The sequence below is a fragment of the Photorhabdus thracensis genome (assembly GCF_001010285.1).
Classification (GTDB): Bacteria; Pseudomonadota; Gammaproteobacteria; order Enterobacterales; family Enterobacteriaceae; genus Photorhabdus; species Photorhabdus temperata.
On record NZ_CP011104.1, the window covers coordinates 230,686 to 461,371 of the forward strand.

Annotated in this window: 146 protein-coding genes, 11 tRNA genes, 3 rRNA genes, 15 pseudogenes and 1 other annotated feature (1 of these 176 cut by a window edge); of the genes and pseudogenes, 87 read left to right on the forward strand and 88 right to left on the reverse strand. The window is 44.2% G+C overall.

Annotation, left to right across the window (positions count from 1 at the left end; genetic code table 11):
- Nucleotides 1-16: 16 nt before the first annotated feature.
- From pbpC to trmJ, 17 genes and pseudogenes are all read right to left on the reverse strand, one after another.
- Nucleotides 17-2,338, reverse strand: a complete 2,322-nt coding sequence (gene pbpC / locus VY86_RS00765) for a peptidoglycan glycosyltransferase PbpC (RefSeq protein ID WP_046973574.1) — start codon at nucleotides 2,336-2,338, stop codon at nucleotides 17-19.
- A gap of 57 nt (nucleotides 2,339-2,395) precedes the next feature.
- Entirely contained in the window at nucleotides 2,396-7,426 is a 5,031-nt protein-coding gene (locus VY86_RS00770) for an alpha-2-macroglobulin family protein (protein ID WP_046973575.1), read from the reverse strand.
- A gap of 979 nt (nucleotides 7,427-8,405) precedes the next feature.
- Nucleotides 8,406-9,206, reverse strand: a complete 801-nt coding sequence (locus VY86_RS00775) for an MBL fold metallo-hydrolase (RefSeq protein ID WP_046973576.1) — start codon at nucleotides 9,204-9,206, stop codon at nucleotides 8,406-8,408.
- Nucleotides 9,207-9,957: 751 nt separating this feature from the next.
- A complete protein-coding gene (locus tag VY86_RS00780) occupies nucleotides 9,958-10,584 on the reverse strand; it encodes a LysE family translocator (RefSeq protein ID WP_046973577.1) in 627 nt (208 codons plus the stop codon).
- A gap of 1 nt (nucleotide 10,585) precedes the next feature.
- Complete coding sequence (locus tag VY86_RS24365) at nucleotides 10,586-11,353, reverse strand: hypothetical protein (protein WP_158019882.1); 768 nt, start codon at nucleotides 11,351-11,353, stop codon at nucleotides 10,586-10,588.
- Nucleotides 11,343-11,606 (reverse strand): pyridoxal-phosphate dependent enzyme, encoded by a 264-nt coding sequence (locus tag VY86_RS00790; protein WP_046973578.1) that lies wholly within the window; start codon nucleotides 11,604-11,606, stop codon nucleotides 11,343-11,345. Before VY86_RS00790 ends, VY86_RS24365 begins: the two co-directional genes overlap by 11 nt.
- Before the next feature lie 986 nt (nucleotides 11,607-12,592).
- A pseudogene (locus VY86_RS00795) lies at nucleotides 12,593-12,985 on the reverse strand (enhanced serine sensitivity protein SseB C-terminal domain-containing protein); the annotation flags it as partial.
- A gap of 66 nt (nucleotides 12,986-13,051) precedes the next feature.
- Nucleotides 13,052-14,347 (reverse strand): aminopeptidase PepB, encoded by a 1,296-nt coding sequence (gene pepB, locus VY86_RS00800; protein ID WP_046973580.1) that lies wholly within the window; start codon nucleotides 14,345-14,347, stop codon nucleotides 13,052-13,054.
- Between the two features lie 183 nt (nucleotides 14,348-14,530).
- Nucleotides 14,531-14,731, reverse strand: a complete 201-nt coding sequence (gene iscX / locus VY86_RS00805) for a Fe-S cluster assembly protein IscX (protein WP_021323902.1) — start codon at nucleotides 14,729-14,731, stop codon at nucleotides 14,531-14,533.
- 18 nt (nucleotides 14,732-14,749) lie between these two features.
- A complete protein-coding gene (fdx, locus tag VY86_RS00810; protein WP_021323903.1) occupies nucleotides 14,750-15,085 on the reverse strand; it encodes an ISC system 2Fe-2S type ferredoxin in 336 nt (111 codons plus the stop codon).
- Nucleotides 15,086-15,087: 2 nt separating this feature from the next.
- Entirely contained in the window at nucleotides 15,088-16,938 is a 1,851-nt protein-coding gene (gene hscA, locus VY86_RS00815) for a Fe-S protein assembly chaperone HscA (RefSeq protein ID WP_046973581.1), read from the reverse strand.
- 11 nt (nucleotides 16,939-16,949) lie between these two features.
- Entirely contained in the window at nucleotides 16,950-17,471 is a 522-nt protein-coding gene (hscB, locus tag VY86_RS00820; protein ID WP_046973582.1) for a co-chaperone HscB, read from the reverse strand.
- 37 nt (nucleotides 17,472-17,508) lie between these two features.
- Complete coding sequence (gene iscA, locus VY86_RS00825) at nucleotides 17,509-17,832, reverse strand: iron-sulfur cluster assembly protein IscA (RefSeq protein WP_046973583.1); 324 nt, start codon at nucleotides 17,830-17,832, stop codon at nucleotides 17,509-17,511.
- 102 nt (nucleotides 17,833-17,934) lie between these two features.
- Nucleotides 17,935-18,321 carry a Fe-S cluster assembly scaffold IscU gene (gene iscU / locus VY86_RS00830; RefSeq protein WP_046973584.1) on the reverse strand — a complete coding sequence of 129 codons (387 nt, stop codon included), beginning with the start codon at nucleotides 18,319-18,321 and terminating at the stop codon, nucleotides 17,935-17,937.
- 27 nt (nucleotides 18,322-18,348) lie between these two features.
- Complete coding sequence (locus tag VY86_RS00835; protein ID WP_046973585.1) at nucleotides 18,349-19,563, reverse strand: IscS subfamily cysteine desulfurase; 1,215 nt, start codon at nucleotides 19,561-19,563, stop codon at nucleotides 18,349-18,351.
- 49 nt (nucleotides 19,564-19,612) lie between these two features.
- Nucleotides 19,613-20,107, reverse strand: a complete 495-nt coding sequence (iscR, locus tag VY86_RS00840) for a Fe-S cluster assembly transcriptional regulator IscR (RefSeq protein WP_036838203.1) — start codon at nucleotides 20,105-20,107, stop codon at nucleotides 19,613-19,615.
- An 85-nt stretch (nucleotides 20,108-20,192) separates the two neighbouring features.
- Entirely contained in the window at nucleotides 20,193-20,918 is a 726-nt protein-coding gene (trmJ, locus tag VY86_RS00845; protein WP_046973586.1) for a tRNA (cytosine(32)/uridine(32)-2'-O)-methyltransferase TrmJ, read from the reverse strand.
- 127 nt (nucleotides 20,919-21,045) lie between these two features.
- Here trmJ and suhB point away from each other — a divergent pair, with 127 nt between their 5' ends.
- The gene (gene suhB, locus VY86_RS00850) at nucleotides 21,046-21,849 is read left to right on the forward strand and encodes an inositol-1-monophosphatase (protein ID WP_046973587.1); all 804 of its coding nucleotides are present in this window, start codon (nucleotides 21,046-21,048) and stop codon (nucleotides 21,847-21,849) included.
- Nucleotides 21,850-21,987: 138 nt separating this feature from the next.
- Here the strand turns inward: suhB and treC are convergent, their stop codons facing one another.
- From treC to glyA, 5 genes are all read right to left on the reverse strand, one after another.
- Nucleotides 21,988-23,649 carry an alpha,alpha-phosphotrehalase gene (gene treC, locus VY86_RS00855; protein ID WP_046973588.1) on the reverse strand — a complete coding sequence of 554 codons (1,662 nt, stop codon included), beginning with the start codon at nucleotides 23,647-23,649 and terminating at the stop codon, nucleotides 21,988-21,990.
- A gap of 87 nt (nucleotides 23,650-23,736) precedes the next feature.
- On the reverse strand, nucleotides 23,737-25,158 hold the full coding sequence (gene treB / locus VY86_RS00860; protein ID WP_046973589.1) for a PTS trehalose transporter subunit IIBC: 1,422 nt from the start codon (nucleotides 25,156-25,158) through the stop codon (nucleotides 23,737-23,739).
- Between the two features lie 145 nt (nucleotides 25,159-25,303).
- Nucleotides 25,304-26,251, reverse strand: coding sequence for a trehalose operon repressor TreR (gene treR / locus VY86_RS00865; protein WP_046973590.1), 948 nt, complete (start codon nucleotides 26,249-26,251; stop codon nucleotides 25,304-25,306).
- A gap of 76 nt (nucleotides 26,252-26,327) precedes the next feature.
- Entirely contained in the window at nucleotides 26,328-27,473 is a 1,146-nt protein-coding gene (locus VY86_RS00870; protein ID WP_046973591.1) for a 3-phenylpropionate MFS transporter, read from the reverse strand.
- Between the two features lie 192 nt (nucleotides 27,474-27,665).
- On the reverse strand, nucleotides 27,666-28,919 hold the full coding sequence (glyA, locus tag VY86_RS00875; RefSeq protein WP_046973592.1) for a serine hydroxymethyltransferase: 1,254 nt from the start codon (nucleotides 28,917-28,919) through the stop codon (nucleotides 27,666-27,668).
- Between the two features lie 365 nt (nucleotides 28,920-29,284).
- On the opposite strand from glyA, the gene hmpA reads away from it, so the two are divergent.
- Nucleotides 29,285-30,475 carry an NO-inducible flavohemoprotein gene (hmpA, locus tag VY86_RS00880; RefSeq protein WP_046973593.1) on the forward strand — a complete coding sequence of 397 codons (1,191 nt, stop codon included), beginning with the start codon at nucleotides 29,285-29,287 and terminating at the stop codon, nucleotides 30,473-30,475.
- 278 nt (nucleotides 30,476-30,753) lie between these two features.
- On the opposite strand, the gene rtxA (VY86_RS00885) is transcribed toward hmpA, so the two are convergent.
- Nucleotides 30,754-41,337 carry an MARTX multifunctional-autoprocessing repeats-in-toxin holotoxin RtxA gene (gene rtxA / locus VY86_RS00885; RefSeq protein WP_046973594.1) on the reverse strand — a complete coding sequence of 3,528 codons (10,584 nt, stop codon included), beginning with the start codon at nucleotides 41,335-41,337 and terminating at the stop codon, nucleotides 30,754-30,756.
- Nucleotides 41,338-42,487: 1,150 nt separating this feature from the next.
- Here rtxA (VY86_RS00885) and VY86_RS00890 point away from each other — a divergent pair.
- The gene (locus VY86_RS00890; protein ID WP_046973595.1) at nucleotides 42,488-43,159 is read left to right on the forward strand and encodes a helix-turn-helix transcriptional regulator; all 672 of its coding nucleotides are present in this window, start codon (nucleotides 42,488-42,490) and stop codon (nucleotides 43,157-43,159) included.
- Nucleotides 43,160-43,428: 269 nt separating this feature from the next.
- Here VY86_RS00890 and tnpA read toward each other — a convergent pair whose 3' ends face one another.
- A complete protein-coding gene (tnpA, locus tag VY86_RS00895) occupies nucleotides 43,429-43,854 on the reverse strand; it encodes an IS200/IS605 family transposase (protein ID WP_046973596.1) in 426 nt (141 codons plus the stop codon).
- 56 nt (nucleotides 43,855-43,910) lie between these two features.
- Here tnpA and VY86_RS00900 point away from each other — a divergent pair, with 56 nt between their 5' ends.
- The 4 genes from VY86_RS00900 (at nucleotide 43,911) to VY86_RS00915 (ending at nucleotide 49,283) form a co-directional block, all read left to right on the forward strand.
- Entirely contained in the window at nucleotides 43,911-45,059 is a 1,149-nt protein-coding gene (locus tag VY86_RS00900; protein ID WP_046973597.1) for an RNA-guided endonuclease TnpB family protein, read from the forward strand.
- Between the two features lie 452 nt (nucleotides 45,060-45,511).
- Nucleotides 45,512-46,513 (forward strand): LacI family DNA-binding transcriptional regulator, encoded by a 1,002-nt coding sequence (locus VY86_RS00905; protein ID WP_046973598.1) that lies wholly within the window; start codon nucleotides 45,512-45,514, stop codon nucleotides 46,511-46,513.
- 150 nt (nucleotides 46,514-46,663) lie between these two features.
- Nucleotides 46,664-48,118 (forward strand): Na+/H+ antiporter NhaC, encoded by a 1,455-nt coding sequence (gene nhaC, locus VY86_RS00910; RefSeq protein WP_046973599.1) that lies wholly within the window; start codon nucleotides 46,664-46,666, stop codon nucleotides 48,116-48,118.
- Nucleotides 48,105-49,283 carry a MalY/PatB family protein gene (locus VY86_RS00915; protein WP_046973600.1) on the forward strand — a complete coding sequence of 393 codons (1,179 nt, stop codon included), beginning with the start codon at nucleotides 48,105-48,107 and terminating at the stop codon, nucleotides 49,281-49,283. Before nhaC ends, VY86_RS00915 begins: the two co-directional genes overlap by 14 nt.
- Before the next feature lie 95 nt (nucleotides 49,284-49,378).
- Here VY86_RS00915 and VY86_RS00920 read toward each other — a convergent pair whose 3' ends face one another.
- The 3 genes from VY86_RS00920 to VY86_RS00930 all read right to left on the reverse strand — a co-directional run bounded on the left by VY86_RS00920 (nucleotide 49,379) and on the right by VY86_RS00930 (nucleotide 50,831).
- Nucleotides 49,379-49,681, reverse strand: a complete 303-nt coding sequence (locus tag VY86_RS00920) for a BrnA antitoxin family protein (RefSeq protein ID WP_021326460.1) — start codon at nucleotides 49,679-49,681, stop codon at nucleotides 49,379-49,381.
- Nucleotides 49,668-49,955 carry a BrnT family toxin gene (locus VY86_RS00925; protein WP_046973601.1) on the reverse strand — a complete coding sequence of 96 codons (288 nt, stop codon included), beginning with the start codon at nucleotides 49,953-49,955 and terminating at the stop codon, nucleotides 49,668-49,670. Before VY86_RS00925 ends, VY86_RS00920 begins: the two co-directional genes overlap by 14 nt.
- 663 nt (nucleotides 49,956-50,618) lie before the next feature.
- Complete coding sequence (locus VY86_RS00930) at nucleotides 50,619-50,831, reverse strand: helix-turn-helix domain-containing protein (RefSeq protein WP_046973602.1); 213 nt, start codon at nucleotides 50,829-50,831, stop codon at nucleotides 50,619-50,621.
- A gap of 1,009 nt (nucleotides 50,832-51,840) precedes the next feature.
- Here VY86_RS00930 and VY86_RS00935 point away from each other — a divergent pair.
- From VY86_RS00935 to VY86_RS00960, 8 genes and pseudogenes are all read left to right on the forward strand, one after another.
- Nucleotides 51,841-52,530, forward strand: coding sequence for a PAS domain-containing protein (locus VY86_RS00935; protein WP_046973603.1), 690 nt, complete (start codon nucleotides 51,841-51,843; stop codon nucleotides 52,528-52,530).
- Nucleotides 52,531-52,571: 41 nt separating this feature from the next.
- On the forward strand, nucleotides 52,572-53,258 hold the full coding sequence (locus VY86_RS00940) for a helix-turn-helix transcriptional regulator (protein ID WP_046973604.1): 687 nt from the start codon (nucleotides 52,572-52,574) through the stop codon (nucleotides 53,256-53,258).
- Between the two features lie 217 nt (nucleotides 53,259-53,475).
- Nucleotides 53,476-54,162 (forward strand): PAS and helix-turn-helix domain-containing protein, encoded by a 687-nt coding sequence (locus tag VY86_RS00945; RefSeq protein WP_046973605.1) that lies wholly within the window; start codon nucleotides 53,476-53,478, stop codon nucleotides 54,160-54,162.
- A gap of 24 nt (nucleotides 54,163-54,186) precedes the next feature.
- Complete coding sequence (locus VY86_RS26150; RefSeq protein ID WP_262979022.1) at nucleotides 54,187-54,309, forward strand: hypothetical protein; 123 nt, start codon at nucleotides 54,187-54,189, stop codon at nucleotides 54,307-54,309.
- The gene (locus tag VY86_RS26360; protein WP_081858302.1) at nucleotides 54,310-54,417 is read left to right on the forward strand and encodes a helix-turn-helix transcriptional regulator; all 108 of its coding nucleotides are present in this window, start codon (nucleotides 54,310-54,312) and stop codon (nucleotides 54,415-54,417) included.
- An 82-nt stretch (nucleotides 54,418-54,499) separates the two neighbouring features.
- Nucleotides 54,500-55,169: pseudogene (locus VY86_RS00950) on the forward strand (LuxR C-terminal-related transcriptional regulator).
- 814 nt (nucleotides 55,170-55,983) lie between these two features.
- Nucleotides 55,984-56,670, forward strand: a complete 687-nt coding sequence (locus VY86_RS00955; RefSeq protein WP_046973606.1) for a helix-turn-helix transcriptional regulator — start codon at nucleotides 55,984-55,986, stop codon at nucleotides 56,668-56,670.
- Nucleotides 56,671-56,688: 18 nt separating this feature from the next.
- Complete coding sequence (locus VY86_RS00960) at nucleotides 56,689-57,354, forward strand: LuxR C-terminal-related transcriptional regulator (protein WP_046973607.1); 666 nt, start codon at nucleotides 56,689-56,691, stop codon at nucleotides 57,352-57,354.
- A gap of 141 nt (nucleotides 57,355-57,495) precedes the next feature.
- On the opposite strand, the gene VY86_RS00965 is transcribed toward VY86_RS00960, so the two are convergent.
- The 9 genes from VY86_RS00965 to VY86_RS01000 all read right to left on the reverse strand — a co-directional run bounded on the left by VY86_RS00965 (nucleotide 57,496) and on the right by VY86_RS01000 (nucleotide 67,956).
- Complete coding sequence (locus VY86_RS00965; protein ID WP_046973608.1) at nucleotides 57,496-58,632, reverse strand: ISAs1 family transposase; 1,137 nt, start codon at nucleotides 58,630-58,632, stop codon at nucleotides 57,496-57,498.
- A 110-nt stretch (nucleotides 58,633-58,742) separates the two neighbouring features.
- Nucleotides 58,743-58,988 carry a hypothetical protein gene (locus VY86_RS24375; RefSeq protein WP_158019883.1) on the reverse strand — a complete coding sequence of 82 codons (246 nt, stop codon included), beginning with the start codon at nucleotides 58,986-58,988 and terminating at the stop codon, nucleotides 58,743-58,745.
- Between the two features lie 411 nt (nucleotides 58,989-59,399).
- On the reverse strand, nucleotides 59,400-60,383 hold the full coding sequence (locus tag VY86_RS00970; RefSeq protein ID WP_046973609.1) for a T6SS immunity protein Tli4 family protein: 984 nt from the start codon (nucleotides 60,381-60,383) through the stop codon (nucleotides 59,400-59,402).
- Between the two features lie 178 nt (nucleotides 60,384-60,561).
- The gene (locus VY86_RS00975; protein ID WP_046973610.1) at nucleotides 60,562-60,843 is read right to left on the reverse strand and encodes a hypothetical protein; all 282 of its coding nucleotides are present in this window, start codon (nucleotides 60,841-60,843) and stop codon (nucleotides 60,562-60,564) included.
- Complete coding sequence (locus VY86_RS00980; RefSeq protein WP_228940370.1) at nucleotides 60,840-62,135, reverse strand: T6SS effector BTH_I2691 family protein; 1,296 nt, start codon at nucleotides 62,133-62,135, stop codon at nucleotides 60,840-60,842. Before VY86_RS00980 ends, VY86_RS00975 begins: the two co-directional genes overlap by 4 nt.
- Nucleotides 62,136-62,212: 77 nt before the next feature.
- On the reverse strand, nucleotides 62,213-63,301 hold the full coding sequence (locus VY86_RS00985) for a T6SS immunity protein Tli4 family protein (protein ID WP_046973611.1): 1,089 nt from the start codon (nucleotides 63,299-63,301) through the stop codon (nucleotides 62,213-62,215).
- Complete coding sequence (locus tag VY86_RS00990; protein WP_046973612.1) at nucleotides 63,294-64,904, reverse strand: esterase/lipase family protein; 1,611 nt, start codon at nucleotides 64,902-64,904, stop codon at nucleotides 63,294-63,296. Before VY86_RS00990 ends, VY86_RS00985 begins: the two co-directional genes overlap by 8 nt.
- Nucleotides 64,905-64,906: 2 nt before the next feature.
- Nucleotides 64,907-67,438 (reverse strand): type VI secretion system Vgr family protein, encoded by a 2,532-nt coding sequence (locus VY86_RS00995; protein ID WP_046973613.1) that lies wholly within the window; start codon nucleotides 67,436-67,438, stop codon nucleotides 64,907-64,909.
- Nucleotides 67,439-67,569: 131 nt separating this feature from the next.
- Nucleotides 67,570-67,956, reverse strand: a complete 387-nt coding sequence (locus tag VY86_RS01000) for a type VI secretion system contractile sheath small subunit (protein ID WP_158020007.1) — start codon at nucleotides 67,954-67,956, stop codon at nucleotides 67,570-67,572.
- Nucleotides 67,957-70,173: 2,217 nt separating this feature from the next.
- On the opposite strand from VY86_RS01000, the gene VY86_RS01005 reads away from it, so the two are divergent.
- Nucleotides 70,174-71,208, forward strand: coding sequence for a fucose-binding lectin II (locus VY86_RS01005; protein WP_046973614.1), 1,035 nt, complete (start codon nucleotides 70,174-70,176; stop codon nucleotides 71,206-71,208).
- A 182-nt stretch (nucleotides 71,209-71,390) separates the two neighbouring features.
- Here VY86_RS01005 and VY86_RS01010 read toward each other — a convergent pair whose 3' ends face one another.
- Complete coding sequence (locus tag VY86_RS01010) at nucleotides 71,391-90,014, reverse strand: non-ribosomal peptide synthase/polyketide synthase (protein WP_476641832.1); 18,624 nt, start codon at nucleotides 90,012-90,014, stop codon at nucleotides 71,391-71,393.
- Between the two features lie 1,249 nt (nucleotides 90,015-91,263).
- On the opposite strand from VY86_RS01010, the gene VY86_RS01015 reads away from it, so the two are divergent.
- Both VY86_RS01015 and VY86_RS01020 read left to right on the forward strand, forming a co-directional pair.
- The gene (locus VY86_RS01015) at nucleotides 91,264-91,557 is read left to right on the forward strand and encodes a type II toxin-antitoxin system TacA family antitoxin (RefSeq protein WP_036836775.1); all 294 of its coding nucleotides are present in this window, start codon (nucleotides 91,264-91,266) and stop codon (nucleotides 91,555-91,557) included.
- Nucleotides 91,541-92,056 carry a GNAT family N-acetyltransferase gene (locus tag VY86_RS01020; RefSeq protein ID WP_046973615.1) on the forward strand — a complete coding sequence of 172 codons (516 nt, stop codon included), beginning with the start codon at nucleotides 91,541-91,543 and terminating at the stop codon, nucleotides 92,054-92,056. The genes VY86_RS01015 and VY86_RS01020 overlap by 17 nt, the downstream gene beginning before the upstream one ends.
- Before the next feature lie 1,351 nt (nucleotides 92,057-93,407).
- Here the strand turns inward: VY86_RS01020 and VY86_RS01025 are convergent.
- The 16 genes and pseudogenes from VY86_RS01025 to rtxH all read right to left on the reverse strand — a co-directional run bounded on the left by VY86_RS01025 (nucleotide 93,408) and on the right by rtxH (nucleotide 126,288).
- A complete protein-coding gene (locus tag VY86_RS01025; RefSeq protein ID WP_046973616.1) occupies nucleotides 93,408-93,680 on the reverse strand; it encodes a PAAR domain-containing protein in 273 nt (90 codons plus the stop codon).
- Nucleotides 93,681-93,683: 3 nt separating this feature from the next.
- Complete coding sequence (locus VY86_RS01030; protein ID WP_046973617.1) at nucleotides 93,684-94,829, reverse strand: DUF3396 domain-containing protein; 1,146 nt, start codon at nucleotides 94,827-94,829, stop codon at nucleotides 93,684-93,686.
- Between the two features lie 36 nt (nucleotides 94,830-94,865).
- Nucleotides 94,866-96,011: a DUF3396 domain-containing protein gene (locus VY86_RS01035; RefSeq protein WP_046973618.1), complete on the reverse strand. Its 1,146-nt coding sequence runs from the start codon at nucleotides 96,009-96,011 to the stop codon at nucleotides 94,866-94,868.
- 15 nt (nucleotides 96,012-96,026) lie between these two features.
- On the reverse strand, nucleotides 96,027-97,385 hold the full coding sequence (locus tag VY86_RS01040) for a VRR-NUC domain-containing protein (RefSeq protein ID WP_046973619.1): 1,359 nt from the start codon (nucleotides 97,383-97,385) through the stop codon (nucleotides 96,027-96,029).
- Nucleotides 97,386-97,387: 2 nt separating this feature from the next.
- A pseudogene (locus VY86_RS01045) lies at nucleotides 97,388-99,503 on the reverse strand (type VI secretion system Vgr family protein).
- Nucleotides 99,504-101,000: 1,497 nt separating this feature from the next.
- A complete protein-coding gene (locus VY86_RS01050) occupies nucleotides 101,001-101,273 on the reverse strand; it encodes a PAAR domain-containing protein (protein WP_046973616.1) in 273 nt (90 codons plus the stop codon).
- A gap of 3 nt (nucleotides 101,274-101,276) precedes the next feature.
- A complete protein-coding gene (locus VY86_RS01055) occupies nucleotides 101,277-102,422 on the reverse strand; it encodes a DUF3396 domain-containing protein (protein WP_046973620.1) in 1,146 nt (381 codons plus the stop codon).
- Nucleotides 102,423-102,458: 36 nt separating this feature from the next.
- The gene (locus VY86_RS01060) at nucleotides 102,459-103,604 is read right to left on the reverse strand and encodes a DUF3396 domain-containing protein (RefSeq protein ID WP_046973621.1); all 1,146 of its coding nucleotides are present in this window, start codon (nucleotides 103,602-103,604) and stop codon (nucleotides 102,459-102,461) included.
- Nucleotides 103,605-103,619: 15 nt separating this feature from the next.
- Nucleotides 103,620-104,981 carry a VRR-NUC domain-containing protein gene (locus tag VY86_RS01065; RefSeq protein WP_046973622.1) on the reverse strand — a complete coding sequence of 454 codons (1,362 nt, stop codon included), beginning with the start codon at nucleotides 104,979-104,981 and terminating at the stop codon, nucleotides 103,620-103,622.
- 2 nt (nucleotides 104,982-104,983) lie between these two features.
- Nucleotides 104,984-107,098 carry a type VI secretion system tip protein TssI/VgrG gene (tssI, locus tag VY86_RS01070; protein ID WP_046973623.1) on the reverse strand — a complete coding sequence of 705 codons (2,115 nt, stop codon included), beginning with the start codon at nucleotides 107,096-107,098 and terminating at the stop codon, nucleotides 104,984-104,986.
- 687 nt (nucleotides 107,099-107,785) lie between these two features.
- Complete coding sequence (locus VY86_RS01075; protein WP_046973624.1) at nucleotides 107,786-108,049, reverse strand: hypothetical protein; 264 nt, start codon at nucleotides 108,047-108,049, stop codon at nucleotides 107,786-107,788.
- A complete protein-coding gene (locus VY86_RS01080; protein WP_023044700.1) occupies nucleotides 108,046-108,267 on the reverse strand; it encodes a type II toxin-antitoxin system Phd/YefM family antitoxin in 222 nt (73 codons plus the stop codon). The genes VY86_RS01075 and VY86_RS01080 overlap by 4 nt, the downstream gene beginning before the upstream one ends.
- 209 nt (nucleotides 108,268-108,476) lie before the next feature.
- On the reverse strand, nucleotides 108,477-120,680 hold the full coding sequence (gene rtxA, locus VY86_RS01085) for an MARTX multifunctional-autoprocessing repeats-in-toxin holotoxin RtxA (RefSeq protein ID WP_046973625.1): 12,204 nt from the start codon (nucleotides 120,678-120,680) through the stop codon (nucleotides 108,477-108,479).
- A 564-nt stretch (nucleotides 120,681-121,244) separates the two neighbouring features.
- Nucleotides 121,245-125,403 (reverse strand): annotated as a pseudogene (locus VY86_RS22440) (C80 family cysteine peptidase); the annotation flags it as partial.
- Between the two features lie 51 nt (nucleotides 125,404-125,454).
- A complete protein-coding gene (rtxC, locus tag VY86_RS01095) occupies nucleotides 125,455-125,916 on the reverse strand; it encodes an RTX toxin-activating lysine-acyltransferase RtxC (RefSeq protein WP_046973626.1) in 462 nt (153 codons plus the stop codon).
- A gap of 21 nt (nucleotides 125,917-125,937) precedes the next feature.
- Complete coding sequence (gene rtxH, locus VY86_RS01100) at nucleotides 125,938-126,288, reverse strand: protein RtxH (protein WP_046973627.1); 351 nt, start codon at nucleotides 126,286-126,288, stop codon at nucleotides 125,938-125,940.
- A 347-nt stretch (nucleotides 126,289-126,635) separates the two neighbouring features.
- On the opposite strand from rtxH, the gene VY86_RS01105 reads away from it, so the two are divergent.
- The 7 genes from VY86_RS01105 to fur all read left to right on the forward strand — a co-directional run bounded on the left by VY86_RS01105 (nucleotide 126,636) and on the right by fur (nucleotide 135,320).
- Entirely contained in the window at nucleotides 126,636-128,741 is a 2,106-nt protein-coding gene (locus tag VY86_RS01105; RefSeq protein ID WP_046973628.1) for a peptidase domain-containing ABC transporter, read from the forward strand.
- The gene (locus tag VY86_RS01110) at nucleotides 128,734-130,089 is read left to right on the forward strand and encodes an HlyD family type I secretion periplasmic adaptor subunit (protein ID WP_046973629.1); all 1,356 of its coding nucleotides are present in this window, start codon (nucleotides 128,734-128,736) and stop codon (nucleotides 130,087-130,089) included. The genes VY86_RS01105 and VY86_RS01110 overlap by 8 nt, the downstream gene beginning before the upstream one ends.
- Nucleotides 130,090-130,091: 2 nt before the next feature.
- Nucleotides 130,092-132,236: a type I secretion system permease/ATPase gene (locus VY86_RS01115; RefSeq protein WP_046973630.1), complete on the forward strand. Its 2,145-nt coding sequence runs from the start codon at nucleotides 130,092-130,094 to the stop codon at nucleotides 132,234-132,236.
- A 186-nt stretch (nucleotides 132,237-132,422) separates the two neighbouring features.
- On the forward strand, nucleotides 132,423-133,391 hold the full coding sequence (locus VY86_RS01120; protein WP_046973631.1) for a GlxA family transcriptional regulator: 969 nt from the start codon (nucleotides 132,423-132,425) through the stop codon (nucleotides 133,389-133,391).
- Nucleotides 133,392-133,530: 139 nt separating this feature from the next.
- The gene (gene ybfE, locus VY86_RS01125; protein WP_036836823.1) at nucleotides 133,531-133,818 is read left to right on the forward strand and encodes a LexA regulated protein; all 288 of its coding nucleotides are present in this window, start codon (nucleotides 133,531-133,533) and stop codon (nucleotides 133,816-133,818) included.
- A 172-nt stretch (nucleotides 133,819-133,990) separates the two neighbouring features.
- A complete protein-coding gene (gene fldA, locus VY86_RS01130; protein ID WP_021326439.1) occupies nucleotides 133,991-134,521 on the forward strand; it encodes a flavodoxin FldA in 531 nt (176 codons plus the stop codon).
- Between the two features lie 352 nt (nucleotides 134,522-134,873).
- Nucleotides 134,874-135,320 carry a ferric iron uptake transcriptional regulator gene (gene fur / locus VY86_RS01135; protein ID WP_046973632.1) on the forward strand — a complete coding sequence of 149 codons (447 nt, stop codon included), beginning with the start codon at nucleotides 134,874-134,876 and terminating at the stop codon, nucleotides 135,318-135,320.
- 77 nt (nucleotides 135,321-135,397) lie between these two features.
- On the opposite strand, the gene VY86_RS01140 is transcribed toward fur, so the two are convergent.
- Both VY86_RS01140 and VY86_RS22835 read right to left on the reverse strand, forming a co-directional pair.
- Entirely contained in the window at nucleotides 135,398-138,073 is a 2,676-nt protein-coding gene (locus VY86_RS01140; RefSeq protein ID WP_046973633.1) for a beta-N-acetylhexosaminidase, read from the reverse strand.
- An 836-nt stretch (nucleotides 138,074-138,909) separates the two neighbouring features.
- Nucleotides 138,910-139,017 (reverse strand): annotated as a pseudogene (locus tag VY86_RS22835) (SDR family oxidoreductase); the annotation flags it as partial.
- A gap of 377 nt (nucleotides 139,018-139,394) precedes the next feature.
- Here VY86_RS22835 and VY86_RS01145 point away from each other — a divergent pair.
- The 4 genes and pseudogenes from VY86_RS01145 to VY86_RS01155 form a co-directional block, all read left to right on the forward strand.
- A pseudogene (locus tag VY86_RS01145) lies at nucleotides 139,395-139,913 on the forward strand (hypothetical protein); the annotation flags it as partial.
- A 166-nt stretch (nucleotides 139,914-140,079) separates the two neighbouring features.
- The gene (locus VY86_RS01150) at nucleotides 140,080-140,328 is read left to right on the forward strand and encodes a hypothetical protein (protein ID WP_052760752.1); all 249 of its coding nucleotides are present in this window, start codon (nucleotides 140,080-140,082) and stop codon (nucleotides 140,326-140,328) included.
- Nucleotides 140,318-140,719 (forward strand): DUF1240 domain-containing protein, encoded by a 402-nt coding sequence (locus tag VY86_RS22840; protein ID WP_071880949.1) that lies wholly within the window; start codon nucleotides 140,318-140,320, stop codon nucleotides 140,717-140,719. Before VY86_RS01150 ends, VY86_RS22840 begins: the two co-directional genes overlap by 11 nt.
- Nucleotides 140,720-140,860: 141 nt before the next feature.
- Nucleotides 140,861-141,673, forward strand: a pseudogene (locus tag VY86_RS01155) (IS30 family transposase); the annotation flags it as partial.
- A 187-nt stretch (nucleotides 141,674-141,860) separates the two neighbouring features.
- Here VY86_RS01155 and VY86_RS22445 read toward each other — a convergent pair.
- Both VY86_RS22445 and VY86_RS01170 read right to left on the reverse strand, forming a co-directional pair.
- A pseudogene (locus VY86_RS22445) lies at nucleotides 141,861-142,970 on the reverse strand (ISAs1 family transposase).
- A 571-nt stretch (nucleotides 142,971-143,541) separates the two neighbouring features.
- A complete protein-coding gene (locus tag VY86_RS01170) occupies nucleotides 143,542-143,748 on the reverse strand; it encodes a hypothetical protein (RefSeq protein WP_046973635.1) in 207 nt (68 codons plus the stop codon).
- Nucleotides 143,749-143,797: 49 nt separating this feature from the next.
- On the opposite strand from VY86_RS01170, the pseudogene VY86_RS26365 reads away from it, so the two are divergent.
- A pseudogene (locus VY86_RS26365) lies at nucleotides 143,798-143,893 on the forward strand (LysR family transcriptional regulator); the annotation flags it as partial.
- Between the two features lie 80 nt (nucleotides 143,894-143,973).
- Here VY86_RS26365 and glnS read toward each other — a convergent pair.
- The 3 genes and pseudogenes from glnS to nagE form a co-directional block, all read right to left on the reverse strand.
- Nucleotides 143,974-145,641: a glutamine--tRNA ligase gene (gene glnS / locus VY86_RS01175; RefSeq protein WP_046973636.1), complete on the reverse strand. Its 1,668-nt coding sequence runs from the start codon at nucleotides 145,639-145,641 to the stop codon at nucleotides 143,974-143,976.
- A 198-nt stretch (nucleotides 145,642-145,839) separates the two neighbouring features.
- A pseudogene (locus tag VY86_RS26370) lies at nucleotides 145,840-146,292 on the reverse strand (glucose PTS transporter subunit IIA); the annotation flags it as partial.
- A 62-nt stretch (nucleotides 146,293-146,354) separates the two neighbouring features.
- Nucleotides 146,355-147,864 (reverse strand): annotated as a pseudogene (nagE, locus tag VY86_RS01180) (N-acetylglucosamine-specific PTS transporter subunit IIBC); the annotation flags it as partial.
- A gap of 351 nt (nucleotides 147,865-148,215) precedes the next feature.
- Here nagE and nagB point away from each other — a divergent pair.
- From nagB to VY86_RS01225, 9 genes are all read left to right on the forward strand, one after another.
- Complete coding sequence (gene nagB / locus VY86_RS01185; RefSeq protein WP_046973638.1) at nucleotides 148,216-149,028, forward strand: glucosamine-6-phosphate deaminase; 813 nt, start codon at nucleotides 148,216-148,218, stop codon at nucleotides 149,026-149,028.
- An 84-nt stretch (nucleotides 149,029-149,112) separates the two neighbouring features.
- Nucleotides 149,113-150,273: an N-acetylglucosamine-6-phosphate deacetylase gene (gene nagA, locus VY86_RS01190; protein WP_046973639.1), complete on the forward strand. Its 1,161-nt coding sequence runs from the start codon at nucleotides 149,113-149,115 to the stop codon at nucleotides 150,271-150,273.
- A gap of 15 nt (nucleotides 150,274-150,288) precedes the next feature.
- A complete protein-coding gene (gene nagC, locus VY86_RS01195) occupies nucleotides 150,289-151,512 on the forward strand; it encodes a DNA-binding transcriptional regulator NagC (protein WP_046973640.1) in 1,224 nt (407 codons plus the stop codon).
- Nucleotides 151,513-151,664: 152 nt separating this feature from the next.
- Nucleotides 151,665-151,741, forward strand: a tRNA-Met gene (locus VY86_RS01200).
- 5 nt (nucleotides 151,742-151,746) lie between these two features.
- Nucleotides 151,747-151,831: transfer RNA gene (locus VY86_RS01205), tRNA-Leu, on the forward strand.
- 29 nt (nucleotides 151,832-151,860) lie between these two features.
- Nucleotides 151,861-151,935 (forward strand) — tRNA-Gln (locus VY86_RS01210).
- Nucleotides 151,936-151,980: 45 nt separating this feature from the next.
- A tRNA-Gln gene (locus VY86_RS01215) sits at nucleotides 151,981-152,055 on the forward strand.
- A gap of 59 nt (nucleotides 152,056-152,114) precedes the next feature.
- Nucleotides 152,115-152,191, forward strand: a tRNA-Met gene (locus VY86_RS01220).
- A 6-nt stretch (nucleotides 152,192-152,197) separates the two neighbouring features.
- Nucleotides 152,198-152,272: transfer RNA gene (locus VY86_RS01225), tRNA-Gln, on the forward strand.
- Between the two features lie 260 nt (nucleotides 152,273-152,532).
- On the opposite strand, the gene ubiF is transcribed toward VY86_RS01225, so the two are convergent.
- On the reverse strand, nucleotides 152,533-153,714 hold the full coding sequence (gene ubiF / locus VY86_RS01230; protein ID WP_082111292.1) for a 3-demethoxyubiquinol 3-hydroxylase: 1,182 nt from the start codon (nucleotides 153,712-153,714) through the stop codon (nucleotides 152,533-152,535).
- A gap of 199 nt (nucleotides 153,715-153,913) precedes the next feature.
- Between ubiF and miaB the strand changes: the two genes are divergently transcribed.
- The 21 genes from miaB to ybeD all read left to right on the forward strand — a co-directional run bounded on the left by miaB (nucleotide 153,914) and on the right by ybeD (nucleotide 175,340).
- A complete protein-coding gene (miaB, locus tag VY86_RS01235) occupies nucleotides 153,914-155,350 on the forward strand; it encodes a tRNA (N6-isopentenyl adenosine(37)-C2)-methylthiotransferase MiaB (protein WP_046973642.1) in 1,437 nt (478 codons plus the stop codon).
- A gap of 81 nt (nucleotides 155,351-155,431) precedes the next feature.
- Nucleotides 155,432-156,409: a PhoH family protein gene (locus VY86_RS01240; RefSeq protein ID WP_193386975.1), complete on the forward strand. Its 978-nt coding sequence runs from the start codon at nucleotides 155,432-155,434 to the stop codon at nucleotides 156,407-156,409.
- Nucleotides 156,406-156,873 carry an rRNA maturation RNase YbeY gene (gene ybeY / locus VY86_RS01245; RefSeq protein ID WP_046973643.1) on the forward strand — a complete coding sequence of 156 codons (468 nt, stop codon included), beginning with the start codon at nucleotides 156,406-156,408 and terminating at the stop codon, nucleotides 156,871-156,873. The genes VY86_RS01240 and ybeY overlap by 4 nt, the downstream gene beginning before the upstream one ends.
- A gap of 72 nt (nucleotides 156,874-156,945) precedes the next feature.
- Entirely contained in the window at nucleotides 156,946-157,827 is an 882-nt protein-coding gene (gene corC / locus VY86_RS01250; protein WP_021323053.1) for a CNNM family magnesium/cobalt transport protein CorC, read from the forward strand.
- A gap of 7 nt (nucleotides 157,828-157,834) precedes the next feature.
- On the forward strand, nucleotides 157,835-159,364 hold the full coding sequence (gene lnt / locus VY86_RS01255) for an apolipoprotein N-acyltransferase (protein WP_046973644.1): 1,530 nt from the start codon (nucleotides 157,835-157,837) through the stop codon (nucleotides 159,362-159,364).
- Between the two features lie 118 nt (nucleotides 159,365-159,482).
- On the forward strand, nucleotides 159,483-159,944 hold the full coding sequence (locus VY86_RS01260; RefSeq protein WP_046973645.1) for a carboxymuconolactone decarboxylase family protein: 462 nt from the start codon (nucleotides 159,483-159,485) through the stop codon (nucleotides 159,942-159,944).
- Between the two features lie 452 nt (nucleotides 159,945-160,396).
- A complete protein-coding gene (locus VY86_RS01265; protein WP_046973646.1) occupies nucleotides 160,397-161,290 on the forward strand; it encodes an amino acid ABC transporter substrate-binding protein in 894 nt (297 codons plus the stop codon).
- A 132-nt stretch (nucleotides 161,291-161,422) separates the two neighbouring features.
- A complete protein-coding gene (locus VY86_RS01270; RefSeq protein ID WP_046973647.1) occupies nucleotides 161,423-162,163 on the forward strand; it encodes an amino acid ABC transporter permease in 741 nt (246 codons plus the stop codon).
- Nucleotides 162,164-162,838 carry a glutamate/aspartate ABC transporter permease GltK gene (gene gltK / locus VY86_RS01275; RefSeq protein WP_046973648.1) on the forward strand — a complete coding sequence of 225 codons (675 nt, stop codon included), beginning with the start codon at nucleotides 162,164-162,166 and terminating at the stop codon, nucleotides 162,836-162,838.
- Entirely contained in the window at nucleotides 162,838-163,563 is a 726-nt protein-coding gene (locus VY86_RS01280) for an amino acid ABC transporter ATP-binding protein (protein WP_046973649.1), read from the forward strand. Before gltK ends, VY86_RS01280 begins: the two co-directional genes overlap by 1 nt.
- A 162-nt stretch (nucleotides 163,564-163,725) precedes the next feature.
- The gene (leuS, locus tag VY86_RS01285; protein WP_046973650.1) at nucleotides 163,726-166,308 is read left to right on the forward strand and encodes a leucine--tRNA ligase; all 2,583 of its coding nucleotides are present in this window, start codon (nucleotides 163,726-163,728) and stop codon (nucleotides 166,306-166,308) included.
- Nucleotides 166,309-166,321: 13 nt separating this feature from the next.
- Nucleotides 166,322-166,870 carry an LPS assembly lipoprotein LptE gene (gene lptE, locus VY86_RS01290; protein WP_082111156.1) on the forward strand — a complete coding sequence of 183 codons (549 nt, stop codon included), beginning with the start codon at nucleotides 166,322-166,324 and terminating at the stop codon, nucleotides 166,868-166,870.
- On the forward strand, nucleotides 166,867-167,907 hold the full coding sequence (gene holA / locus VY86_RS01295) for a DNA polymerase III subunit delta (protein ID WP_046973652.1): 1,041 nt from the start codon (nucleotides 166,867-166,869) through the stop codon (nucleotides 167,905-167,907). The genes lptE and holA overlap by 4 nt, the downstream gene beginning before the upstream one ends.
- The gene (gene nadD, locus VY86_RS01300) at nucleotides 167,891-168,568 is read left to right on the forward strand and encodes a nicotinate-nucleotide adenylyltransferase (protein WP_046973653.1); all 678 of its coding nucleotides are present in this window, start codon (nucleotides 167,891-167,893) and stop codon (nucleotides 168,566-168,568) included. Before holA ends, nadD begins: the two co-directional genes overlap by 17 nt.
- A gap of 98 nt (nucleotides 168,569-168,666) precedes the next feature.
- On the forward strand, nucleotides 168,667-168,993 hold the full coding sequence (gene rsfS / locus VY86_RS01305; protein ID WP_081704199.1) for a ribosome silencing factor: 327 nt from the start codon (nucleotides 168,667-168,669) through the stop codon (nucleotides 168,991-168,993).
- A 2-nt stretch (nucleotides 168,994-168,995) separates the two neighbouring features.
- The gene (gene rlmH, locus VY86_RS01310; RefSeq protein ID WP_046973654.1) at nucleotides 168,996-169,466 is read left to right on the forward strand and encodes a 23S rRNA (pseudouridine(1915)-N(3))-methyltransferase RlmH; all 471 of its coding nucleotides are present in this window, start codon (nucleotides 168,996-168,998) and stop codon (nucleotides 169,464-169,466) included.
- Nucleotides 169,467-169,504: 38 nt separating this feature from the next.
- The gene (gene mrdA / locus VY86_RS01315) at nucleotides 169,505-171,400 is read left to right on the forward strand and encodes a peptidoglycan DD-transpeptidase MrdA (protein ID WP_046973655.1); all 1,896 of its coding nucleotides are present in this window, start codon (nucleotides 169,505-169,507) and stop codon (nucleotides 171,398-171,400) included.
- Nucleotides 171,401-171,408: 8 nt separating this feature from the next.
- Nucleotides 171,409-172,521 (forward strand): peptidoglycan glycosyltransferase MrdB, encoded by a 1,113-nt coding sequence (mrdB, locus tag VY86_RS01320; protein WP_046973656.1) that lies wholly within the window; start codon nucleotides 171,409-171,411, stop codon nucleotides 172,519-172,521.
- Between the two features lie 13 nt (nucleotides 172,522-172,534).
- Nucleotides 172,535-173,542 (forward strand): endolytic peptidoglycan transglycosylase RlpA, encoded by a 1,008-nt coding sequence (gene rlpA, locus VY86_RS01325; protein WP_046973657.1) that lies wholly within the window; start codon nucleotides 172,535-172,537, stop codon nucleotides 173,540-173,542.
- 162 nt (nucleotides 173,543-173,704) lie between these two features.
- Nucleotides 173,705-174,916 carry a D-alanyl-D-alanine carboxypeptidase DacA gene (gene dacA / locus VY86_RS01330; RefSeq protein ID WP_046973658.1) on the forward strand — a complete coding sequence of 404 codons (1,212 nt, stop codon included), beginning with the start codon at nucleotides 173,705-173,707 and terminating at the stop codon, nucleotides 174,914-174,916.
- Between the two features lie 160 nt (nucleotides 174,917-175,076).
- Nucleotides 175,077-175,340 carry a DUF493 family protein YbeD gene (gene ybeD, locus VY86_RS01335; RefSeq protein WP_011145617.1) on the forward strand — a complete coding sequence of 88 codons (264 nt, stop codon included), beginning with the start codon at nucleotides 175,077-175,079 and terminating at the stop codon, nucleotides 175,338-175,340.
- 48 nt (nucleotides 175,341-175,388) lie between these two features.
- Here the strand turns inward: ybeD and VY86_RS24385 are convergent.
- Nucleotides 175,389-175,619 (reverse strand): annotated as a pseudogene (locus VY86_RS24385) (IS4 family transposase); the annotation flags it as partial.
- Between the two features lie 248 nt (nucleotides 175,620-175,867).
- Here VY86_RS24385 and lipB point away from each other — a divergent pair.
- The 3 genes from lipB to crcB all read left to right on the forward strand — a co-directional run bounded on the left by lipB (nucleotide 175,868) and on the right by crcB (nucleotide 177,975).
- Nucleotides 175,868-176,509, forward strand: a complete 642-nt coding sequence (lipB, locus tag VY86_RS01340) for a lipoyl(octanoyl) transferase LipB (RefSeq protein ID WP_046973659.1) — start codon at nucleotides 175,868-175,870, stop codon at nucleotides 176,507-176,509.
- Between the two features lie 111 nt (nucleotides 176,510-176,620).
- Complete coding sequence (gene lipA / locus VY86_RS01345) at nucleotides 176,621-177,586, forward strand: lipoyl synthase (protein WP_046976641.1); 966 nt, start codon at nucleotides 176,621-176,623, stop codon at nucleotides 177,584-177,586.
- 14 nt (nucleotides 177,587-177,600) lie between these two features.
- On the forward strand, nucleotides 177,601-177,975 hold the full coding sequence (gene crcB / locus VY86_RS01350) for a fluoride efflux transporter CrcB (RefSeq protein ID WP_046973660.1): 375 nt from the start codon (nucleotides 177,601-177,603) through the stop codon (nucleotides 177,973-177,975).
- 72 nt (nucleotides 177,976-178,047) lie between these two features.
- Here the strand turns inward: crcB and cspE are convergent, their stop codons facing one another.
- Together cspE and VY86_RS01360 are read right to left on the reverse strand one after the other, a co-directional pair.
- On the reverse strand, nucleotides 178,048-178,257 hold the full coding sequence (gene cspE, locus VY86_RS01355; protein WP_021323071.1) for a transcription antiterminator/RNA stability regulator CspE: 210 nt from the start codon (nucleotides 178,255-178,257) through the stop codon (nucleotides 178,048-178,050).
- Nucleotides 178,258-178,476: 219 nt separating this feature from the next.
- On the reverse strand, nucleotides 178,477-178,938 hold the full coding sequence (locus tag VY86_RS01360; RefSeq protein ID WP_046973661.1) for a methylated-DNA--[protein]-cysteine S-methyltransferase: 462 nt from the start codon (nucleotides 178,936-178,938) through the stop codon (nucleotides 178,477-178,479).
- A gap of 332 nt (nucleotides 178,939-179,270) precedes the next feature.
- Between VY86_RS01360 and nrdH the strand changes: the two genes are divergently transcribed.
- From nrdH to emrB, 15 genes and pseudogenes are all read left to right on the forward strand, one after another.
- Nucleotides 179,271-179,501: a glutaredoxin-like protein NrdH gene (gene nrdH / locus VY86_RS01365; RefSeq protein ID WP_046973662.1), complete on the forward strand. Its 231-nt coding sequence runs from the start codon at nucleotides 179,271-179,273 to the stop codon at nucleotides 179,499-179,501.
- 13 nt (nucleotides 179,502-179,514) lie between these two features.
- Complete coding sequence (nrdI, locus tag VY86_RS01370) at nucleotides 179,515-179,931, forward strand: class Ib ribonucleoside-diphosphate reductase assembly flavoprotein NrdI (RefSeq protein WP_046976642.1); 417 nt, start codon at nucleotides 179,515-179,517, stop codon at nucleotides 179,929-179,931.
- A gap of 2 nt (nucleotides 179,932-179,933) precedes the next feature.
- A pseudogene (gene nrdE, locus VY86_RS01375) lies at nucleotides 179,934-181,289 on the forward strand (class 1b ribonucleoside-diphosphate reductase subunit alpha); the annotation flags it as partial.
- Between the two features lie 82 nt (nucleotides 181,290-181,371).
- Nucleotides 181,372-182,409, forward strand: a complete 1,038-nt coding sequence (locus VY86_RS01380; protein WP_046976644.1) for an IS5 family transposase — start codon at nucleotides 181,372-181,374, stop codon at nucleotides 182,407-182,409.
- A 138-nt stretch (nucleotides 182,410-182,547) separates the two neighbouring features.
- A pseudogene (locus tag VY86_RS01385) lies at nucleotides 182,548-183,324 on the forward strand (ribonucleotide-diphosphate reductase subunit alpha); the annotation flags it as partial.
- Between the two features lie 21 nt (nucleotides 183,325-183,345).
- Nucleotides 183,346-184,305, forward strand: a complete 960-nt coding sequence (nrdF, locus tag VY86_RS01390; protein ID WP_046973663.1) for a class 1b ribonucleoside-diphosphate reductase subunit beta — start codon at nucleotides 183,346-183,348, stop codon at nucleotides 184,303-184,305.
- A 598-nt stretch (nucleotides 184,306-184,903) separates the two neighbouring features.
- Nucleotides 184,904-186,103: a glycine betaine/L-proline ABC transporter ATP-binding protein ProV gene (gene proV / locus VY86_RS01395; protein ID WP_046973664.1), complete on the forward strand. Its 1,200-nt coding sequence runs from the start codon at nucleotides 184,904-184,906 to the stop codon at nucleotides 186,101-186,103.
- A complete protein-coding gene (gene proW, locus VY86_RS01400) occupies nucleotides 186,096-187,181 on the forward strand; it encodes a glycine betaine/L-proline ABC transporter permease ProW (RefSeq protein WP_046973665.1) in 1,086 nt (361 codons plus the stop codon). The genes proV and proW overlap by 8 nt, the downstream gene beginning before the upstream one ends.
- Before the next feature lie 68 nt (nucleotides 187,182-187,249).
- Entirely contained in the window at nucleotides 187,250-188,248 is a 999-nt protein-coding gene (proX, locus tag VY86_RS01405; protein WP_046973666.1) for a glycine betaine/L-proline ABC transporter substrate-binding protein ProX, read from the forward strand.
- Nucleotides 188,249-188,492: 244 nt separating this feature from the next.
- A complete protein-coding gene (locus VY86_RS01410; RefSeq protein ID WP_046973667.1) occupies nucleotides 188,493-189,683 on the forward strand; it encodes an MFS transporter in 1,191 nt (396 codons plus the stop codon).
- A gap of 125 nt (nucleotides 189,684-189,808) precedes the next feature.
- The gene (locus VY86_RS01415) at nucleotides 189,809-190,567 is read left to right on the forward strand and encodes an AzlC family ABC transporter permease (RefSeq protein WP_046973668.1); all 759 of its coding nucleotides are present in this window, start codon (nucleotides 189,809-189,811) and stop codon (nucleotides 190,565-190,567) included.
- Nucleotides 190,567-190,902: an L-valine transporter subunit YgaH gene (gene ygaH, locus VY86_RS01420; protein ID WP_193386976.1), complete on the forward strand. Its 336-nt coding sequence runs from the start codon at nucleotides 190,567-190,569 to the stop codon at nucleotides 190,900-190,902. Before VY86_RS01415 ends, ygaH begins: the two co-directional genes overlap by 1 nt.
- A gap of 129 nt (nucleotides 190,903-191,031) precedes the next feature.
- A complete protein-coding gene (mprA, locus tag VY86_RS01425; RefSeq protein ID WP_021323081.1) occupies nucleotides 191,032-191,559 on the forward strand; it encodes a transcriptional repressor MprA in 528 nt (175 codons plus the stop codon).
- A gap of 235 nt (nucleotides 191,560-191,794) precedes the next feature.
- The gene (gene emrA / locus VY86_RS01430; RefSeq protein WP_046973670.1) at nucleotides 191,795-192,973 is read left to right on the forward strand and encodes a multidrug efflux MFS transporter periplasmic adaptor subunit EmrA; all 1,179 of its coding nucleotides are present in this window, start codon (nucleotides 191,795-191,797) and stop codon (nucleotides 192,971-192,973) included.
- A gap of 20 nt (nucleotides 192,974-192,993) precedes the next feature.
- Nucleotides 192,994-194,535, forward strand: a complete 1,542-nt coding sequence (gene emrB / locus VY86_RS01435) for a multidrug efflux MFS transporter permease subunit EmrB (RefSeq protein WP_046973671.1) — start codon at nucleotides 192,994-192,996, stop codon at nucleotides 194,533-194,535.
- A gap of 45 nt (nucleotides 194,536-194,580) precedes the next feature.
- Here the strand turns inward: emrB and VY86_RS01440 are convergent, their stop codons facing one another.
- Entirely contained in the window at nucleotides 194,581-195,597 is a 1,017-nt protein-coding gene (locus VY86_RS01440; protein ID WP_046973672.1) for a tRNA/rRNA methyltransferase, read from the reverse strand.
- A 137-nt stretch (nucleotides 195,598-195,734) separates the two neighbouring features.
- On the opposite strand from VY86_RS01440, the gene VY86_RS01445 reads away from it, so the two are divergent.
- The 3 genes from VY86_RS01445 to pssA all read left to right on the forward strand — a co-directional run bounded on the left by VY86_RS01445 (nucleotide 195,735) and on the right by pssA (nucleotide 200,636).
- Nucleotides 195,735-196,409: a tRNA-uridine aminocarboxypropyltransferase gene (locus VY86_RS01445; protein ID WP_046973673.1), complete on the forward strand. Its 675-nt coding sequence runs from the start codon at nucleotides 195,735-195,737 to the stop codon at nucleotides 196,407-196,409.
- 65 nt (nucleotides 196,410-196,474) lie between these two features.
- Nucleotides 196,475-199,117, forward strand: coding sequence for a bifunctional acetate--CoA ligase family protein/GNAT family N-acetyltransferase (locus tag VY86_RS01450; protein ID WP_046973674.1), 2,643 nt, complete (start codon nucleotides 196,475-196,477; stop codon nucleotides 199,115-199,117).
- Between the two features lie 163 nt (nucleotides 199,118-199,280).
- The gene (gene pssA / locus VY86_RS01455; RefSeq protein ID WP_046973675.1) at nucleotides 199,281-200,636 is read left to right on the forward strand and encodes a CDP-diacylglycerol--serine O-phosphatidyltransferase; all 1,356 of its coding nucleotides are present in this window, start codon (nucleotides 199,281-199,283) and stop codon (nucleotides 200,634-200,636) included.
- Nucleotides 200,637-201,465: 829 nt separating this feature from the next.
- Here the strand turns inward: pssA and rrf are convergent.
- From rrf to rluD, 7 genes are all read right to left on the reverse strand, one after another.
- A 5S ribosomal RNA gene (gene rrf / locus VY86_RS01460) occupies nucleotides 201,466-201,581 on the reverse strand.
- 125 nt (nucleotides 201,582-201,706) lie between these two features.
- Nucleotides 201,707-204,617 (reverse strand): 23S ribosomal RNA (locus VY86_RS01465).
- 189 nt (nucleotides 204,618-204,806) lie between these two features.
- A tRNA-Glu gene (locus tag VY86_RS01470) sits at nucleotides 204,807-204,882 on the reverse strand.
- Nucleotides 204,883-204,964: 82 nt separating this feature from the next.
- A 16S ribosomal RNA gene (locus tag VY86_RS01475) occupies nucleotides 204,965-206,510 on the reverse strand.
- Together the 16S, 23S and 5S rRNA genes with 1 tRNA gene alongside form the textbook arrangement of a ribosomal RNA operon.
- 437 nt (nucleotides 206,511-206,947) lie before the next feature.
- Nucleotides 206,948-209,521: an ATP-dependent chaperone ClpB gene (gene clpB / locus VY86_RS01480; protein WP_046973676.1), complete on the reverse strand. Its 2,574-nt coding sequence runs from the start codon at nucleotides 209,519-209,521 to the stop codon at nucleotides 206,948-206,950.
- Between the two features lie 135 nt (nucleotides 209,522-209,656).
- A complete protein-coding gene (gene yfiH, locus VY86_RS01485) occupies nucleotides 209,657-210,388 on the reverse strand; it encodes a purine nucleoside phosphorylase YfiH (RefSeq protein ID WP_046973677.1) in 732 nt (243 codons plus the stop codon).
- Nucleotides 210,389-211,366 carry a 23S rRNA pseudouridine(1911/1915/1917) synthase RluD gene (rluD, locus tag VY86_RS01490; protein ID WP_046973678.1) on the reverse strand — a complete coding sequence of 326 codons (978 nt, stop codon included), beginning with the start codon at nucleotides 211,364-211,366 and terminating at the stop codon, nucleotides 210,389-210,391.
- 138 nt (nucleotides 211,367-211,504) lie between these two features.
- Here rluD and bamD point away from each other — a divergent pair, with 138 nt between their 5' ends.
- From bamD to VY86_RS22850, 4 genes and pseudogenes are all read left to right on the forward strand, one after another.
- On the forward strand, nucleotides 211,505-212,236 hold the full coding sequence (gene bamD / locus VY86_RS01495; protein ID WP_046976646.1) for an outer membrane protein assembly factor BamD: 732 nt from the start codon (nucleotides 211,505-211,507) through the stop codon (nucleotides 212,234-212,236).
- Nucleotides 212,237-212,525: 289 nt separating this feature from the next.
- A complete protein-coding gene (gene raiA / locus VY86_RS01500) occupies nucleotides 212,526-212,864 on the forward strand; it encodes a ribosome-associated translation inhibitor RaiA (RefSeq protein ID WP_031281420.1) in 339 nt (112 codons plus the stop codon).
- Between the two features lie 109 nt (nucleotides 212,865-212,973).
- Nucleotides 212,974-213,094: a sequence feature (Phe leader region), on the forward strand.
- Nucleotides 213,095-213,148: 54 nt separating this feature from the next.
- Nucleotides 213,149-214,306, forward strand: coding sequence for a bifunctional chorismate mutase/prephenate dehydratase (gene pheA, locus VY86_RS01510; RefSeq protein ID WP_046973680.1), 1,158 nt, complete (start codon nucleotides 213,149-213,151; stop codon nucleotides 214,304-214,306).
- A 112-nt stretch (nucleotides 214,307-214,418) separates the two neighbouring features.
- Nucleotides 214,419-215,812 (forward strand): annotated as a pseudogene (locus VY86_RS22850) (IS5-like element ISPlu14 family transposase).
- 140 nt (nucleotides 215,813-215,952) lie between these two features.
- Here the strand turns inward: VY86_RS22850 and tyrA are convergent.
- The 8 genes from tyrA to ffh form a co-directional block, all read right to left on the reverse strand.
- Complete coding sequence (gene tyrA / locus VY86_RS01525) at nucleotides 215,953-217,074, reverse strand: bifunctional chorismate mutase/prephenate dehydrogenase (RefSeq protein WP_046973682.1); 1,122 nt, start codon at nucleotides 217,072-217,074, stop codon at nucleotides 215,953-215,955.
- Between the two features lie 5 nt (nucleotides 217,075-217,079).
- Nucleotides 217,080-218,174, reverse strand: a complete 1,095-nt coding sequence (locus VY86_RS01530; RefSeq protein ID WP_046973683.1) for a 3-deoxy-7-phosphoheptulonate synthase — start codon at nucleotides 218,172-218,174, stop codon at nucleotides 217,080-217,082.
- Between the two features lie 661 nt (nucleotides 218,175-218,835).
- Complete coding sequence (locus VY86_RS01535) at nucleotides 218,836-219,018, reverse strand: alpha/beta fold hydrolase (RefSeq protein WP_228939875.1); 183 nt, start codon at nucleotides 219,016-219,018, stop codon at nucleotides 218,836-218,838.
- A 168-nt stretch (nucleotides 219,019-219,186) separates the two neighbouring features.
- On the reverse strand, nucleotides 219,187-219,540 hold the full coding sequence (rplS, locus tag VY86_RS01540) for a 50S ribosomal protein L19 (protein WP_021325982.1): 354 nt from the start codon (nucleotides 219,538-219,540) through the stop codon (nucleotides 219,187-219,189).
- A 69-nt stretch (nucleotides 219,541-219,609) separates the two neighbouring features.
- Nucleotides 219,610-220,362 carry a tRNA (guanosine(37)-N1)-methyltransferase TrmD gene (gene trmD, locus VY86_RS01545; protein ID WP_046973684.1) on the reverse strand — a complete coding sequence of 251 codons (753 nt, stop codon included), beginning with the start codon at nucleotides 220,360-220,362 and terminating at the stop codon, nucleotides 219,610-219,612.
- Between the two features lie 39 nt (nucleotides 220,363-220,401).
- Nucleotides 220,402-220,950 (reverse strand): ribosome maturation factor RimM, encoded by a 549-nt coding sequence (rimM, locus tag VY86_RS01550; RefSeq protein WP_046973685.1) that lies wholly within the window; start codon nucleotides 220,948-220,950, stop codon nucleotides 220,402-220,404.
- Between the two features lie 18 nt (nucleotides 220,951-220,968).
- A complete protein-coding gene (gene rpsP / locus VY86_RS01555) occupies nucleotides 220,969-221,217 on the reverse strand; it encodes a 30S ribosomal protein S16 (protein ID WP_036850135.1) in 249 nt (82 codons plus the stop codon).
- A gap of 136 nt (nucleotides 221,218-221,353) precedes the next feature.
- Nucleotides 221,354-222,715: a signal recognition particle protein gene (gene ffh / locus VY86_RS01560; RefSeq protein WP_046973686.1), complete on the reverse strand. Its 1,362-nt coding sequence runs from the start codon at nucleotides 222,713-222,715 to the stop codon at nucleotides 221,354-221,356.
- 181 nt (nucleotides 222,716-222,896) lie between these two features.
- Here ffh and VY86_RS01565 point away from each other — a divergent pair, with 181 nt between their 5' ends.
- Both VY86_RS01565 and VY86_RS01570 read left to right on the forward strand, forming a co-directional pair.
- Nucleotides 222,897-223,688: a cytochrome C assembly family protein gene (locus VY86_RS01565; RefSeq protein ID WP_046973687.1), complete on the forward strand. Its 792-nt coding sequence runs from the start codon at nucleotides 222,897-222,899 to the stop codon at nucleotides 223,686-223,688.
- 50 nt (nucleotides 223,689-223,738) lie between these two features.
- Entirely contained in the window at nucleotides 223,739-225,031 is a 1,293-nt protein-coding gene (locus VY86_RS01570) for an HlyC/CorC family transporter (RefSeq protein WP_046973688.1), read from the forward strand.
- Between the two features lie 85 nt (nucleotides 225,032-225,116).
- Here the strand turns inward: VY86_RS01570 and luxS are convergent, their stop codons facing one another.
- The 8 genes from luxS to alaS form a co-directional block, all read right to left on the reverse strand.
- On the reverse strand, nucleotides 225,117-225,632 hold the full coding sequence (luxS, locus tag VY86_RS01575; protein ID WP_046973689.1) for an S-ribosylhomocysteine lyase: 516 nt from the start codon (nucleotides 225,630-225,632) through the stop codon (nucleotides 225,117-225,119).
- 155 nt (nucleotides 225,633-225,787) lie between these two features.
- Nucleotides 225,788-227,347: a glutamate--cysteine ligase gene (gshA, locus tag VY86_RS01580; protein ID WP_046973690.1), complete on the reverse strand. Its 1,560-nt coding sequence runs from the start codon at nucleotides 227,345-227,347 to the stop codon at nucleotides 225,788-225,790.
- 177 nt (nucleotides 227,348-227,524) lie between these two features.
- Nucleotides 227,525-227,601, reverse strand: a tRNA-Arg gene (locus tag VY86_RS01585).
- A gap of 86 nt (nucleotides 227,602-227,687) precedes the next feature.
- Nucleotides 227,688-227,764 (reverse strand) — tRNA-Arg (locus tag VY86_RS01590).
- Nucleotides 227,765-227,850: 86 nt separating this feature from the next.
- Nucleotides 227,851-227,927: transfer RNA gene (locus VY86_RS01595), tRNA-Arg, on the reverse strand.
- Between the two features lie 12 nt (nucleotides 227,928-227,939).
- Nucleotides 227,940-228,032, reverse strand: a tRNA-Ser gene (locus VY86_RS01600).
- Between the two features lie 391 nt (nucleotides 228,033-228,423).
- Nucleotides 228,424-228,609 carry a carbon storage regulator CsrA gene (gene csrA, locus VY86_RS01605; protein ID WP_002209449.1) on the reverse strand — a complete coding sequence of 62 codons (186 nt, stop codon included), beginning with the start codon at nucleotides 228,607-228,609 and terminating at the stop codon, nucleotides 228,424-228,426.
- 243 nt (nucleotides 228,610-228,852) lie between these two features.
- Nucleotides 228,853-230,686, reverse strand: partial view of an alanine--tRNA ligase gene (gene alaS / locus VY86_RS01610; RefSeq protein ID WP_046973691.1) — the 3' portion only. 800 nt of this gene lie beyond the right edge of the window; only the last 1,834 of its 2,634 coding nucleotides appear in the window; the start codon falls outside the window, past its right edge — the gene reads right to left on this strand; its stop codon occupies nucleotides 228,853-228,855.

A 230,686-nucleotide genomic window follows, 5' to 3' on the forward strand; every position in this document is an offset into this window, starting at 1 on the left:
CTTTTACCTGAATCGTTTACTTCAAGGTAAAATTGACAGAATCAACCTGTCCCCCCAAATCCAAAACACTCAGCTGATATTTCCCCGGTTGAGTCAATGTCTGAACAAGCCCTTGATTATTTTCTGTGGTCATAATCTGTTCTCCATTGAGAAACCACCATTGTTGCCCACCACTACCGCCCTGCGTTGTAATACGTAAATCAAGGCTGCCAAGACCAGGGAGCCGTTTCAATACATCTCCGTTATGAATGCCGACGATCAACAGCGGTGCTTCATCTGATTTCAGCGGTGGACACTGAGGGTTAACCAATGGCAAACGCTGCGCCCGCCGCTCTTCCACCGGTAGCCATGATTCCAGGCTAATCGGCCATAAAGCAATATTTTTTGGTTGAGCATCAGGGCAATCAGGTGCGACACGCAAACCCTGTTGATCCAGCCATACCTGTTCATTAATGCCAGAAATACCTTCTTGCCTCACAGAAGGTAACGTAGGCGGAATGGTGTTATCCAGAATCCAACTCAAACGACGCTGGCGACAATTACTGTCTCCCTTTGGCAGACGCTGACCTCCCGGCCAACAAATGATTGCCTGACTCACACTTGCCGGACGTGGATCAGAGGGGATCCATTGAGCGCCATTTCGCATATTTACCAGCAACAGGTTATTGACCTGATTCATTATCGGAACCGCCGTGGCATAACCGAACTGTCCGGTAACCGGCGTTCCATCCGGCCTGCCAACCCAGACACCAATGGTATAGCGAGCATTTAAGCCGATAGCCCAGGCATCGCGGTAGCCATAGCTGGTACCGGTTTTCCAAGCCAGCGGCACTTGTGCCGGCAATATATCATCAGGTTGCGGAAGACCTTCTCCGGCCATAATCCGCCTGACTATCCACGCGGCACCTGGAGAAAACAGCTGCCTGTCACGCAATTTCTGCTGCGGCGTAAATCTCAGGGGGGAAACCTTCCCCTGACGGGCAAACGCGGAGTAAGCCGCCACCAACTGATCCATCCGGGTTGCCGTTCCACCAAGAATCAATGATAAATTAGGCTCACTGCCGGGAGGAAAACGCAATACTGTTCCCACATTACGCATATTGGCGGTAAACCGCTTGGCGCCATATGCTTCGAGTAGCTGTACCGCGGGTAAATTCAAAGAGCGAACCAATGCCTCACTGACACTGACCGGCCCGTTAAAGCCACTGTCAAAATTTCCCGGACGGTAATAATCAAAACGGCGAGGCACATCCTGTAACAGTGATTCCCCATGAATCAACCCATCATCTAATGCCATTGCGTACAAAAAAGGCTTCAACGTTGATCCTGGCGAACGCCACGAATTTATCATGTCCACATGACCAAAACGGCTGTCATCCTGAAAATCCAGCGAGCCGATATAAGCTTTCACCGCCATATCGGTATGATCAACCACCAACACCCCAACAGAAGTTTTTTCCTGTAACTGGTACTTCCAATTCACCGCCATATCCTCAAGCTGGCGCTGTAATCCTGCATCAATGGTTGTTTTAATGATTTCCTGACGATGACCTTTAGCCATTCTTCTGGCAAGAAGCGGGGCAAGTTGTGGCACCTGCCGGGGAGCCAGCCATAGCATCTCCTGCCGAATATCCGCCACTTTATCTTCCGGCCAGATTTTATACTGCGCCAACCGTTGCATAACCTTGTCACGGGCAGCTTGTGCCCGTTCAGGGTAACGATCCGGTCTCAAACGGCTGGGTGCCTGTGGCAAAATAGCCAGCAAAGCCGCTTCGCCCGCAGAGAGTTCAGATGGCGGTTTGCCCAGATAAGCCCAACTCGCCGCTCCAACACCTTGTAATGTGCCGCCAAACGGCGCACGGTTAAGATACATTTCGAGAATTTCATCTTTGGAATAGTGCCATTCAAGCTGTAAAGTGCGCCAAATCTGTTTCAACTTCCCGCCCAAAGTACGTGAATGCGGATCAATCAGCCGGGCCACCTGCATTGAAAGCGTACTGCCACCGGACAAAATTTTACCGGCCCGAATATCCTGCCATGCAGCCCTGACAAGCGAAAACGGATTAACCCCTGGATGCTGATAGAACCAGCGATCTTCATACGTCAGCAATGCCTGAATATATTCCGGTGACACTTGATCCAACCTCACCGGGTAGCGCCAAACCCCTTCATCATCGGCAAAACGCCAAAGCGGAGTCCCATCTTCACCTACGACAATACGCGCCATTTTGACTTCGCGCAGTGGCAGAGGCCAAATTTTATCTGCCAGCCATAAACCAGCCGGGATCAGAAACAGCAACAGCACAATCAGACAAATAAGGTGATGCATTTTTTTCATGCAAGAATACCTGACGAGCAATCAGCCCCTACGCCTGAGCATAAAGGCTGACTGGGTTTAGCGGACAACTTCCAGTTTTTCAGGTGCAGAGCCTACCGCACGCCAGTAAGGCACGTACATAGATTCAACCTGTGGTGCGGGAATAGCGTAGACACCCGGCGTCACAGCACGGGCCAGATAGAGCAATGTCACTGGCTGAGTGGAATCAACCGCGATTGCCGCCACATATCGGTCATCACGATATTCAGTATGACGAATAGTCGCCTGTTGCATGTCACCAATCAGCTCCTGGAGATTCGCGGCATTGTCACTCAAACTGGCACTACTGTTAGCCAGATTCTGGTTTTCCACTTCCAAACCGGCAGGCAGTAAATCAACAATCAACGCATCCGGTACTGATTTATCTGAGCTGACCACCAGCTTCACAACCACCATTTCGCCACTTTTCAGACGGTCAATGGAAACGGGATTACCCCGCATATCCAGATAACTACGCTGAATTTTCAGCACATTAGAGTAAGGTTTCGGTGAATGCAGCGGATAACCCACGACATTCAGGCGAGAATAGAGTGTGCTGTTACCACGGTTGCTGATATCAACACCTTGTAGAATCTGTTCCGCGTTCATCACTTGATTCAATGACTTATCACGACTCAATGGTGGAACCTGCTGATTAACCACCGCTTCCCACGGTTGTTCTGAGGTATCGATAAAGAAACGCCCGGCCAGATAGAGTGAATTACTCTCCTGAGTTGAGAAATAGTCACGGGATGTCAACTCATCAGATAGAGCCAGTAATTTCTCATCACGATCTTTTGGCAACATATTGTTTTCAGTCAACAGCGCGACAATCAGTGCATTATCACGGATAGAACTGCCATAATCCCCCAATCCGACATCATCGTTACGGTTTTTATTGATCCCCAAGCGGACAGCTTCATCTGCTCTGGTGTTATCACCCATAAGCTTCAGTGCAACCCCCAACTGTACCAGCGACAAACCATTTCCTGCCTGAGAACGACGTTCGTAAACTTGTCTTAAAGCACCCAACGGCGCTTTCTGCTGGCTGGCAAGCACCAGACCGGCATAAGCCTGAGTCGAGAACCGCATAGCTTCCTGATTCTGGCTGTAACGATAGTTAATGACATTCTTATCCTGTAAATAACGCAGCAAACGGTTGTTGGCAGAATTCAGCGCTTCCTTGGGTACGCTATAACCTCGCTGGCTCGCACGGAACAAGAAATCGGTGGCATAAGCCGTCAACCAGTATTCTTCATCACCGGTTCGGTCCCACAAGGCAAAGCCCCCATCATGACGCTGCATACTGAGCAAGTGAATAACGCCCTCATCAATACTGGCCCGGCGTTTACTGTCACTGTCCGTTTTGATACCCAGTTTTTTCAGCTCCGCTCCATTTGAATAGAGTGACGGGTAAAGCCCGCTGATAGTCTGCTCAAGGCAACCATACGGATAGGCGTATAGTTCACGGATATAGCGTGAAATCTGTAACGGCGGACGACTGCTCAGTAACAACTGGCCTTCGAGCGTTGCCGGCGCTAAACCCGATATGGCATCTAACGGCAACTGCCAATTTTCTCCCTGGTGGATAACCTTAGCAAATAGCCTGGTTTCTGCCGGCTGTGCCGGACGCACACCAATCTTCCAGCTATTTTTATACTGTTTCAGCGCTTCACCGGGCAGATTAAGACCATTAATCGTCAGGGAAACTTCTCCCTGACCAAAGCCCTGATCAGCCGAGACAGGAATTTCCACTGTGGTACGTTTACCTTTTTCCAGTGTTATTACCTTGTTGGCCGCATCCTCTAATTTAATTAGCCCATTAGCCGTAAAGTTTAAGGTCACGTTTTGCGTCTGTTCGGTTAAATTGGTCAGATCCAACGATAACAATGAATGATCCCCCCCTGCCATAAAGCGAGGTAACGCCATCTGTGTAATTACCGGGGCGGCAATGACAATTTTACTTTCACCATGACCGAACTCATCTTTACTCCACGCCTGAGCCATCAGCCTCAGTTCACCATTAAAATCAGGAATTGGCAGAACAATCTCCCCTTCCCCCTTTTCATCCAATGTCACAGGTTGTGCCTGTTCAGCAATAATCTGCACTTCAGTTAATGGTTTTCTACCACCGCGGGCAGGGGCATCTTCATCACCAGAACCACCAAAACGCAGATTTGCCAAACGACCTTCACCTTCAATCAACTGACCATACACATCATATTGATCGACGCTATAGCGCTTACGACCAAAGAAAGCCTCATAGGGGTCCGGGGTTTTGAAATTAGTGACATTGAGTACACCAGTGTCTACCGCAGAAAGCAGCACATTAACCTGTTCAGGCAATTTCTGCCCTTGCTGTGGTGTAACCTTGACTTTAACTGTCAGATTCTGATTCGGACGCATTTTTTCCGGCGCGGATAACGTCAGATCCAATTTACGGTTTTCATCCGCCAACGGCAGATGTAACACACCAATCGCCCGTTTTGGTGTCGCCTGACGGGATTTATCACCCGGACGAATGACCACCGCAGTCAGATAAAGGTCATGACGGCGCCACTCTTTATTAACCGGAACCTCCACATCCAGACCTTGTGCCGGTACATCAATTTCCTGCCACCAGAGCGGGCCTTCACTGGATTCTACCAACAGATAACCTTTACCTGCCTGTGGTGCAGCCATATGCAGTTTTACTTTTTCACCCACCCGATAAGCCGGTTTATCCAGAGACAGTTTTACCTGATCAGGACGGACAGCACCGGTGCCACCGGTATTATCCTGCCATGAATAACCTGCCCAGAAATTAACGCTGGTGACCAGTTGATTCTCCGGATTGACAACCTCAATACGGTACGAACCCCAATCAACCGGGAAGCTGACCTTTGCAGTACCATCCTGAGCAATCTGGATATGTTCATCCGCCATCACCAGATCTTTCTGGTCATAGCCCGACTGCCAACCTTCACTATCCGACCAGCGCCAATAGTAATCATGGCGTTGATAAACCAAACGGGCAGTCAGATCTTTCGCAGCATATTTTTTACCATTGGCATCCGCATAAACCAGTTCAAACTCAGCCAATGAATTTTCATCCACATTGTAGCGGCTTTGATCGCGACCGGTACGATAGTCATAAACTGCTTTCTGATTAAACAGCGGACGAATACCGACCAGTTTTTCTGCCGGCCAAACCGCCTGTTCAACCCGACGTGTCACCGGACGGCCACCAGATTCAAGCAGGCTTGCCTGGACAACCACTTTTATCGGCGAAGAGACTGAACTCCAGTTGTCCGCACTGACATTCAGTGCGGCTTCACCGCTACTGTTCAAAGTCAAATCAAATTCATCCAATGTACGACTGAGATTTTCTTCAGTGGCGGCACCAAACTCATAACCCGGCAATTTGGCGACCGCATCACGGTTTGGGCGCAGGAATAACTGCCCTTGCAGGCGATTATCCGCAGCCGGCGCACCATACAGGTAACGGCCTTTGATGGCGAAATCGACACCATGGTTTTTCATCACCGGTTGCGCCTCACTGCTAATTTCCAGCGCCATACGCTCCGGCATAAAATCTTCTACATTGAACTTGTAATAACGGGGTTTGTTATCGCCCAGATCAAAACGTAGCGACCAGAGTCCGGTAGCCGCTGACTGAGGAATCGTGTAGCGATACTGATACAACCCATTTTCAGGTTGCCAAACAAAACTACGGACAACCTGACCGTCTGTTTTTAATACATCAACTTTAACCGGCTGGCTTTTAATTGCCCGACCGTCACCATCACGCAACAGTCCATTAACAATCAACGTCTCGCCAGGACGATAGAGATCACGAGGCCCGAAAACAAAAAACAGCTTGCTGTACCCTTGTGGACCGGCAATATCAAACTCAGACAGATCCAGCGCCGGTGATACCAAATCAATCATACTGGTTTGGTTATCACGGGTAGCGAGCAATAATTTAGCTTTCGCATTTTTCTCCAGGCTCGCGTGTCCATCAGCGTCTGTCATTGCTTTTGACAATAACTGCCCTTTCTCATCCAACAGACGGACTTCCACCCCCTTCAGGCTGTCGCCCTGTTCCAGAGATTGAGTAAACACATCCATCTTATCCAGATAACTGTGCATAGAAACGCCGATATCACTTAGCGTGAACATTGTTGCGGGATTGGCATCGATGTATTTACCTGCCTGCTGCATCACAGCCATATAAACGCCGTCTTTCTGCAACGCTTTAATGTTATTTAATGGCAGCAGTAATTTTTCCCGGGTATTCAGTGTTGGATTCAGATCGAAACGGCCGGTATAAACCAGTTCCGCGTCTTTAAGTATCTCTTCAGATTCCCAAGAACTTATGTTGTTGCGATATTGCCACTGTGCAATAAAAGAGGGTAATGCCGTCTCTTTTATTCTGAAAAAGTTAACATCAATACTATTCACATTGAGTGCTAACACTGGTAAACCTTCGGCTACTTTACTTGGTAACAGGGAGCCTTTGCTGGCAAAACCGACAGACGGAGAAATCGTCTCTGTTGTCAGAGTTTTCTCATACGCGGTTTCAAGCTGACGTTCATTGATGCCTTTAACGCCTTTATCCACGGTCAGTTGCAGTTTACGGGATGGCGGCAGATGGCGCAGGCGAAGCGCCATCATGTTATCTGACAACTCCCACGCACCATCAAGCTTGCCCTGTTTTACATCCACCAAACGGACATTTTGAGCAAAATTCTGATTCGGATCTAAAGGAACAGAAAATGTCACTACCATCGCACTGGCGCCATCGAGCTGCACTTCAGAGGCATCCAAAATCGTCACCTCTTTACCGGCATAACGTTTTGCCAGTTCGGCCAGTGATGCCGAATCTTTCTGTTTTACTGATTTTGGTGGAATATTTGACTGTTGAGGTGCTTTTTTGCTTTGAATTTCTGTGGACTGCGATTGAGCTGCTTTATGATTATCCGTGCTATCAGACTGATCACAACCAGCAAGCATCAGCAAAGACGCTAACATCACTGCGAAATAACACTTTTTTCTTTCTGACCACCGCCAGAATTGACTTTGATTCATAACTATAACCCCTGCCTTATCCCAACCAATCGGTAGTAGGATTTAATAAATAGTTTTGTAAATCAACATATTAAATTTAAATCAAGAAAATATAAACAACTGAGTACCACCTCTGCATCTATATACCATAAGACAACATACAGACATTAAGTTCATATAATAACGCCTTATTTTGATAAATTAAATATCATAAAGACGATAAATAAGTCTGAATTTATTGATTCAATCGCTGATTAAGAACTCTATATATCTTAAAAAATCTTGCATATTGTTTCCCTAAGTTATTGGATATAATCCCTTATTAAATTATTTTCTCCGATAATTTACGGAAAGTAAAATAGCCTAGAACAAACAATTAAGATAAGTTTAGTAAAGAGAAAATGAGAGTTATCGCACCGGATATAAATATCATAATTGGGTTAAATACATCCAGACTCAATATTATATTACCCCTCTAATAAAATACACAAATGGAAAATCAAACGAAATAATATCGATAACTTCCCCACAATCCCATTACTATTATTTATATAATTTACGGATTAATAACTTAAAGAATTAAAACAGCAAGAAATTAAATATAAGCACCATTGCCAACAACAATATAAAAACATTTAGAAAAATCATCAAAAAATAATCCAAATATAACTCCAGATAATATATAAGTAAATTACCAAAGATAATAATCACAATTAATATCGGCTAATATAATCATTATAACCACATTTAACGACAAAACAAATCCAGAAACATAAAGTATATAAAAATACGTTTATAACATAAAATTTAAAATACATTGACATATGATGCCACTTTCTTACCAAAAGTGGCAATAATTACTCACGTTAAACTCCCATTATTTAAATTATTTTTTATAAGATATAAATAAAATCCTCTATAATAAAAAAATGCAATAAAAATACAAATAAACTCTGCAATAAAAATATTAACAAATCGTTACTATAAACCCAATACCACATTACTCCACTAATAACACCTGTCCTGTTTTTAGTTGCTTAACATTTGGCAGCCAGAGCCTTCCCCAGCTACCGGTACAATGACATCCATAGACTTCTTTTATATTTTCTTTTACAAAAAACTCTCTGATCTTCAATAACTCTGTAGGTAATGCTCTCTTTAAATGCAACCCACCTATCACCGCGCATACTTTATCCACACCTGTAATCATTTTAGCGTGATTAATTATTTCACAAATACCCGAATGACCACAGCCAATAATAATCACAAGCCCATTATCACTTTTCCAAATTAATGCACTGTCATCAAGTATATAATCATTAGCCCAAGAGCGCCTTCTGACTAAACCACAGGCTTTCCGATGATTACTTGCTATTTCACCTGAAAAAACAAATCGTTCACTTATCTTCATATGCGATTTTGTCAAACGAAAAAAGACTTTCTTTTTAATTCTTTTATTAATTTTACCCGATGTTTTTTTAAATCTTAAAGCAAGATTTTTAAACATAACACCATAATACTTCTCATTTAACGCATCGGGATGACATATTAATTTAGCATTATGGGGAAAATAATTAACACCACCTATATGGTCAGAATGACCATGGGAGATAACAATCCTGGATATATCATCAACAGATATTCCCATCCTGTTCGCATTCTCGAGATAGCTGCCATCCGGACCGGTATCAAAAATTATCTTCTCTTCACCATCCTCAAGTAAAAGACTCAAACCAGGTTTAGCTATCAAATATGAGTCAGATGTTCTATTTTCAAGAAGTACAGTTATTTTTAATGACATGGCATATCCATTAGTTTTGTTGAAGTAATGCATCTATTAAACGATACGGGTAACAATAGCATTGATGCACGTCAATAAAATAATGAAAGGCCATTATATTGTCACATTCTTATAAGCAGATCACAAATTATCTCCGCTCCGCCACAAGTTAATTTTTCAACATGAAATGATTATCTCCCCATTATATTTATTGCCATGAAATATTCACATGAAATTATTATATCTTGCTGTAAAACATATACTTAAAGATAAAAATGACAATAATATTTAAAAAAATAAAATTCAGAGAATAATCATGAAAATAATTTAACAGAATAAAACCAAACACAATATCCCAATATCTGGTGTTATTGTACAATCATTAGTTTTAAATCAAATCATTAATTAATCCAACCATTCTCATTTCATCTGTATTATAGGATGAAAATTCAAAGTATTTGCCAATGTTCAATAATAAGTACTTATTATGAAAAATGGATTTCAAATAGAGTAATTTTAATTCTTATCAAATTAAATAATCCTCCAAAACTATCACTATAATTTACACACCACAAAGCAACTTACCTGCTGACCGTAGCGGGCAAAACACATATTGTCCGCTACCGTCTGGCACTATAACAAATCCCCTGAAATCAGATCAAAAATTTCACCTCTAAATTGCTTGTTTTTTCACCCTATCCCCTTATTCATGAGTATCGCAGCTGTGATTTAAATTCAGATCCGGTTTACCTATATCATTAATTATCAAAACTTATATTAAGTACACCGCAGAATAATAAATTTTCATAGCCATAAAAAATATAATCAGCGAAGACAGTTTATTAACCAGGTGAATTCTAATCAGTAAATAATCACGAATTTTTTGATAATTTATAATCATGACTATCCCTCCGTACCACAAAAAACTAATTATGAAAGCCATTGAGATCATAATCACTGAAATACTTATATTGATATCCTGTGATATGCTAACTGATACAGCGCTACTAATGAGTAAAATTGCTTTAGGATTATATAGTTGTAATATAAAGCCAGACTTAAATGTGCAGTCTCGCTTATCAGATAATGTGTTCAACTCAATATCGTTCATTGGTTTTATTCGAAATAATCGATAAGCTAAATAAAGCAGGTATGTTCCTCCTAATATATAGAGAGTAAAAAGTATTGCTGGTTCTTTCAAAACGAAAGTTAGCCCACCTAACGCCAAGGTTGTGAATAATGAATTGGCCGCTGCAATACCTACCACACTCATCATTGCTACAGATCTTGAATACGTAACCGCATTTTTCATCGTGACCAAGAAACCTGGTCCAGGGCTAGCAATACCTACTAATAAGATAGTGCAGAAACTAATAATAAATCCTTGTTCACTACTCATGTTACCCCACTAAATATTCAATATCTTTTTCATCATCGGCACTGAAACTAATATGAGACAACTGCTCCAATGCTGTTTTTTTTCTAAAACAAAATGAAATTTTATTAATCGATTGACTAATATCGATGAAACCTCCTACACCATAGAACTTACCACCGAGATGGGACACATTCACATTGCCATCCTTGTCAATTTCCCCGATACCCAGTACAGCATGATCAATGTCTCCGTTCCATATACTTTTAAATATAGCTGCCTGAGAGAAAACTTTTCTGCCATTTTTGCATATACCAAATCCCTCACCGTCGTAGATAATTTCTCCTTCAACACCGGATTCAATATACGCCATAAATGTTTTATCTTCCTGTCTACGCTTTATATGATTAATTGCTGGAACTGGAAGACCAATACCCACAATCAGTTTTTCACCATTGCTAATCCTGGCAGCTAACTGGTATGAAATGCTCTCCGACACCAGGCATGTTCGCGATAGATTTCCACAATAGTGATGATACCTATTTGGCAAATAAGAGATACAATGCAATGATGAAGGTGCAATAAATACCTCATCAAATAAATTCCTATAGCAAAAACTACTGTAATGTTTAATCACTTTATCCGGTAGCTGGATAGCGATTCTCGCTTTCCTCAGCCGAGCAGATTTTATGCATTGTTCTATATCAAGATCTATAGGCTCTGTCTCTAGAACAATGTTTCCATCCGGCGTAAATCCTGATCCTCTTAGTAAAACCAAATCACTATCTGGCAATGAATAATATAGATGCACATATCCCGGCAAGAGAGATACCAGTATTACCCGTTGTTGCCTCAACAATCGTAGTTTGTGAATCTATCTGCCCATTTTTTATAGCTGATTCAAGCATTGACTTGGCTGCTCTATCTTTAATAGAACCCCAAGGATTAAGAAATTCTAATTTCACATAAATATCTGCATATAAATCTTTTGAGATCTTTTCCAACTTTATAATTGGTGTATTTCCAACCACATCATGTAATAACATTTAATTTCTCCCCCTTTAGTTTTAAATTATATAAACTTATATAGATTACTAAAACGTATACTTTAGAATAACAAACCTCCTATCTCATTGATATTCACTAAAAACAATTCAAACAAATGATATAATTACATACTTTTAAAATGTGGAATTATATCATTTCAAGCCATATCAATTAGTTAATGAAACTTGTATATTTTTAACTGCCCTTTCAAATAAATAAAATTTAAACCTTTTAATATATAACAAATATTAACTAATTTTCTAAAAGAAAAATAACAAAAACATTAACAAGATCACAAAAAACCAAGCACCACGCGGTTTTTCAATCCATCAATCACTTGCAATTAATGCATCCATTACCAGAGCGATATAACAAAATTATATTTAAATAAAAATAATTGTGAAAATATTTATATCTATATTTTTAATATAGTTGTTTGCACTAATAGATTAACTTCATAATTTAAAAGGTAATAACACGCCTACTTAGATAACTTTAGATCTGTTTAAAAACAACCAATTTAGAGGCATGTAAATTCAGGTTCGGCTTTTTGGGTTAGAAGGTATCGGCAATCAATCCGTCCGCTATTTCCAAGAGAAAACTTATCTAACTACGATATCTCGAATGTTCTATTTGAGACATATTTTTAACCGACCAAATACCATTTCAATTAGAAATTATTTTACTCTGATCTTACTTCGGATATTTAGTACTCTTCTTAAGCGAAGTTCAAGTTAACTATATAAATATAGTCGAAACTTATAAATAGTTATATTTAGATATCATTATATTTAAAAAAATATTCGTGATAGGAAATACGTAAATAATGAACATTTTATTGATGGAAAATAAAATGGCTCTAATGAGATGGACAGCTACTCTGGTACTGTTTTAATACAATAAATCTATTGCAATTATGCAGTATAACAGTACCAGTTACCTTTAAAATATGTCTCAGCTAAATTAATATCAGAGATTTTACAAATCACTTATTCATTACCGGAATATTCCCCCGCAACCAACTGCCTAATTTACGCTGATAAAACGGCTGTGTGTGCTGAATCAAATAGTGGCTGATACCACGTTCCTTTTCATCAACCAGACAGAAGTCAATCGGTTCTGCTTCGGAGGTGTATTCGCAGGCAATACCGCCAGCTTCCTGAATTAGCTGTTCAATCTCATCCTCCGTGCCATTCATTTCCAGCCCAATTAATAAATTGGGTTTCTCATCCACATTTTTATCATGGGCTTGAATGATAAAAGCACGGCGAACAGGTTTACGCTGACTAAATAAACTGACCAAAGCTTCAATGAGTTGCGAAGGATATTCTTCCGGCTGGCTAAGTGTTATCGCGCTGCCACTTGGCACATCAACTTCAACCGAAACTAATTCATTTAATGAACTCATAAAAATCTCCAATCAGTTTTTTTATATAAAATGGATTTATTTCGCTTTCGCCAACAACAAATTAGCAATCGAGCGAACCCCATAACCTGTTGCGCCAGCCGACCAATGTTCTACCGCAGATTTACGGTAAGTTGCAGAGCAGTCAATATGAACCCAGCCCTTTTGGTATTCTTCCACAAAGTGAGACAGGAAAGCCGCCGCAGTACTGGCACCGGCACTATGTGATGGTGCAGCCACATTGTTCAAGTCAGCAAAATTTGATGGCAGTTGGCTACGATGAAATTCAGCCAATGGCAGACGCCAGAATAATTCATTTTCAGATTCTGATGCAGCCAACAGATCCGCCGCCAGTTTATCATCAAAGCTGAATACACAGTGATAGTCATTACCCACAGCCGTTTTCGCTGCGCCAGTCAGGGTCGCCGCATCAATGATTAACTTCGCTTTTTCTCTACTAGCATCAATTAAACCATCAGCCAGCACTAAACGACCTTCCGCATCCGTGTTCATAACTTCAACAGATTTACCATTACGGTAACGGATAATATCACCCAGTTTAAAGGCATTACCACTGACCATGTTATCCGCAATGCAGAGGAACAGTTTAACGCGCTGTTTCAGGCCACGGCTGATTGCCAATGCCAGCGCACCTGCCAACGTTGCCGCTCCGCCCATATCCGATTTCATGGAGTCCATAAAAGAAGATTGTTTCAGGCTGTAACCACCGGTGTCAAATGTGATGCCTTTACCCACCAAACAGGCGAATACCGGCGCGTGTGGGTTATCAGTCGGGTTGTAATCCAGCGCCAACAAAATCGGATCACGGGAAGAGCCTCGACCAACAGTATGAATACCTGCATAACCCTGTTCACGTAAATCTTCGCCTTTAGTAATGCGATAATTTACCGCTTCACCAGCAACGCCACACATCAGGTCAATAGCACGCTTCGCCAATTGTTCCGGCCCAAGCTCTTCCGCTGACATATTGATAGTGTCACGCACCCAATCAATAATTTTAATTCTGCTTTCCAATTCTTGTTTTTCAGCCGCAGGCAATTGAGGCCATTCAATAGAACGGTTGCCTTTTGGCGCCCGGAAGCCTTGCCAGAATGCCCAACTTTTTTCTAAATCCCAGTCTTCGCCAACCAGAGCGACATGACGAATTCCCTGACCATCAATTTTACGCCCGGCACGTTGAACCGCACCCAATTTGCCTTTACCAGTCAGATGAATCGTCATCCCTTGCTCACTCGAACTAATCAGCGCTTTTTCACCCCAGCAAGCTGCTGCTGGCTCATAAGACAGTGTTATTGGCATGATTTGTTTAGTCATTCTTTTCTCACCTCTTATTATTCACCGCTTGATGGCAGCCAGGATTCTATTCAGACTTCCACCCATATCATTATTCGTCTGCCAGATATTAACCCTATAAAAAAACTGGCTAAAGCCAGTTTTTCATTAAAGCTCAGACTACCTTAAAACTGTGACAGATAAATAACAAATTAATGCTATTTGTTACTCAAACTCATCCAGCCAGACCAGAAGAATAGCTTCCAGAACTTTTTCATTGGATTTTTCAGGCGCATCATCAAAATCATCCAGATCACAAATCCATTGATGCATATCAGTAAAGCGAACTGTTTTTGGATCCAAATCAGGAAATTTGTCAAACAGCGCTTCACCGATTTCACGGCTATCAGACCATTTCAGGCTCATTGATATTTCTCCTGCCAATCAGTGCTCACGGGCATGGTTAATGGTGTATTTTGGAATTTCGACAACCAAATCTTCGTCCGAGACTCTGGCCTGACAACTCAGACGACTTTCCGGTTCGAGCCCCCAAGCTTTATCCAACATGTCGTCTTCCAGTTCAGAACTCTCTTCCAGTGAATCGAAACCTTCACGAACGATACAGTGGCAAGTAGTACAAGCACAGGATTTTTCACAAGCATGTTCAATCTCAATCCCATTGCGCAATGCAACATTCAGAATGGATTCCCCTTCTTTGGCTTCCAAAACTGCACCATCAGGGCAAAGATCGTTATGAGGTAAAAATATAATTTTCGGCATAATTAAATCTCGTCCACAGAATGGCCCGCCAACGCCTGACGAACAGATGAATCCATCCGGCGTGCAGCGAATTCCTGCGTTTGCTTATCCAGTTGTTTAATTGCGTTCTCAATCACTTCAGGATCACGCCCCTGAACGCTTTTTATAAGTGTTTCTACGGCGGTATCAATCGCCACGTGTTCTTGTTCATTCAGCAAATCGGCATCTTTTTCTAACGCACTGGTGACACTTTCCAGTACCCGCGCCGCTTCTACTTTTTGTTCTGCCAGTTTGCGCGCATTGATATCTTCTTGAGCATTCGCCATAGAATCTTTTATCATGCGGGCGATTTCTTCATCAGATAAACCATAGGACGGTTTCACTTGAATAGAAGCTTCTGCACCCGTGGATTTTTCCAACGCGCTCACGCTCAACAAGCCATCAGCATCCACCTGGAACGTGACCCGGATATGAGCCCCCCCCGCCGGTAACGGAGGAATGCCACGCAGGGTAAAACGGGCCAGTGAACGGCAATCACTCACCAATTCCCTTTCCCCTTGTACCACATGCATACTCATCGCACTCTGGCCGTCTTTGAAGGTCGTGAACTCCTGCGCTCTCGCAACCGGAATGGTTGTATTGCGTGGGATCACTTTTTCAACCAAGCCCCCCATCGTTTCCAGCCCAAGTGACAGCGGAATAACATCTAACAACAACATGTCGCTATCCGGTTTGTTACCCACCAAAATATCCGCCTGAATTGATGCACCGACAGCAACAACTTTATCAGGATCAATGGAAGTCAGTGGTTCACGGGCAAAAAATTCGCCAACCCTATGACGAACCAACGGTACACGGGTTGAACCGCCCACCATAACCACTTGTAAAACTTCGTCCGCAGAGACTTCAGCATCTTTCAACGCCCGGCGGCTTGCCAGCAAAGTCCGTTTTACCAACGGTGTAATCAGTGCTTCAAATTCGAGACGGGTGATTTTTCCCTGCCAGCCGGCAATGTTTATCTCTGCAACATCAGCATCACTCAAAGCGATTTTCACTTGAGCGGCAACGTCCAATAGCTGGCGTTGCAGACGATGGTCATCACGATTACCAATACCGGCCTGTTTACGAATCCAGTCAGCCAGTATCAAATCGAAATCGTCCCCACCAAGCGCGGTGTCACCGCCGGTTGCCAGTACTTCAAAGACACCTCGGCTTAACCGGAGAATGGAAACGTCAAAGGTACCGCCACCTAAATCATAAACTGCGATAACCCCTTCCTGACCAGAATCCAGCCCGTAGGCAATTGCAGCAGCGGTGGGTTCATTAAGCAGGCGCAGAACATGTAACCCGGCTAAACGCGCCGCGTCTTTTGTTCCCTGACGCTGGGCGTCATCAAAGTAGGCCGGAACGGTGATCACAACCCCATCAAGCTTACCATCCAGTGTTTCTTCTGCACGTTGTGCCAGCAATTTAAGAATTTCAGAAGAAACCTGAATAGGATCGACCAAACCCGTCGCCGTATTGATTAACGGCAGACCATTTTCACTCGCCTGAAATTGATAAGGAAGATTTGGGTAACGTTGCTGAATATCAGCCAGAGAACGCCCCATCATGCGCTTCACAGAACTGATGGTATTAACCGGATCATGCGCCGCCTGTTGACGGGCCAACCAGCCAATTTCAATACCATTCTCATGGTAGTGGACAACGGAAGGAAGCAGATAACGGTTTTCGCTATCCATCAGTGTTTCCGCGTGCCCACTGCGAACAGTGGCAACTAATGAATGCGTCGTGCCTAAATCAATACCGGCAGCTAAACGACGTTGATGTGGTACAGCGGATAAACCCGGCTCGCTGATTTGTAATAAAGCCATATACGCTTTCCTTAAAAGTCGTCCAGTAAACGTTCTTCCAGTTGTTCAACCTGCTGCTGCAATTTATCCAGAAAACGCAATTTACGAACGGTATCGGCTGCCTGTTCCCACTGCTGATCATTCAATTGTTGTTCCATTTGCTGACTGCGGGTTTTAATCATCCCGTTCAGACGTTCAGCGAAATCAGCCAGTGCCGCTTCTGCATTCGCTTTGCTTTCAATAAATTCCAACTCTTCCCGCAACATGAGCTGTTCCATCAGGAAAGTGTGGTCATTCATAGTGTGCTGCTCATTGGCTAAATCAAAACCATGCAGAGAAAGCATATATTCAGCGCGTTTTAGTGGATGTTTGAGCGTCTGATAGCCATCATTGATAGTCGCGGCTTGCTGCAACGCCAGCGTTTTTTCACGTTCCGGCTGATTAGCAAAACGATCAGGATGAAACTGACGCTGCAATTCCTGATAGCAGTGTGTCAGTTGTTCACGCTCAATAGCATAACGAGCCGGCAGCCCGAATAAAGTGAAATAGTCCATAATCTAAACTTACTCTGGATTTGGCCGAAAAACGGAATTAAACGTTAAAACTTTCTCCACAACCACATTCGCTGGAAACATTCGGGTTGTTGAATTTAAAGCCTTCATTAAGGCCCTCTTTAACAAAATCCAGTTCTGTACCGTCGAGATAGACCATGCTCTTGCCGTCTACGATAACTTTGACACCCTTCTCTTCAAACACGGTGTCGTCTTCGTTAATCATATCGGCAAATTCAAGCAGATATGCCATACCTGAGCAGCCTGATGTTCTGATGCCCAGACGCAAACCAACACCTTTCCCACGGTTACTCAGGAATGACGAAACGCGTTGTGCAGCACTTTCTGTAAGGGAAATTGACATACAACAACCTCACTTTTTAAAACCAGCAAAGGCGGATACTGGTTGGTATATCACAGCCAGCATCCACCAAATTTGTTTTCTATTTTTTATTATCAAGGGCAATTACTTGCCCTGGCGCTTACTTTTGTAATCCGCAACGGCCGCTTTAATGGCATCTTCTGCCAGAATAGAGCAGTGAATCTTCACTGGCGGCAGTTCTAACTCATTTGCAATTTCAGTATTTTTGATCGATTCCGCCTGCTCCAGAGATTTGCCCTTCATCCACTCAGTGACTAAAGAGCTGGAAGCTATTGCAGAACCGCAACCGTAAGTTTTGAAACGCGCATCTTCAATAATGCCTTCATTATTGACTTTGATTTGCAGTTTCATGACGTCACCACATGCAGGGGCACCGACCATGCCGCTGCCAACCGTTGGATCTTCATTATCGAAAGAACCGACGTTACGTGGATTTTCATAGTGATCAATTACTTTTTCGCTGTAAGCCATGATGTTATTACTCCTGAAACCGTCTGATTAGTGATGAGACCATTCGATACTGTTTAGATCCACACCTTGTTTAAACATTTCCCACAGTGGAGAAAGTTCACGCAGGCGGCCAATAGATTTGTGAATCAGTTCAATGGCGTAGTCGATCTCTTCTTCCGTGGTAAAGCGCCCTAAAGAGAAACGGATAGAACTGTGAGCCAGTTCGTCATTCATACCCAGCGCACGCAATACGTAGGAGGGTTCCAGGCTGGCAGAAGTACATGCAGAACCAGAGGAAACCGCCAGATCTTTTAATGACATCATCAGTGATTCGCCTTCAACATAGTTGAAGCTGACATTCAGAATATGTGGTGCGCCATGTTCCAGGTCGCCATTGAGGAAGACCTCTTCGATATCTTTGATACCCTGCCACAGGCGTAAACGCAGGCTACGCAGACGCTGAGATTCGCTTTCCATTTCCTGCCCGGCAATATGGTAAGCTTCACCCATACCGATAATTTGGTGAACAGGCAAAGTACCGGAACGCATACCACGTTCATGACCGCCGCCATGCTGTTGAGCTTCAATACGAATGCGTGGTTTGCGGCGAACATACAACGCGCCAATTCCCATCGGCCCATAAATTTTATGCGCAGAGAAAGACATCAGATCCACTTTCAGTTTAGTTAGGTCGATAGGTAATTTACCTACGCTCTGAGTCGCATCAACATGGAAAATGATACCGCGGCTACGGCACATTTCGCCGATTGCAGCGATATCCTGCACCACACCAATTTCATTGTTAACATGCATGATAGAAATCAGAATGGTGCCATCACGCACCGCGGCTTCCAGATCGTTTAAATCAATCAGTCCATTGCTCTGAGGCGCCAGATAAGTGACTTCAAATCCTTCACGCTCTAACTGACGGCAAGTATCCAGAACCGCTTTATGTTCGGTTTTGCTGGTGATGATATGCTTGCCCTTTTTCTGATAAAAATTAGTAGCACCTTTAATAGCAAGATTGTCAGATTCCGTTGCGCCGGAAGTGAAAACAATCTCACGGGGATCGGCACCCACTAAATCAGCAATCTGATTACGGGCAATATCAACCGCTTCTTCAGCCTGCCAGCCAAAACGGTGAGAACGGGAAGCCGGGTTACCAAATACCCCGTCCATGGTCAAATAATGCATCATCTTTTCAGCCACACGCGGATCAACCGGTGTCGTTGCTGAGTAGTCTAAATAAATTGGTAATTTCATTGCTCGCATGCTCCCTACTTCTAATACTTCAATTCATCACAAGTTCTGCTTATGCGCGCAGATTAACATTAATTGTCTCTTGTGCTCTGCCGTGAGGTGCACGGCGCTTATCGTTATCCTGGCGGTCAGCAACGTCTAATACTTCCTGGTTATTAACTAATTCTTCTAAACTGATGCTACTCAGGAAACCGGTAATACGGTCACTTAAATCGCGCCATAAAGTATGAGTCAGACAGCGATCACCACCCTGACACCCTTCTCTGCCCTGGCAACGCGTCGCGTCTACCGATTCATCAACAGCGAAAATAACTTCAGAGACGACAATTTTCCCGGCATCTCTGCCCAGTAAATAACCACCACCCGGACCACGGACACTTGAAACCAGACCATTTTTGCGCAAGCGAGAGAATAACTGCTCAAGATAAGAGAGGGAAATACCCTGACGTTCAGAGATGTCGGCCAGTGGTACTGGACCTTCCTGTGAGTGTAACGCCACATCAAGCATGGCAGTTACTGCATAACGCCCTTTAGATGTCAATCTCATAAATGATTACCCCGTGGTGAAATATGATGAAATTGTGTCATTCCTGAGTGTTTTAGTCAACTATTTAACCGAGTAATTTACTCAACTATTTTTTCGCCCATTTTTCAATGGAGGTCAGGATACCACGCAGAATATTCAGCTCCTGCGTTTCAGGCCGGGCGCGGGTAAAAAGCCGTCTTAACTTATTCATTATTTGACCAGGATGGGCTTTCCTAATGAAACCAGAGTCATATAACACACGTTCAAGATGATGATAAAAACGTTCCATATCATCAACTAATGGATATTCAGTCTCATCTGTTTTCTGCTCGGGTTTATCCTGACGCGCCAGATATGCCATACGAATTTCATAACTGACAAGCTGGACAGCCATAGCCAGATTTAACGAACTGTATTCCGGGTTAGTCGGGATATTCAGATGATAATGACACTTTTGCAATTCTTCATTCGTCAGCCCTACACGCTCACGTCCGAAGATAATTGCTACCGGCGCATGTTGAGCTTCCTGCACGCTGCGCTCGCCACATTCACGGGGTTCGACCATCGGCCATGAGAGGGTTCTTGAACGGGCGCTAGTGCCAATCACCAGTTCACAGCCAGCCAGAGCTTTATCCAGACTATCAACAATAGTCGCATTACCAATAACATCGCTGGCGCCAGCAGAAAGCGCAATCGCATGGGAATCTGGCTGAACCAGTGGATTAACCAGATAAAGGTTTGTTAATCCCATCGTTTTCATTGCCCGGGCGGTTGAACCCATATTCCCGGTGTGGGAAGTTTCAACCAGGATAATGCGGATATTTTCTAACATGACAACTTCTGGATTTTAATTATAAGAGCCAAATATCTTAACACAGCGTTAGTCATTTTTCCGAACTACTGCTATACTGCGCGCCGATTAATTATCCGTTCTTTAACATCCTGGTGGAAGATATCCCATGCATCCGATGCTGACCATCGCCATACGTGCGGCGCGCAAAGCCGGCAACCTGATTGCCAAAAATTATGAAACTCCCGATGCGGTTGAAGCTAGCCAAAAAGGCAGTAACGACTTTGTCACCAACGTTGACAAAGCCGCAGAAGCGCTCATTATCGACGTTATCCGCAAATCTTATCCTAAACACTCAATCATTACTGAAGAGAGTGGCGAACTGCTAGGCGAAGATGATGATATTCAATGGGTAATCGATCCACTGGATGGCACCACTAACTTTATCAAACGCCTTCCCCACTTCGCCGTTTCTATTGCAGTACGCATTAAAGGCCGTACTGAAGTTGCTGTTGTTTATGATCCAATGCGTAACGAGCTTTTCACCGCAGTCCGTGGTCAGGGTGCTCAGTTGAATGGCTACCGTCTGCGTGGCACCAATGCTCGCGATCTGGATGGCACTGTTCTGGCGACAGGTTTCCCATTCAAAGCAAAACAACATTCCACTGTTTATATTAATACCTTGGGCAAATTGTTTGTTCGTTGTGCTGATTTCCGCCGTACCGGTTCGGCAGCGCTGGATTTAGCTTATGTTGCAGCAGGCCGGGTTGATGGCTTCTTTGAAATTGGCCTGAAACCGTGGGATTTTATGGGTGGCGAACTGTTAGTACGTGAATCCGGCGGTATCATAACCGATTTCGTTGGTGGTCATAATTACATTCATTCCGGCAACATTGTTGCAGGTAATCCACGCGTGGTTAAAGACATTCTGGCCGAAATGCGTGATGAGTTATCAGAAGCATTGAAACGTTAACTTAAATTAATCTTTAAACTGGAATTGCATGGCGATAACAGGCAAACCGTAACAATGCGGTCTATCCTCCGCCCGGCAATTTCACCTGGCAACAAAAAAGTCACTGATGAACTTTTTTGTTGCCATTTTAAACCTGAATTATTTTGCTAACCAATAAACCGCTTCGTAAGGTTGTAACTGTCTATTTTTCGCAGGTAGCTGATGTTCAGGATAGTTCCCCATTAACTTAACCCATGAACAATCGGATAAAGAAGCGTCCAGCGACCATTCCTGCACTTCCGCACTGAGATTGGCGATAACCAGCAACGCTTGGTCTTCCCAACGGCGAACATAACACCAAAGCGAAGGGTGAGATGGCAACAAATCTTCATAGCTGCCGTAGGTCAATACCGGATACTCCTTACGCAGTTTTATTAAGCGCGCATAACAATGGAAAACGGAATCCTCATCTTTGATAGCATCTTGAGCGTTCACTTCTTGGTAATCACTATTCAGCGCTATCCAAGGTTCTCCCTGAGTAAATCCGGCATTGGAAGTCGCATCCCATTGCATCGGCGTTCGCCCATTGTCGCGGGATTTTTTCGCTAAGACCGATAAGATTTTCTCCTTATCATTGCCTTGCTCAATCTTCTCCCGGTAAATATTTAAACTCTCTATGTCCCGGTAATCTTCAATTTGAGAAAAATTAGGGTTAGTCATCCCCAACTCTTCCCCTTGATAGATGTAAGGAGTTCCTTGCATACCGTGCAACACCATTGCCAACATTTTAGCAGATGGAACACGCCAGACACCTTCACCACCAAAACGTGAAACAATACGCGGTTGATCGTGATTACACCAAAACAGCGCATTCCACGCCCGTTGATGCATGCCTTGCTGCCACTTAGCAAAGATTTTTTTCAATTCAATAAAATCGGGCAGTGCTGTAACCCATTTTTCACCATTGGGGTAATCGACTTTCAAGTGGTGAAAAGCAAAAACCATCGACAGCTCTTCACCATCTAATGAAGAGTAGCGCTGACAATTTTCCAATGAAGTAGAAGACATTTCCCCTACCGTCATCACTCCCGCCGGCTGGAACGCTTCCCTGTTTATTTCTTGCAGAAATTCATGAATACGGGGACCGTCCGTATAGAACTGACGCCCATCCCCCTGCGTTGCTTCAGGAAAATCCTGCTGCTTAGAAACCAGGTTGATGACATCCAGACGGAAACCATCAACACCAAGATCAGCCCAGAATTCACAAATCTTTTTCAGCTCAGCCCTTACGGGTTCATGCTCCCAGTTGAGATCTGCCTGTTCAACGGCAAACAGGTGTAAATAATATTGTTGACTCGCTTCATGCCACTCCCAGGCACCTCCGCCAAATTTTGACGACCAATTATTAGGAGGTGTTTCAGGTACTCCATCCCGCCAGATGTAATATTGCCGATAAGGACTATTAATATCCTGTGCTTGCCTGAACCAGGGATGTTGAGTAGAGGTATGGTTAAAAACAATATCCACAATCACCCGGATATCACGTTGATGTGCTTCATCAACCAGACGCTTAAAATCATCCATTGAGCCGTAAGCCGGATCAATCGCACAATAATCAGCAACATCATAACCGTTATCTACCTGTGGTGAGCAGTAAAAAGGCGTCACCCAGATAGCGTCCACACCCAGTTTTTTCAGATAATCCAGCCGGTAAGTAATGCCATTAAGATCGCCTGTTCCGCTACCGGTAGTATCCTGGAAACTCTTAGGATATATCTGATAGATGACACCCTGTAACCACCACGGAATAATTTTGTCCATCGAAAACGCCTTATCAATATATTTCCTGAATTGAATAACCTAAGTGGTTATTTTTATATCTGTTACTCAGATGAAGCTCTAACAGAATTATTCAACAGCTAACATACCGCTCATACTCTTCTTTCGATAAACAACCGTAGTCAGTATCAACGGAACAATGACGGCTACAAGCATAGCTAATACGTAGATTGCCCAAAATTGCGGTTTGATCGAAAGGATACCTGGCAAGCCACCAACGCCAATACCGTTTGCCAACACACCACTCAGTCCACATATTAATCCAGCCAAACCGGAGCCAATCATGGCACAAAGCATGGGAAATCGATATTTGATGTTAATACCATACATGGCAGGTTCAGTGACGCCTAAATAGGCTGAAATAGCAGCAGGTACAGATAATTCACGCTCATTATGCCTTTTGCTGACCAAGATAATACCCACAACCGCTGAACCCTGAGCAATATTGGATAATGCAATAATCGGCCAGATCGGTGTACCACCGATACTTTGCACCATCTGCATATCAATAGCTAATGTAGTTTGATGTATACCCGTGATAACCAGAGGCGCATAAAAGAATCCGAATAAAGCCGCACCAACAGGCGCAAAACTTCCCGTCATCAACGCCTTAACAACCCAGGCAACTCCGTCACCAATTAACCGGCCAAACGGCCCAATAAGGCTATGTGCTAAAAAGGTTGCCAATATTAACGAAACTACCGGAACAACCACCAAATAAAGATAACTAGGAACCACCTTCTTTAATTGAATTTCAATCCACCCCAACGTAATACCCGCCAAAAGTGACGGAATAACCTGCGCCTGATAACCCACTTTTCCAATCGTGAACAGGCCAAAATTCCATATATCAGGGATCTGTTGCCCTAATTGATAAGCATTCATAAGTTGCGGAGATACCAGGGTTATTCCCAATATAATTCCTAATATCGGGGTTCCACCCATTGTTCTAACCGCAGACCAACAAATCCCCACCGGCAGATAGAAGAATATTGCCTCTCCTAACAGCCATAAGAAATCATATATTGTTTTCCAGATAGGATATATTTGAGCTAAAGTTTTACCGTCACTAAAAGGAATATCACCAATAATATTACGGAAGCCCAGAATTAAACCGCCACTAATTAATGCCGGCAGGAGAGGAAAAAAGATTTCTGCAAACTGAGAAATGATACGTTCTTGCCATTTCATATTCTTTTTCTCAGCCTGTTTTATCTCTTTTTTACTTAATTCAGTTTTATCAAGATAGCTATTTAAAACCTGATAATAATCACCAACATTCGTGCCTATCACGACCTGGAACTGCCCTGCATTGGTAAAGCAACCTTTAACCATTGGCAGATTTTTTATTTCATCCGGTTGAGCTCTAGTCGGTTCAACCAAAGAAAATCTCAACCGGGTAATACAATGCGTTACACTGGCTATATTTTCACAACCACCGATTAATGTAATTAGTTTTTCTATGTCTTTATAATTTATTTTATTTTTCATAATAGCCAGTCATCATAAGTTAGTATCAGTTACTATGCCATGCTTAGTAAGATAATTTCATCCTAATATTATTTAGTTATGCTTGTCATGGGAACGTTCCCAAAAATGCGTTAACGATCACATTGAATCAACAATATTCTTATTTTTAAGCCAACTTACTCGAAATGATTACTTGCTGTTTAGGATATTTCTGATTTATTTGAGCTATTAATTGACCAGCGGCATATTTACCAGCTTCACCATAACCTAAATCCACAGAAAGCGTGTCAGGATACAAAAAGTTCAGCAAAGGAGTACTACCAATGCTACCTATTTGTATATCTTCCCGGTTATTTTGTTGTAAATACTTATATGCGCCTAATGCCAGGCTATCGGTTGCACAAATTAAGGCCGTCGTTTCCTTTCCTAATACCTTGTCGACATGCTGAAAGCCACTCTGATAGTTTAAATCACATTGAACGGAAAGCGGGTGTAACGCCTTCTGTTCACAACAATCCAGATAGGATTGATGACGACGAAAACCTGTCGTGGCATCACAATCGCGTACACCAAGAAAACTGATCTCTCTGTGACCTCGCTGATAGAGTTCATTCATCAATAGACGAACAGCACCAACATCGTCATAGCATACAGAAGAAAAATCAGTATATTCGCGCGCAAATACCACTATTTTGTCACGCCAGGGCAAAAGGGATTCTTCCGGCAATCCGGTGAAACCAAACAAAATAACACCATCTGCATGACGTAATGCCAACTGACGCAGATGTTCCTGTAAAAGCTGGGGATCAAAATTACTTTCCATGATAATGGGGTCATAACCATGCTGATAAAACAGCGGCAACATCGTACTTATTGATAAATTTTCCGAAAAAGACCCCAACCGTGACACAATTAAAGCAATAATTTTGTCACTTTTCACTCGCATCGCTCTCGCTGATTTAGAGGGAATAAAGCTATTTTGATGAATAATCGCTTCAACTCTTTCACGTACTTGTGGACTGACGCTATTTTCGTTGTTTAATACCCGCGAGACGGTTGATTTACTGACATTAGCCAGACGTGCAATATCTTTTATTGTTAATTTATTCGACATGATATCTCATAAAAACATTATTATTAGAAGTATCCAGTTTCTTACAAAAATATCATAAGAAACTGAATTCATGTTGTTAATAATGATGAGCTTTAACCTGTGGTCGCAGGAAAATAGCAGGAAAAGCAACTAAGGCCATTACCCAGAAAATGCCGCTGTGCAGATAATCATACATAAATCCTGCAACTACCGTCATAACAGCGATACCACCCCCCATTGCCAGTGCAGAATAAGCCGCCTGCAAACGAACAATTTCCCCTTCCTTTCTCGCGCTGATAAAACGCATGGCTGCCAAATGGCAGACAGTGAACGTACCACAATGTAAGATTTGAATGATAATCAACACCGGTAATGTCGTGAATGTGCCCATCAATCCCCAACGGACAACCCCACATATACCGGAAAGCAACAGAAGATTACGGGCATTCCAGCGCCGGAATAATTTATTACTCAGCGTAAAAATAATAACCTCAGCCACTACCCCCAACGACCAAAGATAGCCAACTACCGAAGCGGAGTAACCTGCTTTTTCCCAGTAAATCGCACTGAAGCTGTAATATCCCGCGTGAGCGCCCTGCAATAAAGCCACGCATAGCAGGAACCGGCATACTGATTTTTCAGACAATAACTGTTTAAATGACACAACATCAACTTTAACTGACTTGGCTTCACCAACAGGCATGATGGAGGGTTTAAGCAATGTCGCCAACAACGTTGACAAGACACTGAATAGTATGGTTATCAGAATCGCCTGATGTCCCCAGACAGAGATCAATTCCCCGGTCAGCGCCGAGCTGATAATAAAGGCAATGGAACCCCAGACGCGTATTTTGCCATAATCAAAGGGAAATTGTTTTTGCCATGTTCCCGCCAATGCATCACTTAATGGCATCATCGGCGAAAAAAACAGGTTGAAACCAATCATGATGAACAGCAGCCATGCCCAGTGATTTCCCAATGTAAACCCGATAATAGAAATCAGGGTCAGCAATGCTAATACACGCAGCGCGAAAATAAGTTTTGCGGGATTTTTAACGGTAGGCGCAATTAATAAACTCCCCAGGAAACGGGAAACCAAGCCCGCCCCCAATAAAATCCCCATCATATCGGGTTTTATTCCCTCACCCTGGAGCCAGACTGCCCAGAAAGGCAAAAATATCCCGTAAGAAAAGAAATACGTGAAATAATCTAACGCCAGCCAACGTGTCGACTGAATAACCATTAATCCTCCCTGGTTAAAAGTGCAAAAAACCCGCTCAAAACTAACTTGATTAGCTTAAGAAATTAAGATATCAAGGGCTATTCTGAGATGGACATTCCTGCGGAAAATCCATCCGTAATTCCTCTAAATATCTCGCTTAAGCAAACAATGTCAGCCGGAGCAGGTTTTGTAATGACTTATTGAAATTATAATTTATGCGTAAACCGGATATTTTGCACAAATAGCCAGAACTTTTTGCTTAGTCGCTTCAATGATCGCTTCATCATTGATGTTGTCCAATACATCGCACATCCAGCCAGCCAATTCACAAGCTTCAGCTTGTTTGAAACCACGGCGGGTAATCGCCGGCGTACCAACACGCACACCTGAAGTCACAAATGGGCTCTTCGGATCATTGGGTACACTGTTTTTATTTACCGTAATGTTGGCACGGCCCAGTGCAGCATCGGCATCTTTACCGGTGATATTTTTGTCAACCAGATCCAGCAGGAACAGGTGGTTCTCAGTACCACCGGAAACCACTTTGTAGCCACGTTTCAGGAAAACTTCAACCATTGCTTTAGCGTTATCAGCAACCTGATGTTGATATGCTTTGAATTCCGGCTCCATTGCTTCTTTCAATGCAACCGCTTTACCGGCAATAACATGCATCAGAGGTCCACCCTGACAACCTGGGAATACAGAAGAATTCAGTTTCTTATACAGCTCTTCGTCACCACCTTTCGCCAGGATCAAACCACCACGTGGACCCGCCAGTGTTTTATGCGTGGTAGTCGTCACGATGTGAGCATGAGGAACCGGGTTAGGATAAACGCCTGCGGCGATCAGGCCAGCGACGTGTGCCATATCAACGAACAAATAAGCACCAATGCTGTCTGCAATTTCACGCATTTTTGCCCAATCAACAACGCCAGAGTAAGCAGAAAAACCACCGATAATCATTTTTGGCTGGTATTTTTGGGCTTGCGCCGCGATATCGTCATAATCAATTTTACCGCTTTCATCAATACCGTAAGGTACGATGTTATATAACTTACCAGAGAAGTTAACTGGAGAGCCATGAGTCAAATGACCGCCATGTGCCAGATTCATCCCCAACACAGTATCACCCGGTTGCAGCAAAGCCATATAAACCGCCGCATTCGCCTGAGAACCCGAATGTGGCTGAACGTTGGCATAATCAGCACCGAATAACGCTTTAGCACGATCAATCGCCAGTTGCTCAACAACATCTACATATTCACAACCACCGTAGTAGCGTTTACCCGGATAACCTTCAGCATATTTGTTAGTGAGCTGGGAGCCTTGTGCCTGCATGACTCTTGGACTGGTATAGTTTTCAGAGGCAATCAACTCGATATGTTCTTCCTGACGAACAACTTCTTGTTCCATCGCCTGCCATAGTTCGGGATCATAACTAGCAATATTCATTTCACGCTTTAACATTGGGTTCTCCAGACTCAGCTAACTTCTCTTCAAACAACACCCCAAAGGGCAGAATGGCACACAGTGTAAACCCTTTTCACTGAATGAGATAGTCTTGACAAAATATTTTACGCAAACGATTGCACATCAATTACAGCAAGGCATCGGTTCTTTACAGGCATAACAAAAACTTCCTGTATTTTCCCTCATTATCGGAATTTGTGACCTTGATCGGCCCCTCCCTTGGTGTAAATATCTACCAAGAATATTTTTTCACCATAAAGACCACATTTTATATTTACAAGATCCTCAAAAAGTTATAAGTTGCATTTAAATTACATGTTATAACTTTCATTATCACTTGAAAGAAATTTAGGAGCTTCACCATGCTGGATGGTCAAATCATTGCAACTGTCAAATCAACTATTCCACTGCTTTCTGCCACTGGCCCGAAACTAACCGCCCATTTCTATGAGCGGATGTTCAAACATAATCCTGAGCTGAAAGATATTTTCAACATGAGCAATCAACTCAATGGCGATCAGCGTGAAGCCCTGTTCAATGCTATCTGCGCTTATGCAGCCAATATTGATAATTTGGCAATACTGTTGCCGGCAGTTGAAAAAATCGCGCATAAACACGCCAGCCTGAATATTCAACCAGAGCATTATCAGATTGTCGGAACTCACTTGCTGGCAACGTTAGATGAAATGTTCCAGCCGGGAAATGAAGTGCTGGACGCCTGGGGAAAAGCGTACGGTGTGCTAGCTGATGTTTTTATCAATCGTGAAGAGCAGATTTATCATCATGACGAATCAGTCGATGGTGGTTGGCGTGGTCTACGCCCATTCCGTATCAACCGGAAACAGGTAAAAAGTGATGTGATTTGCAGCTTTGAATTTGTGCCACAAGATGGCGGGAAAGTGATGGATTATAAACCCGGTCAGTATCTGAGCATTTATCTGGAAAACGACAGTTTTGATAACCGCGAAATTCGCCAGTATTCACTGACAGCAGCCCCAAACGGCTCCAGCTACCGGATTGCTATCAAACGTGAGCCACAAGGGACAGTTTCCAACCATATGCATGATAAAATGCAAGAAGGCGATACTGTCTGGCTGGCCGCTCCACGTGGGGATTTCTTCCTTGATATTAAACCAGAGACACCGGTTACTCTGATTTCTGCTGGTGTCGGCCTGACACCCATGATGAGTATGCTGCATCACCTCCACCAGCAAAACCACAACAGTCAGATTAACTGGTTACATGCGGCGGAACACGGTGGTCATCACGCGTTTACCAATGAAGTGACCACTATTGCGCAGGCAATGCCAAATCTTAGCAGCACCATCTGGTACCGTGAACCAAGGGATGAAGACCAGCAAGGCGTCCATTATCAACACAAAGGTTTTATGGATATGGCGGTGCTAAATGACACACTGAAAACGGCAGGAATGCATTTCTATTTCTGTGGCCCGGTTCCCTTTATGCAATATGTAGCAAAACAACTATTAGATATGGGAATTGATAAGCAATATATTCACTATGAATGCTTCGGTCCGCATAAAGTGATTTAAATTTTCAGTTTAATTGAGTTTGTTTATCATGGAGCCCGTCCCATTGGACGTCAGCTCCATTGATTTCAAAAATCATGGATAAATCGGATTAAAAAGATGCTGAAATGCCTTACAGCGTTATGTGGCGTTGGTGTATTTTTTCTCTTCCTCAGTGAATGGTAGCATACTTTCTTTTCTATTCCCTGTCAGTTGATACAAAAAATGGCCCACCTGTTCTGTGAGCCACTTTTATTCTTATTACAACTTTCTTATTTTTTCTTTTTATTATAAAGCGTTAATCAGGCAAACTTCCCCTTGCCGATGGTGGTATCTGTCCACGCCATTGCAATAGCGACTTTCGCCTTACTATCCAGATTCTCAATGAAACCATTATCCCCCGCTGTCGGGGCAAAACTGCTCATGGCCTGAATCAAAGAATCAACCGCATTATCTGACAATGCAGTAAATTCACGCTCTCCTGATGTATCTTTATTACCCATCTGAGCCACTAATTTGGCACGATGACCATTAAAGTAATCATGAAAGGTCACTGACCCCACCGATTCAAATATACCTTGAGCGGTTTTATCCTGAGCAGGACGATTCACCGACAGCACCAAATCGTATCCACTGCGCTGGAACCACAGGTTTTGCCAGTCAACGCCGTTGAACAAGACCATATCTTCTGCGCTAATATCGCTAACCCGGTTATCAATCACCTCTGTGCTGACCACAAAGCTGTCTGCACCCGCGCCCCCCTGGAAGCTGTTCTGATAACCGCCCAGTACCAACAGATCCTGGCCCTCTCCGCCGTCAAACTGACTGAACTTCGAAATAGCCGCCGCTATCAGGTGATCATCACCTTCTCCACCGTTAATCACCGCATGGTAGCCCATCAGTTTAACCGTATCATTGCCGGAATAACCATCGATCCGGTTGTCATTACCAAATACTCTGGCAAAGTCATTGCCTTCACCTAAATCAACCCGGTTGTTATTGCCGATGGTCACAACATAGTCCTGACCTGCTCCGGTATCCACCCGGTTATAGTTGCCGGAGGTGACAACATAATCCTGCCCGTTACCCGCATCAATAAAGCCACCTTCACCAAAGACAAACGCCTGATCATTACCTTCGCCCATAAAAACCTGGTTAATGCGTCCGGCCACCACTGCGGTATCATCACCATTGCCACCAAACATCCAGTTTTCACGTCCCATCAGAACGCCCATGTCATTCCCTTCACCACCAGCAAAGATGTTGGATGTTCCTAATGAATAATAAACATCATCACCACGACCACCCCAGAAGTTGTTATTATCGCCCAAATAGGCACCGAGATCTTTACCGTCACCACCCCAGTTGAAGTTATAATTACCCAACGACACATGAATATCACCATCGCCTTGCAGATGACGACTGTTACGCAGGAAATCAAAGGTTTTTTGCCTCATATTGAGCAGATCTGCTGTTAGATTCTCTTTCAAATTGGTCACTAATGATTTCATCTCCGCTTGTTTATCTTTGCTAAACATCGTTGCAAACAGGTTAGGTAAATTCAGCGAATTAAAGCCAAATGCACGTTCTGCTTTGCTATTAGCTTGAGCGCTATCACCGTTGATGCTAACCACAGATCCTTGTCCCTGACCTTCATCAGGCGCTTTCTCTTTCAAGCCATGACTTTCCACAAATGTCCTGACGCCATTTTCTCCCATATTGATGCCAGCCTCCAAACTATCCAGCAATTTCTCTGGATCGGTGAAGGCTTTCAGTTGATCACCGCTAAATTCCCTTATCACTGCCAGCATTTCTTTCAGAATAGCCTTGCCATCAACAGGCTTGCCTGTGCGGGAAACAATATGTCCATCTGCGGTGTAGTCCACACCAAAGATATCCGCTAAGGTGGTATCCGCATTTACACCAGCTAATCGGCCAAGCAGCTTATTCTGAAGCTGACGCGGTAAGTCCTCCGGATTATAAGTAAAGGTTGTTTTCGCCATACCCGTTGTCGAGTATTGCTGAGTCATCAAACCAAACAGGGAACCCAAGTTGGTATCCAAAATTGACTGGATGTTGTCACCAAACATAAAGTTCCAGTTACCGGTCGTAACCTGAATATCAGCACCACGCCCCCCAACGGCAAAGTTGAAAGCCAGCTGCTGATTGGCCTGACGGAATTTGTCTGCACGGCTTATTTTGCCCATCTCAATACTATTGCCATTTTCACCCAGCCACTGATTGAACTTTTTGTTCAGTGCTGATTCGGCGTCATACTGCAAGCCACGGCTGCTACGTTCATGCTGTGAGTCCAAATTAAGCAGTGTTTTGTAATCCACGCTGCTGGTTTGGTCTAAACCAGACATATCACGCACAAACTTCTTCGCACCGGCGATTGTCCATTGCTGATCTTGTGTCGCTAACCAATCCTGCTTTTCACCGGAACGGGCAATACCTTTCAATACGTCAGCAACACGGGTAGCACCATCAAATGGATTGACCAACGGTGGCGTTGGGATGGATTTATCCATCATCACAATCAAGTCATTACTACGACCTTGGTTGAAGCTGATATTATGGTTACCAATAAACATCTGCGCCCCTTCAAGCGCCTGATAGCCGCCAATATCAAAACTATGTTGACTATCACCATGACCAATGTGAACCATCACATTGTTGTCACCGAAAGCCAGTGATTTAAAACCACCGGCCCCCACTTTAATACCGACATTCGATGTACCCCAATTAAGCGCAGTAAACTCTCCATCACCGACATTCACCTGGATATTACCGGAGTAACTGAGCTGACGATGCGAGTTATCGCTGGTGTTAACCTTTTTACGCTTCTGTGGTTCAATGAAAACTTCAGTGTTATCCGCAATCGCCCCTTTGGTAACCGAATCAGCCTCTGTGTAGCCTACTTTAGCGAAGTTGATATCGCTTTCAGCAATACCACGACGAACCTGTTCTGTATGAGTTATCAGTTTATCCTCTGCATTCCAGCTCAAGACGATTTTGTTATCAGGCAAGTTGTTAACCCATTGGTTATTTTCATCACGGGTAAATTTACGGCCTGTTGCGTCAACCGCTACTTCGCTACTACGGGCTGAAACATCACTGCGGATACCCTGTTTATCCAACTCAGTAATAAAGTGACGAGCAAAGCCATTCCGCTTATCATCACTAATCAGTGAACAACCCACCAGGCTGATGTGATCGGGTTTGCTGATGGCCTTTTCGCCCAGCTTGGCGTTCTGATAAAACTGCGTTAATTTCGTCGCCAATCTATCGGCACTGTAACCACTCAGACGGATGTTATTCTGCTCTGACGTATCACGGCCATGACCAACAACCTGCCAGCGTAATTTGTTTGATAATTTAGACAGATTGCCATAAGCAACCCGATATTTACCGTTGGAGTCAAGTTGAATAATCACGCTGGAATCCGGATGTTTACCCGCCAGATTAGCTGCTGCTCTGGCGGCTATCGGGTCATCTTCCATCTGAAGAATGATCTGACCATCAAAGCGAGTTTCACGGCTATCAGTCTGTGGAGTCACTTCCACCGTTTGCCAGGCATCAAGTGGTTTGTTCAGATGACTATCGTCGATAATAACAGGCTCTGTCCCTTTATTTTTGCCAGATAACCCATCTAAATCTTCCAGCGCAGGGCGGTTTTGTGGTTTTACCGCAGCATACTTCTGATAAAACCCCTGAGTTTCTTTAAACGCGTTATCCAGCGCCTGATTTACCCACGCCTTACCCGATCCCCCAGCAATATCTGCCAGATCCTTATAATTGGCGGTGTAGCTGTTCAATACCTGCTTACGCTCATCACCGGTTGCCTGTAACGCTTTGTAAACCACCAGACTTTCGTTGACGGAATGACCACCATCAAATACCAGAAATGCCAGGGTATTGAGATAGCTCTGACCCTTCGGGAAGTCAGGCTGCTTACTGGCGATATAGTTATTGAGATGAACCATGATATTGGTCGAGCCAGACGCGCCTGTCACCACAGAATGGCCTTGTGCTAATGCATTACCCTCAAATGCAGTTTCCCGTCCGGGGATCAGGATCCGCCCCGCCGCGACTTTCCTGCCATACAAGAAGTCATCATGCTTACCATTCGCAGGCTGGTAAGGCAGCGCCGTACCATAATCGTTAGTCTGCTTTCCTGTTATTTCGACTTTGTACGTAACATCATTTCCGGCAGTGAGTTCAGTACTGGTTGAACGGGCTTTAGTGATCACATCCTGGTAGAAAATATCGCCTTCTCTCTTCCAGGCAGCGCTATCCATCCCCATTCCCCGAGTGGTCGCCATTTTTACCGCTAGAAACGGCACCTTAATCACAGAAAAACCATCATCGACTTTAATCATCATGATCTTGAAATTGGCAAAAGTTGGTTCGCCCAGAAACGCTGTTAACTCAGGCACCCGGCTGAACCAAGGGCGAAAATCTTTATCAATATCCTTGGCAAAAGATTGCATCTTTTCGGCAATTTTCTGGTCACGCTCAGCCCCCTCAGGATAAAAACCACTTATCCACTGTTCAAATTCCTGTACCAAGAAGTTACCTGTTCGTTCAGCGGTATCTTTCGCCTCCGGTGATGCTGTTTTCACCAGTTCATAAGCCAGTTCAGAATCAAAATGGCGGCCAAACAGGTTATCAATATATTGTCCGGTGGCCTTCTCTTTGTTGGCATCAGCCAATAGTTGCTGAGCCAGCGTGTGCAGTTCAGGATGTGCTTGCAACTGGGTGGCAGCATCCTTAAATAATTTGATGGTTTCCTGTTGGGTCACTTGTCCGGTTAGCCAAAGTTCTCTGGCTCGTTCAATCAGAGAGTGACCTTCCGGGATAGCCGCCTGCTGCAACCGGCTGACGAAAACAATAAGGCTTTCACTTTCGGTCTTAGGTACATCCCGCTCTGCTACAGAGTTAATCTGGGTTAATGGCTTAATTTGTAAATCAGTGAGACGATTAATTTCGCTTTGCGCAATATCACCTTTCAGGCCCACCACACGCCCGAACCCATCAAAAGATACCTGCTGACCGAACTGTGACACCTGCTCAGGTGCCACAGTGATCCCCAAAATCCCAGCTGATTCAGCTCTCTGAGCCTGAAGATGAGCAACCAGCACCCCCATCTCAAAACGCAAGCTTTTCACCAGCTTACTACGCTGAGTGAATTCCTCGCGATCATGCTGTTGCCAATGAGCCAGCGCGTTCTCAAGCTGCAATACATGCTGTTCATCGGGCCGTTCGACAGTGCTGTTAAAAGCCTCACGTACAGCCACCAGCGCCTTACTAGGCAGATCGGTATTTATCGAACCAAGACGTCTTTTGGTAGAATCAATAAACCGTTTGTCTCCCTTATCCAGTAAGACAAGTTCCAATTCTTTAAGTACAGAAGAACGAGATTTAGGGTTATTTCCCCCTAATCCTTGCAGATCAATACCTGAAATCGTCGGCGCTTTTCTGGTTAACTCTCTGGGTTTATTTAAGGTTGACTCCACAGTGCCATCGGATGATGCTTCGGTAAACATTGACATGATCGAAGCCCCGGTATTTTCTGAATGAATACCCTTGTTGAGCTGTAGCCGATTGACTGCCTGTTGCGCATTATTCAAAGCAGCCAAATCTTCTTCTGTTAGTGCCAGATCCTCACTACTCCAACCGTCAGTTTCAGCTTTTAATGCAGGATCGATATGACTCTTCGGTGCCTCTATCTCAATTGGTGTATACGCTTTTCCAGACAAGCCACTGCCAGTCGCCCCGGTACGATCCGGTTTAGCATCATCAGCCTGTTTTGCGCCTTTTGCATTATCCTGCGCCTGAGCCGCTTTATTTGTCGCTGCTGTACTATCACTTTCACCACGCTGTTTCGCTTTTTCATACGCGGTATTGGCGTCACTCGCCGCTTTCTCAGCCCGTTGTTTCTGTAATAATGCCTCTTCTTTTTTCAGCTCTGCTTTTTTCTGAGCGTCTGCAATATCTTTGTCTGCACTATCTACATTCTCAAAGCTTTTGTTTAAACCCGCTTCTGATTTTTCAATTGCTGTTTTTACTGCCTCTCGTTTATTAATAAAGTGCTGCTGTGCAGCAACTAATTTTTTCTGTGCGGTAAGCTTGGCATCATTTAATTTATTCTGGGTACTATCTAAATACCCAATAGCAAACCGATTACGCCACTCATCACCTGATTTGCCATCATAATTCCCATAGTTATTAAGCGTATCCATGCCTTGAGTCATGGAAAATAGTTCTTTTGTGACTATCCTGGACTCTTCACTTATTGCATCACGCTGTACTTGCCCATTGTTATTCAGCGCATCTTGATTGGTTGATTCTAGTTGGAATTGTGATTTTGAAATTGTTTTAAGCTGTTTATCTTTCTCTTGTTCCAGGAGTTGACGATTTATCTCAGCTTTTTCTTTATCGCTTAACGCATTTTGCGCGGCTTTATCCTGCTTCGCATGTCTGATAACCGCATCAGCTTGTGGTGATGCCTGATCCTGAGCTGAATTAACATTATCTCCAATCTGCAAGGCATTCTGGATAACCTCAGTATCAGGCGTCTCCACCGGGGTTATTGTGCCACTCAAGTTGTTAGCCAGATCCGAACTCACTTCATCAATTTTATCCATCTGGAAACCATCAATGGCAGAAACTTCGGCTAAATTAATCGCGCCTCTACCTTTATTGGTTCCAGAAGTACTCGCCTCATCACCATGGATCAGATAATTAATCGCGTGGCTACCTTCCACATTTAACACAGTTTGTTTAATATTCTTAAACAGAGAAGAGAGATGACTACTTTGTGTGTTGCTCTCCGCAATAGAAAGACTGTAGAAATCACCATTACCAACCTTAATCGCCACATTATTGCGTGCATAGGAAGCATTGATCCCCAGACCATCACCAATATGAATATTGGCATTACCTTTGCCTTTCATGATCGCAACATTAAGACCATTCCCGACTTTGGTATTAATGTTATATTCACCCCACACCGCGTTGACTGAAACGCCATCACCCACTTTGGTATTCACATTCAGGTCGCCATGCGTTGTAGTCACGCTTAACCCATTCCCCACAGTGGTGGTGATATTAGCTTTACCCTTTGCCGCAGTAACCTGTATACCATCACCGACTTTAGTGACGATATTGCCTTTACTCCACAAAGCATTAAAACTGTCACCGTTACCTACTTGAGTCACAATATTGGCATCAGCTTTGGCAAGCACCACATTATTCCCGTCGCCTACCTTAGTAATGATATTCGCTTTGCCCCAGGCTCCCGTGTAATCATTACCGTCACCAACATGGGTGACAATATTGGCATCGCCCTGAACGACGGTGACTTCTTGCATCCCCCCTATTTTTGTAATGATGTTCGCTTTACCTTTGGCGAAATTATAACGTTCGCCATTCCCGACCTGAGTCAGAACGTTGGCCTCACCCCAAACAGCGTTAATACCGGTGCCATTCCCCACTTTGGTAATGATATTGGCTTTACCTGTAGCGAAACCAACGGTTGTACCATCACCAACGTGTGTCATGATGTTACCCACATCGGAAATAAGCAGGCCGACCGTAGTACCATCACCCATTTTCGTCAGAATATTGCCTTTACCCAATAGCACGGCAGCAGTCGTTGATGCTCCCATATGAGTGACTACATTAGCCTCAGCCGCAGCCACAACGCCCATAAAACCCTGACCCACTTTGGTGACAATATTGGCTTTACCCAGTGCCAGCACCCCTGTTAAACCGTCGCCAGCATGGGTCATGATATTAGCTTGACCAAACATTGCCGCCAGCGTTGTACCATCACCGCTCTTGGTCATCACGTTCAACTCACCGGCAAACAAACCAATACTTGTTCCACCTCCATCATGGGTGTAGATATTGGCATTACCCACCATTAAGCCGACAGTCAAATCATTACCCACTTTCGTCAAGATATTGGCTTGCCCGATCATAGCGGCAAATGTTTGACCATTACCGACATGGGTCATCACATTGGCCTCGCCTATCATTGCTGCCAGCGTCATGCCATTACCCACTTTAGTGGCGACATTGCCTTTGGCCAGCATCAGGGCAACACTCATCCCATCGCCAACATGAGTAAACACATTGCCAGCGGCTACCATCAGTGCCAGCGCATTGCCATCCCCCACTTTGGTAAAGACATTACCCACCCCTCCCATCAGCGCCCAGGCATCACCTTTGCCAACATGGGTAAAGATGTTGCCTGCACCAATCATGGCCGCAATCGCAGTTCCATCCCCAACTTTAGTGAAGATATTGCCTGCGGCCCCCATCACACCCAGCGTCTGATGGTGACCAACATGGGTAAACACATTACCAATACCGAACATAATGCCGGTAGTATCACCGTTGCCTACTTTGGTCAGGATGTTGACACCCCCCAACATCACACCCTTCGTACTACCACTACCAATGTGAGTAAGAACATTCGCGCCACCGCCCATCACCGCAACAGCATCACCTCTCCCTTTTTTGGTCAGGATATTGGCACCGCCCAGCGCAATTGCTGTGGTATCTGACATTTCATTATCACCCGTAATATGCGTGATAATGTTGGCTCCACCGAGCATACCGGAAACCAAATGACCAGCTGCAAGCTTGGTCAGTACATTGGCCCCTCCCACTAATACCGAAGAGACTTTTCCTTTACCTTTCTGGGTCATGACGTTAAAACCGCCCGCCCCTAACCAATTCGCGCTGCCATCACCTATTTGGGTGTGGGTGTTGTATCCCCCCAACATGATAACCCGGCTGTCACCATGACCTTGATGGATCGAGATATTACTAACCGCCAGAAGATGAGCCAGATACTGCCCGTCACCGATTCGAACCAGCACATTTGCTGCACCGCCGGCGTTAACATCCATTTCTCCACGCTGGTTTTGATGAACGAGAACATTCGCCAGACCGATACCCCGGAACCACAGGTTGCCCTCTTTACCACTTTTCACGATGACGTTGCCAGCACCTGCGCCTTCAAAATGCGTATTACCGAATCTCGAACTATGAAGAATGACGTTAGCAATCCCATCACCTTCAAAATTCACATTGCCACGTATCACACTGGATTTAATAACGTTTCCACCACCCATACCGCTAAAATTAACATCACCGGTGCTATCACCGATATTTGAAGATGATTTCACCAACTCCTGATGACTATCCTCTTCAATATGTTCTAAATGCTCAGAGACACGGCGTACAGTATCGACTTGATATTTAAGGTTAGTTAGTGAATATCCCTTCGCCTCCATCGAGCTATAACCATTTTCAGGTGAAAAATCTTCATTGGCCAAATTACTGGTATGGTCGCCTGCTTTGTACCACGCACCGGCATAATATTTCAGCTCTCCGGTTTTAGGATCATTTTTCAACTCCACCATGATCACTTTGGTATATGACTCGACATATTTGGCATAGACATAAGCATTTGATCGACAATTCGATTTCACCGCCGAAACATCCAATACCAAACCATCAGAATGGATTGCACGCCCATGCATTTTTGCATCAATCAGCGTGATATCTTCTGCTTTAGCGGTGGTTCCGCTGGCATAAGTCACCCATTGATTTTCCTGCAAATCTTCTTCAACAGTATGCTGAATAGTAATGGGTTGATAATGTTCAAAGATTAAATTGAAAAGACGGTAATCATTATCATTGCTTATATAAGCAAATCCATTCTCTAAAAAGATATCTTCCGTAGCAAGATTGTTGAGTTGATTACCATTTCTACGCCATGAAGTGGCGTAATAACTCAGTTTACCGGTTTCAGGATCATTTCTCAGCTGAACTTTACTGATCTTAGTATACATTTCATCAGCAAACGCAAAGAGATAAGTATTAGACTCAGTAGTTGATTTAATTCCTGTCACTTGCTGGGGTTTCTGGGCTCCCATCTTCGCCGTTGTTAATACAATTTCTTTAGCTTTGGTGTATTCCAATGCTTTATCATATGAATCGCTATCTTCACCTATTCTTGATATTTCATTGTAACCACCGGCACCGGAGAAGCTGATATTACCATGAGCTATATTAGAATAAATTTTGTTATAACCACCTGCGCCTTCTAATTCGATATTACCGCGAGTCTGTTCATATTTATCTTTACTTTCTCGCAAGCGTTCAATACGGTTTGATACTCCTGCACCATGCAAGATAATATTGCCTTCTCTCCCTTTACGAATAATGTGGTTATCAATCCCTGCACCTGTGAAATCAATATTACCGCTTTCAACCCGTGAGCTAATGCTATTTGCCGCCCCCCCGCCAGCGAATTTCACATCGCCGTGGCTTTCCTCATAGTGGTCATACCAAGTACGGTCAATTTTGTTGCCAGCACCGGCTCCGGTAAAGTTTAAATTACCCTGATTAGTTTCATGCCATAACTCGTTATAACCGCCGACACCTTTAAACGTCACATCACCGGATTGTCCTTTACGACTCAGGTTGTTATAAGCAGCAGCCCCGGAGAAATTTAGATTACCGCGGCTTCCTCGGTGATCCATAGAAACACCACCCGCCGCGCCAGCAAATGAAATATTGCCATTACCGTTTTTATCAATACTTGCGTAACCTGCGGCGCCATGTACATTCAGATCACCGTCAATACTCACTATTTTTAAATATCCGGCACCACCATCTACGGCCTTATCGCCAGAATTGGCATAGATTGTTGCCCCGAGCGAACCAACAGTAATATGATCATCTCCTCCTTCAGCATGAATCACTCCTCCTACCCCAATAGCGACAATATTATTACCATCATCATCATCTTGATATTTCCCGGTAAAGAAATATTCTGTACTGCGGTTTGATGATTTCCCCATAAACAATCCCTTAATTTAGTTGAGGTTAAATAGAAAAACACTTCATTTGGCGGATACAACCTTGTTTTGAGAATCTAATGTCCCGTGAACGATACAAACCCTCTGACCTTTCCACGGAAAAAAACAATGACAGCAATCAATCAGATATTCTTTTATATAATCTGTTCTAATTCAGGCTAATTGCTGTTTTCAGTCACTTTTTGGGCTATTATTTTTCTAAATAATGAAATAAAGAGAAAAACCCCCTCGTTATAACTGATATCAGAGATGATTTATTCAAATTTTTTAAACATATTTCACCCCCAAAAAGAAATTTATTCACAAAGATAACAAAAATATTAAGCTCAGAGACATAATGAGCTTATATATCGATAAATACGGTTAAATGAATAAGTGGAATAAAATAATATAGGGCAAAAACTCAAAATCAATATTTACACACAAGAAAGTCTGTTTACCCCCCATATATTGCCCCATATCCCCACATTGATGTTCAAAATGCAATAAGACAATAAAAATAAACCATAACGAGAACCAAACGTAACTAACTGCTTTAATTTAAATTATTAAATAATTTTTTCATAAATCAAATCAATAAAGCCAAATTATTAACATTTTTACATCAAGAATACAGGGAAATTTAACTTAGTTATTTGGAATAAAACATCTATCGCAAGAAAATAACAGAACACATCCAGCAGTCTTATCTAAATAAATACGACCAATAAATACAAAACAACTAACCAAAATAGGTTATGCTGACAACGGCATTGGGTTAACTGGTTTACACTATAGCCTCCATCTGGGTATGGCTGTCAGACTCTATGCTGGTCCAGACAAAAAAGAGCATCGTAGATAAAACAAGATCAAAAATTGATGCACCGGTCACATTTTCACACTTCATGAAACCGATTACATAAAACAAATAACACATCTCACATTCCATTCGAAATAAATTCATTATCTTTAATGTAATAACCTATACAAAACTGGAGTTTAAATAAAATGGTATAGCGAATCTGGCACTAAAATAGTGTAACAATCGTAGCCATACGATTACTTCTGATTATTGGGTAGCTCACCATAGAACGAATCACTGCCTTTGTTCATTACTGGAATATTTTTTTATTTATATTTTTTAAGGTTACATATGAGTCAAATTACCCCTCAGTTAACAAATATGTGGGATAAAAGTCATGAATCATGGTTTGTAAAAGATAAAGAATTCCGTTTTATGTATGCAAATCCAGTGTTTATGAAAGTAAACAAATTACCTGAAAATTTTAATGTTATAGGATATACTGATAAAGAATTACCTACACTGTTTAATAATTTTGCTCACCTTTTTGAAGAACATGACCGTAAGGTTTTACAGTCTATGCAGAAAGTATCATCTATTGGGACTTATCTGCCGGACAACGGTCAAAAACTTAAATCCTATTCTTGTGACAAATATCCGTTAATGGATGAAAATAATCAATGCATGGGGATAATTGGTCACGTTAAAGACATAAACCATTTTTCGCTATACAATTACATTAAAAATGACTCATCTACCTCTGTTAGACTCAGACCCCCTAATAATATATTGACGGCAAAAGAGTGGATAATAATTTTCTTATTCTGTCGTGGTGTCAGCAATAAGTTTATCGCCAATGAAATGAAGATTTCATGCCGTAGCTTAGAAAAATATTTTGAAATCATCTATGATAAATTATCAATTGGATCAATGACTGAATTGAGGTTATTGTGCAAAGAGAATAACTATGATCTCTATATTCCTCCCAAATACTCTCAAGCTACAGGCCATTTTTTGCTATAAAAGATGATGCCTGTGCCCCTATATCCCTGTCATTTAATCGGCTTTCCCTGATTTAGTGACAAGGATATAGGGCAGCTTTCAATACATGCCAATTATAACTAAACCATTCATGCAAAATTATTCAAATAAGTCCGATTCATATTATTCGCTTACAATGAGGTACATAAATCCTTTCATGATAATCTGAATAAATTAGCAAAATCCGCCGTAAACCCTAGCCCAGGCGGGCGGGGATATACGGCGAAAAGCCCGCAGGGCTTTAAAACACGTCACTCCGGCGTATTTTGACTGGCAACGTACGCTTTAAGCGTTTCTATCGTTGCCCCTCCAGCGCTACAAGCAAAGTACGATCTTGACCACAAAAGCCCAGTTTTGCTCTGCATTCTCAAATGCGTATTTTGCTGGCGAAGTAGCCGGGAAGAAACTGATTTTAAATTATTCACCAAAATGCTCACCGCGAGTTTGGGGGGATAAGCGACCAACAGGTGTACATGATCTTGCTCACCATCCATCTCAATAATGTCACATTCTAGTTTTGTAGCTGCTGAAGTAAAAGCCTCCCGTAGCTGTTCAATCATACCTCCATCAAAGAGTTTACGGCGATACTTTGTCGTGAATATTAAATGGACAACCAGCTTACTGACACTGTGTCGTTTTCGAAGAAAACCTTCCAGTAATTCATTGTGTTTACTCAATTGAAATATTCCTGCTATCTGTTACTATATCTGAACTATATCAATGAGCGCTGATTATGTTAAGAGCCATAAAGGTACGCATTTATCCCACTCCGGAACAGGCTGAATATCTTAATGCCCAGTTCGGTGTGGTTCGTTTTGCGTATAACAAGGCTCTGCATATTAAAAAACACGCCTACAAACGGTATGGGGTAAGTTTAAGCCCACGTAAAGATCTGAAGCCGTTACTGGCAACGGCGAAGAAATCACGTAAATATGCGTGGCTCAAGTCGTATGATTCCATTGCGTTACAGCAGGCGGTCATCAACTTAAACACGGCTTTTGAGAATTTCTTCAATCCAAAGTTGCAGGCAAAATTCCCTGCCTTTAAGCGCAAACACGGAAAACAATCCAGTTATCACTGTGTTGGCGTGAAGGTGTTGAATGAAGCAAGAAAAATTCCAAAGCTGACGCCGATAGAAGCGCGCATTCACCGTGAAATCAAAGGTGAAATTAAAAGTATTACCTTATCGCGAACGCCAACGGGAAAATATTTTGCCGCCATTCTCTGTGACGATGGCAAAGAAACACCGGTTCCTCCTGATGTGATTGATGCAGACAAAAGCACGGGATGTGACCTTGGGTTAACCCACTTCCTTATCTATTCTGATGGCAGGAAACAAGCCAATCCCCGCTATTTAATCTGGGCCAGTAAAAATCGGGGTAAAGCCCGGTTAATTGTAGCCCGATGCCATGAAAAAGTGACGAATGCCCGGGCTGACTTCCAGCACAAATTGTCCCGACAACTCATTGACGAAAACCAAGCGGTGATAGTCGAGACACTGAAAACGAGCAATATGCTCAAAAATCGCAGACTGGCACGTCATATTGCCGATGCCGGATGGCACAGCTTTGTCACGAAGCTCGAATATAAAGGGAAAGAAGCGGGAAAACATCTGATCAAACTTGACCAGTGGTATGCAAGCTCGAAAACCTGTCATTGTTGCGGTCATAAAGAATCAGAAATGCCCTTAAGCCAGCGGTACTGGATGTGTCCAATGTGCCAAACGGAACATGACAGAGATATCAATGCCGCGTTGAATATCAGGGAACAAGGGTTATTTGAATTACAGGCGGCGGGTCTCGTCGTCTCTGCCCATGGAGGCCAGCGTCAGACTTGTCGAGCACAAGCAACGGCCTGTGAAGTGGGAAGCCTCGCCCGATAGAGGGTGTCGCAAAAGGCCAGCATTGACAATAAACCCACAGAGATTTATTGCCTGTTATTGGAACTGACAACCCAGACAAGCTAAAAATAGCCCATAATATCAGGGCAACGGCCCTTGATAAGTTATACGCTATGACGTTTAGTGTAAGCAGACGGTTCCAGTTTTCGAGTGAATAAGGTCATAACAGATCTGCGCCTAAAGGAAGAACGCAGATTTTAATGGATAACATGAGCTTTTGCGACACCCTCGATAGGACGGGGAGCAGTCACGCTATGATTCCCCGTTTCACATTTGTCATTGATTACATATACCCAATAGATTTCAAGTTGCAGCGCGGCGGCAAGTGAACGCATCCCCAGGAGCATAGATAACGATGTGACTGGGGTAAGTGAACGCAGCCAACAAAGCAGCAACTTGAAAGATGAAGGGTATAAACTGCTGAGGAGAGGAATATGGCTACAATGAAAGATGTAGCACATCAAGCTGGCGTATCCGTGGCTACCGTAAGCCGGGTCATCAATAACACGGCCTACGTCGAACCGGGTACTCGTGAACGTGTCGAAAAAGCAATGCGTGAATTCAACTACCACCGAAATTCTGCTGCGCTTGCCCTGGCAAAAAGATGCGGGGATATGTTGGGTTTACTCACCGGTAACCTGGCTGATCCTTTTTTTTCCCGTTTAGCACGCGGAGTTGAAGAAATTGCCCGAAAAAAAGGGGTAAAACTGATGGTTTGTAGTGGTGGGCATCAGGCTGAACTCGAGAAATCCGCCTTAGATTTTTTAATCAATCAAGGGTGCGAAGCGATAGTGGCACATACCACTCGAATGAGTGATACAGACATATTACGTTATGCAGCGCATACGCCAGCATTAGTGATTGTTAATCGATATTTGCCTGCCATCGCCAACCGGTGTATCTGGTTAGATAATGTTAGCGCTTCGCAGACTGCTACTCACTATCTTATCCAAAATGGTCATCGAAAAATCGCCTGTGTAACGGCAGACCTGCCTATTGATGATAGAAAACTCCGCCTGGAGGGATATTATTCTGCAATGACTCATGCGGGTATCACCGTACCTGGCAATTGGGTTATCAGCGCTCCATTTGACGAAAAAGGAGGAGAACTGGCAACTGAAAAGCTCTTAAGCAGCGGCATCAACTTTACTGCCGCAGTGACATTCAACGATGTTATGGCTGCTGGCATGATGCGAGCCCTGCATCAACGGAAAATCAACTTACCGGAACAACTGTCGATTGTTGGGTTTGATGATATTGTCCCGGCGCGATATCTCTATCCCTCTTTAACGACTGTACACTACCCAATAGAAAGGATGGCACGACGAGCTGCTAATCTGGCGTTACAGCTCAATGCCCAGAAAGAACCCGCCCCACAAATGAATATGTTCTCAGCCGAACTCGTCATCAGAGATTCTGTTTTTTCCATAGGATAAACACATACAAAACAAGCGTAAAAAACGATACACAGATCGCATTTTCACACTTCATGAAACCGATTACATGGACAAGTCACATCTCTCACATTCCATTCGAAAAAAATTTATTATTCTTTCTCAATAACATATCCGAAACAGGGATTTTAAATGGATAACAAAAAAAAGCTTAATCTGGGACTCGCTATGCTGCCGATCGTAGCAATGCTCCTACTTCTGGTTATTGGCTATGGTCAACTGGGACTGCGCATTGAGTCCTTATTACTCATGTCAGCAGGAATAGCGGCTGCCTTAGCGTATTGGCAAGGCTACCGCTGGAATGACATTATTGATTCCATTGTGGCAAAGCTAGCCAAAGCAATGCCGGTGATCATGATATTGATTTGCGTAGGAGGACTCATCGGAACCTGGATGATCAGCGGAACCATACCTTATATGGTTTACTGGGGATTAAAACTGATTAACCCGCAATATATACTCATTGCCGCCTTCTTTATCACGAGCGTTATCTCAGTCTGCACCGGTACATCGTGGGGTGCAGCCGGAACGGTGGGTGTTGCTCTAATGGGGGTAGCGGCAGGTCTTGATGTGCCTTTGGCTGCCGCCGCAGGTGCGGTTGTTTCAGGCGCATATTTCGGCGATAAAATTTCACCTTTATCTGATTCAACTAATTTCGCTGCCATCGTCGCCGACACCGACCTTTACAGCCACATCCAACACCTGCTGTATACCACTATCCCAAGCTTTATTTTAGCGGCAATTGTTTATCTTATCGCTGGTCATACAAGCTCAGTAGGTAGCGTCGCAACACCTGAAAAAGTCACAGACATCATTCAATCTCTTGAAAGCCTTTATCACTTCAATTTATTACTGATTTTGCCACCGGGACTGGTTTTATGGGGTGCAATAACAAAACGTCCGGTGATACCCGTCATGCTGGCTGCATGTGCATTGGCTATTGCGATCGGCATAGGTCTTCAGGGATTCACACTTAAGCAGGGCCTTAATGCGTTGATAGATGGCTTCAATCTCTCAATGTTCTCTGACCAAGGGCACAACATCACCGGGGTCGTTAACGACATTCCACGCTTGCTCAATCGCGGTGGCATGTTCTCAATGATGAGTACCATCCTGCTGGTATTTTGTGCATTCTCGTTTGCCGGCGTTTTGGCGCTCACTGGCGCCCTGACCACCATCATTAATCATCTTCTGCAAGCGGTTCACACAACCGGACAACTTATCGCGGCAACCGTAGCCACAACCATTCTTGTGACCGGCGCCACCTGTGACGGAAAACTGGCTCTTCTCATCCCGGCAGAGCTCTTCAAAGGGGCCTATCGCCGCTTGGGCCTGGATAATAAAAACCTATCACGGACAATAGAAGATGCCTGTACCGTCATTGAGCCACTCATCCCATGGACTGCTGCGGGTATTTACATGGCAACGACTCTGGGTGTCAGTACGCTTGAGCTGCTACCCTGGGCTATCCAGTGCTACGTCGCCATCTTTTTTGCACTCATTTATGGCTTTACTGGTTTCGGTATTGCAAGAGTCGCACCGGAATATTCCCTGAAGAATAAGGAAAGCCAACATGAAACCGCATGATTTCAATCAAATAATCGATCGCCACAACACAGGCTCTGTTAAGTGGGACTTTTTGGATCGTTACCTGCAATTGAACCAAACTGATCTTCTGCCGATGTGGATTTCTGATTTCGATTTCCAATGTCCGGAAGAAATCCAGCAAGCACTACACACCCGAGTCAACCACGGCATTTTCGGTTATAGCGAACGCGACGATAACTATTACCAAGCAGCAATAGACTGGTTTTCAAAACGCCACCAGTTAACCTTAAGCCGGGATTGGTTCACTTCAATAGAAGGTGTCATACCCGGGCTGGCTTTGCTGCTCCAGATGCTCAGTAAACCGGGTGAAGGAGTCGTGGTACAAGGGCCCTATTATGGCTCATTCGCCAAAATCATCACCATGAACGACAGGGTGATTATTGAAAACCCGCTACTTGAAAGTCCTGAAGGTTATCAAATTGACTATGGTCACTTAGAGCAGGTGTTGGAGCAACACAGACCGCCTTTGCTCCTGTTATGTAACCCACACAATCCTACTGGGCGATGCTGGAATCACGACGAATTGACCCGATTATTGACGCTCTGTAAAAAGTACGGTGCAACGGTAATTTCTGATGAAATTTGGGCTGATTTGATTTTACCTGGGAAAACATTCACCTCAGTACTGCATCTGGGGAACGAATGGCATAGCAACGTCATTGCCGCGACCTCAGCAAGTAAAACATTTGGACTCTCATCACTTCGAATATCGAACTTTCTCATTCCAGATCCCGGCCTTCGGCGTGCCTTTATTGATCGATTAAACGCCCATGGATTAGATGTATTTAACTCGCTATCGATGACTGCGGCCACAGCAGCATATCAACATGGAAGTCTATGGTTTGATGAGCTACAAAATCACCTAGCTGAAAACCGCCGCTGGTTGGAGCAAGCTATAGCGCATACTCTCCCTTGGTGCCAAATGACCAAAGCCGAAGGCACCTACCTGGCTTGGTTGGATTGCCGAGCTTTAGGTCTGGATGATGATGCTCTCCAGTTGGCCTTGCTACAGAAAGCGAAAATAGCCGTTTCAATGGGACGGAATTTTGGCGATAGGGGAAAAGGATTTATCCGGATAAATTTGGGTTGCCCTCGTCAGTATCTTGAAAAGGTGATCACCGGTTTAATTCAGTTAACACCATAAAATAAAAATACAATATTATATCGGCCTCTGATAATGGCAAAAAGCCGGATAAGTGCAACCTATTACCAAATCGCGCTTATCCGGCTGTATAGAGATTACTTTCGATGCAAATCACGCATCATGGCTTCACGTAAGATAGCATTAAGCCTCGTCTGATAACCTCTTCCTGGTTTTTTAAGCCAAACCAATACATCAGCATCAATCCTGACTGATGCTTGTGTTTTTACCGGACGATAGAACTGCCCCTGTGCGGCTTTCTTCCAGAAATCTTCATTCAGCAACGCGATGTCACTGTAATCAATATCACTATCAGACTTGCCGGACAGCGCTTTAAGTTCAGATTCCCGTTTTTCAGTCAGAGGCGGCAATTCGCTTCGTTTGTATTTAACCATGCTCATAACGTTTCCTCTCATTCCGCTCTGCTTTTCGTGCACTGATAATACGAATAACCTCGGTACCATCTTCAAACCGTATCGTATGAGCGACCAGAACAACCACACATTCTTTCACTGTTCCAATCGTCTGCCAGCGATATTCACCATTTTCAAAACGATCCTGCAATGACAGATGAAAAGGGTCATCAAAAACAAGAGCCGCTTCTTCAAAACGAATCCCGTGCTTACGGAAATTTGTTTCCGCTTTAGTGAGGTCCCATTCAAACCCAAGCTCCATCTTCACACCATAAAGTACATTTTTGTATATACATTCTTATTCTAGTGTACACGACATTGCATCGCAAGTGAGGAATTTACCATAACACCTGTTACAGAAACCGCCTCAACGCCCCTCAAATCGTGGATTCTCCACCTTCCGGCCATCCCCTATTTACTGGCGGTGGAGTATTGAGTCGTTTTTTTAAGCTGATAAAAGGAACAAGTCATGATGTAGAGTCATGACTGCAACGCAGTGCCGATGCAATGTTTCAATGGAACGGAATTTTGACGATAAGGGAAAAGGGCTTATCCGGATAAATTTGAGTTGCCCTCGTCAGTATCTTAAGAAGGTGATCACCGGTTTAATTCAGTTAACACCATAAAATAAAAATACAATATTATACCACTACCCAATAATAGCGAAGAGTCGGATAAGTGTAGCATGTTACCAAATCGCACCTAATCCGATTGTATTCTTTGTTTAAAGAGAAATAAATTTTCATCCTGACAAAACACCACCGAACTTTATTCAATATATGTAGAAAATCTACCTATCAGAATTATGCCTGATGTACAAAGAGAATTTTCATTTATTAAAAATTCTGCTCGTACCTCAGACATTAAACCCCCTTCTCATTAACTTTGTTATGAGAAGTTCAAGTAAATTTTTACGAATAATAATTTACTTAGAATATCTGCTTGGCCATATTTCAGATGGCTCACAATTCAAAATGGTAGCAATAATCCGCTCCCCCTTGGGCCATGGACGGTGTAAAACATTTGATAAAGTAGATGATGCAAGCCCTGCTTCTCTTGAAACTGCCGCCAACGATGTTCCTCGTTTTTTCAGCGCCGCAATAATATCAGCTTTATGCCAGTCGTGTCTTTCGATCATTCCTATTTCCTTCCTCAGTTTGGTTATACAAGGTACTATGCCCATATCCACTTCCTATTATCAGACCAATGTTTTTATGTTGTTACAGCTTTTCCCCTGGGTCCGCACTGGGTGCGGAATACTAAAAAAATAGCTGTGCTAAAACGTCAAACCCCGCAAAGCACAGCAAATTCTCCGATATAGAAAGAGAGATGATTGTTGTTTTAAATGTTACATCTAATTACAGAAGTTTAGTTATTCTTAAAAAAGTTGGAATCGTATTAAATACTTCAATCAACCTTTTAAGGTAATCCTCTAATTAAGTAGCATGGCTCATGCTGAGTTAGTACAACCAATTAACATACAAAGTGCAGTTATATTGCAAAACTTATATTAGTCTCACCACTAAGTATTTACTACTTATTTAAACAAGAATAATTGTTGCAAGCCATTCGTTTAAATGAAAAATAAACACAGGCAACATGTAAAACCCGAAATATACACTTAATACAAGAGGGGTTATTTGTTTATCTCACTCTTCGGATCACTGAGAAATGTGTTCAGAAACTATCGTTTTTTTCAAAACACGGGCAATAATTGCTCTTTCTTACAAAGAAGAGTAAATAAAACAGTTTAGTAAAATGGCTATCAAGCATTAGGACAAATAACTATTTATCCATTTACAACGAAAAAGGTTACGGATGACTTCGGACACAATCTGTACTTATTTACCGTTGATAACACACACTTTATCGCTAAAAAACGCCAGATATCAGATGCAACAGCGAGCAAAGCAACAGCCCCGTGCCATTTCTTCAATAAACCATAAAATAATTTTCATATAAAATAATAAATATAGTTATATTTCTATTAATTTAAAATCACATCATTAAATAGTAAAAAATCAATTAATAAATATACGATTTTTGACGAAAAAGTTATTATCTTCTATTATATAACTGCCTACTTGAAGTGTAACCGGCAAACAAAATTTTCAAATAATAATTTAAATAAAGGTTTAGGAGCTGTTATGTCAAACATCAAAAAAAACCCCAGTAATATCACATCACAATTAACTCAAATGTGGGACAGAAGTAATGATCCCTGGGCAGCTAAAGATCTGCAATCAAGATTTATTTACGCGAATTCTGCTTTTTATCAACTACTTAACCTGCCTGAAGATTTCGATATTATAGGGCTTTCTTCCAATGAATTACCCTTACCTATCGCCGAATGTGCAGAAGAATTCCACCGTCAGGATCAAAAAGCCATTCAAACTATGCAACGGGTCACATCACTGGAAACCCATCTGCTTGGAGAGCATAAAGTTAAACAAACCTATCTTTGTGACAAATATCCCCTTTGTGATGAAAATGGTGATTGCATGGGGATTATTTTACATATGTACAAAGCCCAGGATTTTTCTGTTTCTTACTATTATGAGAAAACATCTCCGTCAACCCTGCAATTTATCCCACCTAACGACATACTGACGCAAACCGAGTGGGAAGTTCTTTTTCTGACTCTGCGTTCTCAGGATGAGGAGAGCATCAGTAAAGAATTAACCATCAGCACAGAAGATGTTATTAATCATATTCAGTCTATTTATCAAAAATTTAATTTACTACCCCATATGGAATTAGAAGATTTCTGCAAGAAAAATAATTACCACCTTTACGTTCCTGAAAGATTTTTCACTATTGGCAGCAGGGAATTATAAATTTAACCCACTAATCATTAACTGTACAATAGGATTTAGTCATGAGTAAAATCAATAAGCTCACTATTTCACCTCAAATCATCAATACATTGCAGCAAAGCAATGACCCTTGGGGAATAAAAGATAAAGATTCATGCTTTATTTATGGCAACATGGCATTTAGACATCTTCAAAATCTTCCAGATTCATTTGATTACGAAGGGCTTTTTGACGATGAAATTCCTTGGGATGGAGCTGGATTTGCACAGGAATTCATTATCCATGATAAAACCGTAATGACAAAAGAAACAAGGATATGTTCACTTGAAACACATATCTTTGGGAAAGAAAAAATTTTATCCTCTCATTTTCAGGAAAAACTTCCATTATATAATGATGAAAACGAATGTGTCGGAGTCCTTTTCCATACATGGAAAGCCATGGATTTCTCATTAACCCGTTTATATCATGGTAAACTTCCGGCAACTATTCTATTCCAACCACCGACTGATTTATTTACTCAACGGGAATGGGATATTATCTTCCTATCATTACAAAAATATACCAGTAAACAAATGGGCCGGCTGTTAGATATCTCCTATCGTACGGTTGAAACCCATATGGCTCGGATATACAAAAAGATTGGCATTAATTCCTGTTATCAATTGGAAGAATATTGTCGCTTTAATGATTATGATCTTTATGTGCCAGAGAGGTTTGTACGCCCAGAAAGCAAAATGTTTATTTAAATTTCAAATTATCATGGAGTTTTCATGAAGAACTATACAATATCACCTAAAATCATCAACATAATGGAAATAAGCAATGAACAGAGGGGAGTAAAAGATAGTTCTTCATGTTTTATTTACCATAATTCTATAACAAAAAGATTTATTCATAATGTATTGTCAATAGGAAGTCACAAATTTAAACCACTAGCAATCAACTGTACAATAGGATTTAATCATGAGTAAAACTAACAATCTAATTATTTCACCTCAAGTGATTAATACAATGCAGCAAAGTAATGATCCTTGGGGAATAAAAGATAGGAATTCATGCTGGATTTTTGGTAATTCAGGAGTGAAAACTCTTCAGAATCTTCCAAATGTATTTGATTATGAAGGCTTGTATGATGACGAGCTCCCTTGGGACGGGGCTGATTTTACACAAGAATACGTTATTCACGATAATATCGTGATGGAAAAAGAAAAAAGAATATGCTCACTTGAGACCCATATATATGGGAAAGATACATTTCTATCATCTTATTTTTCCGAGAAATATCCGCTATATAATGATGAAGGCGAATGTGTCGGAATCCTTTTACATTGCTGGAAAGCTCAGGATTTCTCATTAACCCGTCTATTTCATGGTAAACTTCCGGCATCTATTCTATTCCAACCACCGACTGATTTATTTACGCAACGGGAATGGGATGTTATCTTCCTCTCCTTGCAAAAATATACCAGTAAGCAAATGGGCAAAATGTTGAATATCTCCTATCGCACTGTTGAAACCCATATGGCACGGATATACAGAAAAATTGGCGTTAATTCCTGTTATCAACTGGAAGATTATTGTCGCTCTAATGATTATGATCTCTATGTGCCAGAAAGATTTGTGCACCCAGAAAGCCGAATGTTTCTCTAAGTCAAAAATTATAAAGGAGTTTTTGTGAAGAAGAACTATGCAATATCACCTCAGATTATCAACACAACGGAAATAAGTAATGAACCGTGGGGAGTAAAAATAGTTCTTCTTACTTTACAAACGCATACCAGTAAACAAATGGGGTGATTGTTAGATATATCTTATCGTACAGTCGAAACCCATATAGCACGGATATATAAAAAGATTGGGATTAATTCCTGTTATCAATTAGAAGGAATATTGTCGCCTCAATGATTATGATCTCTATGTACTAGAAAGATTTGTACGCCCAGAAAACAGAATATTTTTTTAAATTTCAAACTATCACGGAGTTTTTATGAAGAGTTATGAAATATCAGCTCAAATTATTAACACAATGGAATTGAGCAATGAACCATGGGGAATAAAAGATAGTTCTTCATGTTTTATTTACGGTAATTCTGTAACAAAAAAATTTATTCATAATTTTAAGGAATCATTTGATTACGAAGGACGTTATGACCATGAACTTCCCTGGGGTGGCGCCTGAGTTTGCAAAAGAATTCATTAATCAAGATAAAAAAGTGATAGAAAACGGGGAAAGAATATGCTCGCTTGAAACACATATATATGGAAAAGAGCAAATATTGTCATCTTATTTCTGTGAAAAGATGCCTTTTTATCATAAGGATGGTAACTGCATCGGAATTATGTATCACGGTTGGGAAGCCAAAGAATATTCATTAACCCATCTATATCAATATTATAATGAGTTACCAGCATCTATTATATTTCAACCACCAAGTGCTATCTTTACTCAACGTGAGTGGGATATCATTTTTTTCTTTCTACAAAAATGCACCAGAAAACAGATTGGACAGAAATTGAATATTACTTATGATGCCGTTGAAACATATATGACTAGAATATATAACAAGATAGGTATTAACTCCAGTCAACAATTGGAAGAATACTGTCTGACGAATAATTTTCATCATTATGTACCAGAAAGGTTTTTATTATCCTAAAAATCGGATTACCAAATGATTCTTGGCAATAAAACTTAGAATCTATCCTGACTGGCATAATTATTGTGGAGCCTTCTTGCAATAGTGAACATGGACAGTGAGCAGAAACCGGAACGTACACGTAGTATGTAAAGAGTGATTCGCTTCGTTTACCTTTTTAGCCATATTAAAAATGTGTTCAAAATTCTCGTTTTTTTCATAACACTGTCCAGACTTGCTATTTAATTACAAATTAGAGTAAATAAAACAGTTTAGTAAAATAGTTACTAAGCATTAGAAAAAATAATAATTTATCGATTAATAGCAAAGCAGACACTGATGATTTCTAGCATAATCTGCAATTATTTATTATTGATAATGCATACTTCCCAGCCAGAAGATGACCAATATCAAATGCAACAACAAGCACAGCAACGGCCCAAACCATTTCTTTAACAAAAAATTAAAACAATTTTCGTATAAAATAATATATATAGTTATATTAATTACGATTAAAAATCGCATCATCAAATAGTAAAAAATAAATTAATAAACATACGTTTTTTGACGATAAAGTTATTATCCTTTATTATAGAACAGCTCATTTGAAGCATAATCGGCAAATAAAAATTTCAGATGATAATTTAAATAAAGATTCAGGAGTTACTATGTCAAATATAAGAGAAAATCCCAGCAATATCGCACCACAATTAACTCAAATGTGGAAGAGAAGTGATACCCCCTAGGGCTAGGGAACCAGAGCTCTACAATTAAGATTTATTGATTTTTGTCAAAGATTCAATCTTCTGAAAATTTCTTATTACAGGATTTAATCATGAGTAAAACCAGTAAGCTAATTATTTCACCTCAAGTGATCAATACCATGCAACAAAATCATGAGCCTTGGGGAATAAAAGATCAAAATTCATGCTGGATTTATGGCAACCAGACATTTAAGCATATTCAAAATCTTCCAAATTCATTTGATTATGAAAGATTTTTTGACGACGAAATTCCTCGGGATAGCGTTGAGTTTGCAAAAGAATTCAAAAATCATGATAAAAGTGTCATGACCAAAGGGCAAAGAGTATGTTTACTTGAAACACACAGATATGGAAAAGATAAATTTCTGGCATCTCATTTTTGTGAAAAACATCCAATATATAACGACAGAAAAGAGTGTACAGGCGTTATTTTTCATGAATGGGAAGTTCAAGACTTCTCATTAACCCGTCTATACCATAGCAAATTTCCAGCATCTATTATGTTCCAATCACCGGCTTATTTGTTTACCCAACCGGGATGTGATATTATTTTCCTTTTCTTACAAAAATATACCGGCAAACAAATGATCAAAATATTAAATATCGCCTATCATACTGTTGAAACCCATATGGCTCGGATATATAAAAAAATTGGCATTAATTCCTGTTATCAATTGGAAGAATATTGTCATCTTAATAATTATGATCTCTATGTGCCAGAGAAATTTTCACAGGAAGAAAGAAGAATGTTTATTTAAAATTACCACGGAGTTTCTATGAAAAACTATACAATATCACCTCAGATTATCAACACAATGGAAATAAGTAATGAACCGTGGGGAGTCAAAGATGAAAATTCATGCTTTATTTATGGTAATCAAGCATTTAAAAACATCCAAAACCTTTCTGACTCATTTGATTATGAAGGGCTTTTTGATAATGAAATTCCTTGGGATGGCGCTGAGTTTGCAAAAGAATTCATTACCCATGATAAAAATGTAATGACAAAAAAAGGAAGAATATGTTCACTTGAAACACATGTATACGGGAAAGAAAAAATCCTATCATCTTATTTCCAGGAAAAGCTCCCATTATATAATAATGAGAACGAATGTATCGGAATCCTTTTCCATGGATGGAAAGCCAAAGAATATTCATTAGCCCAATTACATCAATATCATAAAAATTTACCATCATCCATTATACTCCAACCACCAACAGATCTTTTTACTCAACAGGAGTGGGATATCATTTTCTTCTTTTTACAGAAATACACCAGAAAACAGATTGGACAGAGATTGAACATCGCTTATCGTACTGTTGGAACATATATATCGCGGATATATAGCAAGATAGGCATCAATTCCAGTAAACAGTTGGAAGAATATTGTCTGGCGAATAATTTTCATCATTATGTACCAGAAAAATTCTTATTGACTTAAAAATCTTATTATCAAACTATTCAGGTAATTTTCAATTACTGATAATGACAGCGGCAGCCTTAATTAATAAGACTACCGCTGAAACAATATATTGATCCCATTTTGACAAAAGGATCAAATGCAGGGCAAGAGCATGAATGTTCATTTCTTGCCCAATACCTGAAAGCCTGCAATTAAAACTTTGTCCAAATACTCACTGCTCATATTGGCCATGTTTGCTTTGCGTCGCATGCTGGCTTTTACACTGGTTTCTGCACGCAGCATATTAAGCGAGAAGTGCCGCATACCCGCTAATATCTCAGCAGCATTCCCGCGACGAATGGCACACGCATCTTCATTCATTGATACGTCAAGCACCCAATGGACGCAATTTTCGATACCCCAATGGCCCCGTACCGCCTCCCTAAAACGGTCTGATTCAAGTTCCGCAGAGCTGATATAATAATGATAATCCAGTGATTCTTTTTTTCTCGCTTTATCAAGGCGATATCGTATTGCCACACCAATGCTTTTTAAGCCTTCCCATTCCGGAAATTGCGAGGCAAGTTCGCCCGCCGGTAATACATGATATTCACGTAATTCAATTCGCCCATGCCCTTGTTCTATACAGACATTTTCTGATTGGCTGACGGCAGTGACTTGCGCTGACAGTGTTTGTTTAACTGCGCGATGTAACGTTTCCTGGTTATTTTTTACCGCCAGCAGATAATCACCCCCCTGGGCGATAATTTTTTTAGCAATTTTAGTCTGGCATCCCATCGCATCAAGGGTGACCAAACAACTTTTGATGTCCAGTAAATCAATTAACTTCGGGATCGCAGTGATTTCATTAGATTTTTTTTCAGTTTTTAACTGTCCCATGACAACGCCATTGGCCGTAGCAAATGCGCTCACCATATGGATAGCCGATAATCGTTTATGCCAATGCCCGGTTCCCCGTAATGCCTTGCCATCAATCGCGATGATTTCACCCTCGGTACGTTTGCTTACCGCCTGCGTCCAGCGAATAAAGCAGTGTTGAAACTGGACAGGGTCAAGGCGGGAAATGATACGCGCTATTGTATCATGTACAGGTAAGCCGGTTTGAAAAAATCCCTTTTCCTGAAGCCAGTTAATGCGCATATTCCCAAAGTCTTCGATATCTTCCCAACCTTCAGCGCCCGTCAAGACGGCACACATTGTCAGAAAAAGCACATCAAACAGAGGATAGCTGATTTTGGCAGACTGGCGGGGATCTTTGATTTCACCGAAATGTTGAGAAAAAGCATCAAGTTCCATTAGGGTACTCCCGAAAAAAGGAGTATAAGATCACAATTGAATTCGTGGGTCAAATGGATTAATTTTGATTAAATAACGTTCGTGATCTCACCCTGGGATCAAATGGCATTTTACAGTGCATCGGGTAAAAACTGCCAGTGCCAGACATGCAACCTAATACTGACTTCCACAATCCAGACAACAGATATTTGGATTATCCGAAGTGGTGACCACTCCCACGATATCCAGATTGGCAATGAATGCAGCAACCCCCCCTGCCTTCCAGGCTTAAATCCTGACATATATCGGGGGTACGGTGTAATAGTCTGATCACCCAGTTTACGCAGCATAGGTTCGCGCTGCCAGATTTGGCACACAATGGCATACTCTTCTGCCCCCAAATGAGAGAAAGCTTGCGGATACCCGTCAGGCAATAACAGAGTTATAGATATAATTATATTCTGTATTTAATTAATGAAGAGATCGCACAATAAACAATTAACACACAAAACAACACCTTATATCAAAATGCCTTATCATTGACGTTAAAATTATTATCTCAACGAAAAAAGTAGCATAATGCAGATAACAAAATCACATAGATAACAACAATAAAGACACTAGCCAATACCACAGCAGGAGTCACAAATAACACAATTTTATATTTTCCCCACCTGCTACATTTGATTATTTGAAAAACACCCATCCTCATCCCAAAGAGAACAGATGCGATTTTTAACCTTTATATCCCGATAACGGTTTTAATTTAAAACGTATTTCTATCGCTATCAGCAAGTGTCCGACCTTTTACGAAAGGTTTTCGTTATTACATCCCAAAACATAATCAGTTCATCTTCGGTATATAGCGTTGAAGGTAACTGGTAATTCATTGACATAATACCAACACAGACTTTTTCTTCATCCACTACCATATCATTGATAATAAAATCAAATCGATACCGAGGATTACTATCAAAAGGTTGCAGACCTACGACTAATAACTCTTCCCCATGAATACCGTTTATTTCTCTTTCCCCCTTTCTTATTACCCTGCCACAATTAACGAACCAATCCCTTTCATCTTCACCAATACGTTCAAGTAAATAACCTTCTTTAAGGCCATTAACTATTTCAATACCGAATGTGAAATGATCATCCTCATTTCCCTGATAGACAAACGTCATATTTACTTTCTCATCATCATTATCATGACTGGCAATAAAACCATCAGGGATACAGATTCCTGCCACTGTTGGGATTTCTCTATCCTTTCTGCCACTGATTCTGGAAATAAGCCTTTGCATTTTGTCCAAAGTTTGAGAAAGCATTCTATATTGGCTTTCGACCATCCCAGACTTTATATAAAGTTTTTTTGAATAACTGTATTTATCATCTGAGATTTCTATAAACTTCATCTCTATGATAAAAGCCACGCCATTATCATATAAATGGGCTTCTAACACTCGGATAAAGCCGGGTTCACTGACATTGTTATTTCTGTCAAAAATAACACCGAATAAATTCCCCTGAAGATGATGAACTTTTTTTAAAAAGGGCAGATCTTTTGGATCAGTAGTCCTGGTCACCCTTAACTTCTGCTCCCTTAATTGTATCCGCTGTTCAAATGCGGATAAATGCAAACGCTTGGTTTCTATTCTTGTATCACCAATAAATATCCCAGTATTGATGATATTTTCAAATACTAATGGAATATCAATCAGATAACGCCCAACACAACGAGTTTGCATATTTGCTAATATTTCAGTTTTCATTTTCTTTTCCTTTTTGGTTAAGATTGAATTAATAAAATTTAGGGACACACCACTATTACCAGGTATAAATAACCACACCAGATAATAAAATAAGTTCGAAAAACACACGCAACCACTATTAAAACCTATTGATAAAGGCGTATTGAATGAACAAGATTATCAATATTCACCTATTGATTTATTCTTGCACAAAGTGGAATCCCGCCCTGAATACCCCAGTGACTTTAATAAGCAGAACTTTGGGTGGTAATTCAGGCAATGGCGGCTCTTTTGCTAATATTGCATCCAATGCCGGGATTTGAGCCTGAAGCTCCGCTATTGCTTTTTCCACTTCGGCTCTATCTTCAGGACAACGTTGAATCCTTTCTCGCTTAACCTCTATCGATATATCAATGTCTTTTCTCTGACTTTTTATTTCCTTAAAGTCAATGGCATCTTTAAAAGGGCGACAAGTACTCATGACAAATCCTTCATTGCGTCAGCAAAGCCTTTACATTGTTGTTCATACAGCGTACTTCGTTGTGATTCAGGGTCAATCAACTGGGTTGATTTCAAACTTTTTGTCGGCTCCAAACCAAACACACAACCCCGACACCATTTTTGTAACTCATTATCAGAAAAATACGTCACTAACTCTTCAACAATAAAAATAACGAGCATCGCCTCCCAACTGAGCAGCCAGGCAAGATATTCCCATGCCAAAAGCCTTGCCACCCCTTCAACGAGTAAATTCTTAGGCGCAAGCAATGCCCTTTCAACCAATACTTCTAATAAACCTTTTAATGCTTTGGTAAGTTGCGCAAAATCATAAGCACCTTTAAGGCCGTAAAGACCAATAAACTGCCAGCGCCCTTGACCATACCATTCAGAAAAAGCGTTACTGATATCAACCCCCAAATTTAGTGTAGAAGCGAGTGTGCCTGCACTCGCCCCAATAAACTTAATGGTGTCAGTCGCCGCCATATTTTTTATGCCGTGCTCAACTGCCGGCGTCACAATCTCCATCGCGGTACTCAGTGTACTTAAAAACGCCGCAGTCACTTGGGCGTGGCCCTTTGTATCCCCTTTACTCTCTTTTAACTGATTGGCAAACTCCAACCCATTGAAAATCAAAACCAGTAATTTAATCCGGGATTGTTTTAATACCGGTTCTCCTTCAGCACTTTGAGCAAATTTTTTAAAATCAGACCGATAATCGTTACTTTTTTTCAACCGGTCTTCCACTCTCGATTTTTTCAGATCCGCCAATACCTGCTGCCTAAACTCATCGCCATCTTTAAGCTGCGATACCGACAGTTCAACCGCCTGATCAAACGGCACGCCGGAAATCACCGAGAACAGCGTTTTACTCAGCATTTCATTCCAGCTGTTCAGCACTTTCCCTAAACGGGTAAAGTTAAAGAACCTATCACCCAGCGTGACCAGTCGCCGGTCACAATGCAGCATCGCACGGGCAAATGAGCTGTTGGCCTTAGGCGGTTTTTCCAGCGCTTCATTCGCCTTATCGTAAGCCTCGACCAGTTTCCCGCTCAATGACGACACAATGTCCATAAACTCTTCGGTTTTTGCGGGTTTCACATCCCCCTTATTCATGGACATCTGTTGCAAAAATCCGCTCATTTCCGCCATCACGTCCGGGTTATTCAGCAGTAACGAGCGCCAGACAATATTGCTCTCCGATAAGGTTGAATACTGGTCGATTAAGCGGTCTAAAAATGCGCTGCCGGTTTCAGTCACATTCAGTGAAGCCATCGCATAGTCCACCGCTCCTTTCCCACCCTGATTTTTAACCCTTATATCCCTATGAAGGATTTAATTTAAAACGCATGTTATTGGGAATAGAAAGCGCCGGGTCTGACTCTGACGGTCTGACTAATAGCATCCCAGAACGCTACTATTTCATTCTGGGTATAAGCTGTTGGTGTCTCTTCATCATTGACCACTGTCAAATCAAAGACCGGTGTTTTCTTTCCGCCGGTTTTCTCATTTGCCAGTAACGTAAACTGATAACGCGGATCATCACTATCCGGCTGTAATCCCACCGCCAATAATTCCTCGGTATCCAGCCCATTAATTTTTCGCGCGCCTTTACGAAAAATATCACCCCGGTACAGAAATGCTTTAATTTGGCCGATACGCTCCAGCATACTGTCTTTTTCACGGATATAGTTATTCGTTTGTATTCTCACATTCAAATAATTATCCGGGCCAGTTTTATATAATGCACCGATATCTTCTTTATCTCTTTGATTATCTGCAATAAAAGCATTGTAAATACAACTTCCCGCAGTAGTCGGAATTTCCGTTTCTTCACGTCCGTGTATACGGGATAATAAATCCCTCAGTGTAGCTAAATCTTTCTGAGCTGTATTAGCATATACAACAGGGTAGGATGCCCTGTCTTTGTCATAACGAGTGGCTGAACCATTTGTCGTTTTCATTTCTACTTTAATTGCTACTCCATTACTGTACAAATAAGCCTCCAGTACTCTGAATGCATCATCAACGCTTACGTTCTCTATGCGTTCAAAAATAATCCCTTTCATCCCCTGAGGAACAGGGTAAATATTCTTTAAATAGGGCATATCAATCCCCTTCACCGTTTTTGTCTGCCGTAATACCTGCTCCCGTAATTGAATACGCTGTTCAAAGGCAGGTAAATAGATCCGTTGGGTTTCTACCCAATGATCGTTCACCCGGGAAGCATTCACCGTATCATGATAGTTTTCCGGTAAATCCACCAGATATCGGCCGATACAACGGGTTTGTAAGTTAGTTAACAATTTGTCCACAGCTAATTTTTCCTTCTGATTTAACACAGTATGTGGGGGATAGGGCTGCAACCAGTGCCACACCCCGTAAAACACCAGCGCAAGCAGGCTGGCAATTGCAATAACCAGTACTTTTTTTCTATTCATCAGGATAGGCCAGAGATGTTTGTTTAACAGATTGCGCTATTTTAACAATCGCCCGCAGGGTAAAAAAACGGGTATCGTCAGTATTATAGGCCCCTTCATGGTCAACCTCCGCCCCCAATATTGAACGCAGACCGCTGGCGGTAAATTTCCCTCCCTCAACTGGCACCGTGCCATCACCGGGCTCTTGCGGATCCGCTATAGTAAAAGTTTGTATTAGAGAATAGTCATTTCCAGGTTTTATTGGATATTTGACACTGCGCATATCTGAAAGCTCCGCATTCATCGGGTCAAATATCGAGCTATTAAATGCCAGTTCAAGATTACCTTTCCGATTAAAATAATCTTTACGTGCTACCCAACGGACGGTGCCATAAGAGAGGTGTTTAGTACTGTTACCATAAAAAGCATAGGTATTGTTGTGATAACAGCCATTTAATTCTTCTATAAAACTACGCACATCTTTTCTGATTATTTTTGTGAAGTTATCCCAATCTGCCTGCATTACTGACCGGTTTTTTGCCTTATTTTCCGGGTTAATTAAACGTTCTTCGCATAATCCCCACCATTTATCGCGCTGCAAATAGATTTCTTCATAAGGATCACGCTCCGGTAAGCTATAGCGTGTATTTCCATCCTCAATCTTCAACCACCACTTACCGTATCTCAAACCGGGTAATAACTGAAGTGGTCCCGGTGACTGCGCCATCACGGCAGTGAATTGACCGCCATCTTTGCCTATGACTAATCCAGTCGGGCTACCTTCACCTGCTTTCATCCGCTTATAAGCCGTCGGTGCACCAAATGTCGGCATCACACCATGCACAATCCCCAGGAGCCTGTCATGCCCCTCCAATATTTCTGAATAGTGACGTGCCACCAGTCCTCCCATCGAATGCGTGACCAGTATCACCTTCTCACAAGGCTGACACCGCCGTTTATAGCCCGTAGCCACTTGGTCAATATAGTCCGCCAACCGGTTTGCTGACTCCACATTAGACTGAAGCCAGTTATACCCCATCACATGAACCGGAAACTGATATTGATAACTCAGCTTAATTTCATCCCGTGTCAGTTTGGCTTCCCCCATCTCAGCCTGTAAATCCATCAACTCCAGTTGCTGACGCAGTGTCTGCTTTCCCGTCTTATTCAACCGGTTATGCAATAACTCATCCTGATCATCCAGCGCCGCCTGAAGCCAGGGCAAAAATTCGCCGTAGCTCATATAGGCGACCTCACCCCAACCTCGCTCCTTTCGCGAAGGAAATTTAGGGCCTTCTTTATGATTGTCGTCTACTCTGCCCCGTGAATCGACAACAGTATTTTCCGGATCAAGCAACTTTTTTCGATCTTCTGCGCCCTTTAAAACCCAGTCCTTCAAAGCACCCAAGCTGCTGTTTAAACGCCAAACTGGCGTTCCATTTTTATCCTGCAAATTACTCCCCATCACCCCCGGCAGAAAAATCACCGGAATAACCCGGTTTGGCACCTTATAACAAATCGCCGTCAGGTTCTTTTCACTGGGCGCATTAACTAACGGGTAATACAGCCTGCCATGCTCGTCATAAACAGGCTGAACAACAATTTTTTCTGATGAATCGGACATCATTACTCCTTACCTTCTTTTAAATAGAACTTCATTGCTTCCACCCCTAATTGCTGCTGTTTGGTCACCTTACCATCCGAGTCGGTTGTCGAAGGTTGCTGACTATTGTCCTGATTGTGTAAAAGGCTGCTTTGATGGTTCACCGGTGAATCATCAAAAGGCCAGAGCACCTGCGGTGTTATAGCAAAATCCGTTGTCTCACGTTGGGAAGCCATCTGATTAAAACTCTGCCCACCAAATTTTTGCCACACCGCCGCCCGCTGGATAATGTTATTGGGCGCCCCACTTTCCACCTGTCCGTTGCCAATACGGATATATCCCCCGCCACAGGCCAGCAAAATCTCCTCTTTGGCACTGATGATCACTTTGCCTTCATGACTGCTCACCGTGATGTCTTTCAACGCCTCCAGTCCCATCGCATCACCCTGCGCCTGAATATCTATCCGCCCTCGGCTGGCAAACAGTTTGATCCCCAGCTCTTCGGCAAACAGGCTGATAATCCCACCGGCTGCTACCGTGAATTTTTTCAGCACACTGAAATCGGTATTTTTCCCACTGGTGGCGATAATATTTTCCCCTGCGGAAAGCTGGAGATTTTTCGCCGTCGTCTGAGCAATACCCTCGGGTGCGGAAAGTAACAGCGCTGATTTTCTCAGTTCCGTCAACGTGTCACTCAATAACGCCTTCTGTTGCTGCAAATCCGCTAATTCAGCTTTGGCGGTTTCTGCCGCACCCCGTAATGCTTCGGTTAACGCCTGCGCCTGTTGTAACTGACTGATTGCCGCCTGCATTGCCAACACGTCTCCCCCCGCGTTGGCCTGTTTATCCGCACTGATAAACAACCCTTTCCCGGCCCGGATCGCGCCCCAGTCATCGGTGCGCAACTCAAAGCCCTCACCCCGTTTATCCGGGTGCGGTTGCTGGCTGTCGACCAGATGCCCCAGATTGAGCTGGCTCTTACCGCCGTATTCGGTACTCAGTTTGATGTGCTCCCGACCGCGCTCATCGTCCATGCGCAATTTGTTATTCGCCGGGGTACGCAGGACATTGCGTTTGTAGTTGAACAAGGTGACGTGATCCGGGTGTTTTGAGTCGTGCAGCGCATGGGCGATATAGGGCCGATCCGGGTCGCCCCCTTCAAATGCGATCGCCACCTCGGTACCTTCGAGCAACGGCCAGTGAAAACCGTAGGTGTCACCCGCATAGGGACGAGCCAGACGCACCCACAGGCTTTCTCCCCCTTGCGGCCATTCCGCCCGGTCAAAATCAAACGCCACCCGGTACAACCCGTCTTTATCAATATCCCCGTACGGGTCGTTCACGACCGTGCTGCTTACTCTGGCCGGCAAGGTGCCCGCTATCCGGGGTTTGGGGATCAATTCAGGTCGAAAACAGATGTTTTCCGCGTAGGGGATCGCAGTGAATGCCATTTCAAAACTGCGATCCCGGCGCGCACTGCTGCGAATAGCGGTTATCACTGCCCCTTTACGGAAGGCTTCCGGCGCTTCACCCCTGACTTTCAACTCCTGGCCCGGTAACAGCGTCGCGGATGTCGTCAATCCCCGCAGTTGAGTCTGTCGATTCAGGTAACGTTCATGTTGCAGCCGGGAATGGAACACCCCGCTTTCCACTGCCGGATCCAGGTCGTAACGGTTGCCTAACACCCGGTAGTTGTTATCCCGATAATGGTACGCTTCGCCATACAGGGTCTCATTGCCCCGCGTCACATCCACTTCGGCATCCATACCGTATTGCGGCAGCGCGTCACGGTAGTCATAATCGCGGGTCACCACTTTGCCTTCCACCACCTGATGTGCGGTTTCCATGCCCCACACCACATCTTCCTCCCCGCCGTGCATGCCTGACGGATTGAGCGCCGGCATATAGACATTAAACTGGTAGTAACGCTGATCGTCGTAAAACTCCACCACGTCAATTTTCAGCCGATCGTCCGCGGTCAGTTTGTACCAGATCCCCACTTCCGCCAGCAGGCGTTGCACAAAACGTAAATCATCTTCGTCGTATTGCATCACCTGCTCCCGCTTCGGGCAGGGGTACGCCAGGGTGAATAAGAAATCCTGGCCGCGAAAACCGTGTCGTTCACGCAGGATTTTTTCCACGATTTCCGGTACCGACATTTTCTGATAAATGGCGAATTGGCGGCTTCTCGATAACAGAGCCAGCCGCGGCTCCAGGGTCACTTCGTAACGGCTTTCATCCCGCGAGGTGGACAACAGCTTAAATTCGCTGATTACCCCGTAGATTGTGCGCAGCGGCGCCGGCGGTATCACCGGCATGCCCCGCATTCCCGGATTAATCGCGGGCGACGTCAGGGTAAACGAAGCGTCCCGCATCAGCATCTGCGCCGGTTTGATATCTTTCACCGGGCTGGTGAATTCAATGGCGTAACGAAAAGGCCGGCTTAAGAATTCCTGCCCGCTAAACGCCACCACATCCAGCGGCGCAGTATTTTTCCACACGTTCAGTTTGTAGCGGCTGTGATCAAAGATGATCGCCGGGGTTGTGTTGTTCATAATTTCCTCCCACTTGCTTCTCGGTCGCTTCAGGTACGCTACCGCCCATAGCCGTATACCGAGGCCCATAAGGTCATGATTTGTTTTAGGGGTTCCATAGCGGGGCCTGTGACACCCGCCATCACACCTGGTCAGTCCAGGTGATTTTCATGTCGCCTGCACTGACGACGTGTGTGAAAAAACGGGTACCTGTTGTGGTCGCTGGCAGGAACAGATCCAACGCCCTGCCCAATGCCCGTTCGACCGGCTGTAAACAGCGCAGCCCGCAGTTGGGGAATTTGGCGGACCACTTGCTCAGGCTCGAAATCGTTTATTTGTCGGAAAGTGAGTGCGATATTTTCTTCGCTGCCATTTTCAGCCAGGGTATTTTGAACCGTCAGGTTAACAGCGAGGCTAAATTCAGCCATCACCCATAATTTCAGCTGCAACTCAACTTTTTTCTGCGCACCACCCGTGTGTAAATCTAATTTGATATTAATACGCACTTTAGGGGACTCTTTTTGAAAACTCTGTATCACCAGTAGTTCCTTAAAAAATAAAGATGGAATGAATGGCATGATGGTCATGCCATTACGCATCTTAGAAACAAAAAACCGGATTCAGATATTTCAGAGCAGGCAGATAACCAGGCAACAAATAAGAGAAAACCGACAATGCCTGTGCCAATAAATAAATGAATTTACCAGACAAGCCATTCCCTAGAAAAAGGCGATTTTCTAAACAGTTTTATATAAAATCAAGACATTTTTTATCCTATAGCACTTTTTGCACAAAACAAATCAGTCATAAGAACTGACCTATGACGGAAAAAGCACACAACATATAAACATAACCCAAACGATATGGAATATTTTTAAAAAACATATTGTATTTATTTTCATAAGGTGATAGAGATTTCTCTGTTTTATTATTAACAGGGCAATTTGGCAATGAGGGATATATTAATAATTTATTATTTTTCAATTGGTTATTAAAAATTTCACGCAGCTAAAGTCATTTTTATATTCACAACATAATAAGCCAAATACTTAGTAGAAGAAGTAAAAAAGAAATAATTATCAGCCAGGTTAATGCGAATGAGAATAAATTCTATGATGCAGAATAATGCGTGGTAGAAATAGTCAGAAACAATGGATTAATACGGATATTATTAGTGATATTTTTACAAAATATCTACCATACTGTGGCTCAGATAAAGCGATATATTTATCTTCACAATGCACTGAATAGTAATAATAATTATGAAAACAAAAGAATTCCATAAAATAAGGATAACTTGCTTTTTAATAAATAGAGCAACACCCTCCATGCTTCTTATCGGTTTAACGATTAGCGCAAATTGGCGGGTTCTTTACCTTAATTTTATTTGGGGAGAGATGTCCGGCCATTATATACATCTTTCACCGGGCAACATCTCCGTCAATAGATGGTTCCATATTTAAGGAGGGTAATGTGGCTTCCGTCACCCGTTGAAGGACAAAGTTTCCTGGCGGCTGACTGATAAGAATCGCTTTACAAATTTGTCATCTTTTTAACATTATGTCGTTTCTCTTTTTACTTGTTTTCCCTTTTTTGGCGATTGGTAAGCTGTTTTCTTTTCGGTGATTAATTAGCTAAAGGGAAAAAACAAACGCCCACTAATACCAGATTTTGAAAATGGACAGAGTACCTAAAAACGGCTTATTCCCTGTCATTAACAGAAAATTGAAATAAATCAGCAAAAAAAGATATTATTCGAAAAACATAAAAAGGTATCTTTATACCATCAGGCTATTTACGAGTTAATTTATGAAGATAAAATACAAGAAGATAACTTGTAAAAACTGCTCAGAATTGCCAGTAAAACAGCGTTAATAAAGATAAAAAGCGAGTATGATTAACGTTGATTAAATGTAAAACACAACATACCATAATGATTAAACTTAACAAAAATCAGGCGTTAAAAGTGGTAAAAAAACGGCTAAAACCTTATTATATAAGTTAAAACCAGAAGTTAAAAAAATGGCTTTTAATAAAAGTTTAAAATCTGCCTATCATAAATCCATAAGTGAAAATAAGAAAAAGAATTGGTTTTATTAATGCTTATATACCACGTGGAAAAAGACAAATAAAAATATTAGGCGGTTAATCAGACAATCTATTTTCTAAAATTAACCTGCTTTAATAACGTTTTCAACTGAAGAATAAACTTTTTTATAAGCCAGTTAAATAATCATTCATAAAAAACAGGAATAACAAAACCCACAAATAAATAATTTAACTAAATACATCCATTTAAAATTATTTAATACTATTTTATCCCATTGAACAGTATTGCTTTTCATACCTTTAATGTGATTTAACAATAAACTAAAATAAAAACCATCAGTAAATAAAATCAGCATTATGCCGATTTTTTATTATACCGGCAATATCATTAATATATTTTTAAATGCCATCACCAAAAACATAAAATAGCGCTTTAAATTCCATTAAATTTATATCACCCTCATTTCTTAGCATGTATTTTTATTTTTTCAAAAAATCAAAACAATTAAATTAATAAATGAATTGTTAATATATAACCTTGATTGCAACCTACTCATGACATTAATCTCCAATAATTAAAATCATCTTGGAGAACTAAGAATATAATGAAATTCCATAATTAAAGGAAATTTTTCAACACTACTTTTAATCCACTTAAATTAAAAAAAATATGTTATAATATAATTACCATGAAGGATATATAATAAATGAATACAGATACCTATCTATTTCTTAACTCAGAAAATATTAAATATAATGATCAGTTACATAAAGCATACACTGGTTATCCTCAATCTATCAGTAACGACTGGCCTAACCTTCCTGTTGAATTCCAAAGACAGATCGACGATATCGTCAATTTAAATGGTTCTCTATATTTTTTTAAAGGTTCACAATATCTTAAATTCGATATAGCGAAAGCACAAGTAAGTGATGGACCAAAACCCATTGTAGAGGGATGGCCTGGATTGAAAGGTACTGAATTTGAAAATGGGATAGATGCAGCTATAGAATGGGTCGATACAAAACAAGATATTGTTTGTTTCTTCAAAGGATATGATTGTATCGATTACACTGTCAGTTCACACAAAATTAATAAGAAAACTATCTCTGCCAGATGGGGAACTACCGGTAAGTACGCTGCATTCAACGCGAATTTGGATGCTGTTGTTTTATGGAAAAGCATTGCCAGCCAGTTTATCTACTTTTTCAAAGACAGTAATTATATTAGATACAATACGAAATTGAATGCTATTGATGGTGGACCTCGACTCACCCGATCCGGTTGGCCGGGTGTCTCTTTCCACAAAATTCAAGCAGCGGTATCTGTTAATACAGATTTATTAGGTAGTAAACGTGGCAATAATAATGGAGGCTGTGGCGGAACATGCGGTACCAATGACACCGGTAAACACTGTTTCCAATTACCTCAAAGTATTCGGTTTGGCTTGATAGCCTATAATAATACGAACATTCAGCAAACGGTAAAGGTATATATTGACGATCTCCTGGTAGACACATTAACCGGTAAAGGAGAAAATAATCTGACGGCGACTAAAGCCTACACATCAGGTACAGGTAAAGTCTGTATTGAAATTACAGGAGATGGCAAACCCTGCAAACTCTGTTATTTCGATAACATACTTGACGGAAAACCAGGAATAGCAACTATCGGTGCTGAAAACGGTACCAAGGATAATTACAATGACTGCGTGGTAATGTTGAATTGGCCACTAGTGTGAATTAAAAATAATTTGGTAAATGCACTACAAACAAAAAAGCGGCGTTATGTCGCTTTTTTGTTATGCGTAACGACAAGGGGTATTGCTATTAAGGTGCGGGCATCCTTGCCCATTATAAATACCTTTAACCGGACAACATCCGTCGTCAATAATTGCTTGCTATTCCTGCAATATCACTGACATTACACCGCCTCCGCTTCACAATTCATTGCCAACGCCATGCTTAAGGTTTTAGCCAAAATAGTTTTATTTTCACTATCCTCCATCAGGCTAAAGTGGTCGCCCGGTACAGATGTTAGCTGGAGCGAAGAATCAGGCACGACCTGCTTCCAGCCTAACGACGGTTCCATACTCAAGGAGGGCAATGTGGCTTCCGTCACGAAAGGGATCTGCGGATAAGATTCCATCGCATAGAACTGATGGAGCGTTATCGCCAAGACTTGTGGCTCATATTCTTTGACCATTTGCATATAATTTCCCATCTGTTCCCAACGTTTTGCGATCAAGTCAGGACGCAGATTTGCCGGGTATAATTCCAGTTCCTGCGCCGCGGCAATAAATTGCACCAAATTCAGTTTATCGATTCTCTGATGCAATACCGCAATCTCCTCTTCATGTTCCCCGCCCGACTGTCTTGCCAGTTCAATAAGAAACTGGAATTTTAGTTGAATAACCAGATGCTTGAAGCAGTGAGGGGCTGGCGTATCAATCAAACCCAGGAAATCGACGGTCTCACCAGCGTTTAAAAGTTGCTGGGCAATGGCATAAGCCAGTACACCACCAGAAGAGTAACCGTAGATCCGGTATCGGCCTTCCGGTTGAACCGCTTTCATAAAGGTGATCATTTTGGCGGCCAACGCTTCAATAGTCGATACCGGCTCTTCATTGATGGACGGCCAGGGCAATGCATAAATCGGATAGTCAGACTGAATATGTTGAGCTAATCCAAAGATATAGGAGTAATCATCCATACCGCTGGGCACAAAGAATAGCGGTGGCTCCATTCCGGATGGCCGCACAGGTATCGCACTGCTTTGTGGCTGAGACAGTGGATCTAATGTGATTTTTGATACCAATTCAGCCAGCACAGGGAATTGGAATAGGTTATTCAATGTACACATCAAACCACGGCCTGCGGCAAGGTTTATCATCCGCATAGCAAGCAACGAGTGTCCACCCAACGCAAAGAAATTGTCATACCGGCCTATTTGCTCAACCTCCAGCAATTCACTCCAGATAGTAGCGAGCGCAGTCTCAATTTCCCCTTGCGGCGCTTGATAAACCTTGCGGGCAAAGGCATTCTGATCCGGCACCGGCAACGCCTGCCGATCCAATTTACCGTTCGGAGTCAGCGGAAAGGTATCCAGACGCACAAAAGCCGCCGGTACCATATAGTCAGGTAAAATATCACTCAGATGTTCACGCAGGGTGGCGGCCAGTCCGTTATCCGTTTTTGCCACTACATAGGCAACTAAACGCTTATCCTGACCATCACCCAACGCCAGCACCAACGCTTCACTCACCGCCGGATGTTCGGTCAGATGCGCCTCGATTTCCCCCGGCTCAATACGGAAACCGCGGATTTTAACCTGCTGGTCATTACGACCGACAAACACCAGATTGCCGTCCGGCAGGTAACGGGCTAAATCCTCGGTGCGATACATCCGGGCATCAACGTCATCACTAAACGGATCCGGCAGGAAACGTTCGGCAGTCAGCTCAGGGCGATTGAGATAGCCGCGGGCCACTCCAACACCACCAATATATAACTCACCTACCGCCCCCAGCGGCACCGGCTGACCGTGTTTGTCCAACAGATAGACACGTTTGTTCACTGTCGGGCTACCGATGGGAATTAATCCCCCTGTATAGTCTGATGGGCAATTCCAGGTGGTGGCGCAAACGGTGATTTCCGTCGGGCCATAAGCGTTGAACAAATCGGCCCGGCCACACAATGTCTGAAACAAGGCGGTAGCCGGCGCTTCTCCTGCGAATATTAATGTGGGTTTTATGGCTATCGCTGGCAACCCTGCGCCATCGTGAAACATGGCCGGTGTCATGCAAGCGTGCGTCACCCTCTGTTCTTCCAAGTAATGCCAGAGACGGAGCGGATCTTGCCGGATGGTTTCAGTCGGAATAATCAGTGTAGCCCCACTGCTCAACGCTATCATGATTTCCCAGACGCTGGCATCAAAGCCAAATGAGGCAAACTGCAACATTCGGCTAGTTACACCAACATCAAACTGGGCAATTTGTTCCATCGTCAGGTTAACCACACTCTGATGTTCAATCATCACCCCTTTCGGCGTACCGGTCGAGCCGGAGGTGTAAATTACATATGCCAAATGCCGCGAAGTTAGTATAGGAATTTGTAAGTTATTGTCCGGCTGATCAAGACAGGTATTTGGATCAATTACGGTTAATTGTGCAAGCGCTTCTTCACCCAAAGCGAGACATCCAGCATGATCTGCCAATATCACTGATGAGGCTGAGTCCCTCAACATATAGGTCAAACGCTCGCCGGGGTAAGCTGGATCCAGCGGCACATAGGCGCCACCCGCTTTCAGCACAGCCAATATCCCTACCACCCTTGATGGTGAACGCGTCATACAAATCACTACCCGTTGATCTGGTTCTATGCCCAGTTCAATGAGTTGATGGGCCAGCCGGTTAGCGCGGGCATTTAATTCGGCGTAGCTGAGGATGTGCTCTTCATACATTAATGCTATCGCATCAGGGGTTTTCTCTGCCTGCTGTTCAAACAGCTGGTGAATGCAACATTGATCAGCATACTCTGTTTCAGTCGCGTTCCAGGTTTCCAGCAATAGCTTGCGCTCCCCCACAGCCAAAATATCGATTTTCCCAACCGACTGTTGAGGGTTAGCCACTATTTCCCGCAGTACGGTATGGAGATATTCCAGATGCCGCTCAATCGTGGGTTGATCAAACAAGGCGGTGGCATAATTCAGATAACCAACAATCCGGCCATCCACCTCAGACAAATTCAGCTCAAGATCGAACTTAACCACATCAAAAGTTTGCTCAACGGGTGACACGGCCAGCCCCGGCAACGCCCATTCTGGAGCCTCGTTATTCTGCCAGGCAAACATCACCTGAAACAGCGGGGTATATGCCAGTCTGCGCGGCGGTTGCACGATTTCCACCACCTGTTCAAACGGCAGATCCTGATGCTCCTGCGCCGCCAGCGCAGTTTGCCGTGTACGCGCAAGCAATTCGACCACATTCGGCGCACCCGATAAATCCATCCGCAAGGCCAGCGTATTGACAAAGAAACCGATCAAGGATTCCACTTCCTGCCGACTACGACCTGCACTCGGTGTACCGATAACCAAATCTTCCTGACCTGACAGACGCGACAGAACCGTCGCCCAAGCCGCCAACAGGGTCATAAATAACGTGACGCCCTGCTGCTCACTCAGATGTTTAAGGGATTGGGTTAACTGCGCATCCAGACTGATGGGCAAGATATTCCCAGCAAATAACTGCTCAGGCGGACGTGGCCGGTCAGTAGGCAAATCCAGCAGAACCGGCGCGTCAGCCAGCTTGGTGCGCCAATAGTCAGATTGGGACTGTATGCGTTCAGCTGACAGCCACTGACGTTGCCAGGCAGCGTAATCAGGGTACTGAATCGCCAACGGCGGCAACGGATCCGGCTGCCCCGTCAGGAAAGCGGTGTAAAGGGTGCTCAATTCATGCATTAATACGCTAACAGACCAGCCATCGAAAACAATATGGTGCTGGGTCAGCAAGAAAACGTGATCATCATTAGCCAGCTGCACCAGACTAGAACGAATTAATGGGCCACAGGCAAGATCAAACGCTGTCTCAGCTTCCTGAGCAGAGAGAGACGCAAGCTGGGCATCCGCATCCGGCGCATCACGCAGATCGTATTTTTTCATCGGCAGGCCCGACTCCGCTGGTAACAATTCCACCTGAGGCTGACCGTCAACAGCAACAAAGATCGAGCGCAACGCTTCATGACGGGCAAAAAGCACATCAAGCGCCTGCTGCCAGACTCCAATATCCAGTTGACCACGCAAACGCAGGGCCACCGGAATATGATAGGTATCCCCCATCCTGTCAAACTGAGCCAGAAACCACAGACGCTGTTGAGCGAATGACAGCGGCAGTTTATCCTCACGGGATATTGGCATAATGGCCGGTAATCTGCTGCTCTGCTCACCAAACCGGGCACGCATCACCTCAGCAAAAGCGATCAAAGAAGGCGATTTAAATAGCGTGGTCAGCGGTAATTCAATCCCTAAAGCCGCTATCCGGTTCATCATCCGCACCACCAACAGCGAATGGCCGCCCAGGGCGAAAAAGTTGTCATAGCGGCTAATCCGTTCAACGCCCAGTAATTCACGCCAAATCGCCGCCAAGGTGATTTCCATCTCCCCTTGAGGCGCGGCGTAAACCTGCCGGGCAAACGCTTCCTCCCCCGGCACCGGTAACGCCCGGCGATCCAGTTTTCCGTTGGGTGTCAACGGGAAAGTATCCAGACGCACAAAAGCCGCCGGTACCATATAATCGGGCAAAATGGCACTCAGATATTCACGCAAGTCCGCCACCAGTCCATTATTTGGCTCGGCCACCACATAGGCAACCAAACGTTTATCCTGCCCAGCATCCCGTGCCAGTACCAGCGCTTCACTTACCGCAGGATGTTCCGTTAACCGTGCTTCAATTTCCCCCGGCTCAATGCGGAAGCCGCGGATTTTAACCTGCTGATCATTACGGCCAGCAAACACCAGGTTGCCGTCCGGCAGATAACGGGCTAAATCCCCGGTTCGATACATGCGTGCATCGACTGCCTCACTAAACGAATCAATAAGGAAACGTTCTGTCGTCAACTCCGGACGGTTAAGATAGCCACGCGCTACCCCCACACCCCCGATATACAATTCACCCACCGCTCCCAACGGTACCGGCTGACCATGGGCGTCCAGCAAATAAATACGCGTGTTGGCTGTTGGGCGCCCGATAGAAATTACACCATTGATATAGTCTGACGGACAGTGCCAGACAGTCGCACAAACCGTGATTTCCGTTGGGCCATAAGCATTGAACAGCGTGGCCCGGCCACGCAGTGCCTGAAGCAGCGCCGCACTGGGCGCTTCACCGCCCAGTATCAATGTTGGTCTTATGGTTATTTCCGGTAAATCGGCACCATCCCGCAGCAGAGCCGGTGTCAGGCAGGCGTGAGTCACCGCCTGTTCTTCCAGATAATGCCAAAGGCGGAGCGGATCCTGACGAACCGTGTCGGCAGGAATATCCAGGGCGGCACCACCACACAATGCCATCATGATTTCCCAGACGCTGGCATCAAAGCCAAATGAAGCAAACTGCAACATCCGGCTAGTTACACCAACATCAAACTGGGCAATTTGTTCCACCGTCAGGTTAACCACACTCTGATGTTCAATCATCACCCCTTTCGGCGTACCGGTCGAGCCGGAGGTATAAATTACATAAGCCAGATGACGGGAGGTCAATGCAGCGACTTGTGGGTTGTTATCTGGCTGATCAGGCAATGAATTCGGATCAAGAACAATTTGTTGTGCAAGCATTTGCTCATTTAATGCTGAACGTCCGGTATTATCTGCCAACAAAATAGCCGGGGCAGCATCGGTCAAAATATGAATCAGGCGCTCACCCGGATAAGCAGGATCCAGCGGCACGTAGGCGCCACCGGCTTTCAAGATTGCCAACAGCCCCACTATCCGCGCCGGTGAACTTGCCACACAAATCGCCACCCGTTGATCCGGCGCAACACCCAGTGCGATCAGCTGATGCGCCAGCCGGTTAGCACGGGTATTCAATTCCGCATAGCTAAAGGATTGGTTTTCATATACTAACGCGGTGGCGTCCGGGGCATTCTCCACCTGTTGTTCAAACAGTTGATGAATGCACAGTTGGTCAGGATAGGATGTTTCAGTCGCATTCCAGGTTTTCAGCAACAATGTGCACTCCGTTTCCGGCAGGATTTCCAACATCTGTACCGGTGTTTCCGGCGCCTGTTCAAGCGCCTCTGCCAGACTTTCCAGCGCTTGCTGCATATAACCGCATATTCTTTCCGGATCAAATGGTTGTACTACCTGAGCAGTCAGCCCCAAATCGGAACCTCCATCCTCTACCGACAACACAAACGGGTAGTTGGTCCGCTCCTGCGCGCCAAGGAATTCAATTCCGCTGATGATTTCATCCGGCATGACCGGCTGGGTATTATGCCGGTAATTCAGCAGCGCATTGAACAGCGGTGTCCCACGGGCTACTCCACTGCAACGTTGAGCCAGTGCCAGTGACGCATGTTCATGCGCCAGCAATTCCGCCAGTCGGGTATGCGCGGCCCGTACACTCTCCCGCACCGGGGTTTCATCCATATCCAACCGCAACGGCAGGGTATTAATAAACAGTCCCATGCCATTGTCGGCGCCCTCGCCAGCCTGCATACGCCCAAACAACACCGTGCCAAATACCACTTGCTTCTGACCACTGGTACGCGATAACACCTGCGCCCAGGCCAAATGACACAGCGCCGCCAAACTGACACCCAAACGCCGGGCTTGATTACGCAGACGGTTATTCAGTGCAGGCGTCAGCATTCTGTGCGATTCCGTCACCTGCGAGCCGTCATGGTGAACTTCCGTCAAGCCGAACGGCAACGTCGGCTCATCCACCGCCGCCAGCATATCGGTAAAGAAACGGGTATGTTCTGACTGGCCGGTGCCCAACCGGGCCTGCGCCACCAGATGACGGAAAGGTGTCGAAGCCGGCAAGTTGTCTCCCCGTCCGGTAAGATAGGCCTGCACTTCGCTGTTCATCACTTCCAGCGTGGTATGGTCGCCAATCAGGTGATGCAACAGTTGCAGCAGGATCCAGCGGCCATCAGTATCCTGAGCAATGACAAAGCGCAACAACGGCGCCTGACTCAGGTCAATACGATGCCGGCGTGGATCAAAGCGTTGGGCCAGTTGGTCACTGATCGATCCGTCAGTCGGATTGAGTGTCAATTCTGTGATAAATAAGGGAACCTGACGACAAACCACCTGAGCCGGAGTTGATAATCCCTTCCAGATAAACGCGGTACGCAAAATATCATGGCGGTCGACCACCTGTTGAACCGCGGCCAGATAACGGTCCAACAAAGACCGATCCGCAAAAGCCTGTTGGATTATCAGCAGATAAGGATCGCCTTCGTTTGCCAGCAAATGGTGGAATAAAATGCCATCCTGTAGCGGTGACAGGGCATAGATATCCTGAATGTTGGCAATCCCGCCCGGAACTTGTTCAACTATGCGGTCAATCTCAGGCTGAGTCAGCTCAATCAACGGCAACATTTCTGGCGTCAGCGCAATAGTATCCGGTGTAATGCGGTTGTCAGGTACCCTGATTTCACAATGTTGCGCCAGAGACTGGGCCAAAACACTGAGTGTCGGATGTTCGAATAGCGTTTGGACCGATACGCCCAGCCCCCTACGCCGCAAGTGTTCAATCATCCGCACAGCGAGCAACGAGTGACCACCCAGCGCAAAGAAGCTGTCGTGCCGGCTAATCTGCTCAACCTCCAGCAATTCACTCCAGATAGTGGCAAGCGCAGTCTCAATTTCCCCTTGCGGCGCTTGGTAAACCTTGCGGGCAAAGGCATTCTGATCCGGCACCGGCAACGCCTGCCGATCCAGCTTGCCGTTTGGCGTCAGCGGGAAGGCATCCAGACGCACAAAGGCCGCCGGTACCATATAGTCAGGTAAAATAGCACTCAGATGTTCACGCAGGCTGGCGGCCAGCCCATTATCCGCTTCTGCCACTACATTATTTGCCACTACATAGGCAACTAAACGCTTATCCTGACCGTCACCCAACGCCAGTACCCACGCTTCACTCACCGCCGGATGTTCGGTCAGATGCGCCTCGATTTCCCCCGGCTCAATACGGAAACCGCGGATTTTAACCTGCTGGTCATTACGACCGACAAACACCAGATTGCCATCCGGCAGGTAACGGGCCAAATCCCCGGTGCGATACATCCGGGCATCAACGTCATCACTAAACGGATCCGTCAGGAAACGTTCGGCAGTCAGCTCAGGGCGATTGAGATAGCCGCGCGTCACACCGGCACCACCAATATACAACTCCCCCACGGCCCCCAATGGCACTGGCTGCCCGTAGTCATCCAGCAGATAAATCCGGGTATTCGCCGTCGGACGCCCAATAGGCACCAACGCATCGGTATAGTTTGACGGACAACGCCAGTGAGTGGCACACACGGTAATTTCTGTCGGGCCATAGGCATTGAACAGCGTGGCCTGACGGCTCAATGTCTGGAGCAGCGCCGGGCTGGGCGCTTCACCGCCCAGTATCACAGTCGGCTTTATCGTCAGCGCGGGTAAATCAGCCCCATCCCGCAGCAGGGCCGGAGTCAAACAAGCGTGCGTCACTGCCTGTTCTTCCAGATAATGCCAGAGGCGGTGCGGATCCTGACGAACCGTGTCGACCGGAATAGCCAAACCCGCTCCACCAGTCAGTGCCATCATGGTTTCCCAGACACTGGCATCGAAACCAAATGAAGCGAACTGCAACACCCGGTTACCGGAATGAATACCAAACTGGACAATTTTATCCCGAATAAGATTGACCACCCCCCGATGTTCAACCATCACCCCTTTGGGCACGCCGGTAGAGCCGGAGGTGTAAATCACATAGGCCAGATGACGGGAAGTCAACGCCGGGACTTGCGGGTTGCTGTCCGGTTGATCGGGCAAGGTATTCGGATCAAGCAGAGTCAGCCCGGCCAGCGCCTCCTCGCCCAACGCTAGCCGTCCGGTCTCATCAGCCAATACTATTGAGGGAGCCGCATCATTCAGGATATGCGCCAGACGTTCCCCCGGATAAACCGGGTCCAGCGGCACATAGGCGCCACCGGCTTTCAGCACCGCCAATAACCCCACCACCCGCGCCGGTGAGCTTGCCATGCAGACTGCCACCCGCTGATCCGGCGCGATTCCCAATGCAATCAATTGATGGGCCAGCCGGTTAGCATCAGCATTCAATTCGGCATAGCTCAGGGTCTGTCCTTCATACACCAACGCGGTGGCGTCAGGCGTTTTTTCTACCTGTTGTTCAATCAACTGATGAATGCATAACTGCTCAGGATACGGTGTTTCAGTCGCGTTCCAGGTTTCCAGCAATAATGTCCGCTCAGTGGATGACAAAATATCCATGGTCGTGACTGATTGTTGAGGATGGTTCACCATCGCCCGCAATAGGGCCAGCAAATAGCCGACCTGTCTTTCAATCGTTTCAGGGTCGAACAGGGCAGAAGAATAATTCAGTTCCCCAACAACCTCGCCTGCCTTTTCCGTCAATTCCAGTTGCAGATCGAATTTAGCGATATCGTATCCCTGTACGACTGGCGTCACCGCTAATCCCGGCAGTTGCCACTCTTCTGTGTCACTCTCCTGCCAGGCGAACATCACTTGAAATAGCGGGGTATGCTCCGGTCTGCGGGGCGGTTGTACGATCTCAACCACCTGTTCAAACGGCAGATCCTGATGCTCCTGCGCCGCCAACGCAGTTTGCCGCACACGCGCAAGCAATTCAGCCATATTCGGTGCATCGGATAAATCCATGCGCAACGCCAGCGTATTCACAAAGAAGCCAATCAGGGATTCCACTTCCTGCCGACTGCGACCTGCACTCGGCGTACCGATAATCAGATCTTCCTGACCTGACAGGCGCGATAAAACCGTCGCCCAAGCCGCCAACAGCGTCATAAATAACGTAACGCCCTGCTGCTCACTTAAACGTTTAAGGGACTGGGTTAATTCCACATCCAGACTGACGGGCCAGATACTCCCGGCAAACGACTGCTGAGGCGGACGTGGCCGGTCAGTAGGCAAATCCAACAGTACCGGTGCGTCAGCCAGCTTCGTGCGCCAATAGTCGGATTGAGACTGTATGCGTTCCGCCGACAACCATTGACGTTGCCAGGCGGCGTAATCAGGATATTGAATCACCAACGGAAGCAACGGATCCGGCTGCTGGTTCAAGCAAGCGGCATAAAGCGCCTCCAGTTCTGATTTCAGTATCCCTAAAGACCAGCCATCGGAAACAATATGATGCTGAGTCAGTAAGAAAACGTGATCATCATCCGCCAGTTGGACCAGACTGGAACGAATTAATGGGCCACGGGCAAGATCAAACGAAGCCTCAACTTCCTGAGCAGAGAGAAACGCAAGCTGGGCATCCACATCAGGCGCGTCACGCAGATCATATTTTTTCATCGGCAGGCCCGATTCCGCCGGTAACAATTCCACCTGCGGCTGACCGTCAACAGCAACAAAAACAGAGCGCAACGCTTCATGGCGGGCAAACAGCGTATTCAGTGCCTGCTGCCAGGCCACAATATCCAGCTGACCATGTAAACGCAGGGCCAACGGAATATGATAGGTATCACTCACCCCGTCAAACTGAGCCAGGAACCACAGACGTTGTTGAGCGAATGACAACGGCAATTGGCCCTCACGGGATAGCGGAACAATCGCGGGCAATATCCTGCCCGGTTTGATGAACCGGGCACGTATCGCTTCAGCAAAGGCCATCAAAGCAGGGAATTTAAACAGCGTGGACAGCGGTAATTCAATCCCCAAAGCCGCTATCCGGTTCATCATCCGCACCGCCAATAACGAATGGCCGCCCAAAGCGAAAAAGTTGTCATACCGGCTAATCCGCTCAACACCCAGTAATTCACGCCAGATAGCGGCCAGGGTGGTTTCTGTTTCCCCCTGCGGCGCTTCATAAACCTGACGCGCAAACGCTTCCTCCTCCGGTGCCGGTAATGCCCGGCGATCCAGTTTGCCGTTCGAGGTCAATGGGAAGATATCCAGACGCACAAAGGCCGCCGGTACCATATAATCCGGCAAAATCGCACTCAGATAAGTACGCAGATGGTTAACCAACGCCTCATCCGCTTCTGCCACCACATAAGCCACCAATCGCTTGTCCTGACCGTCGCCCAGTACCAGCACAACCGCTTCATGCACTACGGGGTGTTCCATCAATCGGGCTTCAATTTCCCCCGGCTCAATGCGGAAACCGCGGATCTTCACTTGCTGGTCATTACGGCCCAGGAACTCCAGATTGCCATCCGGTAAGTAACGCGCCAAATCCCCGGTTCGGTACATGCGCGCACCGGGTTCACCGCTAAACGGGTCAGCAAGAAAACGTTCCGCGGTCAATTCAGGGCGATTAAGGTAACCACAAGCCACCCCATCCCCACCAATATATATCTCCCCTGCCGCCCCCAACGGCACCGGTTGACCCGCTGTATCTAACAGATAAACCCGTGTATTGGCTATCGGTCGACCAATCGGGATCCTTGTCACGCCCTGCGGTAACGCCGTAATAGGATACATCGTAGTAAACGTGGTGCCCTCGCTCGGCCCGTAAGCCTGCAATAATTGTTGTGGCGGATGATTATCCAGAACCTGAGCAATCACATGCAGATCAGGGATATCTCCCCCGAAAATCAGGATTTTAATCTGCGGAAGAACCGGGGATAATTCTGCCGCCAGTCGGTTAAACAACCCGATAGTCAGCCACAGCACCGTGACGTGATGTACTTGTAAAACCTGTACTAACTTGTGTGGTGTCAGCACAGTCTCGTAATCAATCACCACCAGCGCACCGCCATTCAGCAATGGCGCCCAGACTTCAAACATGCTGGCATCAAAAGCCGGATTAGCGGTAAAGGAAACCCGATCATCCGGCCCGATTTCGGCGTACCCAGTATTGATGACCAGCCGAACCACGGCACAATGCGGCACCATCACCCCTTTGGGTATGCCGGTCGAGCCGGAGGTATACATAATGTAAGCCAGCTCAGTACTGGAGCGGGGTAAGTCAGGATTACGGTGATCTTCTTCCCTGATAGCACCCATTTCATCAACAAGACAAAACAGGGGAATCGCCAGGTCAACCGGGATATCCGTCAGCAACAATTTGGCTGAACAGTCGTTTATCAACCAATGTTTCCGTTCATCCGGCACACGGGGATCGATCGGCACATAAACGGCCCCAGCCTTGAGGATAGCCAACTGAGCCACCACCAGTTCAGCAGAGCGTTCCAGCAGTACCGCAACCCGATCATCCGACTGGATCCCCTGTTCAATTAACCAGTGAGCCAACCGGTTGGCACGGGCATTTAATTCCACATAGCTAAAGATATGTTCGCCGTATACCAGCGCTATCGCGTCAGGCGTCTTTTCTGCCTGCTGTTCAAACAACCGGTGAATACAACACTGGTCAGGATACGGCGTCTGGGTCGCGTTCCAGGTTGCCAGCAACAACTGCTTCTCTGCTTCCGGCAAAATATTCAGCAACCGTACCGGTGTCTCAGGCCGCTGCTCAAGCGCTTCTGCCAGACTTTCCAGCGCCTGTTGCATATAACCGCATACCCGTTCTGATTCAAACGGCTGCACCACCTGAGCCGTTAATCCCAAAGTAGATCCACCGTCCTCTACCGACAACACAAACGGGTAGTTGGTCCGCTCCTGCGCGCCAAGGAATTCAATTCCGCTGATGATTTCACCCGGCGTGACCGGCTGGGTATTATGCCGGTAATTCAGCAGCGCATTGAACAGCGGTGTCCCACGGGCTACCCCACTGCAACGTTGAGCCAGTGCCAGTGACGCATGTTCATGCGCCAGCAATTCCGCCAGCCGGGTATGCACGGCCCGTACACTCTCCCACACCGGGGTTTCATCCATATCCAACCGCAACGGCAGGGTATTGATAAACAGTCCCATGCCGCTGTCAGCCCCTTCTCCTGATTGCATACGCCCAAACAACACCGTGCCAAATACCACTTTCTCCTGTCCGCTGGTACGTGACAACACCTGCGCCCAGGCCAAATGACACAGCGCCGCCAAACTGACACCCAAACGCCGGGCTTGATTACGCAGACGGTTATTCAGTGCAGGCGTCAGCATTCTGTGCGATTCCGTCACCTGCGAGCCGTCATGGTGAACTTCCGTCAAGCCGAACGGCAACGTCGGCTCATCCACCGCCGCCAGCATATCGGTAAAGAAACGGGTATGTTCTGACTGGCCGGTGCCCAACCGGGCCTGCGCCACCAGATGACGGAAAGGTGTCGAAGCCGGCAAGTTGTCTCCCCGTCCGGTAAGATAGGCCTGCACTTCGCTGTTCATCACTTCCAGCGTGGTATGGTCGCCAATCAGGTGATGCAACAGTTGCAGCAGGATCCAGCGGCCATCAGTATCCTGAGCAATGACAAAGCGCAACAACGGCGCCTGACTCAGGTCAATACGATACCGGCGTGGATCAAAGCGTTGGGCCAGTTGGTCACTGATCGATCCGTCAGTCGGATTGAGTGTCAATTCTGTGATAAATAAGGGAACCTGACGACAAACCACCTGAGCCGGAGTTGATAATCCCTTCCAGATAAACGCGGTACGCAAAATATCATGGCGGTCGACCACCTGTTGAACCGCGGCCAGATAACGGTCCAACAAAGACCGATCCGCAAAAGCCTGTTGGATTATCAGCAGATAAGGATCGCCTTCGTTTGCCAGCAAATGGTGGAATAAAATGCCATCCTGTAGCGGTGACAGGGCATAGATATCCTGAATGTTGGCAATCCCGCCCGGAACTTGTTCAACTATGCGGTCAATCTCAGGCTGAGTCAGCTCAATCAACGGCAACATTTCTGGCGTCAGCGCAATAGTATCCGGTGTAATGCGGTTGTCAGGTACCCTGATTTCACAATGTTGCGCCAGAGACTGGGCCAAAACACTGAGTGTCGGATGTTCGAATAGCGTTTGGACCGATACGCCCAGCCCCCTACGCCGCAAGTGTTCAATCATCCGCACAGCGAGCAACGAGTGACCACCCAGCGCAAAGAAGCTGTCGTGCCGGCTAATCTGCTCAACCTCCAGCAATTCACTCCAGATAGTGGCGAGCGCAGTCTCAATTTCCCCTTGCGGCGCTTGGTAAACCTGACGGGCAAAGGCATTCTGATCCGGCACCGGCAACGCCTGCCGATCCAGCTTGCCGTTTGGCGTCAGCGGGAAGGCATCCAGACGCACAAAGGCCGCCGGTACCATATAGTCAGGTAAAATAGCACTCAGATGTTCACGCAAACGGGCAGCTAATCCGCTATCTTTTTCCGCCACGACATAGGCGACCAGACGTTTGTCCCGCCCATCACCCCGCGCCAGCACCCACGCTTCGCGCACCGCAGAGTATTCTGTCAGCCGGGCTTCGATTTCACCCGGCTCAATCCGGAATCCACGGATTTTAACCTGCTGGTCATTACGACCGACAAACACCAGATTGCCATCCGGCAGGTAACGGGCCAAATCCCCGGTGCGATACATCCGGGCATCAACGTCATCACTAAACGGATCCGTCAGGAAACGTTCGGCAGTCAGCTCAGGGCGATTGAGATAGCCGCGCGTCACACCGGCACCACCAATATACAACTCCCCCACGGCCCCCAATGGCACTGGCTGCCCGTAGTCATCCAGCAGATAAATCCGGGTATTCGCCGTCGGACGCCCAATAGGCACCAACGCATCGGTATAGTTTGACGGACAACGCCAGTGAGTGGCACACACGGTAATTTCTGTCGGGCCATAGGCATTGAACAGCGTGGCCTGACGGCTCAATGTCTGGAGCAGCGCCGGGCTGGGCGCTTCACCGCCCAGTATCACAGTCGGCTTTATCGTCAGCGCGGGTAAATCAGCCCCATCCCGCAGCAGGGCCGGAGTCAAACAAGCGTGCGTCACTGCCTGTTCTTCCAGATAATGCCAGAGGCGGTGCGGATCCTGACGAACCGTGTCGACCGGAATAGCCAAACCCGCTCCACCAGTCAGTGCCATCATGGTTTCCCAGACACTGGCATCGAAACCAAATGAAGCAAACTGCAACACCCGGTTACCGGAATGAATACCAAACTGGACAATTTTATCCCGAATAAGATTGACCACCCCCCGATGTTCAACCATCACCCCTTTGGGCACGCCGGTAGAGCCGGAGGTGTAAATCACATAGGCCAGATGACGGGAAGTCAACGCCGGGACTTGCGGGTTGCTGTCCGGTTGATCGGGCAAGGTATTCGGATCAAGCAGAGTCAGCCCGGCCAGCGCCTCCTCGCCCAACGCTAGCCGTCCGGTCTCATCAGCCAATACTATTGAGGGAGCCGCATCATTCAGGATATGCGCCAGACGTTCCCCCGGATAAACCGGGTCCAGCGGCACATAGGCGCCACCGGCTTTCAGCACCGCCAATAACCCCACCACCCGCGCCGGTGAGCTTGCCATGCAGACTGCCACCCGCTGATCCGGCGTGATTCCCAATGCAATCAATTGATGGGCCAGCCGGTTAGCATCAGCATTCAATTCGGCATAGCTCAGGGTCTGTCCTTCATACACCAACGCGGTGGCGTCAGGCGTTTTTTCTACCTGTTGTTCAATCAACTGATGAATGCATAACTGCTCAGGATACGGTGTTTCAGTCGCATTCCAGGTTTCCAGCAATAACGCGCGTTCCGTTTCAGGCAAAATATTCAGTGCCCGTACCGGCGTTTCCGGCACCCGCTCCAGCGCTTCTGCCAGACTTGCCAGCGCCTGTTGCATATAACCGCATACCCGATCCGGCTCAAACGGCTGTACTACCTGCGCAGTCAGCCCCAGAGTAGAACCCCCGTCCTCTACCGACAGCACAAACGGATAGTTGGTCCGCTCCTGTTCACCCAGGAATTCGATACCCGGTACAGCCTCATGTGGGATCAGCGGCTGCTCATTATGCCGGTAGTTCAACAAGGCACTAAACAGTGGCGTGCCGCCCGCTACCCCACTGCAACGCTGGGCCAGCGCCAGTGAAGCATGTTCATAATCCAGCAATCCAGCCAGCCGGGACTGTGCCAACCGTACACTGTCATGCACCGGCGTATCATCCATATCCAGCCGCAGCGGCAAAGTATTGATAAACAGCCCCATGCCGCTGTCAGCCCCTTCTCCCGCCGCCATGCGCCCAAACAGCACCGTGCCAAACACCACTTTTTCCTGACCGCTGGTCTGCGACAACACCTGCGCCCACGCCAAATGACACAATGTTGCTACACTAACGCCCAGACGTTTTGCCTGCTGACGAAGGCGGTCGTTTAACGCCGGCGATAATATCCGGTGCGATTGTGTGACCTGCGAACCATCACGATGCACCTCGGTCAGGCCAAACGGCAATGTCGGTTCATCCACGTCAGCCAGCATGTCGGTAAAAAAGCGGGTATGCTCTGCCTGATTGATATCCAGCCGGGCTTGCGCCACCAGATTGCGGAAAGGCGCCGGTGCCGGCAAGTTGTCATCCTGTCCGGCAAGACAGACCTGCACTTCTCGATGCATCACTTCCATCGTCGTATGGTCGCCAATCAAGTGATGCTGTAATTGCAACACGTGCCAACGGCCATCGGTTTCCTGCGCCACCACAAAGCGCAACAATGGGGCCTGACTCAGATCAAAACGATACTGACGCGGGTCAAAACGGTGAGCCAATTGCTCGCCAACCGGCCCGTCAGCCGGATCCAGGGTCAGTTCAGTGACCGATAAAGGCGCCTGACGCCAGACCACCTGCGCCGGTGCAGATAATTCCTGCCAGATAAATGCGGTCCGCAAGATATCATGGCGATCAACCACCTGTTGCATCGCCGCCAGATAGCGATCCAGCAGCGCCCGGTCAGCAAAAATCATCGGATAGGCCAGCAGATAGGGGTCACCTTCCTTCGCCAGCAGATGATGGAACAAGATACCGTCCTGCAACGGCGACAGGGCGTAGATATCCTGAACATTAGCAATCCCGCCCGGCACCTGTTCAACAATGTGGTCAATTTCAGGTTGAGTCAGATCAATCAGCGGCAACATCTCCGGCGTCAACGCCGTGGTCGCTAATGTGATGATATTGGGCGGCACCACTATAGCCTGATGTTGCTCTAATGTCTGGGCCAGTTCTGACAGTACCGGGCTCTGGAACAGGTTACGGGCGGCCAGTGTCAATCCCAAACTGCGCAGACGTTCAATCATCCGTACACCGAGCAGAGAATGACCGCCCAGTGCAAAGAAGCTGTCATGCCGGCTAATTCGCTCAATACCCAGTAATTCGCTCCAAAGAGTCGCCAGAACAATCTCCATCTCTCCTAGCGGCGTTGCATAAACCTGACGGGCGAAAGCGTCCTCCCCCGGTGCCGGCAACGCCCGGCGATCCAATTTACCATTCGACGTCAATGGGAATTCATCCAGACGCACAAAGGCCACCGGGACCATATAATCCGGCAACCGCGCACTCAGATGTTCACGCAAGCGAGCGGCCAATCCGTCATTCTCTTGGGTCAGCACATAGGCAACCAGTTGTTTATCCTGCCCCTCCCCTAACGCCAACACCACGGCTTCACGTATCGCCGGATATTCCACCAGCCGGGCCTCAATTTCCCCCGGTTCAATCCGGAAACCGCGGATTTTCACCTGCTGATCGTTACGGCCCAGGAATGCCAGATTGCCGTCCGGCAGGTAGCGGGCCAAATCTCCGGTTCGGTACATACGCGCATTCGGTTTATCGCTGAATGGATCGGTGAGAAAGCGTTCAGCGGTCAGTTCAGGGCGATTGAGATAACCACAGGCCACGCCGTCACCCCCGACATAAATCTCACCGGTCATCCCCAATGATACCGGCTGACCGTCAGTATCCAGCAAATAAAGCCGGGTGTTGGCAATGGGTCGGCCAATAGGAATAGAAGCCGTCCCCGATGTTAACGCGTCAATACGGTAGGTCGTGGTAAACGTGGTTCCCTCACTCGGGCCGTAGGCATTCAATAACTTTTGTGGCGGGTTCTTACGCAGCACTTGAGCAATGACATGCGGATCGAGGACATCTCCCCCGACCAGCAGCATTTTAAGTTGAGGCAGCACCGGGGATAGCTCCGCCGCCAGCCGGTTAAACAGCCCGACACTCATCCACAGGACCGTAATACGATGCGCCTGTAATGCCTGGACAAAATCCCGCGGCGTCAGCAACGTAGTATGATCAATAACCACCAGCGCAGCACCGTTGAGCAACGGCGCCCAAACTTCGAAGGTGCTGGCATCGAAAGCCGGGTTAGTGGCGAAGGCAATCCGGTCATTGGGTTCGATTTCAGCATAGCCATTATTGATAACCAGCCGAACGACAGCCCGGTGAGGCACGATGACCCCTTTTGGTGTCCCCGTCGAACCGGAGGTATACATGATATACGCCGGTCCAGCGCTGGCACCCAATAAATCAAGATTGTGATGCTCCTCTTCCTGGATTGGTTCTGTCTCGGGGGTAAGGCGGAGCCGCGGAACAACTAAGTCAACCGGGATCTCGGTCTGCATATCAGTCAGCAGTAATTTGGCGGCACAATCGTTTATCAGCCAGCTTTTCCGCTCATTCGGTACGTTGGGATCGACAGGGACATAAATCGCACCGGTCTTAAGGATAGCCAACTGAGCCACTACCAGTTCAACCGAGCGTTCTAACAGAATCGCCACGTGGTCATCCGGGTACACACCCTGTTCAATCAGTTGACAGGCCAGCCGGTTAGCGCGGGCATTCAGTTCGGCGTAGCTCAGGGTTTTATCCCCCGCGATTAACGCTGCGGCAGCCGGGGTTTTCTCTGCCTGTTGTTCAAACAACTGATGGATACATAAATGGTCAGGATATGGGGTTTCTGTAGCGTTCCAGGTTTCCAGCAACAACCCCGCTTCAAGGGTATTTTCCTTTCTGGTAATACTGTCTTTCATCTGCTTACTACCTCAACGAATCTATTGGATATTTGAAAACGGTTATTCCCAGCAACCATCACAAATGTTTTTCTTTTATTTTTCAGAAAAATAACAACGGGCATACCTGGCATCAAAAGATACTCCAGCAATATTTTCCCTCAGCTGTTGGATGTAATAGCCCGGTTACATCCGCATAATTAACAATTTTGCAACGATAATTTTCCTGATAACGGAATAAATGGTTCATCAAATGAACCGAAATAAGGCATTCCATTTTCTTCCTGTTTTTTAGATAAGCGTCTTTGATCTACGGCAATTTTTTATTAACCGACGCTGAATTCCACAACTAAATAAAAATGGATCTATTGAATATATCTACTGGCATGAGCGCTAAATCCTTGCTGTATTTTGTCCATTTAGTATTAATATCCGATTGAAATTATTTCAGATAAAATTAGGTGTTTATAAATATCAATAACCTCCAACAACCAAGGAACAAGAAAAAAAACAAAAACATTATTTATCATAATCTTACAACAAATCCATGTATATTTTCCCATATAAAACGTAAACTGACTTCACTACATCTTATTTTATAATAATCAAATTACACAACTAATGTAAACGCTAATTACATTTAACACCGGAATGAAACAATTTCAAATAAATACTAATTTCGTATATATTCCTTTTTAATAATATAAAAATATTATGAATATGAAAATTCATTGGATTTAATACCTTAAATAAACAATATCAAAATAAAAAAATAACATAACTAATTACTTATCCAAATATATATCTGATTTCCATTGATAACATAATGGGTGACATAAAACGCCAGCTTTTCAGCTAATATTTATAAATGGCCAGTACTTTAGCCTGATAAATATGAATATAAAAAACGAGCTTATTATAATATTAGGAATATATATCTATTAATTCTGTTAGTTCGGTATAATTTCATGAAAAAACTATTACCATTAATGTCAAATTTATTTGTGATACTGTTTGCTTACAGGCTGTACCCTGAATCAATAAAATTGAACTTAAAAAAGCTCACGTGATTATAGATGTATGTCTAAAAGGCACACATGTTGACGTTAATTATTGATATGCCATAATGGCACCTGATCGCAATAACAGCGATCTTTACCAAAGAAGGTGAAGCACACCGCTTCCGTTCTTTCTATCTATAAGACCTGAAAACTTAGGTGAAATAATGACTTCTCATGCAGAACGTAAAGAAGCCCGTTTGGTTGCACGAATCTCTACAGAGATTCAAGAAATCATACAAAGGGCAGCTGATTACTCCGGTACAACCATTTCACAATTCCTTATCGAATCAGCGATGGAGAAAGCACGTAATGTGATTGAACGGACCGAAACATTACACCTCTCAATGGCAGGTGCTGATGCATTGTTTGCAGCTTTAGAAAATCCGCCAAAAGCAAATAATAAGTTGCTCAAAGCAGCGAAGCACTACAAGGAAACGGTGAATGTCAATAATCATTGAAGAGGTAACTCAGCAACATAACCGCAAAACTTTTGATTGCGGCATAGCTGAATTGAATCAGTTTCTACAACAACAAGCCCGGCAGAAAACCGTAAAGCACATATCAAAAACTTATGTGGCCTGCCGGGATTCTGCGCCTGCGACAATCATGGGTTATCACACCCTCACCGGATATTCTGTGACAACGCCACCTGCTCACAAAGATTACAAAAACTATCCCCACCCACTCAGTGCTGTAAAATTAGCCCGTCTTGCGGTGGATCATTCACAACAAGGACAAGGTTTAGGTGAGCGGTTATTGATTGATGCTATATATCGAACGGCATTGGTTGCACAACAAATTTCGGCCATTGGGCTATTTGTCGATCCTATGTCCGCACAAGTCGTTCCCTTTTATCAACAGTATGACTTTTTACCGGCTGATCCCAGCGATCATTCTCGCCTTGAAATGTGGCTTCCAATTCAAACCTGTATAGAGATTGCCAACACCTTACCGTAAACTGAACTGCGCCAAAGTTCAGCACTTCGCTCAGGCCGATATTGATAAAGTCTGGACGGCGATTGCGTTGGTTAGGTAACTTCAATACGGATGTCAGACAGGATAAAGAGCCCGGACTTGTTCCCCTCAATATCTGCCACGTGATCCGCAATTCCCGCTGGAAAGGCTAAGTGCCCTGCTGTGGCAGCTGGAGGATAACCTGCTATTCAAATGTAGGTTATCCATTTTGAAGCGGTATTCTATCCATCTTCCCTCTAATCTTAAACGTTCGCTTCACTTTCAGAGAATTTAGGGGGAAAATTCCGCCGTTTTGTTAAATTGATATTCAGGTTTTCTCGTTTTTCCTGTATTTGATTTTTCAGGTTTAAAACCAGAGAGGGTAATAGATATACCAATGGTATTAAAATCAAAGCTCATTTTTTTAATCATTTTTAATATTGCCAAATGCTATTTTTTACTATGCGGTTAATCCTGTTAATTGTTTTAATCTAATTTCATGTTTTGTTATTTGGTTAACTCTGTCACCTTATTAATCAATTTAAAATCCGTTTTTCATGATGTTTTCTCTTTCTGGATTAGTATAATATTGAATTTTTCACTCGCTTTTAAAAAGCGTTAATCAATATTTTTTACCTTTGATGATTAAAGTTTTTACCTATTTTTTCTGATTAAAACAGAATGCCGGATAAAGAAAATGACACTTTTTCAACAATCTTAAGTGTATGCCATAATCATTTAAAAGCACGAATATAGAAAGATTAAAATTTTTATATCAAGGGCTGATTTAATTCAGTAAATACAAATTTTCAAAAGAAGAGTTAATGGCTTTTAATCGAAAATTATTAACCGTTAAAAGAGAGCTGAAAAGAAATCCATGCGTAAAAAATATTATCCGAATAGACGGGTATTTAAGTGCTTTCTCACCGGTTATTTTATGAATAAAACCCTAAAGATAATGCAATAAAAAAGGGATAAAACGGTTAATCTGGCAGGATTTAAGTTCTGAAACAGGAGGTGATTATCGGAAAAACAGAAAGAGGTGTTTTTATATTATCAGGTTATTTATTTGCTGATTTATGAAGAAAAAACAAAGGGGGATGACTTATTAAAACTGCGGGTAAGACAGCGTCAGTAAAGATAAACAGTGGGTATGATGAGTATTCGTTAGACGTAAAACATGATAAGCCAATGATGATTAAACTTAATAAAAAGCAGGCGTTAAAAGGGGTAAAAAAACGGTTAAAACTTTATACCGATTAACATTATCAGTTAAAAAAATGAATGTTAATCACAGCTTAAAACCTGCCTTAGTTTTGTGGGTATTTCAATTAAGGGCCCTGGAGTTTGATATTTATGACCGGACCTTTAATCGACAAGCTCCAGTCTGGCAACCACACTTAACAAGGTGTCCCTCCAGTGCGACGGGTATTCCCTGTATATTGAATAAGTTGGAGCCTTCCGCAATAGCGCCAGTTTGTTTACAGGCGGGACAAAATACCGGGTCACCTTTACGGGCAACCTCCAATTGTTGATTTACCAAACCGGAACCATTAAGAACATTTCCGCCGGTTGTTGTGGTATCACCTTTAAGGATAATTTTTTTTCTTTCCACTACACTTCGCATTATTTACTCCGTTATATTTTCCGCTTCTCGTATTAAATGCCAGATTGTTGTGCCCGACTCCGCGCCCTGAATATCAAAAGCCATCGCGCCCTGAGCAAAGAAATACTGCTTGTCAGGGATGCTGTCGGTTCGCCAGAATCCGCTGACAAGAGCCGGATGGCCTCCCTTCAAAGGGGTCACATGCAGAGGGCCACGGTCGTAGCGGGCATACCAGGCCAGGGTGGAAGTCTCATCAAAATGACCGGCACCATAAAAGTGAAGAGAATGACCTTCACGGGGGATCACCCGTATCGGACGTATCAGCTGGTTAATGGCAAAATAACTCTCCGGCACGCTGCCCGGCAGTGGTGTCAAGTCCGGGTATTGACCGGCCCGGATAATCAGACCATCCCGGTAGGGACTAATCACCACATCCGGGTAGCGTGCCAGCGTTTTACGTATCCAAATTTCCCCACCTAGACGGTTGACAAAGCGTTTGGATAGCAGGGTGATCCAGTTAACGCCACGGACGGAATGTTCATACTGTAATTTGGCTGTATGCACCGCAGAATTAACTTGTAATGCAGAGTAACGTTGCGCTAGTTGGTACTCTAAAGGAAAGTAATCGTAGAAGTCGTTGGGTAAGACCAGACAGTAACCACAATCCCCACTGTCAGGCTCAAGCTGTTCACACAGAAAATTCAGCCAGTCCATAAAGCGAGCCATGCCCTCTTGTTCCTTTAGATAATCCCAAGGCAACACTAGACTGAGGTATGAACTACTGTTATCACCATTAGCTTCATCGGAATCCAGATAACGCATCAGGTAATGAGGTGCCTCATCTTCATTTTTAGCATCACTGACCACCCAACCACAAGGTTGGTTTTTTTTCTGATTAAGAATGCCTTCTTCCACTTTGGTAATATTTTCCGGTGAATATTTTTTTAGCCCTTTCAGCTCATGACGGTGAAAACGCAGATGAGCACCGAACTCTTCGCGAAAACGGCGATAACAGGCCAGAATATGCTGTTTTTTCTCCTGGGTGTAGCCCTGTTTAAAAAACAGGGTAATCGAGATACCCAGACGAGAAACAGTCAGCCCCTCGCCATTGGTAAAAGTAAAATCGGCCAGTTGTGATTTTAGCCGGGAAAAATAATCCGAAGTTTCCATATTCTCTCCGTTCATGATGAGGCAGTGGATAATCTGTTATTCCCACATATTTGCTGCTTCCCGTATCAGATGCCAGACCGTTGTGCCCGTTTCTGCACCTTCAACATCAAAAGCTATCGCCCCCTGAGCAAAGAAGTACTGCTTGCCCGGCAGACTATCGGTTCGCCAAATTCCGCTGACCAGTGCGGGATGGTCACCTCTCAGAGGGGTCACATGCAGCGGACCCCGGTCATAGCGGGCATACCAGGCCAGTGTGGAAGTTGAATTAAAATGTCCTTCACCATAAAAATGCAGAGAATGGCCTTCACGGGGGATCACCCGTATCGGGCGTATCAGCTGGTTAATGGCAAAATAACTCGCCGGGACACTGCCCGGTAGTGGTGTTAGATCCGGGTATTGACCAGCCCGGATCATCAGACCATTTCGGTAAGGGCTAATCGCCACATCCGGGTAGCGTGCCAGCGTTTTACGTATCCAAATTTCCCCACCCAGTCGTCTTACAAAGCGTTTGGATAGCAGGGTGATCCAATTAATGCCCCGGATAGAATGTTCATACTGTAATTTGGCTGTATGTACCGCAGAATTAACTTGTAATGCAGGGTAACGTTGCGCTAGTTGGTACTCTAAAGGAAAGTAATCGTAGAAGTCGTTGGGTAAGACCAGACAGTAACCACAATCCCCACTGTCAGGCTCAAGCTGTTCACACAGAAAATTCAGCCAGTCCATAAAGCGAGCCATGCCCTCTTGTTCCTTTAGATAATCCCAGGGCAGCACCAGACTCAGGTAGGAGCTGTCATCGTCACCATCAGCTTCATTGGAATCCAGGTAATGCATCAGATAGCGGGGAGCTTCATAGAGATTTTTGGCGTCACTAACATCCCAGCCAGAAAATTGGTTTTTTTTCTGATTAAGGATTCCTTCTTCCACTTTGGTAATATTTTCCGGTGAATATTTTTTAAGCCCTTTCAGCTCATGACGGTGAAAACGCAGGTGAGTACCAAATTCTTCACGGAAGCGGCGATAGCAGGTCAGAATGCGTTGCTTTTTCTCCTGCGTGTAACCCTGTTTAAAAAACAGGGTAATTGAGATACCCAGACGGGAAACAGTCAGCCCATCGCCATTGAGGAAGGTAAACGCGGCCAGTTGTGATCTCAACTGGGAAAAATAATCCAAAGTCTCCATATTTCTCTCCTTTCATTATGAGGCGGTGGCGAATGTCACACTCGCCAATATTGCCAGGACAGCCGCTAATGCTGCGGCGCTGACTGCTGCTGCGGCAGCTAAAATTTCCACCAGTGCAATCAGCGCGGCAGCGACGGCAAGGGTGACGAGGATAACAACGGCAACTTCGGCAACAATCACCACCACTTCCAGCATGCCTTCCCCCACTTCTTTCAATATTTGCATCCAGCTAATGTTTTTCAGCTCTTCCAGGGTGATATCTGAGCCCTGTTGCACAGTTTGCCACCGGGCTTTTATCTCACTCTCCGTCCAGGTCACGATTTTCCCGGTTTGTTCATTAACCCAGGAAAACGCGTAGCTGACCTGATGGCTTATCGGGTCAACAATTTCTTCACACACCCACTTGCCGGCTTGATTGAGCCACGCATCAAACTGGGCAAGGAGCTCCCGGGTACTGTCGCGGACATAATTCAATCCATTTTCGGCCAGACCAGCCACCTCCTGCCCGAGGACAACCCAGTCTTCATAGCTGGGTAAAAAAGACCAGGGAGAAGTGCTGAGAAGCGGGAGTTTTTTTGTCAGCGGCTGAGGAATGGTCCCCGGCACACCCTCTTCGGGCGGGATGGGTAAAGCTTCATCATCAGGAGGAGAACCGGGCCGCAGCGGGGCCAGCGGTATCGGATTTTTATAGTGTTGTGAGCCGGGTTGGTAATGTTTTCGCCATGCCTCATCATACTGTTTTTGCTCTTCTGTGCGGCTATCATCGACACGCATCACACCAAAACGGTCTTCGGTTGCAATCTGAATGTAATCAGTTTGTTGCCCTTTACTGAGGGAATCCCCCGGAAATTTAACCTCAATCAACATTTTCAGATTATCAGGGTGCACAGAACCATCGAAGTAGGTGGCATTTCTGCCCGGCCAACGGAGTGCTTCATCCTTAACCAGAATAATATCGGGGCGGCGAATACGTTTAACACCAAATTTCTCCCCGTCGTCGACAGAAGGCCGGGCAAACGGATTACTGGATTGTGGTAAATTATCACCATAATGTTGCTTCGAGACTTGACTGGTTGCCAGCATGGGGAGAGGAACATCCTTCTTCCCTCGGATAGCAAACACCACTTCCGCTTTATAGGGCCACAGGAAGTCATGTTTAAGCTCCTCAACCTTAATCAATCCACTCATAATGACTTGATTAAGAAAGCGAATAGCCCCCAGTTTGGTGATAATCATTGCCGGCAGACGCAGGGCGTATTCAGCTTTTCTCGCCAGATAACAGGGATCTTCATCGGCGGGAAAGACGCCGATTTCCATCGTGCAGGTGATTGATGTGACGGCAGGGCACATCTTGCCGCTGTTGGATATTGCCATACTTACTCCTCCATAAATTCCATAACATACTCTACGGGCGCGTTATCACTGACCTCGTATACGGTTTTCTTCGGCTTGGGTGTTGCTTGCGGTGAATTCAGTTGCAGATTTTCCTCTGCCGCACTCTGCACGGTCATCGTTCTGCCCAGCACGTCAGTTTTACCCGGGATGACCTGACCATCGCCAGTGGTGATGGTATAGCGGGTATTCACCAGCGGTTTATCGCTTTGCTCACTTCGCAGGGTATAGCGGGCTGAATAATCAAACAGCGCACCGGCGGATTTCTTGCCGGTGATGTGGTCGGTCATAGTGATGCTGACGCCCTCAATACGGATATTCCCCATGGGATCAATGACTATCTGTCCGCCTGCGTTCCCAATGGTGATTTGCCCGCTGTCAGAGTGCAGCGAGATATGTTTACCCACGGTAATTTGCTGGTTATCGGCGACGTTCAATTGATGACTTTTACTAATGGAAATAGCTTGCTGACCTTTAATGGTCACCGTTTGATTTTGACCGACTTCCAGCGTCTGGCAGCCCTGCACGGCTTCGTCATCATCGTTTTTAATTATCGCAGTGCGGTTATGCTTAACGTCTGTTTTCTGGTCATGGCCTATCTGCGTGGTTTTATCCCAGAGAACCTGGGTATTCATATTCCGCTGAGCATGAATAAACACTTCCTCGCTGCCTTTGGCATCCTCAAAGCGCAGCTCATTAAATCCCTGGCCCCGGTGGGTGCGGGTTTTAAAGGTGGTTCGGGTTTTCTCCGCCGGTAAATCAAGCGGCGGGCGGTTGAGGCCGTTGTAGGTACAGCCCGTCACAATCGGGCGGTCAATATCACCATTCAGATAGCTGACTATCACCTCCTGCCCGACGCGGGGTATCGCCATAAAACCGAAACCGTTGCCGTTCCAGCCCTGTGCGACCCGTACCCAGCAGGAAGCAAGGTCGTCCGCTTCATCGTAACGGTTCCAATGGAAGTGGATACGTATCTCGCCGTGTTTGTTCACATAAATCTCTTCGCTGCCCGCCCCGACCACCGTAGCGACTTCATCACCGTCCGCCAGCGGTTTGTAGCGGTAAGGTGGCCGCCAGTCCTGTCGCCCTGGAATAAAGGTGACATCGTTTGTCAGTGTTGTTCCTTCGCCACCGTCGTTTGACGGCGATAGGCTGCCGCCCATAATGAGTGACAGACAACACCTGCCAGCGGTCATTCATCGTTTCTATTGGATGGGATTGCAGCGTAAAAATTCTACCCGGACGAAGCCGGATACAGTTGGTTTGGGCTGTGCCGACTTTGCTGTAGTTTTGTAACTGCTCTAACCGCAGTTGGGTAAACGGTTTTCCTTCCGCATCCCACTGAAAACGCCCGTAGCTTTCAAATACCGAACCGTACCCACGATTGTCGGCTGTCTTCCGGTGTTCGAGCGAATATTTGGGGTTAAGAAAGTTATAGTCTTTCTGGACAGTGCCATTCGGGCACAGGTATTCGCCATAGCTCCACTGGTATGCCGTGGTATCGGTATCGTCCGTTTCAGGATGCGTATTGTAAGTAAGATCGATATCCGCCCGCATGCCCAGGTGGCAATCACAGAACAACATCTGTACTTCATCAAACCAGAAAGCAATGCCCTCTTCCGCCGCCAGCCGGCACCAGAAGTCATAGTCTGATTCCCGTTTTTGCGTGGTGTATTCCCGTTCAGCATGGCGTTTATAGGGCGTATCACGGACAAATAAAATACGATGCTCTTTAAGCAATTGCGCCAGGATTTCCGGTACAGATTGTCGATGGAAGATACGGCTATTCTGATTCAGCGTCATTAGCCACATGGGAGGGCGAATGGTGAAGGTATAAAAAGTACGACGGCCATCGGTATTACCCTGTTCAGCGCCGGCGATTAAACCATTAATGGTGCGTTCGGTAACGCCATTACGGGTAATGGTCAATGATGCACTGCTCCCTAATTGGTCATTCAAAGGAATATCATCACGTGAGCTAACCCCCTTTAACGTCAGGCTATAAAGCTGTGACAGCTCTTCCTGCAAGGTAAATTGCGATACCTGAAAGGTTGTTTGGGGCAATGCGCCAATTTGGCAGGTGAAAACTAATCCATCCATATTTGAAACCTTACATAATTGAACCCTAATTCTGAAACGGGGATAACACAAGCAGCCATTAAACGCATAATCACGTTCAGCTCTTTTAAATAGCGTCGTGCCGCGCTTCTTCATATTATCGAGCCGGTATTTCAACTTTATAGCTCTGAATACAAAAACAGTTCCAGCCTGTTCCGCAGTAAAAAAATGAAAGCGGGGAACACTCATCACTTAATACGTGGCGTTTGAGAGCACAATAAACCGTTTCCAGCTGAGTAGTGTGGAAATAAATAACAGGGAATTTCGTCCTCTGAATTTTATGACCACAAGATCACGATATTTATCATATAAACATGACAAGAATGTGATTAATATCACATAAAATGGCTAATTAATCGCTATCCATCGTGTGGAATGAATAAAAATTGCCGTAAGTTTTTGCTTAATACGGGGGGAATCTAAAACCTCAAAAGCGTCAGGATATCAATCAGGTATATTTGGGCTGACGATATATGCTTTGAGTGTTTCTATTTTAATTTACTGACCGTATTGACGTAAGCTGCGTAGGGATTTCTAACACTCTATTTAGTTCTTCACAATAGATGATTTCTGTATTTAGACTGACTCAATAACAGAAAAAGCAGTATTCATTATTTCCTCACGGGTTTATCAATACCAATTCTTTGTTAATTACCCAGTGAAAAAAAATAGACAACTAATTACAAAAGACAATTATTCATTCCATTTTGGAAGAAACATTTAGCAATATTATCTCTCACATCATCACCCGTGTAGTTATCACGCATGCGGCTAAACCCAAGCAAATGGATAAAAATGGCTCCATTTATTTTACATTTACCTAACCTGCTATAATTATTTGAAAATGAAAATGAAAATGAAAATGAAAATGAAGAAGTATTAAAGTTTTTTGCTTTTATATCAAGGGCGGATTTAACTGAGTAAATACAACTTCTTAGCAGGGGATTTAATGACATTTAATCGGAAATTATTAACCGTTAAAAGAGAGCTGAAAAGAAATCCATGCGTAAAAAATATTATCCGAATAGACGGGTATTTAAGTGCTTTCTCACCGGTTATTTTATGAATAAAACCCTAAAGATAATGCAATAAAAAAGGGATAAAACGGTTAATCTGGCAGGATTTAAGTTCTGAAACAGGAGGTGATTATCGGAAAAACAGAAAGAGGTGTTTTTATATTATCAGGTTATTTATTTGCTGATTTATGAAGAAAAAACAAAGGGGGATGACTTATTAAAACTGCGGGTAAGACAGCGTCAGTAAAGATAAACAGTGGGTATGATGAGTATTCGTTAGACGTAAAACATGATAAGCCAATGATGATTAAACTTAATAAAAAGCAGGCGTTAAAAGGGGTAAAAAAACGGTTAAAACTTTATACCGATTAACATTATCAGTTAAAAAAATGAATGTTAATCACAGCTTAAAACCTGCCTTAGTTTTGTGGGTATTTCAATTAAGGGCCCTGGAGTTTGATATTTATGACCGGACCTTTAATCGACAAGCTCCAGTCTGGCAACCACACTTAACAAGGTGTCCCTCCAGTGCGACGGGTATTCCCTGTATATTGAATAAGTTGGAGCCTTCCGCAATAGCGCCAGTTTGTTTACAGGCGGGACAAAATACCGGGTCACCTTTACGGGCAACCTCCAATTGTTGATTTACCAAACCGGAACCATTAAGAACATTTCCGCCGGTTGTTGTGGTATCACCTTTAAGGATAATTTTTTTTCTTTCCACTACACTTCGCATTATTTACTCCGTTATATTTTCCGCTTCTCGTATTAAATGCCAGATTGTTGTGCCCGACTCCGCGCCCTGAATATCAAAAGCCATCGCGCCCTGAGCAAAGAAATACTGCTTGTCAGGGATGCTGTCGGTTCGCCAGAATCCGCTGACAAGAGCCGGATGGCCTCCCTTCAAAGGGGTCACATGCAGAGGGCCACGGTCGTAGCGGGCATACCAGGCCAGGGTGGAAGTCTCATCAAAATGACCGGCACCATAAAAGTGAAGAGAATGACCTTCACGGGGGATCACCCGTATCGGACGTATCAGCTGGTTAATGGCAAAATAACTCTCCGGCACGCTGCCCGGCAGTGGTGTCAAGTCCGGGTATTGACCGGCCCGGATAATCAGACCATCCCGGTAGGGACTAATCACCACATCCGTGTAGCGTGCCAGCATTGTGCGTATCCAGTATTCCCCACCCAGTCGTCCTACAAAGCGTTTGGACAGTAGGGTGATCCAGTTAATGCCCCGGATGGAATGTCCATACTGTAATACCGCGGTATGAACCGCAGAATTGACTTGCAGAGAGGGGTAACGTTGCGCTAGCTGGTACTCTAAGGGAAAGTAGTCATGATAATCTCTGGGGATGACCAGGCTGTAGCCACAATCTCCACTGTCCGGTTCGAGTTGTTCGCACAGAAAATCCAGCCAGGCCATAAATTTGGTCATGCCGTCTTGCTCTTTCAGATAATCCCAAGGAAGTGTCAGGCTTAGGTAAGAGCTACTATTATCACCATCAGCTTCATCGGAATCCAGATAATGCATCAGATAGCGAGGGGCTTCATAGAGATTTTTAGCGTCACTAACATCCCAACTAGAGGGCTGGTTTTTTTTCTGATTAAGAATGCCTTCTTCCACTTTGGCAATATTTTCTGGGGAATATTTTTTTAACCCCTTTAGTTCATGAGTATGAAAACGTAGGTGAGTGCCAAACTCTTCGCGAAAGCGGCGATAACAGGCCAGAATACGTTGCTTTTTCTCCTGCGTGTAACCCTGTTTAAAAAACAGGGTAATTGAGATACCCAGACGGGAAACAGTCAGCCCATCACTATTGGTAAAAGTAAAATCGGCCAGTTGTGATTTTAGCCGGGAAAAATAATCCGAAGTTTCCATATTCTCTCCGTTCATGATGAGGCAGTGGATAATCTGTTATTCCCACATATTTTTCCCTTCCCGTATCAGGTGCCAGAGCGTGGTGCCCGACTCCGCACCCTGAATATCAAAAGCCATCGCGCCCTGAGCAAAGAAATACTGCTTGCCAGGGATGCTGTCGGTTCGCCAGAATCCGCTGACAAGAGCCGGATGGCTTCCCTTCAACGGGGTCACGTGCAGAGGCCCACGGTCATAGCGGGCATACCAGGCCAGGGTGGAAGCTGTAGTAAAATGACCGGCCCCATAAAAATGCAAAGAATGACCTTCACGGGGGATCACCCGTATCGGACGTATCAGTTGGTTAATGGCAAAATAACTCTCCGGCACGCTGCCCGGCAGCGGTGTCAGATCTGGGTATTGACCGGCCCGGATAATCAGACCATCCCGGTAGGGACTAATCACCACATCCGGGTAGCGGGCCAGCATTGTGCGTATCCAGTATTCCCCACCCAGTCGCCCTACAAAGCGTTTGGACAGTAGGGTGATCCAATTAATGCCCCGGATGGAATGTTCATACTGTAATACCGCGGTATGAACCGCAGAATTGACTTGCAGAGAGGGATAACGTTGCGCTAACTGGTACTCTAAGGGAAAATAGTCATGGTAATCTTTTGGCATGACCAGACAGTAACCACAGTCCCCACTGTCCGGTTCGAGCTGTTCACACAGAAACTCCAGCCAGGCCATAAATTTGGTCATGCCGTCTTCTTCTTTCAGATAATCCCAGGGCAGTACCAGACTCAGGTAGGAGCTACTATCGTCTCCATCATCCTCATCGGAATCCAGGTAATGCATCAGATAGTGGGGAGCTTCATAGATGTTTTTAGCGTCACTGATATCCCAGGTAGACAGCTGGTTTTTTTTCTGATTAAGAATACCCTCTTCCACTTTGGCTATATTTTCTGGTGAATATTTTTTTAGCCCTTTCAGTGAATGGCGGTGAAAACGCAGGTGAGTACCAAATTCTTCCCGAAAGCGGCGATAACAGGACAGAATGCGCTGTTTTTTCTCCTGGGTATAACCCTGTTTAAAAAACAGGGTAATTGAGATACCCAGACGGGAAACAGTCAGCCCATCACCATTGAGGAAGGTAAATGCGGCCAGTTGTGATCTCAACTGGGAAAAATAATCCAAGGTCTTCATATTTCTCTCCTTTCATTATGAGGCGGTGGCGAATGTCACACTCGCCAATATTGCCAGGACAGCCGCTAATGCTGCGGCGCTGACTGCTGCTGCGGCAGCTAAAATTTCCACCAGTGCAATCAGCGCGGCAGCGACGGCAAGGGTGACGAGGATAACAACGGCAACTTCGGCAACAATCACAACCACTTCCAGCATGCCTTCCCCCACTTCTTTCAATATTTGCATCCAGCTAATGTTTTTCAGCTCCTCCAGGGTGATATCTGAGCCCTGTTGCACAGTTTGCCACCGGGCTTTTATCTCACTCTCCGTCCAGGTCACGATTTTCCCGGTTTGTTCATTAACCCAGGAAAACGCGTAGCTGACTTGATGAGTGACCGGATCAATAATCTCTTCGCACACCCACTTTCCGGTTTTACTAAACCATTCTCCAAACTGAGCAAGGAGCTCCCGGGTACTGTCGCGGACATAATTCAACCCATTTTCGGCCAGACCAGACACCTCTTGTCCGAGGATAACCCAGTCTTCATAGCTGGGTAAAAAAGACCAGGGAGAAGTGCTGACCAGCGGGAGTTTTTTTGTCAGCGGCTGATGAATGGTCCCCGGCACACCCTCTTCGGGAGGCGTGGGGGGAGGTAAAGTATCATCAGGCGGTGAACCAGGTGGCAGCGGGGCCAGCGGTATCGGATTTTTATAGTGTTGGGAACCAGGTTGATAAAGTCTTCGCCACGCTTCATCATACTGTTTTTGTTCTTCTGTGCGGCTATCATCGACACGTAGCACACCAAAGCGTTCTTCTGTCGCAATTAGCATATAATCCCGTTCCTGCTCTCTACTTAGATCATCCCCCGGAAATTTCACCTCAATCAACATTTTTAGATTATCGGGGTGCACAGAACCATCGAAGTAGGTGGCATTTCTGCCCGGCCAGCGGAGAGTCTCATCTTTAACCAGAATAATATCGGGGCGGCGAATACGTTTAACACCAAATTTCTCCGCGTCTTCGGCAGAAGGCCGGGCAAACGGATTACTGGATTGTGGTAAGTTATCACCATAACGCTGTTTCGATATTTGACTGGTTGCCAGCATAGGCAGAGGAACGTCTTTAGCCGCTCTGATAGCAAACACCACTTCCGCTTTATAGGGCCACAGGAAGTCATGTTTAAGCTCCTCAACCTTAATCAACCCGCTCATAATGACTTGATTAAGAAAGCGAATAGCCCCCAGCTTGGTGATAATCATTGCCGGCAGACGCAGCGCATATTCGGCTTTTTTCGCCAGGTAGCAGGGATCTTCATCGGCGGGAAAGACCCCGATTTCCATCGTGCAGGTGATTGATGTGACGGCCGGGCACATCTTGCCGCTGTTGGATATTGCCATACTTACTCCTCCATAAATTCCATCACATACTCTACGGGCGCGTTATCACTGACCTCGTATACGGTTTTCTTCGGCTTGGGTGTTGCTTGCGGTGAACGCAGTTGCAGATTTTCCTCTGCCGCACTCTGCACAGTTAGGGTTCTGCCCAGCGCGTCAGTTTTACCCGGGATGACCTGACCATCGCCGGTGGTGATGGTGTAGGGGACATTCACCAGCGGCTTATCGCTTTGCTCACTCAGCAGGGTATAGCGGGCTGAATAATCAAACAGCGCACCGGCGGATTTCTTGCCGGTGATGTGGTCGGTCATAGTGATGCTGACGCCCTCAATACGGATATTCCCCATGGGATCAATGACTATCTGTCCGCCTGCGTTCCCAATGGTGATTTGCCCGCGGTCAGAGTGCAGCGAGATATGTTTACCCACGGTAATTTGCTGGTTATCGGCGACGTTCAATTGATGGCTTTTACCAATGGAAATGGCTTGCTGACCTTTAATAGTCACCGTTTGATTTTGACCGACTTCCAGCGTCTGGAAGCCCTGCACGGCTTCGTCATCATCGTTTTTAATTATCGCAGTGCGGTTATGCTCAACGTCTGTTTGCTGGTCATGGCCTATCTGCGTGGTTTTATCCCAGAGAACCTGGGTATTCATATTCCGCTGAGCATGAATAAACACTTCCTCGCTGCCTTTGGCATCCTCAAAGCGCAGCTCATTAAATCCCTGGCCCCGGTGGGTGCGGGTTTTAAAGGTGGTTCGGGTTTTCTCCGCCGGTAAATCAAGCGGCGGGCGGTTGAGGCCGTTGTAGGTACAGCCCGTCACAATCGGGCGGTCAATATCACCATTCAGATAGCTGACTATCACCTCCTGCCCGACGCGGGGTATCGCCATAAAACCGAAACCGTTGCCGTTCCAGCCCTGTGCGACCCGTACCCAGCAGGAAGCAAGGTCGTCCGCTTCATCGTAACGGTTCCAATGGAAGTGGATACGTATCTCGCCGTGTTTGTTAACATAAATCTCTTCGCTGCCCGCCCCGACCACCGTAGCGACTTCATCACCGTCCGCCAGCGGTTTGTAGCGGTAAGGTGGCCGCCAGTCCTGTCGCCCTGGAATAAAGGTGACATCGTTTGTCAGTGTTGTTCCTTCGCCACCGTCGTTTGAGGCGATAGGTTGCCGCCCATAATGAGTGACAGACAACACCTGCCAGCGGTCATTCATCGTTTCTATTGGATGGGATTGCAGCGTAAAAATTCTACCCGGACGAAGCCGGATACAGTTGGTTTGGGCTGTGCCGACTTTGCTGTAGTTTTGTAACTGCTCTAACCGCAGTTGGGTAAACGGTTTTCCTTCCGCATCCCACTGAAAACGCCCGTAGCTTTCAAATACCGAACCGTACCCACGATTGTCGGCTGTCTTCCGGTGTTCGAGCGAATATTTGGGGTTAAGAAAGTTATAGTCTTTCTGGACAGTGCCATTCGGGCACAGGTATTCGCCATAGCTCCACTGGTATGCCGTGGTATCGGTATCGTCCGTTTCAGGATGCGTATTGTAAGTAAGATCGATATCCGCCCGCATGCCCAGGCGGCAATCACAGAACAACATCTGTACTTCATCAAACCAGAAAGCAATGCCCTCTTCCGCCGCCAGCCGGCACCAGAAGTCATAGTCTGATTCCCGTTTTTGCGTGGTGTATTCCCGTTCAGCATGGCGTTTATAGGGCGTATCACGGACAAATAAAATACGATGCTCTTTAAGCAATTGCGCCAGGATTTCCGGTACAGATTGTCGATGGAAGATACGGCTATTCTGATTCAGCGTCATTAGCCACATGGGAGGGCGAATGGTGAAGGTATAAAAAGTACGACGGCCATCGGTATTACCCTGTTCAGCGCCGGCGATTAAACCATTAATGGTGCGTTCGGTAACGCCATTACGGGTAATGGTCAATGATGCACTGCTCCCTAATTGGTCATTCAAAGGAATATCATCACGTGAGCTAACCCCCTTTAACGTCAGGCTATAAAGCTGTGACAGCTCTTCCTGCAAGGTAAATTGCGATACCTGAAAGGTTGTTTGGGGCAATGCGCCAATTTGGCAGGTGAAAACTAATCCATCCATATTTGAAACCTTACATAATTGAACCTTAATCCTGAAACGGAGATAACGCCAGAGGCCATTAAACGAATAATCACGTAAATAGCGCCATACAGCGCTTCTTCATATTACCGAGCCGGTGTTTCAACCTTATGGCTCTGAATAAAAAAATAGTTCCAGCCTGTTCCGCAGTAAAAAAATGAAAGCGGAGAACACTCGTCACTTAATACGTGGCGTTTGAGAGAACAATAAACCGTTTCCAGCTGAGTAGTGTGGAAATAAATAACAGGGAATTTCGTCCTCTGAATTTTATGACCACAAGATCACGATATTTATCATATAAACATGACAAGAATGTGATTAATATCACATAAAATGGCTAATTAATCGCTATCCATCGTGCGGAATGAATAAAAATCGCCGTAAATTTTTGCTTAATTCGGGGGAAATCTAAAACCTCAAAAGCGTCAGGATATCAATCAGGTGTATTTGGGCTGACGATATATGCTTTGAGTGTTTCTATTTTAATTTACTGACCGTATTGACGTAAGCTGCGTAGGGATTTCTAACACTCTATTTAGTTCTTCACAATAGATGATTTCTGTATTTAGACTGACTCAATAACAGAAAAAGCAGTATTCATTATTTCCTCACGGGTTTATCAATATCAATTCTTTGTTAATTACCCAGTGAAAAAAAATAGACAACTAATTACAAAAAACAATTATTCATTCCATTTTGGAAGAAACATTTAGCAATATTATCTCTCACATCATCACCAGTTTCCGCTAATACGGTTAGCTCCACCAGTTCCGGCGCTAAGTCGGTCAATGCTTCATATTCACACAATGCTTGAATACGATACAAAACAGCATCAACTCGACCAATATCTACAACACCATGCAGGCCACCGTATCGATCAATTAACTCTTCTCTGATATAACAAATCTTATCAAGAGAAATATGGAAAATCATCGGTCGCTCAATTCCCTAAGTTCAGCATCAAATTCGTCAAATATTGCCGTTACGTCCTGCTTTAATTTATTGGCCGCAAACTCACGATATTCAGCCTCCGAAATGAGTACCGCCTTACCAAATGACTTATGGCGAATGATCACTGGCTCACCGCCAACCGCGGTTTTGTGAACATCGGACAGTTTTGCCCTCGCATCCGTGAAGTTGATAATTTTCATAGAATCACCTGTACAGTTGAAATGTACACACTATAGCACAAGCAAAAATAAACTGAATGCACTCAATGTAGACACGGCAATGACCATGAACGGGAAATTCAATAGCATACTCAACAACAACTTATTTCTGTTGTTTCAACAATATGGTTGTTCTTTAAGTATGCTATTTACTCTTACAACAACTTTTTTACTTACTTATAGCAAATTAATCAGGCAAATTTTCCTTTTCCCATCGTCGTATCTGTCCACGCCGTCGTAATGGCGGCTTTCGATTTACTGTCCAGGCTTGCAATAAAACCATTATCACCCGCTGTCGGGGAAAAACCGCTCATGGCCTGAATCAATGAATCAACTGCATTGTCTGAAAGCGCAGTAAATTCACGCGCTCCTGATCCGTCCTTACACCCCATCTGAATCACCAGTTTGGCTCGATGACCATTAAAGTAATCATTAAAGGTGACGGAACCCACCGACTCAAATATGCCCTGCTCAGTTCCATCCTGAGTATGACGATTCACTGATAACACCAAATCATATCCGCTGCGCTGGAACCACAAGTTTTGCCAGTCAACATCGTTAAAGACAATCATATCTTCTGCGCTGATATCATTAACCTGACTCTCTATCACCTTACCACTGACCACAAAGCTGTCTACACCCGCGCCGCCCAGGAAACTGTTTTGATACCCCCCCAGCACCAGCAAATCCTGCCCTTCTCCGCCATCAAACCGGCTGAATTTCGAAATGGCCGCCGCTATCAGGTGGTCATCACCGTCTCCACCATTAATCACCGCATGGTAGCCCATCAGCTTAATTACATCGCTACCTGCGTTGCCATCAATGCGGTTGTCATTACCAAACACTCTGGCAAAGTCATTACCTTCAGCCAATTCAACCCGGTTGTTATTGCCGATGGTCACGGCATAATCCTGATCTTCCCCGGTATCCACCCGGTTGTAGTTGCCGGAAGTCACAACGTAGTCCCGGCCTTTACCGGCATCAATAAAGCCGCCTTCGCCAAAGACAAATGTCTGGTCACTCCCCTCACCCATAAAGACATGGTTAATGCGTCCAGCCACCACCGCGGTGTCATCCCCATGACCGCCAAACATCCAGTTTTCACGTCCCATCAGGACGCCCAGGTCATTACCTTCGCCGCCGGTAAAGATGTTGGATGTGCCAATTGAGTAATAAACGTCATCACCACGGCCACCCCAGAAGTTGTTGTTGTCTCCCAGATAAGCACCGAGATCTTTGCCGTCACCGCCCCAGTTGAAGTTATAGTTCCCCAACGATACATGGATATCGCTATCCCCTTGCAGATGACCGCTATTACGCAGGAAATCAAACGTTTTTTGCTCCATATTGAGCAGATCTGCGGTCAGATTCTTTTTCAAATTGGTGACTAATGATTTCATTTCTTCTTGCTTATGTTCGCTGAATATCGTCGCAAACAGGTTAGGCAGGTTTAACGAATTGAAGCCAAATGCACGCTCTGCTTGGTCATTAGCCTGAATATTTTCGCTGTTAATGGTAACCGGCGATCTTTTTTCCTGATTTTCGTTAGGCGCTCTCTTTTTTAGCCCATGGCTCACAAAAAAGGACTCCACACCATCCGCATTCATCTTGATGTTCTGTTTTAAACCATCATTTAATTTATCCGGATCAGTAAAGGCTCGCAGTTGATCACCACTGAATTTCCCAATAGTTGACAACATCTCTTGCAAAATAACCTTGCCATCAACACGCTCGCCAGTACGGGAAACAATCCGCCCCTCCGCGGTGTAATCCACATTAAAGATATCCGCTAAGGTGGTATCTGCATTGACACTCGCTAATCGGCCAAGCAGTTTGTTCCTAAGCTGACGCGGTAAATCCCGTGGATTATAGGTGAACGTTGTCCGCGCCATCCCGGTTGTTGAGTATTGTTGCGTCATTAAACCAAACAGTGAGCCCAAGTTGGTATCCAGAATCGATTGAATATGGTCACCGAACATAAAGTTCCAGCTACCGGTTGTGACCTGAATATCCGCCCCCTGACCACCAACGGCAAAATTGAAGGCCAGTTTTTCATTGGCTTGACGAAATTTATCTGCACGGCTCATTTTGCCCGTATCAATACGGTTGCCGTTACTACTTAGCCATTGGTTGTATTTCTTGTTCAACGCTGCTTCGGCATCACTTTTCAAGCCACGGCTACTGCGTTCATGCTGCGAATCCAGATCAACCAATGTTTTGTAGTCCACACTGCTGGTCTGGTCCAGACCAGACATATCGCGCACAAATTTCTTCGCTCCAGACAGTGTCCACTGCCGATTCTGTGCCGCCAACCAATTCCGCTCTTCACCAGAATGAGCAATGGCTTTCAGTACACCTGTAATACGAACAGCACCATCAAATGGATTAACCAATGGTGGCGTTGGGGTTGATTTGTCCATCATCACTATCAGGTCATTACTGCGGCCCTGATTGAAGCTGATGTTGCGGTTACCGATAAACATCTGCGCCCCTTCAAGCGCTTGATAGCCACCAATATTGACGCTGTGCTTACTGTTACCATCACCGATGTGAACCACCACATTGTTGTCACCAAAGGCTAGTGACTTAAATCCACCGGTCCCGATTTTGACACTCACGTTTGATGTTCCCCAATTGATCGCGGTAAATTCACCGTTACCCACGTTCACCTGAATGTTGCCGGAGTAAGTCAGCGGTTTATCCGACTGAAGGTTTGAGCTGACTTCAATCCTGTTTTTTCGCTTCCCCGGTGCAGTGAAAACATTAACGTTATCCGCAATTGTCCCTCTGCTCACGGCATCAGCCTCTGTGTACCCCACCTTGGCGAGGTTGATATCACTTTCTGCAATGCCACGACGCACTTTTTCTGTTCTGGTCGCCAGTTCCCCCTGTTCATTCCAGCTCAATACCAGTTTGTTATCGTCCAGCTTGTTAACCCACTGATTATTTTTATCGCGGGTGAATTTACGGCCTGTCGCGTCAACCGCAACTTCACTGCGACGCGCTGAAACCTCACTACGGATACCTTGTTCATTTAAGGCGGTAATAAAACGATAGGCAAAACCATCCCGTTTATCATCACTAATCAGTGAGCACCCTACGATACTGATACGTTCAGGTTCACCCGCCTGACGAAAGTTCTGTTTGAACAGCTTCAATTTTATTGCCAGTTCATCAGCACTGTAGCCACTCAGACGCGTGTTATTTTGGGCCGATTCATCGCGACCATGACCGACAATCTGCCAGCGTAATTTGCCTGATAATCGGTCGGGATTACCATAAACAACATGATATTTACCGTCGGAATCAAGTTTAACGATGACGCTGGACCTCGGGTGTTTCCCCGCCAGATTGATCACGGCTTTCGCGACAATCGGGTCATTTTCCATCTGAATAATGATATGACCATCAAAGCGGCTCCTATGAGCATCACTCTTTTGCACAAGGTTCTTTATCACATCACGATGTTTATTTTGAGAACCAGAGAGAGTCGATACTATTCTGTCTGCATATTGACTCATCAAAGCACCACTTTCTTCATGGCCATAGAAGGTTTGTTCACCCGATACGTGGTAACCGGAAGCCATCAGTTTCGCACGTAACTTTTCCCCCTCATGGCCCAAAATTTGATTGTCAGTCAATAACATGATTGGCGTATTGATCGGCAAACCTTTAAGGTTTTTTTCTACTGAAAATTGCCCATTCATCGCTTTTGCCAATGCCCCAGTGGTGGTGCCAGGGTTTAGTGTTTCATGCACGGTTATGGCTTCGTCCATACTCAGCATCGGCCTGTCGAGTAACAAACCGGACACCGCTTGATTATTTTGCGCTGCATAGCGGGCAAGATCAGCCGCAACCGGCCCACCAATGGAATAGCCATGAATGATGATGTTACCCGGAGCAATACCGCGATCTTTCACCAAATACCGGAACATCGTCCGGGCATCTTGACAGAGTCCTTTTTCACTTGGCCCTCCATCACTGCCACCATAACCACACATATTGATGGCAAGCATATCAATACCTTGCTTTTGATAATGACGTTGGATAGCACTGGCTTGTTCCTCAGCGGATAAACCTGAACCATGAATAAAAAGCACCACTTTTTTCGTTGCTGCTGTAGAAAAGCTGCCAGGTTTGACGTCACCCAGATGATAATATCCGGTTAAACGCCCCTGCCCGCCTTCCAGAGTGATTTTGTTTGATTTGCCATTATCGACAGCCCTCTTCAATTCCTCTTTAATGTTATCGCTGATATAACGGCGGTCTTCTTTAAAGCCATAAAGTTCGTTATTAAAGAAACGGGTCAATGGATTTAAAGACTCGTTATCACGTGGTGGAGCACCGTCATTTCCAGTTATCACCGATTCTGATGCGCCATTTTTACCCGATAACGCTTGCAACGCTTTCACAGGCGAGTGGCGCAGTTCTCTCTCTGGCGTATATTCCCGATAAAGATGCAAGGTTTTCTCAAAAGCACTATTTAATGCCTGGCTTATCCATAGCTTCCCTTTATCTCCGGCGATATCCATCAGGTCCATATAACTGGCGGTGTAGTTTTGCAGTACCTGTCTGCGTTGAGCCCCCGTCGCCTGCAACGCTTTGTAGATAACCAGACTTTCGTTGACAGAATGACCGCCATCAAACACCAAAAATGCCAAGGTATTGAGATATCCCTGATCCACCGGGAAAGTGGGATCTTGACTGGCGATATAGTTATTGAGGTGAACCATGATATTGGTCGAACCAGAGGCCCCCGTCACTACGGAATGCCCTTGCGCCAGCGCGTTACGTTCAAGCGCTGTTTCATGTCCGGGCGTCAGAATTCTGCCTGCGGCAACCTTCCTGCCAGACAGAAAGTCTTCGTACCGATCACCCGGTGGCTGGTAAGGCAGCACAATACCGTAATCATTGGTTTTCTGCTCCGTTATCTTCACTTTGTGTGTTACACCAGCCCATTTAGCTAACTGACTGCTGGTCGAACGGGTCTTGTAGATTTCTTCCCGATAGAAAATATCCCCTTCCGCCTTCCATTGAGATGAACTCAACCCCATGCCATCCACGTTCGACATTTTTACCGCCAGAAACGGTATTTTGATCATTTCAAAGCCGTTATCCACCTTGGTCATCATGGTTTTAAAGTTATCGAAGGTCGGCTGTTGCAGGAATGTAGTCAATTCAGGTACCCGGCTGAACCAGGGGCGAACATCCTTTTGAATAACATTGGCAAAGGCTTGCATTCTGATGGCAATATCACGCACGGGTGCAACAGAGGTATTCTGCATCCATTGTTCAAACTCCTGCACCAGGAATTGACCTGTCCGCCTGGCTGCCACGATTGCATCCGGTGACACGGTTTTCACCAACGCATGGGCCAATTCTGAATCAAAACGGCGGCCAAATAAGTTATCAATATATTGGGTGGTTGCCTTTTTTCTGTGAGCATCAATCTGTAATGAGAGCACCAAAGCATGTAACTCAGGGTATGCCTTTAACTGAGTGGCGGCGTCATTAAATAACCTGATGGTTTTTTTGGATGTCACCTGCCCGGTGAGCCAGAGTTCTCTGGCCCGTTCAACCAAAGGCATAGTGTCCGGGATGTCCGCCTCTTCCAGTCTGCTCATGAAAACAATGAGGCTTTCACTTTCGGTCCTGGGTACTTCCCGTTCAGTGATTGAGTTCGTGCGGGTCAACGGTGTCATTTGCCATTCAATAAGGCGATCAATTTCGCCTTCTGTTACACCGCCGCCTTTCAGACCAACAACACGTCCGGTTCCATCAAGTATTATCTGCGGATTAAGTTGTTCAGCATGTTGAGGCACCACCGTAATCCCCAGGATCCCAACTGATTCGGCTCTCTGGGCTTGCAAGTGCTCAATCATTCGGCCTATCTTCAAGCGCACTAAGTTCACTTGACTGCTATGCCGGGCAAATTCCGCTGGGTTACGCTGTTGCCAATGAGAAAGTGCCTGTTCAAACTGCAATACATGCTCTTCATTAAAATGAGACATCATTTTTTTGTTGAAAATCTCACGTACAGCGATCAGCGCCTTGCTAAGCTGATTTTTCCAGCCTAATGTTCCCACTCCGGGATTGATAAACAGCTTGTTTCCTTCTTTCAATAAATTAAATTTTAGCTTGTCAAAAATAACGGAATTATGCTGCTCCCCTTGCGGATCATTCCCTAACGATTGCAAATCACGCAGGGATCTTCTGACAAACTCACCTGGGTTGTTTAAGGTAGGCGCCACCATGTTGTCAGCTTGTGCTTTGGCAAACGTTGATGTATCCAAAACGTCTGTCTTTGCTGCGCGAACGCCTGCATTTATCTGTAGACGATTAATCGCTTGTTTAGCGCCCGCCAGCGCCTGTCGCTCTTCTTCGGTCAATCCCTTGTAGAATTTGCCTTTAACTGCTGGCATAGATTCGGGATCTATATGGCTACCGGTTTCCCCTGCCCCTGTTGATTCGTAGGCTTTGCCAGATAAACCACTACCACCAGCCCCAGCGCGATCCGGTCTGGAATCGCTCTGTTTAGCGCCTTTAACATCTGCTTGTACCTGAACAACTTTACTTTCAGCCGTAGCCGTATCGCGCTCACCCCGTTTTTTCGCGTCCTGATACGCAATATTAGCGTCATTTTCAGCTTTTTCGGCCCGTTGTTGCTGCGATAACGCCTCTTCTTTTCTTAACCCGGCTTTTTTCTGGGCGTCGGCAATATCTTGTTTTGCACTGGCGCGATGCTGCTCACTTTTTTCTACACCTGCTTCTGATTTCGCAACCGTTTGTTCTACTTGTTGTTGGTTATCAGTAAGATACTGTTGAGCAGTTGCTAATTTTCTCTGGGCAATAAATTTGGTGTAATCCAACTCATACTGAACACGTTCCAGAAATTCGGCAGCAAATTGATCACGCCACGGGTCACTTGCTTCACCGTCGTAATTCGCATAATCATCAAGCGTCTCCAGGCTCTGAGTCATGGAAATCAATTTGTCAGTTTCTACCTGCGCTTCTGCTTTTATCACATTACGCTGCGTCAACCCACTCTGGTTTAGCGCTTCCTGATCCGTTAATGCCAATTGGGATTGCGATTTTTCAATAACTGCCAGTTGTTTATCTTTTTCCTGTTCCAACAGCAGGCGATCTTTTTCGGCTTTTTCTTTATCATTTAGCGCATTTTGCGCCGCTTTATCCTGCTTCGCGTGTTCGGTGACAGCATTGGCTTGTTGTGGGTGTTTAGATTTCGCAACAACGTTATCCAGAATATAGCCGATTCCATCATTCAAACCGGTTCCTTTAAACGCAATTCGGTTATCGCCCGCTTTTGCTGTCAGCTCCAGTGTTTTCTTTTGCCATCTCGTTGCGTCTCTAGAAGTTGAGAAAACCTCTTCATTATTCCAAAAAACCTGCATGCCATTGTCGGTGAGATAAGCATTGGGACGATTGGCAAAATCAAAGCTCAGTGTAATCACTTCCCCTTCAGACAGATTTTGCAGTTCCTGCCAAATAGTGGTGTTTTTATTAACATCAAGTTCACTGACTCGTTCGCCATAACCGGTATTATCAAGACCATAAGCAGTCGCTGAACTATACGCCTCAATATCATTGGTTGATTGCCAGCCCAAACCACCTCGTTCGAAGTCACCATTGATAATCAGTGATGTCTCAGATTTCGCAACGATATTGTCTAAGATATAGCCTAATCCATCATCCTGGCCCGTACCTTTAAATTCAATTCGGTTAGTACCCGCTTTTGCCATTAAATCGAGTTTTTGGCTATGCCATATAGCCCGCTCCCCAGAAGCTGAGAATACAGACTCACCATTCCACAACACCATTATTCCATTGTCACTCAGATCACGATCCACCATGTCTAAACGACTCGCAAAATCAAAAGTCAGTGAAATCACTTCGCCTTCTGACAAATTTTTCAATTCCTGCCAAATAATGGTGTTTTTATCAACATCAAGTTCACTGACTCGTTCGCCATAACCAGTATTATCAAGACCATAAACACTCGCTGGGCTATATGCCTCAATACCATTGGTTGACTGCCACCCCACACCACCTTGTTCAAAGTTACCATTGACGATCAGGTTTTCATTCTGGCTTGACGCCGATCTTGTTTTTCGGTTCAAAACGCTTTCTATTGAATCAATATCAGGCCTTTCCACTGCGGTTACAGAACCACTGAGACGACTGCTTAAATCTGAATCTACCGGCGCAATTTCATCCATCTGAAAACCATCAATTGCAGAAACTTCCTCTAAGTTAATTGCGCCTCTGCCTTTATGTGTTCCAGACGTGTTAGCTTCATCCCCCTGAACCAGATAGTTGATCGCCTGACTGCCTCCCACACCTAACGCAGTCTGTTTGATATTCTCAAAGAGGGAAGAGAGTTTGTTGCTTTTTGCAACAGAAAAACTGTAAAAATCACCATTGCCAATCTTAATCGCCACGTTATTGCGGGCATAAGAGGCGTTGAGACCCAGACCATCACCAACATGAATATTAGCGTTGCCTGTGCCTTTCATAACCGCCACATTCAGGCCATTTCCGACTTTAGTATTAGCGTTATATTCACCCCACACCACGTTAACTGAAACACCGTCACCCACTTTGGTATTCACATTAAGGTCGCCATGTGTGGCAGTCACACTTAAGCCATTCCCCACCGTAGTCGTGACATTGGCTTCGCCTTTCGCGGCGGTAACCTGTATACCATCACCCACTTTGGTGACAATATTGCCTTTACTCCACAACGCATTAAAGCTGTCACCATGACCAACCTGAGTCACAATGTTTGCATCGGCTTTAGCCAGCACCACATTACGCCCGTCGCCTACTCTGGTGATAATGTTAGCTTTGCCCCAAGCTCCTGTGTAGTCATCACCGTTACCAATATGAGTGATAATATTGGCATCACCCTGAACTACCGTGACTTCCTGCTCATCTCCCACTTTAGCAATGATGTTCGCTTTACCTTTCGCAAAGTTGTAACGATCGCCATCCCCTACCTGAGTCAGGACATTGGCATCACCCCAAACGGCGTTCACCCCAGTACCGTTCCCTACTTTAGTGATGATATTGGCTTTACCTTTGGCGAAACCCACGGTTGTACCATCACCAATGTGAGTCATGACATTACCCACATCGGAAATAAGCAGGCCAACTGTCGTGCCATCTCCCACTTTCGTCAGTATATTGCCTTTGCCAAGCAGTACAGCCGCGGTTGTCGAGTCGCCGACATGCGTGATGACGTTAGCTTTCGCCGCAGCGACAACCCCCATAAAATCATCACCCACTTTGGTGACAATATTAGCCTCACCCAGCGCTAAGACACCGGTTAAACCATTGCCAACATGGGTCATGATATTGGCCCGACCAAACATTGCCGCCAGCGTTGTGCCCTCACCGACTTTGGTCATGACATTCAGCTCACCAGCAAACAAGCCAATACTGGTGCCATCACCCACATGCGAGTAGATATTGGCTTTACCCACCATCAAGGTAGCCGTCAGATCATCACCGACCTTTGTCAACACATTGGCGCCACCAATCATGGCAGCAAAGGTATTGCCATCACCCACATGGGTAAAAATATTCGCTTTGCCAATCATCGCCGACAGCGTTACGCCATTACCCACCTTGGTTGCGATATTGCCTTTTGCCAGCATCAAGGCAACGCTCGTACCATCACCAATATGGGTAAACACGTTACCGGCGGCTATCATCAGTGCTAATGCGTTGCCATCACCCACTTTAGTAAAGATGTTTGCGGCGCCACCCATCAGCGCCCACGCGTCACCGTTGCCAATATGAGTAACAATGTTCCCCGCACCAAGCATAGCCGTAATCGCCGTTCCATCCCCAACTTTAGTGAAGATGTTGCCGGCGGCGCCCATGACACCCAACGTTTGCCCATCACCGACATGGGTAAACACGTTACCCACCCCAAGCATGATACCGGTCGTATTGCCGTCGCCCACTTTGGTCAGGATATTGGCTCCACCCAACATGACCCCCGTCGTGTTGCCGTCACCGATGTGAGTCAGTACGTTTGTACCGCCACTCATTACCGCCAGTGTATTACCCGGCCCTTTTTTGGTGAGGATATTGGCTCCGCCCAGTGCTATCGCCGTAGTGTCTGATGTTTCAATTTCATCATTGAGATGGGTGATAATGTTGGCACCGCCGAGCATACCGGCAACCAGATCACCGGCACCGAGTTTAGTCAGCACGTTAGCACCGCCTAAAAGTACCGAGGAGAGATTCCCTTTTCCTGCTTGGGTAATGATGTTAAAACCGCCTGCCCCTGACCAGTTCGCACTGCCATGACCTATTTGGGTATGGGTGTTGTAACCCCCTAGCATCAGCACCTGGCTGTCACCATTGCCTTTGTGGATCGAGATATTGCCATAAGCCAGCAGATGAGCCAGATATCGCCCGTCACCAACCCGCACAAGAACATTTGCCGCACCGCCGGCGTAAGCATGCATTTCTCCCCGCAGGCTTTGGTGAACAAGGACGTTAGCTAAACCCGCGCCACGAAATGTCAGATTGCCCTCTTCACCACTTTTCACAATAACATTGGCGGCGCCAGCGCCTTCAAAATGCGTATTACCGAATTTCGAACTGTGCAAAATAACGTTAGCCGCCCCCGCACCGTTGAAATTAACATCACCGTCTGTAACGTTGGATTTAATAATGTTTCCACCACCTACCCCGCTAAAATAAATATCACCAGAGCTATCACCACCGGTTATTGATGATTTGGTAAGATCTTGCTCAGAATCACCTGCAAGACGAGCTAAACGATCAGGCATACTGTGATCAATATTTAAATCATAGTGAAGCTGACTTAAGGTATAACCCACACCCATTGATCTGTAGCCATAAGGATAAGAAAATGTTTCATCCGCTAAACGGCCCGTATGGTCACCCTGTTTATACCAAGCTTTTGCAATATATTTCAGCTTCCCTGTTTCATAATCATTTGCCAGTTTAACCTCAACCACTTTGGTATAAGGATTTAAAAAGGCCGCATACACATAAGTATTCGGCAAGCTGTTTGATTTAACTGCGGATACATCAATTTTCGAACCATCCGCAGAGATTGCATATCCTCCCATTTTGGCATCACCCAGTGTGACATTTTCCGCTTTAACATTGGCACCGCCAGCATAAGTCACCCACTTACTTGGCAATAGCGCTTCCTCGATACCATGTATCGTGGTTGTTTGTCGATATAGAAGGTTAATACTGGTAAGATTAATAGCCTCTTCGTTTTTAATCGGAAAAAATCCATTATTCATTGAGATATTTTCCGCAGCCAAATCTTTAAGATGATGACCTTCCTTATACCAGGTGGTAGCGTAATAACGGAGTTTACCGGTATCAGGATCATTCTGAAGCCGCACGGCAACGACTTTAGTATTAACATTATTGGCAAATGCAAACAGATAAGTGTCAGGCTCTTTGGTGGATTTAATTGCGTTAACTGGCTGAGGTTGCTCAATCCAATCCCCCTCTATTGTTGCCGATGTCATAACAATATCTTTGGCTTGAGCAAATTCTATTTCATTCTCCGCACCCGTCCGGGTAATTTCGTTATAAGCCCCTGCACCAGAGAAATTGATATTACTATGGGCAATATCGGAATAGAGTTTGTTATAGCCACCGGCACCTTCAAAAGTGATATCACCGCGAGTCTGTTCATACACATCCTCACTGTGGCGTATACGCTCAATGCGGTTTGATGCTCCTGCGCCACGTAAGATAATGCTGCCTTCTCTGCCTTTTCGCACAATATGATTATCCGCGCCGGCGCCTTCAAAAGTGATATTACCGCTTTCCATCTGCGAATTGATGTTGTTTGCCGCACCCGCGCCATTAAATGTCACATCACCCTGAGTCCCTTGATAACGGTTAAACCAGGTTCGGTCAATATCATTAGCTACCCCTGCTCCGACAAAATACAAATTACCCTGGTCAATTTCATGCCATAACTCATTATATCCACCAGCCCCCTTAAAACGGATGTCACCCGATAAGCCTTTACGAACCAGTTTGTTATAGCCGGCAGCCCCCGAATAATACAAATCCCCCGTTTCACCATTATGGTCAATGAAAGCAGCGCCTGTCGCACCTGCAAATGACAAACCGCCATTTCCCGTTTTACAAATACCTGCGTAACCTGAAGCTCCTTTTACCGAAAGTTCACCGTTTGTATGGTATACATCGACTTTAAATGAACCAACCGTAACATTGTCATCCCCGCCATAAGCATAAACGTCACCACCAACACCAATTGCAGTAATATTATTACCATCATTATCGTCGTAATACTTTCCAGTAAAGAAATATTCTGTACTTCTATTTGATGATTTCCCCATAAATAATCCTTTAATTTATCGTTGAGGTTAAGCAGAAAACCACGGCATTTGATAAATACAGCGGTTGTTTTGAATATTCAATTTACTGTGAAACAGTTCAAATTTTCTGATCTTTTAATAAAAAATCCCAATAATAAAAATCAATTATATCCCTTATATGGAATCCCTGATTAAAGGTTATTTCATCCATTAGCCTGCTTTATCCCAGACAAATTAGAGAAATAAAAAATTCAAAAATATTTAACGTAAATGTTTTTTCCGCAAGGACACTCAAAACACAGAGAAGATAATAAAGTCATTTCTAAAACAATATATAAGCTCTTATTAATTACAACCAATTTTTTATTCCACAAGAGTAAAGACATTAAAAAATTATAACGAGTAAAGTCATATAAGTAAATTAGATAATAACATCCTACTTTTTTAGCAAAAAATTTCATCAGATAAATAACAATTAGTTAACGAGAAATCTATAATATCCGTTCGTTATTCATAGGCAAAAAAATGGCTCACCTATTGTGAGCCATTTTCATTATTCATTCCACTTTTAGTATAGAGAATTAATTAAGCAAATTTTCTTTTTCCAATGGTGGTATCGGCCCACGCCGTCGTAATAGCAATTTTCGCTTTACTGTCCAAACTCTCAATAAAACCATTATCGCCCACGGTAGGCGCAAAACTACTCATTGCCTGGATCAATGAATCAACCGCGTTATCTGAAAGCGCAGTAAATTCACGCTCTTCCGATGCGTTCTTATCACTCATCTGAGCCACCAATTTGGCACGATTGTCATTAAAGTAATTATTAAAGGTGACTGAACCTAACGATTCAAAGACACCCTGAGCAGTTTTATCCTGAGTATGACGGTTCACTGACAATACCAAATCGTGTCCACTGCGCTGGAACCATAGGTTTTGCCAGTTAATATCATTAAAGACGATCATATCTTCCGCACTGATATCATTTACCCGATTATCAATCACCTTGTCGCTGACCACAAAGCTGTCTACGCCCGCGCCGCCTGTAAATCTGTTCTGATAACCGCCCAGCACCAGCAGATCCTGACCATCACCGCCATCAAACTGGCTGAACTTCGAAATGGTTTCCGCTATCAGATGATCATCACCGTCACCGCCGTTTATCACCGCGTGATACCCCATCAGCTTAATAGAGTCATGACCGACACCACCGTTGATGTGGTTGTGGTTACCAAAGACTCGGCCAAAATCATCTCCTTCATCCAAATCAACCCGGTTATTGTTACCAATGGTGACCACATAATCCTGACCTTTTCCAGCATCTACCTGGTTGTAGTTCCCTGAGGTCACGACATAATCCCGGCCTTCTCCAGCATCAATCAAACCGCCTTCACCGAAGACAAATGTCTGATCATCACCCTCACCCATAAAGACATGGTTAATACGCCCGGCAAGAACTGCGGTATCATCCCCTTGGCCACCAAACATCGTATTTTCACGCCCCATCAGGACACCCAGATCATGACCTTCACCCCCGGTGAAAATATTGGATACCCCTGTCGCGTAATAAACGTCATCACCACGACCGCCCCAGAAGTTGTTGTTATCGCCCAGATAAGCACCGAGATCTTTTCCGGCACCTCCCCAGTTGAAATTGTAGTTACCCAGCGATATGTGGATGTCGCCATCCCCTTGCAAATGACCGCTTTTACGCAGGAAATCGAATGTTTTCTCTTGCATATTGAGCAAATCAGCCGTCAGATTCTCTTTGAGATTGGTCACCAACGATGTCATCTCTTCTTGCTTGTCTTTACTGAATATCGTCGCAAACAGGTTAGGCAGATTCAGTGAACCAAAGCCAAACGCACGCGCTGGTTTGAGCTTTTTCAGTATCAACTACCGAAACTTTGCCTGTTTCATTTCCATCAGGCTCTTTCTCTTTCAGGCCATGACTTTCCGCAAATGATCTGATGCCATCCTTATCCATGTTGAGATGAGATTTCAGACCATCGAGCAGTTTACTTGGATCAGTGAAGGCTTGCAGTTGTTCACCACTGAATTTCCCAATGACTTCAATCATCTCTTTCAGAATAGCCATGCCATCCACCGGCTCGCCTGTACGGGAAACAATACAGCCATCTGCGGTGTAATCCACACCAAAGATATCCGCTAAGGTGGTATCTGCCCCCACTTCCGCCAATCGACCAAGCAGCTTGTTTTTAAGCTGACGAGGCAAATCCTGCGGGTTATAGGTGAAAGTGGTCTTCGCCATCCCCGTTGCCGAATATTGCTGAGTCATCAAACTAAACAGTGAACCGAGGTTGGTATCCAGAATAGAGTGGATATTGTCACCGAACATTAAGTTCCAGTTACCGGTTGTCACCTGAATATCTGCACCCTGACCACCAACCGCAAAGTTAAAGGCCAGTTTCTCATTGGCTTGACGGAATTTATCTGCACGGCTCATTTTGCCGGTATCAGCGTTATTGCTATTACGGCTTAACCACTGGTTGAATTTCTTATTCAACGCGGCTTCAGTATCACTTTTCAGGCCACGGCTGCTGCGTTCATACTGAGAATCCAGATCAACCAATGTGTTGTAATCCACATTACTGGTTTGGTCTAAGCCAGACATACCCCGAACAAATGTCTCCGCACCAGACAATGTCCATTGCTGATCTTGTACCGCTAACCAATCTTGTTTTTCACCAGAATAGGCAATGTCTTGCAGTACGCCGGAAATACGTGCGGCACCATCAAATGGATTAACCAGTGGTGGCGTCGGAATTGATTCATCCATCATTATCATCAGGTCATTACTGCGACCCACGTTGAAGCTAACGTTACGGTTACCGATAAATATTTGTGCCCCTTCGAGCGCCTGATAGCCGCCGATATTCACGCTATGTTTACTGTCGCTATGACCAATGTGAACCATCACATTGTTGTCACCAAAGGCTAATAATTTAAAACCGCCATTGCCTACCTTGATACCCAAATTCGACGTTCCCCAGTTGAGTAAGGTCGTTTCACCATTCCCCACATGCACCTGAATATTGCCAGAGTAACTGAACTGGTTATTCGATACGTTACCTGAGTCAATTTTAGTCTTGTTTTTACGCTTCTCTGGCGCAGTGAAAATATCGGCATTATCCACAATGACGCCTTTAGCCAGTGTATCTACATCCGCAATACCAACACGGGAGAGGTTGATATCCCCTTCTGCAATACCACAACGAATCCGCTCTGAATGGGTTTCAAGTTCGCCTTTCTCATCCCAGCACAATACGATTTTGTTATCAGTCAGATTATTGAACCACTGATTATTTGCATCCCGGGTAAATTTACGTCCGGTGACATCAACGGCAACATCACTACGGCGAGCTGAAACACGCGTGTGGATATCTTGCGCCTTTAAAGCGGTGATAAAGTGACGGGCAAAACCATCCCGTTTGTCATCACTAATCAGCGAACAACCCACAATACTGATGTGATCTGGCTTACCTGCCTGACTAAAGTTCTGACTGAACTGTTTCAGGTTTCTTGCCAGTTCATCCGCACTGTAACCACTTATACGGGTATGATTCTGTGTTGATTCATCACGGCCATGCCCCACAATTTGCCAACGTAATTTGTCTGACGGTTTAAATTTAGATGCATCACCATAGACGACACGGTGTTGACCGTCAGAATCAAGCTGAACAACCAAACTGGAATCCGGGTGTTTACCCGCCAAGTCTGCCGCCGCTTTGGCTGCTACAGGATCATCTTCCATCTGGATAATGATCTGACCATCAAAGCGCGTTTCGCTACCATCGGTTTGTTGTGTAACGGCAATGCGAGCCCAGGATTCGACATCTTTGTTTTTTAGAACAGCGTCTGACGATAATTTTTCCAGCACAGATACCGGAGCATCACCATTCGCCGAACCTTTCAGTGTCAATTTACTGATGGTCGGATCAGCAAATATCTGACCGATATTCAACTGTACGAGGCTGGCTGCTTGTTTAAAGTTGTTGCTTTCTACTTCAACAGAAACCTTCTGGCCTTTCTTATCCGTGACTTCCAGAGTGATAACATCTTCACGGTAATCCACGATCTGCCCTTTGACACCTGAATCCAGCGAAAACATTCTTCCCTGCTCTTTCAGTGCACGCAATACATAACTTTGTTCACCCTCACGCGCCGGTTTCCAAGTACTGTCATAACCCGTAACATCACTACCTTCAAATATATTATAGTTAATATTGAAGCTTGGTTTTGAACTGTCCTCTGGGCTGGCAGGAGCATATTGATAACCTATAAGAGATCGGTAACCCGTGATTATGCTCTTATGGAAAGAATCCATAAAATGGCGAAAATCATCATAGTTATCAAACGAGTTAGCGCCAAAGTTAGGATCGAAGAATGACCAGATTGTCCGAGCTTCGCTCTTATGCACAACTACCAACATGGCATGATCTTCAGACATAAATGTCATATAAGTCGATTGCTTCACATTGCGCAGTTGCTCCAGAACAGATTCATAGCCACCAGAATCATGATTCAACGGATCACCAATCCTCGCTCCTGTTAACCCATTTGCTTTTAACCTTGCACTATAGTCAATATTCCCCTTCGCCTTCTCGATCAAACTACCAGCATCAAGTTGTTGAAGATGTTGTATTGACAACAACTCTTCGATAGCCGGGCCGGCTTTCTGACGGCGATATTGATTAAGCAAAGAAGATTCAACGGAGTTGATGCAGACCGCTGACAAACCCCATTAGAAAGCCTTTAAATAATAATATAGAAATTAAACAAAGAACCACTGCACCTGACGAATACAGCGATTGTTTTGGACATCAAGTTTCCCGCGGACAGTACAAGCCTTCTGGCCTTTCCACGGTAAAAAAACACGGCGGCGTAAATCCCTGGCAACTTCACGCCCATGACCAAAAGGAGCAATCATTTCGGGGAAAAAAATATGTGAACCTGAGCGCCAGTCCGTATGAATAAGCTCTCTTTCTCCGGCAAGAATCTCTTCCCGATTTTGTTCAGATAAAAAAGCCCAATTACAAAAAGCAACTGGGTGCCCTTGTTCATCTGCATAGTAGCAAAACTGATTCAGTTCAAACGCAGGCAAGATACGCTGTTGCCACTCAGACACCAGGTATCTTCGATGCAGAGGAGAATACTGACTCAGCAGCATCACTCCTCCGATCATGGCCTGAATTTCTGCGGTATTCAGTTTCGCTGGTTGATGTATAATCGCCATGCGTTACTTAACCGCCAAGTGTTATTTTGTGTTTTTAGATGGGCGTTTCTTAGAATTAGCAGGTTCTTCCACCATAGATTCCGACGCAGTTTGCTCTTCTGTGATTTGCGGAGCAGGTAAAAACCCTGCCGCGACCAATTTGTCAAACTCAGCCGCCATACGTGGATCTTCCAACATATTTTTAACCATCGAAACCATATACATGAATCCCGATGCAGGCATATGGATGACTTGCTTTAATTCAAGTTCATTATCATTTTCCGCCATTATTCCGTTCGCCATCCGATTTGGCTCCTGACCAACAAAATAAAGAGAGAAAATACCTTTGTTATAATTGACGCTAGAGATGGTTTGTACAAATTTTTCAGACATATTTTATTCACCAAAAAAATAAACAATTCATTAAAAACAATGCTAAATATATATAACAACAAAAGCATTAAACTCAAAGAAATTTCGAGTTTATACAGCGATAAATGCTGCTAAATGAGTGAGTCAAATGAAATAATATAGTGCAAAAACTCAAAGACAATATTCATATCTCAAAAAGTCTCTTTACCCCCCACATATAGTCCTATTTACCCACACTGTTACCGACAACAAATATAAGATAATTAAGTGACATTAAATTACGACATAACAAACAGGCAACATAACAATCTGTTTTTATTAATATTTTATGCAAATATTACTTATACAAATTCTAAAGACATTTATTCATGAATGAGATTGAGAAATTAACCCTGTCATCATTAAAATTAATACTGATGATCTGCCATGGAAAGAACAATATCAGTGATATTGATAACTTAAAAAGTTCTGATTGTTACCACGCTTATATAAGGGCTATAGAGAAAAAATTTAACTTATCTCTTACAAATAAACACTCTGTAAGAAAGAAATATCATGACATATCATTACCCGCAATCTTGTTTGATAATAATGGCTTGCCTTTTGTTTTAGCCAAATCGAATAAAGATAATTCACTCATTCAGAAAGTGAATAAAGAAACACCAGAAGTATGGTCAGCAGAAAAACTGACGGAAGAGTGGAGTGGAAAATGGATTAAAGTAAAACAAAAGCAAACTAAATTTGATATTAGTTGGTTTATTCCAGAATTTCTGGCACAAAAGAAAAACTTGGGTGAAGTATTGCTATTTTCTTTTGTACTGCAAATTCTTGCACTCATTTCACCATTAGTCATTCAGGTGGTTATGGATAAAGTCTTAATCCATCAGGCGTTATCAACCCTTGATGTATTAGTCTTTGGCTTAATTATCGCCGGCATAATAGAGGTGGTTTTACGTGGATTACGTGAATACCAATACGCTCACACCGCAAACCGTATCGATATCAAACTGGGGTTAAAGCTGGTACGGCATCTGTTTGGGCTACCTTTACTCTTTTTTAAATCCCGTCAGGTAGGCGCGATTGTCACAAGGGTGCGTGAACTGGATACCGTCAGGGAGTTTCTGACCGGTTCAATCTTCACTTTATCCGTTGATGTGTTGTTTATGTTTGTTTTCATCTATGTGATGAGTCTGTTATCCAGCACACTTACCTGGGTTTTTATCGCAACCATCCCTTTTTATGCCATTCTGGCGTGGTGGCTGACTCCCCGTATGGAGAAGGCCGTTGAAGAGCAGTTCACTCATGCAGCGATAAATACCTCTTTTCTGACTGAAACCGTTTCCGGCTCTGAAACCCTTAAAAGCCTGGCGGTAGAACCGAGATTCATTCGCCGCTGGGATAGCCAGACTGAGAAGATGGTCGAGACCAGTTATGCAGTACAGCAATTGAGTAATCGCTCAAACCATATTGTCATGCTACTGCAAAAAGTTACCAATGCCGCGATTCTCTGGTTAGGTGCGTCGGAGGTTTTATCACTGCAACTGACCATCGGTCAGTTGATCGCCTTCAATATGATGGTCAACCACACTTCCCAGCCATTAGCCAGGCTGGTGGAGCTGTGGGGACAATTCATTAGAACACGGGTAGCCGTAGATAAATTAGGAGATATGTTAAATCTACCCACCGAACAGCAATCTGCCCGGCAGCAGGTAACACTGCATGGTGCAGTTTCGTTTAACAATATTGTCTTTCGCTATCAACCTGATATTCCGCCAACCATCAAAGGACTGACCCTTGATATCAGAGCCGGAGAAACCATGGGTATTGTGGGTACTTCCGGTTCCGGGAAAAGCACGCTGGCACGGTTATTACTCCGCCTTTATACCCCGGAAACCGGCACAATCACCATAGATGATATTCCATTGCCAAACATAGGTATCGAAACACTCAGACAACAAGTTGGTGTGGTTCTGCAAGAAAATTTCTTATTTAACAAAACAGTATATGAAAATATCGCTCAGTCGAAACCCGATGCCAGCCTGGAATCGGTGATTAAAGTCGCCAAACTGGCAGGCGCACATGAATTTATTCTCAGGCTGCCGATGGGATATGACACAACCATTGCAGAAGGCGGGCAATCTTTGTCTGGTGGTCAGCGTCAGCGGCTTGCTATTGCCCGGACTCTCCTTGCTGACCCCAAAATCCTCATTCTTGATGAAGCAACCAGTGCGCTTGATGACGAATCACAATCACGCATTCAATCAAATATGGCAGAAATTGCCCGGGGCAGAACCGTTATCACTATCGCACACCGGCTTTCAACCGTGCGTCATTGTGATCGCATCATTGTGCTTAATCAGGGGGAAATTATCGAACAAGGCTCTCACGATCAGTTGCTTAACCACGGCCAACAGTACCGGAAACTCTGGCGATTACAACAGGAATTAAAACAGGAGGTGCCTTGCCATGATTAAGGCGTTTAAGGATAAAATGAAATCATGGTTGCGCTGTCACCCACAGCACTATGACTTTTTACCGACACATTTAGCGTTATCACAACGCCCACCGTCACCTTTCGCCCGCTACACCGCCATAACGCTCAGTACCGGCGTTATCATAGCCTTGCTCTGGGCCTATCTGGGTAAGTTGGATGTTCAGGCCACCGCCACCGGTCGTCTGATTGTCTCTGGCCGCTCTCAAATAATTCAGGCATACGAACAGAGCCGGGTGACCGCTATCCATGTTCAGAATGGGCAGCGGGTAGAGAAAGACGCCCCTCTTCTGACACTCGATACTCTCGGCGTTAACCAGGATATCACCCGGTTATTAAAGCAGATAGAATATCAAGCCCACGAAAAAATTCGTTATCAGGCTTTGACAGAAGGGCAGGAACCAACAGAACAGGAACTGTTTCAGTCTTTGCCGGCATCTCAGCAAACACAAGTTGCTGAAAACTATTCCCGTGAGAAAAGAGAATACGAAGCTGCTGTAACAAATCTGAAAGCAGAGATGAACGTGAATCTCTCTTCTCAACAATCACGAAAAAGCGATATCAATGCGCTCACTAAGCTCCGGCAAAATATTAGCCAGCGTTTAAAAGCACGGCAGACCTTAAGTCAAAAACAAGTGATCAGTAAAGTTGAGTATCTTGAACAGGAAAAAGAGTTTCTGGAAACAGAACGCCTGATTGCCCAACAAAATGCGGAGCTTCATGTTCTGCAATCGCAATATATTAGCCTGGAAGAGCGCTTAAACAGCCTGAAAACACAAAAAGAGCGCGAATGGTTTGATAAAAGAAAACAGGCCGAAGTTCAATTGGTCGTTTTAGAACAAGAGCTTGCAAAAGCTCAGGTACGAGAACAACTTGAAGTCATTCGTTCCCCCGTCACAGGAACCGTTCAACAACTCAGCGTGCATACGTTAGGTGCAGTACTGCAACCGGCGCAAAACTTGATGGTGATCGTTCCTGATGACAATGTGCAACTGGCGGAAGTGCAAATTTTAAACAAAGACGCCGGATTTGTTTATTCGGGGCAACAAGTCACTATTAAAGTCGATGCCTTCCCATATACGCGTTATGGCACTATCGACGGTGAACTGTTGAGCATATCCAGAGACTCAACCACAGATGAACAGTTAGGATTGGTCTTTCCTGCTCAAGTCAGTCTTAAACGTAATAGCATTGCCATAGACGATACCCAGGTTGAAATTACCCCGGGTATGTCAATTGTCGCCGAAATAAAAACTGATCAGCGCCGTGTTATCGATTATCTCCTGAGCCCTATCAGAGAGTATCAATCTGAAGCATTGAGGGAGAAATAATCATGAACCTATTATCTTCTTCTGCTACTGATTCCAGTAACTACACTCATAATCAGGCGCTGAATTGCATCGTCTATGTGGGGAAACAATTTCATAAGTCAGCCACTATCGATCAACTTCAACACAGTCTGGGTTTTGATTCTTTACATCTGAGTGATTTACAACTGCGTGAAGCCGCCAATGCTATCGGGCTGCACAGTAAAATTGAGCGCTTAACTGCCAATACCGCGCCGACGCTGCCCTTACCGGCATTGATCGAACTGGAACAACAGTGGTGGGTACTTATTGAAGTCGATAATGACAATATTACCGTTCTCGATCCTGCGACTAAACAAACTCGGTCACTCCCTTTACCTGCTGATGATAAAAAAAGTGCCTATAAAATTCTTTTGATCGCAGATCAGGAATTAACTAAGAAGCATGTCAAATTCGGCTTAAGCTGGTTTTATCCCTCAATTTTCCGACAGAAAAGTCAGATAAGAGATCTGTTTTTGTTCGCCATAGTTCTCCAATTATTTGCGCTGGTCAGCCCGATACTGTTTGAAAACATCATCGACAAAGTCTTGGTAGGCCGAAGTTTATCCAGCCTGCATGTATTAGGCATAGCTATGCTGGCTATCGCCCTTGCCGAACCGTTGTATAGCTTTATGCGCAATACCGTGTTTGGGCACATGGCAAGCCAGATCAATTCTGAGCTATCCGGACGACTGTATCGTCATCTGGCAGGATTGCCACTGCAATATTTTAAACAACGGCAAACCGGGCAGATCATTGCCAGAGTCAGAGAGATGTCTCAAATCCGCCAGTTTCTGACAGGTTCTACCCTGATGCTGCTATTGGATTTAATCTTCGTCATCATGTTCATTGGCATCATGTTTTACTATGCCTGGATACTAACCTGGATTGTTATTGGTTCGCTTTTCGTTTATTTCGTATTTTGGGTAGTCGCCGGGCCGATTATTCGCCGCAAAGTAGAGGCAGAATATGAAACCGATGCAAATGCAACAAGCTTTCTGACTGAAGCCGTCACTGGGATTGAAACCATCAAAACCACCGCGACTGAAAACCGTTTCTTACATCAGTGGCAACGTATTCTCAGCCAGCAGTTGACTAAAAGTTTCGCGGCACAGAAAAGCGGTTTAATCGCAGGACAGGGAATCGATTTTGTCCAGAAATTTACCGCCGCGATCCTCCTATGGTGGGGGGTGACAGAAGTCTTACGCGGTGAACTGACTCCGGGGCAACTTATCGCCTTCAATATGCTGGCCGGACACGTCACGCAACCTATCCTCCGGCTCGCACAGGTTTGTCAGGATTTTCAGCATACGTTAATCGCCTTGAAACGTGTAGGGGATATTCTTGATGAGCCAATGGAGAACAGTAAACAGGGATTGGCTTCTGTACCTGAGCTGGAAGGCCAGATTGAATTCAAAAATATTCGCTTCCGTTACCATGACGACACGCCGGAAGTTCTGGCGAACTTATCGTTATTGATAAAATCGGGTCAATTTATTGGTATAACGGGACCGTCCGGTTCAGGTAAAAGTACTCTCACCCGTTTACTACAAAGGCTGTACGTACCTCAACATGGACAAGTTTTGATTGATGGCATGGATTTAGCTATTGCTGATCCCGTCTCTTTACGCCGCAATATGAGTGTTGTGCTCCAAGAAAGCATCCTGTTTTCTGGCAGCATCACCGATAACATTCGTCTGTGTAAGCCAAACGCAACAGATGCAGAAGTCTATCGTGCCGCTGAGTTAGCCGGGGCCATTGAATTTATTCAATCCCTTCCTCACGGTTTTGCGCATCCAGTTGGAGAAAAAGGAGCAAATCTTTCTGGTGGTCAAAGACAGAGAATCGCATTAGCGAGGGCGCTCCTGGTTAACCCAACTATTCTGATCCTTGATGAAGCCACCTCGGCATTGGACTATGAATCCGAAGCAGCAATCATGGCAAATATGGACGAAATACGCCGTAACAGAACAGTGATCAGCATTGCTCACAGGCTCAATACAATTCGCCACGCGGATAAAATCTGTGTGTTAGATCAGGGGCAAATTGTCGAATTTGGCTCGCATGACCAATTGCGCCAGCAAGGCGGCTTATACGCGCATCTGTGGCATCAACAAGTTGGCGAAAACTAAATGACAATTCAGCCAACTCTTAACAAAGACGGAATAAGTTTTGGCTGAAATTATTTCTTATTTTACTTGTTTGTTCAAAAAAATATCTCAATGTAATTAAATTATTTAAATTGTTACAATAAGTTATTAAGATGTTAGACAATGAAATATCTTGATACATCTTAATTTTTAAGTTGGAGAATTCTTATGGACAGGAATCCAGTTTCTTTAAGCGCTTTAGCATTTTCAGGAGGACCTCTGACTTCTATTACCGGCCCGATAGAAATTTTAACCATTGCCGCTCATTTAGCCGGAGCGCCGGAGCCGGAAGTCAATATTATCACACAGGATAATCAGGATGCGATCGGACTGGGCGGTGTTCGGCTAAAACCCAATAAACTCATAGGAGAAATCAAACAAACGGATATTGTCCTGGTGGGTTCAGTTGGAGTCCCTTATTACGATTTCGATCTTTGTACCCAAGAAACCTTAGATTGGCTTCAAATGATGGAAGAAAAAAATATCCCTATCGTTTCCATTTGTACAGGTTCTTTTGTACTGGCTAAAGCTAATTTACTCAATAACCGCAAAGCCACCACACACTGGCTATTTACCAATTTATTCAAAGATATGTTTCCGCAAGTACAGTTACATTCAGAAATAAAAGTCACCAGCGATAACAATATTTTTTGTACTTCCGGCACCTATGAATACAATGATGTGATGATGCATATTATTGAACAGATATATGGTCAAAATACCAGAGAAGCCTGTAGCCAACTGATATTTGGTGATATAAAAGGGGTCCCCCCACATACTCTGGCAAGTTTTGTACCATACCGCCAGCATTCAGACACATTAATCCACAAACTACAGGATTGGATGCATTCTACCCCATCAGACATATTATCAGTCAGCGATTTGGCAGATAAAATTCATTTGTGTGAAAGGCAGATGAAACGGCGCTTTAAAACAGCGACCGGCCAGACACCGATTCAATATATCCAGCAAATTCGGTTATCCCTGGCAAAATATTGCTTAGAAAAATCGAATAAGACTATAGAAGAAATCAGCCATGAGGTTGGCTATGAAGATACTCGCTACTTCAGAGAGCTATTCAAGAAATTGAATGGATTAACACCAATCGAGTACCGCAGAAAATACCAGTACCGTTAAAATCGGAACGCAATGGACATCCTTTACGAATAAACAGTGACACGGCTTTTTATCTTTGTCAGGCAGTAGCGATACATGGGAAGCTGGGGTATCATGGCGTGCTATATTTTATGGTATACGCCCTTTAGTAGTTGAATTTATGGCAAAAGAACAAATGGATCGCACTACTCTGGATTTGTTCGCAAACGAACGCAGACCGGGGCGCCCAAAAACCAACCCACTTTCCAGGGATGAACAGCTCAGAGTCAATAAACGTAACCAGCTTCGCCGTGATAAGGTGCGTGGTCTGCGTCGTGTGGAATTGAAAATAAATGCTGATGCAGTCGATGCGCTGAACTTTCTTGCGCAGCAACGCAATATCAGCCGCAGTGAACTCATTGAGCAAATTTTGCTGGCCCAGTTAGCAGAAAGTGACATCACTGCTTGATAGCATTGAAGGCACGAAATCACACAAATTTGACAGAATTGTCCTTGCTGTTTGGTCAGAATAGGATTTTGTTTTTTTATTAATACAATCAGAATTTTTCTGCTGATTTTGACATTTTATACGTATATCTCAAACAGAAATACACAAATAAAACAAGAGGTTATATAATTTTATGGCAATTATAGGTATATTCTTCGGTAGCGATACCGGCAACACAGAAAATATTGCCAAAAAAATCCAGAAAATTCTGGGTTCTGATGTTGCTGAAGTCCACGATATTGCCAAGAGCAGTAAAGAAGATATCGAACAGTTCGATATTCTGCTGCTCGGCATCCCCACCTGGTACTACGGAGAAGCTCAATGTGACTGGGATGATTTCTTCCCTACTCTGGAAGAGATCGATTTTGACGGGAAGCTGGTTGCTCTTTTCGGTTGCGGCGATCAGGAAGATTACGCGGAATATTTCTGTGATGCGATGGGAACTATCCGTGACATTATTGAACCCCGTGGAGCAATTATTGTTGGTCACTGGCCAACGGCGGGTTATCACTTTGAAGAATCAAAAGGTCTGGCTGATGATGACCATTTTATCGGGCTGGCTATTGATGAAGACCGCCAACCAGAATTAACCGAAGAACGCGTTAATTCCTGGACTAAACAGATCTACGAAGAGATGAGTCTGGCGGAAATTATTGCCGGATAGGAATTTACCCCAATAGGCGTATATTGGTGCAGGTCATTTCTTATCAATAGTGAATACGCGGTAGGTGAGTAGCCATTCGCTTTGCTCACCCTGTGGGATCGCTTTTGTCAACACTCTGCTCATATCCGCTCTTTTATTGCGAAAAATGGCAAAAAAACAACCTAAACATTATAAATAGTAAGGTTATTCCTGCGTTTTACAAATGATTATTCTGGCAAAATGTGTAATGATAGTTAAGGTTAACGTGGTTTTCATTTTCACTAGCCATGCCTATAATCATAATCTGATAACTAACTGGTACTTTTTGAAGTATCGCTAAGTTCACTTTACTGAGTAACAGGACTGAATCCGCATGACCGATAACAATAAGGCATTAAAAGATGCTGGACTTAAAGTAACACTTCCTCGATTGAAAATACTGGAAGTGTTACAGGATCCTGAATACCACCACGTCAGTGCGGAAGATCTCTACAAGAAACTGATTGATAACGGTGAAGAGATTGGCCTCGCTACTGTCTATCGCGTGTTGAATCAGTTTGATGATGCCGGCATTGTCACCCGTCATAATTTTGAAGGTGGCAAATCGGTTTTTGAACTCACTCAACAACACCACCACGACCATTTAATCTGTCTGGATTGCGGTAAAGTCATTGAATTCAGTGACAAAAATATCGAAAAACGCCAGAAGAATATCGCTGAACGTTATGGGATTAAACTCTCAAACCACAGCCTTTATTTATATGGTCATTGCTCCGCAGGTAATTGCCGCGAAGACAGTAGTGCACATGACGAGAAGTAATTCATTCCTGAGCCGATGATTTTTTATCTATAGAGTAGAAAGGAACCCATCCGGGTTCCTTTCTTGATGAGACAAAATCATGCCTTTATATGATCAATCCGGCTGTAACGTTGACCATCCGGGCTGACAGAACGGATCAACACATTTCCTTTTACCTTCGGACGTTTGTGATTGTCATAAATCTTCCAGCTATTACCGCCATCAGTTGAGTACTGAATAACCAACCCTGGCAAAGCAATATTGGCCTTCAAAACACCGCGTTTTACCTTAGCTCCAGGTACCGGTAAACGGTAAGCAATTCCTGCCCTATCCAGTTTAACAAGCTCACGTTGCCCTATCAGGTTAGCAAACCGTGTCCAGTCACGATTCAGTGTATCTATATCAACTTTATGCGTTTCTCCTCGCTTATATTCCTGGCCTGGAACATAATCCTGTTCCCAACCAGCCCGGTGCCATGCCCGTTCTGCCAGCGGTAATAAGCGAGGAAAAATCATATATTCCATCTGCTCATCAGTACGAACCGTTTCACTCCATGCTTGCCCTGACAGCCCATAAGCGCCCGGCCACGGTTTGTCACTTTTCGCACGGAATGCATTACCGTCACGGTCAACGGACGTTTCAGCATTTTGCGGCATATTATTTGGTGCAAAACTAAAGATCTTAGCTTCATCATTAAAACGGGTTGCCCAATAATATCCACGTTCCTGCGGATGAACTTCATATGGCATATCCAGATAAACATAATCCGGGTTGGATATCACCACTTCATAGCCCTTGTTCGCCCAATCATTGACTGAATCAAAGCCACCCCAGTAGAGAGTATCCCAGAAATTCACACCAACACGTTTGGTCGCAAAATCTTTAGCACTGTCAGCATGTTTCAGTCCATCCTGCCACGCCTGCATCTTCTCAATACCATTAGCATTCACAATTTTGCTCACTTCAATTGCGAAGTAGCTGGCAAGATGCTCAATATCTTTCACCACGCCCTGCTCTACCAACTTCTGGCAAGCCTGAGATTTAGCCCACGGCTTATCTTCTATGCTCTTATCAATGATGCCTTTACCCGGTACGATAGGGCCATTCTTATCCTGAAACCCTTCTCCCAAACGAATATTCTTCGCTTCATCACCACCAAAATGCCAGGTCTCCAATGGCAAACCAGCCTCTTTATGCATAGCGGCAATTTCACCAATGACTTTCTCAACAAATCGTTTTGAAGAATCCATACATGGGTTCAAATAGCTGTGACGATCATAGAACTGAACAGAGGTTGCCCTAGTGGTATCCGTTGGGTCCAGCAAGCGGTATTCATTCGCCCCTCTCACATCATCCCGAGCAATTAACTTCTTGTAGCGGGCCTCCATAGAAACAACCGCAGCCCGAGCATGAGCCGGCATGTCAATTTCGGGAATAACGTCAATATAACGGGCTTTAGCATATTTCAGAATGTCGATGTAGTCCTGACGGCTGAAAAATCCACTGCCCATATTGTTGTTATCAGGACCGGAACCCAGTTGTGGTAACAAGCATGTGGTTTCACTCAAATCATGACAACGCTGGCTACCGACTTCCGTGAGTTCAGGTAATCCAGGAATTTCCAGACGCCAGCCTTCATCATCGCTTAGGTGGAAATGGAATTTATTCAGTTTGTAACTTGCCATTTGGTCAAGCAAACGCAGGACCGCCTGTTTACTGTGGAAATTACGCCCTACATCAAGGAGAGCCCCGCGATACTCAAAGCGTGGCGCATCTTTTACCGTCAGAGTAGCAATCTTTCCACTGCCATCAACAGGAATCAATGACAGCAGAGACTGAAGACCGTAAAACACCCCAGATTGGTCAAAAGCAACAATTTGAGCACCATTCTGGGTAACATTCAGGCGATAAGCCCCTTTAACCTGCCACTCACCGGTAAAATCTGATGAGACAATCTGAGTCGCAACCAGATAGCCACTATTCTCTAATTTAATACCTTGATCGGTAAAACGTTTTCTGACGAGAATAACCGCCTCGTCATTCAAACCGCCAAATTCCAATCTTACACCACCAGATAAATCAGCATTCTCTGAATAAATCTGAATTTCTTTTGGTGTCGGGATTATTTGCCCGCGCAATTTTTCTGACTCGACTTTTTTAACTTGCAAATTCTTCGCATAACGATTTTCAGGCGTCATCAGAATGTTGTTATCCGCTGTTGTGCGTTTCCATTGATCACCGGTGAAAGCAGATAAAAATTCGCTCAGATCTTTTGTATCCGTATTCACAAGGACTTTAGGTTTCGCATCACCTGACGTTGCATACCAGCGCGGCAAAAAGTCGGTGCTGTAAATCTGCCAGTACTCTCCGGTAATAGGCAGTTTTACCTGCTGATTCGCTTTAATACCGGTGAATTTCTCCGTTGGTTCCAGTTTATGTAAATCACCCGTGATATGCGTAATTTTAAACTGATCATTATCTACGTTCAGGACCTGGCGGATACTATGGAAATAAATCGCCCAGTCAGATGAATCAATGACCTGATTACCATTGGTTAAAGTAATATCTACCCGATTACAAGTAGCCCAGTCCGCCCCCAATACCGCACAGTTAACACCATGATCTCCCGCCTGATTATCAACAACCTTATAATTAACTTTTAATTGACTCAGTGAATCAACCAATTGCTGCGCAGTATTATTGGCATAGGCAGAACCCATCAAACCAACAGTTGCCGTTAGCGCCGCCAGTGTGCGCAATTTAAATTTCTTCATTGTTGCCTCTTTCAAACACAAATGTTATGTAAGGTAAGCCACTGCTCAGAAATATAAGAACAGCGGCAACAAGCCATTAGAAGACAATAAATGGCATGATGATGTTGAATTTAATCTCTTTCTCATCCCGGAAAAATTCCAAGCAGGTCCTTGAAAACACACATCCTGCTCATAGATTAGTGCTGATTCTTGTACTATGTGTAACCATAAAATTAATTACTTTTTAATTAAAATAAATCACGACCAAAAATGTAAATCTATCCGTAAAATAAAAATTTTAATTGAAAAAGAAAATTTAAATTATCTGATCAACATATATACAGATTATTTTTCATATCACAAATTATCAATGGTAAAAAAGGGATTTTTTACAAAACATGACAAAGAACACATTACAAGAAAAATATAATATCAGTTATACATTACATTGATATTAAAATAAAAAAATAATACAACCATAAAAACTTAACAATATAAAATACACATTGGAAAATAGATTAATTAATATAAATTTTTTTCAACTAAAATAGATGCAAAATTATTTATCAATGATAATATTTTGAAGGCTATCCTAGTAATTATAATGATTACCAGCCGTTCTTATGAATGAACTTTGAACACGGACAGTACACAAAACTGGGGCGTACACGTAATGCGTAATGCGTAATGCGTAATTAACTTGTATAGAAAAAATATTATAAAATATAAAAAATCAAGCCAAAATCCCTATCATAATAGTTCATAAACAAATCACCGAGATATTTCTAATAGGCTTTCTACCCCGGTTGGATAATTATTTTTTTAAATACAATCGACAAAACCCACATCAGATTTATCTAAACATTAATCATACCGCCATCAACAATAATGTCAGTTCCCAATAAAAATCTCGATTCATCCGAAGCAAGGAAAACAGCCGTATCGGCCACATCAGCCGGGGTTCCTTTCTAAAACACAGAGGCTTTTATTTACCTGTTCGAGTTAATCGTTTTATTTGTCGGAAAGGGTTGGGAAAACAGAATTTAAAGCATTTTATTTTTTCATTTTCGTACTTATAAATTCATTTTCGTCTCGTCAGGTTAAATCAGATTTAGATGTGAGGCTTTGCTCTGTTACTCAGTTTTAAGCATGATAAAATCCTAAGCCTGTAAAGGGTTTGAGTTATTATATAATCGATATGGATTTTTTTTACACAATGATGTTATACTCAAATTGGAAACTCCATCCGTTAAATACCGATGTGACAATTTTTGATTTTAAAAATATTAAAGGAAGTTTCACGATGACACATAAAAGATATAGGCCCTCTTGGGAAGGTTATATGGGGGACTTTCTAACAGGTAATGTTGGAATTAATCAATTTAGGAATCAATATCAGTTCTTTGATACGATTGATCTTGAGAAACAGTTAAATGAGAATACAACATATATTGCACTGCTATCCTTAGAAGAAGCGAAAAATGTTTTAGCGGATATTGATTCCCCAAAACCCAAAAGCCCATTTATGAAGAAAGCGTTTTCGGTTGCCGATCCCATATCACCCTATGCAGGTAATATACGCGATGCTTTTGACTTTACAAATGTAGTAAGAGAATTTAAAAGATTAGGAATTAAAGCCACAGAGTATGTTGGTAAATATGGGCAAAAATATATTAAAATTTCAGGTCATGCGGGGCTTAGAAAAATCATCACGGCTTCAAGATACAGCGCTTCTAATATGAAGATAATATCTATGGGGATAGGGCAACAAGGAATAAACAGTGGCATAGTTAAAGGAGTTAAATTCAGTATATTATTTGCCGCAGCTTATCGAACGGTTGAATATATCTTTAAGGATGAATAAATAACATTTCATAATTTTGCTACACATGGCCTTCTTCAACCCATTGTTATATATAGAATTATGAGTAGTATAAGATGTAGCGCTATTTTGGAATCTTATTTATACACTGGCTGATTTCTTAGGCAATATTGCAATAGATCTGGCTAAGGCGGCAGTAGGGGCTTTGGCTTCTTGGGTTGTAGGCGTTGCTCTTTCATTTTCATTTGTGACAGGTGGTAGTGTAATTGTTGTGGCTGGTGCAATGCTTACTATAGGTGTTGCGACGGTATATGCAATTGATTTTTTAGATAAAAAATTTAAAATTAGTGAAACTGTGATTAACTTAATCAAAACAGAAATAGAGAGAAAACCAAGAACACCAGAAGCTAATTTCAATCAATTTCTTCATAACTGGGTGAACTATGGAAAATAAGAAAAATATCATACCAATAATCTGTGCTCTTGCTATTTTTATTTTATCGTCATGCACTTTCTTTTTGACAGGAGAGAATTTGATTTCTTTAATTAAAATGGATGAGAAAATAACATTCTCAGGTCCTGTTTTTATAATATTTTTTTCTTTTCCTTTTATTTCGTATCTTATGACTCTATCTATTCGTGTTAATATAACTGGCCGTTACCCTAAGCATCATGATACCTATGTTAAATACTCAGCCATAATAGCTTTTTCTTCATTTATTTTAAGTTTTCCTCTATCTTTTTATGTGGATTATAAATTAAAAAGTGAGAATTATTTGGTATGTGAACGAATATCCTGGATGTCACCTAATACCTATGTAAAAGACATTAAATTATGTGATTAATATTATTGTGTTTAATTTCTTCATAACTGGAGGGGTTATGATAAATAAAAAAAAGAGGCGGATTCGACTAATAAGTACAATTTTTCAGAAGGGCGGTCAGTTGCTATAGTAGGCATCTTTCCCGCCACAGGAGAATGCACTATGGCCTATACACAACTGACCGAAACAGAAAGATACCCGATTTCCAGTTTAAAAGAAGCCGGTTTTTCACAGCTTTTCATTGCTGAGTCACTTAAGCGAAGCCCGTCGACCATCAGCAGAGAATTGAAGAGAAATCAAGAAGTCCAGATATACTGCCCTGAACAGGCTCATTTGAAGGTATTGGCTCGTCGTCATTTTGCAAAGAAAGCCGTGAAAATAACGCCGGAAGTAAAAAAATGGATAAAACGATTAATTTGGAAAGACTTAAGTCCTGAACAGGTGGCTGATTATCTGAAGCAACATAAAGGGATATCGTTGTATCATGAGACGATTTATAGGTTGATTTATCAAGATAAAATAGAGGGAGGTGATTTATGGCAACATCTGCGAATAGCCAGAAAACCCTATCGCAAACGCTATGGTCGCTATGAAAGAAGAGGCAAAATTAAAAATCGGGTCAGTATTGATGAGCGCCCGGAAATCGTTGATAAAAAAGAATGTATTGGCGACTGGGAAGGGGATACGATAATTGGGAAAGATAAAAAAAGTGCATTATTAACATTGGTTGACCGCAAAACGCTGTATACAATTATTGTTAAAGTTGATAGTAAACGGGCATCAGAAGTCGCGAAAGCGGCAGTGAAAGTATTATACCCGTTAAAACAGAGGGTTAAGACTATCACATTCGATAACGGTTTGGAGTTTGCAGATCATGAAATCATCAGTGAAACATTAGAAACCCAAATTTACTTTGCCCACCCTTATTCGCCCTGGGAAAGAGGGATCAATGCAGGGCTAACTCATGATCATTTTTTATCCATAAGATGACGAATTAACCGTACGAAATAAGCCACGCTTTATTCTTGTTGCAATCTTATCTGTTTGCCGTTATTTATCCACAACTTCCCGTAATAATGGCCTTATTTATGACTCAGAAAGCCCTGTTTGACTACCTCGAAGCCTTACCTGACCCAGGGCACGAGCATACTTTGACTGCTATTCATCCAAAGAAAACTCTTGCCCGATAATCATCGCACCAACCCGCTTTTTTAAGCTTGTTCCTTTGGCTCGGTGCCCCGCAATCGCATTGTTTGACCAGATTCAGGACGATACGACGGAATAAGGCCAGATTCTCAACTGCACCCTCCAGAACAATTCGTGAATCATCTTCTTTAAAGACCACATCAAGAATATAGTGCTGGGTATTTTCAATCCGCCAATGCTGGCGAATATAATATCCCAGTGATTTATGCTTGGGCGAAAGGGAACTCACATAATAAGACGTGTCCACCGTTCCTTTGCCATTTTGTGTCCGGTGACGTTCTACGGCGATAATGCTACGAATGGTCGGCCATTTCTCGATTAATTCTGCCGTAAATTGGGGCTTTAACTGAAACACATAACGCTCTTCACGCCGGCCATGGGCTTCTTGCTTAACTTCCGTGATAATTTTTTCTTTACCGGCATCAAACACCGCCTGAAATTGCGATTGGACGGCTTCCCACAGATGGGGTTGATTTTTTTTCACCTGAACCACGACATGGGCTTTCTTTTCGCTGATTTTTTCCAGCGTTTGGCGCTGACAATGCAAAGCATCCAGCGTGACGATGCTGCCTTTCAGGTCAAGGATATCCAACATCTGCCGCACGATACTGATTTCCCCGTTTTTCGTGGCAGTGGCTTTCTGGCTCAGGACTAATCCTTATTCCGTATCATATGCCGTGACCAGTTGGACGGCGTTTTGCTTTTCATTACGGTAGGCGCGTCGCAGAACTTTTCCATCGAAGGCAATGACCGGTTTCCCTGCCTGTTCACGTTGTTCATTGATCCAGTTGAGCAAAGCCTCCAACAGCGAATCAAGTTCAATAGCGCGCACAATTCTGGCAACCGTGTGTCGGCGTGGTATTCCACTGAGAAAGGGGCGATATTTTTTCAGCCACATAATTTTGGCCCGACCATAAGTTTCAATATCTTGCCAACCTTCAGCGCCAGCGAGAATGGCGCTGATGACAAGAAAAATAACATCAATCAGCTCGTATTGACGATTAATGTCAGAACGAGTTTCTTTCACAACGGTTAAATGTTCAATCAGGGTCTGGTTCGGATTCATGGGCGAGTATTAAAAAGAAAAATAAGGAGAATGAGATCATATAATTACGGTTCATTCAAGGGGGGGGGGGTAAAAAAGTATGCTCGCGCCCTGAGATAGTGACCGCTTCCTTTTGCATGCTAATTATATTTTTTCTCATATTCATAATCCCCTACAAAATAAAGAATAGTTTTTCAATTGGTAATTTTTCTTAATTAATATCAACTTATTATTATCATATCCTATTTTTTTCGTCTCTATAAAATATCCAGCCTGTAATTTTTTATTTCATGACCTCAAGAATCAGTATAGTGATATTTCACAGAATACATTGTTTATTATTTTTCTAAAATGGATAAATGTGTAAAAAGACCACACTCCGCTCATAAATACAATAGATAATAGTAATATTTCTCCTGATAATGAAATAAAATCCCGCTAATTAACAGATAATCAACATTCAATAGTTATGTAATTAATGTCAGTTCTTCGAGTTTCATTGCCAATCCCTTTTCCTGCTACCAAAGAACTGTTATCTATATTATTAATATAATTAGTGAATGAAAAAACCATCACTTTGAATCTATTATTTTTATTTACTTTCGCTGTGGGATTTTACTTTCCCCAACAAAATAAACACTAAGATTGCGGTAATCGCTGCCGCTACTGCAAGTGCAAGTGCAAGTGCAATAAATTGATATCGAAATGCTTCTTCATATACTTTATAAAGCAATGATTTATCTAATGACGGGTGAATTGCAACAGCGTTATTTAAATTACTCGAACTATCTCCTTTCATCCGTCAGCAAAAGCATATCCCGATTAGAAGAGAAATTAGGTGTACATCTTTATCCGCTTTTGCAACTTGTTATCCACAGATAGAACTGGAACTAGACTTTAGTGATCGATTAGTTGATCTCATTAATGAAAGTTTCAACACCGTGAATAGCAATATTTAACAAAAAAACTGCACCTCAACTGTTGGCCTCATGTCCAACTCGTTGGGTACAGTTCATCATCTCAATTAATCCTGAGAAATTTTTGTCCAGGTATCACGCAGACCAACAGTACGGTTAAATACCAGGCTTGCTGCACTGGAATAACAACTATCAGCACAGAAATAACCTTCACGCTCAAACTGATACGTTTTTTCTGACTTGGCATTCACTAAACTTGGCTCAACAAAGCCCTGACGGACCACCAGTGATTCTGGGTTAATTGTCGCCAGAAAATCATCCTCTGCACCGGGATTTGGTACGCTGAATAGACGATCATACAGACGGAATTCAGCAGGAACAGCATGGGACGCACTGACCCAATGAATAACACCTTTCACTTTACGACCATCTGCCGGATCTTTATTCAGCGTCTGCTCATCATAGCTACAATAGATTGTCGTGATATTGCCGTCAGCATCTTTTTCAACACGCTCTGCTTTGATGATATAAGCGTTACGCAGACGAACTTCTTTACCCAAAACTAAGCGTTTATATTGACGGTTAGCTTCTTCACGGAAATCTGCCCGGTCAATATAGATCTCACGGTTGAATGGCACTTCACGGCTGCCCATCTCCGGTTTATTCGGATGATTAGGCATATTCAGCATCTGCTCCCCTTCCGGCCTGTTTTCGATCACCAGCCTGACCGGATCGAGAACAGCCATCGCACGAGGGGCATTTTCGTTCAGATCATCACGGATACAGGACTCCAATGCGGCCATTTCCACATTATTGTCCTGCTTAGTCACACCAATCCGATGGCAGAATTCACGAATGGAAGCGGCAGTATAACCACGACGACGCAAACCTGAGATAGTCGGCATCCGTGGATCATCCCAGCCTTCAACAATCTTGTCGGTCACCAATAGGTTCAGCTTACGCTTGGACATAACCGTGTATTCAAGATTCAGACGCGAGAATTCATACTGACGCGGATGACTATCAATGGTGATGTTATCCAGCACCCAGTCGTACAAACGACGATTATCCTGGAATTCCAATGTACACAGCGAATGTGTAATACCTTCCAACGCATCAGAAATACAGTGAGTAAAATCGTACATCGGGTAGATGCACCATTTGTTACCAGACTGATGATGTTCTGCAAATTTAATACGGTACAAAACCGGATCGCGCATCACAATAAAAGGTGACGCCATATCAATTTTAGCTCGCAGGCAAGCTTTACCTTCGCCAAATTCACCAGCACGCATTTTTTCAAACAGTGCCAGGTTGTCACCAATACTACGATCACGATACGGGCTGTTTTTACCTGGCTCTTTCAATGTGCCGCGATATTCACGGATCTCTTCCGGGCACAATTCATCAACATAAGCCAGGCCTTTATTGATCAATTCAATAGCATACTGATACAACGTATCAAAATAATTGGAAGAGTAGCGAATATCACCACTCCACTCAAAACCTAACCATTGAACGTCATTTTTAATAGAATCAACGTACTCAACATCTTCCTTAACCGGATTGGTATCGTCAAAACGTAGATTGCACTGGCCCTGATAGTCCTCTGCAATCCCAAAGTTCAGGCAGATAGATTTTGCATGACCAATATGCAGATAACCATTGGGTTCAGGCGGGAAGCGGGTATGTACGGATGTATGTTTACCAATTGCCAAATCTTCATCAATTATTTGACGAATAAAGTTTGTCGGGCGGGCATCTGCCTCACTCATTGTTTTATACCTCGATAATGCCAAAAGCGCGTCACATAACCGCCTATAATCCAACAAGCAGTGCTGAGAAACAACCGTTTGTTACTGACAAATGGCGATTCAGAGCAAAGTTAAAGCGAAAAACGGGAAAAGTGGCGCTCTTCCCGTTTTTCATTTTATTGAAAACTTTTTATCAACTTTTACGGACTTGTCTGTTGTTTATCTCAGCACATCAAATAATTTTGTCTGTCCTGCTTTTACCTGTCCTTTTGCCAAAATATTAACACCGATATAATCATCAATATTGCTGACGATAACTGGGCTAATCATAGATTTAGCATTAGCATTCAGGTAATCAAGATCCAGATTCAGTATAGGTTGCCCAACTTTCACTATTGCGCCTTCATCCACCAACCGCTTAAAGCCTTTACCGTTAAGAGAAACCGTATCAATACCCAAATGTACAATCGATTCCACACCTTCCTCAGTTTCAATACAGAAAGCATGATTGGTGTCGAAAATCTTCACAATCGTACCAGACACAGGCGCAAGCACAGTATTTGATGTTGGTTTGATAGCAATACCATCACCAACAACTCTACTGGAAAAGGCTTCATCAGGTACGTCTGCCAAATCGATTAACTCACCACTGACCGGAGCAATCAAAGTCAGCAAGATTTTACGTTCGCCTTCAGGCTTCGCTTTCTGTGCTGTCTGATGTTGATAGCTTTCTGTCGCAGCAGCAACCGGACCTTTTGCCAGAACATCACGCATAGCACTGGCAATCAGTTCTGCACGAGTACCAACAATAACCTGCACACTCTGTTTATTCAGGCGGATAATACCGGAAGCACCCAGACGTTTAACCAGATTGTCATTGACCTGATCGACATTTTTTACAGACAGACGCAGACGAGTAATACAAGCATCAATAGCAGTCAGGTTATCTGAACCACCCACTGCGGCAAGATATTGATGAGCTTCATTGTGGATGTTATTCGCTGTTGCTTTACCATTTTTGTCCACATCAACATCATAGCCATCAATTTCACCATCAGCAGCCAATTCACGCCCTGGAGTCATCAGGTTGAATTTTTTGATAGCAAAGCTGAATACCACATAGTACAGGCAAAAGAATACCAGACCTTGCGGGATCAACATGTACCAATGTATCGCCAATGGGTTACGGGAAGAGAGTACCATATCCACCAAACCGGCACTGAAACCAAAACCCGCAATCCACTGCATTGTCGCTGCGATAAACACTGAAATACCGGTCAAGGTCGCGTGCAACACATAAAGCACTGGCGCAACAAACATGAAGGCGAACTCCAGAGGCTCAGTAATACCCGTGAAAAATGCAGCGAATGAACCTGCAATCATAATACCGGCAATCTTGGCCTTATTTTCAGGACGTGCGCAGCGATACATCGCTAATGCCGCACCCGGTAGACCAAACATCATAATAGGGAAGAAACCCGCCTGATAACGGCCGGTAATACCAACAATCGCGCTACCATCTACAATGGATTTCTGACCACCGAGGAAATTAGGAATATCGTTGATACCCGCAACATCAAACCAGAATACAGAGTTCAGGGCATGATGCAGGCCAACAGGAATCAGCAAGCGGTTAAAGAAGGCATAGATACCGGCACCTGTCGCACCGAGATCTTTAATACTTTCACCGAAAGTAACCAATGCATTATAAACCACCGGCCACACATACATCAGGATGAAAGCAACCAGAATCATCAGGAAAGAGATCAAGATGGGCACCAAACGACGACCGCTGAAGAATGACAATGCTTTCGGCAGTTCAACACCACTAAAGCGGTTATACAGTTCAGCAGACACAACACCCACCAAAATACCAACAAATTGGTTATCAATTTTACTAAAGGCTTTTGGCATATCGCTAATCGGAATACCCTGGATCATAGATACCGCTGCCGGAGAACAAAGTGTCGTTACGACTAAAAAACCGACAAAACCTGTCAGTGCTGCCGCACCATCCTTATCTTTAGACATGCCATAAGCCACACCAATAGCAAATAACATTGGCATGTTCTTAATAATGGCTTCACCAGATTTAATCAGCAAAGCTGCCAGTGCATTATCTGCTCCCCAGCCTACCGGATCGATCCAGTAACCTATTCCCATTAGTATTGCAGCAGCAGGCAGTGTGGCTACCGGTACCATTAATGCTCGCCCCACTCTTTGCAAATAACTCAGAATATTCACCTTGCTCCCCCTTATATCCTCAATTACAGAGTCTCTTACTACTTATGACTGCATTATTATCTTATCAAAGTAAGCAATAAGGACATTTATTCTACAATTTCAGTGTAGAAAATTTATTTTTCGTCGCAAATTAATTACTCATTATATGTGATGAATATCACCATAAACACCAAGCATTTGGTCAAAATGCTAGCTAACACACAAATCTTATTTTATCATTTAAAATATTATAACGCGCAGAGTGTCTCTGCCAATGAAAATGATTTAGTATTCAGGTTATAGAAGATTAATTAAGAGAATAATGTATAACTCTATTTTAACTATGATAATTTATTGTTTTAAGAGGTAATTATGAGACTGATCCCCCTAACGAATGCAAGTGATGTCGGTAAATTGTCTGCACACTATATCGTTAGCAAAATCAATGCATTTAACCCAACCGCAGAGTGCCCTTTTGTTTTGGGGCTGCCAACCGGCAGCACGCCACTGGCAACTTACAAAGAATTGATTGCTCTGCACAAAGCAGGAAAAGTCAGTTTTAAACATGTCGTTACATTCAATATGGATGAATATGTCGGTATCCCCGAAAATCATCCACAAAGTTACCATAGCTTTATGCACCATAACTTATTTGATCACATTGATATTAAAAAAGAAAATATCAACCTGCTCAATGGTAATCCTGCTGATATTGATGCAGAATGCCAACGTTATGAAGACAAAATTAAGTCTTATGGTCAGATTCATCTGTTTATGGGTGGTGTGGGTAACGACGGCCATATTGCGTTCAATGAACCAGCATCATCCCTGACTTCCCGCACCCGCATCAAGACGTTGACTGTAGAAACCCGTACTGCCAACTCCCGCTTCTTTGATAATGATATTAATCAGGTGCCTAAATACGCCTTGACCGTAGGTGTAGGTACTTTGATGGATGCGGAAGAAGTTATGATCCTGGCTACCGGTTTGAATAAAGCCTTGGCAATCCAGGCCGCTATTGAAGGCAATATCAACCATATGTGGACCGTAAGCTGCCTGCAAATGCACCCTAAATCCATCATTGTCTGTGACGAACCAGCAACAATGGAATTGAAAGTAAAAACGGTTAAGTACTTCCATCAATTGGAAGCAGACATTATCGACAAATTTGCCAGCAAAAAATAAGAATCCACACAGCCTGGGGCTTATCTCAGACTGATTATCATCATTATTCTTAATCATCATCTCCAGATCCCATAGGAGGCTAAGATGTATGCTTTAACCAACTGCATTATATATACCGGTCATGATAGACTGGATAATCATGCTGTTATCATTGCTGACGGCTTAATTAAACAGGTTTGCCCAACGCAAGAGTTACCCGAACAGATTGAAAAACATGATCTGAATGGTGCCATTCTTTCCCCCGGCTTTATCGACCTGCAAGTTAACGGTTGTGGCGGTGTTCAATTTAATGAACGGTTGGAAGATATTTCAGAAAAAACGCTGGATATCATGCAAAAAGCCAATGAACGCTCAGGCTGCACCAGCTACTTGCCGACTCTGATTACCAGTACAGATGAATTGATGATAGCCTCCGTTGAGGTAATGCGTACCTATCTGAAGCATAATAAGTTTCAGGCTTTGGGCCTGCATCTGGAAGGGCCTTACCTCAATCCGGTAAAAAAAGGCACTCACAATCCAGAAATTATCCGTAAACCTACACCTGAAATGATAAATCTCCTGTGCGATAACGCTGATGTCATTACCAAGCTGACTCTCGCACCAGAAATGGTAGAACAGAAATACATTCACCAGTTGATTGAATCAGGGATTGTGGTTTCTGCCGGTCACTCAAATGCCAGTTATGAGGAAGCCCGACAGGGATTTCGGAATGGCATAACCCTCTCAACCCATCTCTATAATGCGATGCCATATATTTCTGGTCGCCAGCCTGGTCTGATTAGCGCTATCTTTGATACACCAGAAGTTTACGCGGGCATTATTCCCGACGGTTTGCATGTTTCATGGCCAAACATTCGCAATGCAAAGCGTCTGAAAAAAGATAAGTTGATTCTGGTAACAGATGCCATACTTCCCGCCGGGATGGATACTTCTATCAATAAAATGACGCATTTCACCTTTGCCGGTAAAACCATATACTATCGAGATGGATTGTGTGTCGATGAAAACGGCACGTTAAGTGGCTCTTCTATCACTATGATAGACGCCGTTAAAAATAGCGTTGAACACGTTGGTATTGCTCTGGATGAAACACTGAGGATGGCGGCACTCTACCCAGCCCGTGCGATTGGTGTTGATCAATATCTCGGCACTATTGAAGCCGGTAAAATTGCTAACCTCACCGTTCTCAGTCACGACTTTAAAATCTGCAAGACCATTGTTAACGGAAAAGAAACTGACCTTTGAGGGACGAAATAACCGATGAGTTACAGCAGCACACAAAAGCAAATTGGTAATATTGACCTTGTAAAGCAACTTAACGGCGCTGTGGTATACCGGTTAATTGATCAACAAGGGCCGATATCCCGGATTCAAATTGCAGAGCAAAGTCAACTTGCACCCGCCAGCGTGACTAAAATTACTCGTCAGTTACTTGAACGCGGCTTGATTAAAGAAGTCGATCAACAAGCCTCTACCGGAGGCCGCCGCGCAATTTCAATTGTTACAGAAAATCGTAATTTCCATACTATCGGTGTCCGCCTTGGCCGCCATGATGCCACTCTCGCGCTTTATGACATGAGTGGCAAAGCATTGGTTGAAGAACATTATCCACTGCCTGAAACCACCCAGCAAAAAGTCGAAAGCTTGCTTGTCAGCGCAATAGAAAACTTCATTCAACAAAATCAGCGCAGGATCCGTGAATTAATCGCCATTTCAGTTATCCTGCCCGGCTTAGTTGATCCAAATAGCGGCATCGTCCGTTATATGCCTCACATTAAAGTGGCTAACTGGACTCTGGTCAATAACCTGAAAAAACATTTCAACATGACCTGTTTCGTTGGTCATGATATCCGCAGTTTAGCACTGGCTGAACGCTATTTTGGCGCCACCCGTGATTGTGAAGACTCGATATTGGTACGTATCCATCGGGGTGTCGGTGCCGGGGTGATTATAAACAGCCAGATATTCCTCAATAATAGAGGGAATTTAGGTGAAATTGGTCATATTCAAATTGATCCCCTCGGTGAACGTTGTCATTGCGGCAATTTTGGCTGTCTGGAAACTATCGCCTCTAACTCAGCAATTGAAGCGCGGGTTCAACATCAATTAAAGCAAGGTTTTCCAAGCCAGCTAACATTGAATAACTGCAATATCAGAGCCATCTGCCAGGCCGCGAATCAAAATGACCCATTAGCATCTGAAGTGATAAAAAATGTCGGCCATTATCTTGGTAAGGCCATTTCCATCGCCATTAATTTATTTAACCCACAGAAAGTTGTTCTGGCGGGGGAAATTACTGAAGCACAAAACGTGCTCTTACCCGCGATTCAAAGTTGTATCAATACTCAGGTTTTAAAAGAATTTCGCGAAGATCTGCCAATCGTTGTGTCTGAATTAGTTCACTGTTCCGCTATTGGCGCCTTTGCTCTGACTAAACGTGCTATGCTTAATGGTGTACTGTTACAACGCTTACTTGAAGGGTAATATTCATTTTTTGTTGGTTTTCTCATCAAAATGATTATAAGCCAAACAAACAAGCGACCTTAAGCAAATTTCAAGAAAAAAGCAGTTGACGCATTTAGCTGATATACGCATAATGCGCCCCGCAACGCCGATGAAGGTAATGCAAAAAAGATGGCTACGTAGCTCAGCTGGTTAGAGCACAGCACTCATAATGCTGGGGTCACAGGTTCGATTCCCGTCGTAGCCACCATCTTTGCGGGAGTGGCGAAATTGGTAGACGCACCAGATTTAGGTTCTGGCGCCGCAAGGTGTGCGAGTTCAAGTCTCGCCTCCCGCACCATTTCTTTCATTAAGTTGTCATCATGAAGATGGGGTATCGCCAAGCGGTAAGGCACCAGGTTTTGATCCTGGCATACCCAGGTTCGAATCCTGGTACCCCAGCCATCATTTTGATAACACAACGCGCGTTGTGCAGTGACTGCTTTCAGTTGGGGTATCGCCAAGCGGTAAGGCACCAGGTTTTGATCCTGGCATACCCAGGTTCGAATCCTGGTACCCCAGCCATTAGCTGAATGTCGTCCACTGTTATTTTGCGATAAAATTTCTTGCGTCGTAAATAAAACGGCTACGTAGCTCAGCTGGTTAGAGCACAGCACTCATAATGCTGGGGTCACAGGTTCGATTCCCGTCGTAGCCACCATTTTCTTGGGGTATCGCCAAGCGGTAAGGCACCGGATTCTGATTCCGGCACTCCCAGGTTCAAATCCTGGTACCCCAGCCAATTAAATCAATGTGTTGCAACAAGCGACATGTTGGCAAAGAATATAAAAAGAATATACAGTAAGAATATTCTTTTCAGTGAAGCGCCACCTTTCGGGATGGCGTTTTTGCTTTTATGCCTATAGTTCCCCATCCGGCTTACCCAATTTTCTTTAATCGCTGTTTATTGCACATCCCATCTTTAAGAAGAGTAGTTTTAGTCCAAGGATGGCTTTATCCACTACGTGCTTAAGATTTAATCTGCTAATACCAATCTATACGTTACAATCCCAACGCATATTTAAGCGCCGCTTTTTTCATTACTCCAGCTCGTTGAACTGCCATCAATGCCAGATTACGGGCAACTTTCAGCCCCGGTAACTCATTACTGAACACGGTATAAAACAGATCCATTCCAGCTTGCATCATCAGGTTATCCGGCATTCTGTGACGCTGATAACGCATAAGCACTTCCAGTGAATCCCATTTTTCTGTTAATTCTCTGGCCTTCACCAAAACATTAAGCAATGTATCCACATCCCGATAACCAAGATTTACTCCTTGCCCTGCCAATGGATTAATGGTATGAGCCGCATCGCCCAGCAATACTAATCCTTCACGCACATAACTGTTAGCGTGATGGCGAGCCAAAGGAAATGAGCCGGCGGCAACAGGAGTCACTTTACCTAACCGCACAGGAAAGGCCTGAAAAATCTCCTGTTCAAGTTGGGCCATTGGCATTGCCTGTAACTGCCGTATACGTGCCGGTTTGTCATACCACACCAGCGAAGCCCATTGGTCAAATAGCGGAAGAAATGCTCTTGGGCCAGATGGGAAAAACTGCTGCCAGGTAATATCTTGCTGTGGCTGTTCCGTTTTTACTGTAATCAACATACAAGCCTGTCTGTATTGCCAGCCACGGCTACCAATCCCTGCCATTTGCCGAACTTGAGAACGGGCACCATCAGCCCCGGCAATCAAACGGGTATTAATTTCAATTCCATTATCCAAAGTGACCAACCAGCCCGCTTTCTGCCGCTGCATTGATTGCATTACCGCAGGGCACAGCAAAGTCAAATTGGGATATTTTTCAAACTGCCGCCACAGCGCCAGCTGCAAAATACGGTTTTCAACCATATAGCCCAGCTCAGGCAGACCCAGATTTTGTGCATCAAACACCAAATTAGAATCATTTTGCTCCCAAGTCTCCAATTTGCGATACGGCGCACTGCGCATCTGTAATACCATATCCCATGCACCAAGTTGTTTGAGCAAATCTACAGAAGCACAACTGATTGCCGATACGCGCACATCAGGATAACTCTGTGCATCATAAGATTGTGGTGGCTGATGATCCAACAAAGCGACTGTCCAGCCTTCTTGCGCCAGTCCCAATGCTGTCGCAGCACCGATCATGCCAGCACCAACCACCACTACATCAAAAATCTGTTGCGAATTATTCATATCAGTCATGCTATTAACTCATTGATTGGCACAGTGTACCGGATTTTTAATCCTTCGGTAGAGAATATCCTGTTTAACAGTCTGGTCACTGCTCCCTCAAATGACTACAATATCCGGCAACTTTATGCCTAATACACAACTGCTTTTGCAGTGCAATAATCTCCCTTAAGCACTGTAGAAAGCCCGGATGCACAAGAAAATGTCGACGATAAAAAAACTGTATATTAAAACTTGGGGCTGTCAGATGAATGAATATGATTCATCTAAAATGGCCGACCTGCTCGAAAGTACTCACGGTTATCAGTTAACCGATGTCGCCGAAGAAGCAGACATTTTACTATTGAATACCTGTTCAATCCGTGAAAAAGCACAAGAAAAAGTTTTCCATCAGTTAGGCCGCTGGAAAAATTTAAAAGACACCAACCCAGATATCATTATTGGCGTCGGTGGCTGCGTCGCTTCTCAGGAAGGGGATTTCATCCGTCAGCGCGCCCAGTGTGTAGATATTATTTTTGGGCCACAAACACTGCACCGTTTACCTGAAATGATCAACCAAGTGAAAGGCACCCGCAGCCCGGTTGTTGATATCAGCTTCCCGGAAATTGAGAAATTTGACCGTCTGCCTGAGCCACGTGCTGAAGGCCCATCTGCATTCGTTTCCATTATGGAAGGTTGCAACAAATACTGTACTTTCTGTGTCGTACCTTATACCCGCGGTGAAGAAGTCAGCCGACCGAGTGATGATGTTTTGTTTGAAATCGCCCAGCTTGCCGCACAGGGTGTACGTGAAGTTAATCTTCTCGGTCAGAACGTGAATGCTTATCGTGGTGCAACTTATGATGGTGATATCTGCTCTTTCGCTGAATTAATCCGTCTGGTCGCCGCTATAGATGGCATTGATCGTATTCGTTTTACCACCAGCCACCCTATTGAATTCACAGACGATATTATCGCTGTTTATGAAGATACACCGGAGTTGGTTAGCTTCCTGCATTTGCCGGTACAGAGTGGTTCTGATCGCATTCTGACTCTGATGAAACGTGCGCACACTGCCCTTGAATATAAAAGTATTATCCGCAAACTGCGTAAAGCACGCCCAGAGATCCTAATAAGCTCTGATTTTATCATCGGCTTCCCAGGTGAAACCCAGGATGACTTTGAGAAAACAATGAAATTGATCGCTGATGTCAATTTCGATATGAGCTACAGCTTCATCTATTCCGCCCGTCCCGGAACACCAGCAGCGGATCTGCCTGATGATGTCAGCGAAGAAGAGAAAAAACAGCGTCTTTATCTACTGCAACAGCGCATCAATCAACAAGCTATGAGCTATAGCCGTGCTATGTTAGGTAGTGTGCAACGTATTCTGGTAGAAGGAACTTCCCGTAAAAATGTGATGGAACTTTCCGGCCGTACTGAAAACAATCGGGTCGTCAACTTTGAAGGCCAACCGGATATGATTGGCAAATTCGTTGATGTTGAAATTGTTGATGTCTACGCCAACTCACTACGCGGTAAAGTTATCCGTACCGAAGATCAGATGGATCTTCGCATACACGAATCACCTGAATCCGTCATAGCCCGTACCCGCAAAGAAGATGAAATCGGGGTCGGCACTTATCAGCCTGAAATATAGAGATAATCAGTGATTCAACAAACTCATTCACAAATCGCAACCCAGGAAATTTTCCTTGAACCGGCCGACAATCAGCGCCTGATGAGCCTGTGTGGCCCGTTTGATGACAATTTGAAGCAGCTTGAGCGCCGGCTGGGCATTGAAATCAGCCGTCGTGACAACCGTTTTAAATTGATGGGCAAACCGTTAAGCGTTAGTGCCACCACCAATATCCTACGCCATCTATATGTGCAAACGGCCCCTGTCCGTGGTGTTATCCCTGATATCAAACCAGAGCAAATTCACCTAGCGATTACAGAGAGCCGGGTTCTGGAGCAAACTGCCGAAAACATACCTGAGTACGGCAAAGCCGTTAATATTCGAACCAAACGTGGCATGGTGAAACCACGCACGCCCAATCAGGCACAGTATATTGCCAATATTCTTAGCCATGATATTACGTTCGGAGTTGGTCCTGCCGGCACAGGAAAAACTTATTTGGCTGTTGCCGCTGCGGTTGATGCCCTGGAACGTCAGGAAATTCGCCGTATCCTGCTAACCCGCCCAGCAGTAGAAGCGGGCGAAAAACTGGGTTTCCTGCCTGGCGACCTGAGCCAGAAAGTTGATCCATATTTGCGCCCGCTCTACGACGCCTTGTTTGAAATGCTGGGTTTTGAAAAAGTTGAGAAGCTGATCGAACGAAACGTTATTGAAGTTGCCCCATTAGCTTATATGCGTGGACGAACTTTGAATGACGCGTTTATTATTCTGGATGAGAGCCAGAATACAACCATCGAGCAGATGAAGATGTTCCTGACTCGTATCGGCTTCAACTCCAAAGCGGTTGTCACTGGTGACGTTACACAGATTGACCTGCCTCGTGGACAGAAATCCGGCCTGCGCCACGCGATTGAGGTTCTGTCAGGGGTCAGTGAATTGAGTTTTAACTTTTTCCACAGTGATGATGTTGTCCGTCACCCGGTTGTTGCCAAAGTGGTCATCGCTTATGAAGAGTGGGAAGCCACGGAGCAAAAACGTAAGCAGACACTCAGTGAACAACGCAAACAGGAAGCACAATGAGTTCAGTAATACTTGATTTACAAATTGCCAGTGAGAACTCACAAAATCTTCCTGAAGAAACCCTGTTCCAGCGCTGGCTGGATGGGGTTTTACCGCAATTTCAATCTGAAAGTGAAGTAACAATCCGCATTGTTGATGAGACAGAGAGCCACGACTTAAATCTGGCGTATCGCGGTAAAGATAAGCCAACAAATGTGCTATCTTTTCCATTTGAAGCACCACCAGAGGTTAATTTACCCCTGCTTGGCGATCTAATTATCTGTCGTCAGGTAGTTGAAAAAGAAGCGGAGGAGCAACAAAAAACAGTAGAAGAACATTGGGCACATATGGTTGTGCACGGCTGCCTGCATCTGCTGGGCTATGACCATATCGAAGATGATGAAGCAGAAGAAATGGAGTCTTTAGAGACAGAAATTATGCAAAAGCTGGGTTATGCTGATCCCTATCTTGCAGAAAAAGAGTAACCACTCTCACCATTTTTATGCTAGAAAATACCAACAACAACTTATTTAATGGGAAATTTTCATTAAAACGCCATGAGCGACGACCATCCTTCAAGTAACGATAACCCTGGCCCTAAGAAAGGGTTCTTTACTCTTCTTCTTAACCAGCTCTTTCACGGTGAGCCAAAAAGCCGTGATGAACTGGTGGAACTGATCCGGGACTCTGAACAAAACGATCTGATTGATCCTGATACCCGCGATATGCTCGAAGGGGTCATGGATATTTCCGATCAACGTGTCCGCGATATCATGATCCCCCGTTCCCAAATCGTTACCTTAAAACGTAATCAAACCCTGGACGAATGTCTGGATGTGATTATCGATTCGGCTCATTCACGTTTCCCTGTGATCAGCGAAGACAAAGATCACATTGAAGGGATTTTAATGGCAAAAGACTTGTTGCCATTTATGCGCACCGATGCCCCACCATTCAGCATAGATAAAGTTCTGCGTCAGGCTGTCGTTGTACCTGAAAGTAAACGGGTTGACCGCATGCTGAAAGAGTTCCGTTCTCTACGTTATCATATGGCAATCGTCATTGATGAATTTGGTGGTGTATCGGGTCTGGTCACTATCGAAGATATTCTTGAACTGATCGTCGGTGAAATTGAAGACGAATACGATGAAGAAGAAGATGTCGATATTCGGGCCCTGAGCCGTCATACCTATACGGTGCGAGCGCTAACTCAGATTGAAGACTTTAATGAAGCCTTTGGTACCCAATTCAGCGATGAGGAGGTGGATACTATTGGTGGTCTGGTTATGCAGGCATTCGGTCACTTACCCGCCAGAGGGGAATCTGTTGATATCAACGGTTATCTCTTTAAAGTTGCTATGTCCGATAGCCGGAGAATCATTCAGGTTCATGTTACGATACCGGACGATGCGCCAATGCCTAACCTCGAAGAAGAATAGGATCGGGATGAACAAAGTCTCATCATTAAATTGCCAGCGGCTTCGTGCTTTGCTGGCACTATCTTTCGGAGCCAGTGGAACACTGGCTTTTTCACCTTTTGGCTTCTGGCCTGCCGCCATTATCTCCTTATTTGGACTACAATTTCTAATTTTAAACAGAACAGTCCGGCAAGCAGCATTTATTGCTTTTTTCTGGGGGCTTGGCCTGTTCGGCACGGGTATAAACTGGGTGTATGTCAGCATTGCCAATTTTGGTGGCATGCCAACCGCTGTTAATATTCTGCTGGTCATATTACTTGCTGCCTATCTCTCACTCTATCCTGCTTTATTTGCTGGCTTACTCAACCGTTTTTTCGCAAAAACGAACGGGTTGAGACTCGCAGTAGCCGCACCTGCATTATGGCAACTCACCGAATTCCTACGTGGTTGGGTTCTGACCGGTTTTCCCTGGCTACAATTCGGCTATAGCCAGTTAGATGGCCCAATGAAAGCCATTGCACCTATCTTAGGTGTTGAAGCCATCACTTTCCTGTTAATGGCTATCAGCGGATTATTCGTTCTGGCTGTCACGCACCGAAAAATTGTCGCTGGTATTATCGCTATCGCCATTTTGCTATTACCGTGGTCAATGCGCCATTATCAGTGGTACAACCTGTTGCCTGAAAAAACCGTTGATATGGCATTGGTTCAGGGAAATATCCCACAATCCCTGAAATGGGACCCAAAAATGCTCAGTGAAACCCTGGACGTCTATATGGGTAATAGCCTGCCATACATCGGTAAAATACCGATAATCATCTGGCCGGAATCTGCAATTCCTTCACTGGAAAGTTACCAACGTAATTTTCTGGCAAAATTGGATATGCTATTACGTAATCAGCATACCAGCCTTATTACCGGTATTGTTGATGAAAGAGCGGTTGATAGTAGCTATAAAACCTATAACAGTTTGATTGTTCTGGGTGATAAAATACCTTATCAATATCCTGCGGCCATTCGCTACGATAAATATCATCTGGTACCATTCGGCGAGTTTGTTCCGCTGGAATCTCTGCTCCGGCCTCTGGCGCCATTCTTTAATTTGCCAATGTCTTCATTCAGCCGTGGTAACTACACTCAGCCACAGCTTTCTGTTGCCGGATATAATCTGACCGCCGCCATTTGTTATGAAATTATACTTGGTGAGCAAGTTCGTGCTAATTTCAAACCGGATACTGAATTCTTACTGACTGTTTCCAATGATGCCTGGTTTGGTCGCTCAATCGGCCCCTGGCAGCATTTCCAGATGGCACGTATGCGTTCCCTCGAATTAGGGCGCCCATTGTTGCGTGGTACAAATAATGGCATTACAGCCGTTATCGGCCCGGATGGGAAAGTGCAGGCAGTACTCCCACAATTTACCCGTAATGTTTTAGAAGCTAAGGTGACACCCGCAACCGGGATGACTCCGTATGCACGCTGGGGTAACTGGCCTGTGTGGGGAATCACGGTATTGTTTACCCTATTTGCACTGCTCTATAACCGTCGGCAATCCTGACCACAATATCCATACAAACAAAAGGGAGCGAAATGGCTCCCTATATCCTGCAGAAACAAATTAACTTTCAATCCATTTTTTCATTCAATCGATAGAAAAAACAAAGGAGTAACAAGTTATGCAAGCAAACCGTCCGCGACCAGCGGAAATTTCACCAGAACTTTATAGCGCGGTAGCCAAGGTCGATGAATTAACTTACAAATCAACCCTCGGTAAAGAGCTTATCGAACTCGTTAAGGTAAGAGCTTCTCAAATCAATGGCTGTGCCTTTTGTCTTAATATGCATTCCAAAGCAGCCCGTAAAGCAGGAAGCAGCGAGCAAAAACTCTACCTTCTGAGCGCCTGGAAAGAAGCCACTATTTTCACATCACGGGAACGTGCCGCTTTAGGTTGGACAGATGTTTTATCCCGGATTGCCGAAATTGAGGCAAATGATGAACATTACACCCCATTATTGGCTGAATTTGATGAAAAAGAGATTGTTGATTTGACGTTATTGATCGGTCTTATCAATCTCTGGAATCGTCTGGCAATTGGTATGAAATATACTTTGCCCAATCCTACCATTGACCCCGCCTGATACAACCTGGCATGGTCATGCTGCGATAATTACCAACAATCATCGTGGATAATTAACCATGCCAATCCTCAATGACTGATATTACACAAATAACCTACTTAAATGATTTATTGGCATTAATTTTAACCCTCCTTAATTACTTTGGCACGTTAATTGCCTTATCTCTATGAATGAAAAAGAAAATACCTGTTTTACTAATAAAAAACAGGAAAATACACCAAAAAAGTGATAATCACACACCTTTATTGTGCAAAATAAGTAGCATTGTTCATTTATAGTGCGAGACAGCTCCCGAAATAGAAACAATTCATTTTCATTGACTAACCCTTTTGTACTATTTTTTAACACTATATACACATATAACAGCAAATGATCCTTGATTAAAAACAAATCACAGAGAGACTTTTGCAAACACAACATCGCAAGCGATAATCACATCAAAGGAGTTGTATATGCGAATGCGTAACCTAGTATTAACCATAATGTTACTTGGCGTGGCAGGTGCTACTCAAGCAGAAGAACTAACGGGAACATTGAAAAAGATTAAAGATGATGGCGTGATCATTGTGGGGCATCGTGAATCCTCTGTGCCTTTTTCTTACTACGATAATCAACAAAAAGTTGTCGGCTACTCGCAGGATTATTCTAATCTGATTGTTGAAGCCGTGAAAAAGAAACTAGACATACCAAATTTGCAAGTAAAATTGATACCAGTGACCTCTCAAAATCGTATCCCACTGCTACAAAATGGGACTTATGATTTCGAATGTGGCTCCACCAGCAATAACCTTGAGCGCCAGAAACAGGCCACTTTCTCTAACAGCATCTTTGTTGTTAATACTCGTTTGCTGACTAAAAAAGATTCCGGCGTAAAAGATTTCCCAGATTTGGTTGGTAAAAATGTTGTTGTCACCTCCGGTACGACTTCTGAAATATTGCTGAATAAACTCAACGATGAGAAAAACATGAAAATGCGCATCATCAGCGCAAAAGATCATGGTGACGCATTCCGTACTTTAGAATCCGGCCGCGCAATAGCCTTTATGATGGATGATGCTCTATTAGCTGGTGAACGCGCGAAAGCGAAAAAACCTAACCAATGGGAGATCGTGGGTAAAGCTCAATCTAAAGAAGCTTACGGTTGTATATTGCGCAAAGACGATCTTGAGTTTAAAAAACTGATCGATGAAACCATTATTCAGGCACAAGCCTCCGGCGTGGCAGAGAAATCATTTGAGCGCTGGTTCAAACACCCGATTCCTCCCAAGAATCTGAACTTGAATTTTTCTTTGTCTGATGAAATGAAAGCACTATTTAAATCGCCGAATGATAAGGCACTTAACTAAAAATATAATTAAAAAATGACAATTTGATTGGCACTACTGGGTGCGAGGTGGCCGTTCCCTACCTCGCTTTTTTTTCCCAGCCAATCAATCGGTTTCAAGGGATCAAGTTATACCCTTGCAGGGAGTATTATTATGTCAATCAATTGGAACTGGGACATCTTTTTGCAAGCTGCCCCTTTCGGCAATACCACTTATCTCGGCTGGTTGATAGCCGGATTTCAAGTCACAATTGCCTTGTCTATCTGCGCCTGGATTATCGCCTTCGTTGTCGGTTCGCTCTTCGGCATCCTACGTACTGTTCCCAATAAAATATTGTCTGGGATAGGTACCTGTTATGTTGAACTTTTTCGTAACGTACCATTGATTGTTCAGTTTTTCACCTGGTATCTGGTTATGCCTGAGCTGTTGCCGGAAAAAATCAGTATATGGTTTAAAATTGAACTGGATCCTAACATCCAGTTTTTTATTTCGTCCACTATCTGTTTAGGTCTTTTCACCGCTGCCCGTGTGTGTGAGCAGGTTCGGGCCGCCATACAATCATTACCACGCGGTCAGAAAGCAGCGGGGTTGGCAATGGGATTAACCCTGCCACAAACCTATCGCTACGTCCTGCTGCCAAATGCTTACCGGGTCATCATTCCACCCATGACTTCAGAAATGATGAATCTGGTAAAAAATTCCGCTATCGCCTCCACTATTGGCCTAGTGGATATGGCGGCACAGGCAGGTAAATTACTCGACTACTCAGCACATGCTTATGAATCATTTACTGCGATCACACTGGCCTATGTCGGAATCAATCTGGTGATTATGCTTGCCATGCACTTGCTTGAGAAGAAAGTGCGTTTACCGGGTAATATTGGAGGTCAATAAATGTACGAGTTTGACTGGAGTTCTATTATCCCCAGTATCCCTTTTCTGCTGCAAGGCTTAGTCATTACAGCAAAAATCACCATTATTGCTATCGTTATCGGTATCCTTTGGGGAACCGTACTGGCCGTTATGCGCCTCTCTTCGGTCAAAGCCCTGAGCTGGTTTGCAACTTTATATGTTAATCTGTTCCGTTCTGTGCCATTGGTCATGGTACTGTTATGGTTCTATCTGATTGTACCTAGCCTATTGCAAAATGTTCTGGGAATTTCACCCAAAACAGATATTCGTTTAATTTCAGCAATGGTCGCGTTTGCATTTTTCGAAGCGGCTTACTATTCAGAAATTATCCGTGCGGGAATTCAAAGTATTTCCCGAGGGCAATCTTCGGCGGCACTGGCATTGGGGATGACGCCAATGCAAAGTATGAGGATGGTTATTCTGCCTCAGGCATTCCGTGCGATGACCCCGCTGTTACTGACACAGGGGATTGTGCTGTTTCAAGACACCTCACTGGTGTATGTACTCAGCCTAGCGGACTTTTTCCGTACTGCGGCGAATATCGGTGAACGTGATGGCACTCAGGTTGAAATGATCCTGTTTGCTGGTTTTGTTTATTTTATTATTAGTTTTGCCGCATCCATGCTGGTTAACTATTTGAAGAAAAGGACTGTTTGATGATCTCCCTGAAAAATGTATCCAAATGGTATGGCCAATTTCAGGTTCTTTCTGACTGCTCAACTGAAGTTAAAAAAGGTGAAGTCGTTGTGGTCTGTGGCCCATCTGGCTCCGGCAAATCGACCCTGATAAAGACGGTCAATGGCCTGGAATCCATCCAACAGGGTGACATTCTGGTCAATGACATTAAAGTCAATGACAAAAACACTAATCTGGCGCAATTACGTTCAAAAGTCGGTATGGTGTTCCAGCACTTTGAGCTGTTCCCACACCTCTCCATCATTGAGAATCTTACTTTGGCTCAGGTTAAAGTGCTTAACCGTGATAAAAAAGCGGCAGAAGAAAAAGGGCTGAAACTGCTTGAACGTGTCGGGCTTGCCAGTCAGGCTAACAAATTCCCGTCACAACTTTCCGGTGGTCAGCAACAACGCGTGGCAATCGCCCGTGCACTTTGCATGGACCCTATTGCTATGTTGTTCGACGAACCCACTTCCGCACTCGACCCTGAAATGATCAATGAAGTACTCGACGTCATGGTTAAGCTAGCGGACGAAGGTATGACCATGATGGTTGTTACCCACGAAATGGGTTTTGCCCGTAAAGTAGCCAATCGGGTTATCTTTATGGATGAAGGCAAAATTGTTGAAGACAGCAAGAAAGAAGATTTCTTTGCCAATCCGAAATCGGATCGCGCCAAAGAGTTTCTGGCTAAAATTCTTCATTAGTATTATCTCATTTCCGGTGGTGGCGCCCGTCGCCACCGGATTTTCCCCCAGAACCCCTGTTGCTTGCGTATCAAATCAGATATGCTATGCCAACCTCATATTTCACCAACTAAATGATTGCTACAAGCGTAGCTTTTTACTCACCATAGGATCATCGGTGTCATGCAAGAACAATACCGTCCAGAAGATATAGAGCCGCAAGTTCAGCTTCACTGGCAAGAGAAGCAAACTTTTAAAGTGACAGAAGACAACAGCAAAGAAAAATATTACTGCCTGTCCATGCTACCTTACCCTTCTGGCCGACTACACATGGGTCACGTACGTAACTACACTATTGGTGATGTTATCTCTCGTTACCAGCGTATGCTTGGCAAAAATGTCCTGCAACCTATTGGCTGGGATGCATTTGGCCTGCCCGCAGAAGGCGCAGCGGTAAAAAATAACACCGCACCGGCTCCATGGACCTATGCCAACATCGAATATATGAAAGGCCAGTTGAAAATACTGGGTTTTGGTTACGACTGGGATCGTGAAGTCACTACCTGTACGCCTGAGTATTACCGTTGGGAACAGTGGTTTTTCACCAAACTGTATGAAAAGGGCCTGGTTTATAAAAAAACCTCCGCTGTTAACTGGTGCCCCCACGATCTGACCGTTCTGGCAAATGAGCAAGTGGTTGACGGCTGCTGCTGGCGTTGTGACACCAAAGTTGAACGTAAAGAGATTCCACAGTGGTTTATCAAAATCACTGATTATGCCGAAGAGTTGCTAAACGATTTGGATACGCTGGAAGAGTGGCCTGAGCAGGTCAAAACCATGCAACGCAACTGGATTGGTCGCTCTGAAGGTGTAGAAATTACTTTTGATGTGGCTGACAGTCAGGAAAAGCTGACCGTCTATACCACCCGTCCTGATACATTCCTGGGCGCCACTTATGTCGCGATTGCCGCAGGTCATCCTCTGGCAAAACAAGCAACAAAAAACAACCCTGAACTGACTGCTTTCATTGATGAATGCCGTAACACCAAAGTTGCTGAAGCAGATATGGCAACAATGGAGAAGAAAGGCATAGCAACCGGCATGTTTGCTATTCATCCATTAACCAAAGAGAAAGTGGCGATCTGGGTTGCAAACTTCGTTTTGATGGAATACGGCACCGGTGCTGTCATGGCAGTTCCTGGTCATGACCAACGCGACTGGGAATTTGCGACAAAATATAACCTGCCAATCAAAGCCGTTATTCTGGACAGTGAAGGCAACGAACCGAATGTTCATGAAGCGCCAGTGACAGATAAGAATGTCCTGTTCAACTCCGGAGAATTCAGCGGCCTGAATCACGAAGCTGGTTTCAACGCCATTGCTGATAAACTGGTCGAAATGGGCATAGGTAAACGTAAAGTCAACTATCGTCTGCGTGACTGGGGAGTTTCCCGTCAGCGTTACTGGGGTGCCCCAATTCCAATGGCAACGCTGGAAGATGGTACCGTTGTTCCGGTTCCAGAAGATCAACTGCCGGTTATTCTGCCGGAAGATGTCACCATGAATGGTATCACCAGCCCGATTAAAGCTGATCCTGAGTGGGCGAAAACCACTATCAACGGTCAGCCAGCGCTGCGTGAGACAGATACCTTTGACACCTTTATGGAATCTTCCTGGTACTACGCCCGTTACACCTGTCCAGAATATGACAAAGGTATGCTTGATCCGGCTGCGGCTAATTACTGGCTGCCAGTTGATCAATATATCGGTGGTATCGAACACGCGATCATGCACCTGATGTATTTCCGTTTCTTCCACAAACTGATGCGTGACGCTGGTATGGTCAATTCTAATGAGCCCGCAAAACGTCTTCTGTGTCAGGGAATGGTTCTGGCCGATGCTTTCTATTATATCGGCAAAAATGGCGAAAAAATTTGGGTTTCCCCAGTTGATACCCTTGTAGAACGTAATGATAAAGGTCGTATCATCAAGGCGACAGACAAAGAAGGCCATGAGCTGGTTTATACCGGCATGAGCAAAATGTCTAAATCCAAAAACAACGGTATTGATCCACAATTGATGGTGGAAAAATACGGTGCCGATACCGTCCGACTGTTTATGATGTTTGCTGCTCCACCAGAATTGACTCTGGAATGGCAAGAGTCCAGTGTTGAAGGAGCAAACCGCTTCCTGAAACGTGTATGGCGCCTGGTTTATGAACATAGCAGTAAAGGAGTAACTCAACCGCTGGAGATCACAAATCTGACCGCAGAACAGAAAGATCTGTTCCGTGATCTGCACAAAACCATCGCTAAAGTTACCGATGATGTCGGTCGCCGTCAGGCATTCAACACAGCCATCGCTGCCGTGATGGAATTAATGAATAAACTGACTCGCGCACCACAGGAAACGGAGCAGGATCGCGCTCTGATACAGGAAGCGCTGTTGGCGATTGTCCGTATGTTGTCACCAATCACGCCTCACGCTTGTTTTACTATGTGGCAAGCTCTGGGCGGTGAAGGCGATATCGATACGGCTGACTGGCCGCAAGCTGATGAGCAGGCAATGGTTGATGACACCAAACTGGTAGTCATTCAAGTTAACGGTAAAGTACGTGGTCGTGTTACCGTACCGGCAGATTCTACTAAAGAATATGTTCATGATATGGCAGTAAAAGAATATGGAGTGGCGAGATACCTTGAAAGCGTCACTATTCGTAAGGTCATTTATGTACCAGGCAAACTGCTGAATCTGGTCGTCGGCTGATAAAGGAGGCAATGTGCGGCATCGTATTTTAACGTTGTTGCTGGGGTTAGCGGTGCTGGTCACCGCTGGCTGCGGTTTTCATCTGCGCGGTACCACTCAGGTACCACCGGAGCTCAAAAAGCTGCAATTAACAGGCAGTGATCCATATGGACCTCTGACCCGTTCTGTTCGCCAACAACTTCGTCTGAATAACGTCACTATCCTTGAGAATGGTAGCGCCGAAATCCCTATTCTGAGGCTAATCGGTTCTTCTGAAAATAAAGACACCGTTTCCGTTTTCCAGGATGGTAAGGCTGCTGAACGCCAACTGACACTGTATGTCGATGCACAGGTTATTATGCCAAACGGTAGTATTTACCCGCTTCGATCCAGAGTTGACCGTTCTTTCTTCGACAACCCGTTAGAAGCACTGGCAAAAGATGCTGAAAACGAGATGATCAATCAAGAAATGCGCGAACAGGCTGCACGTCAGTTAGTTCGCCAGTTACTGACTGTTCACAGTGCAGAAAAACAGAAAGCCAGAGAAAAACAAGCGGAACAGCAAGCTGCGCAAGCACAATGATCAAACTCTATCCCGAACAACTGATTTCGCAGCTCAATGAAGGGCTGCGAAACTGTTATCTGATATGGGGCAATGAACCCCTGCTATTACAGGAAAGCCAGGATCATATTCGCAAGGCGGCTGAACAGCACTCTTTCACTGAACACTTCACTTATACTCTGGATAATCATACCGAATGGGATGAAGTATTCAGTGTTTGCCAGTCATTAAGCCTGTTTGCCAGTCGTCAAACACTCACTTTACTGTTGCCGGAAAATGGCCCTAACTCAGTAATGGCTGAACAACTGGTAAAACTGGCGGAATTACTTCATCCGGATATACTGCTGATATTGCGCGGTTTGAAATTAACCAAAGCTCAGGAAAACAGTAGCTGGTTTAAAACATTAGGGAAAAATGGTGTTTACATCAGTTGTCAAACGCCCGAATTGAACCGCCTGCCTCAATGGGTCGCGCAACGGGCCAAAGTCATGAAACTGACTCTGGAAGAGCAAGCCAATCAACTGCTGTGTTACTGCTATGAAGGAAATTTATTGGCGCTGACTCAGGCTCTTGAACGGCTCTCCCTGCTATATCCAGATGGTAAACTGACCTTACACCGTATTGAAAATGCGGTGAATGATGCGGCTCACTTTACACCTTATCACTGGGTAGACTCTCTATTATCAGGTAAGGCAAAACGAGCCTGGCATATTCTGAAACAGTTACAACAGGAAGATTGTGAGGCCGTTATTCTGTTACGTACCATACAGCGTGAATTGCTGCTGCTACTTACACTAAAGCGCCAAAGTACCACAATTCCCATAAAAACTCTGTTAGATCAATATCGGATATGGCAAAACCGCCGTCCGTTACTAACAAATGCACTGCAACGCTTAACTCAGCATGATTTACAGCTGGCAGTCCATTTACTTGTACAAATGGAACTCCGGGTGAAACAAGATTACGGTCAGTCCGTTTGGCCAGATTTAGAAACAATTTCCATGTTGTTATGTGGGAAAACATTACCTGAGAGCTTTTTTAATGTCTCACGCCATTGATTCTCTTTGTCCGACACATCCTGTTATTCAGGCATTATTTGGTGGAACATTTGACCCAATTCATTATGGACACCTGCATCCGGTTGAAGCTCTGGCACATCAAACTGGCCTAAAGCAAGTGATTCTACTGCCAAATCACGTCCCTCCCCACCGCCCACAACCAGAAGCCACCGCGCAACAACGGCTGGAAATGGTTCGGCTGGCAGTACAGGGCAATCCACTATTCACCATTGATACCCGTGAACTGGAGCGTACCACCCCATCGTACACAATTGATACGTTGGAATCATTCCGTCAAGAGTTTGGTGAAAATCAACCACTGGCATTTATAATCGGCCAAGACGCTTTGTTATCACTACATACCTGGCATCGCTGGCAAGAGTTGCTGAATATCTGCCATTTGCTAGTTTGTGCTCGTCCCAGTTATCAAACCCGGCTTTCTACAATCGAAATGCGGCAATGGCTTACACAACATCAAATCGACGATCCTGCTCTGCTTAGTAGCAAACCTAACGGTTATATCTATCTGGCAGATACGCCATTGTTACGTATCTCAGCAACAGATATCCGGCAACGTCACCAGCAAGGACTAAGTTGTGATGATTTGTTATCCCCTTCAGTACAAAAGTATATAGATTCACAGGGGTTATATCGCCAATAGCGAAATCTGCCCCGATTAGTCACTTAGTTGGCTTACCCTTGAGTGACCTGGCATGCTATTATTCCGCACTATTTGATCAATTTTGATAAAAAATAAGGATGAACCTTTTGCAAGGTAAAGAACTCCAACAGTTTGTTATTGATAAACTTGAAGACTCCAAAGCACAGGATATTATTTCTCTGGATGTTCACGGGAAATCCAGCATTACCGATTGCATGATTATCTGCACCGGAACCTCCAACCGCCACCTGATGTCTGTCGCAGATAATCTGGTTGATGACTGTCGTGCGAGTGGTTTGACTCCACTTGGTGTTGAGGGACAGGGCATATCTGACTGGATTGTCGTAGACCTCGGTGAAGTTATTGTACATGTGATGCAAGAAGAGAGTCGCCGCATGTATGAACTTGAAAAGCTTTGGAGCTGAGTTTGAAGCTGCAATTAGTCGCTGTAGGTACAAAAATGCCGGACTGGATACAGGCCGGCTTTATGGATTATTTGCGCCGTTTTCCAAAAGACATGCCATTTGATCTGGTAGAAATTCCGGCTAGAAAACGAGGCAAAAACGCGGATATTAAACGCATTCTGGAAAAAGAAGGCGAACAAATGCTGGCTGCTGTCGGCAAAAGCAACCGTATTGTTACGCTGGATATTCCTGGTTCCCGTTGGGAAACACCTCAACTGGCGCAACAGCTTGAACATTGGAAACAGGATGGCAGAGATGTCAGTTTGCTGATCGGCGGACCAGAAGGTCTTGCGCCGGCATGTAAAGCCGCCGCAGAACAGAGCTGGTCACTGTCGCCACTGACCTTGCCCCATCCTTTGGTCCGGATTTTAGTTGCAGAAAGCCTGTACCGGGCATGGAGTATTACCACCAATCATCCCTATCATCGGGAATAGTTTGGTTACCAACGGATAAAGCGAATTCTGGCAATGGGATGAAAAATAAACGTACCCCTTTTCGTGATTACACGGCTGAATCAGCCCTGTTTGCCCGCCGCGCATTGGTGGCGTTTATTGTTATCCTGGTACTGACTGGTGTCTTGGTTGCCAATCTTTATCATTTACAAATCACTCGCCACGAAGACTACCAAACCCGCTCAAACGAAAACCGCATTAAACTGGTTCCAATCGCGCCAAGCCGGGGTATTATTTATGACCGTAAAGGCACACCATTGGCGCTTAATCGAACAATTTACCAGTTGGAAATCGTACCTGAAAAGGTAGAACATCTTGAGCAAACGCTAAATGATTTACGGGATGTTATCGATCTGACTGACGAAGACATTGCCAACTTTGAAAAAGAACGTAAGCGCTCACGTCGCTTTACCTCTATCCCATTGAAAACGTCGCTTGATCATATTCAAGTGGCACGTTTTGCTGTTAACCAGTACCGTTTCCCCGGCCTTGAAATAAAAGGCTATCAACGCCGTTTCTACCCTTATGGTTCAGCATTGACTCATATCATTGGCTATGTCGCTAAAATTAACGATAAAGATGTAGAACGGCTGGATAAGGAAGGTATTTTACCCAATTATGCAGCCACCCATGATATCGGCAAACTGGGTATTGAACGCTATTATGAGCCTGTTTTACACGGTAGAACCGGTTATGAAGAAGTCGAAGTCAATAATCGTGGCCGTGTGATACGTCAATTACATGAACAACCACCACAGGCCGGACAGGATATTTACCTGACTATCGATCTTGAATTGCAGATCTATATTGAGAAACTTCTCACAACCAGCCGGGCCGCAGTCGTTGTCAGTGATCCACGGAATGGGGAAATTCTGGCCCTGGTATCTAATCCAAGTTATGACCCAAACCTGTTTGTAAACGGTATCTCCAATAAGAACTATCAGGAATTATTAAACAACCCTGACCGACCGCTTATTAATCGTGCGACTCAAGGTATCTATCCTCCTGCTTCAACGGTTAAACCTTTCATTACCGTTGCAGCACTTAGCACAAGTGTTATCAATAAAAATACAACCATTTTTGATCCGGGCTGGTGGCAATTGCCAGGTTCAGAAAAACGCTACCGTGACTGGAAACGCTGGGGGCATGGTAGTCTCAATGCATATAGAGCCATTGTGGAATCTGCGGATACTTTCTTCTATCAAGTTGCCTATGATATGGGCATTGATCGTCTATCTGAGTGGATGACCAAATTTGGTTATGGGGAATACACCGGAATCGACCTGGCTGAAGAACGCACAGGGATCATGCCGACCCGAGAATGGAAACAAAAAAAATATAAAAAACCCTGGTATCAGGGAGATACTATTCCTGTGGGTATCGGCCAGGGATACTGGACAGCAACCCCCATTCAAATGGTCAAGGCACTGACAACCTTAATTAACGACGGTAATGTGAAAACGCCGCATCTGTTACTGGGTAAAAAGTTGAAAGGTGAGATGATCCCTTATCAACGAACGGAAAATGTTCAGATCGGTGATATCCATTCCGGGTACTGGGAACTGGCGAAAAGTGGTATGTATGGTGTTGCTAACCTGCCAAATGGTACCGGCCACAAAAGTTTTATCGGCACACCGTATAAAGCAGCCGTTAAATCAGGAACAGCACAGGTCTATAGTTATGAAACTTACAATGCCAGTAAAGTTGCTGAGCATTTACGGGATCACAAACTGATGATTGCTTTCGCCCCTTATGAGAATCCAACAGTAGCCCTTTCCATTATTTTAGAGAATGGTGGTGCAGGTCCGGCAGTGGGAACCCTTGTTCGCCAAATCCTCGACCATGTACTGTTAGGGGATAACAATACAATATTACCGGATGCTGTCCCAACACCACCCGGAACAGAAAGTGACTGAATAACACCATGACAGAAAACCAGAAAAAGGTTCCTCTCTGGACCAGATTACATATCGACCCACCATTGCTGTTGTGCATTCTGGCACTACTGGTATACAGCGCTTTTGTTATGTGGAGCGCCAGCGGTCAAGATATGGGGATGATGGAGCGCAGAATCGGCCAAATTGGTGCCGGATTTGTTGTCATGATCATTATGGCGCAGATCCCACCAAGAGTTTATGAAAGCTGGGCGCCTTATCTATATATTGTTTGTGTCATTTTACTGATTTTTGTCGATGCTTTCGGGCAGATCAGTAAAGGGGCTCAACGCTGGCTTGATCTGGGGATCATCCGTTTCCAGCCTTCTGAAATTGCCAAAATCGCAGTACCACTGATGATTGCCCGTTTTATGAACCGCGATTTATGTCCGCCATCGCTGAAAAATACCACTCTCGCTTTAATGCTGATTTTTCTACCCACTTTACTGGTCGCCGCCCAACCAGACCTGGGTACTTCAATTCTGGTCGCAGCTTCCGGTTTGTTTGTCCTGTTCCTTGCAGGAATGAGCTGGCGGCTGATTGGTATTGCGGCTCTGCTATTAGCCTGCTTTATCCCTATTTTGTGGTTCTTTCTGATGCATGGATACCAGCGTGATCGTGTAATGATGTTACTTGATCCAGAAACTGACCCATTGGGTAAGGGTTACCATATCATTCAATCGAAAATCGCTATTGGCTCCGGAGGCTTATCAGGTAAAGGCTGGTTGTTCGGGACACAATCTCAGCTGGAATTTCTTCCTGAACGCCATACAGACTTCATATTTGCCGTGCTATCGGAAGAGCTTGGCTTGATTGGCGTGCTACTGTTATTAACATTATATTTGTTATTAATTATACGCGGGCTGGTTATCGCAACCAGAGCACAGAATACTTTTGGCCGGGTCATGGTTGGCGGCCTAATGCTGATCTTGTTTGTGTATATCTTCGTAAATATCGGCATGGTGAGCGGTATCCTGCCTGTGGTAGGGGTTCCTCTGCCATTTGTCAGTTATGGCGGTTCAGCATTGATCGTCTTAATGGCTGGTTTCGGAATTATAATGTCGATTCATACTCACAGAAAATTATTATCTAAAAGTTTATAGAGAAGAGGTTTCAATGCGTCAACACTGGCTTATACTCGGCATGATTGTGGCTTCATTATCCGGCTGTACCACTCCTGACGAGCAAAAATCTTCCCCGTTACCGGCAGTACCAACGCAGGATGTTCTGGGCGCGGAGCCTCATTATGAGCCTTATCACCCCAGCGCCAATAATGATTATCAGATGAACGGACATATTTATCATATTGTTCAAGACCCATCTCAGTTCAGTGAAACAGGTTATGCCAGTTGGTATGGCGCAGAATCCAGTGGCAAAATGACAGCGATTGGTGAACATTTCAATCCTTATGCTCTGACGGCAGCTCACCCTACTCTGCCAATTCCGAGTTATGTCCGTGTGACCAATTTGAGTAATGGTCGTATGATGGTTGTCAGAATCAATGATCGTGGTCCTTATAAACAGGGGCGGATTATCGATCTGTCAAAAGCTTCTGCTGAACGCCTGAACCTGACTCAAAGTACCAAAGTTAAGATTGATTTTATTCAGGTTGCCCAAGATGGTTCTTTATCTGGTCCCGGTACTGTCGGCAGCCAGATAGTTAAACAGAGTTATGCACTACCCGGCAGGCCAGTTCTAACAACAGGGCCACTGGGAACACCAACAATGGAGAATATTCCCGATCAAACGGGCAGCCAGCCTTTGGCAAATCAACCAGTGGAGCAGACACAACCGTTGACGATACAGCCGGAAGCCACTGGGCAACTGCCGGCAATGAAGTTACAACCACCTAAACCTGTAATAAACAGTATGTCAACAACGGCTGCATCATCCCCTTCAGCAAGTGGTTTTATGGTCCAGGTTGGTGCGGTTAGCAGTGAACAACGGGCAAAGGAGTGGCAACAAACCCTGGAACAACGCTTTAATGTTCAAGGACGAATAACCCAATATAGCAACGTTTACCGAGTACAATTGGGGCCATTCAACAATCGCCAGCAAGCTACCGATTTACAACAGAAGCTGGCTGATCAAATACAACAATCTTCCTTTATCGTCAGCCCTTAATTGTTCGCTTGCTGATATCTGGCTTTAACACTGATATCAGCAAGCGAGGTAAAAAAATGTAAACCTGTTGCTTGTTAAAATTTGCCAATGTCAGTATTTTTTTTCATTTGCTATGATGTGGCCCGATATCAACCTTTTCTCACGGATGTTGTCCAACCGACCATGAAATATACAACCACTTCTCGTTTTATAAAAAGTGCCACCCTAGGTATTGCGCTGGCAATAAGTGCTTCTGCCTTTGCCGATGGGAATGATGTAAACCTGAAAACGATGATCCCAGGTGTGCCTCAGATTGATGCTGAAGCTTATATTCTTATCGACTATAACTCAGGCAAAGTTCTGGCTGAGATGAACGCGGACGCACACCGTGATCCTGCCAGTTTGACAAAAATGATGACCAGTTACGTTATTGGTCAGACAATCAAATCAGGCAAAATCGGCCCAAATGATATGGTCACTGTTGGCACTGATGCATGGGCAACAGGTAATCCGGTATTTAAAGGCTCCTCCCTGATGTTCCTCAAACCAGGAGATCAGGTCTCAGTTTCTATGTTATCTCGCGGTATAAACCTGCAATCCGGTAATGATGCCTGTGTTGCAATGGCGGATTATGTTGCCGGCAGCCAAGAGTCTTTCGTTAATCTAATGAACGGCTATGTAAAATCCCTTGGCTTACAGAATACACATTTCAAAACTGTTCATGGTCTGGATGCGGAAGGCCAATACAGCTCTGCCCGTGATATGGCATTGATTGGTCAGGCCCTTATCCGCGATGTTCCTGAAGAATATGCTATCTATAAAGAGAAAGAATTTACCTACAATAATATCCGTCAAACAAACCGAAACGGCTTATTGTGGGATAAAAGCCTGAATGTAGATGGTATAAAAACCGGCCACACGAATGCCGCAGGCTATAATCTGGTCGCTTCTGCAACGGAAGGCGATATGCGTCTGATTTCTGCGGTATTAGGCGGCCATACTTATAAGGGCCGTGAAACAGAAAGCAAGAAACTGCTGACTTGGGGGTTCCGTTTCTTTGAAACCGTCGCGCCACTGAAAGCCGGCAAAGAATTCGCTTCTGAACCGGTTTGGTTCGGAGACAACGATAGGGTTCAACTAGGCGTTGATAAAGATGTTTATCTAACTATTCCCCGTGGCCGTCTGAAAGATTTGAAAGCCAGCTATGTCATGAATAATACTGAATTACATGCACCGTTAGCGAAAAGTCAGGTCGTCGGTACCATCAATTTTCAACTTGATGGCAAGACTGTTGAACAACGCCCATTAGTCATCATGAATGAAGTGAAAGAAGGCAGCATCTTCAGCCGTTTTATCGATTACATCAAACTGCTATTTCATCATTGGTTTGGCTAATCCTTGAAATAGTTAAACGACAAAAAACATAACCCAACAAGCGAGCAAGGCTACAACTTGACCGCAATAAAAACCCCCGCGCTTTTAAGGACGGGGAAGATATCGAATTTTACAAAAGAGACTGACCGTACATATTGCGGAAAACAAAACAGGAGCGCCCATGAAAACCAAATTAAATGAACTGCTTGAGTTCCCTTGTTCATTCACTTACAAAGTGATGGGCCTGGCTGAGCCTGAGTTAGTCAATCAGGTCGTTGAAGTGGTTCAGCGCCATGCGCCGGGCGATTACTCTCCACAAGTGAAGCCAAGCAGCAAAGGCAACTACCACTCAGTATCTATCACTATTAATGCAACTCACATTGAACAGGTAGAAACTCTGTATGAAGAGTTAGGTAATCTTGAACTGGTACGAGTCGTGTTGTAATACAAACCAGAAAAATCCCCTGTCATTTCACCTGTCTCTTGATCACATTTACAGGTCAAAAGACTGGGCTAGCAGGTAACCCTCCTGGATGGTTTGCAACATGAGCCATCCTTCCCATAACCTTTCCCTGCCCACCCGTCCATTTGGAATCATACCAACCTGCCAGCTTACCTAAGCTAATATAGGCCCAATAAAAGCTGGGGGTTAGGGTGTTGACTCTTGCCTGGACCACAGAAACTTCCAGGCAAGAAAACTTAGCACCCCTTCACAACGATGACGGGTAAAGCAGTATGCTGCTTCAATATCGGCAGGGGATTTCAAAGATTGCACGAGAGACTGTCCTGTGTGGTTAGCAAGACAAGCAAAAGTTCAAAAAAATCCCTCGAATAGACCAAGGGATTTGTGTAGGAAAGGCAGGTAATTTCACAGGGGACCCTTTATCTATCAGAAACACCACAGTTTCAAGTGGACTAAACTGGTGAGAATCTCTTCTGAGGGTTATACTGACCAAATCTTATAGCTATCAAATGATGTTTCAATTGCAACATAAAACGATCTTCTTACGCCAACTAGGGATACAACCCTACGAGCCGATTTCTGATGCAATGCACTTGTTTACTGAGCAGCGAGATACTGATACGCCCGATGAAATCTGGCTGGTACAGCATCCAAAAGTATTTACTCAGGGGCAGGCAGGTAAATCTGAGCATCTGCTATCTCTCGGTGATATCCCGGTTATTCAATCCGATCGCGGTGGGCAAGTCACTTATCATGGTCCCGGCCAGCAGGTTATGTATATCATGATTGACATCAAACGCGCCAAAATGGGTGTACGGCAACTGGTTACCGCAATAGAGGATACCGTGGTTAAAACACTTGCTCACTTTGGTGTACAAGCTTATGCCCGTCCGGATGCTCCAGGTGTTTATATCGAGGAAGCTAAAATCTGCTCTCTAGGATTACGAATACGTAAAGGCTGCTCTTTCCACGGACTGGCACTTAATATCGCAATGGATTTAGAACCATTCCTGCGTATTAATCCCTGTGGCTATGCCGGTATGAAAATGATTCAACTCAGTGAGTTAGTCCCTGGAATTACTGTTGAGCAAGTACAGCCGATTTTGGTAGAAGAATTTTGCCAACAGTTAGGATTTAAATTGAATAGTTAAAGATGATATAATTTTTTAACATTTTTCAAAAAATTTTTAATGGATTTATTATACAGTAGGCTGAATGATAAATCTCAACCTGATGAATTTAACACTGGAACCAGCACGATTATGAGTAAACCAATTCAGATGGAACGCGGAGTTAAGTACCGTGACGCAGACAAAATGGCGCTGATCCCTGTCAAAACAGTGATTACCGAACGTACAGAAATCTTGCGTAAACCTGAGTGGATGAAAATCAAACTTCCTGCGGATTCCAGCCGCATTCAGGGTATCAAATCGGCCATGCGCAAAAATGGTCTGCATTCCGTCTGTGAAGAAGCTTCCTGCCCTAACCTGGCTGAATGTTTCAATCACGGTACAGCAACTTTTATGATCCTTGGCGCAATCTGTACCCGCCGCTGTCCTTTTTGTGATGTAGCCCACGGCCGCCCAATGGCACCCGATACCAATGAACCGGTAAAACTGGCACAAACCATCAAAGATATGGCACTGCGCTATGTCGTCATCACTTCCGTTGACCGTGATGACCTGCGCGACGGCGGTGCTCAACACTTTGCTGACTGCATCTCTGCTATTCGTGAAAAAAACCCATCCATTAAAATTGAAACCTTGGTTCCTGATTTCCGTGGACGTATGGATCGTGCACTTGAAATATTGACAGCAACACCTCCCGACGTTTTTAACCATAACCTGGAAAACGTACCGCGGGTTTACCGTCAGGTACGCCCTGGCGCAAACTATGAATGGTCACTGAAATTGCTCGAAAAATTCAAAGAAGCCCATCCCGATATTCCTACCAAATCTGGCCTGATGGTGGGTCTTGGTGAGACCAACGAAGAAATTCTTGATGTTATGCGTGATCTGCGCCGCCATGGTGTCACCATGTTAACTCTGGGCCAATATCTACAACCCAGCCGTCATCATTTACCAGTACAGCGCTACGTCAGCCCACAGGAATTTGATGAAATGAAAGAAGAAGCTCTGGCTATGGGATTCAGCCATGCTGCCTGCGGACCATTTGTTCGTTCTTCTTATCACGCTGATTTGCAAGCCAGAGGCGAAGAAGTCAAATAATCATAAGATTTACTATGATTAATATTATCTTGGCTGTATTTATTGGTGGTGGCTTAGGCAGTGTATTACGCTGGTTTATCAGCCTCCGCCTTAATAGTATTTCTACTAACATCGCGGTTGGCACCCTTACCGTTAATTGTATTGGTGCATTGATCATCGGGCTGGGGTTAGCCTATTTTAATAAATCCCCCCATCTTGATCCGACCTGGAAACTCATGCTAACCACCGGTTTTTGCGGCGGCTTAACAACCTTTTCCACGTTTTCTGTTGAAGTCGCTTATTTGTTGCTGGATGGAAAACTGGGATGGGCATTAGGAACAGTTCTACTTAATCTTTTCGGCTCACTACTGATGACAATTTTAGCTTTCGCACTAATGAACGAGCTTTAAAATTACACGTACATCATAAAAATCAAAAAAAACCCGTTATATCAACGGGTTTTTCAAAATACGGAGTTAAAATCAGATAGCGACAACGTTTACAGCAGATGGACCTTTAGCGCCGTCAGTGATTTCAAACTCTACCTTTTGACCTTCTGCCAGAGTTTTAAATCCGTTGCTCTGAATAGCAGAGAAATGCACAAATACGTCTTTGCTACCATCTTCTGGAGTGATAAACCCGAATCCTTTAGATTCATTAAACCACTTAACGTTACCTTTAATTTTTGACATCAAACTTACCTTTAACGTGAAAATAAGACACAAAACCTGTGTCGTATACAGTACAGCAAATAAATTGGTTGATTGTCTACAACCAAGATCACGAAAAGCATAATAAAATACAATAGATCTTATCTTTTATTTAGTTTTACTGCCAAATAATGCACATATGTAAATATTCTATCACCTTCCCTGGTCTTTTATCAGGCAATTTATCAAACAAGCAAACTGTTATGCTTTTTCATGTTCCAGTAACCAGCTTTTAATATTCAGACCACCGGTATATCCCACCAATTTACCATCATGTCCAATAACACGGTGGCAAGGCACAATTAATGAGATCGGATTACGAGAATTAGCCATTCCTACCGCACGACAATAATTGACTGAACCTAATGCCAATGATAGCTGCTTATAACTCCACACTTCGCCAAACGGGATCTTACATAACTGCGACCAGACACGCTGCTGGAATTCAGTTCCTACCGGATTGACTGGAACAGAAAACTCAGTACGTTTACCCGTAAAATACCCCCGTAACTCTTTCACGCACTGTTTAGTGATATCATTTTTCACTTCAGGCGCTGTTTTTTCATCAACAAAATACAGACTGGTTACTCCCTTATCATCCGCAGTGATATGAACATACGGTTTCGGAAATCCTTTAGGTGTATCAAAATACTGATGATACATAGCCACCTCCTCCATTGAAAAAATATCAATTATTATAGGGATTAGAGTAAATCGTCTTTTCAATAAATTGCAATGATGAATTCAGTTGCTCCCTTACCACCGACTAGAAAACTAAAATTTTCCCAATGGAAAAAGTCTCCGAACAAATAGAGAATAAACAACACCGTAATTCTGATGATAGTCACTCAATGTAAAATTAACACCATATATAGTATGGTTGAAATAAAATTTCACTACATATAGTATAAGTCAAGTTGTAGCCTTTTGGAAAACTGTTACCTGTGAACCAAATTTCGTCATTACACACTCACAAACTGAAAAAGGAGTCATTAATGAGCATTACTATTTATAGCAAACCTGACTGCGTACAATGCGACGCGACCTACCAGGCTCTAAACCAAAGAAATATTCCTTATCAGATTATTGACTTAACCGAAAACCAACAGGCTTTAGCGACTATCCACACTATGGGTTACCAACAAGTTCCCGTAGTCGTCGCAGGCACACAACATTGGTCAGGGTTCCGCCCTGATAAAATCAATGCGTTATCTGAGAATTTGTAGGTTTATTATGAATATGAATCCGCTGGTCTACTTCTCCAGTTCATCTGGAAATAGCTACAGATTTGTCCAAAAACTAAATATGCCAGCTCTTCGTATTCCGATAAACCAATCAGGTAGTCTGCTCAATGTAACCTCACCTTACATTTTACTGATACCAAGTTATGGTGGTGGCAGTGCTAAAGGCGCGGTTCCACAACAAGTGATCCAGTTTCTAAATGTTGCCGGAAACCGGGCGCTGATTCGGGGAGTCATAGCCGCCGGGAATACAAACTTTGGCGAAGCTTACGGTATCGCCGGACGGATAATTTCAGAAAAATGTCAGATACCACTCCTATACCGTTTTGAACTACTGGGTACTGAAGAAGATGTACATCAAGTACGCCAGGGTATCCAAAGATTCTGGCAACATTACTCACCAGAGAATATGTAATCATGACTTTCCAAATTAACGAGCAGCAGGATTATCATGCTCTCAATGCGATGCTCAATCTGTACGATAGTGAAGGAAATATTCAGTTTGATAAAGACAAACTGGCCATTCATCACTATTTCCACCAACATGTAAATCAAAACACGGTCTTTTTTCATGATCTGAAAGAAAAACTCGATTTCCTTCAGCAAAAAGGATATTACGAAACTGAAGTACTAAAACAATACGATTTTACTTTTATTAAAAAGCTTTTTCAGCAAGCCTATAGTAAAAAATTTCGCTTTCAAACTTTTCTGGGTGCATTCAAATATTACACCAGTTATACACTGAAAACCTTCGATAATAAACGCTACCTGGAACGCTATGAAGATCGGGTGTGCATGGTAGCGTTGACCTTAGCTCAAGGCGATCAGATACTGGCTAACCGTCTGGTTGATGAAATTATCAGTGGCCGTTTTCAACCAGCAACGCCAACTTTCCTTAATTGTGGTAAGAAGCAGCGTGGAGAACTGGTTTCCTGCTTCCTGCTGCGAATTGAAGACAATATGGAATCCATCGGGCGTTCAATCAATTCAGCATTACAGCTTTCAAAACGTGGTGGCGGTGTCGCCTGCTTACTAAGTAATCTACGGGAAACAGGCGCACCAATAAAAATGATTGAAAATCAGTCATCGGGTGTCGTTCCAGTGATGAAAATGCTGGAAGATGCGTTTTCATATGCCAATCAACTGGGTGCACGCCAGGGTGCAGGTGCCGTTTATCTCAATGCTCATCACCCTGATATTCTTCGTTTTCTGGATACAAAACGGGAAAATGCCGACGAAAAGATCCGTATAAAAACACTCTCCATTGGGGTCGTCATTCCTGATATCACTTTTAAATTGGCTAAAGACAATGAAGAAATGTATCTATTCTCACCTTATGATATTCAGCGGGTTTATGGCGTACCAATGTCTGAAATTAGCATTACAGAAAAATATGCTGAAATGGTAAATAACAAACAAATTCGTAAATCAAAAATCAATGCCCGTGAATTTTTCCTGACGTTAGCTGAAATCCAATTCGAATCTGGTTATCCCTATATTATGTATGAAGATACCGTGAATCATGCTAACCCAATTAAAGGTCGGATCAATATGAGTAATTTATGTTCCGAAGTTTTACAGGTTAACAGTGCCAGTGAATATAACGATGATTTAAATTACTGCCATATCGGGAAAGATATTAGTTGTAATCTGGGATCGATGAATATCGCTCATACAATGGATTCACCTGATTTTGCCCTTTCTATTGAAACAGCTGTTCGCGCCTTAACTGCCGTATCAGATATGAGCCATATTGGTTCAGTTCCTTCTATCGGGAACCTCTAAAAACTTTTCACAGCCACAAAATTGAGTAAAATGTAGGCACAGTACATCTCTGCAAGGTAGCGCTGTCATGATACCGCCTCGTTCTGCTTTAAAAAAAGACAAGCTGGCATCCGAATATCACCGTCGAAAAATCGATGAATTAGGTGATCCGCTACTTGTTCTTGATAAGTATGTTGATTTCTCGGCACTGGCTGACACCATAGACCTTGTCGCGCCACGTATTATTTCTCCCAAAGGTGGACGCCCGCCATTCCCGACTGAGGTGATGGTTCGCATCATTATCCTGAAACATTTCCATAATCTTTCCGATGAAAAGATGGAATATCAATTGCTTGACCGAATGAGCTGGCAACGTTTTTGTCGCTTGACCGATGTCATTAATATTCCAGACCGTAACACGATTTGGTGTTTCGAAAAACGGATTGGCCAGGCAGGTGCCAGAGCGTTGTTTGAAGAGGCGAAGCATCAGCTTTCGACACAGGGATTCATTCCTAGAGGGGGTCAAATCATTGATGCCACGTTGATTCCAGTTCCTAAGCAGCACAATAAGAAGGAAGAGAATGAACAAATCCGTCAGGGTAAAACCCCGGATAACTGGACAGCAAACAAACGATGCCAGAAAGACACCGAGGCAACCTGGACGAAAAAGAACGGTAAAAGTTATTTTGGCTATAAACTGACCATTAATGTCGATACAAAATATAAAGTGATCCGCCACATCGCGACAGGAACCGCAGCTGTCCATGACAGCCAGTTTTTTGAAGCCGTTTTGGATCGGTCAAATACAAGTCGGGACATTTATGCTGATAAAGGGTATGCCAGCCAGATGCGTGAACGTGAGCTGAAGGAACAGGGCTATCGTGTTCATATTCAGAGGAAAGCGTCACGCAATAAGCCCTTATCAGACTGTCAGAAAGGCCGAAATAAGAAAATAGCGAAAACCCGGGCACGAGTAGAACATATCTTTGGCTCATTCTCTCAGATGGGTGAAAAATTTATCCGAACGATAGGCCAGCTGCGAGCCACTTTTGCGATGACTCTGAAGGCAACCTGCTATAATTTACAACGTTTGGTTTATTTTGGAAAATCCGGCATTCATGCCTTTTAATTCCGGTATGTGATGAAAAAGCGATGAGTTTATTTTTTCCCCTGAAAAAGCAAGAAAAAGTCATACACAATAAGGTCATTTATTGGTGAGTGCAAAATTGATCTTATTTTTTGTATTGAGAGTTTTTAGAGGTTCCCTATCGAGAAAGGAAATCAAGATTCTCATGCGATTGGTTTGGGTCAAATGAATCTTCACGGCTATTTGGCAAGGGAAAGCATTCATTATGGTTCTGAAGAAGGAATTGATTTCACAAACATCTATTTCTATATTATCGCTTATCATGCTTTGCGGACTTCAAATCAGATCGCAATTGAACGAAATAGCTACTTTAAAACTTTTAAAGATTCCCGTTATGCCAGTGGCGAATTCTTCAATAAATATACGGAAAGATCATGGCAACCTCAGACAAAAAAAGTCCGTCAACTATTTGAACAAGCAGGAATAACTATTCCTAGTCAACAAGACTGGCTTGAATTAAAAGCCTCAGTTATGGCTCATGGTATTTACAATCAGAATCTTCAGGCTGTTCCTCCCACAGGTTCTATTTCATATATCAACAATTCAACCTCAAGTATTCACCCGATTGTATCCCGTATTGAGATCCGTAAAGATGGCAAAACAGGACGAGTATATTACCCTGCTCCGTTTATGACCAATAATAATCTTGAATATTACAAAGATGCTTATGAAATAGGGCCGGAAAAAATTATTGATACTTATGCCGCAGCGACTCAACATGTCGATCAGGGATTATCACTAACACTCTTTTTTAAAGATGACGCCACTACACGCGACATTAACAAAGCCCAAATTTATGCCTGGCGTAAAGGGATCAAAACACTTTATTACATTCGTCTGAGACAAACCGCTTTAGAAGGTACAGAAATACAAGGCTGTGTTTCATGCTCACTATAAAATTAATGCTGGAAATTTATTATGATTAGTAACCCTATATGTGCAATTAACTGGAATCGAATTGAAGACGACAAAGATCTGGAAGTCTGGAACCGGCTGACAACTAACTTTTGGCTACCGGAAAAAATTCCGTTATCTAATGATATTCCCTCATGGAATACACTGACAGCAGAAGAGAAAAAACTGACTATCCGGGTATTTACCGGGTTGACCCTATTGGACACCATCCAAAACACAGTAGGCGCTCCGGCATTAATGGAAGATGCACTGACACCCCACGAAGAAGCGGTTATGTCCAATATTAGTTTTATGGAAGCTGTTCACGCACGTTCTTACAGTTCCATCTTTTCAACATTATGTCTGACTACTGATGTAGATGACGCCTATCGCTGGAGTGAAAGGAGTTTTTCACTACAGAATAAAGCTAAAATTATCTTAAATTATTATTGTGATAACCATCCATTAAAGAAAAAGGTCGCCAGTGTTTTTCTGGAATCATTTTTATTTTATTCAGGCTTCTATTTACCAATGTATTGGTCAAGTCGGGGAAAATTAACAAATACAGCCGATTTAATCCGACTTATTATCCGAGATGAAGCTATTCACGGTTATTATATTGGATATAAGTTCCAAAAATCATTGGATAAATACGCTAAACCAGAGAAAAAAGAAATTAAAGATTTTACCTTTTCATTGTTATTAGATTTATACGAAAATGAAGTGAAATATACAGAAGAGCTTTATGGTATTGTTGGCTGGACTGAAGATGTTAAAAAATTCTTACATTATAATGCCAATAAAGCATTAATGAATCTTGGATATGAAGCCTTATTTCCCTCAGAAACGACGAATGTCAGCCCGGCAATACTCTCCGCATTATCACCTGGTGCAAATGAAAACCATGATTTCTTTTCTGGTTCAGGTTCATCGTATGTTATTGGTAAAGTAATTAATACAGAGGATGAAGATTGGGATTTCTGAAGAAAATGACTTTATTTTATATAGAATATTTTGAACGTCAGATAACCATAATACGATAATATTCAAAAACAATATCATTAAGCCTGTTTTTCAAACGATAAAATGCCATAAAATCCTTATATTTTTTATGGTGTTTTTTACAGTTGCAACGATTCCTGTGAACATTCTCTGCCAGAAACAACCATTCCCCTCATATCAAACGATAGAAAACATTAATAAGTCTAATTAATTGTAAATTAAATTTCATTCTAATCAGATATAATCAACATTATAAATTAATAACCAATTCCATCTAAAATACAATTACCGGATTATTACTTACACTTCACAAAAATATATTAATAACAATAACATAGAAACAAATCATCCTTTCAGCAATAGAATAAATTCATAGAAAATAATTTGCTAATAATAATGAAATAACGCCAAATATATTGACTTCAATTAATTTAATATCACTATTTTTTACATTAATTAACATTAACATAGGGTTGTCAGGCTCTCTCAGTATGTTAGGGTATATATCTTCAAAGAATCATGCAGAGATGAATAATGCATAAAACCATTAAATAACCATTGAAAGGAAAGTAACTATTTCATGGCAATTAAACTCGAAGTTAAAAACCTCTATAAAATATTTGGCAACCATCCAGAATATGCATTCAAGTTACTGAATTCTGGCTTGAATAAAGATCAGATATTTGAAAAGACAGGTCTGACTGTTGGTATACAAAATGCCAATCTGGCCATTGAAGAAGGCGAAATATTTGTCATCATGGGATTATCAGGCTCCGGAAAATCCACAATGGTACGCCTTCTCAATCGTCTGATAAAACCGACTCGCGGTCAGGTATTAATTGATGGTGAAGATATTTCTGAGATTTCAGAAACAGCGTTAAGAGACATTCGACGTAAAAAAATCAGTATGGTTTTCCAATCATTCGCACTGATGCCACATTTAAACGTCATGGAAAATACGGCTTTTGGTATGGAACTTGCCGGGATCCCCAAACAAGAACGCCACAAAAAAGCGTTGGATGCACTGAAACAGGTAAATCTGGAAAATTATGCGCAATCCTACCCAGATGAACTTTCAGGCGGAATGCGCCAACGTATCGGGCTTGCCAGAGCACTGGCCAATAACCCGGATATTTTGCTGATGGATGAAGCATTTTCTGCCCTTGACCCATTAATTCGTACAGAAATGCAGGACGAATTACTCAGTCTGCAAGGTAATCAGCCACGAACCATCGTCTTTATCTCTCATGATTTGGATGAGGCAATGCGTATCGGCGATCGAATTGCCATTATGCAAGGCGGTGTTGTTGTACAAGTCGGGACACCTGATGAAATCCTGAATAATCCGGCAAACGACTATGTGAAAACCTTTTTCCGGGGCGTAGATATCAGCCATGTATTCAGTGCCAAAGATGTCGCTCGCCGCCGCCCAGATTCTCTTCTTCATATTGCACCAGGTTTTGGCCCTCTTTCCGCATTGAAAGTCCTGGATGACGAGAACAGGAATTATGGTTATCTGATCGAACGTGGGCAAAAGTTCGCGGGGGTGGTTTCCATAAATTCATTGGAAAAAGCATTACGGGAAAAAAAACCGATCGAACACGCCATACTAACAGAGCCAACCGCCGTTGCCGCTGATATGCCTCTCAATGAATTGATTTCTGTTGTAGCACAATCACCTTGTGCGATTCCGGTTATTGGGGATAACGACAAATACATCGGCGTTATTTCCAAAGGGATGCTGTTGCAGGCTTTAGATAAGGAGACACCAAATGGGTAATCAAAACAAACATCAAACTCAACCTGCACAAGATACGAGGGATCCCCATCCCTCCTCGGCTGATAGCATAGATCCCTGGAGTAGCGAAGCCAATGTTGACAATTCAGCCGGTTCTGACTGGCTCGATGCACCAGCAACAACCGTACAACCTGAACATTTCAATATCATGGATCCATTCCAACACCCCCTTATTCCCTTAGACTCATGGGTAACCCATGCTATTGACTGGGTTGTACTGAATTTTCGCCCGGCATTTCAGGGGATGCGTGTCCCAATTGATTTTGTTCTCAGCAATTTTGAGCAATTTCTAACCTCAATGCCCGCACCCGTTGCAATCCTGTTTTTTGCTCTGATTGCCTGGCAGCTATCAGGTATTGGTATGGGTATTGCGTCACTTGTTTCGCTGATAATTATTGGTGTAATCGGAGCATGGTCTGAAGCTATGGTCACTCTGGCATTGGCTCTGACATCTCTGCTGTTCTGTATCATCATTGGCTTACCACTGGGTATCTGGCTGGCACGCAGTGGAAGAGCCGCCAAAATCATCCGACCTCTGCTTGATGCTATGCAAACCACGCCGGCGTTTGTCTATCTGGTGCCAATTGTCATGCTATTTGGTATCGGCAACGTACCTGGAGTTATCGTCACCATTATCTTCGCCTTACCCCCAATTGTCCGTCTGACAATTTTGGGTATCAAACAGGTTCCGTCAGATCTGATAGAAGCAGCCGAATCTTTTGGTGCCAGTCCTCGCCAAATGCTGTTTAAAGTTCAGTTACCACTGGCTATGCCGACAATTATGGCCGGTATAAACCAAACTCTGATGCTCGCGCTGTCAATGGTTGTTATCGCCTCAATGATTGCCGTCGGTGGTTTAGGTCAAATGGTTCTACGGGGCATTGGTCGTCTTGATATGGGGCTTGCCGCGGTAGGTGGAGTCGGGATCGTTATTCTCGCGATTCTCCTTGACCGTCTGACACAGTCTCTTGGTTGCGACAACCGCACCAAAGGAGGAAATCACTGGTATACCTCCGGGCCAATTGGGTTAGTTACCCATTTATTCAGCAAAAAAGCATAGCCTTGCAAAGGCATATATCAAACTGCAAGTTTTTAAAAAATATGATGACGACTACAGGAGGAAAAACGATGCGCAAAATAGTTATCTGGACTATAACCCTGTCATCACTGATAAGCTTTCAATCATTCGCTGTCAAGTTACCAGGTAAAGGTATCAGTGTACAGCCAATACAAAGCACCATTACCGAAGAAACATTTCAAACTCTTATTGTCAATAGGGCACTGGAAAAACTTGGCTATGATGTCAAACCAATCAAAGAAGTAGACTACAATGTCGCCTACTCCTCTATCGCTTCCGGTGATGCGACTTTTATGGCGGTAAGTTGGGAACCACTACACAACAACCAATATCAGGCTGCCGGGGGAGATGCCAAATTTTATCGTGTTGGTAATTACGTAGAAAATGCTGCTCAAGGTTATTTGATCGACAAAAAAACAGCGGAAAAATACCACATCACCAACATTGTGCAGCTGAAAGATCCGAAAATAGCCAAATTATTTGATATCAATGGTAATGGCAAAGCTGATCTTACCGGCTGTAACCCTGGATGGGGCTGTGAAGCTGCGATTAACCATCACCTTAAAGCTTATGACTTGAACAATAGTGTTGAACATAATCAAGGAAATTATGCCGCCATGATGGCGGATACCATTACCCGCTATAAAGAAGGTAAATCCATCTTATATTACACATGGACACCTTACTGGATCAGTGATGTGCTAAAACCGGGCAGAGATGTTGTCTGGCTGCAAGTTCCTTTCTCGGCTATGCCTGACGGTGAAAAAACAGACACAAAACTACCAAATGGCGCTAATTACGGTTTCCCGCCAAGTATTATGCATATTGCCGCCAATAGAAAATGGGCAGAAGATAACCCAGCAGCAGCTAAGTTGTTTTCTATTATGAAAATACCGCTTGCTGATATTAACGCCCAAAACCTGCGGATGCATAATGGTGAAGCATCACAAGCAGATATCGAGCGCCACGCAAACAATTGGCTCAAAGCTCACCAAAAATTATTTGATAACTGGATTGAAACTGCCATCAAGACCGAAAAAACAAATTAACATACTGAATAATAAAGTGAATTGGCACAAGCCAATTCACTGTTTTCCACTTACACCTTCCTTACATCAAACTTAGTCAACTCATACAATGTTTGCCGGTTTCTTTCTGCCAGCATCTCGGTTTTATCATTGAAACTGATAATAAAAACTCATTACAATGCAAAAAATTTAACTCATGACTACAGGCTCTTAGCGAGCTATCTACCCCCTCTAATTTGCTGTTTAAGCATAAGAAAATACATCTATGAAAGAGAATATTTCCCATACACCATTAAGCCCGGCTTTGATTGCTCTGATGGCCATTGCCACAGGTTTGGTTGTTGCCAGTAACTACTATGCGCAACCGTTGCTTGATACTATCGCGCTACAATTCAATCTGACTGCCAGCGAAGCGGGTTTTATTGTGACTTCAGCTCAGTTGAGCTATGCCGTAGGCCTGATATTCCTTGTACCATTAGGCGATATGTTTGAACGACGCAGCCTGATTGTCTCAATGACAATGTTAGCCGCTATTGGATTGCTGATTACCGCTATGTCACAAAATATCTGGCAAATGTTGCTGGGAACTGCACTGACAGGCTTATTTTCAGTAGTTGCCCAAGTACTGGTCCCTCTGGCGGCAACACTTGCTCTTCCCCATCAGCGAGGAAAAGCCGTTGGTATAATTATGAGCGGTTTACTACTTGGAATATTATTGGCAAGAACCATCTCCGGAGCAATGACTACGCTTGGTGGCTGGCGAACGATTTTTTGGGTTGCCAGCATCTTACTGGTGATTCTCTCCCTGACATTATGGCGCTGCCTGCCTCATTATAAACAAGTGACCACTCTCAATTACTTCCAATTACTTAGCTCTATTGCAAAACTCATCGCCACAACTCCCCTTCTAAGAGTACGCGCCATGCTGGGAGCACTGACATTTGCCAACTTCAGCCTTCTATGGACATCAATGGCATTCCTGCTCTCAGCACCTCCTTTTAACTACTCCGAAGGGATAATCGGTTTATTTGGGTTAGTCGGTGCCGCAGGAGCACTGATGGCAACTAAAACCGGGCAACTGGTTGATAAAGGAAAAGGTTCTCTGACCACCAGCATTTCTCTGGTACTACTACTTCTTTCATGGATACCGATTGGCTTCGCCAAAGAATCATTAATCGGCTTTCTGATTGGTATCCTGCTCCTTGATACTGCGGTTCAGGGTGTTCACGTTACCAATCAAAGTACGATCTACCGTATCATGCCAGAAGCCAGAAACCGACTCACCGCGGCTTACATGACCTGCTATTTTATTGGTGGCGCCCTTGGCTCTCTGGTTTCAGGTTATGCTTATAAACATTCAGGCTGGTATGGCGTAGCTGCCGCTGGAATGACCATCTGTATAATCAGCCTGATCGTATGGTTTTCAGGCAAAAAGCATGAGCCAAAAACGTTGTAAGAAACAAGTTATGGTAAAAGAATGCCTAAATAAAAACATTTATGAAACATTTAGTAAGGATAATATTTTCTATTTGATTTCCTTTTGTTAATGTTACACAACATTTATATAACCGGATATATTGTATGCCTGTTCCCGACGCATTAACGCCTTTACCCAATAAAAAATCCTCCTTTACTGAGGGAATAGTAGACAGTTTACCCATCGTTATCGGGTACATTCCCGTCGCTTTTGCTTTTGGTCTTAGCGCGGTCAAACTTGGCTTCACCCCAATAGAAGCCATTTTCTTTTCATGTATCATCTACGCCGGTGCAAGCCAATTCGTTATCACGGCCTTACTGAGCGCGGGCATGTCATTATGGGTTTCTGCCCTGACAGTACTGGCAATGGATGTTCGCCATATCCTTTATGGCCCATCTTTAAGACATCGCATCAAAGATAAACTGACGGAGAAAAAAACCCTTATCTGGGCTTTTGGTCTGACAGATGAAGTTTTTGCCGCAGCTACCGCAAAACTGATTAAAAACCAACGTAGTTGGAGTGAAAACTGGATGGTTGCTATTACGGGCTGTTCCTGGCTTGCCTGGGTTGTTGGTACAGCAGCCGGCGCATTTCTTGGCAACGGTTATCTGGAATCTTACCCTGCGGTAGAAGCTGCCATGACTTTCATGTTACCGGCACTATTTCTGAGTTTTCTGCTTGCATCTTGCAGAAAACAAAACAGTTATTGTGTTGCAGCAGCGCTGATTGGGGCACTGTTGGGAATTACTCTTTTCTCAATCCCCGTTGCCATTCTGGCAGGTATTGTCGGTGGTTGTATCGCAGCATTGTTACAACCACGAAATAGTTGCAATGACACTTATGAACAAAAGGAAACACAATGATTGACAGTAGAATTTTGCTCATCGGACTATTTGTTGGGTTAGCCAACTTTTTGTTCCGCTATCTGCCACTACGTTTTGGTAAAGCGCGTCAGTCTGGCGGCAGACAAGGCGGAAAAACAGGCATTATTCTTGACAGTATTGGCATTGCATCTATCTGCGCTTTACTCATCGTATCAGGTATACCTGATGTAATGAGAGACAGTAAAAAGCTATTTCCTACCCTGGTGGGCTTTTTAACTATCTGTTTAATTTTTTACAAAACAAAGAAAATTATACTCGCAACGTTATTCGGAGCGCTACTTTTTGGACTAACATTCAAAATATTTATGAATTAGGTATCAATATCAAAAGAAATATGATGATAATAAATAACTACAATTGCTAAATTTATCTTTTAATATACCATTTGGATGTTTGATAACAAAAGTTATCTTACCAGTTGAAACTAATAAGGTATCTAAATAATGGAAAGTTCGTTTACGCCTACCGAAGAATTACTGAATATTCGTGCAGCACAGCAAGCCAAATTAAATAAAGATATCCCTTATCAAGAGATCCTGTTGACTAGGTTATCAATGCACGTCCAAAGCAAATTGCTTGAAAACCGTAATAATATGCTGAAAGCTCAAGGAATCAATGAGACTTTGTTCATGGCCCTGATGATCCTTGATACTAAAGAAAGCCACAGTATCCAACCATCAGAATTAAGTGCCGCATTAGGTTCTTCCCGTACTAACGCCACGCGTATTGCTGATGAATTAGAAAAGCAGGAGTGGATTGAAAGGAAGGAAAGTCATAACGATCGTCGCTGTCTTCACCTTCATCTGACAGATCAAGGTACAAAATTTTTAAATAGTTTACTTCCACCTCAACATGATTGCTTGAGAAGACTTTGGTCATGCCTTGACCAGGAGGAACAAAAACAGTTAGAGAAGTTAATGAGAAAATTACTGGTCAGACTTGATACAATGGGCGATTGTATCAAAAAATAACTTATTGTTTGATCGAGCAATTTTCATCCAAACAACAATTTTCTGGTTAAATTGTTCGAAAAAAATTTCCTTGTTAGCCAAGATGATCTTTTCTGCCAAAAGCTAACTATTATTCTTCGATAACATTGGATTCTGTGTAATTCATCTTTCCAGTAGTGATGACATACCACTACTGGAAAGTGAACTGTAAAGATGATAGTGGCCAAAAGATAGATAACAAGCATGGAGATTTACTATGAGCACGAACGAGGAAATTGAAGTACAAGCACCACAAAATCCAACCGATAACAAAAAAAGACAACGCAGTCGTGCCTTAGTATTACTGACTCTTGTATTTACTCTGCTCGGTGTTGCCTACTCTTTTTATTGGTTTCTCATTTTACGCCACCATCAAGAAACCGATAATGCCTACGTTACAGGCAATCAAGTTCAGATTATGTCGCAAGTTACCGGCAGCGTAATTACAGTTAACTTCGATAATACTGACTTTGTGAAAAGCGGCAGTGTATTAGTACAACTCGATCCCCGTGATGCAGAGTTAGCATTGGAAAAAGCAAAAACAGCACTGGCTAACAGTGTTCGTCAGACTCATCAGCAGATAGTTAACAGTAAACAATATCAGGCTAATATCGCTCTGCGCCGCTCTGAATTAACCAAAGTTCAAAATGATCTCAACCGTCGTGAAATACTTAGCGCCCAGAAAGTGATTGGTAAAGAAGAGCTGCAACATGCACAGGAAGCCGTTACCAGTGCCCGAGCCGCTCTGGATATCGCTATCGAGCAATATAACGCTAATCAGGCAATTATTCGTAATACTCCACTAGAGAAACAACCTGCCGTTGAACAAGCAGCAACGGAAGTCCGTAACGCTTGGCTGGCGCTCCAACGCACTAAAATAGTCAGCCCAATTGATGGCTATGTCTCACGCCGCAGTGTACAGGTTGGCGCACAAGTCAATAAAAATACACCTCTAATGGCGATAGTTTCGGCAAACGATATGTGGATAGAAGCTAACTTCAAGGAGACTCAAATTGCCGATATGCGTATTGGTCAACCCGTCGAAATCACCAGCGATTTCTACGGTGGAAGCAAAATATTCAGCGGCAAAATCACAGGCCTTGATATGGGTACAGGCAGTGCCTTCTCTTTATTGCCTGCTCAGAATGCCAGTGGCAATTGGATTAAAGTTGTTCAACGCTTACCCGTCCGCATTACATTGGATCCCGGACAGTTAGAGAAATACCCATTACGCATCGGTCTCTCAACTAAAGTCAGGGTAGATACAACCCGTTCTGATGGGCCTGTTCTGTCTGACAGAACACGCACTAAATCGGCTTATCACACCTCTGCATTGGCAATAGATATGTCTCCGGCAAATAAAATAGTTAGCGACATAATCAATAATAACGCTTAGAAACAATACCGGAGGCAACAGTGACAAGACAGCCGCTTACAGGTGCCAAACTTGCCTGGATGACCATTGCGTTATCTTTGGCAACTTTCATGCAAGTTTTGGATTCCACAATTGCTAACGTAGCGATACCCACTATCGCAGGTAATTTGGGGTCATCAAATACTCAAGGGCTCTGGGTAATTACCTCTTTCGGTGTCGCTAATGCGATTTCAATCCCGGTTACCGGATGGCTGGCAAAACGCATTGGTGAAGTTAAGTTATTCATCTGGTCAACAGCCCTATTTACTATAGCTTCCTGGTTATGCGGAATTTCCAATAGCCTTGGAATGCTAATCTTTTTCCGGGTTATTCAGGGGTTAGTTGCTGGTCCTCTTATTCCTCTTTCGCAAAGCCTACTACTGAACAATTATCCGCCAGCCAAAGGAAATATGGCTCTGGCGTTATGGTCACTCACTATTATTGTCGCACCGATTTTTGGCCCTATTCTGGGTGGCTACATCAGTGATAACTATCATTGGGGATGGATTTTCTTTATCAACGTTCCTGTTGGTATAGCGATTATTCTGATTGCTATGCAAACACTGAAAGGGCGTGAAACCCAAACAGAGATCAAGCCTATCGACACAATAGGACTCGTGTTACTGGTCATCGGGGTGGGTTGTTTGCAAATTATGCTAGATCAGGGTAAAGAACTGGACTGGTTTAATTCTACAGAAATTATCGTATTGGCTGTTATAGCCGTAATCGCATTGATATGTCTGACAATATGGGAATTGACCGATGATAACCCAATTATTGATTTGTCGCTGTTCAAAGAACGCAATTTTACTATTGGTTGTCTCTGCCTGAGTTTGGCTTATCTACTCTACTTCGGCACAATTGTTTTATTACCTCAGTTATTACAGGAAGTGTTTAGCTATACAGCAACCTGGGCAGGGCTTGCATTAGCGCCGGTAGGATTGTTGCCATTGATAATATCACCACTGATTGGTAAATGCGGTAATAGAGTAGATATGCGTTACATAGTAACATTCAGCTTTGTTATATACGCTGTCTGTTATTACTGGCGTGCATATACATTCGAACCAGGAATGGATTTTGCCGCTTCAGCGTGGCCTCAGTTTATTCAAGGACTTGCTATCGCCTGTTTCTTTATGCCGCTAACAACCATTACCCTTTCTGGCTTACGGCCAGAGCGGATGGCATCTGCATCCAGTCTGTCTAACTTTATCCGAACATTGGCAGGTTCAATAGGAACATCACTAACGGCGACCATGTGGACTCAACGCGAAGCAATGCATCACTCTCATTTTACTGAATACATCAATCCTTATAACTCCGAGATTCAACAAACTTATCAGCAATTATCGGCATTGGGAATGAATAACCAACAAATTTCTGCTTATCTGGCAAAAGAAATTACCCATCAGGGACTCATAATTTCAGCAAATGAAATTTTCTGGCTCTCCGCCGGCGTATTCCTGATCTTGATTATACTCGTCTGGTTAGCGAAACCCCCATTCACACAAGGAAGTAAAGACAGTATTAGCGGAGCCCACTGAATCTTAAATAGCAAAACGGGAGCACTACAGCTCCCGCTTTTACTATCAAGCTCTATTCTGTCGCCACCATTCAGCCAGTATAACGCCAGTTGCAACAGAAACATTCAGGCTTTCAACCAAACCAGTGCCCCCGACAAACAAACTCATATCGCCATGTTCCCAAGCGCTGTCACTCAAGCCATCATGTTCCTGACCAAGTACCAGAACCATTTTTTCGGGTAATTCAGCTTTAGCTAAATTGGTGCTGCCTTTATGGCTGGATGTTGTCACAATGGTGTAACCAGCTTCACGAAATTTATTCAGTGTAGTGGTAAAACCATCAGCATCAATACCTTTAATATGTTCAGCACCACCCTCCGCTGTACGAATAGCCGCACCAGATTCTAGCAAAGCCACATCCTGCAAAATCACACCCTGCACACCGAAATGCGCACAGCTTCGCATAATAGCACCAAGGTTATGTGGATTACCCACATCTTCAAGAGCCAGAACACAGTCTTTTACCGGAGCATTTTTCAGGTAGGTCTGCGCATTCAAACCACTGCGTTTTTTAATCAGAAAACAAACACCGCCATGATGTTCAGTCCCTGACACTTTCGCCAGTTCAGCTTCATCCACAACATGATAAGCTTTACGGTTGGCAGCCATCCATTTTAGAGCATTACGGAAGCGTGGTGTCACTGACTCAACAAACCAGGCTCGAACTATCGCCTCAGAACGGTTTTTAAACATCGCCTGACAAGCATTTTCACCATAAATCCGGGTTTCTTCCATGCGCTGACGACGAAGCTGCTCTGGATCAATCTGGCTTTTTCCACTGATACCGCCATGCTCTGGCGTTAAAGAATCACTCTCAGGGCGAGAAACTGTTTTCCAGGGCGATCTTTCACGCTCAGTAACACGCAGAGAACGGGATGATCGCTCATTGTCCCGGCGACGCTGACCTTGATCGCGCCCTTTACCCGACGGACGTTTATTATTGCTGCGGCTGTCATTATTGTCCTCACTGCGGACATACATCACTTTGACTTTGCCATTTTTACCACTGTATGAATCGTTCATTCGTCCCTCCAACTACTTTATGGCGCGAAGATTACCTGATGTGTGCATGGTAAGCTACCTCTGACAACCACAATCCATTAAAATATGCCTTTAATTTTTTTCCTGCCTTTTACCTGAAGGACCCAGATTCCTGATTTATGAATGATAATGCCGTCTTCCAACTGCGCCAACAGCACCTCGCTCGTTCTACCCGTCCCTTTCGTGCCCGTGGTTGCCGTACAGAACGTTGCTCTTATTGTCTACTGCCACAAAAAAGTTGTCTGTGCGATACCATCGAACCGGCGAATGCCGCCAGCCGCTTTTGCCTTATCATGTTTGATACCGAACCATTAAAACCCAGTAATACAGGTAAATTGATTGCTGACATTCTTCCTGATACACAAGCTTTTCTTTGGTCAAGAACCGCTCCTGACCCGCAAATGCTGTCCGCAATCCAAGATCCATCCCGTCAGCCCTATCTGATATTTCCAGAAAGCTATACTCAACCTCCACGTAAGGTTTATCAACATATCCCTTCCAACAGTAAGCCACCGCTATTTATTATGCTGGATGGCACATGGCCGGAAGCCAGGAAAATTTTCCGTAAAAGCCCTTACCTAGATGATATTCCATTGTTATCAGTCAACAGTGCAACAAAAGCAGATTATTTACTGCGGATGTCCGTTAGAGAAGAACAACATTGTACCGCGAAAGTGGCTGCTACCATCCTGGAACAAGCTGGCGATTTAGTTGCTTCTCAGCGGCTGCTTACTCATTTTAGCTATTTTCATCAACAATATCTGGCAGGTAAACCTCATCACCCGATAGCGTAAATCACAGCAATTACCAACAAAATCCGTTACAGTGACCACATTAATCGCTAACAAGGAGCCTCCTGATGAGCCAGCGCGGACTTGAAGCTTTATTACGCCCTAAATCCATTGCGGTAATTGGTGCCTCAGAAAAACCAGAACGAGCTGGTTCAGTTATGATGCGCAACCTGCTTGCAGGAGGATTTGCCGGGCCAATACTGCCGATAACACCCAATAGCGATTCCGTTCAAGGGGTTTTAGCCTATCCTTCAATAGATAAATTACCAATCACACCAGATTTGGCTGTTATTTGTACTCATCATAGCCGCAATTTGCAAAGTCTGGAACAACTGGGACAACTTGGTTGCAAAACAGTTATTATTCTTTCCTCACCAGAGCCCCAATTTCCTGAGCTAAAACAGTGTTGCCAGCGCTATAGTATCCGGCTACTTGGACCAAACAGTTTGGGATTATTAGCCCCCTGGCAAGGATTAAACGCCAGCTTTTCCCCAATTCCAATACTCAAAGGGAAACTAGCCTTTATCTCTCAATCTGCGGCGGTATCAAATACGATTCTTGACTGGGCTCAACACCGAGGAGTCGGATTTTCCTACTTTATCGCGTTAGGTGACAGTGTAGATATTGATATTGATCATCTGCTTGATTTTCTGGCTCGTGACAGTAAAACCAGCGCTATCCTGCTCTATCTGGAGCATATTCATGACGCCCGTCGCTTTCTTTCAGCATCCAGAAGTGCTTCCCGCAATAAACCTATTTTGGTGGTTAAAAGCGGCCGCACCAAGCAGGCTCAGAAATTACTTGGTGAACAACAAAATCTGGATGCTGCCTATGACGCAGCAATTCAGCGCGCTGGATTATTGCGGGTGCAAGATACACATGAAATGTTTTCTGCTGTAGAAACATTAAGTCATATGTCACCTTTACGGGGAGAGCGACTATTTATCATCAGCAACGGTGCAGCTCCAGCAGCAATGGCGCTGGATGAGTTATTCCGTCGTAACGGTAAGTTAGCAACGTTAGGTGAAGAAACAACGAAGGCATTGAAAACACATCTGCCAGAAACTATCACCTTACACAACCCTCTGGATTTAAGAGATGACGCTACGGTGGAACGTTACATCTCTGCACTAAAACCATTACTAGACAGCCATGACCATGATGCTCTGTTACTTATTCATTCCCCTAGCGCAATTGCTCCCGGCATTCAGACCGCCACAAAAGTCATTGAAATAATCCGTAAACATCCACGGGGAAAATGGCTGACTATCTTCACCAACTGGTGCGGAGAGTATTCCTCACAAGAAGCCCGCCGTCTGTTCAGTGAAGCAGGTATTCCAACTTACCGAACCCCGGAAGGCGCTGTTACTGCTTTTATGCATATGGTGGAATATCGCCGCAATCAGAAACAATTAACAGAAACGCCAGCACTATCAGCAAACATCACAACCAATACGGCCCACGCCCATCAGTGCATACAACAAGCTCTGGAACAGGGGAATTCGCGTCTAGATACCCATGAAGTTCAACCTATTCTGGAAGCCTATGGCCTCAATACACTTCCAACCTGGATTGCACATAACAGTGATGAAGCAGTCAGTATTGCCCAACAGATCGGTTATCCTGTCGCCCTGAAATTACGTTCACCAGATATCCCGCATAAATCAGAAGTTCAAGGGGTTATGCTCTATTTGCGCAACGCAAATGAAGTCAGAGCTTCTGCTCAAGCGATTATCGAACGTGTCAATCAAAATTTCCCTCAGGCAAGAGTTCAGGGACTGCTAGTTCAAAGCATGGCAAACCGTGCCGGAGCTCAAGAATTGCGTATTGCAGTAGAACAAGACGAGGTATTTGGTCCACTGATTATGCTGGGAGAAGGTGGTGTTGAATGGTTACCGGAAACACAAGCAGCCGTAGCATTGCCACCGCTTAATATGGCATTAGCACGATACCTGGTTATTCAAGCCATTAAAAGTAGAAAAATTAAACTCAGGGGCTCCCCTCAATCACTAGATGTGCTGGCACTTAGCCGACTTTTGGTTCAAGTATCTAACCTGTTACTTGATTGCCCACAAATCGTACGACTAGATATTCATCCATTACTGGCTTCCGGCGATGAATTCACACTACTGGATGTTTCAATGGAATTATCTTCGATAGAAGGTGATCCACGGACCAGATTGGCTATCCGCCCATATCCAAGCGAACTGGAAGAAACCATAAAACTGAAAGGTGGTGCAGAATGCCTTCTACGTCCGATTCTGCCAGAAGATGAACCACTGCTGAAAGATTTTATCGGTCAGGTTACCAAAGAAGATCTTTATTACCGCTATTTCAGTGAAATCAGCGAATTCACCCACGATGATTTAGCAAATATGACTCAGATTGATTACGACCGTGAAATGGCATTTGTTGCCGTGCGTCATCCTAATACTACCCCGGAAATTATCGGTGTCACTCGTGCCATAGCTGATCCCGATAATATTGAGGCAGAATTCGCTGTGCTGGTACGCTCTGATTTAAAAGGAATTACGTTAGGGCATCAGCTTATGATCAAACTGATTAATTATACACGGGAACATGGCATAAGCCGTCTCAACGCCATCACTATGCCAGAAAACCGTACTATGATAAAACTGGCTAAAAAACTTGAATTTACCATAGATGTTCAATTTGAAGATGGTATTGTAAACTTAACCCTCGAACTTTAAATCAACTACGTGATGAATCGCACAGACTTGAATCATTAGGTAACAGAGCGTTAAATCATGCTCACAATTAGTCAAACTAATGGTATTATCGCCAGATCATTTGATTCATTGCTCTATATAATCGTATTTTAGCCATCCAACATAAGAGAAAAAACGCACTGTGATGTTGTCTAAATTCAAACAAGCTAAACACCAACAACACCTTGCACAACTGCCTAAGCTACCTCAGTCAGTTGCTGATGTTAAAACACTTTATCAACCTGAAGTGTTCCGCAGCACCCTGCTGGAAAAAATTGCTAATGCTGAAAAACATATTTATATCATCTCCCTCTATCTAGAAAACGATGACGCAGGGAGAGATATCCTTAATGCACTTTATGCGGCTAAACAACAACGTCCGAACCTGGACATTAAAGTTCTTGTTGACTGGCATCGGGCACAACGTGGACGAATTGGCGCTGTTGCAATGGCAACTAATGCCGATTGGTATTGTTCCATGGCAGAAACATATTCTGACGTAAAAATTCCAATATTAGGTGTGCCAGTAAATACCCGTGAAGCACTGGGTGTTTTACATTTAAAAGGTTTTATCTTTGATGATACTGTGATTTATAGCGGAGCGAGCATTAATGATGTTTATCTCCACCAACATGACAAATATCGTTATGATCGCTACCACTTGCTCCACAATGCAAAGCTTGCAGAAGCAATGAAGCACTTTGTTGATAATTACATTATCGCTACAGGCGCGGTACAAAAACTGAATTGTAAGAATCGCCCCCGTAGCCCTGAAATTAAAACGCTGATCCGTCAATTTCGTTTTTCTCTGCGACACACGACTTATCAGATAAATAATCAGGCAACGAACGACGAATTGTCTGTCACTCCACTTGCCGGTCTGGGGAAGAAAAACCTTCTAAATAAAACCATCAGTCATCTTATCGCCAGCACAGAACAAAAGCTGGTTATTTGTACTCCATATTTTAACCTTCCAGCTATCATTGCCCGGCTGATTGTTCATCTGCTTCGTCAGGGTAAAAAAGTGGAAATTATTGTTGGCGATAAAACTGCCAACGATTTTTATATTCCACCGGAAGAACCATTTAAAATTATCGGTGCATTGCCATATCTATATGAAATCAACCTGCGCCGTTTTATCAGCAGGCTACAGCGCTATGTGGACAGCAATCAACTCACTGTACGGCTATGGAAAGATGGTGATAATAGCTATCATCTGAAAGGTGTGTGGGTAGATAATCAATGGCAGTTGATTACAGGAAATAATCTTAATCCTCGTGCCTGGGGATTGGATTTAGAAAATGCAATTCTTATCCACGATCCTAATAAAGAAATGCAGGAACAACGTATAAAAGAATTAAATTGTATCCGTACTCATACTACGATTGTCAGTAATTATCAGGAACTGGACAGTATCCAGATTTACCCAGTCAAAGTACGTAAACTTATCCGTCGCTTACGCCGTATCCGGGTAGACAGGCTGATTAATCGTATTCTGTAATTGAATCGATAAAGCTGATTATCTTCTCTGAATCTCTTGTAGCGAATAACTTCAGGGGATTTTTTAATTTAATAAATTCTAGTTCTGCTTAAAAATAATCATTTCAAAGGTATGAAATTCAGGATCTGTTTTTTAGGGTTAAAAAGTAAAGAGAACTAACCCAACGACTACCCGAACTACAATGTTTAAATATTCTATTTAAGAAATATTCTTTAACCGGTCAAATATCACCTCAATTATATGCTGCTTTAAATTTTTATATACAGCATGGCAAATATCACTATTCTTACCAGGTAAAAGAATACAGAGTTTTCTCTTCTAAATCTTGTTTATTAAATCAATACAAATGGAATTAAAATAATGAAATTTATTCTTAACACTGAAACATTATTCAATGTTGCTTTTATAAGATAATAAATAGATTTTCATAATTACTCCTCACTTTAAATTAAACTTTATATGCCAAAGAATATATTTCCTCCAACTAAGAAACTCTCACGGCAAACAGAATGAGATATATTTACATAATTTACTTAAAAAAATAAAAAGGTATTAATGTAATATTACCTGGAAATATTATTTACTCTTAGCGAAAGCCATAAAGACTGACTAAACTTATAATATTGCTAATTTTCTATAAGTTCAAAAACTGGTTTAAGTTATTTTTCTATGCTTGTTGCTATAATATTATTAACATACTGATGGGCTACCTGTTGCCAAAGAAAGCGGAATATTCATCAGATGAAAAACTGGAGTAAATCAATAATAAAATCATCCCCCAAAACGCAAAAACCCCCAGCTTACGCTGAGGGTCTTCACCGAATATCAAGCCTGGCAGTTCCCTACTCTCACATGGGGAGACCCCACACTACCATCGGCGCTACGGCGTTTCACTGCTGAGTTCGGCATGGGGTCAGGTGGGACCACCGCGCTATCCCCGCCAGGCAAATTCATTTCATCCCGACCGTTATGCTCGCCCCCGTTTCCCCGGGCCGCACAACCATCAGAACCAATCTGTTCAACAAGCTGAATCTCTCTCATCTCTCGCACCAAAACACCTTCGGTGTTGTAAGGTTAAGCCGCTCGGTTCATTAGTACTGGTCAGCTCAATGCATCGCTGCACTTACACACCCAGCCTATCCACGTCTTCGTCTTAAACGTTCCTTCCGTGACCTTACGTCAAGGGAAGACTCATCTCAAGGCAAGTTTCCCGCTTAGATGCTTTCAGCGGTTATCTCTTCCGCACTTAGCTACCGGGCTATGCCATTGGCATGACAACCCGTACACCAGTGGTGCGTCCACTCCGGTCCTCTCGTACTAGGAGCAGCCCCTTTCAATCTTCCTGCGCCCACGGCAGATAGGGACCGAACTGTCTCACGACGTTCTAAACCCAGCTCGCGTACCACTTTAAATGGCGAACAGCCATACCCTTGGGACCAACTTCAGCCCCAGGATGTGATGAGCCGACATCGAGGTGCCAAACACCGCCGTCGATATGAACTCTTGGGCGGTATCAGCCTGTTATCCCCGGAGTACCTTTTATCCGTTGAGCGATGGCCCTTCCATGCAGAACCACCGGATCACTAAGACCTACTTTCGTACCTGCTCGAGCCGTCACTCTCGCAGTCAAGCTGGCTTATGCCTTTGCACTAACCTCACGATGTCCGACCGTGATTAGCCAACCTTCGTGCTCCTCCGTTACGCTTTAGGAGGAGACCGCCCCAGTCAAACTACCCACCAGACACTGTCCCCGATGCGGATCACGCACCCGGGTGAGAACATCGAACATTCAAGGGTGGTATTTCAAGGATGGCTCCATGCAGACTGGCGTCCACACTTCCAGGCCTCCCACCTATCCTACACATCAAGGCTCCATGTTCAGTGTCAAGCTATAGTAAAGGTTCACGGGGTCTTTCCGTCTTGCCGCGGGTACACTGCATCTTCACAGCGAGTTCAATTTCACTGAGTCTCGGGTGGAGACAGCCTGGCCATCATTACGCCATTCGTGCAGGTCGGAACTTACCCGACAAGGAATTTCGCTACCTTAGGACCGTTATAGTTACGGCCGCCGTTTACTGGGGCTTCGATCAAGAGCGTCGCACTTACGCGCTAACCCCATCAATTAACCTTCCAGCACCGGGCAGGCGTCACACCGTATACGTCCACTTTCGTGTTTGCACAGTGCTGTGTTTTTAATAAACAGTTGCAGCCAGCTGGTCTCTGCGACTGGCTTCAGCTCCGGGCGCTCGGCCCTTCACCTACCGCCAGCGTGCCTTCTCCCGAAGTTACGGCACCATTTTGCCTAGTTCCTTCACCCGAGTTCTCTCAAGCGCCTGAGTATTCTCTACCTGACCACCTGTGTCGGTTTGGGGTACGATTCAATATGACCTGATGCTTAGAGGCTTTTCCTGGAAGCCGGGCATCAACCACTTCACCGCCGTAGCGGCTCGTCATCACGCCTCAGTGTTGCAGCAGAACGGATTTGCCTGTCCTGCCCACCTACACGCTTAAACCGGGACGACCGTCGCCCGGATGGCCTAGCCTTCTCCGTCCCCCCTTCGCAGTCACATTCAGTACAGGAATATTAACCTGTTTCCCATCGACTACGCTTTTCAGCCTCGCCTTAGGGGTCGACTCACCCTGCCCCGATTAACGTTGGACAGGAACCCTTGGTCTTCCGGCGAGCGGGTTTTTCACCCGCTTTATCGTTACTTATGTCAGCATTCGCACTTCTGATACCTCCAGCGGGCCTCACGACGCCGCCTTCGCCGGCTTACAGAACGCTCCCCTACCCAACGACACATTCATGTCGCTGCCGCAGCTTCGGTGCATGGTTTAGCCCCGTTACATCTTCCGCGCAGGCCGACTCGACCAGTGAGCTATTACGCTTTCTTTAAATGATGGCTGCTTCTAAGCCAACATCCTGGCTGTCTGAGCCTTCCCACCTCGTTTCCCACTTAACCATGACTTTGGGACCTTAGCTGGCGGTCTGGGTTGTTTCCCTCTTCACGACGGACGTTAGCACCCGCCGTGTGTCTCCCGTGATACCATTCTTCGGTATTCGCAGTTTGCATCGGGTTGGTAAGCCGGGATGGCCCCCTAGCCGAAACAGTGCTCTACCCCCGAAGATGAATTCACGAGGCGCTACCTAAATAGCTTTCGGGGAGAACCAGCTATCTCCCGGTTTGATTGGCCTTTCACCCCCAGCCACAAGTCATCCGCTAATTTTTCAACATTAGTCGGTTCGGTCCTCCAGTCAGTGTTACCTAACCTTCAACCTGCCCATGGCTAGATCACCGGGTTTCGGGTCTATACCCTGCAACTTATGCGCCCAGTTAAGACTCGGTTTCCCTGCGGCTCCCCTAAACGGTTAACCTTGCTACAGAATATAAGTCGCTGACCCATTATACAAAAGGTACGCAGTCACCCCTATTAATAGAAGCTCCCACTGCTTGTACGTACACGGTTTCAGGTTCTCTTTCACTCCCCTCGCCGGGGTTCTTTTCGCCTTTCCCTCACGGTACTGGTTCACTATCGGTCAGTCAGGAGTATTTAGCCTTGGAGGATGGGCCCCCCATATTCAGACAGGATACCACGTGTCCCGCCCTACTCGTTGAGTTCACAACTTGTGTGTTTTGGTGTACGGGACTCTCACCCTTTACTGTGCGACTTTCCAGACGCTTCCACTAACACACCCGCTGATTCAGACTCTGGGCTGCTCCCCGTTCGCTCGCCGCTACTGGGGGAATCTCGGTTGATTTCTTTTCCTCGGGGTACTGAGATGTTTCAGTTCCCCCGGTTCGCCTCGTTTGACTATGAATTCATCAAACGATAGTGCAACGGATTGCACTGGGTTTCCCCATTCGGACATCGCCGGCTATTACGCTTCATATCAGCTTACCGACGCTTTTCGCAGATTAGCACGTCCTTCATCGCCTCTGACTGCCTAGGCATCCACCGTGTACGCTTAGTCGCTTAACCTCACAACCCGAAAATGTCTCGGATTGCCGATTGTTGAGAGACTGGTCAATAATACCTCGGTGATATTATCGACGGTTTCAATTTTCAGCTTGTTCCAGATTGTTAAAGAGCATTTATCGTTAAACCGACTTCATCAGAAATCCGCTTAACGATAACACGACGACGGCTTTCACCCGTCATCACCGCAAGTGGCGTCCCCTAGGGGATTCGAACCCCTGTTACCGCCGTGAAAGGGCGGTGTCCTAGGCCTCTAGACGAAGGGGACACAATGGCCGGCTTCGCAGACGCGTCTTGCTCGACTTTCATCAGACAATCTGTGTGAGCACTGCACTCAACCGCATCTCAGGTAAGGAGGTGATCCAACCGCAGGTTCCCCTACGGTTACCTTGTTACGACTTCACCCCAGTCATGAATCACAAAGTGGTCAGCGCCCTCCAAACGGTTAAGCTACCGACTTCTTTTGCAACCCACTCCCATGGTGTGACGGGCGGTGTGTACAAGGCCCGGGAACGTATTCACCGTAGCATTCTGATCTACGATTACTAGCGATTCCGACTTCATGGAGTCGAGTTGCAGACTCCAATCCGGACTACGACAGACTTTATGTGTTCCGCTTGCTCTCGCGAGGTCGCTTCACTTTGTATCCGCCATTGTAGCACGTGTGTAGCCCTACTCGTAAGGGCCATGATGACTTGACGTCATCCCCACCTTCCTCCGGTTTATCACCGGCAGTCTCCTTTGAGTTCCCACCATTACGTGCTGGCAACAAAGGATAAGGGTTGCGCTCGTTGCGGGACTTAACCCAACATTTCACAACACGAGCTGACGACAGCCATGCAGCACCTGTCTCTCAGTTCCCGAAGGCACTTCGCTGTCTCCAGCAAATTCTGAGGATGTCAAGAGTAGGTAAGGTTCTTCGCGTTGCATCGAATTAAACCACATGCTCCACCGCTTGTGCGGGCCCCCGTCAATTCATTTGAGTTTTAACCTTGCGGCCGTACTCCCCAGGCGGTCGATTTAACGCGTTAGCTCCGGAAGCCACTCCTCTTAGGGAACAACCTCCAAATCGACATCGTTTACCGCGTGGACTACCAGGGTATCTAATCCTGTTTGCTCCCCACGCTTTCGCACCTGAGCGTCAGTCTTCGTCCAGGGGGCCGCCTTCGCCACCGGTATTCCTCCACATCTCTACGCATTTCACCGCTACACATGGAATTCTACCCCCCTCTACGAGACTCTAGCCAACCAGTCTTAGATGCCGTTCCCAGGTTAAGCCCGGGGATTTCACATCTAACTTAATTGACCGCCTGCGTGCGCTTTACGCCCAGTCATTCCGATTAACGCTTGCACCCTCCGTATTACCGCGGCTGCTGGCACGGAGTTAGCCGGTGCTTCTTCTGCGGGTAACGTCAACATACCGCTCTGTTCAAGCGATATCCTTCCTCCCCGCTGAAAGTACTTTACAACCCGAAGGCCTTCTTCATACACGCGGCATGGCTGCATCAGGCTTGCGCCCATTGTGCAATATTCCCCACTGCTGCCTCCCGTAGGAGTCTGGGCCGTGTCTCAGTCCCAGTGTGGCTGGTCATCCTCTCAGACCAGCTAGGGATCGTCGCCTAGGTAGGCCATTACCCTACCTACCAGCTAATCCCATCTGGGTTCATCCGCGGGCGTGAGGCCCTTTCAGGTCCCCCACTTTGGTCTTGCGACATTATGCGGTATTAGCCACCGTTTCCAGTGGTTATCCCCCGCCCTCGGGCAGATCCCCAGACATTACTCACCCGTCCGCCGCTCGTCAGCAAAAATGCAAGCATTTTCCTGTTACCGCTCGACTTGCATGTGTTAGGCCTGCCGCCAGCGTTCAATCTGAGCCATGATCAAACTCTTCGATTAAAAGCTTGATGCTCAAAGAAACTGACTGTTCATTCGTTATGAATTAACTGTTGTTCACTCTTTAAGACTTTAGTGTATTCTTTTGTGATACCGTCTTGTGAGTGCCCACACAGATTGTCTGATTAATTGTTAAAGAGCAGGCTGAAATAAAAAGTAATATTCTCGTTCAGCCGGGCTGCGTATACTACGCTTTTCGCCCGCAGAGTCAAGCGCTTATTTGCTTTGTTCTGCCTGGCCTCACACGTTTTGTCAGCGTTGTGTCGGTCAGTGGTGGCGCATTATAGGGAGTTCTTCGGCGCTGGCAAGCGTTTAATTACAAAAAGAATCCGATCGCTCGCCAATTAAGCAAAAACAGTGCTGAATTGCGATTCCTTGCACAAAATGGCAAAAAAAGAGGCAGTTCCCTACCTCTTTAATATCTTCAGTTAAGTATAAAGTTATTGTTTTGCCACTATATGGCTATTTTCCACATCCAGAGTAACTGGTTTTCCTGGTAATAACTGACCAGAAAGTATCTTTTGAGCTAATGGGTTTTCGATTTCCTGCTGGATAGCTCGTTTCAATGGTCGTGCCCCATACACAGGATCGAACCCAGCCTCTCCTAGCATTTCCAACACTTGCTGAGTAATAGTAACCTGATAGCCACGCTCTTCCAGACGTTTGTACAAACGTTGCAATTGAATATCTGCAATTGCTGACAAATGCCGACGTCCTAACGGATGGAACACAACAACCTCATCAATACGGTTAATAAACTCTGGTCTGAAATGATGGCTAACAGTTTCCATCACCATATCTTTCATTTCGCCATAATTTAGGTTACCAAAACGCTCTTGAATCATGTCTGAACCCAGGTTAGAAGTCATGATCACAACCGTGTTACGGAAATCAACAGTACGACCTTGCCCATCAGTCAATCGACCATCATCCAGCACCTGCAACAAAATGTTAAAAACATCCGAATGCGCTTTTTCCACCTCATCAAGCAAAATAACAGAGTAAGGCCGACGACGAACAGCCTCCGTCAAATAACCGCCTTCTTCGTAACCAACATATCCTGGGGGCGCTCCCACAAGCCGTGATACTGCATGCTTTTCCATAAATTCAGACATATCGATACGCACCATTGCATCATCGCTGTCAAACAGGAAATTAGCCAAAGCTTTGCATAACTCAGTTTTACCCACTCCGGTTGGGCCAAGGAACAAGAATGAACCAATCGGACGATTTGGATCAGATAATCCAGCCCGATTGCGGCGAATCGCATTGGATACCGCATCTACCGCTTCATCCTGACCAATAACTCGTTTGTGCAATTCTTGTTCCATACGCAGCAGCTTATCTTTTTCACTCTCAAGCATTCTGGAAACAGGAATACCCGTCCAACGAGCAAGAATTTCAGCAATTTCCGCATCGGTCACTTTGTTACGGAGCAGTTTCATAGGCTTACCTTCAGCTTGTGTGGCTGCGGCAAGCTGTTTCTCCAGCCCAGGTATTTTCCCATACTGAATTTCAGACATCTTCGCTAAATCACCACTACGGCGAGCTTGTTCCAGACTGATACGGGCATTTTCCAGTTCTGCTTTTATATTCTGAGTACCAGTAAGCTCAGCTTTCTCAGCTTTCCATTCTTCTTCTAGTTCAGAATATTCACGTTCTTTCTCAACCAGCTCTTCATTGAGCATTTCAAGCCGTTTTTTACTGGCATCATCAGATTCTTTTCTCAGTGCCTGCTGTTCCAGCTTTAATTGAATAACCCGACGTTCCAGACGGTCCAGCGTTTCAGGTTTTGAGTCCATTTGCATACGTAGACTGGCACCAGCTTCATCAATCAGGTCGATAGCTTTATCCGGCAACATACGATCTGAGATATAACGATGAGATAAAGTTGCTGCCGCGACAATCGCAGGGTCTGTAATCTGTACATGATGATGTAGTTCATAACGTTCTTTCAGACCACGCAAAATAGCGATGGTATCTTCTACTGAAGGTTCTGCAACGTAGACTTTTTGGAAACGACGTTCCAGTGCCGCATCTTTTTCAATATATTGGCGATATTCATCCAATGTAGTTGCGCCTACACAGTGAAGTTCACCGCGGGCCAGAGCGGGTTTCAGCATGTTACCGGCATCCATTGCCCCCTCAGCTTTACCTGCACCAACCATAGTATGCAATTCGTCAATAAACAGAATGATACTGCCTTCCTGTTTAGAAAGATCATTCAGCACACCTTTCAATCGCTCTTCGAATTCACCACGATATTTAGCTCCTGCTAACAATGCCCCCATATCCAGAGAAAGAACCCGCTTATTTTTCAGCCCTTCAGGGACTTCTCCATTAATAATTCGTTGAGCAAGCCCTTCGACAATGGCCGTTTTACCGACTCCAGGTTCACCAATCAAGACAGGATTATTTTTGGTACGGCGTTGCAATACTTGAATAGTGCGGCGAATTTCTTCATCACGGCCAATCACCGGATCAAGTTTGCCTTGTTCAGCACGTTCGGTCAGATCAATGGTATATTTCTTAAGAGCTTGACGTTGATCTTCCGCGCCCTGGTCATTAATTTTCTCACCACCACGCATTTGTTCTATTGCCTTAGTGACTTTTTCTTTTGTTGCTCCGACAGTTTTCAATATGTCACTCAATGTGCCACGCTCTTCCAGCGCTGCCAGAACAAATAATTCTGAGGAAATAAAATTATCCCCCGCTTTTTGTGCTAGTTTGTCACACAGATTTAAATGACGAATTAAGCCATTAGATGGTTGCACATCACCACCAACACCCTGTACCCGCGGCAAACGTTCTAAAGCCTGCTCAAGCTGATTGCTGAAACAGCCTGCATCGATTCCAACTAATATTAATAACGGACGAACAGAGCCACCTTCTTGTTTTAACAGTGAGCTCATCAAGTGAATTGGTTCGATGAATTGATTATCATGTCCCAGCGCAAAGGACTGGGCGTCAGCGAGAGCAAGCTGGAATTTATTAGTAAGACGATCCAGACGCATAACACCTCCAATACTGATTTCAGAATTTTGCTACTGGAGATTAAATGAGGCCATTCCTCAAATATTCAAGGTGATTCTGAAAAGCAAATTATGAGGCATTCTCTTATGCGCCAGTGGATCGCCCTATGGGATAGGTTATATCAGCCAGATTAAAGTTGCCATACGTCCAGTGATCCCATCACGACGATAAGAGAAAAATTTCTCTTTATTACTAACAGTACACTCAATCCCGCCAAAAATCGCTTTTATACCAACAGATTGCAATTTTAATTTTGCCAGCAAATATATATCTGCTAAATATTTCTCACCAAAAGGCATAAAAGCTTTATTTAGATCAGAATCCTGTGCAATGAACGCTTCCATAACTTCACTGCCAACTTCAAATGCTTTCGCGCCAATTGCCGGTCCTAACCAAGCTTGAATCTGATCAGGCTTAGTTTTAAATTGAGCAACCGTATTTTCTAACACTCCAGCGCATAGACCACGCCAACCAGCATGAGCGGCTGCAACCTCATCACCAGCAGAACTACAAAACAGTACAGGCAGGCAATCTGCTGTCATCACAGCGCAAACCTGCCCGGGAATGTTGGTGTAAACAGCATCAGCTTTATTATCTTCCACTGGCTGACCATCAAGACTTACAACACGAGTGCCATGAACCTGTTCTAACCAGGCCGGCTGTTGAGGCAATTCTGCCACTTTAGCCAGAATATGCCTGTTTTGTTCAACCACATCAGGCTCATCGCCAACATGCTTACCAAGATTCAGACTATCATAAGGTGACAAACTGATTCCTCCCAAGCGGGTGGAACTACAGGCTTTTACTGTCGGCGGTTGTGACCAGTTTGGAAAAATAAGCGGCGTCATTTACCAATCCATTTCGTCTTTAAATGCTTCTGCATCTGCTTTTAATGCATTAATCAGAATAACCATATCTTCAGGTAAGTTAGCATGCCATTCCATTTCAATTCCGGTAATCGGATGATAAAGACGTAGCATTGTGGCGTGCAATGCCTGACGATCAAAGTTACGCATCACATCGCGGAATTCATCGGAAGCGCCTTTCAAAGGACGAGAACGACCACCATACAGAGGATCTCCCACCAACGAGTGACTAATATGGGCCATGTGGACACGTATCTGATGCGTTCTACCTGTTTCCAACCGCAAACGCAAACGGGTATGTGCCCTGAAATGCTCCATCACCCGATAGCGGGTAATCGCAGGTTTTCCCATCGGATGTACTGCCATATGTGTACGTTTTGTCGGGTGACGCGAAATAGGCTCTTCAACTATTCCACCAGCAGTCATACGACCTGTCGCTACAGCTTCATACTCGCGGGTAATTTCGCGCAGTTGGAGTGATTCCACTAAACGGGTTTGAGCAGGAACAGTTTTAGCAATGACCATAAGCCCTGTCGTATCTTTATCAAGGCGGTGAACAATACCCGCCCGGGGAACATCGGCTATTTCAGGGTAACGATATAACAGAGCATTTAATACTGTACCGTCTGGATTTCCCGCACCTGGATGAACAACCAAATTACGTGGCTTATTTATTACCAGAATATCATCATCTTCATAGACAATATCTAACGGAATATTCTGAGGTTCCCAACGTGCATCTTCCTCAATGATGGCATCAATTGAGATTTCTTCACCTCCAAGCATTTTTTCTTTTGGCTTATTGATTAATTTGCCATTAACCTGAACTCTGTCGTCCAAGATCCAATCTTTTATGCGTGATCTTGAATAATCAGGGAACAATTCGGCCAAAGCCTGATCTAAACGTTGACCGAGCTGAGAATCGGCGACTGTTGTATTAAGTCGTATTTGTTGTGCCATATATTGTTTCTACACTTACGTTGAGTTTTGACGGCAGAGCCGATTAATTTAATATAGTGTGCTATTGTAACTCGATCTTTTGCCGGGAGCTTCATGGATAGTCTCCCAGAAAAACACTCAGAGGATAATCAACACGTGATGATACGCATAAAACATCTGGTGGCAGCAGCCACATTGAGCCTGGTACTTGCCGGGTGCTCTGGTAGTAAAAATGCTGTCCCAGACAGCCCACCTTCGGAAATTTACTCCGCTAGTCAGAAAAAGCTGCAAAACGGTGACTATAAACCTGCGATCTCGCAATTGGAAACCCTCGATAACCGCTATCCATTTGGCCCTTATTCACAGCAAGTACAACTTGATCTGATTTATGCTTATTATAAATCCTCTGACTTGGCAATGGCATTAGCTTCCATTGACCGCTTCATGCGCCTAAACCCAACTCACCCCAACATTGATTATGTTCTGTATATGCGCGGATTAACCTCACAAACATTGGATAACAGCGCACTGCAAAGTTTCTTCGGCATTGACCGCTCAGATCGTGACCCTGAACATGCCAGGGCATCATTCAGGGATTTTAGCCAATTAGTACGTTATTATCCTAACAGTCTATATGCTGCCGATGCCAGTAAACGTTTAGTGTCCATCAAAGAGCGCCTGGCGAAATATGAACTTTCTGTTGTGGAATATTATAACAAACGCGGCGCTTATGTTGCGGTGGTAAATCGAGCGGAACAAATGCTGCGAGATTATCCTGACACACAGTCAACCCTGAAGGCACTACCTTATATGGAAAAGGCTTATACGCGTTTGGGTTTAACGGCACAGGCAGATAAAGTAGCAAAACTCATTGCTGCTAATCCAACATAAAGAAGCAGACAAAATAAAACAGCAGTTCCGGCTGCTGTTTTATTTTTTACTTAATAAAACACAAAAAAGGGCTGTTTATCAAGAGGGTTAATAAAGACTCAACTTATCAATAATGTCTCATAAACTTTCATTCCGCAATAGATATTCTTCGTATTTTTATCGCTAATCACAATTACTTCAACTACTTGCCACACATCTGATTAAAGGTGATTTAGATCACATTTTCCATGAAAAAGGAATGTATGCTGAAATTATTGAAGGTGGATAATCAATAATGAGAGGTAACTATATGATAGTGAACATTACCAGCAAACAAATGGAGATTACCCCGGCAATTCGCAACCACGTAGAAAACCGTCTGAGTAAACTGAATAAATGGCAAGTAAACCTGATAAATCCTCATATTATTCTATCAAAAGGCCCTCAGGTTTTTATGGCTGATGCAACCATAAGTATACCAAATGGTACGTTAGTTGCGGGTGCAAAGCATGAAGATATGTATGTTGCCATCAATGAATTGTTAGCAAAACTGGAACGTCAGTTAAATAAAGTACAACATAAAGGAGAAGCACGCCGTACTTATAACAGTGTTAAAGAATCAAATCTTGATCCAGAAACACAACAATAAAATAACTATGGCTTGTCTCTAACGCGTCCGATTTGGGCGCGTTTTTTTATTGACAGAAACAACAACATAAGGTTAATTAGAGTACATTGTTTATATGGGCTGTGAATATGATGAATACAAACCTGTTTTTCTTCTCCTTCTTTTTTACCTTCCCCTAAGGGGAGGCTTTCGTCCTTGAAGAAAGAACCAGAAGACGAACAGCAAGCCTCCCAATTGGGAGGCTTTTTTCTGTCCACTGCAAACATATTATTGTCAGAATATGAATAACCAATTAGGAACTCATTATGGATCAAAACAATTTGCTGAAAATACGGAAAAAAGTCAGCGAACTTGATTTAAAGTTACTGATTTTACTGGCAGAACGACGCCAATTAGCCTCTGATATCGCACAAACTAAATTACAGGATAATCGTCCCATCAGAGACAAAGATCGTGAACGGGAGCTATTGGATATTCTAATTAAAAAAGGAAAAAGCCACGGGCTTGATGGTTTCTATATCACCCGTCTGTTTCAAACGATCATCGAAGATTCTGTCCTCACTCAGCAAGCATTATTACAGCAACACCTCAATCAAACACCCTACGATTCAGCTCGTATTGCATTCCTTGGTCCTCGTGGTTCCTATTCTCATATCGCAGCCCGCCAATATGCAGCACGTCATTTTGATCAATTGATTGAATGCAGTTGCCATAAGTTCCAGGATATCTTCCCCTTGGTTGAAACCGGACAGGCTGATTACGGAATCTTACCAATTGAGAACACCAGTTCTGGCTCTATCAATGATGTTTATGACTTATTGCAACATACCAGTTTGTCAATTGTAGGAGAAATAACAATTCCCATTAACCATTGCCTGCTAGTTGCAAGAAATACAGAACTATCACAGATAAAAACGGTTTACAGTCACCCTCAACCATTCCAACAATGCAGTCAATATATTAATCAATTCCCGCATTGGAAAATTAAATATTGCGAAAGCACCGCCGCAGCTATGCAAAAAGTCGCTGAACAGAATTCACCAGAAATTGCAGCTTTAGGCAGTGAAGCCGGTGGGGCGCTTTATCAGTTACAAGTCCTGGAACAAAATCTGGCAAATCAATCACATAATATTACCCGTTTTATTATCGTTGCCCGTCAGCCTATTGAGGTTTCAGAACAGGTACCATCCAAAACAACATTTATTATGGCTACTGGGCAACAAGCGGGAGCGTTAGTAGATGCACTTATGGTGCTAAAAGAACATAATATCATTATGAGTAAACTGGAATCTCGCCCGATTAGCGGAAATCCGTGGGAAGAGATGTTTTATATTGATGTCCAGGCTAATATTCGTTCAATCAATATGCAACATGCCCTGAAAGCATTAGCGGAAATTACTCATTCATTAAAAGTATTGGGATGTTACCCAACAGAAAGTGTAGTTCCAGTCAGTCCATCCTGATTAAAAAGAACCGGATATTTCGATATCCGGTTCAGATTATTGACAAAGTGCTGGTTTTTTATCCGGCATTTTGTTTTAATTAAGTTCCGTTCACTCAACGGAGCTTGCCACCATGTTAAGACCCCCCCCTCTCCAGACTTTCCCGCCAGAAACGCTCTCGCTTGACGAGCTGGTCCCTAAAAATCATTTGGTCCGTCAAGTCGATGCTGCCATTGATTTCGAATTTATCCGCGAATTAGTCGCCCCGTTGTATTGCCACAATAATGGCCGTCCTGCTATCGATCCGGTCATGCTGATTAAAATGATGTGACTCGGCTACTTGTTTGGCGTCCCCAGTGAACGCCGTCTGGTACAGGAAATTCAGGTTAATGTGGCTTACCGCTGGTTTCTGCGCCTCGGACTGACAGAAAAGGTCCCTGATGCCTCAACCCTGAGCCAGAACCGCCGCCGCCGTTTCAATCATACCGCGGTCTTCCAACAGATTTTTGACCACATTGTTGAACAGGCGATAGCCAAAGGATTTGTGGGCGGACACGTACTCTATACCGACAGCACCCACCTGAAAGCCAGTGCCAATCCGCATAAATCGGAGAATGTCATGCGGTCGGTTCCCCCCGGCGCCTATGTTGACGCACTGGATAAAGCCGTCACTCAAGACCGGGCGGCAGCTGGAAAAAAAGCCTGAAGCCAGCCCTAAAGGAACGGCAGAGAAAGACGAAGGTCAGTATCGTCGATCCGGAAAGCGGGTTTATGCACCGGACCAACAAACCCAGGGGGTTCTTTTACCTTGACCACCGTACCGTGGATGGGCAAGTCGGTATTATCACCGATACCTACGCCACACCGGGTAATGTCCACGACAGCCAGCCTTTTATCAAGCGTTTGACGCGTCAGTTAGAGCGTTTTGCTCTCAATCCCCTCGCGGTTGGGTTGGATGCGGGCTATTTTACGGCCCCGGTTTGTTATCTGACGGAACAGTTAGGCATTATCCCCATCATAGGTTATCGCCGGCCGAATAAGGGACCAAATACCTTTCAGAAGAAACATTTCACCTATGACCAGCTACAGGATTGTTATGTCTGCCCGCAGGGAGAAAAACTGATTTATACCACAACCGACCGTCAGGGATACCGGCATTATCAGGCCCCGGCGGCTATCTGCCAGTGTTGCCCGCAGCGTGATGCCTGCACGCACGCGAAAGGCGGAAAAACGATAACCCGTCATATCTGGGAGGCCAGTAAAGAGCAGGCCAGAGAAAACCGGCTAACGGAATGGGGTAAAAAAGTTTACAAGCGACGAAAGGAAACAATAGAGCGCAGTTTTGCGGATGCGAAGCAACATCACGGGCACCGTTATGCCCATTTTCGCGGGTTGCAGAAGGTGCAAATACAGTGTCTTTTGGCGGCAACTGCCCAAAATATCAAGAAGATAGCCTTGCTGGTCGCGATGCTTTGTTGTTTTTATCTCTGGAGGGCGAGCCAGTCAATGCCCGCGAAGCGAAAATAACGCCCTGACGGGCGATTGAATCGGGTCAATGAGGAAAATGAGTTGTATTATGATTCGTAATGAAAGGAACAAACCCCATTATTTTCAATGGGGTTTGTCAGCGGTCTGAACCGGATATTTCGATATCCGGTTCTTTTTAATTATTGACGACTATCATTCGCTTGTTGAAGCAATACTCTGCTCTCTTTCATAAAGTGAAGCGCATAATCACCAAACCATTCACTAACATCTTTAAAACTGCTGATAAAAGCCTGTTTATCCTGGTTTTCCAGTAACTCAAGCGCTTGTCCAAAACTTTGGTGATAACGACGTATAAGATCAATATTCTCTGGCGATGACATAATAATATCAGCGTAAAGCTGAGGATCTTGCGCAAACAATCGCCCTACCATAATCAGTTCCAAGCGGTAAATTGGTGAGGATATTGATAATAATTGTTGTAAATCAGTATCTTCCTGTGCGAGATGTTGCCCATAAGCGAACGTCGTGAAGTGGCGTAACACCTGGATAAAACTCATATTTTTATCATGCTGTTCAGCATCCATCTGATGTAGGCAAGCCCCCCAAATCAGCAGCTGTTCCAAAAACCACTGATAAGCTTCCTCCTGGCGTCCGTCACAGTAAACAACAACCTGTTTTGCCAAGCTGCCTACATCCGGCCCAAACATAGGATGTAGCCCCAGTACTGGTCCTTTGTGCACATCAAGCATAGCCTGTAATGGTTTCTGTTTGATAGATGCCAAATCCACCAAAATACAATGGTCAGGTAATGGTGGTAAACGGCGAATAACCTCTTCTGTCAGATGAATAGGTACACTGATAATGACCATGCCTGCACCAGCCAAAATCTGCTCTGCGTCAGGCCAATCTTGTGATTCCAGATTTTTAACTTCATAACCAGACAAAGTTAACAGGCGACCAAACAGTCTCCCCATTTTACCCAAACCACCAACAATGACTATCGACCCTAATTGAGGGCAAAGAGTTTTAAATCCTTTGTCATTTTCGCTGGTATAAGACTCCCGCATAATGCGACGCAGAATATCTTCAATTAAATCCGGTGGAACACCAAAATCTTCAGCCTCTTGCCGACGTGAAGCAAGCATCGCCGTTTCTCTGTCAGGCGCATAAATTGGCAACCCATTTTGGCTTTTTACCTCACCAACCTCTGCAACTAATTCCAGTCGCTTTGCCAGTAAATCCAGCAAAGCTTTATCCACTTCATCAATCTTGTCCCGTAATTGAGATAATTCAGCCACCATACTTATTATCCTGCTTTTTTCAATATCGTAATTCTTTGCGACAATTGCGGACTGATTTGCTGATGCAATTTTCTCAGAACTGCTTCTGTAGTCTGCCAACTAATACAAGCGTCAGTCACTGAAACACCATATTTCATTTCACTACGAGGTTGCTCAGAAGATTGGTTACCTTCATTAATATGGCTCTCCAACATAATCCCAGTGATAGATTGGTTACCCGAAATAATCTGCTCTGCTACAGAATCTACAACCTCGCTTTGGCGACGAAAGTCTTTATTAGAGTTACCATGGCTGCAATCAATCATCAAGGAAGGCAATAATCCAGACTTCATCATCTGCTGTTCACATTCCATTACATGTTCGGCGCTGTAATTAGGTGTTTTACCCCCACGTAAAATAATGTGTCCATTCGGATTCCCTTGTGTTTGTAACAAACATACCTGCCCTGACTGATTTATTCCCATAAAACGATGTGGCATAGCGGCTGCACGCATCGCATTAATTGCCGTACTCAAGCTACCATCAGTCCCATTTTTGAAACCAACCGGCATAGACAAACCTGAAGCCATTTCCCGGTGCGTCTGAGATTCTGTCGTTCTTGCACCAATTGCCGACCAACTAAACAAATCTCCTAAATACTGTGGACTATTCGGATCTAAAGCCTCTGTTGCAAGAGGTAATCCCATTTTAACCAAGCTAATTAGTAAACGACGGGCAATATGCAAACCAGCTTCCACATCAAATGAACCATCCATGAACGGATCGTTAATAAGACCTTTCCAACCCACTGTTGTACGAGGTTTTTCAAAATAGACACGCATTACGATGTACAGACTGTCACTTAATTCAGAAGAAAGTACCGCCAAACGATGAGCATAATCCAGAGCTGCATCCACGTCATGAATAGAGCAAGGACCACATACGACCAGCAAACGGGGATCACGATGCTGAATAATGTCAGCAATTATTTTACGTGCATTTGCAATAGCATGCAGATCATTACCACTGAGTGGATATTGTTGTTTTAGTTCTGCCGGAGTTATAAGAATTTGTTCACCACTGATGTGAACGTTATTAAGTGCATCTTTTTGTATGAACATTTCGGCTGTCTCCTCAAATTGTCATTCTGTGTTAATTTATTTTTATGTATTTGACCAATAACATATCATGCATCGTAAAGAACACAATCCAATTGTGTAAATAAAATATAAATAGTGTAAATTTTTATTTACAACAATGAAGTTTTAATCCAAATTATAAATATATTCAGGAATTTATTAATAATATTAAAATTATCCCAAACAAAAATACATTAGCAATAATTATCATTTTTAAATAAAGATATTAAAACACAAGAATTAATATTTTATTATTATTGATTTTGTATATTTACATTTTAAAATCATTAAGTAAAAACAAAATATTCATCCCGTTTTTATTATTGAAAACAAATAACATTAACAATCGTATTTTATATTTCAGTTAAATTATCTCAATTTATTTATATGAAATTAATGAATCATGCTAATAAAATATTAAGTTATGTCAAACTCACTCTTTTTATTAATTCATTAAGGAAATTTATGATAATACTGCAGCCAGCAATATAATAGTTATATGCTTATTACCAGCAGACGTTATGAAGGGAATCTGTGTTATCAATTCTTATATAGGTTATATCCTGATGAAAATATTGATGCAGATCTTTACTAAATTCAATATTAAGGGCCGGATAATCCCGCCTTTTCATTAAAAGAATCGCTACAGAGCTTGCTGCAAAAAAGCGACCAATTCCTGATTAACTTTATGTGGTTGCTCCAATGTGGAAATATGCCCCGCATCCTGAATGACAACATAATCACAGCGAAGTATTTCAGCCATCAAGTAACCTTCCAGAGGCAGACGAGACATATCTTGCTCACCTGTGATAACAAGAGCTGGCATATCTAATTTTTCCAACAAATGAGTTCTATCTTCACGTCCAAAAATCATTCGCCCTAACGGAACGATACTATTACATAATACTTCCTCAGGAATTGTTAAAAATATAAAAAAAGAGGCCAGCAATTGCTGGCCTCTTCAACGATAACTTTCGGATGTAACGAAAGCGTATTATTTGCTGTTCAAACGCTCTTTAATACGAGCAGCTTTACCAGAACGCTCACGCAGATAGTACAATTTAGCTCTACGAACAGCACCACGACGTTTAACGCTAATGCTGTCTACGACTGGGGAGTGAGTTTGGAATACACGCTCAACACCTTCGCCGTTAGAAATCTTGCGAACAGTGAATGCAGAGTGCAGACCGCGGTTACGGATAGCGATAACCACGCCCTCGAATGCCTGCAGACGTTTCTTAGAACCTTCTACGACCCATACCTTAACTTCCACGGTGTCACCCGGACGGAATGAAGGTACGTCTTGCTTCATCTGCTCTTGTTCAAGTTGTTTAATAATGTTGCTCATAATAATTCTCTTACCCTAGGTAAACTGATATATCAAAGACATTCATTCCCTTCAGGGAATATGTCTGGATTAATTCGTTGCTTCAGTTAGATGTTCCCGTTGGAACTCTGTCAGCAATATCCTTTGCTCGTCAGTCAGAGCTAGGTTTTCCAGAAGTTCAGGTCTTCTAAGCCAAGTCCGGCCAAGCGATTGTTTCATACGCCAGCGATTAATTTCAGCATGATTCCCCGATAACAGAACGGGTGGAACTTCCATGCCATCCAATACCTCCGGGCGGGTATAGTGCGGACAATCCAGCAATCCATCAGCAAAAGAGTCTTCCTCAGCCGATGCCCGATGCCCCAAAACTCCCGGAATGAACCGGGAAACAGAGTCAATCATGGTCATTGCAGGAATTTCACCACCACTGAGCACGTAATCACCGATAGACCATTCTTCGTCAATCTCAGTTTGAATAACCCGCTCATCTATCCCTTCATAGCGGCCACAAATCAGAATCAGTTTCTCATTTGTTGCCAGCTCACAAACGCCTTGTTGATTGAGTTTGCGCCCCTGAGGTGAAAGATAAATCACCTTTGCACCTTCGCCTACCGCAGTTTTTGCTGCATGAATAGCTTCCCGTAAAGGCTGAACCATCATCAACATGCCTGGACCACCGCCGTAAGGCCGATCGTCAACAGTACGATGCCGGTCGTAGGTAAAATCCCGTGGATTCCAGCATTCAATACTTAACAGGCCATTCTTTACTGCCCGGCCAGTTACCCCATAATCGGTTATTGCGCGGAACATTTCAGGAAACAGGCTAATAACCCCAATCCACATTACAGCGTCCCACTCATTTAAACCGTTTATAACCGGAGTTTAAAAACCAGGATCCCAATCTACTTCAATAGTTTTAGTAGCGAGATCGACTTTCTTGATAACCTGCCCATCAAGAAACGGAATCAGCCGTTCCTTGACACCGAATGCATCTTTCAGGTTTGCTTTAACTACCATTACATCATTAGAACCGGTTTCCATCATGTCATTGACAGTACCCAGGCTATAACCCGTTGTGCTTACTACCTGGCAACCCATCAGGTCTTTCCAGTAGTAATCACCCGCATCCAGTTCCGGTAGTTGCGCTGAATCTACGGTAATTTCGCAATTAATCAGTAAATTCGCAGCATCCCGATCATCAATACCTTTAATTTTGACGATCATATCCTGATTGTGGTGTTTCCAGGCTTCCAGTTCGATGTGTTGCCACCGACCTGCCCGTTGGATAAACCACGGTTGATACTCAAAAATGTCTTCGGCATGTTCGGTGGAAGAAAAAACTCTGAGCCAACCACGAATACCATAAGTTGAACCCAGTTTTCCCAATACGATTGGACTCACAGGAAGTTCAAGGCTAGTTTGCTTGCTCATAGTTACCACCGCGACAGATTAAGCTGCTTTTTTAGCGTCTTTGATCAGTGAAGAAACACGATCAGACACAGTTGCACCCAGACCCACCCAATGTTCAATGCGGTCCAGATCTAAACGCAGTGCTTCTGCTTTCCCTGTTGCGATAGGGTTGAAGAAGCCAACGCGCTCAATAAAGCGACCATCACGCGGGTTGCGGCTATCGGTCACGACTACTTGATAAAACGGACGCTTTTTTGCGCCGCCACGAGCTAAACGAATTGTTACCATAACATCCTCATTAGTTAACAAAACAACCAGACTCCATCGAGGAATGAAGTCCGGCTGTCAGATAAAAAGCCCGAAAAGTTTACTCACTTTGGCGCAAAAAGCAATCCAAAGTGGATATTCTTCGAGACTTTATCAATTAACGGCCCATAAATCCGGGTGGCATCATGCCTTTCATGCCACGCATCATTTTTGCCAGACCACCTTTCTTCATTTTCTTCATCATGCGCTGCATTTCGTCGAATTGTTTAAGCAGGCGGTTAACATCCTGAACCTGAGTACCGGAACCACTGGCAATACGGCGTTTACGAGAACCTTTGATAATTTCCGGCTTTTCCCGCTCTTTACGCGTCATGGAATTTATAATAGCTTCCATTTTCACCAGCACTTTATCATCCATCTGAGATTTTACTGCATCAGGCACCTGAGACATTCCCGGCATTTTGCTTAACATACTCGCCATACCACCCATATTGCGCATCTGCTTAAGCTGGTCCAGAAAGTCATTTAAATCGAAACCATCACCTTTTTTTAGTTTAGAAGCCAGCTTTTCCGCCTGGGTACGATCGACTTTACTTTCAATTTCTTCAATCAGGGAAAGAACATCTCCCATCCCAAGAATTCGAGAGGCAATACGATCCGGGTGGAAAGGCTCCAGTGCATCAGTTTTTTCACCAACACCCAGGAATTTAATTGGCTTACCCGTGATATGGCGAATAGACAGGGCAGCGCCGCCACGAGCATCACCATCGACTTTAGTCAACACCACACCCGTCAGTGGCAATGCCTCATTGAAAGCTTTTGCTGTATTCGCAGCATCCTGGCCCGTCATAGCATCAACAACAAACAGGGTTTCCACTGGATTAATAGCTTCATGAACCTGTTTGATTTCATCCATCATGGCTTCGTCAACATGCAGACGACCCGCAGTATCCACCAACAGCACATCATAGAATTTCAACTTAGCGTGCTGTACAGCTTTAGTCACGATATCGACCGGTTTTTCCTGAGCATCAGAAGGATAGAAATCAATACCGACTGCCTGCGCCAACGTTTCAAGCTGTTTGATCGCGGCCGGACGATAGACGTCAGCAGATACCACTAAAACTTTTTTCTTTTGTTTTCCTTTCAGAAAATTACCCAGCTTAGCAACGCTGGTCGTTTTACCTGCACCTTGCAAACCGGCCATCAATACGACAGCCGGAGGTTGGGTAGAGAGATTCAGTTCACTGTTAACTTCTCCCATCGCCTTAACCAGTTCATTCTGAACAATTTTGACAAATTCCTGTCCGGGAGTAAGGCTTTTGTTAACTTCGTGGCCTACCGCGCTCTCCTTAACACACGAAATAAAGTCACGCACTACAGGCAATGCAACATCAGCCTCAAGTAAAGCCATGCGAACTTCGCGCAGTGTCTCTTTAATATTGTCTTCAGTCAGTCGCCCACGGCCACTGATATTGCGCAATGTGCGCGATAGTCTGTCGGTTAAATTATCAAACATTGTCTCTGCTCAATTTTTAAAAATGGGCTACCTGTAAGCGTATTCTGAAAATTATAACACGATGATAAAGGGATCTCTGCACAGAGATTCGCACGGATGATTAACAACGGTTGGAGGCTATCCTTGCTGGCGTTATACTTAAGTTTTAATTCACCTAAAAATCGCTAAAACGACTAACGCTATGCCAGTATTCTCTATAATTGCTTTATTCGCTTATTTACTCAGCCTGGTACTGATTATTCCCGGCTTACTGCGAAAACCGAATGGATACCGCAGACTGGCATTGCTTTCAGCGATTATCGCTTTAATCTGTCATGCTATCGCACTTAAATACAAGATCTTTCACGTCAGCAGTGGGCAGAACCTCACACTCTTGAACCTAGGTTCCATTGTCAGCTTACTTATCTGCATCATAATGACAATTGTCGCTTCCCATGGACGTGCCTGGTTCCTACTGCCCATTGTCTATAGTTTTGCCATGATAAATCTGGCATTAGCCAGCTTTATGCCCGGTGAATTCATTACTCATCTGGAAGCCAGCCTTGAATTATCTATTCATATTGGCTTGGCTCTGCTTGGCTATGCGACTTTGCTTATCGCTGCACTATATGCTCTACAACTTGGGTGGCTGGATCATCAGCTTAAAAATAAAAAGCTGACTTTTACTCCGGATATGCCCCCACTGATGTTCATCGAACGTAAAATGTTCCATATCACTCAGGTTGGCGTAATATTACTGACTCTGACACTCTGTACCGGCATCCTCTATATGGATAATATTTTCAGTAAGGAAAACATCCATAAAGCAGTTCTGTCTATCATCGCATGGTTTGTCTACATTGTTTTATTATGGGGCCACTACCATGATGGATGGCGTGGTAAACGAGTTATCTGGTTTAATTTGATTGGTGCATTTACCCTGACGCTTGCCTATTTCGGCAATCGATTATTGCAAGAAATCATGATTTATTAAAAAAATGACATGATGTCCAATCAGCATCAATATTTGGAAGGAATTTTGCTTTGGAGCATGTCTCAACAAGCACATTAATTATCATTTTAATCATTATGCTTCTCGTTTCAGCGTACTTCTCCGCTTCTGAGACAAGTATGATGACACTGAACCGCTACCGCTTACGTCATCTGGCAAAGCAAGGAAGCCGCCCTGCTCGCAGAGTTGAAGTATTGCTTCGTCATCCTGACCGGCTTATAAGCCTGATTCTTATCGGCAACAATTTAGTTAATATTCTAGCCTCAGCACTCGCTACCATCATTGGTATGCGCCTTTATGGTAATGCCGGGGTCGCTATCGCAACAGGTGTTCTGACTTTTATTGTGCTGATATTTTCTGAAGTTATGCCAAAGACTATAGCCGCCCTCTATCCTGAAAGGATCGCTTTTCCGAGCAGTTTCCTGCTGCGCCCATTACAAAAAATCATGATGCCATTAGTTTGGCTGCTAAATAGAATTACCTTATTGTTAATGCGTTGCCTTGGTATCAAACACACTACTGGTCACAGTGATGCAATTAGTAAAGATGAACTACGCACTATTTTGAATGAATCAGATGCCAAGCTATCACGGCAAAATCAGGATATGCTGATTTCAATTTTAGACCTGGAGAAAGTCACCATCGGCGACATTATGGTTCCCCGTAATGAAATTGTTGGTATTGATATTAATGATGACTGGAAATCCATCATACGTCAGTTAACTCATTCACCTCATGGCCGGATCGTGCTTTATCGTGATTCACTTGATGATGCTATTGGCATGCTCCGTGTACGTGAAGCTTACCGATTGATGACGGAAAAAAAAGAGTTCACCAAAAGAAACCTGATTAAAGCAGCGGATAAAATTTACTATATTCCGATCAGCGCTCCACTTAATGTTCAATTGGTAAACTTCCAACGCAATAAGGAAAAAGCCGGGCTTATCGTTGATGAATACGGTGATATTCAAGGGCTGGTAGCTGTTGAAGATATCCTCGAAGAGATTGTCGGTGATTTTACAACGTCAATGTCTCCATCTCTAGCTGAAGAAGTTTCTCCCCAAAGTGACGGTACTATTTTAGTTGACGGGACAGCCAACATCCGCGAATTAAATAAAGCTTTTGACTGGGCATTGCCTGTTGATGGACCACGAACTGTTAATGGTATGGTGCTTGAAGAGTTAGGAGAAATACCAGCACTGAACGTGCAAGTGCAAATTGGCAAATATAATTTTGAAGTGCTTTCTGTGAACGATAATGTCATTAAACAAGTTCGGGTCACGCCCATCAACCAACTTTCTGGACAAAAAGCACAAACAGCTTAAATGATCACTTAAGATCCATACCGTTGGAGGTATGTGCTACGCCCCCAACGGTATATTCCTGCTAACATCTCATCGCTGTTATAAACTATACATGCAACTCTGTTAGCTTTTCTTCTGGCAATGCCAGTTCATCATTCCTATTAACACGAACATCTGAATCAAGAATATGGCGGGCAATATCCTGAGCTTCTGTCAGTGAATGCATATGATAAGTACCGCACTGATAAATATTTAGCTCTGGGATCTGAGTCTGATCTTTCACTTTCAATACATCGGCCATTGCTGCTTTCCACGCTTCAGCAACCCGTATTTCTGCTGGCGCGCCAATCAGGCTCATATAAAAACCCGTTCGGCATCCCATTGGCGATATATCAACAATTTCAACACCATCACCATTGAGGTGGTTACGCATAAAACCAGCAAACAAATGTTCAAGTGTATGAATACCCTTCTCAGGCATAACCTCTTTATTTGGCACACAGAAGCGTAAATCAAAAACTGTAATGGTGTCACCATGAGGCGTTTTCATGGTCTTAGCAACTCTTACAGCTGGTGCAGCCATACGAGTATGGTCAACAGTAAAACTATCTAGTAAAGGCATTTCTTCATCTCCACAAAAAATTCAGATTTTTTACAAGCAAATGAAACCTTTTCATCTACCACCGGTCGTAAAGAATGAAAGACGCGCAATTATTGCCATTCCTATTTTTCCAGAAGTTTTTATTTGACCACTATTATTAGTGCCCATTTTCTTCTCTAGCATCCTGCCTGTTGTTTCAGATATTCATCAAAACTGATGGTATCTTCATATTCCAACGCGTCTTGTCGCTCCACGGAGGCCCTGCGTTCTATAGCGAACTGTTCGTCGCTAATAACCTCATATTTTTCATTGACTAATTGCTGATGATATCTATCTGCCAATTCCAGCCCAAAGTCGCCAATGCCCTGAGTCTTCATTTTTTCCAGCAAACGAGCCGATAAGGTCAGTGATGAATCATCAAACATAGCAATCAATTCTTCGCAAACTTTCCGATATTGCGTACCAGAACAACTATCCAGTATTTCAGCAACCCGTTTCAAGTCATTGAATAATTCTTTGCCAACTTTAGCTAATGGTTCCTCTACGCTGCCACAACCAAGGCCAATCACTTGCCCTGGTTTACGCCCTTCAAGGATCACTCTATTCCAGTTTTTGCGGCAACACTCCAACTCATCACTACTCATTTCTGGCGCTTCGGCAAGCACACACCATATTAAGAATAGGTCAAGAAAGCGAATTTGTGTTTCATTGACCCCAATCGCGGCAAATGGATTAATATCTAATGAACGAACTTCGATATATTCCACCCCTCCACGCAGTAAAGCATCAGAAGGCGATTCATTCCCTTTTGCAACACGTTTAGGCCGGATTGGCGCATACAACTCATTTTCAATCTGTAAGACGTTGGTATTGAGCTGAATATATTTGTCACCTTGCTTAATACCCAACTTAGCAAACTCGTCAGACGGCTTGTGAATCGCTTTTTTCAGCCCTTCAACATAGGTACGAAGGTTATTAAACGTAATATTCAGATCACGCTGCGATTTATTGGTGTATCCCAGATCACTCATTCTTAATGAAGTAGCATAAGGCAGATAGCAAGCTCCATTTTCTATGTGCTCAAAAGGCAAAGAAGTCTCTCTGCCACGCAAGAATGAAGAACAAATTGCTGGAGAAGCGCCAAACAAGTAGGGAATCACCCATCCAAAACGATAGTAGTTGCGGATCAAACGGAAATAACCATCTGAGATCCGCTCTTTACCACTCTCTGCATCTTCAACGCCAGCCCATGCCTGCCAAAACTCAATCGGCAATGAAAAATTGTAATGAACCCCAGATATGGTCTGCATCAAAGCACCATAACGGTTTTTCAGCCCTTCACGATATAACGTCTTATAGCGACCAATATTCGATGTACCATACTGAGCCAGAGTAATGTTCTCTGCCGCATCAATAAAACATGGCATACTCAAAGGCCACATTTTTTCTTTGTCCAGCACGCGCGCTGTATGACGATGAATATCGCTAAGAAATGAAATTGTATATTTTATGTCATCATCGACTGGTGTTATGAATTCTAACAATGACTCTGCAAAGTCAGTCGTAATCCATTTGTGCGTAAGCGCTGCACCAAGTGCTTTAGGGTGCTCCGTCGCTGCCAAATCACCATCTGAAGTAACACGCAATGTTTCACGCTCAACACCGCGACGAATTCCCTTTAAAATTGTCGGATGCGCCTCTAGCCATGATAGAGCCTTTGATACGTCCGGGATCAATTCGACCTCCCGTAGTGTTTTAGAAGAATTTTTATAAGGGTTTACTTTATCTTAAACAAGCCAAATTGTCGCTGATTAGATATATAAGCAAAAGTATTTCAGTGCTATACAGGGGACAGATTGATTTACAGCAATACAGATAAAGAAAAAGCCCCGCTTTTTAGACGGGGCTTAATATGGTGCATCCAGGAGGATTCGAACCTCCGACCGCTCGGTTCGTAGCCGAGTACTCTATCCAGCTGAGCTATGGATGCGTGGTCAGTTTGTTACTCTGGTAAAAGGCAGTAGCTGCTTTGATTACCTGAATCGTACCTTAGATGATTGCATCTCAAGGTTAATATGGTGCATCCAGGAGGATTCGAACCTCCGACCGCTCGGTTCGTAGCCGAGTACTCTATCCAGCTGAGCTATGGATGCATGGTCAGTTTGTTACTCTGGTAAAAGGCAGTAGTTGCTTTGATTACCTGAATCGTACCTTAGATGATTGCATCTCAAGGTTAATATGGTGCATCCAGGAGGATTCGAACCTCCGACCGCTCGGTTCGTAGCCGAGTACTCTATCCAGCTGAGCTATGGATGCATGGTCTTAAAATGGCGGTGAGAGAGGGATTCGAACCCTCGATGCAGCTTTTGACCGCATACTCCCTTAGCAGGGGAGCGCCTTCAGCCTCTCGGCCATCTCACCGTACGCTTTCTTTCGAGCTATTTTTCGAACCGTGGCTCAGAACTTTTGTTTAAGCTCCTCGTCACTGCGTGGCGCACATATTACTTTCCCAGACTTATAAGTCAAACAATTTTTCTAAACCTGTGTTTGTTTGGATACTTCACGCACAAGATGAATGGTTTGACGACAAAAAGTGTATTTTGTCAGCAGTAAATTATCCTGCCTTCAATTGAAGTATATGCAAACCATCCTTTCCCACAATAGCATCATGGACCTTGCCTTTTCTTATGATAGAAAAACAAAAAAGATGGGAAGATAGGTAAGAATTCAAGAATAAAGGGAATAAACTACTAACAGAGATGAGATGCCTCAAAAATGGCGCCCGGTTCTGACATAGGACGCCAACTTAGAGTCAATAAGTTGTTGGCTGAGATTTTTCGGCCTGAATCCGCTGATAAATTTCTTCACGGTGAACAGAAACTTCTTTAGGGGCATTTACACCAATACGAACTTGGTTACCTTTAACCCCCAGTACTGTAACTGTTACCTCATCGCCTATCATGAGCGTTTCACCAACTCGACGAGTCAGAATAAGCATTCTTTGCTCCTTGAAAATTTAAAAGAGTCGGGTCTTTAGGTTTCCCCGCTATTATCCATCCAAACACCGTGAAAACGTAAAACAATATTATATGCTTAAAGTATAAGCAATTTTGAGCGCATTTCCTACATATATAGTTTAGCCAAAATAAATAAATATGCGCTCAACCTTTTAACAATTTCACAACAAGATTTCAAGGCACCATAAAAACAACCATCATAGTGCCCTCTAAACTCAGGTAATTCAGGTAAGCCGCGATGCTATCCACTCTTCCACGCTATCCAAAGCAGAAGGCAACGCTTGAACATCTGAACCACCTGCTTGGGCCATATCAGGGCGACCACCACCTTTACCACCGATTTGTTGAGCTACAGAAGAAATTAACTCACCTGCTTTTATTCTAGCAGTCAGATCCTTTGTGACACCAACAATTAGGCTGACTTTATCATCACTTATAGTAGAAAGCACAATAATTGCTGAACCCAGTTGATTTTTCAGATCATCAACCATAGTTCTCAGCATTTTAGGCTCTGTATTACTTAACTGGCTAACCAGCAACTTCACACCGTTAACGTCTTTCGCTTTACTTGCCAAAGAAGAGCTTTCCTGTGTAGCCTGTTGATCTTTAAGCTGTTGAAGTTCTTTTTCCAGTGCTTTGGTTTTATCCAGTGTTACCCGTACTTTTTCACTCAGGTTATTGATATCACTTTTCACCAATTGAGCAATATCCTGAAGCAAATTAGCTTGTTGGTGCACAGATTCCAACGCTTTTTTACCTGTAATTGCTTCAATCCTACGGATACCCGCAGCCGTTCCAGATTCAGCAGTAATACGGAATAAACCAATATCACCAGTACGGCTTGCGTGAGTCCCGCCACATAATTCAGTGGAAAAATTCCCCATTGATAGTACACGAACTTGCTCTTCGTATTTTTCACCAAACAGTGCCATAGCGCCTTTGGTTTTTGCTGCTTCCAGATCCATCAATTCAGTCACGATCGGTGAATTCTTACGAACTTCAGCATTAACCAAATCCTCAACCTGACGGATCTGCTCCGGTTTCATTGCTTCAAAATGAGAAAAATCAAAGCGGAGATATTTATCGTTAACCAAGGAGCCTTTCTGAGATACATGTTCGCCCAAAATCTGACGTAATGCAGCATGTAACAGATGGGTCGCTGAATGATTCAAACGGATTGCATCACGACGTTCTATATCAATAACAGCATTGACCTTATGGTTTACACTTAAGCTACCCTTTGCAAGCTTACCAATGTGACCGATAGCCTGACTGTATTTTTGTGTATCAGTAACATCAAAAGCACAATCGTTATTGCTCAGAATACCCCGGTCACCAACTTGCCCACCGGACTCAGCGTAAAACGTGGTCTTATCCAGTATAATAATCGCTTCTTCACCCGCTTGAATTTGATTGACTGATTCGCCATTACGGAAGATAGCTGTAACTGCTGCCTGCTGTTCGTTATGATCGTAACCAGAGAAATCACTGCGTTCATCAACTTTGATCAATTCATTATAATCAGTACCGAAACCACTTGATTCACGAGCCCGACGACGCTGACTTTCCATTGCAACGGCAAAACCGTCTTCATCAACCTTAATATTGCGCTCACGGCAAACATCAGCGGTTAAATCCACAGGAAAACCATAAGTATCGTACAGACGGAAGGCGGTTTCACCATCTAGAATATCACCGGACAGTCTTGATAATTCATCGTCCAGCAATTGAAGACCGCGTTCCAGAGTACGGGCAAATTGCTCTTCCTCTGTTCTCAAGACCTGCTCAACAACGGTTTGCTGACGCTTAAGTTCTTCTCCCGCAGCGCCCATCACTTCTATTAATGGAGCAACCAATTTATAGAAGAAGGTATCTTTAGCACCCAACATGTTACCGTGACGAATAGCCCGGCGGATAATACGGCGCAGAACATAACCACGGTTTTCATTGGAAGGAATAACGCCATCACAAATCAGGAACGCACATGAACGAATGTGGTCGGCAATAACCCGCAGAGATTTATTACTCAGATCGTCTGTAGCACCAGTGACACCAGCC

What these genes read in the sequence shown, in the direction of transcription:
- pbpC (WP_046973574.1), bottom strand. Translation starts at nt 2,338, where the DNA reads ATGAAAAAAATGCATCACCTTATTTGTCTGATTGTGCTGTTGCTGTTT.
- VY86_RS00770 (WP_046973575.1), bottom strand. Translation starts at nt 7,426, where the DNA reads ATGAATCAAAGTCAATTCTGGCGGTGGTCAGAAAGAAAAAAGTGTTAT.
- VY86_RS00775 (WP_046973576.1), bottom strand. Translation starts at nt 9,206, where the DNA reads ATGTCATTAAAAATAACTGTACTTCTTGAAAATAGAACATCTGACTCA.
- VY86_RS00780 (WP_046973577.1), bottom strand. Translation starts at nt 10,584, where the DNA reads ATGAGTAGTGAACAAGGATTTATTATTAGTTTCTGCACTATCTTATTA.
- VY86_RS00790 (WP_046973578.1), bottom strand. Translation starts at nt 11,606, where the DNA reads ATGTTATTACATGATGTGGTTGGAAATACACCAATTATAAAGTTGGAA.
- pepB (WP_046973580.1), bottom strand. Translation starts at nt 14,347, where the DNA reads ATGACTAAACAAATCATGCCAATAACACTGTCTTATGAGCCAGCAGCA.
- iscX (WP_021323902.1), bottom strand. Translation starts at nt 14,731, where the DNA reads ATGAGCCTGAAATGGTCTGATAGCCGTGAAATCGGTGAAGCGCTGTTT.
- fdx (WP_021323903.1), bottom strand. Translation starts at nt 15,085, where the DNA reads ATGCCGAAAATTATATTTTTACCTCATAACGATCTTTGCCCTGATGGT.
- hscA (WP_046973581.1), bottom strand. Translation starts at nt 16,938, where the DNA reads ATGGCTTTATTACAAATCAGCGAGCCGGGTTTATCCGCTGTACCACAT.
- hscB (WP_046973582.1), bottom strand. Translation starts at nt 17,471, where the DNA reads ATGGACTATTTCACTTTATTCGGGCTGCCGGCTCGTTATGCTATTGAG.
- iscA (WP_046973583.1), bottom strand. Translation starts at nt 17,832, where the DNA reads ATGTCAATTTCCCTTACAGAAAGTGCTGCACAACGCGTTTCGTCATTC.
- iscU (WP_046973584.1), bottom strand. Translation starts at nt 18,321, where the DNA reads ATGGCTTACAGCGAAAAAGTAATTGATCACTATGAAAATCCACGTAAC.
- VY86_RS00835 (WP_046973585.1), bottom strand. Translation starts at nt 19,563, where the DNA reads ATGAAATTACCAATTTATTTAGACTACTCAGCAACGACACCGGTTGAT.
- iscR (WP_036838203.1), bottom strand. Translation starts at nt 20,107, where the DNA reads ATGAGATTGACATCTAAAGGGCGTTATGCAGTAACTGCCATGCTTGAT.
- trmJ (WP_046973586.1), bottom strand. Translation starts at nt 20,918, where the DNA reads ATGTTAGAAAATATCCGCATTATCCTGGTTGAAACTTCCCACACCGGG.
- suhB (WP_046973587.1), top strand. Translation starts at nt 21,046, where the DNA reads ATGCATCCGATGCTGACCATCGCCATACGTGCGGCGCGCAAAGCCGGC.
- treC (WP_046973588.1), bottom strand. Translation starts at nt 23,649, where the DNA reads ATGGACAAAATTATTCCGTGGTGGTTACAGGGTGTCATCTATCAGATA.
- treB (WP_046973589.1), bottom strand. Translation starts at nt 25,158, where the DNA reads ATGAAAAATAAAATAAATTATAAAGACATAGAAAAACTAATTACATTA.
- treR (WP_046973590.1), bottom strand. Translation starts at nt 26,251, where the DNA reads ATGTCGAATAAATTAACAATAAAAGATATTGCACGTCTGGCTAATGTC.
- VY86_RS00870 (WP_046973591.1), bottom strand. Translation starts at nt 27,473, where the DNA reads ATGGTTATTCAGTCGACACGTTGGCTGGCGTTAGATTATTTCACGTAT.
- glyA (WP_046973592.1), bottom strand. Translation starts at nt 28,919, where the DNA reads ATGTTAAAGCGTGAAATGAATATTGCTAGTTATGATCCCGAACTATGG.
- hmpA (WP_046973593.1), top strand. Translation starts at nt 29,285, where the DNA reads ATGCTGGATGGTCAAATCATTGCAACTGTCAAATCAACTATTCCACTG.
- rtxA (WP_046973594.1), bottom strand. Translation starts at nt 41,337, where the DNA reads ATGGGGAAATCATCAAACCGCAGTACAGAATATTTCTTTACCGGGAAA.
- VY86_RS00890 (WP_046973595.1), top strand. Translation starts at nt 42,488, where the DNA reads ATGAGTCAAATTACCCCTCAGTTAACAAATATGTGGGATAAAAGTCAT.
- VY86_RS00900 (WP_046973597.1), top strand. Translation starts at nt 43,911, where the DNA reads ATGTTAAGAGCCATAAAGGTACGCATTTATCCCACTCCGGAACAGGCT.
- VY86_RS00905 (WP_046973598.1), top strand. Translation starts at nt 45,512, where the DNA reads ATGGCTACAATGAAAGATGTAGCACATCAAGCTGGCGTATCCGTGGCT.
- nhaC (WP_046973599.1), top strand. Translation starts at nt 46,664, where the DNA reads ATGGATAACAAAAAAAAGCTTAATCTGGGACTCGCTATGCTGCCGATC.
- VY86_RS00915 (WP_046973600.1), top strand. Translation starts at nt 48,105, where the DNA reads ATGAAACCGCATGATTTCAATCAAATAATCGATCGCCACAACACAGGC.
- VY86_RS00920 (WP_021326460.1), bottom strand. Translation starts at nt 49,681, where the DNA reads ATGAGCATGGTTAAATACAAACGAAGCGAATTGCCGCCTCTGACTGAA.
- VY86_RS00925 (WP_046973601.1), bottom strand. Translation starts at nt 49,955, where the DNA reads ATGGAGCTTGGGTTTGAATGGGACCTCACTAAAGCGGAAACAAATTTC.
- VY86_RS00930 (WP_046973602.1), bottom strand. Translation starts at nt 50,831, where the DNA reads ATGATCGAAAGACACGACTGGCATAAAGCTGATATTATTGCGGCGCTG.
- VY86_RS00935 (WP_046973603.1), top strand. Translation starts at nt 51,841, where the DNA reads ATGTCAAACATCAAAAAAAACCCCAGTAATATCACATCACAATTAACT.
- VY86_RS00940 (WP_046973604.1), top strand. Translation starts at nt 52,572, where the DNA reads ATGAGTAAAATCAATAAGCTCACTATTTCACCTCAAATCATCAATACA.
- VY86_RS00945 (WP_046973605.1), top strand. Translation starts at nt 53,476, where the DNA reads ATGAGTAAAACTAACAATCTAATTATTTCACCTCAAGTGATTAATACA.
- VY86_RS00955 (WP_046973606.1), top strand. Translation starts at nt 55,984, where the DNA reads ATGAGTAAAACCAGTAAGCTAATTATTTCACCTCAAGTGATCAATACC.
- VY86_RS00960 (WP_046973607.1), top strand. Translation starts at nt 56,689, where the DNA reads ATGAAAAACTATACAATATCACCTCAGATTATCAACACAATGGAAATA.
- VY86_RS00965 (WP_046973608.1), bottom strand. Translation starts at nt 58,632, where the DNA reads ATGGAACTTGATGCTTTTTCTCAACATTTCGGTGAAATCAAAGATCCC.
- VY86_RS00970 (WP_046973609.1), bottom strand. Translation starts at nt 60,383, where the DNA reads ATGAAAACTGAAATATTAGCAAATATGCAAACTCGTTGTGTTGGGCGT.
- VY86_RS00975 (WP_046973610.1), bottom strand. Translation starts at nt 60,843, where the DNA reads ATGAGTACTTGTCGCCCTTTTAAAGATGCCATTGACTTTAAGGAAATA.
- VY86_RS00980 (WP_228940370.1), bottom strand. Translation starts at nt 62,135, where the DNA reads ATGGCTTCACTGAATGTGACTGAAACCGGCAGCGCATTTTTAGACCGC.
- VY86_RS00985 (WP_046973611.1), bottom strand. Translation starts at nt 63,301, where the DNA reads ATGAATAGAAAAAAAGTACTGGTTATTGCAATTGCCAGCCTGCTTGCG.
- VY86_RS00990 (WP_046973612.1), bottom strand. Translation starts at nt 64,904, where the DNA reads ATGTCCGATTCATCAGAAAAAATTGTTGTTCAGCCTGTTTATGACGAG.
- VY86_RS00995 (WP_046973613.1), bottom strand. Translation starts at nt 67,438, where the DNA reads ATGAACAACACAACCCCGGCGATCATCTTTGATCACAGCCGCTACAAA.
- VY86_RS01005 (WP_046973614.1), top strand. Translation starts at nt 70,174, where the DNA reads ATGAATACAGATACCTATCTATTTCTTAACTCAGAAAATATTAAATAT.
- VY86_RS01015 (WP_036836775.1), top strand. Translation starts at nt 91,264, where the DNA reads ATGACTTCTCATGCAGAACGTAAAGAAGCCCGTTTGGTTGCACGAATC.
- VY86_RS01020 (WP_046973615.1), top strand. Translation starts at nt 91,541, where the DNA reads ATGTCAATAATCATTGAAGAGGTAACTCAGCAACATAACCGCAAAACT.
- VY86_RS01025 (WP_046973616.1), bottom strand. Translation starts at nt 93,680, where the DNA reads ATGCGAAGTGTAGTGGAAAGAAAAAAAATTATCCTTAAAGGTGATACC.
- VY86_RS01030 (WP_046973617.1), bottom strand. Translation starts at nt 94,829, where the DNA reads ATGGAAACTTCGGATTATTTTTCCCGGCTAAAATCACAACTGGCCGAT.
- VY86_RS01035 (WP_046973618.1), bottom strand. Translation starts at nt 96,011, where the DNA reads ATGGAGACTTTGGATTATTTTTCCCAGTTGAGATCACAACTGGCCGCG.
- VY86_RS01040 (WP_046973619.1), bottom strand. Translation starts at nt 97,385, where the DNA reads ATGGCAATATCCAACAGCGGCAAGATGTGCCCTGCCGTCACATCAATC.
- VY86_RS01050 (WP_046973616.1), bottom strand. Translation starts at nt 101,273, where the DNA reads ATGCGAAGTGTAGTGGAAAGAAAAAAAATTATCCTTAAAGGTGATACC.
- VY86_RS01055 (WP_046973620.1), bottom strand. Translation starts at nt 102,422, where the DNA reads ATGGAAACTTCGGATTATTTTTCCCGGCTAAAATCACAACTGGCCGAT.
- VY86_RS01060 (WP_046973621.1), bottom strand. Translation starts at nt 103,604, where the DNA reads ATGAAGACCTTGGATTATTTTTCCCAGTTGAGATCACAACTGGCCGCA.
- VY86_RS01065 (WP_046973622.1), bottom strand. Translation starts at nt 104,981, where the DNA reads ATGGCAATATCCAACAGCGGCAAGATGTGCCCGGCCGTCACATCAATC.
- tssI (WP_046973623.1), bottom strand. Translation starts at nt 107,098, where the DNA reads ATGGATGGATTAGTTTTCACCTGCCAAATTGGCGCATTGCCCCAAACA.
- VY86_RS01075 (WP_046973624.1), bottom strand. Translation starts at nt 108,049, where the DNA reads ATGATTTTCCATATTTCTCTTGATAAGATTTGTTATATCAGAGAAGAG.
- VY86_RS01080 (WP_023044700.1), bottom strand. Translation starts at nt 108,267, where the DNA reads ATGAAAATTATCAACTTCACGGATGCGAGGGCAAAACTGTCCGATGTT.
- rtxA (WP_046973625.1), bottom strand. Translation starts at nt 120,680, where the DNA reads ATGGGGAAATCATCAAATAGAAGTACAGAATATTTCTTTACTGGAAAG.
- rtxC (WP_046973626.1), bottom strand. Translation starts at nt 125,916, where the DNA reads ATGGCGATTATACATCAACCAGCGAAACTGAATACCGCAGAAATTCAG.
- rtxH (WP_046973627.1), bottom strand. Translation starts at nt 126,288, where the DNA reads ATGTCTGAAAAATTTGTACAAACCATCTCTAGCGTCAATTATAACAAA.
- VY86_RS01105 (WP_046973628.1), top strand. Translation starts at nt 126,636, where the DNA reads ATGAATGAGATTGAGAAATTAACCCTGTCATCATTAAAATTAATACTG.
- VY86_RS01110 (WP_046973629.1), top strand. Translation starts at nt 128,734, where the DNA reads ATGATTAAGGCGTTTAAGGATAAAATGAAATCATGGTTGCGCTGTCAC.
- VY86_RS01115 (WP_046973630.1), top strand. Translation starts at nt 130,092, where the DNA reads ATGAACCTATTATCTTCTTCTGCTACTGATTCCAGTAACTACACTCAT.
- VY86_RS01120 (WP_046973631.1), top strand. Translation starts at nt 132,423, where the DNA reads ATGGACAGGAATCCAGTTTCTTTAAGCGCTTTAGCATTTTCAGGAGGA.
- ybfE (WP_036836823.1), top strand. Translation starts at nt 133,531, where the DNA reads ATGGCAAAAGAACAAATGGATCGCACTACTCTGGATTTGTTCGCAAAC.
- fldA (WP_021326439.1), top strand. Translation starts at nt 133,991, where the DNA reads ATGGCAATTATAGGTATATTCTTCGGTAGCGATACCGGCAACACAGAA.
- fur (WP_046973632.1), top strand. Translation starts at nt 134,874, where the DNA reads ATGACCGATAACAATAAGGCATTAAAAGATGCTGGACTTAAAGTAACA.
- VY86_RS01140 (WP_046973633.1), bottom strand. Translation starts at nt 138,073, where the DNA reads ATGAAGAAATTTAAATTGCGCACACTGGCGGCGCTAACGGCAACTGTT.
- VY86_RS22840 (WP_071880949.1), top strand. Translation starts at nt 140,318, where the DNA reads ATGGAAAATAAGAAAAATATCATACCAATAATCTGTGCTCTTGCTATT.
- VY86_RS01170 (WP_046973635.1), bottom strand. Translation starts at nt 143,748, where the DNA reads ATGAAAGGAGATAGTTCGAGTAATTTAAATAACGCTGTTGCAATTCAC.
- glnS (WP_046973636.1), bottom strand. Translation starts at nt 145,641, where the DNA reads ATGAGTGAGGCAGATGCCCGCCCGACAAACTTTATTCGTCAAATAATT.
- nagB (WP_046973638.1), top strand. Translation starts at nt 148,216, where the DNA reads ATGAGACTGATCCCCCTAACGAATGCAAGTGATGTCGGTAAATTGTCT.
- nagA (WP_046973639.1), top strand. Translation starts at nt 149,113, where the DNA reads ATGTATGCTTTAACCAACTGCATTATATATACCGGTCATGATAGACTG.
- nagC (WP_046973640.1), top strand. Translation starts at nt 150,289, where the DNA reads ATGAGTTACAGCAGCACACAAAAGCAAATTGGTAATATTGACCTTGTA.
- ubiF (WP_082111292.1), bottom strand. Translation starts at nt 153,714, where the DNA reads ATGAATAATTCGCAACAGATTTTTGATGTAGTGGTGGTTGGTGCTGGC.
- miaB (WP_046973642.1), top strand. Translation starts at nt 153,914, where the DNA reads ATGTCGACGATAAAAAAACTGTATATTAAAACTTGGGGCTGTCAGATG.
- VY86_RS01240 (WP_193386975.1), top strand. Translation starts at nt 155,432, where the DNA reads ATGAGCCTGTGTGGCCCGTTTGATGACAATTTGAAGCAGCTTGAGCGC.
- ybeY (WP_046973643.1), top strand. Translation starts at nt 156,406, where the DNA reads ATGAGTTCAGTAATACTTGATTTACAAATTGCCAGTGAGAACTCACAA.
- corC (WP_021323053.1), top strand. Translation starts at nt 156,946, where the DNA reads ATGAGCGACGACCATCCTTCAAGTAACGATAACCCTGGCCCTAAGAAA.
- lnt (WP_046973644.1), top strand. Translation starts at nt 157,835, where the DNA reads ATGAACAAAGTCTCATCATTAAATTGCCAGCGGCTTCGTGCTTTGCTG.
- VY86_RS01260 (WP_046973645.1), top strand. Translation starts at nt 159,483, where the DNA reads ATGCAAGCAAACCGTCCGCGACCAGCGGAAATTTCACCAGAACTTTAT.
- VY86_RS01265 (WP_046973646.1), top strand. Translation starts at nt 160,397, where the DNA reads ATGCGAATGCGTAACCTAGTATTAACCATAATGTTACTTGGCGTGGCA.
- VY86_RS01270 (WP_046973647.1), top strand. Translation starts at nt 161,423, where the DNA reads ATGTCAATCAATTGGAACTGGGACATCTTTTTGCAAGCTGCCCCTTTC.
- gltK (WP_046973648.1), top strand. Translation starts at nt 162,164, where the DNA reads ATGTACGAGTTTGACTGGAGTTCTATTATCCCCAGTATCCCTTTTCTG.
- VY86_RS01280 (WP_046973649.1), top strand. Translation starts at nt 162,838, where the DNA reads ATGATCTCCCTGAAAAATGTATCCAAATGGTATGGCCAATTTCAGGTT.
- leuS (WP_046973650.1), top strand. Translation starts at nt 163,726, where the DNA reads ATGCAAGAACAATACCGTCCAGAAGATATAGAGCCGCAAGTTCAGCTT.
- holA (WP_046973652.1), top strand. Translation starts at nt 166,867, where the DNA reads ATGATCAAACTCTATCCCGAACAACTGATTTCGCAGCTCAATGAAGGG.
- nadD (WP_046973653.1), top strand. Translation starts at nt 167,891, where the DNA reads ATGTCTCACGCCATTGATTCTCTTTGTCCGACACATCCTGTTATTCAG.
- rsfS (WP_081704199.1), top strand. Translation starts at nt 168,667, where the DNA reads ATGAACCTTTTGCAAGGTAAAGAACTCCAACAGTTTGTTATTGATAAA.
- mrdA (WP_046973655.1), top strand. Translation starts at nt 169,505, where the DNA reads ATGAAAAATAAACGTACCCCTTTTCGTGATTACACGGCTGAATCAGCC.
- mrdB (WP_046973656.1), top strand. Translation starts at nt 171,409, where the DNA reads ATGACAGAAAACCAGAAAAAGGTTCCTCTCTGGACCAGATTACATATC.
- rlpA (WP_046973657.1), top strand. Translation starts at nt 172,535, where the DNA reads ATGCGTCAACACTGGCTTATACTCGGCATGATTGTGGCTTCATTATCC.
- dacA (WP_046973658.1), top strand. Translation starts at nt 173,705, where the DNA reads ATGAAATATACAACCACTTCTCGTTTTATAAAAAGTGCCACCCTAGGT.
- ybeD (WP_011145617.1), top strand. Translation starts at nt 175,077, where the DNA reads ATGAAAACCAAATTAAATGAACTGCTTGAGTTCCCTTGTTCATTCACT.
- lipB (WP_046973659.1), top strand. Translation starts at nt 175,868, where the DNA reads ATGATGTTTCAATTGCAACATAAAACGATCTTCTTACGCCAACTAGGG.
- lipA (WP_046976641.1), top strand. Translation starts at nt 176,621, where the DNA reads ATGAGTAAACCAATTCAGATGGAACGCGGAGTTAAGTACCGTGACGCA.
- crcB (WP_046973660.1), top strand. Translation starts at nt 177,601, where the DNA reads ATGATTAATATTATCTTGGCTGTATTTATTGGTGGTGGCTTAGGCAGT.
- cspE (WP_021323071.1), bottom strand. Translation starts at nt 178,257, where the DNA reads ATGTCAAAAATTAAAGGTAACGTTAAGTGGTTTAATGAATCTAAAGGA.
- VY86_RS01360 (WP_046973661.1), bottom strand. Translation starts at nt 178,938, where the DNA reads ATGTATCATCAGTATTTTGATACACCTAAAGGATTTCCGAAACCGTAT.
- nrdH (WP_046973662.1), top strand. Translation starts at nt 179,271, where the DNA reads ATGAGCATTACTATTTATAGCAAACCTGACTGCGTACAATGCGACGCG.
- nrdI (WP_046976642.1), top strand. Translation starts at nt 179,515, where the DNA reads ATGAATCCGCTGGTCTACTTCTCCAGTTCATCTGGAAATAGCTACAGA.
- nrdF (WP_046973663.1), top strand. Translation starts at nt 183,346, where the DNA reads ATGATTAGTAACCCTATATGTGCAATTAACTGGAATCGAATTGAAGAC.
- proV (WP_046973664.1), top strand. Translation starts at nt 184,904, where the DNA reads ATGGCAATTAAACTCGAAGTTAAAAACCTCTATAAAATATTTGGCAAC.
- proW (WP_046973665.1), top strand. Translation starts at nt 186,096, where the DNA reads ATGGGTAATCAAAACAAACATCAAACTCAACCTGCACAAGATACGAGG.
- proX (WP_046973666.1), top strand. Translation starts at nt 187,250, where the DNA reads ATGCGCAAAATAGTTATCTGGACTATAACCCTGTCATCACTGATAAGC.
- VY86_RS01410 (WP_046973667.1), top strand. Translation starts at nt 188,493, where the DNA reads ATGAAAGAGAATATTTCCCATACACCATTAAGCCCGGCTTTGATTGCT.
- VY86_RS01415 (WP_046973668.1), top strand. Translation starts at nt 189,809, where the DNA reads ATGCCTGTTCCCGACGCATTAACGCCTTTACCCAATAAAAAATCCTCC.
- mprA (WP_021323081.1), top strand. Translation starts at nt 191,032, where the DNA reads ATGGAAAGTTCGTTTACGCCTACCGAAGAATTACTGAATATTCGTGCA.
- emrA (WP_046973670.1), top strand. Translation starts at nt 191,795, where the DNA reads ATGAGCACGAACGAGGAAATTGAAGTACAAGCACCACAAAATCCAACC.
- VY86_RS01440 (WP_046973672.1), bottom strand. Translation starts at nt 195,597, where the DNA reads ATGAACGATTCATACAGTGGTAAAAATGGCAAAGTCAAAGTGATGTAT.
- VY86_RS01445 (WP_046973673.1), top strand. Translation starts at nt 195,735, where the DNA reads ATGAATGATAATGCCGTCTTCCAACTGCGCCAACAGCACCTCGCTCGT.
- VY86_RS01450 (WP_046973674.1), top strand. Translation starts at nt 196,475, where the DNA reads ATGAGCCAGCGCGGACTTGAAGCTTTATTACGCCCTAAATCCATTGCG.
- pssA (WP_046973675.1), top strand. Translation starts at nt 199,281, where the DNA reads ATGTTGTCTAAATTCAAACAAGCTAAACACCAACAACACCTTGCACAA.
- clpB (WP_046973676.1), bottom strand. Translation starts at nt 209,521, where the DNA reads ATGCGTCTGGATCGTCTTACTAATAAATTCCAGCTTGCTCTCGCTGAC.
- yfiH (WP_046973677.1), bottom strand. Translation starts at nt 210,388, where the DNA reads ATGACGCCGCTTATTTTTCCAAACTGGTCACAACCGCCGACAGTAAAA.
- rluD (WP_046973678.1), bottom strand. Translation starts at nt 211,366, where the DNA reads ATGGCACAACAAATACGACTTAATACAACAGTCGCCGATTCTCAGCTC.
- bamD (WP_046976646.1), top strand. Translation starts at nt 211,505, where the DNA reads ATGATACGCATAAAACATCTGGTGGCAGCAGCCACATTGAGCCTGGTA.
- raiA (WP_031281420.1), top strand. Translation starts at nt 212,526, where the DNA reads ATGATAGTGAACATTACCAGCAAACAAATGGAGATTACCCCGGCAATT.
- pheA (WP_046973680.1), top strand. Translation starts at nt 213,149, where the DNA reads ATGGATCAAAACAATTTGCTGAAAATACGGAAAAAAGTCAGCGAACTT.
- tyrA (WP_046973682.1), bottom strand. Translation starts at nt 217,074, where the DNA reads ATGGTGGCTGAATTATCTCAATTACGGGACAAGATTGATGAAGTGGAT.
- VY86_RS01530 (WP_046973683.1), bottom strand. Translation starts at nt 218,174, where the DNA reads ATGTTCATACAAAAAGATGCACTTAATAACGTTCACATCAGTGGTGAA.
- VY86_RS01535 (WP_228939875.1), bottom strand. Translation starts at nt 219,018, where the DNA reads ATGCCAGCTCTTGTTATCACAGGTGAGCAAGATATGTCTCGTCTGCCT.
- rplS (WP_021325982.1), bottom strand. Translation starts at nt 219,540, where the DNA reads ATGAGCAACATTATTAAACAACTTGAACAAGAGCAGATGAAGCAAGAC.
- trmD (WP_046973684.1), bottom strand. Translation starts at nt 220,362, where the DNA reads ATGTGGATTGGGGTTATTAGCCTGTTTCCTGAAATGTTCCGCGCAATA.
- rimM (WP_046973685.1), bottom strand. Translation starts at nt 220,950, where the DNA reads ATGAGCAAGCAAACTAGCCTTGAACTTCCTGTGAGTCCAATCGTATTG.
- rpsP (WP_036850135.1), bottom strand. Translation starts at nt 221,217, where the DNA reads ATGGTAACAATTCGTTTAGCTCGTGGCGGCGCAAAAAAGCGTCCGTTT.
- ffh (WP_046973686.1), bottom strand. Translation starts at nt 222,715, where the DNA reads ATGTTTGATAATTTAACCGACAGACTATCGCGCACATTGCGCAATATC.
- VY86_RS01565 (WP_046973687.1), top strand. Translation starts at nt 222,897, where the DNA reads ATGCCAGTATTCTCTATAATTGCTTTATTCGCTTATTTACTCAGCCTG.
- luxS (WP_046973689.1), bottom strand. Translation starts at nt 225,632, where the DNA reads ATGCCTTTACTAGATAGTTTTACTGTTGACCATACTCGTATGGCTGCA.
- csrA (WP_002209449.1), bottom strand. Translation starts at nt 228,609, where the DNA reads ATGCTTATTCTGACTCGTCGAGTTGGTGAAACGCTCATGATAGGCGAT.